We start from the raw sequence: 230,686 nt of genomic DNA on the forward strand, positions 1-230,686 counted from the left end.
AGGCACACAATTTTTATAGTCAGTATAATAAAATAGATAACCTTAAAGAAGTGGTTTTAGCATATAAAAATAATGAAGCCATTGCTTGTGGTGCTTTTAAGTTATATGATACTGATATTGTAGAAATTAAAAGAATGTATGTAAATCCAATATGTAGGGGAGAAGGAGTGGCTTCGATGGTATTAATGGAGTTAGAAGATTGGGCAAAAGAATTAGGTTTTAAACAAGCAGTATTGGAAACAGGAAGTAAATACAAAGACGCAATAGCTTTGTATTTAAAGAATGGCTATGAGCAAATCCCAAATTACGGACAGTATGTTGGAAGTAATTTAAGTGCTTGCTTTAAAAAGGCTTCCCTATAAGCGAGATAAAAAAAAGAGGCTGTCTAAAAAGTATCTAAACTCTAAATGTCACCCTGAGCTTGTAGAAGGTTTTTTGAGTGTTAGTTGTTTAAAACTTCGATAAACTCCTTTTGGCAACTATGAATTACTTTTCAGACGGCCTCTTTTTAAAATGAAATCATTTATTTACTATTTTTTTACTTTTTTCGGATTAAAAGGAGGGAGTAGTTTATTGGAAACTTCACCAAAACCGATCCGCACTTTATCATTTTTACAATAACCTCTCATGGTAACAGTATCGCCATCATTAATAAATTTGCGTTCTGTGCCATCACTCATTTTAATTGGCTTTTCACCTTTCCAAGTAAGCTCTAGCATAGAGCCATAGGAGTCTGGTGTGGAGCCGGAAATAGTTCCACTCCCCATCATGTCTCCACTGTTAACCTTACAACCATTAATGGTATGATGAGCCAGTTGCTGGGACATATTCCAATACATATACTTAAAGTTACTCTTTGTAATGGTAGTAGGAGCTCCGTTTTCTGGAGATAAATCAACTTCCAAATTGATGTCAAAACTCTTTTTGCCTTTATAATTTAAGTAAGGAAGTGGTTTAGGATCTTGTTTAGGTCCATCAGTTCTAAATGGCTCTAAAGCATCTAGGGTTACTATCCACGGAGAAACAGAAGAAGCAAAGTTTTTTGCTAAAAAAGGTCCTAATGGTACGTATTCCCATTTCTGAATATCTCTTGCACTCCAATCGTTAAAAAGTACCATTCCAAAAATATAATCTTCCGCTTCTTCAATTGGAATAGGCTCTCCTAAGAGATTGGCATCTGTAGTGATAAAAGCCATTTCTAGTTCAAAATCTACCAACTTTGAAGGACCAAAAACGGGTTCGCTAGCATCGGCAGGCATTGTTTGCCCTTTTGGACGATGAATTGGAATTCCGCTAGGAACAATAGAAGAACTTCTACCATGATAACCAACAGGAATATGTAGCCAATTTGGTAATAATGCATTATCAGGATCTCTAAACATAGTTCCTACATTGGTTGCATGTTCTTTACTACTGTAAAAGTCGGTGTAATCTCCAATTTGTACAGGTAATTGCATTTCAATTTCGTCCAATGTAAAAAGTACGATTTTTCGATGCTCTTCATTATTCTTTAAAGTTTCATTCTTAACATCAAAAATCTCAGCAATTCTATTTCGAACTAATCGCCAAGTTTTTTTTCCGTCAGAAATAAAATCATTTAAAGTGTCTTGTAGAAAAATATCATCCGTTAAAGGGATCTCATTAAAATACCCTAATTGATGAAGCGCTCCAAGATCTATAGCAATGTCACCAATTCTTGTACCAATGGTGATAACATCGTCTCTAGTTAGGAAAACTCCAAAGGGAATATTTTGTATTGGGAAATCGGAATCTGTTGGAACAGATATCCATGATTTTCTATTTGGATTGTTAGCTGTATCAGGCATGACAATTTTGTTAATTATTGTTTGATAAATTAGAATTTAAAGGTAGCATTTTATATGAATTTAACGAATCTATTTTATATTTTTGACCATTCTTTAACGAAATACTCCAAAATGAAAAGAGACGAACAAATTTTTGATCTTATTGAGGCTGAAAAACAACGCCAATTAGAAGGGATTGAGCTCATCGCTTCAGAAAATTTTGTAAGCGAGCAGGTAATGGAAGCTGCTGGTTCTGTACTAACTAATAAATATGCTGAAGGATACCCAGGAAAACGCTATTATGGTGGTTGTGAGGTTGTGGATGAGGTAGAAACTATCGCAATAGAACGTGCTAAAGAGCTTTTTGGAGCTGCTTATGCAAACGTTCAACCACACAGTGGATCTCAGGCAAATACTGCAGTTTTTGCAGCTTGTTTAAAACCAGGGGATAAAATTTTAGGTTTTGATCTTTCGCATGGAGGGCACCTTACGCATGGTTCTCCTGTAAATTTCTCTGGGAAATTATACAACCCTGTGTTTTATGGAGTTGATAAGGAGACAGGACTTTTAAATTATGATAAAATAGCTGAAGTTGCTAAAAAAGAGCAACCAAAATTAATTATTGCTGGTGCTTCTGCGTATTCTAGAGATATCAATTTTGAAAAATTTAGAGAAATTGCTGACAGTGTAGGTGCAATTTTATTTGCAGATATTTCTCACCCTGCTGGCTTGATTGCTAAAGGAGTTTTAAGCGACCCAATTCCGCATTGTCATATTGTTTCTACTACAACTCATAAAACGTTAAGAGGACCTCGTGGAGGACTTATATTAATGGGGAAAGATTTTGAAAACCCATTTGGATTAAAATTGAAAAATGGAAACTTACGTATGATGTCTTCTCTTTTAGATAGTGCTGTATTTCCAGGAAATCAAGGGGGACCCTTAGAACATATTATTGCTGCTAAAGCAATTGCATTTGGAGAAGCTTTAAGTGAAGATTTCTTACACTATATTGTTCAGGTTAAGAAAAATGCTGCAGCAATGGCAAAAGCATTTGTAGATAGAGGTTATAATATTATTTCTAATGGAACAGACAATCATATGATGTTAATCGACCTTAGAAACAAAGATATTTCTGGAAAAGAAGGGGAAGAGGCCTTAGGGAAAGCTAATATTACTGTGAATAAAAATATGGTTCCTTTTGACGATAAGAGTCCGTTTGTAACCAGTGGAATTAGAATTGGAACTGCGGCTGTAACTTCTAGAGGTTTGGTTGAAGAGGATATGGAAGCTGTAGTAAATCTTATTGATGAAGTATTGATGAATCGTGAAGATAATACTAAGATTGAAGCTGCTAAGAATCATGTTTATAGATTAATGGCGCACAGACCATTGTTTAAAGCATAAGTTTAGTAAACTAAATATACGTAAAAGAGACTGTTTAAAAAGTATCCAAGCTCAGTTTAACAACTACAAATTACTTTTTAAACAGTCTCTTTTGTTTTATGTAAGATAATAAATCTTTCTACTTTATTTGTACCCCTTGTGTGGTAAAAGATAAACCTTGTTGCCCGGCTGTTGAAATCATTACGGCTTCAAAAAATGGTGATGGGCTATTTTTCTTTGTAGCCCAATCAAAAATAAAGTTTGCTCCAGAGCCACCGTCGTTATCATCTTTTGCTATTACAATTTCTATAGTTTCGAGAGGCGCAATATAGATGGTATTAGAAGTGTAAGAACGTATTAAACTTCCTTTTTCGTTGTAATAATCAGCTTTAGAAATGTAAACAGTATCTTTATTACTTGTGTTACGTAAGCTTACTGTAGTTGTTAAATCGTGTTTTCCGTGCTGTGTATAGCTATAAATTTGGGAATAAATAGAAAGATAAGTTTGTCCTTTAATTAAGGAGTCTTTTGCAGATACCTTTGCTGTTCTACTGTTCCAATCTTCTTTATGGAAATTTATGTCGTCCAATGTATTATTGGTTTTTTTTTCACAAGAAAGTACTGTAAGAATAGCAAAAAGAGCTAGAAGATATGGTATTGGTATATTTTTATTCATTTTAAATGTTATTATAAAAATAAAGATACTAAAAAAGCATCGCCAATGGCGATGCTTTCTCGTAAATTATATTGTTAGAAAGTGTCCTTAGTTAATTTTAGGATCTTTCATTCCTTCTTCTATCATACTGTAGAATTGGTCTAACTTAGGTAGAATAACAATTCTTGTTCTACGGTTTTTAGCTTTACCATCTTTAGTGTCGTTAGAAGCTACAGGAACGTATTGACTTCTACCAGCTGCAGTCATTCTTGCAGGAGCAACACCAAATTCGTCTTGTAAAATTCTAACTACAGAAGTAGCTCTTAAAACACTTAAATCCCAGTTATCTTTAATTGCTGAAGTGCGAATTGGCACTGTATCAGTGTGACCTTCAACCATAAATTCGAAATCTGGTTTGTTTTTAACTACAGTAGCAACTTTTCCTAATACTTCTTTAGCTCTTGCAGATACTGTTGTGCTTCCGCTAGAGAATAATAATTTATCAGAAATGTTTACATAAACAACACCTTTTTCTACACTAATGTTGATATCTTCATCATCTAAATTACCCAAAACTCCTTTTAAGCTTTGTACAAGTGCTAAGTTAACAGAGTCTCTACGAGTAACTGCATTTTGCAATTTTCTAATTGTAAGATCTTTCTCTCTTAAACTCTCAAGAGATTTCTCTAAGTTATCAGCACCTTTAGAAGTAAGGGTAGTTAAATTACCCATATTGTTTATTAATTCTTTGTTGTTTGCCTTAAGCAAATCCATTTGCTCTTTGTAGTTTTCCTTTTCAGCAAGACATGAGTTTAATTTCACTGTAGCTGAATTTAAAAGGTCTTGAGTTTCTTTATGCTTAGACTGTAGCTCAGCATATTTTTTAGATGAAACACAAGAAGTAAGGAAAACGGCACTTAAAGCACCTAATAAAAAAATTCTTTTCATGATTATAATTTTACTTAATTAACGTTTTAACATTTTAGGACAAAATTAGATAAAAAGCAAGTTCATGTACATCGTTTTTAGTTAATTTTCTCTTAAATCAATAGGATTATCACGAAGTACGCTGATTTACAATTTCATAATAATACCTTTTCTGTTTTAAAAAATAGCTAAGAACTATAGAAGTACATTCAAAGTACTTAATATCTTTATTAATAGTATCTCGTTTTTTAAAGATCCTAAAAAAGTAATAGTAATAACTAAAATGTGCTTTTATTATTGCAAATAAATGTAAGAATTTTAATTGAAATAAAAAGCGAATTCCAGCAATTCCATCTAAGAACAATCTAGCTATAATAAGTGGAAAAACCTTACGTTTAGGTAAGTTTTTTGTGATAGAAAAAAGCGAATTTCTGAAGTTAAGAAATGTTTTTTTAGGATTCATATTACCTAAGGTGGCGCCACCTACATGGTAAACTTTTGATGTGCCTACATACAATATTTTGTAGTTGTGATTTTGTGCTCTCCAACACAAATCTATTTCTTCTTGATGGGCAAAGTAATCTTCATCAAAACCACCTAATGCATTAAAAATATCTCTTTTAATAAACATACATGCGCCAGTAGCCCAAAATATCTCTTTTATGTCGTTGTATTGAGATTTGTCTTCTTCTAAAGTTTGAAAAATCCGACCTCTGCAGAATGGGTAGCCTAAACGGTCTAAATATCCGCCTGCGGCTCCAGCGTATTCAAAGTAATTTTTCTGTTTATAATCTAAAATTTTAGGCTGTAAAATAGCAACATCTTTAAATTCTTTAAAAGCGTTTTCAATTGGAGTAAGCCAATTTGGAGTTACTTCTATATCAGAGTTTAACAAACAGAAAACATCTTCAGAAACCTGTTGCAAAGCTTCATTATAACCTTTGGCATAACCTCCATTAGTAGTATTCTGAATAATTTTTATTGAAGGATAATGTTCTTTAAGAAAGGCGATAGAATTGTCAGTAGAAGCATTATCTGCAACATAAATAGTAGCGTTTGGTGAATAACTGATTACAGATGGTAAAAACTTTTCTAAAAGTTTACTACCATTCCAATTCAGTATAACAACAGCTATTTTCATTTAAAATTTATAACGCTACGGGGTTTAAGAAGATTGCAAATTAAAGCATATAAGCTGGAATATCCTTTAGAAAAATGTATTTTTCTTGTTCATAATCCATTTTGCAAAAATAATGGTCAATTCCGTTAGTCACCATTAAAAACTTGGCTTTTACAGTAAGATTGTAACGTGCAATTTGGTCGAATGTTGTTTGTGTAATTTTTACTGATGGGGCTTTGCATTCTACAATAAGTGCTATGCTTCCATCGGTATGATACACTAAAACATCGTATCGTTTTTTTAAAGTATTGATTATGAGTTCTTTTTCGACATTGATAAGCGATTTAGGGTATTTTTTTTCAGATATTAAAAAAGATACAACATGTTGTCTTACCCATTCTTCGGGTTGTAATTGGATGAATTTTTTACGTATCTGATCAAAAATATGGACTTTATTTTCCCTATTTTTGAATCGAAATGGATAAGCTGGAAAATTTAATTGCTGCATGCTAGCAAATATCATAATTATCAATTAAAGACTTTTAAAAAAATACAGATTCTTTTTCTATGGATGAAATTAAAAAGATTGTAAACGAAGTAAAACAGGGTGCTATTAAACCTATCTATTTTTTAATGGGCGAAGAACCATATTATATAGATAAGATTTCCCAATTTATGGAACAATCTATTCTAACTGAAGAAGAAAAGGGTTTTAACCAAGTTGTTTTATACGGAAGAGATGTCTCTATAGATGAAATAGTTTCTAGTGCCAAACGTTACCCAATGATGGCAGAACGACAGGTAATTATTGTAAAAGAAGCCCAACATTTGTCTAGAACTATAGAACAGTTGGAAGCGTATGCATTAAATCCGCAGCCTACTACAGTGTTAATAATTTGCTACAAATATAAAAAGCTAGATAAGCGTAAAAAAGTTTATAAAGCAATCTCAAAGTCGGGTTATATTTTTGAAAGTAAAAAGCTATACGAAAACCAAGTTGGCGATTGGATTAGGCGTGTATTAGCTGGAAAAAAATATGGTATTACTCCAAAAGCAGCACAAATGCTAGTAGAATTTTTGGGTACCGATTTAGGAAAAATCAATAATGAGTTAGAGAAACTACAGTTAATTCTTCCAAAAGGGGAGGAAATAACACCAAAGCTAATTGAAGATAATATTGGAATTAGTAAAGATTATAACAATTTTGAATTAAGGAAGGCAATAGGGGAGCGTAATGTGCTGAAAGCAACTCAAATAATGAACTATTTTGCGCAAAACCCTAAGGATAATCCAATTATTGTAACTATTTCTTTACTGAATAATTTTTTTGCGCAATTACTGCATTTTCATGGGCTAAAAGATCATTCCAAAGGGAGTGTGGCTTCTGCATTAAAAGTGAGTCCCTATTTTGTAGGGGAGTATATTACAGCTGGGCGTAATTTTTCCATGAAAGATTGTAGCCGAATTGTTGGTCATCTCAGAACTATAGATGTAAAAAGCAAAGGAGTAGGGGCGGTAAGTGCCACTCAAGCCGATTTATTGAAAGAGCTGTTAATAGTAATTTTTTAATTCTTCAATCCTTCAAATAAGCAGTAGGCTTTTGGTAAACTACAAATGTCAAAAAAATAAGAATGCAAAAATCTATATTCTTTTCTCTTTATTCTTGTTTCCTTCCAACTCCCGACTCCCAACTTCCGCCCCCAACTTTTTCAATCTTTTAATAAGCAGTAGGTTTATGGTAAACTAAGAACTTTCAAAAGAATAAGAATACAAAATCTATATTCTTTTCTCTTTATTCTTGTTCCCTTCCAACTCCCGACTTCGGACTTCCGACTTTTTCAATCCTTCAATCTTTAAATCTTTAAATAAACAGTAGGCTCTTTTGGCAAACTACAAATGTCAAAAAAATAAGAATGCAAAAAATCTATATTCTTTTCTCTTTATTCTTGTTTCCTTCCAACTCCCGACTTCGGACTTCCGACACCTAACTTTTTCAATCTTTCAATCTTTCAATCCTTCAATCCTTAAAATAAACAGTAGGCTCTTTTGGTAAACTACAAATTCAAAAAAATAAGAAAGCAAAAAATCTATATTCTTTTTCCCTTCCAACTCCCGACTTCCGACTCCCAACTTTTTCAATCTTTCAATCCTTAAATCCTTCAATCCTAAAAAGAGGAATTAATCTCCTAAAGCCTGCTCTGAGTTTACAGAAGGACGCTGCATTAAAATGTATTATTTTTATTTTCTTCTGAATAGATTTTACTAAGAAAATACTTCGTTATGTTGTTCTTGCACTCTAATAAAAGTAGTTCGTTTAGTCAATTCTTTTAAACGACTAGCACCAACATAGGTACATGTGGAACGTAAGCTTCCTAAAATATCTTGTATGGTATGCGCTACATCACCTCGATATTGAATTTCAACAGTTTTACCTTCACTGGCACGGTAATTAGCAACACCTCCTGAGTGTTTTTCCATAGCCGTTTCAGAGCTCATTCCGTAGAAAGCTTTAAACTTCTCTCCGTTTCTAGAGATTATTTCTCCTCCACTTTCTGTATGGCCAGCCAACATCCCACCAAGCATTACAAAATCGGCACCTCCACCAAAAGCTTTGGCAATATCTCCTGGAATTTTACAACCCCCATCAGAAATTATTTGTCCGCTTAAACCATGAGCAGCATCTGCGCATTCTATAATGGCAGATAGTTGAGGATATCCAACTCCCGTTTTAACGCGGGTAGTGCAAACACTTCCTGGTCCAATACCTACTTTAATAATATCTGCACCTGCTATGATAAGCTCTTCTACCATTTCTCCAGTTACTACATTGCCAGCCATAATTACTTTGTCTGGAAAATTGTCTCTGGCGTATTTTACAAAATCAACAAAATGTTCAGAATATCCATTAGCTACATCTATACAAATGAGTTTTATACTTGAATGAACATTTAAAATTCCCCTTAATTTTGAAGCATCATCTTTACTGGTTCCTGTGCTAATAGCAATAGAATTGTATATACTTTCATCTTTATCTGCCAAAAAGGTATTCCAATCTGCCAAGGTATAATGTTTATGAATTGCTGTAATAAGTTGATGCTGAGCTAAAGCAGAAGCCATTTCAAAAGTACCAACAGTGTCCATATTAGCAGCAATAATTGGAATGCCTTTCCAAACATTACTGCTGTGTTTAAATTTGAATTCTCTTTCTAATGTTACTTCGCTTCTAGACTTTAAAGTAGATCTCTTTGGGCGAATCATAACATCTTTAAAACCTAGCTTTAATTCATTTTCTATTCTCATAACAATGCTCCTGATTTATAAGTGAAATTTAAGAAATAAAAAGTTGAATTGGGAGACTTCTGTCATTTTTTAAGCTTTAAAAATTGATACAGTATTGAAGAGTAGTAAATTGATTTTTATTTAGTATTTTTAAAAGAACTATCCAACTAATACTAGCTTTATGTATAATTTATTTATTGCAAATCAAGATTTATATGACGATGTTAAAAGTTCTACTGTGACTTATTTTGACCGATTTATTGAGGCAGTACCATTGTATGTTCTAGGAATACTAATTTTAGTTTTAGGAATTTTAATAGCAGGATGGATTGGTGAATTTGCTAAAAGAAGAATTCAATCTAGAACTAATGATCCGCTTATGAGCAAGTTTCTAGGTAGGGGGATTCGTTTTATATTGATTTTAATTTTTATAATGTTAGCCTTAGATGCTGCGGGTTTAGGCAATATTTCTGCGGGAATTTTAGCAGCAGCAGGGGCTAGTGCCGTTGTTCTAGGATTTGCCTTTAAAGACGTAGGACAGAATTTTATAGCAGGTGTAATACTAAGTTTTAATCGTCCATTTGACGTGGATGATACTGTTGAAATTGGAGATATTTTTGGTAAGGTTAAAACTTTAGAGTTTAGATATACTAAATTAAAAACTTTTGATGGAAAAGACGTTTATATTCCAAATAGTGATGTAATAACGTTACCTGTAACAAATTATACTGAAGATGGCTTTTTTAGATGGGATTTTGTAATTGGTATTGCTTATGAAGATAATATTGATGGCGCCAAAAATGTTGTTTTGAAGGCTTTGAGCGAAGAATCTAAGGTGGTGAGTGATGAAGCGCATCAAAATTTTGTAACTGAAGATAAATTGGATACCAGTACAGTAAATTTAAAAGTTTTTTTCTGGGTGGATACAAAAGAGTTTGGGATGCAAGCAATAGTTACTAAAGGAAATGTAGTTAGAAGAGTAAAAGAAGCCTTAGAAGATGCCGGATACTACATGCCAGCAGATATTCAAGAAATTAAATTGTATGGTAAAGAGACCGAATTGCCTATTAGTTTTATAGATAAATTAAAGTTGAATTCTGAAGAAGGAAAGCAAAAAAAATAGCATTTGCTGTTAACAAATGCTATTTTGTATATTTTGATTAGTTTATTTATCTCAATTTCGGATATTTTGTTGGGTTTGCTTCATGCATTATTTCATACACTTTTTCAAAAATATCTTCTGCATTAGGCTTAGAAAAATAATCACCATCACTTGCGTATGCAGGTCTGTGAGCTTTTGCTGTTAATGTTTGCGGAGCACTATCTAAATATTGATAACCATTTTGGTTTTCTACAATTTCTTGTAAAATATAAGCAGAACATCCTCCAGGAACATCCTCATCTATAACCAATAATCTATTAGTTTTCTTAATGCTTTTTACAGTATCATGATTAATGTCAAATGGCAATAAAGTTTGTGCATCAATTATTTCAGCATTAATATCAACTTCCAGTAATTCTTTAGCTACTTGTTCAACAATTCTTAAAGTAGAACCATAAGAAACAATAGTAATATCTGTTCCTTCTTTTATAGTTTCAATAACACCAATTGGAGTTCTTAATGCTCCTAGATTAGAAGGAAGTTTTTCTTTTAAACGATATCCGTTTAAACTTTCTATAACTAATGCAGGCTCCTCACTTTCCATTAATGTATTGTAAAAACCAGCCGCTTTTGTCATATTTCGAGGGGTTAAAATATACATTCCTCGTAATAGATGAATTAAACCTCCCATTTGCGATCCTGCGTGCCAAATCCCTTCCAATCGGTGACCACGAGTTCTAACAATTAAAGGTGCTTTTTGCTTTCCAACAGTTCGGTATAGAAGTGATGCTAAATCGTCGCTTAGCACATATAAAGCGTATAAAATGTAGTCTAAATATTGAATTTCAGCAATAGGACGGAGACCTCTTAGCGCCATTCCAATTCCTTGTCCAATAATAGAAGCTTCTCTAATTCCTACATCTGCAACTCTTAATTCTCCATATTTCTTCTGAAGTCCTTCAAGTCCTTGGTTTACATCTCCAATATTACCGCTATCTTCTCCAAAAATTAAGGCATTTGAATTGTTTTCAAAGATTTTGTCAAAATTATCTCTCAATACTACACGACCATCTACTAACTCGGCATTTTCCTCATAAACTGCTGCAACTTCTGCAATATTAGTTGCATTGTGCTTAGTTTCACTATATAGATGAGAGCTGTACTCTGGTTGCGTTTTTGTGTAGAAAGACTCAATCCAGTTACTTAATTTTGTTTTAGCTTCCGATTCTTCTGTTCTAACATAGCGTAATGCTTTTCTGGCTGTAGAAAGAATATTTCTTTTTGAAGGTTCATCAACAGAGATAAGGTCATTTTTAAGTCGGTTGATAAAACTTTTGTTGCTGCTATTATTAGCTAAATCTGAAAGTAAAGAAACAACATGTTTCTTTTCGGATACTATGGGTGTTAAGAATTCGCTCCAAGCTTCTTTTTTGCCATCGCGAACTTCTTTTTTAATTTGTTTTTCTAGTTGATTTAACTCTTCGTCTGTAGCAAAATTATTTGTAATAATCCACTTTCTAAACTGAAGATTACAATCGTACTCTTTTTCCCACTTTAAACGTTTTTCAGACTTGTAACGTTCATGAGAACCAGAGGTAGAATGTCCTTGTGGTTGTGTTAATTCTATAACATGTAAAATTACAGGAATATGCTCTTCTCTAGCAATTTTTCCAGCCTTATTAAAAGCTTCTATTAAAGCAGGATAATCCCATCCTTTTACTACAATAATCTCGTAACCATCTTGGGTTTCGGTTCGTTGAAAACCTTTTAAAACTTCAGAGATGTTTTCTTTTGTGGTTTGGTGTTTGGCATGTACAGAGATTCCGTATTCGTCATCCCATATGCTAATTACCATTGGTACTTGCATTACCCCAGCAGCATTAACAGTTTCAAAAAAGATCCCTTCACTTGTGCTGGCATTTCCTATTGTTCCCCATGCAACTTCATTTCCTTCTTCAGAAAAGCCTTCAGCATTTGTTTCTGCTACATTACGGTAAATTTTGGAGGCTTGCGCTAAACCAAGAAGTCGAGCCATTTGCCCTCCTGTAGGAGAAATATCGGAACTACTGTTTTTCTGTTTGGTGAGGTCTACCCAAGAGCCATCTGGATTATTGCTTTGGGTAAGAAAATGCCCACCCATTTGTCTTCCAGCACTCATTGGTTCTTTTTCTATATCGGTGTGCGCATAAAGTCCTGCAAAGAAGTTTTTTATGCTAAATTCTCCGATAGCCATCATAAAAGTTTGATCTCGGTAATACCCACTTCTAAAATCACCATTTTTAAAAGCTTTTGCCATGGCAAGTTGTGGGAGCTCTTTCCCGTCACCAAAAATTCCGAATTTTGCTTTTCCTGTCAAAACTTCTCTTCGACCTAACAAGCTACATTCGCGACTCGTGACAGCTATTTTATAATCATCGAGTATTTGACTTTTAAAATCTTCAAAGGAAATATCTTGTTTTATATCGGGTTTTGTTTGCATAGGATTTTTTATGAGACGATAGCAAAAGTAGCCAAAAAGAATGGACTTTGCAATTAAAAAATCATGCGATAAAATGAATATTATTCAATTTAAAATGTTAATAATGAATTATATTCAATAAAATGTTATTTCAGGGGTGTTTTAATGCGTTATTTTTAATGTTTTAGGATATTTTGTGCAATACTGTTTTACCTCTACGCTAGAAATAAATTGTAAGTTTTATTAAGAATAGTTTTGTTAAAACCACTTTCTGGTAAAAAGTCCAATGAGAGTTTTAGGACTTAATGTAACAATAAACCTTATTTTTTCGTCATACTGAGGTTGTGCAATTTCCCAACCGTTGTTAGAATAAACAGGGAAGTAGAGCTCAAAATAATCGGTTACTAAATTTAAACGGATTCCAGAATCATACACAAAACGGGCATCTTCATTTTGATTGCGAATCATTCCCACATCTCCATAGAGTTCTATCCAACGCCAAATATTAAAACTGGCATTGGAGGTTACAATCCAGTCGTTAGCATAAGGATTTGGGAGTTTAGATTTGAATCCCCCTTCCGCAACAATTAATTGCTGACTAAAAATTCCGCTTTCTTCGGAACGTCCTAAATAATCATAATCAAATAAATAATCGGTAGGACGGTCTAATGCAAAACTGAAAAAGTCTGAATTTGTTTCGTTATAAATAAACTTTCCTGCAAAAAATCGAATGTTAAGCTGGCGGTTGCTTTGGAATAACTTTCTATATTCCCAATTAAATGAAATTTTAGAGAATTCACTAGCCACTTGTAAGTCTACAAACCAAGACTTGTAGTTTATAATTCCATTATTGCCATAGGCATAACGGGCATTAAAAACACTGTAATCTGGATCGGTGTCGATGGTAGGAGAATTATCTCGAATTACATTTACATAACGCATATTAAATAATTCACGTTCATTAGAGCGTAAATCGTCATTTCGGAATCTAAAAGTAACAGATGGTGTGATGGTGCTATAACGCAATCCATCAGCATAATGAAAAGAGGAACCTGCTAAATACGCATCAATTAAATACATATTATCGTGGTTTACATACTTTCGTAATCGCAAAGAACCAGACCCTACTATAGCATTTTCACCAAAAGCATAAGAGGGTTGTAAATCATAAACAAATGGTTTTGTTAAAAAAGTTTTGTTGTATAATCTCATTCCAGGTGTGATACCATCATAAATATTAAAACGTAGTACAGGTACATAAAAAATCTGATTGTAATAAGGATCTTCGGTATCTTTAAAAAATTTAAATTTTAGTTTTCTATTAGTGGAGAAAAATCCGTTAACAGACTTCCAATTGTCGCGTTCATTAAATTCTGGAATCACACGATCGTAGTTTAAAACTAATCTTTTTACATCTTTTCGAGGAACAGCAACCGTTTTGGTTTTTTCAACATCAGGATACCATTTTTTAAACAAAATAGAATCGTTTCGGTCAATACCAAATAGTGTAATGGGAGTATTGGTTTTTCTTTTGTTTTTTAAGGTAACGAGAAGTGAATCTTCTGTTTTTTTGAAATTCTTAATTTTATAATCTATCTTCTTATCGGTAGCCACATAAGTAGAGAAATACCAATCAATATTTTTAGGTGCATCTGTTTTTAAAAGCGATTCAAAATCTTCAGAAGTAGAATTCTTAGTTGTATTTTCAGTGTAATATTCCTTTATTTTCTTGTCAATAAAACCATCTCCTAAATAGCTATTTAGATAGGCTAAACCAACCCCCGATTTATACCTATTTGCAATTCTCTCATTAAATTTTATGAGAGAATCTCTCGAAGTTGTTAATGGTTGGTCGGAGTAGGTGCGTGCCATCAACATATATAGGTATGGGTATTGGTCGTTAAATGTCATTTGCGCCAAATGGTAAGAACGGAGTCCCCATACTTTAGATAGCTTCCCAAGCATTTTAGTGTCTTTATAAAACGCATCAACATATTTCATTAATAAATAGGTTTCAATCCCATCTTTTATCCAGTTTTCTTTTCTATTGTCTAGATATATACTATTGTTTAAATACTCATGAAGACTCGTTTTTAAAAGCTTTAATTCATATTGAAACTCTTCTGAAAAAGGTCTTAAAAATGAAGGAAGCTGATTAATTCCATAAAGTGGATTCTTTTTATAATCTTGCTCTGTAATTAATAGTTTTTTATGTGGATAATGGCCAAGGGTACTATCTATAAAGTTAATTACACGTTCGGCAGAGTTGGCCTTTGTAATTTTATTTAAATCTTTACTTTCAATATTGGTAATGAGCTCTAATTTATCATTTTTAAATATCGAATAGGTATGTTCTTTTAGAAGATATAGTTTTAAATCGCCTCTATTTGTTCCTTGCAAATAGCTTGTAGTAGTGGAGTCGTTCTGCTCGCTATTTGTAGTGTTGAAATCTGTTATAAGTTTATAGGAGTTTGGATATTTAAAGGCAACTTCTATCTCGTTATTACGCGTATTTAAATCGTTTAAATTTTTATTGTGGTATTCTCGCCACTGCGTATCATAAATAGCTGGAGTTAAATACCAATACCTAAGATTGTAATTGTTTATATCGGTATACCCATATCCTGTGTATTCTGCGCTAGGCAATTTTACAACATAAGAAAGGTTTAGGGTATATTGCTGTCCAGGGTATATGGGAAACTTTAGTTGCACTTTTATAATGTCGTCCCCTTCTGTACGTTCCCAATTTAGATAATTAAAGTTCTTATCGCTTAGAGTTAATATTTCTGTATTTCCCCTAGTTTCTTCTTTTGCTAAGTGTAAACTTTTATTAAATTCTTCAGCAAATCTAGTAGCTAATGCGGTGCTTTTATTGGCATATGCATTGTTCCAATCGTATAAAAAAATAGAATTTAACGTGTCTTTGGAAGTGTTGTTGTATGTTATTTCTTGCTGAATTTTAACAAGATGTTCATCAGCATTTAAGCTTGCCTTTATTTTTTGACTGTGTTGACTCCACATTATGTTTATGCAGAGAAAGGCTAGAAAGAAAAGGTGTTTTTTAAGAAGGCTCAACATTAACAAGGGTTAGTTTTAATGGTATTTTTATTTTTTTTAGGTTGGTTAAAGTTGATGCTTAAGTTCATTCGGATATTTTGTGATGCTTACAATATTATGCAAAAAAATTCACAATATATACATGTTAAAATAAATATGATGTTAAATCCTTTATAGAGGTTTAATCTCTCAAAGTCTATCCTGAGTTTGTCTATGCTTTTTTCATTAAACTGAAGTAAATTTATTCCAGTTAAAGACTTTGTGGGTTGATTTATGTTAGTTTATTTATTTTCTTCATTAAAGCGGAATATGTGTAGTGTAATTTATATGAACTCATAAATATTCTGTATATTTGTAATAGTTAAGTCTGCAAAACACGAAAGTCGACTCCAAGTCGTTATTTTAAATTTAATTTGGAATTAGTGTTTTAGTGGGCTTATTTTATTTTCTGAAGATAGTGGGTTGTCATTATTATTGTAATAGTTTTTGCAATTTTCATATTTTTCAGCATCATACAAGTCAATTACCAATTTTATTTGTTCTTTTATAAAATTATAATATCTAATTTCGCCTCTTTCAAAAACTCTTTGAATTGTCCAGCAAAAATAGTCTGCTAAATTTAATAAGGGATCTTTAGTGGGATAATTCACATTAAATACAATTTCTGTTTTAGTGTTTTTATTTTCGTTTATCTTAGCAAATCTTTGTTTTGCCATAAGAAACGCTAATTCTAAATTATGATTTTTTGTACTTTTTCCACGTTCAGAAATGTGTATAACTAATTTATCGTGTTTTGATAGTTTATTTTTTAGAAGAGTGATAGTAAATCAGCATAGAAATACTCTTCTTTTCCTTTATGTTTTGTTTCATACCTTTCAATACTTTTTCTTCCTACAACTGCTTCAAAATTACAGTTAATGGTTTTTATTAAATCAAACATTTCCTTTCGAACTTCTGGTATATCATCAGTTGCATGTAAATAGTAACCTGATTTATTTATTTTTTTTAATACACTGGGAACATGATAAAACTTATCATTAGTAATTTTAGTCTGTAGCGCTACTATTTTATCTCTAACTTTATCCAATGGATCTATAACTTTTACCATTCCAAGAATGAATACAAAGGAGACACCATTTTCTCCAATAATATTTTTCTTCCCTTTACCATAAAAAGTAGTGTCTCCAGCTTCGTCTAGGAAACGATGATAATCCATTAACTTTTTATTTTCCATATTTAATTTTTTACTCGATTATCAAGATTTGAATGTTAGAAAGTCTATCCTAAGTTAGTTTATTTATTTTCTTCATTAAAGCGGAATTTGTGTAGTGTAATTTATATGAAAATAAAACCTTACTTACAATTACCACATTGTTTCCTTGATACTGCTTTTCTTTTTACCTCATGAAAATATATAAGCAATCAATATTCATATGTTTATGCTTTTACTAACATAGATTTAAGTTTTCACTAACAGAGATCGTGTAAGATTATGGTTACTTTATCTGAGAACCATAAAAAAGTAAATATTATGAAAAAGATAGCAATCTTAGCAACCGATGGATTCGAAGAATCTGAATTAACATCACCAAAAGAAGCTATAGAAAACGAAGGTTGGGAAGCTCATATTGTGAGTTTAAAACCTGGAGCTATTAAATCTTGGAAAGATGGAAATTGGGGAGAATCTTTTAACGTAACGCTAACGGTAGAAGATGGATTAGCCGAAAATTATAATGCATTGGTACTTCCTGGAGGAGTAATCAATCCAGATAATTTACGTACTAATGAAAAAGCATTAACTTTTATAAGAGATTTTTTTAAGCAGCACAAGCCAGTGGCAGCTATTTGCCATGGGCCTTGGAGTTTAATAAATGCAGATGTAGTAGCAGGAAGAACATTAACTTCTTATAAATCTATTAAAAGAGACCTAGAAAATGCAGGTGCAAAATGGGTTGATAAAGAAGTAGTGGTAGATGAAGCGCTAGTAACTAGCAGAACACCAGATGATTTACCTGCATTTAATAAAAAACTTATTGAGGAGATTAAAGAAGGGAAACATGAACGGCAACATGCTTAAAGGGATAGTGTTAGTTTACATTTAATCTTTAATCTTTAATCTTTAATCTTTTTTCTTTAGTCTTATAGAGCAAAGTGATCTTTTATTTTTATCCAGATATTAATGGATTTAAAGCATAAGAGGCTGTCTAAAAAGTAATAAAACTCTAAATGTTATCCTGAGCTTGTCGAAGGATTTTTTTAGCATTAGTTGTTAAAAACTTCGACAAGCTTAGTTTTACAACTATGAATCACTTTTTAGACAGCCTCTTAAGTTATTTATAATTCTCTAGTTATTATAGAGGTTTGTTATTCTTCATCCTCTTCTTGATCGTCTGGAATTTCTAGATTATCGGCTCCTAATGTCTCGTCATCAGAAAAATCATCGTCATCATCATCTTCAAATTTTTCCATAGTATTTGCCAAACGAGTACTTACTTTTACTAAGTAAACGGTGTCTTCAGTTCTAACTTCTACAGCTTCTACAGTTTCATTACTCGCATTTTTAAATTTAATGATATCATCATCACCATATCCGTCAGGATATTTTTCTACGAGCATCGATAGGATTTCGTTAGTCAATTTTTTGTAATCTACAATTACGCGTTTCATATTGTTGATAATTATGTAAGTTTTTAAATCGTTTAGGTTACATATCTAGTAAATACGAAAAAATTAGTGGAGCTACAATGGTAGCATCAGATTCTATAATAAATTTTGGAGTATCGATATCTAGTTTACCCCAAGTGATTTTTTCATTTGGAACAGCTCCAGAATACGACCCATAACTGGTGGTAGAGTCTGAAATCTGACAGAAATAACTCCAAAAAGGAGTGTCTTCCATTTCCATGTCTTGGTATAACATCGGAACCACACAGATAGGGAAATCTCCTGCAATACCTCCACCAATTTGGAAGAATCCAACACCATTATCTGAATTTTTAATATACCAATCTGCTAAATACTCCATGTATTCAATTCCGCTTTTTACGGTAGAGGCTTGTAATTCCCCTTTCATTACATAGGAAGCAAAAATATTACCCATAGTACTGTCTTCCCATCCAGGAACAACAATAGGTAAATTCTTTTCTGCTGCGGCATACATCCAAGAGTCTTTTAAGTCTATTTCGTAATATTCTTCTAAAACCCCAGAAAGTAACATTTTATACATATACTCATGAGGAAAATAGCGTTCTCCTTTAGCTTCTGCATCTTTCCAGATTTTATGAATATGCTTTTGTAGTCTTCTAAAGGCTTCTTCTTCAGGGATACAAGTATCGGTAACTCTATTAAGACCTTTTTCTAGTAAATCCCATTCTTCTTGTGGAGTTAGATCTCGGTAGTTTGGAACTCTTTTATAATGAGAGTGTGCTACCAAATTCATAATATCTTCTTCGAGATTTGCTCCAGTACAAGAAATTATTTGCACTTTATCTTGACGAATCATTTCAGCAAAAATCTTACCTAGTTCTCCTGTGCTCATAGCACCAGCAAGGGTAACCATCATTTTGGATCCGTTTGCTAATTGTGCTTCATAACCTTTAGCAGCATCTACTAAAGCAGCAGCATTAAAGTGTAAATAATATTTTTCTATAAAATTAGAAATTGCTCCTTTATTCGTCATCGTCGTCTTGATTTTTTGAGTTTGCGTACTTAAATTTATAAGCTAACATTTTATAATACAACTTTGCAGCTAAAAAATCTGAAGATTTTTCATTTTCATTTGGACAAAGCTCTACAATATCAAAGCCAACTACATTTTTCTTTTTAAAAACTTTTTTTAGATAATCTAAAGTTTCATACCATAATAATCCACCTGGCTCTGGAGTTCCAGTTGAAGGTAAAATAGAAGGGTCGAAAGCATCTAAATCAATAGTAATAAAAACATTTTCTGTCATTTGATGGATTGAATCGTCCATCCACTCATCGCTCATACTAATATCCTCAGCAAAATAAGTTTGGTCTTCAATCATATTATCAACTTCAGAAATATCCATACTACGGATTCCAACTTGGATTAGTTTTGTTTCCTGACTAGCTTCATAAACAGCACAAGCATGGTTGCATTTAGAGCCTTCGTATGTTTCTCTTAAATCTGCATGCGCGTCTATTTGTAAAACAGTAAGATCGTCAAAGCACTCATTAAAAGCGCGAATTGACCCGATAGAAATAGAATGCTCACCACCAAATAAAGTAACAAACTTATCTTGTTTTATATAGTTTTTAGTGATTTTATGAACTGTTTCCACCATTTTTTCTGGGGAACTATTTTCAGTAACAGCAGGAGCAAGGTATACCCCTTTTTTGTAGGGCTCACTTCTTGTTTCTATGTCAAAAAGCTCCATGTTTTCTGAAGCATTTAAAAAAGCATCAGGGCCTTTATCTGCACCTTTTTGCCAAGTGCTTGTACCGTCGTATGGAACTGGAATAAGTACTACTTGAGCATCATCCAGACATGCATATTTTTCCGGGATACCGGCATAATTTTTCTTACTCATTGTAACCTAAAATTTTTAAAAAGTCGTTTGCTGTTTGTTGTTCAGAAAATAATTTAGTTGTAATGTTTCCTTCGTCGTCTTTATCTATTAAAATATGTTTTGGAGAAGGAATTAAACAATGCTGTAGTCCTCCAAAGCCGCCAATAGTTTCTTGGTAGGCTCCAGTATTAAAAAAACCAATATAAAGTGGTTTTGCTTTACTGTATTTAGGTAAATAAATGGCATTCATGTTCTGTTCGGAGTTGTAATAATCGTCGCTATCACATGTAAGTCCGCCTAAAAGTACACGCTCATATTCATCGTTCCAACGATTAATAGCTAGCATAATAAAACGCTTACTAATAGCCCAACTATCTGGCAGCGTGGTAATGAAAGATGAGTTTATCATATTCCATTTCTCACGGTCGTTCTGCTGCTTTTGGTATAAAACTTCATAAATGGCTCCACCACTTTCTCCAACAGTAAAACTTCCAAATTCTGTAAAAATATTGGGTACAGGAACATCTGCCTCTGTACATGCTGTTTTTATCTGATGAATGATTTCATTAACCATGTACTCATAATCGTATTCAAATGCTAATGAATTTTTTATAGGAAATCCACCACCAATATTTAAAGAATCAACTGTAGGGCAGATTTTGCGTAATTGGATGTAAACTTTTAAACATTTTAATAGCTCATTCCAATAGTACGCGGTGTCACGTATTCCAGTATTGATAAAAAAGTGAAGCATTTTTAAATTCACTTTTTTATTGTCTTTTATTTCACGATTGTAAAATGGAACTATGTTTTTATATCCAATACCAAGTCTGCTAGTATAAAACTCAAATTTAGGCTCTTCTTCAGAAGCAATTCTAATTCCTACATTAAAAGGCTCGTTGATGGCTTCATCTAAAAGGTTTAATTCTTCGTAATTATCTATTATTGGAATACATTTTTTATGAGAACCATTAATAAGTTCTGCTATGTTTTCAATGTATTCATCTCTTTTAAATCCATTACAGATTACATAATTATCTTTAGAGAGCTTTCCTTTAGCAATTAAACTTTTAACGATGTCAATGTCAAAAGCTGAAGAAGTTTCGATATGGATATCGTTGTTCAATGCTTCATTTAAAACATGACTAAAATGGGAGCTTTTTGTACAATAGCAATAGTGGTAATTTCCTTCATACCCTTGTTTTTCAATGGCATTTTTAAACCAATATTGAGCTCTTTTTATATTGTTAGAAATTTGAGGTAAATAGGTAAATTTTAATGGCGCACCATATTTTTCTACCAATCCCATCAAATCGATGTCATGGAATTTTAATTGGTCGTTATCTAATTTAAATTCCTCTTGAGGAAAATAATAAGTCTGATCTATAAGATCGAAATACTTCGTCTTCATAGTTACTTTTTTGTAATATTATAAAAATGATATTTGTTTAATTTTAAATTTATGTTATAAATAGCATTTCTATTCAAATACGTAAATAGGCAGGGAGGTAAGCCACAGGAATTGTGGCAGATTTTTTTATGATGTCTTCGGAAGTTAAATTTAAGAACCGAGACCTCGTTCTACGAGATACGTGTAAATATGACTTCCTGATATTTACACACACGGAGTTTGAAAAACCACTCATTAAATTCTATAAAATACAAAAACAAAAGTCACTATTTTTTTTTAATAACCAAGAAAAAAAATTATTTTTTATAGTATTCTAACGAATTGATTAATAGTTCTTTATTTGAGGTGATGTCTAATTTAGGTTTCGAGATATCTTCTAACAACACAAAATTTACATTTCCATGCGCATTTTTCTTGTCGTGTTTCATCAATACAATAATGGCTTCCATATCTTCATTTGTAATGGTGACTTTCTCGAAGTAATTTAAAAAGGTAGCTTTGATTTCATCTAACTTATCTTTAGGGAAGTTTAATAATTCAGAAGATAAATAAGTTTCCATAATCATTCCTATTGCAATTGCTTCCCCATGTAATAAAGTGGTTTTGTCACCCGATTGTAGGAAATAGGATTCTATAGCATGCCCTAAAGTATGTCCGTAGTTTAAGATTTTTCTTAAGCCATATTCTCTTGGATCTTCAGTAACTACTTCATTCTTTATAACAACAGACCGATGGATTAGTTCATCCAAATCATTAGTAGTTAATTGGGCGAGGTTTTTAAGTTCATTCCAGTAAGCTTCATCATAAATAAGGCCATGTTTTAACATCTCTGCTAATCCGCTTCTTAATTCATTTGGAGGAAGGGTAGCTAAATATTCAGTATCAATTAAAACCATTAACGGATTTAAAATAACGCCTACTTGATTTTTTAATGGGCCAAGATCTACTCCCGTTTTTCCGCCTACCGAGGCATCTACCATGGAAAGTAGGGTTGTGGGGATATTTAAAAAATCAATTCCTCTCATATAAGTTGCTCCTACAAATCCTCCTAAATCGGTTACAACACCGCCTCCTAAATTAATGAGAAGCGATTTTCTGTCGCCACCTAATTCAGATATAATTTTCCAAACTTCTGTACAGGTTTCAATTTGTTTGTGTGCTTCCCCAGCACCTATTTCAATAATCTCTATATCATAAACTTGCTCAATTTTACCTAATAAAACAGGCAAACAATTGGTATGCGTATTTTCATCAACTAAAATAAAAATCTTAGAATACCCTTGATTGTTTAGATGTTTATTTAATTCTTCGTAAGATTTTTCGTTAAAATGTACTTGGCAACCGTTGCTAGATATGGATTTGAGCATTGAAATTGAAATTTATTTTTACTTACTAGCAAAATAACGAGTTTTTCATATAAAAATGTAGTTTTTCTAACACTATATTTGCAAAAATTTATAGTGGTTTATTGAATGAAGAATTTTTTTGATAACACAGAGATTGCTTTTAAGCTAAAAAGCGATTCTGAGCTTGAAAGAGCTTACTTTTTATTTAAAATGATAGCACACCAACCTTTGGTGAGAATTGGTACAGCGGTTACTCATTTTGCTATTAAAGCGCATTTACCAGTAGAGGGACTTATTAGAGCTACTGTTTTCGATCATTTTTGCGGAGGTGTGAGCGAGTTGGATTGTATGAAAACTGTAGATGCAATTCATACAGCTGGAGTATGTTCTGTTCTAGATTACTCTGTTGAGGGGAAAGAAACAGAAGAAGAGTTTGATGCTGTTGTTGCGCGTACCTTAAAGCTTATTGATTTTGTAAAAGAAAAGCAAGCCATTCCTTTTGCGGTTTTTAAACCAACTGCTATGGGGCGTTTTGATTTGTATGTCAAGGTTGGAGAAGGAGAAACATTAACTTCTGAAGAGGAGGAAGAATGGGATCGGGTTAAAAAAAGATTTAATACTGTTTGCGAAAAAGCTAGTGAATTGGGAGTTTCTCTTTTAATTGACGCAGAAGAAAGCTGGATGCAAACTGCAGCCGATGTTATTGTAGAGGAGATGATGCGTATCTATAATAAGGAAAGAGCTGTAGTTTATAATACGCTTCAATTGTACCGTTGGGATAGGCTTGATTATTTAAAAGAACTACATAAACGTGCTAAAAAAGAAGGTTTTATTATAGGGATGAAGTTTGTTCGTGGTGCTTATATGGAAAAAGAGCATGATAGAGCGGAAGAGAAAGGATATTCAACTCCTATTTGTGCTTCTAAAAAAATTACTGATGATAATTTTAATGAAGCTGTACATTATATGATGGACAATTTAGATAGTATGGTGTTGTTTTTAGGAACGCATAACGAAGAGAGCACCTTGTTGGTATTGTCTATAATGGAAGAAAAGGGAATTGCAAAGAACGATGACCGTGTATGGTTTGGTCAGTTATATGGAATGAGCGATCATATAAGCTATAATTTAGCAAATAGAGAATATAATGTAGCCAAGTATTTACCTTTTGGTCCAGTTCGAGATGTTATGCCTTACCTTATAAGAAGAGCCGAAGAAAACACCTCTGTTGCTGGACAAACTACAAGGGAACTAACACTACTTTCAACAGAAAGAAAACGTAGAAAACTATAATATTTTTTTAATGAGTTTTTTTACTGACATCTAAAATATCTGCAACAAATTTGCAGTTTTTAACAACGAGCTCTACGGGCTCGTTGTTTATTTCCCCATCAATATAATAAGTACTGCATTTATCTTCAGAATTTGTTTGCTCTCTGTCAATATTGCTTTTTGAAAAATTAACTTCTCCATATGTTAAGACAGAATCAATCTGCTCTTCAGAGATGGTATTGTTGTCTATTAATTGTTGAATTTTAGATGAAAAATTAATTTCTTCTTGAGTTCTAATAGCTTTTAGTGTTCTGCAATTAGGCAAGTAACAAAATTCAGCTCTTTTTTCTTTAAAAAAGTATGCAAGAAAAATTAATCCTAGAGAGAGACCGATGAGATAAAAACCGATTCTTTTTATTAATGGCATAGTTAAAATATCAAAAGATTTATGTCGCGGTAGGAAAGGTCAAACCATTCTGCAACCGATTTACTAGTTAAAATTCCGTGGTAAAAGTAAAGTCCGTTTCTTAAGCCTCTATCAAATCTAAGCGATTGTTCTAGTCCGCCATCTTCTCCAATTTTTAAAAGATAAGGAGTAAATATATTGCTTAGAGAAACAGAGGCAGTTCTGGCATATCTGGCTGGAATGTTTGGTACGGAGTAATGAATAACTCCATGTTTAATAAAAGTTGGTTTATCGTGAGAGGTTACTTCACTAGTTTCTATACAGCCTCCCATATCAATACTTACATCAATAATAACAGCTCCTTTTTTCATGTTTTCAACCATAGTTTCGGAGACTACTACTGGAGATCTATCAATTCCTCTAACCGCACCTATAAGTACATCACAGCGTTTTAAAGCTTTTAGTAAGTTTTTTGGTTGTAGGGTAGAGGTATAAAGCATTCTACCGAGGTTGTTTTGAATGCAACGTAATCTTGTAATAGAATTGTCAAATACTTTTACACTTGCGCCTAAGCCAATAGCAGATCTAGCAGCAAATTCTCCTACAGTTCCGGCACCAATAATTACAACATCAACAGGAGGAACTCCTGTAATATTTCCAAACATTAGTCCGTTACCACTATTTGCATTTGTCATAAGTTCTGCGGCAATAAGTACAGAGGCAGTACCAGCAATTTCACTTAAAGCTCTTACGGCAGGGTAGTTGCCATCATCATCTTTAATAAATTCAAAGGCTAGGGCAGTTATTCTTTTACTGGCTAGAGTTTCAAAGTATTTTTTACTTCGTGTTTTAATTTGAAGCGCAGAAATAAGAATAGATTGCGGATTTATAAGTTCTAATTCTTTTAAAGAAGGCGGCTCAACTTTAAGTATAATAGGGCATGAAAATACTTTTTTTGTATCGGTAGTAATTTCCGCTCCAGCTTCGCTATATTCTTTATCAGAATAATTAGCGTCAAATCCTGCATTAGATTCTATTATTACACGATGTCCATGTGAGGTTAATGCATTAACAGCATCTGGAGTTAAGCAAACACGATTTTCCTGATAGGAAACTTCTTTAGGAATCCCAATAAATAATTCTCCTTTTTGTTTTAATAACTCTAGGGTTTCCTCTTGAGGAATAAGCTCTTGTTTGGTAAATGGAGTATTAGGATATGACATTTTTATAGCTTAAAATTCAAAGGTAGTCAAACTTTTTATGTCTATTAGGAATTTGTTTCATTATAGAGATCCCTTTCTTTGTCTTGGTACTCTTTTAATTCTTTATCTATTTTATCTAAGTCAATTCCGTGTACTACTTTATCGAATAGTTTTAATCTAATAAGATATACAATTGGAATTACAATCATCATAACAGGAATGATATAATATATCTCAAACTCATCTATGTATCTTATATCATCGTTTAAAGAACTAACTAGTTGAAAAATATACATGCTAATAGGAATGAGTATAACATGATACCACCAATGCTTACAGGTAAAAAACCAAATTATGAGTAACATCAAAGGAACAAACTTATTCATTACATTCCATGCGGCTACATATAATGTAGAATAGTGAGAGGTTTTAAATGTGAAAAAAAAAGTTTCCCAAACTTGTTCTTGTGGAAAACTTTCATATAGATAAAAAAGATAAGGAGAAATAGCTATTAAAAAAGCCATTATAGAACCTAAAGCTAACGCTTTGGTTTTTCTATTCTTTTCAAGTTCATATGAACTTTTATTTTTTTTCACGGGTTATTAAGATTTGGATCATTAAGACAAATTAAGCGAATCCAAAAATAATAAACAAATAATAACCTCAATTAAGAGGATTTATTTGATGAGGTTAACCATTAGTAGGCATCTCAATTTCTGCTTTATCAATAGCGTGTGTATTGTAAAGATTATCTTGGTCTGCAACGTTATCATTAGAACAAGAAGTTAAAGAGATAGAAAGTATAGCGATTGAAGCTATGGCAAAAGTTGTTTTTTTAAAAGACATAATAGTATTTTTAAAGGTTAGGGTATTTTTTAGTATAGATTAACCGTTAGTAGGCATTTCAATTTTAGCTTTGTCAATAGCATGTGTATTGTAAAGATTATCTTGGTCTGCAACGTTATCATTAGAACAAGAAGTTAAAGAGATAGAAAGTATAGCGATTGAAGCTATAGTGAAAGTTATTTTTTTGAAAGACATAATAGTGTTTATTAAAGGTTAGGGTGCTTTTTAGTATAGATTAACCGTTAGTAGGCATTTCAATTTTAGCTTTGTCAATAGCATGTGTATTGTAAAGATTATCTTGGTCTGCAACGCTGTCGTTAGAGCAAGAAGTTAAAGAAATAGAAAGTATAGCAATTGAAGCTAGAACGAAAGTTATTTTTTTGAAAGACATTATAGAATATTTTTTGGTTATTTGATGGTTCAAACCTACCAAAAAATTGGGTACGGAAAATAAAAACCTTTGTCGTACATTAGTAAGTTTTTAATATACAACTAGTTCTGAGGCTATATGAAGTGTTTAAAGATAGTGATTTAGTTGATAATCAAAACTCTTTCTTCGTTAAAAAGTACTTTTATGTCGATAATGGCCGCTTCTTCAGGTAATAAATCTATAATTTTATCTGGCCATTCAATTAAGCACCAAGAACCACTATAGAGGTAATCTTCTATTCCAATTTGATAAGCTTCCTCTATGTCATTAATTCTATATAAGTCAAAATGAAAAATAGAGCCTTCTTTATTTTTATACTCATTTACTAAGGAAAAAGTTGGACTAGATACATGGTCATTGCTACCTAATAGTTCAACTATTTTTTTTATTAAAGTAGTTTTTCCAGCTCCCATCTCTCCATTAAAAATAATGATTTTAGAAGTAACTTCTTTAATTATTTCTTGCGCTACTTTATTAATATCTTGAAGGTTATAAGTTTTTTGTTTCATTATCCTAAATTTTGAGCAAATTTAAACATCCTTTTATTATATGCTTTCTTATATTTAGAATTATATATTAAACCCGTTGTGCATTTAGAAAAAGTTGTGCAAACTGCTAAAATGCAGTAAATTGTAGTAACCACACTATAATTTATATGCACAACTTTCAAGCAAATTACGACAAAATCCTCAAGGTTTTAAAAGAATTGGATTGTAAAATGGATTATTTACATCAAATCCGTAAACCTAAATTAAGAGATAAAGAGCTTATAGCTATTGATTTAACATCAGAATATATGAGTGTTGATAGTGAATGCCAGCTTTTTCGAATGTTACCTGCTGGTCTATCCAGCAAAATAGAGCGCAGTGTCTACAATAGAAGAAAGCGTAAGTTGTTTTCTTTTAGAGAATCACTTCGCAAGGCATTAGTGAGAAAGTTGAATAAATCTGAGCATTGTTATATTGTTGACAGTATGCCGTTAGAGGTCTGTAAATTATCAAGAAGCGCTAGAAGTAAGATATGTAAAGAACAAAACTACAGTCTGCCCGAAAAAGGATATTGTGCAAGTCAATCAAGCCATTATTATGGATATAAATTACATGCTGTCTGTTCTGCTCAGGGTGTTATCGAAAGTATGGATATTAGTCCAGCCTCTGTGCACGATATTAATTATTTAAAGGATATAAAGCATCAATTAAGTGATTGCATATTACTTGGTGATAAAGGGTATTTGTCGGCTGAATATCAATTGAATTTATTTGAATATCATAATATTAGACTTGAAACCCCTATGAGAACAAACCAGCATAACTATAGGGAGCAGCCGTACGTTTTTAAGAAATCCAGAAAGCGTATTGAAACATTGTTTTCTCAACTTTGCGACCAATTTATGATTCGAAGGAATTATGCTAAATCTTTTGAGGGATTCAAAAACAGAATATTATCTAAGATTACGGCTATGACGGTCATTCAATATATAAACATATTTGAATTCAACAGAAATATCAATAACCTAAAAATCAATATTGCCTAAATGCACAACGGGTTATATTAACTATTTTTGATAAATAAATATCATCCCTTTGCATTTAAAAAGAAAAAGAGTTTTGTTATATGAACTGATGATTGTGGTTATAATTATTAGTTCTTCATTTATGACTTATCTTCATGTATTGTTTCCAGACGCATCTACTTGGACAACATCTTTTTTTCAATTCAATTCAACACATTATAAATCTGTGCAGATGTATTGTTTTTTTGTGCTTTTATTTTTGTCTCAATCATTATTTCTTTCCTTGTGGTATATTACATGTAGGTATTGGTGGAAAATAGCTGTTTTTATAGTGTTAATGATGAGTTTTTATAATTTTTTTATTGTTGTTTTTTCTGAGGTGGAGAGTTCTGATTTAACACATAGATTTTCAATCTATTTTTTGACTTTACTATGTAGTTATTTAGTTTATTTAGTGAGTAAAAAAATAAATTATCCTTTATGGAATAGATTAACATTAGATGCTATTGATTCTGAAGAAGTTCTCCGTTATAAATTTAAAAACTCAAAACATTATACACGTGTATTAAATAGCTTTGATGAAGATGCATATAAATCAAACATAACCAATTTAAAAGAATTGGTAGCAAAAGCAGTTTTGATTTCTGAAGATAATTTTAATAAAGAAGAAAATCAATCAAATATACTTGATAAAAGCCTTAAAGGGAAAAGTATAGGAGGGGTTTTAATTTTTTTACTAATACTTTCTTTGTTGTTACTAGATAAGCTACATGTATTTGCGCCTGATGGTAAGACATGGGACTTAGGATTTACTACAATGGGTTCATTTGAATTCCCTAGCGTTACTATATTTCTTTGGTTTACAATGCTTAAAATAACTTCCTTTTTAGCTTTAACTATTTGGTTTTTAACGAGTAGGTATTGGTGGAAATATTTTTTATTAATCCCTATTATTATTGTTAGTTATCAAATTATTGGAACTTTTAATGTAAAGTGAGATTTATAAATGAAAATGAAATAATGCAAGCACTTCCATTGCTACTTCCTGTAATGTTATTTTTGATTTTTCTTTCCATTAAAATAAATAACTTCACTAAGGTAGAAAAGCTTAAAAATAAAATTAAAGTTAAAACTTTTAAAGTGATATCTTTTCTGGCTCACCAAGAAGATGAAGAAGGAAATAATCAAATTAAAGTTGATTTAGCTAGGCTTATGGAAAGTAAAAGTGCCTATAAAGCAGATGATTATTTGAAGGAATTAGAAGTGTTGCATCAAAAGTTATTACAAAAAAAACGTTCACAATAGAAGTGAACGTTTTTTTGTTTTCTAAATACAGAAAAAATAAAACTAATTTGCTTCGTTTTTAGCAGTACTTATTTCTGTTTTAATCTTGTCCATCAAGTTCTTTAATTCATCTTCTTGATGCGCTTTAATCTTTTGCTCTATTATCGCTTCAACCTCTTTATAGGTGAGTTTCTTTTCTGGCATATGTTGTTCTGCGGAACTAGAATCGGTTCCAAACATAGTACCATGACCAGTAACTACCCAGTTAATGTTTACAAACGGATACTTTTCTACGATTCTTTCTAGAATATCACTTCCTACAGAAGCATTATTCTTTTTCATACGTAAAGTGTAACCATTCGATGCGCCTATAGACATGTCAAATTGTCTAGCGCTCATTCCAAGAGATTGGATAATAGAAAAAATTCTATCAATTGCTTTTGCCATTTTGCTAATTTTGAGGGTTTGGTCAAAAATAGAAAAAAAACTCTATTAAATGCAAGTTTTTTATTTTTTTCACATAAAATTAACACTTACATGGAGTTAGTTTATTAGAATTGATGTAGTCCTAGGTATATGTTTTTCTACAAATATGAGTATAAATGCATTATTACGATATTAAAAAGAGTATGTCAAATGCTGCTATTTAGGACTCAGTACTACATAAGGGATAATAATTTCCTCTAATGAAATCCCCCCATGCTGGTAAGTGTTTTTATAATAACTTACATAATGGTTGTAGTTATTTGGGTACGCAAAGAATAAATCTTCTTTAGCAAAAATAAAGGAACTACTCATGTTAATTGTAGGTAAATGAATTTCTTTCGGATTTCTTACACCATAAACTTCTTTATCATTGTAAGATAAACTTCGTCCAGTTTTATATCTTAAATTCAAACTGGTGTCTCTATCTCCAATTACTTTAGAAGGATTTTTTACATTTATAGTTCCATGATCGGTGGTTATTATTAATTTAAATCCTAATTGCTGAGCTTGTTGGATAATATCTAATAAAGGAGAGTTTTTAAACCAGCTTTGGGTTAAAGAGCGGTATGCTTTATCGTTAGAAGCTAATTCCTTTACAACTTCCATCTCTGTTTTAGAGTGCGAAAGCATGTCTACAAAATTATAAACTACAACGGTTAAATCGTTGTTTTTTTGCGATTTAAAATTTTGAGCGAGTTGTTTTCCTAATTTTAAACTGGAAATTTTATGATATTCCCATTTAATATCTAGCCCTAACCTACGAATTTGAGCTTCTAAAAAGTCGGCTTCATGTAGGTTCTTGCCGCCTTCTTCAGTATCATTTTTCCATAACTTAGGATGAAGTCTTTCCATTTCAGAAGGCATAAGTCCCGAAAAAATAGCATTTCTAGCATACTGAGTTGCTGTAGGTAAAATGCTGAAATAGGGAGCTTCTGTAATTTTTTTATAATAATTGGTAACAGTACCTTCAAAAGTTTTCCATTGATCGTACCTCAAATTATCTATAACTACTAAAAGTGTAGGTTGCTTTTTGTTAATTTCTTTAGCAATTAAATCTTTAAAGAGTGTATGAGACATAACGGGAGCATCTTCCCCATTAAACCATTTTGCGTAGTTTTTTTCTATAAATTTTCCAAACTGAGTATTAGCTTCTGTCTTTTGAGATTCTAAAATCTCGGTCATTCCAGTATCTTCAATATCTTCAAGTTCAATTTCCCAGTAAATTAATTTTCGATATAAATCTGCCCATTCTTCGTAAGAATTCACCATAGTTAAGTCCATCGCTATTTTACGGAACTCTTGTTGGTAATTTGAAGTTGTTTTTTCTGAAATAAGTCTAGAGTGGTCCAGATTTTTTTTAAGACTTAAAAGAATTTGATTCGGATTAACTGGCTTAATTAAATAGTCGGCAATTTTAGCTCCAATGGCTTCTTCCATTATATTTTCTTCCTCACTTTTGGTAATCATTACTACAGGAAGTGTAGGTTTTAAGCTTTTAATTTCGCTTAAAGTTTCTAAGCCTGAGAGGCCTGGCATATTTTCATCTAAAAAAACAATATCAAAATTGTTTACTTTGACTTCCTCAACAGCCTCCGTTCCACTTTGACACGTGTTAACAGTATAATTCTTCTTTTCAAGAAAGAGAATATGTGGTTTTAAGAGTTCAATTTCATCATCTACCCAAAGTATCTTTATGTCATTCATTCTATTGATGTATATTTGTACGTAATTTTACAATTTATTCAGTTTGAACACAGCAAACAAGCTTAAAATATTCAACGATCCAATTTACGGATTTATTACCATCCCGAACGAACAGATCTTCGATTTAATTGAGCATAAGTATTTTCAACGATTACGCAGAATCTCTCAAATGGGACTTTCTTATTTGGTGTATCCTGGAGCTCATCATACCCGTTTTCATCATGCTATTGGGTGTATGCATTTAATGCATAAAGCTATTCAAGTGCTTCGTTTTAAAGGGATTGAGATTTCTGAGGAAGAAGAAAAGGCTTTGCTGAGTGCTATTTTATTGCATGATATTGGACATGGTCCGTTTTCACATGCAATGGAACATAGTATTGTAAATGGAGTTTCTCACGAATATATTTCGCTTCAATTTATGGAGGCTTTAAATAAAGAGTTTAACGGAACTTTAACGCTAGCTATCAAGATTTTTAAAGGAGAATATGAGCGAAAGTTTATGAACCAGCTTATCTCTGGGCAATTAGATATGGATAGAGCTGATTATTTAAAACGAGATAGTTTTTATACTGGAGTTTCTGAAGGAAATATAAATTCCGAACGAATCATTTCAATGTTAAATGTTGTTGATGACCAGTTGGTGGTTGAAGAAAAAGGGATTTACTCTATTGAAAAATTTTTAGTAGCTCGCCGATTAATGTATTGGCAAGTGTATTTGCATAAAACAAGTTTGGCCGCAGAACAATTACTTATTAAGGTGTTGCAGCGCGTAAAAGAGTTGCATAAAAAAGGGGAGACAATACATGCAAGTAGTGCGCTTGAGTTTTTCTTGGATAACGAAATAGGTAAAACAGATTTTAACGAGCAAATATTAGAAACTTTTTCACGTTTGGATGATATAGATATTTTATCGGCAATGAAAGAATGGCAATTTCATGAAGATTTTGTGCTTTCTAATTTGTGTAAAATATTATTAGAAAGGGATCTTCTAAAGATTAAAATTAAAAAGAAACCTATAAAAGAAGAGCGAGTACAAGCTCATTTAAATGAATTTATTAATAAATATAATGTAACGGAAAATGAGGCTAAATACTTTGTTTTTAACGGATTAATTGAGAATCAAGCCTATTATATTGACAAGCAAAACATTCATATTTTAATGAAGTCAGGTAAAATTGTTGATGTAGCAAAAGCTTCCGATCAATTCAATATAAAAGCCTTGTCAAAACCAGTTACAAAATATTACATGTGCTATCCTAAAAAATAAAAGCACAATTTTTTATACTTTTGCGTGGAAATGAAATTTACAGCAACTCAAATAGCAGGAATCTTAGAGGGTGAAATAGTAGGCAATCCAGAAGTGGAAGTGTCTAAACTTTCTAAAATAGAAGAAGGAACTGATGGTTCGCTAACTTTTTTAGCAAATCCAAAGTATACTCATTATATATATTCAACAGAAGCATCGATAACGATAGTGAACAAAACATTAGTTTTAGATCATGATGTAAATACAACTTTAATTAAGGTTGAAGATGCATATAAGTCGTTTTCAAAGCTTCTAGAGTATTATAACCAAGTTAAATTGAATAAAACTGGCGTTGAACAACCCATATTTATGGCAGCATCTTCTTCCTATGGAGAAGAAGTTTATATAGGAGCATTTACTTATATAGGAGAAAATGTTAAGATAGGGAATAATGTTAAGATTTATCCAAATGCTTATATTGGAGATAATACAGAGATATCGGATAATGTAGTAATTTTTGCGGGGGCAAAAGTTTATTCAGAATCTAAAATAGGAAGAAATTGTGTTATCCATAGCGGATGTGTAATTGGTGCCGATGGTTTTGGTTTTTCTCCAAATGAAGAAGGAGAGTTTCAAAAAGTACCACAAACAGGAAATGTAATCCTTGAAGATTATGTAGATGTTGGTGCAGGAACTACAATAGATAGAGCAACACTTGGATCTACAATTATTAGAAGAGGAGTTAAGTTAGACAACCAAATGCAAATTGCACATAATGTTGAAATTGGAGAAAATACTGTAATTGCTGCACAAACTGGAATTGCAGGTTCTACCAAAATTGGTAAGAATTGTATGATTGGTGGGCAAGTAGGAATTGTAGGACATATTACTATTGGAAATAGAGTTAGAATCCAAGCACAATCTGGTATTGGAAGAAATGTAAAGGATGACGAAGTTTTGCAAGGCTCGCCAGCGCTTAATTATGGAGATTTTAATAAGTCGTATGTACACTTTAAGAATTTACCAAAACTTGTAGACAAAATTAATCAACTAGAAAAAAAGTAAAAGATAAATAACAATGAGTAATCAGGTTATCAAACAGAAAACCATTGCTAAAGAGGTTTCTTTAACTGGTGTAGGATTGCATACAGGAGAAAATGTTACTATGACGTTTAAACCGGCTCCAGAGAACCATGGATATGCTTTTAAACGTGTAGATTTAGAAGGGCAACCTGTTATTGAGGCAGATGCTAATTATGTGGTAAATACGCAAAGAGGGACAAATCTTGAGAAAAGAGGAGTTAAAATTCAAACCTCAGAGCATGTTTTAGCAGCTTTAGTAGGACTGGAAATCGATAATGTTTTAATAGAGTTAAATGCTCCTGAGCCGCCTATAATGGATGGTTCTTCAAAGTATTTTATCGAAGCGCTAAAAACAGCAGGTATTGTTGAGCAAGAGGCAGAAAGAGAAGAGTTTATAGTTACAGATGTAATTTCATATACAGACGAAGAGTCTGGAAGTGAAATTACAATTATTCCTTCTGACGAATATCAAGTAACTGCAATGGTAGATTTTGGAACTAAAGTTTTAGGAACTCAAAACGCTACATTAAAGCACATTTCTGATTTTGAAAAGGAAATAGCAGATTCTAGAACGTTTAGCTTTTTACATGAAATAGAAACGCTTTTAGAACATGGCTTGATAAAAGGAGGAGATTTAAATAATGCTATTGTATATGTAGACAAAGAATTGTCTAATGAAACAATGGAAAAGCTTAGAGCAGCATTTAATAAGGATTCTATTTCTGTAAAACCAAATGGAATTTTAGATAACCTTACTTTAAATCATCCTAACGAAGCAGCGAGACATAAATTACTAGATGTAATTGGAGATCTTGCTTTAGTAGGGATGAGAATTAGAGGTAAAGTGATAGCTAATAAGCCAGGGCATTTTGTTAATACACAGTTTGCTAAAAAGCTATCTAAAATTATCAAATTAGAAAAAAGAAATAAAGTTCCTAAATACGACCTTAGTAAACCTCCATTGATGGATGTAAATCAGATAATGAAAATGTTGCCACATAGGCCTCCTTTTTTGTTAGTAGATCGTATTTTGGAAATGTCTGATACACATGTAATTGGGATGAAAAATGTAACCATGAACGAGCCTTTCTTTGTGGGACATTTTCCTGGAGCACCTATTATGCCTGGAGTTTTACAAGTAGAAGCTTTAGCGCAAACAGGAGGGATTCTAGTTTTAAATACTGTTCCAGACCCAGAGAATTATCTAACTTTCTTTATGAAAATGGATAATGTTAAATTTAAACAGCAAGTACAGCCAGGAGACACACTTATCTTTAAAATGGAATTAATATCGCCTATTAGAAGAGGGATATGCCATATGCAAGGATATGCTTATGTAAATGGTAAAATTGCAACGGAAGGAGAGCTAATGGCTCAAATAGTAAAAGTTAAAGAATAGTAGATAATGAATCAGCCACTAGCATATGTTCATCCAGGAGCCAAAATCGCCAAAAATGTGGTGATAGAGCCTTTTACTACCATTAATAATAATGTGGTAATTGGAGAGGGAACTTGGATTGGAAGTAACGTAACAATAATGGAGGGAGCTCGAATAGGGAAAAATTGTAATATTTTTCCTGGAGCAGTAATTTCTGCAATCCCTCAGGATTTAAAATATAACGACGAAGATACAACAGCCGAAATTGGAGATAACACTACCATCCGTGAGTGTGTTACTATTAATAGAGGAACTTCCGACAGAATGAAAACCGTTATCGGTAAAAACTGTTGGATTATGGCGTATAGCCATATAGCGCACGATTGTTTTGTGGGCGACCATTGTATTTTTTCAAACAATAGTACGCTTGCAGGACATATTACCGTTGGGGATTATGTGGTTTTAGCAGGTATGACAGCTGTACATCAGTTTTGTTCTATCGGAAATCATGCTTTTGTAACTGGAGGATCACTAGTAAGAAAAGACGTACCTCCATATGCAAAAGCTGCGAGAGAACCACTTTCTTATGTAGGAATTAATTCTGTAGGATTAAGAAGAAGAGGATTTTCAGCAGAAAAAATAAGAGAAATACAAGATATTTACCGAATTTTATATCAGAAAAATTATAACAATTCTCAAGCTGTAGAAATTATTGAAGCGGAGATGGAGGCAACTCCAGAACGGGATGAAATATTGCAGTTTATAAAAGATTCTCAAAGGGGAATCATGAAGGGTTATTTTAGTTCAAATTCAAATCATTAAAAAATAATATGGCAACTACATCAGATATTAGAAAAGGATTATGTATTCGATACAATCACGATATTTATAAAATCATTGAGTTTTTACACGTAAAACCAGGAAAAGGACCTGCTTTTGTGAGAACAAAACTTAGAAGTGTTACTTCTGGAAAAGTGTTAGATAATACTTTTTCTGCAGGACATAAAATTGAAGATGTTCGTGTAGAAACAAGATCTTATCAGTTTTTATATGCTGAAGGAGATACATATCATTTTATGAATACCGATGATTACAATCAAATAACCCTTCAGAAAGGGTCATTAGATACTCCAGATTTGTTAAAAGAAGGAGAAGTAGTTACTATTTTATTTAATACAGAGGATAGTATGCCGCTTTCTGTAGATATGCCTGCACACGTTGTGTTAGAAGTTACTCACACAGAGCCTGGTGTAAAAGGGAATACAGCTACAAATGCAACAAAACCAGCTACTGTAGAAACTGGAGCTACTATTAATGTGCCTTTATTTATTAATGAAGGAGATAAAATAAAGATTGATACTGAAAAAAGCGCTTATATGGAGCGTTACAAAGGGTAAACCCTTAAAACTAATTTTTAGGTCTCGCAAAAAGAGATTTTTTATTGATAATCTTTTATTTTTTCTGAAATTAAATTATAGCTTAATACAATGAAGTTTCCACAAAAACACACCCTCAAGCAAATAGCAACCATATTAAATTGTGATTATGTAGGTGATGATGATTTTCCTGTGCTTGGAATGAATGAAATCCATGTGGTGGAAGCTGGAGATATTGTATTTGTGGATCATCCTAAGTATTACGACAAAGCATTAGAATCTGCTGCAACAGTGGTTTTAATTAATAAAGAAGTGGAATGTCCGCCTCAAAAGGCATTATTAATTTCTGATGATCCTTTTAGAGACTTTAATACGTTGACAAACTTTTTTAAACCTTTTGAAAAGGCAACATCATTAATAGCTGCTTCTGCAAAGATAGGAGAAGGAACAGTAATACAGCCAGGAGCATTTGTAGGAAATAATGTTGTTATTGGTAAAAATTGTATGATTCATTCCAACGTTAGTATTTATGATAATTGTATTTTAGGAGATAATATAACCATACACGCCGGAACTGTTTTAGGTGCAGACGCTTTTTATTATAAAAATAGACCAGAAGGTTTTGATAAATTACTTTCGGGAGGGCGTGTAGTTATAGAAAATAATGTAGATTTAGGAGCGCTTTGTACTATTGATAAGGGTGTTACTGGAGATACTTTAATAAAAAAGGGAACCAAGATAGATAATCAAGTTCATGTAGGGCATGATACTGTAATTGGAGAAAAGTGTTTAATTGCTTCTCAAGTAGGAATTGCGGGCTGTGTTATTATTGAAGATGAAGTTACTATTTGGGGACAAGTAGGAATTGCTAGTGCTATTATAATTGGAAGAAAAGCAGTTTTATTAGCGCAATCTGGTATAAGTAAGTCCTTAGAAGCAAATAAAACTTATTTTGGTTATCCGGCAGAAGAAGCGAGAAAAAAATATAAAGAGTTGGCGTCTATACGCCAAATACCATCAATAATTGAAAAATTAGGATAAGTATTATGGGGCAATCAATAAAAAAGATAATAAAAGATTTTTATGAGCTAGAGCCTATCAAAAATAGAGAGGTTTTAAGTGAATATCTTCATGATGATTGTGAGCTTTATTGGAATAGTAGTAAAGGATTTACGAAGCTAAATAAGCAAGAGCTCATTCTTTTAGCAGAAAATATGTCAGAAGCATATCAATCTATAAGAACAGAAATAAGTCATTTGTTAAAAGATGGAGACGCCGTAACAGTGCGTTATACTTATCATGTAAAAACTATTGAGAACCCAGACGAAGAACAACCCTTAGCGCATTTTATTACTATTTGGGAATTTAATGAAGGGAAGTTGTACAAAGGATATGAGATTAGTCAACTAGCAGATGATAATCCAGTAAATCTTAATTCTTTCATCCCAATAAAAGATAAAAAATAACAGAAGTAAACTACCTTTGGCAAGCGTGGAGGTATTAGAAATAAAAACTAAAAACATTCCGAGGTAACCATCGGAATACTATAATCTCGATTATCGAGTAAAATAATTAATTATTTTTTGAAGTAGATTTCTCAAATCGTATTCAAAAAGCTATTTTTGTAAAGCTTTAAATAAAATTCAACCCTAATGAGTGTATTAGTAAATAAAGATTCTAAAATAATAGTACAAGGATTTACAGGAAGTGAAGGAACTTTTCACGCCGAACAAATGATTGAATACGGAACCAACTTAGTTGGTGGTGTAACACCAGGAAAAGGTGGTCAAGAGCATTTAGGAAAACCTGTTTTTAACACCGTTAAAGAAGCGGTAGATCAAGTAGATGCAGATGTATCTATTATTTTTGTGCCGCCAGCTTTTGCTGCCGATGCTATTATGGAAGCTGCCGATGCAGGTATCAAAGTTATCATTACTATTACGGAAGGTATTCCTGTTGCAGATATGATTAAAGCTTCAGACTATATTAAAGATAAAGACTGTAGATTAATCGGCCCTAACTGTCCAGGGGTAATTACTCCAGGAGAAGCAAAAGTAGGTATTATGCCAGGTTTTGTATTCAGTAAAGGTAAAGTAGGTATCGTTTCTAAGTCGGGGACTTTAACTTATGAAGCGGCAGATCAGGTAGTAAAACAAGGACTTGGAATTACTACAGCAATTGGTATTGGTGGAGATCCAATTATCGGTACTACAACTAAAGAGGCTGTAGAATTGTTAATGAACGATCCAGAAACTGAGTGTATTGTAATGATTGGAGAAATTGGTGGACAATTAGAAGCGGATGCTGCACGTTGGGTAAAAGAAAATGGAAATAAAAAGCCAGTTGTTGGTTTTATCGCTGGAGAAACTGCTCCTAAAGGTAGAACAATGGGGCATGCTGGTGCAATTGTAGGTGGAGATGATGATACTGCAGAAGCTAAAAAGCGTATCATGAGCGAATGTGGGATACATGTAGTAGATTCTCCTGCTGAAATAGGTAAAAAAGTAGCCGAAGTAATTGGCTAATTAAAATAGTATCATATAAATTATAAAACCCTGCATTTTTGTAGGGTTTTTTGTTGGGAAAACATCGTATTTGCTATCTTTGATAAAAGATAATAGAAATTTAAGATCTAATATTACAGATGAAACATCCATGTCTAATCTATAGACACAACAGAAGGATTATTTTGGGTGTTCCGTGCGACCGTTAAAAAACAATAAAAATAAACACATGAAACTTTTAGAAGGTAAAACAGCGATTATCACTGGTGCTAGTCGTGGTATAGGGAAAGGAATAGCAGAAGAATTTGCAAAGCAAGGCGCAAATGTAGCTTTTACATATAGCGCATCCGAAGGCCCAGCTAAGGAATTAGAGGCTCAGTTAATTGCAAGTGGTGTAAAAGCGAAAGCTTATAAAAGTAATGCCGCTAGTTTTTCAGAATCTCAAGAGTTGGTAGATGAAGTTATTAAAGAGTTTGGTGCTATAGATATTCTAGTAAATAATGCAGGAATTACTAAAGACAACCTTTTAATGCGTATTTCTGAAGAAGATTTTGATAAAGTTATCGAAGTAAACCTTAAGTCAGTTTTTAATATGACTAAAGCTGTGCAACGTACAATGCTAAAGCAACGTAAAGGCTCTATTATTAACATGAGCTCTGTTGTTGGGGTTAAAGGAAATGCAGGACAAACAAATTATGCGGCTTCTAAAGCTGGAATTATTGGTTTTTCTAAATCTGTTGCTTTAGAGCTTGGTTCTAGAAATATAAGAAGTAATGTGGTAGCTCCAGGGTTTATTGAGACTGAAATGACAGGTGCTTTAGATGAAAAAGTAGTTCAAGGATGGAGAGATGCCATTCCGTTAAAAAGAGGAGGAAACCCAGAAGATATTGCAAATGCTTGTGTGTTTTTAGCTTCAGATATGTCAAATTATATTACGGGTCAAGTATTACAAGTGGATGGCGGAATGCTTACCTAAAAATTAGCTTATAAACTTATATTTAGAGCGTAATCTATTGTTTTAGGTTGCGCTCTAAAATTATTTTTCTTTATCTTTTGAAGAAATAAAAACCCTGTTAATGATTGGAGTAAGTCATGTTATTTACATAGTCGTAGCCGCAATTATCTCCCTCTTAATTACGCTGTTTATGTATCGTAAAAATAGAGGTCTTGGAAGGGTTTTTATAATGATGGCATTGTTGCGTTTTGTAAGTATATTTATAGCACTTCTACTTCTCTTAAATTTAAAATTCTCTACTAAAGAATATTACACTCAAAAGCCCAAACTTTTTGTTTTAACCGATAATTCTAGCTCGATACAGGCATTAGGTTATGAAAATATAGCAAAAGATTTTTTAGGTGAAATCATAAATGATGCGGAGTTAAATAATAAGTTTTCAGTTGAAAAATATACATTTAATGAAGAATTATCTTCTAATGATAGTCTGAGTTTTTCGGGTTCTCAAACAAATATTACCAATGCTTTACAAGCTATAGAGCGTATTAATCAAACTTCAAATAATGCTATTGTAATGCTTTCTGATGGGAATCAAACTTTTGGAACCGATTATCAGTATGCTTCAAAAAGCTTGAAGAATAGCGTTTTTCCAGTTGTTTTAGGAGATTCTATAGTGTTTAATGATTTACGGATTAGTCAATTAAATGTAAATAAATACGCATATTTTAAGAATAAATTTCCTGTAGAGATATTTGTAAATTATGAAGGAGCTTCAGCAGTGAATTCAACTTTAAAAATATATAATGGGAATCAGGTGTTGTTTTCAGAAAAAATATCTTTGACTCCAGAGAATCCTTCCAAAGTTGTAAATACAGAACTTTTGGCAAATAAAATAGGAGTTCAAACTTTAAAAGCGGTGATAGAACCGCTTTCAGAAGAGAAAAATAAAACTAATAATAGTAAACTTTTTGCGTTAGAAGTTATCGATCAAAAAAATAAAATTGCTATTGTTACAGATGTGTTACATCCAGATATTGGCGCATTAAAAAAAGCAATAGAGAGCAATGAGTTTAGAACAGCAGATATTTTAAATATAGAAGAGGAGAGCAAACAAATTAGCGAGTATCAATTAGTAATATTGTACCAACCAAATTCGGCTTTCAAAAAAATTATTGAGGAAATAAAAACTCAAAAACATAATTTTTGGATTATCTCTGGAGTGGATACAGATTGGAACTTTATCAATTCGATGGAGTTAGGATTCGACCGCTCCCTAGGTGCTGGAGAGGAAGATGTGTTGCCTGCTTTTAATGAAAATTATAATACTTTTCAAACAGAAGATATTGGTTTTAACGATTTTCCTCCGCTTTTGGATAATTTAGGAGAAGTTTCTTTTTTGGAATCCTATCAAACGCTGTTGTTTAAGAAAATTGGAAATATTGATACCGCTGAGCCGCAATTAGTGACTATTGAAAATAACGAACAGAAGTCGGCTATTTTATTAGGAGAGGGAATATGGAAGTGGCGTGCTGCTAGTTTTTTGAAAAATGAAAACACAGAGGCTTTTGATGCTTATTTTGGAAAGCTCATCCAATATGTTTCTTCCACTAAGAAAAGAGATAGACTTACTATTGAAAATGAATCGTTTTATTACGGAAATGAATCGATAAAAATCACAGCTTCATATTTTGATAAGAATTTTATCTTTAATGCAAATGCTTCTATGGAGGTTGTTATAAAAGATAAAAATAGTAATACTTCAACTACCTTTCCAATGCTTTTTAAAGGAAATACTTATGAAGTAGATTTAAGTTCTCTAAAAGCATCAGAATACGATTTTACAGTAAAGGTACCTTCAGAAAAAATAGCTAAATCTGGGAGCTTTACCATTTTAGCGTTTGATGTAGAAAAACAATTTGTAAATCCAGATACAGAAAGGCTTAAAATATTGGCGGATAATACAGGAGGAAGCATGTATTTTTCTGCTGATTTTTCAGCGTTAAAAGCACAGTTATTGTCGGATGCTAGCTATCAATCCATTCAAAAAAGTAAAGAAAATATTGTATCTTTAATAGGCTGGAAATGGTTGCTTTTTGTGCTAATTGGAACCCTTTCTATTGAATGGTTTTTAAGAAAATATAATGGTTTAATCTAAAAAACTTCAAAAAATGGGCTTATTAGAAAATCAAGTTGCTTTAGTTACAGGAGGAAGCTCTGGAATAGGGAAGTCTATTGCTTATTATTTGGCTAAAGAAGGAGCTAATGTAGCTGTTAATTATTATTCTGATAAGGAAGGCGCAGAAGACGTTGTTAAAAGTATAGAAGCTCTAGGTAAAAAAGCGTTTGCAGTTCAAGCAGATGTTGGAGATGAAGCAGATGTAGCTCGGATGTTTGATGCTGTTTTTAATGAATACGGAAATTTAGATATATTAATAAGTAATGCAGGGATTCAAAAAGATGCGCCTTTCCATGAAATGACGTTAAAAGATTGGAATGCTGTAATCCGTACAAATCTTACAGGGGCTTTTTTGTGTGCTAAAGAAGCGGTAAACTATTTTTTAAAACGAGGGGTGGTGGAAGGAATTAGCAAATCTGCTGGAAAAATAATTTTTATGAGTTCTGTGCATCAAGAAATTCCTTGGGCAGGACATATTAATTATTCTGCTTCCAAAGGAGGGTTAACAGAATTGATGCGCTCCCTATCTCAAGAAACTGCAAATAAACTTATTAGAGTGAATAGTATTGCGCCCGGAGCTATTAAAACTCCAATAAATGAAGATGTTTGGAAAGATGATGAAAAACATAAGCATTTATTAAAATTAATTCCTTATAATAGGCTAGGAGAGCCAGAAGATATAGCAGAAGCAGCTATTTGGTTAGCTTCTGATAAATCGGAATATGTAAACGGAACCACTTTATTTGTAGATGGAGGAATGACACTCTATCCTGGGTTTGTAGATAACGGCTAATAATTAATTTTTAAAATGATAAAAACTGACAAATGAACAAATTACCTAAAATTGGAATACCTATTGTTATAATTGCTATTGCAGTTATTATTATACTTTTTAAATCTGCTGTAGATATTGACTCTGGAGAGGCTGGAGTTTTATTTAGACCCTTTGATGGAGGGGTGGTTACAGATGAACCGCCTTTAAGAGAGGGGTTTAATATTATAGCGCCTTGGAATAGAGTTACTATTTATGAAGTGCGTCAGCAAGAAGTTTCAGAAAAAATGCAAGTACTTTCTTCAAATGGATTGGAGATTAAATTGGATGCCTCTATTTGGTTTCAACCTCAATATGATAAATTAGGTTCTTTACATCAAGAAAAAGGAGTTGATTATGTTTCTCGAGTTTTACAACCTGCAATAAGGTCTGCAGCAAGAAGTGTGGTTGGGAGATATACTCCAGAACAATTATACTCCAGTAAAAGAGATGCTATCCAAGAAGAAATTTTTGTTGAAACAAAAGAAATACTAAAAAATCAATATGTGCAATTAAATGAAGTATTAGTACGAGATGTTACATTGCCAGCAACAATAAAAGATGCAATTGAGCGTAAATTACGCCAAGAGCAAGAATCTTTGGAATACGAATTCAGAATTGAAAAGGCAGAAAAAGAAGCTAAAAAACAAATAATTGAAGCACAAGGTAAGGCAGATGCAAACCAGATATTGAGTGCGTCTTTAACAGATAAAATTCTTCAAGACAAAGGAATTGAAGCAACAAATAGACTTTCAGAATCTCCAAACTCAAAAGTTGTTATAATAGGTGGAGGAGACAAAGGATTGCCTATTATTCTAGGGAATCAATAATGCAGAAATATAAAAACTGAGTTTCTATTTAGAGGCTCAGTTTTTTTTATCCCGATTTTCTTTTAACAACTGTGCTTTTCCTTTCCAATCGTCTCTTTTAATTCGCCCCGGGAAAAATTCAATAAGCTCAGTAACAATTTCAATGTCCTTATCACTAAGTTTACTTAATTGGTCGTATTTATAAATACCAATCCCATTTAATTTTTTTTCAATAAAAGGGCCAATTCCTTCAATTTTTTTAAGATCGTCTTTTGCCTCCTCAGAAGCAATTCCAATAGTGTTAAAATCGAGTTTAAGCGAAGTCGTTGTTTTTTTAACTTTCGCAACTTTTAGATCGCCTTCTAACGCCATCCCGCTTCTTCCACGTGTTTGAATGGCTTTAATTTTATTGTCTTCTTTAAAATTAATAGATTCACTTTTTAAGTTATTAACCAAGGTACTCTTATCGAGAAGACATTTTTCGAGTTCATTTTTGTATGTATTGTTCTTTAGAGAGCGTCCTATAAATAAACCGACAAAGAAAGCAAAGGTAATGGCAATAGGAATGAAATATGGAATTTCGGTAATGTTTGAGGGGTTAATTTGTGCTATCATTACAAAGAGAATAGAATCATATAAAATTATTGAGTAGGTATGTATTTAGTTGCCACTAATTTATAAAAATAGGGATAAAGTATTTAATTTTTTCCTGAAATAATATAGGATTACTTTAATCGCGCCAAAAAAAATGCCTCTCATTAGAATTATGAGAGGCATTTAAATATTTTAATCGGAAGAAGAAAAGGCTATTAGTTAGGGTTTTTCAATTCTTCTCGAACATCAAGATAGAAAGCATTAAAATCTGGGTGTAAAAACACATAAGTTACATTTCCACCGCCTGCTTTTGTAGTAACTTCAAGTCTAGTAGGAGTAACTTCAAACTCTTCTTGTAATAGTTTAGCTACAGAAGAAGCTCTCAAAGCGTTAATTCCCCAATCTCCACCAGCACTTTGGATGGAAACGTTTAGTGCAGGGTATTTGTTAACTGTAGCAGAAATTCTATTTAAAAAGTCTTTTGAAGAAGCTTCTACAGCAGAATTTCCTTCTTTAGCTCCAAATAGAAAAGTATTCTCCATTTTTACAATAATGGCTCCTTTTTCAACACCAATTTGAGCGCTTTCTCCTAAAGTTTTTTTTAGGTCGGTAAGTACTAATAATGCAATAGAATCGTTCGCACTAAAAGAATCTCTGATGCCTTTAATTTGTTTTTCTTTTTTTCTTAAAGCTTCTAAAGTTCTACTAATACTGTTAGATTGTTGAGTGGATGTAGATAAGAAGTTATTCATGTTATCTAAAAGTCCTTGGTTGGTTTCTTCAAGTTGAGTTACTTGAAACTCAAGACTTTTAATCTTATTTTGTGCAACAGTTAAATCGGCTTCGGTTTGTCTTAAAACTTTTAGCTTTTCATTTAACGTAGCAACTTCTTCTTTTAAATCTTTCTTACTTTGAGCAGAAAGGGGGCTGGTAATAGTTAGTATTAATAAAACCAAAATAGTAGTAAAAGTTCTCATTATATAAGTATCATTATTATTTTAAAATGCAGCACAAGATATTATTTTTTAGTAATATGACATAAAGAAGCGTGGAAACCTTTATAATTTTATTTTTTTGATAGAGGAATTATCAATTTTGAATACAGAAATAAGAAAAATATAACTTTTTACGTTAAAATAGATAGATTTTATAATTTTCTGATAAAAAACAAAATATAATTTGCATATATTTTTTAGAATGATTTAAATTTGTAGGACATAAAAGAGACAATGACATTATATACATCACATCATCATCATTTTCATACTTGCGCTCAAGCGAGGTGAGATTGTTATGTGTGATTTTAACATAATAAAAACCCGTTTGAGTAATCAAACGGGTTTTTTTATTGAAAAATTTTAAAAAGAATCATACCAAAATTTAAAGTATATTATTAGAACTAATGGAATGGAAGAAAGAAAAATAAAAATTGCAATTCAGAAATCAGGAAGATTGAACGAAGATTCTCTAAAGATCCTAAAAGATTGTGGTATTTCTATAGAAAATGGAATAGACCAATTAAAGGCATCAGCAAGAAACTTTCCTCTGGAAGTAATGTATTTACGAAATGGAGATATTCCTCAGTATTTAAGAGATGGAGTAGTAGATTTAGCAATTGTTGGAGAGAATTTATTAATAGAGAAGGGGAAAGATTTACAAATAGTAGAGAAATTAGGTTTTTCTAAATGTAAAGTGTCCTTGGCAGTTCCTAAAAACACTGACTTTAAATCGGTTAAAGATTTAGAAGGAAAGCGTATAGCAACTTCATATCCAAATACGGTAAACGAGTTCTTACAACGAGAAAGAATAAATGCCGAGCTTCATATTATCAATGGTTCTGTAGAGATTGCTCCAAACATTGGATTAGCAGATGCTATTGTAGATATTGTTTCGAGTGGGAGCACTTTGTTTAAAAACAATTTAAAAGAAGTAATATCTATATTAAACAGTGAAGCAGTTTTGGTTGCGCCTCCGCAAATTGAAGATGAAATTAGACCCATTGTTGAAAGATTAAAATTCAGAATACAATCGGTTTTAAAGGCTAGGGATTCTAAGTATGTGCTTTTAAATGCGCCAAATGAGAAGATTGATAAAATTATAGAACTGCTGCCTGGAATGCGTAGTCCTACAGTTTTACCTTTAGCGGAAGAGGGATGGAGTTCAATCCATACCGTAATAAATAAAGATCGTTTTTGGGAGATTATAGATGAGCTAAAAGTTGTTGGTGCTGAAGGAATTTTAGTATGTCCAATTGAAAAAATGGTAATGTAGTTGTTGGAAAACTAACAACCAAAATATTAATTGGCGAGTTCCATCTGACCAATTAGAAAAATAAGCATTAATGTTCGAGTAAAAATGCAAGATTGCTTTGGTGTAAGAAAAAAGAGTAAATCATAACTATTAAAAAATATACTTTTTAATAGCAAGGAGTTATTTTGAAAATCTATTTTAAACCTTGATATAACTGGAGTTTAATAAAATCAGGTTACTTTTTATTGGGCAATAATGAAAAATAAAAAAATAGCAACAGATGAATAAAATATACAATCCGAAACAAGAAGATTGGGCGGAGATATTAAAGCGTCCAACGCAAACAATAGACGATATTGAAGCTACAGTAAGTGAAGTTTTTAAGGAGGTAAGGCAAAAAGGCGATGAAGCGATTAAGAAATACACGAGTCTTTTTGATGGGGTAGCATTAGATACAAATATAGTTTCCGAAGTAGAATTTAAAGAAGCTAGCAAATCTATATCAGAAGACTTAAAGGCAGCTATTGCCTTAGCAAAAGAGAATATTACTAATTTTCATGCGGCACAAAAAACAGACAAGGTAAAGATTGAGACAACCAATGGAGTTTTGTGTTGGCAAGAAAAAAGACCTATTGAAAAAGTAGGTTTGTATATTCCAGGAGGAACAGCTCCCTTGTTTTCTACAATTCTAATGTTGGCTGTACCTGCACAAATAGCAGGCTGTAAAGAAGTAGTTTTATGTACTCCACCCAACAAAGAGGGAAAGGTAAATCCTGCAATATTATATACCGCCAAACTATGTGGGGTTAATAAGGTAATCAAGGTTGGAGGGATTCAGGCTATTGCGGGGATGACTTTTGGGACCGAGACTATTTCTAAAGTTTATAAAATTTTTGGTCCAGGGAATCAGTTTGTAACGGTAGCAAAACAATTGGCAACACGGTATAATGTGGCAATCGATATGCCTGCTGGACCGTCGGAATTATTGGTTGTTGCAGATGAAACAGCGAATGCAAGATATGTAGCCTCCGATTTACTTTCGCAAGCCGAACACGGTACTGATAGTCAGGTTATTTTAGTTTCTACCTCAAAAGATTTAATAGATGCGGTTTCCGAAGAAATAGAAACGCAAATAAAAGAATTGCCAAGAGTTGAAATTGCAAACAAAGCTATAGAGAATTCTCGTTTTATTTTAGTTGAAAATGATAAAGAAGCGCTAAAACTTATTAATGAGTATGGTCCGGAACATTTTATAGTTGTAACAAGTAACGAAGATTTTTATGTAAATGGTGTTACCAATGCGGGTTCGGTTTTTATAGGAGATTACACGCCTGAGAGTGCTGGAGATTATGCTTCAGGAACCAATCATACGTTGCCAACTAATGGGTATGCAAAACAGTATAGCGGCGTTAATTTGGATAGTTTTATGAAGAGTATGACTTTTCAGAAAATAACTAAAGAGGGAATAAAAAACATAGGATCAGCTATTGAATTAATGGCGGAGGCAGAAGGTTTACAAGCACATAAAAATGCTGTAACATTACGTCTTAAAGATTTGCAGTAGCAAAAGGCAAGTCAAGAGAGGTAGGTTATAAACAAATAATTATAAATGACATTCAATATAAATAACTTAGTTCGAGAGAACGTTAAGAAACTAAAACCTTATTCGTCCGCGAGGGATGAATTTAAGGACTTTGATAAGGATATGGTATTTTTAGATGCGAATGAAAACCCGTATAATAATGGGGTGAATCGGTATCCAGACCCACAGCAGCGCTCTCTAAAGGGAGAATTAGCTTTACAGAGACAAATAAAAGCTTCTCAGGTACTTTTAGGTAACGGAAGTGATGAAGTGCTCGATCTTATCTATAGAGCCTTTTGCGAGCCCAAAATTGATAATATCATTACACTTCCTCCAACTTATGGGATGTATAAAGTACTGGCCGAAACCAACGATGTGGAGAATAGAGAAGTTCTACTCACAGAAGATTACGAGCCAGATGTAACAGAGATTTTGAGAGTGGCAGATGCTAATTCTAAGTTGTTATTTATTTGTTCGCCTAATAATCCTACAGGGAATGCTTTTAAAGCAGATAAAATTGAAATTTTGTTGAAAAGCTTTCCTGGAATTGTTGTTATAGATGAGGCGTATATAGATTTTTCTGAGTCGCAAACTTGGGTGTCAAAACTTTCAGAGTATCCTAATTTAATAGTTACGCAAACTTTGTCTAAAGCTTATGGAATGGCTGGAATTAGATTGGGGATTTGTTATGCTTCAGAAGAAATTATTTCAGTAATAAATAAAATTAAACCCCCTTATAATGTAAATGAGTTAACTCAAAAAAAAGCTTTAGACAGAGTTTTAGACAAAGAGTCTGTTAAAAATGAAATAAGCTCTATTTTAATTGAAAGAAGTGCTTTATATGAAGTTTTACTTGAAGTTAATTTTGTGCAAAAAATATATCCGTCGGATGCTAATTTTGTGTTGGTAAAAGTTGACAATGCTAATTTACGTTATCAACAATTGCTAGATAAAGGTATTGTAATTCGTAATCGTTCTACGCAGCCTTTATGTGAAAACACTCTCCGATTTACAATAGGAACTCCTTCAGAAAACAAAAAATTAATAAAAGTTTTAAAAGAATTATAATGGCTAAAAAAGTACTTTTTATAGATCGTGATGGAACGCTTATAAAAGAACCTGCTGATGAGCAAATAGATGCCTTTGATAAATTGGATTTCTATCCTGAAGCATTTACATACATGAAAAAAATAGCAAACGAGTTTGATTATGAGCTGGTAATGATAACAAATCAAGACGGACTAGGGACTGAAGTGTATCCTGAAAACACGTTTTGGCCAGTGCATAACTTTATAATGCGTGCTTTTGAAAATGAAGGAGTGGCTTTTGATGAAGTCTTTATTGATAAAACCTTTGCAAAAGATAATGCTCCTACAAGAAAACCCAATACAGGACTCCTTACTAAGTATTTCTCAGAAGTATATAATTTAAAGGATTCTTATGTAATAGGCGACCGTCTTACCGATGTGGAACTTGCTAAAAACCTAGGGTCTAAAGCTATTTTTATTAATGATGAAAGCTATTTGGGAGCTGATGAAATTTCGGTTAAAAGAACTGATTTAGATTCTTTTATAGCGTTGGAAACAGCAAGTTGGAAAGCTATTTATGAGTTTTTAAAACTAGATAATCGTACTGCTCAGATTGAAAGAAAAACTAACGAGACAGATATTTTTATCAATTTGAATCTTGATGGAACAGGAAAGAGCGATATTAATACAGGCTTGTCTTTCTTTGACCATATGTTGGATCAAATAGCACGCCATGGGCAAATGGATCTTGTAGTTAAAGTTAATGGGGACTTAGAGGTAGATGAGCATCATACTATTGAAGATACTGCTATTGCATTAGGTGAAGTTTTTAGTAAAGCTTTAGGAAATAAGTTGGGAATTGAACGTTACGGATTTTGTCTTCCAATGGACGATTGTTTAGCGCAAGTTGCTATTGATTTTGGAGGGAGAAATTGGTTGGTTTGGGAAGCCGATTTTAAAAGAGAGATGATAGGGCAGATGCCAACAGAAATGTTTTATCACTTTTTTAAATCGTTTACAGATGGAGCAAAAGCCAATTTAAATATCAAAGCAGAAGGCCAAAATGAGCATCATAAAATAGAGGCTATTTTTAAGGCTTTTGCTAAAGCAATTAAGGTGGCTGTTAAAAGAGACTCAGAAAAAATGATTTTACCATCTACTAAAGGAATGCTTTAGATAAACAATGTAGATTACTGGTATTAAATTAATTAAATATTAATGTAGAAAATATACATATAGCTTATTTTTTACTTTTTTAATAGAATTTTTAAAATATAATAGTGGAAATAGCAATCATAGATTACGGAGCTGGAAACATTCAAAGTATAAAATTTGCTTTTCAGAGAATAGGAATTAATCCAGTATTAACTCATAACTCTGAAACAATATTGAAAGCAGATAAAGTTATTTTTCCAGGAGTTGGAGAAGCAAGCAGTGCTATGAAAAAATTAAAAGCAACTGGATTAGATGTTTTAATTCCGACTCTTAACCAACCCGTTTTAGGAATTTGTTTAGGGATGCAATTAATGTGTAAATTTTCTGAAGAAGGAAATACCAATGGACTAGGTATTTTTGATGCTGAAGTAAAGAAATTTAGCAACAAAGTAAAAGTTCCTCAAATTGGATGGAATCAAATATCAGCATTAAAAACAGATTTATTTGATGGGATATCTGAAAATGAATACATGTATTTAGTTCATAGTTTTTATGCACCCATTTGTTCGGAAACTATAGCCATTTCTAATTATGAACTGGATTATTCGTCAGCTTTGCAAAAAGAAAATTTTTATGGAACTCAATTTCATCCAGAAAAAAGTAGTAGTGCAGGACAGCGGGTGTTGGAGAATTTTTTGAAGTTGTAGATGAGATTAAAAGTACAAAGTATTTAGTACAAAGAATAAAGATAAGAGAGTATAGAACAAAGAATTTAGAGCAATGAGAATAATACCTGCAATAGATATAATAGATGGGAAATGTGTACGACTTTCTAAAGGCGATTACAATACCAAGAAAATATATAACGAGCATCCTTTGGAGGTTGCTAAAGAGTTTGAGGCTCACGGAATAGAGCACTTGCATTTGGTGGATCTTGATGGCGCTAAAAGCAAGCATATAGTAAATTATAAGGTTTTGGAAGCTATTGCTTCTAAAACAAGCTTAAAAGTAGATTTTGGAGGCGGATTAAAATCGGATGAGGATTTGAAAATAGCTTTTGAAAGTGGCGCTAATCAAATTACTGGGGGAAGTATTGCGGTTAAAGAGCCTGAAATTTTTGAAAATTGGATTAACACATATGGCAATGATAAAATTATTTTAGGAGCCGATGCCGACAAAGAGAAAGTAGCCATTTCTGGCTGGCAAGAAGAATCTGAGGAAAAATTAGTGCCTTTTATCGCTAAATACTTACAAAAAGGAATAGAATATGTAATTTGTACCGATATAAGTAAAGACGGGATGCTAGAAGGACCTTCGTTTGATTTATATAAGCGAATTATAGAAAATTCAGAAAAAATAAAACTGATTGCATCTGGAGGAATTTCAACCTTTGATGAGTTGCCAAAATTAGCGGACATTGGTTGTGAAGGAACTATTATTGGAAAAGCTATTTACGAAGGAAGAATTAGTTTAAAACAATTAGAAAACTATATACTTAACAAGTAATTTTTAAACGCTGTCTTTTTCTCTGAAATCCTATCGGGAGGAATTGGAAAGTTAGTAGTAGTTCAGTATCGTTCAATATAACAGAACGTTTTAAAAGTATCAAAATATAAATAGTATGGAAGTAAAAGATAGTAATGGAAATGTGTTAAACGACGGAGACTCGGTTCATTTAACAAAGGATTTAAAAGTTAAAGGGATGTCTAAAACCCTAAAACGAGGAAATGTTATTAAAAATATTAGGTTAACAGGCTCTCCAGATGAAGTAGAATGTAGAGTAGGAAAAAGTACTATTGTTCTAAAAACTCAATTTTTAAAGAAATCGTAAATGCTTACAAAACGGATAATCCCTTGTTTGGATATTAAGAACGGACGCACTGTAAAAGGTGTGAACTTTGTTGATTTAAGAGATGCTGGTGATCCTGTTGAACTAGCAAAATTATATGCAGAGAATGGAGCAGATGAGTTGGTTTTTCTAGATATTTCTGCTACAGAAGAGCGTAGAAAAACCTTAATAGATTTAGTGCTTCGTGTGGCAGAAAATGTAAATATTCCCTTTACTGTTGGAGGCGGAATTTCTTCGGTGGAAGATGTGGATGTATTATTGAAATCGGGTGCCGATAAGGTTTCTGTTAATTCTTCCGCAGTTAAAAATCCGCAGTTAATTAACGATTTGTCAGCTAAATTTGGAAGTCAGTGTGTAGTGGTTGCTATTGATGCTAAACAGATTAATGGTCAATGGAAAGTGCATTTGGTAGGAGGGAAAGTTCCTACCGATCTTAATCTGTTTGAATGGGCTAAAGAAGTGGAACAACGTGGAGCAGGAGAAATACTATTTACTTCTATGGATAATGATGGAACAAAAGATGGTTTTGCAAATGAAGCGTTGGCAAAACTTTCTACGGAATTAAATATTCCAATTATTGCTTCTGGAGGAGCAGGGAAAATAGCACATTTTACAGATACTTTTATTAAAGGAAAAGCAGATGCAGCATTGGCAGCTAGTGTTTTTCATTTTAAAGAAATAGAAATTAACGATTTAAAAGAAGTTTTAAGAACGAATAATATTCCTGTTCGATTATAAATGGAAACTCTTTTGTGAATATCAAAAAATAAGAATTTAAGGATAGAAAATGGAAATTGATTTTAATAAAAATAACGATACATTGGTTCCTGCAGTAATTCAAGATGCCAATACAAAGCAAATATTAATGCTTGGGTACATGAATGAGGAGGCTTATAAAAAAACTGTAGCTACACAAAAAGTTACCTTTTATAGTAGAACTAAACAGCGTTTGTGGACCAAAGGTGAAGAAAGTGGGAATTTTTTAATGCTAAAAGACATAAAGGTTGATTGTGATAACGATACTCTTTTAATTCAAGTAAATCCTGTTGGGCCTGTTTGCCATAAAGGGACCGATACCTGTTGGGCGGAAAAAAATGAAACCAGTTTTGGTTTTTTAAGCGAATTGGAAAAAATAATTTCTGATAGAAAAGAAAACCAAAATAATGAAAAGAGTTATGTAGCTTCTCTCTTTAGAAGTGGAATAAATAAGATTGCTCAAAAAGTAGGAGAGGAAGCTGTGGAGACAGTTATTGAAGCTAAAGATGATAATGAGGAATTGTTTTTAAATGAAAGTGCCGATTTACTTTTTCATTATTTAATTCTACTTCAAGCTAAGGGTTACACATTAAAAGACATTGCAAAAGTGCTTGAAGAGAGACATTAAGTTTTTCATATCTTTATAAAAAGCATTATTAGAATATGACTAAAAGAAAGCTAAATCTAAAAGATAAAATTCGACGTCCTTTTAAATCTATTCAAAAAGTTGGTAAAGCTCCTGGTACTGTTACCTATATGGGGCTTCGTAAAGATGGTACTTACAAAGTCTCTGTAACAGATTATGCGGACGATTTTTACCAAGCCGAAACACTTGCAAAAGTTGAAGACGCTTTTAAGTTTAGAGATACCGATACAGTTTCTTGGATAAATGTACAGGGTTTAAGCAACGAGGCAGAGATTGAGAAACTAGGAAAATACTACAATATTAATCCGCTTGTTTTAGAAGATTTAGTAAATACCAATCAGCGTCCAAAAGTAGATGAGTACGACGATTATGTGTTTTGTGTTTTAAAGATGCTTTATTTAGATGATAATTATAAGCTTATAACCGAACATGTAGCTTTGATTCTTACCGAGCATGCGGTATTGTTGTTTCAAGAAGTGGAGGATGATGTTTTTAAAGGCGTTAGAGAGCGTTTGGCTAATAAATTTGGTCGTATTCGAACTAGAGGAGCCGATTATCTTTTTTTTGCTTTAATTGATGCTATTATAGATCAATATTTTGTTATTCTAGAAGAATTAACAAATCAAACGGAGCTATTAGAAGAGCGTGTTTATAATAATCCGGAACAAGAAATAGCCTCTAATATTCAGGCTTTGCGTAAAGAAGTGCTAGCAATTAGAAGAAATGTATTTCCTGTAAGAGAGATCTCAAATAGGTTAGTAAAAACCGATCATCGTTTATTTCATCCAGAGACAAAACTTTTTTTAAGTGATGTAAACGACCATAGCATCCAAATACATGAAACCATTGAAATGCTTCGAGAAATGAGTATGAGTTTGATGGAAATGTATATGAGTAATGTGAGTAATAAAATGAATGAAGTAATGAAAGTACTTACAATTATGGCGAGTATTTTTATACCGTTAACCTTTATTGCAGGAATTTATGGGATGAATTTTGATTATATGCCCGAATTACATAATAAATACTCGTATTTTATTGTATTGGGAATTATGTTTTTAATTCTAGTATTAATGCTGGTGTATTTTAAAAGGAAGAAGTGGTTGTGATACTTTAGTTTTATCTTATAGAGATTAAGGTAAATTCCATGCCGTAGGAAGAATCTTTACAGAATTTGCTTGAGCATATATAAGTAATGTAACGGCTTTTTTGGTATCACTCAATTTTAACAGATTACTTCCTATTCTTGTGGTTTCAGAAAGTTCCCTGATTTCTTGAAGGGAAATAAGTTTTCCGTAATACTTAGCAATAATCCGAAGACAAGTGGAACCACAGTCTTTGGAATCTGGTTGTTTATAGAATGGGAAGTTTATTTTCAACTTATTTCAATAGGTATTTATCCAATAATTCTGTTATTTCAATACCGCTACTAGGTTCAGGAGCGTTTTGATGAACTAAGTTTCCCTTTTTATCATATAAAATATAACGAGGAATAGATTTTAATTTTAATTCTTTATAAAATTTGGCAGAAGGATAGTTTACTCCTAGGATGCTATTTTTATTTAATAGTAATCCCTCTTCTTTAGAAGCATTTATCCAATCGTTAAAATTTCTGTCTATAGAAATGTAGATAAAAACCACCTCCTTATCTTTGTATTTCTCTTGTAGTTTTTTTGATGCGGGCATCGCTGCTCTACAAGGGGCACACCAACTTGCCCAAAAGTCAATGTAAATTACCTTTTCTTTGTGTACTTCAATAAGTCTTTTTAAATTCGTTTTTATTTTATCTGTAGTTATTAAATATACACTATCTGTTGCTTTTTTAATAGTACTAAAATCAGTTAAATACCTTTCTTTAATATCAGAAATTAATACTTCTGACTCTTTTAATAGCGAAAATTCTTGAAATTTACTTTCAAAATCAAGTGTAGATTTTTCATTTGCTATCTGTTTAAGTAGATTATGCATAAGATACCTCTTTGATTGAGGAAGAAAGAGTTCAGACTTTTTAACATGATTATATTGTTCCAAAACATCATGCTCTTTAATTTCTCCTCCTTTACTATACTCTAAAAAAGAAACTCTCTGGAGGAATTCCTTGAAAAAATAATACTTGACGAGGCTATCATTTTGAAGCTCATTTAGCAAAAGATCTTTATTGTCTATGTAATATTCGTCTCCTTCATAAGTTGAAATGGAAAAGTTATATAAGTCAAATCTTATTTTTTGCGTTTGTAGAATATAGAAAGCTTCGGACAACATATTTTTATGGTAAAGGGAATCCAGAAATTTAGACTCTAAATTGTACTGTGAATTTAATCTTGTTAGATACTTCATAACCATATCATCTGGATTTTCTTTAGATGGAGAAATTTCTGAGAATTCAAAAAACATGAAATCCCTAGGCTTTATTTTACCTAAAACCTTTTCTTTTAATATGGCGTAGTCATTATCCATATATTTTTTGTTTTTTTCTTTATTGTATACATGATATTTTGGAAAATCGTTCTTAATAGAAGTGTAGATAATAGAATCACCAGAATTAAATAGATAATATATGTTTTCCAATCTGTATTGATGTCTTAAGATAATTTCGTCAAAATTTATTTCTAAACTATCTAATTTTGTGTTGGAATCCATAACAATTACTTGATCTATATAAGGATTCTCCTTGGTTATGAATGTAATTACAGGACTATATTGAGCGTATTTAATATTAGGAATGATCAAGGTATCTTTAATTTCTCCTAAAAAAGTAAAATTAATTTTGCCTTTGTTTTTTTTAGTTGTTTTTATATCATCTGTGTCTTTACATCCAATGATTATAAAGAACAAAAAAATTAATGTTAATAACTTCATGATGTGATTATTTAAAATTAAAAATCACCCCCGTAATATTTTATCCATCTTAAAACAGTATCTGTAGTAGTATCTTCTTCAGAGACTACTAAAACATTAATTTTATCTACACCAGTAAAATAGTTTAATATGATTATACTTTTTTCTCTTTATTTCTTTACATGCCACTTGCCCTCTCTTGTATTTTGAGTGCTTCTCTTCTAAAGATTCCAGCCCTAATTCCTTCCTTCGTCTATTTATTTGATTAAATAAAGTTGTGTCCTTAGTATCAGTAATTTCATTATAAATTTCAGCATTGCATGAAGCGTCTGTGCCGAATCTTGCTTGAAAATCCATAATAGAAGCATACTGATTCGGGGGCATATTCCCTTTTTTAACTTCATTTAAAAACATATTATTATATGTACACGGTTTAGGTTGCATATAATAGTGAAGTAAAATAGTTCTTGCTGTCACATTACTAAAACTATACCTGTATTTATAGCTATCATTTTGAGCCCCATTTCTACATAGCCCGATATTTCGTTCACCTGGATATCCGTACTTTTTTATTAACGGGATAAGCCTGTTCTCGACAATCTTACTAACAATACTGTCATACACAATCTCGTATTTCTTAGCATTGTTAGAATCTACTTTTGATAAAGAATAGAGGTAATATACTTTCCATTTATGATCTATTTTGGTTAGTGCATATAAAGAATCTCTTAACGTGGTGTTTATTTGATTTGCAAATACTTTATTGTATTTAATATATTTCTTTAACAAATACTTATCAAGCCTTTTGTTTTTGATATAATTATTCAACAGAGAGTCATTTGTAATATCTTTTATAGTCAAACCACATTTAAAAGTTACAATTGCAAAATCTTGAAATAGATTCTTATTATCTATATACGCACTGGTCTGAATCGCTGTAAAAGAATGACCTGCCAAAAGGTTTATCTACATTAGAAAATGCTTCATTATACATTACCAAAGCACTATCATGTTGCTTTTTTAATATATAACTTTCAGTATTGTTAATCGTTCTTGTATATTTAATGTAGTCTATAGGTCTTTTCTTTGTGCCAGTAGTATCTATGCTATAACCCGATAAAGTTATAACTAAAAGCCCGCCTAATACTAAAAGCATTAATTTTTGTTTGGGATAATTATTTTTTGTACTGGTTGCATAATTTCAACATTTATAAAGATTGTAGGGTGTGGATATTATTTTCGGCTTCGTACACAATTATTAATTATTTTTTTCTACAATATAATGAAAAAAAAACTATAAAAGGATATGTATTTGTATTTTTTTATTTAGACTAACTCATTTTTAATTTGATATAATGTATTTGTATACATGTCTTTACATGTTCTAAATAGCATTGTTTCTTTTAAAAGAGTGATCATTTCATGGGGATATTCTGTTTATACTAGCTATTTATGAAGATTAAATCCTCTATTCTAGAAAGTTATATTTTATCTACTTGAAAGAAACTACTTTATAATAAAATTAGACATCATAACTAAAGCGGCTAGTACCAACCCCATTCCTATAAGCTTTTCTAGGGTTTTATTTTTCATTTTTAAATTTAATCGCTGGCCTCCTAAAGCACCAGCTGCAAAACCGAGCATAATTGGCCATGCTTTATCAAATTGGATATGACCGAGTATAAAATGACTAAATGTTCCTGTAGTACTAGTAATAACAATCATAAATAGGGCAGTAGCGGTAGCAATTTTGGCAGGCATTTTAAAAACTTTTAGCATAATAGGTGTTTTTAAAAATCCGCCTCCTATTCCAAAAAGCCCTGCTAGTGTACCTGCTAAAAGTCCAAAAAACAATACCATCCAAACACTAAAACGGTAGGCAACGTGGTTTTTTGTGTTTTTAATAATGTATCGAGGTTTGTATTTATTTAAATGATAGAAAAAACCTCCGTTCCCTTTTTTGTCTTTTTTTCCTTTTTTTAAGAAGAAAGAGATTCCAAGAAAAAGAACTAAAATTGCAAATAATATTTCTAAATGTTCTGCTGAAATATATGAGAGTAGTAAGGTTCCTAATACTACTCCAAAAATAGTTGGGATTTCCAAAAGGATTCCCATTTTAAAATCCACAAAACCTTCCTTTCGGTTTAAATAAGTAGAAATTAAGGAAGAGGGAATTAGAGAAATCATTACCGAACCCACTGCCGTTGTTAGTGGGAAATGAAAAACAGTAATTAAAATAGGAACCATAAATATTCCACCACCAAAACCAACTACAGATCCAAACATACTAATGGTAAAACTGATTAAAATAAGGATAATGGTTATAATGATTACTGTTTCCATAGTTGTAAATTGTTGTATTACTACAAATTTAGAACATTTCTTTTGTAAGAAAATCTATTAGCTTAATAGGGAGTGTTAGTAGCAAGTACAAAATCACTTCAAATGTCTTTTCAGAATAGTTATTTTGTAACTTAATTATTTTAAATAGTGTTTGGCTTTATGGTTTTTTTAGTAGGGTTTAGGAATCTAATTTATAAATTATTGTTGTGCTATAAAAGTTAACGGAATTTATTGAACCAAAGAATTACATGCTTTAAATGAGGGTTTTAGTAATATGGTTTCTTTAAACAGCTTATTTTTTATGGTAGTTAAGATTTAGTCTTTTTTCTTATTGCAAAGCGGTCTTGAATTTTCACTCGGACATATATGTTTATAAATATGAATTTTTTAACAATCATTCTTATTTATAAACTTATTTTTGCGATAGTGATGTTAAAGGGCTATAAAATAAAATTTGAGGCACATTATTTTGTGCTTATACTGCTAAGTATTTTACTTTTAAGCTCTCCATGTTCTGCTAGAAACTCCATGCAGGATTTTGCAGGTTTGGAAAAAACTTCTACGCTTAATAAAAGCAAAACAGCACAAACCTTTAATAGATGCGTAGCAATAAGTAAGCATTATAAAGAAGGAAGATCTAAGGTTAAAAGAGTACAAATAGCACTTACTAAACTTTATTTCTCCAAATTTTCTATGATTACTTTTTCAGCAAGAAATCAAAATGGGAAATTTGATTCTTCAATATTGTATTGTTACAATCATTTAGGGGTTCCTATGTATATTTTGTATGAGAATATGCAAACTTACCTTATTTAAATACCAGCATTTTGAAGAGGATTTTATTCCTCAGGAAGACTTTCTAATTATTCTATTAAGTTAATTAGAGATGAATATTGGTCTTCCTATGCAATTGTTTTTATAAGGAAAGCAAAATATTCTAACACAAAATTTATATTGATGAATAAAATTAATAAGCAGTCATTTTCTATGGCTGGACTTTTTACACTCTCGCTGCGCTTGGTGGTAGGGTGGACATATTTTTCTGCCTTTTGGAGGCGATTAATACTAAAGGATAAATTAGATCCAGAACTTCCGGGATATATAGGGGAGAAGTTTAATCATTTTCTTCCTAATGCCTTAGGTATAAAGCCGATTATTCAGTTTTTAGTTGAAAACCCAGATCATTTATGGTTCGCAATGATGAGCTTTACTATTATTGAAGGAATAGTAGGGCTGTTTATAATGTTTGGGTTATTTACGCGCGCTATGAGTGTAGGAGTTTTTGGCTTGGCAATGGGGATTTTACTTGGTTCTGGATGGATTGGTACAACATGCTTAGACGAGTGGCAAATTGGCGTTTTAGGAATTGCAACTGGCTTTACTTTGTTTTTGAGTGGTAGCGGATACTTTTCGTTCGACCAATATCTTATGAAAAAAGAATTCCGAATTACTAAATGGAGGTATTGGAATTGGATTGGATCGGGCAGCTTACCCATTAACCTTGCTGTTTATAAGCGGATTGGCTTAGTGGGAGCTTTTATTATACTTTTTATAACGCTTTATACTAATCAATACTTTCATGGAGGACTCTGGGGAACATTACATAATAAATCTGTGAAACCTAAAGTAGAGATTTATGAGGCATCTATTAAAGAATCTAGTTTAGTATTTGATGTTTATAGAGTGGAAGGTGTTGATGTTTACGGCTCATTTTTAATTAGTGCTTCTTTAAAAGACAGTAATGAGAATGACATTTACCGTATAAATGGCGAAGCATTAGCAGCTTTAAAAAAGGATCAAATTAAAAATTACTATATCGCTAAGGTAAAACCAGGAAAGCATAGCTTAATAATACCATTAGGGGCTAAGGCTACTATAAATTTGAATGATAATAAATTTAATCAACTCTCAAAAGGAAAGTATACATTAACTCTTACTGATGTTAGTGGGATTTTTTGGGAAAAAGAAATAATAATTAAATAAAATGATAAGAAAAGTAATAATTTTAAGATTGATAATAATACTAACTTTTATAGGAAGTATGGCAAATGCACAAGAAGTTGAGAAAGATGTATTGCATAACTATTTTGTTTTAACCAGAAAGATAGAGCAACTAAAACCAATAGCTTTAGCTGCTAAAAAACTTAAATTAGAAGATGGGAATAGTTATGGGGAATTTCATGTGGTTATCTGCGGAAAGGGAGTAGAGCAATTGGTGGAGAAAAAACTTATGAATCCATATCTAGATTTACTATTAAAAAATGAAATTAAAGTTTTTGCCTGTGGATTCTCTTTACAGAAGTTTAATGTAAAAGAGGAAGAATTGCCTATTGGTATTAATGTGAAAGAAAATGGAATTTTATACGCGTTTCAAGTTCAGAAAAAAGGATTTTTGAGTGTAAGTTTATAATTATTAAAGAGGCTGTTACTAAACAGTCTCTTTTTTAAAGGTATTTAGCGGTAACACCAAAACTACTTTAAATGTCCTTCCAAAGTAGCCCATTCTGTCCATGAGCCATCATAAATAGATTTTTTGCAGTTTATGATACCTTCAGAAGCTAATAAAACTATGCATGCAGTAATTCCAGAACCACAGGAAAAAACTAATTCTGAAGGGTTTATTGCTGAAATGCGTTTAAAAACAACCTCTAATTCAGCTTCAGACTTAAAGCATCCATTTTTTAATATTTCAGAATAAGGAATATTGATAGAATTTGGAATAGCCCCACTTTTTAATTCCTTCCGCGGATCGTCTTCAGTATTATTGAATCTTCCTTTAGACCTAGCATCAATAGTAATAATTTTTTCAGAAGAAATATGCTTTTTAATAAATAGATAACTCCTCAGCGCATCTGTTTTTAGAAAATCTACTTTAAAATTACTTGTTGCTACATCGGTTTTATAGTTATTAATTACTTCAAATCCGTCAGCTATCCATTTAGTGAGTCCTCCATTAAGTACATATACATTGTCAAATCCTATAGTTTTAAGCATCCACCAAACTCTAGGACTCGTATAAATACCATCTATATCATAAACAATAATGTCACTATTTTTATGAATTCCGAGTTTTCTACATCCTTTTTCAAACTTTTCTATGGAAGGAAATGTATTCGGAAACCTTGCTTCTGGATTGCTAAAATCATTTTTTAAATCAAAATACTGAGCATTTTTGATACACTTTCCTTCTAACTCCATTGGAACTTTAGAAGGAAATGTAGCATCTAGAATAATAAGATTAGGATTATCTATTCTTTTAGCAAGCCAAGTTGTGGAAACAATATTTTTACTCACAAGCTAAGAGATTAATCAAATAAATCGGACGATAAATAACGATCCCCACGGTCGCAAATAATGGCAACAATAACCCCTTTTTCTATGGTTTCAGCAAGTTTTAATGCGGCAGCTACGGCACCTCCACTACTCATTCCAGCAAAAATCCCTTCTTTTTTAGCAAGTTCTTTAGCCATATTTCTAGCCTCTTCCTCACTTACTTCAATAACTTGATCTACTTTTTTTGGATTAAATATTTTTGGAAGGTAAGCTTCTGGCCATTTTCTAATTCCTGGAATTTTAGCTTCGTCTGTAGGTTGTACACCTACAATTTGTATTTGATGGTTTTGTTCTTTTAAATAAGAGGAAGTTCCCATAATAGTTCCTGTAGTCCCCATGGACGACACAAAATGGGTGATTTTCCCATCGGTATCACGCCAGATTTCAGGCCCTGTAGTTTTATAATGTGCTTTCCAATTATCGTCATTTCCAAACTGATTAAGCATTACGTAACCTTCATTCTTAACCTTATTTTCGGCATAATCTCTAGCGCCCTCAATACCAACTTCAGAAGAAGTTAGCGTTAATTTTGCTCCATAAGCACGCATTGTTTGGACACGTTCCTTAGTGGAGTTTTCTGGCATTACCAGTTCTAAATCTAAATGAAACAAACTAGCAATCATGGCAAGTGCAATTCCTGTATTGCCACTTGTAGCTTCAATTAGCTTTGTGTTTTCTGTGATATCGCCTCTTTCAAGAGCACTTTTTATCATATTATAAGCGGGGCGGTCTTTTACACTCCCACCAGGATTATTGCCTTCTAATTTTAAAAGTAGTTTTACGTTTGGGTTTTTTATTAATACTTTGGCTTCTACCAAAGGGGTATTTCCTATTTGATCTAATATTGAGGTACTATTCATTAGTAACAGTTTTTATTTTAATATCTGGAGTGTGAGAAACTATAGAATTGGCGGGAATTGATTTTGTTAACCATACATTTCCTCCAATAATGCTATTTTCTCCAATAACAGTATTTCCTCCTAGAATAGTTGCATTTGCATATATAGTAACGTTTTTTTCTATTGTAGGATGTCTTTTTGTGTTTTGTAGGTTTTTAGCAACATACAATGCTCCTAAAGTAACACCTTGGTAAATTCTTACATGATCTTTAATCACAGCAGTTTCTCCAATTACAATCCCAGTAGCATGGTCTATAAAAAAAGACTTTCCTATCTCCGCACCAGGGTTAATATCTACCCCTGTAAGTCTATGTGCATATTCTGTCATGAGTCTTGGTACTAAAGGAAAACCAACAGCATAAAGTTCATGCGCTAATCTATATATTGCAATAGCATAAAAACCTGGGTAGCATAAATAAACTTCTTCTTTAGAAAGTGCTGCAGGGTCATCTTCTACAAATGCTTTAGCATCTAGATTTAGTAATTCTAAAATATAAGGAAGCTTTTTAATGTAATTATCCCACAATTTTGCGCAAGGCTTTTCAACATCCCAACATGCTAAATCTACCAATTCTTCAAAGGTATCTTCTAGCTTCTTCATGTTTTCTTCCACAGGAGTTTCTGCGTCAAAAAGCGTATAAAATAAGATATCTGTAAATCTTTCGGCTGTTTCTTTTAATCTAAATTTTAAATTTGGTTGTTGTTTATGCTCTTTTATACTTTCAATAATAGATGTTCCCATATTTCGCAATTTACATTTTATATGCGTTACTCGATAATCGAGATTTTAATGCCTCGACGCTTATATCGAAATATTTATATCTTCCCTTTCAAGCCATATTTAGGCTTGCTCGAGGGAGTTTGTTTTATAATTTCGGGTATTCACTTTAAATACTCTCTAATTACTCGGTAGAGTAACTTCTCTAATTGATATTTCAAAATTAAGAATTATTACTACTTAAACACATTCTATTTGTATAACTTTATCGAAGTTTCACAAAACAGTTAAGTCGTATGTCCAATACTCACATTTCAAAATCTACCTATAATTTTTTAAATGAATTGAAAAAAAATAATAACCGAGAATGGTTTAATGAGCATAAAAAGGAGTTTAAAGCTGAAGAAAAGAAGGTGAAAGGATTTTATCAAGAATTAATGATAAAAATGAGAATGCATGATGAGATTGATGATTTAAAGATGTTTAGAATATATAGAGATGTTCGGTTTTCGGCTAATAAACAACCTTATAAAGAGCATTTATCGGGGTCTTTTAGTAGAGTGAAGCCACGCTTAAGAGGCGGGTATTATTTACATATAGAACCTGGGAATACTTTTTTAGCATGTGGATTTTGGGCTCCCGAAAAAGAAGACTTACAAAGAATTAGAAAAGAGTTTGAGTTGGACGATCAAGAGATTCGAGAAATTTTAAATGAGGATAGTTTTAAAAAGCAATTTGGAAGCATAGAAGGAGAGGAGCTTAAAACTGCTCCTAGAGGTTTTGATAAAGAGCATCCAGCAATAGATTTAATACGCAAAAAGCAGTATATCGTTATTAAAAAATTTACAGATAACGATGCATTGGAAGCTAACTTTATTGATAAAATAGATGAAGCTTTTAAAACAGTTCGCCCATTTTTTGATTATATGAGCGATGTTTTAACAACCGACTTAAATGGGGTTTCGTTATTAGATTAATAAATCTTTATAATCTTAAATGTGTTATTGTTAAAGCTTATAGATTCTCCTACTTTTTTATCTATTAAAAGTTGACCTACAGGAGCTTCTTTAGAGATAGCAAAATAAGTGGTATTATCTAAGGTGATTTTTCCTAAAGGAATAGAAAGAAAGAAATTTCCATTGCTGCATTCCACTAAACTCCCTTGTTTGACAACTTCATTAGATTGAAAAATATCAACTTGTTTAAGTTTTGATTTCAGCTTATTTGCTTCGTCTAAATATTCTAATATTTTAGTGAAATTACTGCCATATCCACTGCCGCTGCTTCCTTCATCCTCATCGCCTTTTGTTTTGTCTTCATTCTCTACAGACTCTTTAATTATATTTATTTCCGTTCTATAGCGTTCTATTCTTTCATTTAAAATGTCTAAGCATTTACGGTATAATTGTTCTTTAATCATTAGTTATATTCATTAATATCTATTGTAAAAATAGCGTATAATAAGCTTCTATTTTCTAAAATTTATTTAAAAAATAGTTATTTTGAGTTTTTATTGGTCTCTAATATGGTCTAAAACTTTGCAATTTTATTACAGCCCTTTTTAGGTATTAAAAATTTAGCTGCAAATATTACAAATGCATAATTCTCTCCATTGTTGGGTTGCAGATATGGAATGATATGGGGTAAAGAGGTGTTTGTAAATTTGTTGCAAACACGTTTTAAGTCCGCTACAAACCTCTGCAACTATTGTAGAGAGTTTTTAGTTGTTTAATTAGTATAAAATCAATGATATACTAAACCAATACTTCGTTTTCTAAAAGCTGAATTTGATCTTTCAAACGTTCCACAACAATATTCATCATTCGTTTATTTAATGCGGAAGAATTTTCAATATAAATAAGATATTCATCAACTGTAAACTGACCAATAATAATTCCTTTTAAGGAGTTTCGAAACTTAATGTCTTTCTGAATGGCGTTTTCAATATAATGAAACCTTTTTTCAAGCGAAAAAGTGAAGAATACACCTTTGTGCTTATTTGCATAATTCTTAAAAGCTTCTAATAATAAATCGTTTTGCAATTTAATAACGGGTCGTAGCGTAACGTTTTGGAAACGCTCGTCTTTGCTCATTGAATCGTAAATAATTGCTGATGGAATTTCTGGACGTACACTTAGTAAATCCGATGTTCTAGTGTCCATAATTGTGAAGTTTTACTAAAGGTATAAATTATTAAAGCGCTTAAAATTGATAGCGTTAGATAGTTTTCAACGATGTTATAAACAAATAACATTCTTTTAAGAAGAGAAAGAAATGCAAAATGGTAAATTAGTGTACTGCTTCAGCGTAAGTTTTGAAGTGTTAAAAATTGGTTATTGAAAAATATAAGTTATGATTCACTCTATAAATCCTTATACAGGAGAAAAGATATATAGTTTTACCCCTTTGTCAACAAAAGAAATTTCAGAAAAGATTGATGAAGCAGATTTAGTTCAGAAAGAGTGGAAGAAAACATCTTTTAGGGAACGAGCTAAATTAATGACGAAAGCTGCAGAGGTATTAAAAAAGAGAAAAAAAGCATATGGCGAAGTAATTTCAAAGGAGATGGGAAAGCCTATAACACAGGCTATTGCTGAGGTAGAAAAATGTGCGTGGGTATGTGAGTATTATGCAGAAAATGCAGCAAGCTTTTTAAAGGATGAGTTTATTGAAACAGATGCCCAAAAAAGTTATGTTTCTTATAATTCTTTAGGAGTTGTATTGGCTGTAATGCCATGGAATTACCCTTTTTGGCAAGTGTTTAGATTTGCAGCTCCAGCATTAATGGCTGGAAATGCAGGAGTATTAAAGCATGCTTCATCAGTAATGAAAAGTGCAAATAATATTCAAGAAGTATTTGAAGAAGCAGGGTTTCCTAAAGGATTGTTTCAGAATTTAGTTATTGGGAGCGATAAAGTAGAATCTGTAATTAAAAATAAAAAGATTAAAGCAGTAACCTTAACTGGGAGTAAACCAGCAGGGAGTGCTGTTGCTGGTGTTGCAGCTCAAGAAATTAAAAAAGCAGTACTAGAACTTGGTGGAAATAATGCTTTTATTGTTTTAGATGATGCAGATTTAGAAAAAGCAGTAGATGTAGGAGTAAATGCACGCTATCAAAACACTGGTCAGAGTTGTATTGCGGCAAAACGATTATTATTACAAGAGGATATTGCAGAAGCTTATTTAGAAAAATATGTAGAGAAAGTAAAAAAACTTAAGAGTGGAAATCCTTTAGAAGGAGATACTTATATAGGAGTATTAGCAAGAGAAGGCTTGGCAAAAGATATAGAAAAACAAGTTAATGACTCAGTAAAAATGGGAGCGAAGCTTTTATTAGGAGGAGAACGTAAGGGAGCTTATTATGCTCCAACAATTATTACAGATGTTACAGATGAAATGCCAGTTTTTAAAGAAGAGACTTTTGGACCAGTAATTGCTGTGAAAACATTTAAAACATTTGAAGAAGCTATAGAAATTTCCAATAATTCTGAATTTGGTTTAGGAGTTTCCATATTTTCAAAAAACATTAATAAAGTACTGGAAAACGTTTCTAAGTTTGAAGAAGGTGCAGTATTTATAAACGAACTTGTAAAATCTGATCCGAGGTTACCTTTTGGAGGCATTAAAACTTCTGGTTTTGGGAGAGAGCTAAGTAGTTTTGGTATTAAGGAGTTTGTAAATATAAAAACAGTCTATGTAAAATAAATAAAGCCTCCTAGAACATAGGAGGCTTTAAATTATCTACAGCATATTAACTATTAATATCCAGGATTCTGCGTTAATGTAGGTTGTCCGCTTTCATCAACACTTAAATCAATTTGCGCTTGAGGAATAGGATAGTATTCGCTTCTTCCAGGAATAAACTTTCCACCTCTTACGTCGGTTGTAATGCTACCTTGATAAGCAAAATATGCATTTAAAGTTTGTTCAGCAATACCCCAGCGTACGAGGTCAAAGAAACGATGTCCTTCCATGGCTAATTCTAATTTTCTTTCAAAATAAATAGCTTTTAAAGCATCTTCTTTACTTCCAAATTGAGCAGTTGTATATTCGCTAATATTATAATTAGCAGCATTAGTGCTTTCGTCAAAACCAGCTAGTGGATCACTAGGGTCTACATAATCTTTTAAGAATCCATCTGGATTAGCAGCTCTTCTTCTCACACGATTAACGTATTCCATAGCTACAGGCAGGCTTCCTGCTTGTGCTTCTGCCTCGGCAGCCATTAGTAATACATCTGCAAAGCGGATAATATGTACATTTATAGCAGTACCAGGTGCCCAAGAGCTTTGATCCGCATATTTATCTTGAGTTGCTTGCCAATAAATATTCTTTTTAGGAGCATATGGACCTCCGTAAGCTTGATCTCTAACCCAAGCAGCACCAGGATGATAGCCCCAATCGTGGAAAGGAACACCTCTACGACCAACTGTCCAGTCTACTCTAGGGTCTAAAGAACCAGTATATGGAGTAAAAGAAGCATCTGCTGAAATACCCATATCGTTTTTAACAGGGTTTTGATTATAATTATTTAAATCTGGAAGACCTGTTGTTGCTTCTGTTTTATAGGAATTTACAAGTTCTTGAGTTGGTTGTAAAAATCCACAACATCTAAACGGGCTGTTATATGGGAAATTTAATTTCCCCCCTTGATTAGAGTTGGCAATAGTACCAGTACCATCATTAGCAACCATTTGGATATCAAATACTGTTTCTGCATTGTTTTCGGTGGCAGCGTCAAAGTTATCTTTAAAGTTAGCTACTAAGTCATATTTTTCACCTGCAGAATTTACACCCATATTAATAACATCAGTAAATATATCTTTTGCTTCTGTAAATTTATGCTGATATAGATATGTTTTTCCTAAATATGCAGCAGCAGCCCATTTATTAGCTCTGGCAAAATCTCCTTGAGTAGCAGGTAAGTTTTGATAGGCAAACATAAAATCCGCCTCAATCATTGGCCAAATATCTTGGTCGTTCGGTTGTTTCGGATCTTCTGTTGTTTCATCAATCCAAGGAACCATATTGAACATTTTCTTTAGCTCAAAATAATAATGTCCTCGTAAAAATCTAGCCTCAGCAATAATTTTCGCTTTATCAGTATCTGAAATATCTTCAGCTTCGTTACAATAAAATATAGTATTATTACTTCTTTTAATTCCTTCATACGTAGCTCTCCATTTTGTGTTGAAAAAACCATTGGAAGGATCTGTTGTGAATTTAGCAATTGGATCTATTGCAGGCTGATCCCCTCCAAAACTACCTTTGCTGGCAATTCCACCAACTACTGTTCCATAAATCCAATTATCAGGAGCCGCTTCCCATGGGTTGCCTCCTCCTAAAGCTTCTCCACCAGTTGTGTTTCCTTGCCCATCTAAAGCTGCATAAGCACCAATTAAGAGAGCTTCTACACCTGTTTGTGTAGCTACTTGCTCCTCAGGTAAAGCACCAATTGTGGGTTGCTCTAAAAAGCTGTCAGCACAAGATCCAAATAGAATCATGACTATTAAAATAGGAGTGTATAAGTATCCTATCTGTTTTATATATTTCATAAATTTTATCTTTTTAGTGTTCATAATTAAAATATTACATTAAGACCGAACAACAACTGTCTTTGGTTAGGGTAGGCTCCTTCGTCAATACCAAAATTCACTGAACCTCCTGAAATTTCAGGATCTAATCCAGAGTAAGAAGTAATAGTAAAAGCGTTTACCATTTGGGCGTATAACCTTAATTTAGTAAGATTAATTTTTTCAAGTAGAGAAGATGGTAATGAATATCCTAATTGCATTTGTTTTGCTCTTAAATAAGATCCGTCTTCTACGAAATATGAATTAGGAACTCCAGCTGAACTGGTAGATCCTGTAGTTTCTTGGATAGGAGCGGAAGCATTTGTGTTTTGTGGAGTCCAAGAGTCGTATAAGGCAGTATGACTTTTTGCTCCTTGGAAAGAACTGTAGAAATCTGTCCACCAACGAACATTGTTCCAGATATCGTTTCCTTGAGAACCATATAAGAACATACTGAAATCCCAATTTTTATATAATAATTCAATATTCAACCCATAAGTAAAATCTGGATTAGGATTTCCTAGGAATGTTCTATCATCTGCATTTACAATATTATCACCATTAATATCTGCATATCTAAATCTACCAACGGCTACATCACTTTGATAATTGGCATTAGGGTTTCCAGTTGCTGCTACAGCATCCGCATTTGCTTGGTTTATCTCTTCTTGAGAGTCCCAAAAACCATCAATTTGATATCCAAAAAATTGACTTATAGAGTGCCCTTCTGCATTTCTAATAATGGAGCTACCGTTAAATCGTCTTCCTTCTAAATCAAAATACTGTAATTCGTCTGTAATAGTAACGATTTCATTATTATAAGAGGTTAAAGTAACTGTAGTATTAAGTCTTAAGTCATCAGATAAGTTAAAGAAAGTAGATACATCAATATCAATACCACTATTTGTCATTTCCCCAACGTTTATGTATGGAACTGTAGCAGCTCCTACTGTAGCTGGTAAATTAGGGTTATATAGGAGGTCTTCTACTGTTTTTTTATAATAATCGGCAGTTATCTGTACAGTTCGGTTAAATAAAGATGCGTCAATACCGATATTGGTATTGATATTTTTTTCCCATTTTGCATCTGCATTACCGATTCTTGATTGAGAAAATCCTTCAGATGTGCCTTCATTGCTAGCGCCTATTGCATAGTAAGAACCCTGTTGATTTCCTAAAAATGTAGTAAATGAATTCTGAGGATCTACATTTAACTGATTTCCCATAGTTCCATATCCACCACGTACCTTTAAATCATTTAACCAATTTGTTTCTGGAAAAAAACTCTCATTGGTTACATTCCACCCCGCACTAAATGCTGGGAACCATCCATATTGCTCATTCAAAAATCTAGAAGAACCGTCACGTCTTACAGTAGCACTTACTAAATACCTATCATTAAAATTATAATCTAATCGACCAAATACAGAGGCTAATTGATCTTGATATTTGAGACTATAATTTGTTTGAGTTCCAGAACCCGTGTCTAAGGTTACATAATCTGGATCAAAAGAAAAATAGTTTTGTGTAGTTCCTCCAACTTCTCGTCCTTTGTTTTGATAGGCTTCTGTACCAAGAAGAACGGTTAGATTATGTTTATCGTTAAAAGAATTTTTATATTGTACTGTATTGGTCCAAGTCCAGTTGAAATTAGTAGCAGCACCTTCGGTATATTGATTAACGGTTAAATTTTCAGAATTTTCATATTCTGGAAACTGGAAGGAGTTAAAACTATTAGAAAAGTATTGACCTCCAAAACTTGTTCTAAACGTAAAATGCTTTAGGAAATCTATTTCAGCAAAAATATTACCAAATACTCTAGAAGAAACCCCTCTATTGTTTCGGGTTCTATCCATAATAGCTACAGGGTTCTTTGCATTTCCTAAACCGTTTCCGAACGATCCAGCATAATTTCCCATGATGTCGTAAACAGGAATAATAGGTTGTTGTCTAAATGCCATTCCTATAGCACTTCCTTCAGTAAGCGCATCAATTTGAGGATTATCTCTAATAGTAAAACTCATGTTCTCACCAATCCGAACATTTTTACCAATATTGTAAGTCGTATTAGCTCTAATGGTATAGCGTTTTAGGTAGGTGTTCATTAAAGAACCTTCTTGATCAAAGTAATTTAGAGAGAACAAATAACTTCCTTGTTCACTACCATTACTAACCGAGAGGTTATGACTTTGAATACTCGCTGGACTAAAAATTTCTTGAAACCAATTAGTACCTTGTTTGTTAGCACGGACAATTCTATTAAAGCTGTCAAAATCACTTGAGCTTGTGTAATTTGGATTAACATAATATTGAGATTCATCTACAGAATTGGCTCCGACAGGAGCAATATAATTTGGTAATACTGGATTTGCTCCATTTCCATATTGTTGACTGCTTGGAGCATCGCCTGGGTTTGTATTACGTTGTGCTATCCAGTTTAAGTCGGCCATTTCCTGAGAATTTAAAATGTTCCATGGATTTCCACTTTGTACCATTTGTACACCATAGTAAGAATCATATGAAATTTTCATTTTACCTTTTCCTTTTTTAGTGGTAATAATGATAACCCCATTAGCAGCTCTAGAACCATAAATAGAAGCAGATGCAGCATCTTTTAATACTTGCATTGTTTCTACATCATTTGGATTTAAATCTCCAATTCCGTCTGTAGGAATACCATCTACTACATATAGAGGAGTATTGTTTCCAAACGTATTTGCGCCACGTATTTTTACATTTGGCGCTTCACCTGGTTGTCCACCGCCCGTAATAGTAACTCCAGAAACCCGCCCTTGAAGTTGATTAGTAACATCGGCGGAAGGTTGTTGGTTAAGTTCTTCTGTATCTACAACAGAAATAGCTCCCGTTAAGTCTTGCTTACGTTGCGTACCGTAACCTACAACTACAATTTCATCAAGAGCGGTGACATCTTGAGAAAGAGTTGCATTGACTTCTGTTTGTCCGTTTACAGGAATTTCTTGGGTTTGAAACCCTATGTAAGAAAAAGACAAGACAGCATCACTACTTACCGAGATAGAATAATTTCCATCAAAATCTGTAGTAGTACCGTTTGTACTGCCTTTTTCAATTACAGTTGCTCCTGGAATAGGAGTTCCGGTTTCTGCGTCTATTACAGTTCCGGTTACTTGTTCTTGATCTTCCGATTGTTCTTTAATCAGATCCCCTTTGTTAGCGTACATACTTGCACTAAAAAGTGTTAGCAGTAAAGGGAAAAATAGCTTTTTGAAAGTTGTCAAATAGTTTTTCACACATTTAATTTTGGTTAAACATTTAGTTAGCAGAATTATGTTAATGATATCATAATTCGGTTAAAAATAGGTAAAATTTAATGTAATTGTAAAATTTTCATTCAAATAATTATCGATTTATCATTTTTGATACGTGTAAATCATGAATTTAATAAGAGTGTATTTTCGTGCGAAAATAATCGATGAAGTATTAATGATAAATTAATGAAAGATTAATGGTATGTTATTTTAAAGATTAAAAAATTATTAACTCTTATACTATGTTTGAATTTTATAACTTTATATAAATTTTATTAAAATGAAGTTTGGAAAAGTAAATAACCCAGAAAATATAGATTTTTATCTCTGTGAGGATCACCCAAATACGAAGAAAACCTTAGCACGTTTTAAGGAAGAAAAGTTAGAATTTAGTGTTCATGTAGGATGTGCAAAATGGAATAAACAGGATTTAAAGAATTTTTATCCTCGGGGAACAAAAGATGAGCTTGTTTATTACGCAACTCAGTTTAATTCTATTGAAATGAATTCTACTTTTTATCGAAACTTTCCAATTGAACAATTTGAAAAATGGTATGATAAGGTTCCTGTAGATTTCAAGTTTTTTCCAAAAGTAAACCAAATGGTTAGTCACATGAAAAGACTTATAGATTTTGAAAAGTTTTTACCTGAATATCTGGATGGAGTGGTTCATTTTAAAGATAAATTAGGAACAATATTCTTACAGATGCACAACAATTTTGGACCTAAAAATTTTGATAGAGTAGTGGCCTTTGTTGAAAGTTGGTCAAAGGAACTTCCGTTGGCTGTTGAATTTAGACATACAGACTGGTTTAATGATGAGGTGGTGGCAGAAGAATTATATAATTTTTTAGAAGAAAATAATGTTGCAAATATTTTGGTTGATACTGCTGGGAGAAGAGATTTATTGCATATGAGGTTAACTAATAATGAAGCTTTTATTAGATATGTAGGAGCAAACCATCCCACAGATTATAAACGTTTAGACGATTGGATTGAACGCATAAAAGTATGGAAAACTCAAGGATTGTCTAATGTGAACTTTTTTGTGCATCAAAATTTAGAAGAAGCTTCGCCATTGCTATCGGCTTATTTTATTAAAAAGCTTAATAAAGAGTTGGGAACGGATCTAGTCGTTCCAAAAACTAAAGATGGGGATGTGCCAACACTTTTTTAAATCCTTAGTAAGGATTTATTAAGAATTGCCTAAAAATTTTTAATTGATTATAAACATAAATTATGTTAGGAGTTATTTAGTTTACCTATATCTGTTCCAGAAGGCGATTCAAAGATTTCTAAATCAAAGTGCGGAACTGCAGCAATGATATGTTCAAAAATATCGGCCATAATACGTTCGTAATTTTCCCAGCGTTTATCACTAGAAAACACATAAATTTCTATTGGAATACCTTGTGCTGTAGGTGCTAAATGTCTTGTCATCATTAGCATATCTTTATTGGTAGCAGAATGATTTTGTAAGTATAAATCGCAGTACTTTCTAAAAATTCCAAGGTTGGTTTGGTTTCTTCCGTTTACAATGTTTAGGTCTTTATTATAACCTTGTTCTTTATTAAACTTATTAATGTCTTTTTGTCTAGTGTTTATATATTGCTGGACAGCTTGAATGCTACTATATTTTTCTAAATCTTCTGCAGAAAGGAATTTTACGCTTGCAGCCTTAATAAAAATAGATCTCTTAATACGTCTACCGCCACTTTCTTGCATTCCTCTCCAATTTTTAAAAGAATCAGAAATTAAAGCATAGGTAGGGATAGTAGTAATTGTATAATCGAAGTTTCTAACTTTTACGGTAGCCAAATTAATTTCAACAACATCTCCATCGGCTCCATATTTTTCCATTGTTATCCAATCTCCAATTCTAACCATATCGTTAGCAGACGTTTGGATACTTGCAACAAACCCTAAAATAGTGTCTTTAAAAATTAAAAGTAAAATTGCAGAAGCTGCTCCTAAAGTAGTTAAGAATTTTACAATAGATATTCCAGCCAATTCCGAAAAGATAAAAATCAATCCGAAGAACCAAATAAATATAATTACTACCTGTGCATAGCTATCAAGTGGTTTGTCATAAAATCTATCGGTAGTTCGTAAGTAATTTTTTGTTGTCCGTACAATACTTCTCAGGATAAAAACAACAAGAAGGATTAGGTAAATATCTGTTACCTTAGAAAAAAACACATGTAACCCCGGGAAATCTGTAAATACATAGGGTATCATATTCTTAATAATTATAAAAGGAATGATATGCGCTATGTATTTTGGAAAGTTACTTTTTACAAGATAATCATCAAAAGTGGTTTTACTTTTATTGGTAAAAGCTAAAAAGAATTTTACTACAAAAGTTCTCAGTAAAATGTCAATAATATATACAACAACGGTTACAACAACAATATTAACTAAAAGGTTAATTTTTTGTGCTGTTCCAATAGCATAGCCACTATCTAGTAGCCAATCGTGTATATAACAACTTAAACGAGCAAGAAGTTCCTGATTTTCCTTCATAAAAATAATATTCTCTGCAAATTTAGTTTAAAAAGTAGAGAGGCAATTCAATTATGCCTTAGTTTTAAATCTTTTACTTTTCTTTTTATCTGGATTTGAAAACAATCGTTTAAAAAAGCCATCTCTTTTTTCTGGATTACAATCCAAGCTTTCCAATATCTCTTTAGAAGGTGTTTCAAACTTAGCTTGAGTAACAGGGTTTAATTCTTTCTCTCGATTCATTTTTTGCATCCATCGCCCAAAAATGGGGAGCGCAGCATTAGCGCCTTGCCCCATGGCTGTAGTTTTAAAACCTATTTTGTGGTTGTCAAGCCCTACCCAAGTAACGCTAACCAGTTTAGGTGTAATTCCTACAAACCAAGCGTCTTTATTGTTTTGTGTGGTTCCAGTTTTACCCGCAATATCATTTTTTAAACCGTAACTATTTCGAAGTCTAGTAGCTGTTCCACTGTTAATTGTAGATTTCATCATTTGGAGCATAATCTCTCTTGTAGTATCAGAAAAAGCCTTCTCTCCTTCTTTTTCCTTCTGTTTATTCTCCAATAATACATTTCCTTTATCATCTTCAATTTTATTGATAAAAAATGGAGTAGCAGGCACACTATTATTTACGTAAGTGGTATAGGCTTTAGCCATTTCCATTAAGCTTACTTCGGCCGTTCCAAGCGCAATGGAAGGAACTTCTGGAAGGGTAGAGCTAATTCCCATTTTCTGCGCTTGTAAAATGGTATTTTGTATTCCTGCTTTTTCCAATACTTTCACTGCAATAGTATTTATAGAATTACTCAAGGCATATTCCATAGAATAGTTCATGTATTCCTCTTCTTCTTTGCTGGAAGCGTTTGTGGGTTCCCAACCTTTTAAATTCTCATAAGCAACTGGCGCCACCGAAAAATAGGTGCATGGATCGATTCCATTTTCCAAGGCAGTAGTATATACAAAAGGTTTAAATGTGGAGCCTACTTGCCGTTTACTTTGGATTACATGATCGTATTTAAAATATTCATAATTAATACCGCCAATCCAAGTTTTTAAAGCTCCATTTTTTGGATTTATAGCCACAAAACCACAATTAAGAAATTTTAAATAGTGCTGTAAACTATCAAGAGTACTTAAATTTTCTTTTGATTTTCCGTTCCAATTAAACACAGTAATTTCTTTTTTCTGCTGAAGGGAGTCTACTATTTGTTCTTTCTTTAATCCTTGGGTTTTTAGTTTCTTGTAAGCTATGGTTTTTGCAAGTTCTGTTTCAATCAAATCTTTGTCAGTTAGCCAAGGAGCATTTTTTCCATAACTTTCTTCAAACTGTTGTTGGAGCTTGCTCAGATGTTCTTGTACGGACTCCTCCGCCAATTTTTGCATCTCATAATTAATAGTAGTGTGGATTTTAAGCCCATCAGTATAAAAATTTATAGAAGTATCTTTCTTTTCGTTATACTGTTTTAACCATTCTTTTAGGTACAAACGCACGTGTTCTCTAAAATAAGGAGCTAATCCGTCGTTATAACTATATTGCTGAATGTCTAGTTTTAAAGAATCTTTGGAAAGGGTATCATAAGCTTCTTCGTTTAAATATTCGTAGTTTTTCATCTGACTCAAAACTACATTTCTACGCTGTTTACTTCTTTCTGGAAACAACTTCGGATTGTAGTAGTACGTAGCCTTTAAAGACCCAACTAAAGTAGCCGCTTCAATGGTAGATAGATTTACGGCAGACTTATTAAAAAAGTGCTTGGAGGCGCTTTCAATTCCAAAAGTATTATCGCTAAACGGAACGGTGTTTAAATAATGTAATAAGATTTCATCTTTGGAATACACATCTTCTAGTCGTTTTGCAATAATAGATTCTCTTAATTTATGTACAATAATACCAAGTGAACCTAAATTTTTCCGTGGATATAAATTTTTTGCTAGTTGTTGTGTTATAGTGCTTCCTCCTCCAGAAGATTCATCTTGTAGTAAAATCGACTTAAAAAATACTCTAAGCAAGCTGCGGTTGTCTACCCCATTATGCTCATAAAAGCGTGCATCTTCTGTGGCTACTAATGCATCTATTAAATTTTTAGGAATACTGTCAAAAGGAACAGGTTGGCGGTCGTTAATATATATTTTTCCAAGTAAGGTTCCATCGTCTGAAAGGATTTCTGTAGCCTGGTCGAGTTGTAAATTGGCTAATTCCTTTTCGTTTGGCATATGTCCCCATGCACCCAAATAAACGCTTAATATAAAAATTATAAATAGGCCAAAAAGACTAGCTATAGCTATTAAGATCTGTTTTTTATACTTCTTAAAGTAGGTTTTTATCATAATTACAAACAAACAAAATATTTAAATGAAGTTGGGTTAAAGGACTATTAAAGTTATCCTTCTTGATACAGTATGTACGAAAAAAAATCCCGCTTGGATGAAGCGGGATTTTTAGAATGAATATTTTTAAAAGAATTAAAAACTATCCTAAATACATTTTTAAAATTTTGCTTCGCGAATTATGTCGAAGTCTTCTAATTCCTTTTTCTCTTATTTGTCGCACACGCTCTCTTGTTAAATCAAAAACATCCCCAATTTCTTCAAGAGTCATTGGTTGCTGGTCGCCAATTCCGTAATTTAATCTTATTACATCGGCTTCTCTAGTAGTAAGCGTTTCTAAAGCTCTATTTATTTCGATGTTTAACGAATCGTGTAAAAGATTTTTATCTGGATTTGGAGATTCTCCAGAACGAACAACATCATATAAATTTGAGGTTTCTCCTTCTTTTAAAGGAGCATCCATAGAAAGGTGTCTTCCAGAATTTTTCATGGACTGTTTTACATCTTTCACTGTCATATCAAGCTCTTTAGCTATTTCTTCTGCAGATGGAGCTCTTTCGTGTTCTTGTTCTAAAAAGGAGTATGCTTTATTGATTTTATTGATAGAACCAATTTTATTAAGCGGGAGTCTTACAATTCTCGACTGTTCTGCCAAGGCTTGAAGAATAGATTGACGAATCCACCATACCGCATAAGAAATGAATTTAAAACCACGGGTTTCATCAAATCTTTTGGCAGCTTTTACGAGTCCAAGATTTCCTTCATTAATTAAATCGGGAAGTTTTAATCCTTGGTTTTGATATTGTTTTGCTACTGAAACAACGAAGCGTAAGTTAGCTTTTGTCAACTTTTCTAAAGCAATTTGGTCACCTTCTCTAATACGTTGTGCCAACTCAACTTCTTCATCGGCTGTAATCATATCGATTTTACTAATATCTTGAAGATATTTATCTAACGATTTAGATTCACGGTTGGTTACCTGCTTTATAATTTTTAGTTGTCTCATATATTTTTTCTATATTTTGATAATAACCTCGCATTAGTACGATTTTTTTTTCAAAAAAGCAAATAAATGGGGGTCTTATTGACTTTTAGATAGATAAATTGGGTTAAATTTAAGAGTTGAGAGGATTTTCGTTGTTTTGTTAAGAAAATATTATAAAAAAAATGCCTGAGAAATTTACATCCTCAGGCATTACATATTTTACAAAGTTTGGATTATTTAATCTCTAAAACTTCAATCTCAAATATTAAATCTTTTCCAGCTAATGGATGATTTGCATCAACAACGATAGATTCGTCTTTTACATCTGCAACCACTAATTGGATTTCTCTTCCTTCTGGAGTACGAGAAACAAGTCCCATTCCTACTTCAGGTTTTATATCTTCTGGAAGTTCATTTTTTGGAATTTCTTGAAGTAATTCTTGTCTTACTTCTCCATAAGCTTCAGAAGATGGAATATTAATAGTCTTTTTTTCGTTAACCGCCATATTTAAAATTCCGTTCTCAAATCCAGGAATTAACTGGCCCTCTCCAAGCTTAAATTCTAATGGTTCTCTTTCTAAAGAACTATCAAAAACTTGTCCGTCTACTAATTTTCCTGTGTAATGAACTTTAACTGTGTCGTTTTCCTTTACTTGACTCATATAAAAATTTTAATTGTGTTTGTAAACCGTTACAAACCTTTGTTTTTATTTAAGCCACGAAACTACAGTAAATTAATGGAAAGGCAATAGCAATAATGTTAAGGATTCTATAAAAGGCTAGTTATCAGTTATTTTGATGTGATAAAGTATAAGGAAATTAAGTTTCTTTGTTAATCTTATGTTTATCTAGGCTTAAAATTTCACTTTAACCATAAAACTAGCTAAATTTGCACGTTTAACTATTTACCATAATAATAAGTATGCTTACGATTAAAGAAGAAGATAAAAAGGAGCTCTACGACTATCAAAAAGGGGCCATAGACCAAATTTTTGATCGTATCCAGAATCAAGATAATAATTATCATCTGCTGTATCAATTGCCTACAGGGGGAGGGAAAACTGTAATATTTTCTGAAATTGTACGTCGCTACATTCAAGAATATAACAAAAAGGTTGTTGTGCTTACACATAGAATTGAGTTAAGTAAACAAACCTCAAAAATGCTGCGTGGCTTTAATGTAAAGAATAAAGTAATTAATAGCAAAGTAAAGGAGCTTCCAGATCAAGCGGAGTATATGTGCTTTGTAGCCATGGTGGAAACTCTTAAAAATAGACTGAACGATAATAAACTGGAAATAGACGATGTTGGTTTGGTTATTATTGATGAGGCACATTATAATTCTTTCAGAAAATTGCTTTCCTATTTTAAGAATAGTTTTATTCTTGGAGTAACAGCAACACCATTGAGTTCAAATATAAAACTTCCGATGAAGGATAATTATAACGAACTTATAATTGGAGAGGCTATAAAAACGTTAATCCAAAAAGGCTTCTTAGCTAAAGCGGAAACCTATTCTTATGATGTTGGTTTAGGAACGCTTAAAGTGGGTATTAATGGAGATTATACCGTTAAATCTTCCGAAGCTTTGTACTCCAATTTAGAAATGCAAGAAAAGCTTTTATTTGCTTATGAGGAAAAATCTAAAGGGAAGAAAACGCTTATTTTTAATAACGGAATTAACACCTCTTGGTATGTTTATGAAATGTTTAGAGAGGCTGGATATCCTGTTCGTCATTTAGATAATACGCATAGTAATAAAGACAGAAAAGAGATTTTAAAGTGGTTTAAAAATACTCCTGATGCTATTTTAAGTTCGGTGAGTATTCTTACAACTGGATTTGATGAACCTTCTGTAGAAACCATTATTTTAAATAGAGCAACACGTTCTCTAACCTTATATTTCCAGATGATAGGTCGTGGATCAAGGGTTTTAGATGGGAAAGATAAATTTACTGTAATTGATTTAGGAAATAACGTGGCTCGTTTTGGTTTGTGGAGTGAACCAGTAGATTGGCAACATATTTTTAGGTATCCAGATTTTTACTTGGAGAATATTAAAGATGATGAGGAAATTGAAAGCAATTTTGTTTACGAAATGCCAGCTCAACTCCGAAAAAAGTTTGAAAAAACGGATGATGTTTCTTTAAATATTGAAGAAATTTATGATGAAACAATAAAAAAAGGATTGCGTTCAAAAATTATCTTGGAGCGTTCTTTAAAACAGCATACAGAAATGTGTGTTGATAATAGTGAAGATGCTTATGAAGCTAGAATGCTTGCAATGGAGCTGAAAGACGATATTGATAGCAGAATTAAACGCTATTCATACTGTATAAGTAAAAGTACTAAAAATTACCGCGATTGGTTGGCGGAAGATTACTTTAGAAAGCTTCGAATGAATATTGTGAAAGAATATCAGTCGTAAAACTATAATTGTATATTATTTAATTAGAGGCTATCTAAAAATTAATTCATAGTTGTCGAACTAAGCTTGTCGAACTGAGCTTGTCGAAGTTTTAAACAACTAACACTCAAAAAGTCCTTCAACAAGCTCAGGACGGCATATAGGTTTTAGATAGCCTCTTATTAATTGATTCTTTTTATTAGATAATTGATAAAAAAATTATTTTTTCATACTATCGCTTAGGCTGGTCTCTAAGCTTTTACGATGATAAATATCTCCAAATCCATCTATTATTTTTCCTTTATTATCTACTATTATAATTTTATTTAAGCTTTTTATAACCAAACTTCCTAGAAGTTCGTCAATATTATCAGTTTGGTATTGTTCTAAAGTATCTCCTAATTTAGAAATAGAAGCTAAATTTTGTAACCATTCTGACCGATCTTCGTTAACATTTATTCCTACATAATTATAATTAGGATAATCTTTCTTTAAGCGTTCAATTCGAGTTAAAACATTTGCTTGGTGGTCTCTTTGGTGGTAATTCCAAAAGTAAAAAACAGTATTCTTTTTGTAAGACATGGAGTCTATTGTAACCTTATTGCCTTTAATATCTACTAAATGAATAGGAGGCAGCGTTAGCCCTTTTTGTAAGTTCTGAACGTTTTGATAAAAATTATTTATCTCTTCTTCATGCTGATTTTTACCTGCGTATTTATGGAAGGCGTCCATAAATTCTTCATTATGTGCTCTTGAGTGTCTCCCTAATAGGAAAGAAAAAGCTACATTTCGAGTTAAATTATCTCTTATGGTTTTATTTTTTGTAACAACACTATCAATTAATTGTAGTTTATGAGTACTGTAGTGCAAAGAGCGTTCTATGTAATTTAAATCTCCATTACATTCATTTTTACAATAATTGTATGCAAGGTTGTTAAAATGAATTACTAGGTAATTAAAATATGGTTTGTAATACATTAACAGCGTATCGTTATAATCAACTTCTTTTCTAAAGCTGTAAAAGTTAGCTGGTAAATTGGCTATTTTTGTTAAACCGTTTCTTCTTTTATTAATAAATGGATATTCTTCCATATCGGTAAAATATCTATAATTAACAGCACCTTGTGCAATATGTTTGGCAATTGGAGATAAAGGATCTTTGGTATTAATATCGTTTAAAAGCGTTTCTTTCATGCTTTTAAGCGAATCAATTTTAGTTAAAAATTCTTCAGGAGAGAGCTCACTATACTTATTTACCGCTTTTTCTTCATCTTCATAAATAAGGAACATGTCTATCAAAAAATTATTTTTTTCTGAACCCATTCCAGAATACACCAAAGATTCATCAAAATCTAGGGTATTAAGTCGCATTAATAAGCTATCGCCTTTTTCTAATATAATGTATTGATACTCATTATGATCAAAGTGATAAAGTCCATCTTTAGCATTGTCTAATTTGAACGAAAAACGATTACTTTGGTCAATTTTTGAGGAATCTATAACATTATTATCATAGTACAAATAGACATAGTCGGAGTTAGGGTTGACAACCTCTCCGCCAAAATAAGTTTTTGTAGGAGACTCTGAACAACTATAGGTGAGGGCGATAATTAGCGCTAAAAAAGAGTACTTCATATAACGTTTTGATGTTTTTAAGCATCATATGTAACAAATCTATAAAAGCCGAGTATAGTTTAATGTTAACATGAAGTTAAATAAGTGTTTTTAACGTTTACCATTGTACCCTAATTGTGTGTTAATTTTGTTACTTTTGCAGCGCGAATAATTAAAAACAATAGTGAATGTTATCAGTTTCTAATTTATCTGTACAATTTGGAAAGAGAGTTTTGTTTGATGAAGTAAATGTTGCTTTTACTCAAGGAAATTGCTACGGAATTATAGGTGCTAATGGTGCCGGAAAATCAACATTTTTAAAAATATTATCTGGAAAGCAAGATCCCACTAGCGGACATGTTCATTTGGAACCAGGTAAGCGTATGTCTGTTTTAGAACAGGATCACTATGCTTATGATGATACTCCAGTTTTAGAAACTGTGTTAAGCGGAAATAAACCTTTGTTTGCCATAAAAAAAGAAATGGACGAGCTGTATGCCGACTATTCCGATGAAAATGCAGATAGAATAGGGGAGTTACAAGTTCAGTTTGAAGAAATGGATGGCTGGAATGCCGATAGTAATGCTGCTGCTTTACTGTCTAACTTAGGAATTTCTGAAGATTTACATTATAGCTTAATGTCGGATTTAGATGGGAAACAGAAAGTACGTGTTTTATTAGCACAAGCATTATTTGGAAATCCAGATGTGCTTATTATGGATGAGCCTACGAACGACTTGGATTTTGAAACCATTTCTTGGCTTGAAAATTTCTTAGCTAATTATGAAAATACGGTAATAGTTGTTTCTCACGACCGTCATTTCTTAGATGCTGTTTGTACAAGTATTGCAGATATAGATTTTGGAAAAGTAAATGTGTACAGTGGAAACTATACTTTCTGGTATGAAAGTAGTCAGCTTGCCGCTAGACAAAGAGCACAACAAAATAAAAAGGCAGAAGATAAGGCTAAAGAATTAAATGAGTTTATTCAACGTTTTAGCGCCAATGTAGCAAAAAGTAAACAAGCTACATCTCGTAAAAAAATGTTAGAAAAATTAAAAGTAGATGAGATAAAACCTTCTAGTAGACGTTATCCTGCTATTATTTTTGAGCGTGAGCGTGAGGCTGGAGACCAGATACTAAATGTGGAAGGATTAACTGCTAGTATTGATGGGGATGTTTTATTTAATGGAGTAGATATTAATTTGGCAAAAGGAGATAAAGTGGCTATTATTTCAAAAGATTCTAGAGCAACTACTGCTTTTTACGAAATTATAAACGACAATCTTAAGCCAGACTCTGGGAAATTCCAATGGGGAATTACAACCACTCAAGCTTATTTACCAGCAGATAACGCTTCCTTTTTTGATAATGATGATACGTTAGTAGATTGGTTACGCCAATATGCAAAAACAGAAGAAGAAAGAGAAGAGGTGTTTGTTCGTGGGTTTTTAGGAAAAATGCTTTTTAGTGGAGAAGAAGCGTTAAAAACAGGGCGTGTATTATCTGGAGGGGAGAAAGTACGTTGTATGTTGAGTAGAATGATGATGATAAGAGGAAATGTGTTAATGCTAGATGAGCCTACAAATCACTTAGACTTAGAGAGTATTACAGCATTTAACAACTCATTAAAGAAGTTCCCTGGAACAATAATGCTAACTTCTCATGACCATGAGTTTACACAAACTATTGCTAACAGAATTATTGAGTTAACACCAAACGGAACAATAGATCGTTATTTATCTTTTGATGATTATATGAGCGATAATTCTATTAAAGAGCAACGTGCTAAAATGTATAAAAGCTAATTAAACTATTAGTTAGCTTTTTTTAGAATATAACAAATCTAAAAGCCTGTCAAAATTATGTTTTGATAGGTTTTTTTAGTTAAAAAGGACTAATTAATAAATGTTATTGTTCTTTTATAAATTGTATTATTTTAGAAGAAGCTTCATTGTCTATTTTATAATAAGTTGAAGACATTTTTAATGCTGAAGGGTCCATTTTTTCGTTTGTTAAAAAATGATTTAAACCTTCAATTACATCAATTTCGATTAGTGGATTATTGAAGTTTTTTAATAACTCAGAGTTTGCTTTTGGATCTATAAAAATATCTTTCGATCCAATAATGTATAAAATAGGTGTTTTAGTATTTATGTAGGTGTCTTCATAATTTTGCCGTAAGAGATCTTTTCTACTTGGGAAAGTCCAAAACTGAAACCTTTTATAGTTTCTTCTTTTATGTCCATGTTTTTTAGCTTCTTTGGTAATTTTTTTAGATAATTTTAAATCGTCTTCTTGTAGATTCTGTTCCACAACTCTTTGAGCAACACTAATAATTTCTATTTTTCTGTTGATGTCATCATAAATGAGTTCATCATCAAAATTGTTAACACCAGTTTTTATTTGATACTTTAAAAATTCTGCATGTTTTTGAGTGGGAGCAGACCATTGTACTAAAAAGTCAATATTTGCGCCGTTTTTAAGTGCTCCAGCTGTAGCCATACCACCTTGACTATGACCAATGAGTCCTAAAGATGCAATTTGTATGTTTTCATTAGTTCTTATTGCTTCAATGGCAGAAATTAGATCATTCGTTATATCCGAAACTCCGTAGTTAATCTGAGAGTTTTCTCCTTCCGAATTACCAACACCACGTTCATCATATCTATAAACCCCTATATTATTTTCTAATAATTCTTCAGCGAGTTTATAATGACTATGTCTAGTATCTAAGCCAGATCCAGGAACAATAATTACAATTTTATTACAACCATTTTTAGGGGTAATTAAGGTTCCAGAAAGGTTAATGTTCTCAAGTTTATTTTTAAATGTAATTTCTTTAAAACTATAATTTTGTTTATTTGAGATTTCTTTTTCATATTCAAATATTTCTTGGCTATTTCCTTTCAGAAAGAAAAACAAGAATATTGTTAAGTAAACATGTTTCATATTTATTTTGGATTTATCAACTTAATAGGAATTACTTTTATTAGTTTCTAATATGAAATAAAACCCTACAATTTTATTACAGGAGGGCTAAGAAAGGAATAGAAAGCATATTTGTAAATTTGTGACAAACAGAATAAAATAGTCTACTAAAAATCCTGTGTGTTTATAGTCGTAGAAGGATTATTCGCAATCTACTTTGATAAGCGCTTGTGTGGTATTAAAATCAAGTTTTGTATTGTCTTTAAAAACAAATTTCCCGTCTTTATCGATGGTTTCTCCATATCCAGGAATAAATTTGTCGCCATCTTTCATAAAAATAACTTCACGAGTAGATGTAGTTCCTTCCGCTTGAAACGTATAATCTGCTTTTAAAATATCGCCATTTAATTTTCCATTAATTGTTCCAAAGCTTTTATCCTTTTCATAAAATTTATAAGCTAAACTTCCAGTAACAACATCTTCAGATTTTTCTATGGATAATTTAATGGAATCTTTTCCTTGAACAAATAAGTAACATTCTGCTGTTGGGACTTGGTCTAGAATGGTTTCTTTGTTCAGTTTTCCAAGTTCTATAATGTTTTCTTCTTTCTCTTTTGGCTTTTCTTTACATGAAAAACTTAATAAAGTTAAAGCAGTTAAACAGAATTTGACGCTATTTTTCATATATGGCATTTATAAATTGATTCAGAAAAATAATAAAAATAGTGGCTGCCTAAAAAGTATTTAAACCCTAAATGTCATCCTGAGCTTGTTGAAGGATTTTTTTGAGAGTTAGTAGTGTAAAACTTCGACAAGCTCAGTTCGACAAGCTCAGTTCGAGAACTACAAATTGCTTTTTAGGCAGCCACTTTACAATTTTTTATGATTAATTGAACGGATTATTTTAATCCACCAACCATATCTTCAGGTTTTACCCATTCGTCAAACTCTTCAGCAGTAAGATAATTTAATGCTAATGCAGCTTCTTTTAGGGTAGTTCCTTCTTCATGCGCTTTATTTGCAATTTCCGCAGCTTTATAATATCCTATTTTAGTATTTAAAGCAGTTACCAACATTAAAGAATTATTTAAAAGTTCTTTAATACGTTTTGTATTTGGTTCGATTCCGCTAGCACAATGCTCTTCAAAACTAGCACACGCATCTCCAATAAGTCTAGCCGACTGTAATAGGTTTGCCGCCATCATAGGTTTGAAAACATTAAGCTCATAATGACCTTGAGCTCCTCCAACAGTTAAAGCAACATCATTCCCCATTACTTGCGCGCAAACCATTGTTAATGCTTCACATTGTGTAGGATTTACTTTTCCAGGCATAATAGAACTTCCTGGCTCGTTAGCAGGAATATTAATCTCTCCAATTCCACTTCTAGGGCCAGAAGCCATTAATCTAATATCGTTTGCAATTTTATTCAAAGAAACAGCTAGCTGCTTTAAAGCACCATGTGTTTCTACAAAAGCATCATGAGCAGCTAAAGCCTCAAATTTATTGTCGGCCGATTTAAAAGGGTGTTCTGTAAATTTTGCAATAAATTCAGCTACACGTTTTGCATATCCTTTTGGAGCATTTAAACCAGTTCCTACAGCAGTTCCACCTAAGGCAAGTTCAGAAAGATGCTCTAAAGTGTTGTTTAATGCTTTTAAACCGTGGTCTAATTGAGAAACATATCCAGAAAACTCTTGTCCTAATGTAAGTGGTGTAGCATCCATAAGATGCGTTCTTCCAATCTTAACTACATTTTTAAATTCTTCCGATTTCTTTTTTAAAGTATTTCTCAGTTGAGTTACTCCAGGAATGGTATTTTCTACAACCATTTTATAGGCAGCAATATGCATTCCTGTAGGAAAAGTGTCGTTAGAAGATTGTGATTTATTTACATCGTCATTTGGTTGTAAGGTTTTGTCGCCTTCTCCAATTTTGTTGCCAGCTAATTGGTGAGCTCGGTTTGCAATAACTTCATTTACATTCATATTACTTTGCGTACCAGAACCAGTTTGCCAAATTACAAGCGGAAATTGATCGTCGTGTTTACCTTCTAAAATTTCATCGCAAGCTTGTGCAATAAGGTCTCTTTTATCAATAGGTAAAACTCCGAGTTCGCAATTGGTATAAGCAGCAGCTTTTTTTAGGTATGCAAACCCATATACTACTTCCAGAGGCATAGAAGCAGGAGCTCCTATTTTAAAATTGTTTCTAGAACGTTCTGTTTGCGCTCCCCATAACTTATCTGAAGGAACTTTTACTTCCCCCATTGTATCTTTTTCTATTCTAAAATCCATAGTTTGAATTAATCTTTTTGTAGTACAAATTTACATTATTATCAATTAAAAAACCGCTTTATTAATGTAGATTAACACCTTTAAAAATAAATGTTATTCTGCTAAAAAATCTAATTTAGCACCATCAACAACATTGTCGAGATACCTTTTTAAGAAAAAGAAATTTGTAGTTTTCTTAACGCCAATTGCTTTTACAAATTTTCCATAATATTTTTTATCGGTTTTTACTTTTTGAAGATCTGTTTTAATAACTTCTTTGTTTAAATCGTTAATTTGATCTTCTGTATATGTTGTAAGATTATTAGAATATAACTCGAATAAAGCTGCTTTTTCAACAGCAATTTCACCGCTTTCATCCAAATATTTATCAAAAATAGGAGCAAAGGCTTCTTCTTCTGAAGGAGAAAGCTCCAATTCTTCATAGATAAACGATTTAAGTTCAAGGTTAAGATTAGCTTTTATTAAATCTATATAATCTTGACTGTCTTGTGCTTTTGTTACTCCTGCACTTAGGATTAGTAGTAAAAGAATTAATTTTTTCATTGAAATAGTTATTTACTGATTAGTTAATTTCTAAATAGTCGTCGGATTGGTCAAATGCTTCATCGATTTGGTCATTAATAAACTGTATGTTTCCGCTTTGAGAACCCCTAACAAGTCCGTTAATTCCTGCTCCCCAGACAATATCGATCTGTTGTTCTTCTTCATCTAAAGTATTAGCATCTCCCATTTCAATAAAGATAGTACCTTCTGTCCATTCGTAATAAACAGGATACCATCCTGGATAGAAAGGATCATAATAACCCCACCAATCGTACCATCCATCCCAAATAATATCAATATCTGCATAGGTAGTAGCTAAAGCTTGAGCAGTTATAATTAAGTCTGGAAGATTGTTTTCGTCAATAGTATTTACTTTGGTGTAGCCTAATTCTCCCATATTTAAATCTATACTAGAAAGAATAGCGTCATCATAATCTCGTGTAATAGCCGGATTTGAATTTCCATTTCCATCTTGATCTTCAATCCATCGGATATTATCAACAAGATAATAAGTTGTTGGGTTTTCTGTATTCCAGTAATTTTCAGAATGCTGTGTAACAACTCTGTCGTAATCAGAAATGTCATCATCATCATCACTACAAGCTGTTAAAAGTAGCGTAATTGATAAAAAACTAAGGGCTAGTAATTTTTTCATGTTCTTTATTGTTAAGTTAATATTGGAGGGGGATCTATTTCTAGATGTAGGATTTTCTCTTCAAATATAAAATTAATTAAAAGAGTTTTTATTTAAACAGAAATAATTATTTTTTTACTCGATAATCGAGATTTAAATACTCCGAGGCTTAGCTCGAAATTAAAATGCTTACCCAGTTTAAATACCTCGTGAGCTTGTCTCGAAGTAGTTTGCTAAAGGGCTTTTATCCCTCATAAAGAAGCGAATACCATAAAAGAAGCTATGAGTTTACTGAAGAACTTTGCATCGAAATGAATTAAATTTGTTTTGTTAGAATACTTTGAGAGCTTGACTGAAGCAATTGATTCTTGATTTTTATTAGAAATAATCATGTTTATTGAGGAATAAATTGAGAAATGTGCTTATCTTTGAGGCGAATTCAGAAAATTTCCGGAAACTATGTTCGAATTTGATCAGTATCTTGGCTTTTTAGCGTTCTTATCTATCCTTACAATAGGATTTTGGTTAATGATTTTTTTATTAACCTTTGTAATTCCTTATTGGTTAGGAGGATCAATCATTGAATTGATAAAAGAGAAAAGAGCAGCTAAAAAAGCAAAGTTAGAAGAATAAAAAAAGAAGCCAATCGGCTTCTTTTTTTGTATACTATTTGTTGATATTTTTTTATCCTTCAAATTCTCCACCTTCATCACCACCATTTCCATCATTACCTCTTTTACCACGTTCTCCACGTTGGTTTTTAGGCTGATTGAATCGGTATATAAAAGACACGGTAAATTGGCGTTGTCTCCACTGGAACTCACTGTCGGAAGTAAAAGATAGTTGCCCAGCATCGTTATAAGACTCTGTGTAAGATCTTCTTTTACGAGAGTTTAGCAAGTCGCTTACATTCATAGAAATTGTAGCATTGTCATCTAAAATATCTTTACTTAATGCCATGTCAATAGAAAGCATTCCTTCAGATTTTGTTTGAGAATTTTCTCTTGGACCCATATAGAAACCGTTTGTTTGCCAGTCTATTTTTGAAGGAAGTTTCACTTTAGCACTTAAACGAGAAAACCAACTTGTATTTGAAGCACCATAATCTACTCCTTCATATTCTCCTTCAGTATCAAATTTAAAGAAGTTAAAACTACCGTTAAATTGAAGCCATTCAATAGCACTATACATAACTCCGACTTCTCCACCATACCTTTGGTTTGTAGCCAAGTTAATAGGGATTGTACGGATAATATCAATTCCATCGGAAGTTTGTTGTCCTGTTTCCGTTTGGATTCTCTCAAAAGCATCGGTCTCTCTTTGGTAGTAAACAGAAGAAGTTAATGTTAATTTATCCCATCTTTTTAAATACCCTAAATCAAAAGCATCTGCAAAAGCAGGATTTAAATCAGGATTTCCTTGGAATATATTTGCTCTACTAGATCTAGAAGGAAAAGGATTGATAAACCAACCTCTAGGACGGTTGATACGTCTGTTATATCCTAAAGTAACATTTTCATTGTCTCCCAATTCATAAGTTACATTTACAGTAGGGAAGAGGTTTAAATATTTTTTGTTGAAGTCAGGATCAAAATTAAACCCTAAAGTGTCAATTAACGCTTCGTCGTCTAGTTCCGAGGTTACTTTTCCTTTTAATTGAGTATTCTCTAATCTAAGTCCTAATAAAAATGAAAATTTACCATATTTATTACCATACTGAGAATAGATTGCATTTACATTTTCTTCGTAAGTAAAGAGATTTGAAAGACTATAATTTGTTTCATAGCTATCTGTGTTTGGATTGTATGTATCTAAATTATAATCGTTTTCATTTTTTTCGAAACTCCCACGATATCCAGCTTCAAATTGTGCATCTCCCATAGGTAATACATAATCTGCTTGTACTAAATATTCTGTCTCTTTTTCAGTTTCAAAAACTCTTTCTAAGTTGATAATTTCTTCGGTAGGGAAGAATTGATTTTCAGCAATATCAGTATTAATCTCTTCGTTATCAGTAGAGTACTGAAAATCTGCTGTTAATTTATGCCCTTCATCGTTAAAATTATTGGTATAGTTTAAAGAAAACTGATAGGTGTTATCATCTTCATTTTCTACCTCTTCTCTTAAGGTTTTACTATCAACAACATCATTTATATATCTTACGGTATTATTTTCGGTGCCATCTCTTTCATCAGAAAAACGAGTAAAAAAGCTACCAGTAATAGAAGATTTTTCAGTTAAGAAATATTCCATTCCTAAATTAACATTAAAACCTTTATTTCTACGGAACATATCTCTGTCTTCAGTAATTCTACTAAATTTAGAGTTGTAATAATAATTGTCAAAATTTGCATTTCCAGGAGGCTCACGGTAAAAATAACCTAAGGTTGTAAATAAATTAAAGTTATTAGTTCTTAAGTTTAAGTTTGTATTTACCTGACTTGTAGATGGGTATCCTGCATTTAAATTTACAGAACCATTAAAACCAAGTGTTTTTTCTTTCTTTAAAACGATATTTAAAATACCAGCAGTACCTTCAGCATCATATCTAGCGGATGGACTCGTAATTACTTCCACTTTCTCAATAGCATCTGCAGGAAGTTGTTTTAGCGCATCTGTAGAACCAAATCCTGCCATGGCAGAAGGTTTTCCGTTAATTAAGATACGGACATTTTCATTTCCTCTTAAGCTAATAGCACCTTCAACATCTACCGTTACAGAAGGAACGTTTCCTAAGGCGTCGCTTACAGAAGCACCGCTAGTGGTAAGGTCTTTTCCTATATTGTAAACTTTTTTATCCAGTCTAACTTCTACGGTAGTTTTCTCTCCAACTACTTCAACAGCATCCAATTGTGCTACATCTATAGCTAATTTAATAGTACCTAAATCTTTATCGGCAGTAAGATTTTGATTGTTTAATGTATAAGGTCTATAGGAAATGTATTCAAGTCTTATGTTGTATTTACCTGCAGGAGCATCTACACTAAAGTTACCATTTTGATCGGTAACTCCACCAGTAACTTGGTTTGGATCGTCCAAACTTTGCAAAACAAGAGTAGCATATTCTAAAGGTTCTGAAGTATCTGCATCAATTGCTTTTCCAGATACGGTAATTTGTCCTCCTTCATTTCTATTTGGATTTTGCGCAAATAAAAAGGTAGTAAATAGGGTTGCTGCAAAAATGCAGAAGTGTCTAAATTTCATAGCATGCGTTTATTAGTAGTAGTTTTTAGTTATTCTCATAACTTTGACGCCAAATTTAGACGATGGTTTAACCCTATTTGGTTAAACTTATCATAAAATTGCCTTAATATTTTCAGGCGGTCTACCTATTACTGCTACGTTGTTTTTTATAACTATCGGGCGTTCAATAAGTTTAGGGTTTTCAATCATAGCCTCGATAATTTCATCATCTGTTAAAATTTTATTTTTAAAATTTTCTTTCCAAATGTTTTCATTTTTACGAACCAAATTGATGGGTTTAATTCCTAAACAATTAATTATTTTTCGAAGTTCTTTTTCTGAAGGAATTTCTTCTAAATATTTTACAACTTCATATTCTTTTCCCGATTCTTCAATTATTTGAAGTCCTTCTCTAGATTTTCTACAACGAGGATTATGATATATTTTAATCATGATTTTTAGAATTTTGAAAATTATATTGCTTCTCACAAAGATGAAGCTAATTCTGCTTTAAAATAAACGTGAATTATTTGATTAATTTATACTTGAATAGTAAAATGTTATTTGCATTAAGTTATTCGTCTTTTTGTCCCATCATCATTAAATAGGCTTTTAGAAATTCATCAATATTTCCATCCATTACGGCATCTACATTTCCTGTTTCATGAGCTGTACGTACATCTTTCACCAATTTATATGGATGCATTACATAATTACGAATTTGAGATCCCCATTCAATTTTCATTTTGGAAGATTCTATTTCATCTCTTGCCGCCTGACGTTTTTTAAGCTCTATTTCATACAATTGCGATTTAAGCATTTGCATGGCTTTTTCTCTATTTTCTAACTGCGAACGTGTTTCTGAGTTGTGGATTATAATTCCAGTTGGATGGTGAGTAAGGATGGCTTTTGTCTCTACCTTATTTACATTTTGACCACCAGCGCCGCTAGAACGAGCAAAATCCCATGAAATATCAGCAGGATTAATATCTATTTCAATAGAATCATCCGCAAGTGGGTATACATAAACCGATGCAAATGAGGTGTGCCGTTTTGCATTGCTATCAAAAGGAGAAATACGTACCAATCTATGTACACCATTTTCGCCCTTTAACCAACCAAAAGCAAAATCGCCTTCAAATTCTAATGTAACCGTTTTTATACCTGCAACATCTCCTTCTTGGTGGTTTAGTTCTTTTATTTTATATCCATTTTTTTCTCCCCACATTAAATACATCCGCATAAGCATAGAAGCCCAATCGCAACTTTCTGTTCCTCCAGCTCCAGCAGTAATTTGCAAAACTGCACTCATACTATCTCCTTCTTCAGAAAGCATATTTTTAAATTCCATGCCTTCTATTAGCGACTTAGCTTTTTCGAACTGTGTTACAATATCTTCTTCTGTGGCTTCTCCTTCTTTATAAAATTCAAACAAAACATCAAGCTCGGTTACCAATGTATTTGCTTTATTGTAGTCTTCTACCCATTTTTTTTGAGTACGTAACGCTCTCATTATAGCTTCTGCTTCTTTTGGTTTATCCCAAAAATCTGGAGCAAAAGTCTTTTCTTCTTCATTTTGGATTTCAATAAGTTTCTGTTCAATATTGAGGTATCCTTTTAAATCGGCTGTTCTTTCTGCAAGATTTTTTACCTGATCGGTAGTAATCATAAATCTATATTTTCTTCAAAAGTAAAACACTTTTTTAAATGATTATAAGTTTTTAAAGGATGTATAGTAACTTTACAAAAAAAAATAGTGTTTTTTCATGAATATAAATTTAATAAGCGATACAGTAACTAAACCATCCAAAGAAATGTTGGAGGCAATGATGAATGCTAACGTTGGGGATGATGTTTTTAAAGATGATGCTACGGTGAACGAACTGGAAGCTAAAGTGGCTAAAATGTTTGGTAAAGAAGCGGCGTTATTTTTTCCGAGCGGAACTATGGCTAATCAAACCGCTATAAAAGTCCATACGCAACCCGGAGAACAATTGATAGCTGATAAAGATGCTCATATTTTTAATTATGAAGGGGGAGGCGTTAGTTTTAATAGTGGAGTGTCTTGTAAATTAATTGATGGCGATAATGGTAGGTTTACCGCAAATAATGTAATTGATTCTATAAATCCTCCAGATTTTTATCATAGTCCGCTTACCACATTGGTTTGTCTAGAAAATACAGCAAATAGAGGGGGAGGCGCTTGTTGGGATTTCGAAGAAATTTTAGAGATTAGAAAAGTTTGTGATGAAAATTCTTTGGGATTACATTTGGATGGAGCGCGACTTTGGAATGCTTTGGTGGCAAAAAATGAAACTCCTTTACAATACGGAAAAGTATTCGATTCTATTTCTGTTTGTTTGAGTAAAGGACTAGGATGCCCAATAGGATCTGTGTTAACAGGAAGTAAAGAGTTTATGGATAAAGCATTGAGAGTTCGGAAAGTTTTGGGCGGAGGAATGCGACAAGCAGGGTATTTGGCGGCGGCTGGAATTTATGCATTAGATGCTAACATAGAGAGACTGGCAGAAGACCATAAAAGAGCTAAAGAACTGGCAGAAGTGCTTTCCAAAACATCTTATATTAAAAAAATAGACCCTGTAGAGACTAATATTTTAATTTTCTATTTAAATGATGATATAGATATTGCTGAATTTATGGAAGCGCTCCATAAAAAATCAATTTCTATTATTAATATGGGGCAAGGTAAATTACGTATTGTAACACATTTAGATTATACATCTCAAATGCATGAGATTGTTTTAAAAACACTATCAGAATTAGAAGTAAAAAAACGCTAGTGTTTATATTTTAAAGAATAGTAAGCAACCAAGCTTAGTTGAAAAATTTCCCCCAAAATTTTTAACTACGCTTAGATTGGTTGCTCATTATATTATTTCAAAACAATTTTTTCTGTACTTTTTCTAAGTTGATTTTGGCAAAATTTAATTCAGCAATTAATAGCTTTTTTTTGCTATTTATAAAGTCAGAGGAGTTTTTGAATATAGAAGTGTAATAATTAATTCCTTCTAAAAGATTATTGGTAAAATTTTTAATGTACTTCTCTTGTTTTTTGTCCAATACCTTTGGGAGATTTTCAATTTCCTTTTTAAGGTAATCAATGTAAAGATTCAATTCTTTTATGAACATATTCGGACGGTCTTGTCTTGAAATAACATTTGTTTCCCCATAAATATGTTGTGCCATTTCTTCTAATTTTAAAATTTGTGAGAAATAAGCCATATTGGGGCCAGGGCATATAGAAACGCCTTTTCCTTCTTGTTTTGTAGGAAGGTTATTTGCCAAAAGTGCAGAAGTACCCAAGCCTACACAAATACAAGATTTTTCAATAATTCTATTATAAGCTTTTAGATATTCTTCTGATGTTAATTCTTTCTGTTTGAGTTCATTTATTTTAAGATGTTGATATTGTCTTGATGCCGTACAAATACTTTTTTCAGTAAATTCTTTATTTAGAGAAACATATTTTTTAGGACAAGAACTTCCTGGTCTTCCTTTTTGGATAAGTTTATCTTTTTCTATGTCTTTGGTGTTGCCTCGTAAATTATTAAAAGGAACTCCCAAAGGAGAGATATTACTTAAATAAAGGTCTTTTTCTGTAGCATTTACCAATTTTTTTAGTGTTGCATTATCTACAGTGGTGGCTTCTGGAACTAGTAAAAAGGGAGAGCCCCATCCAACGGAATCCAATTTATAATGGTTTAATAAAAACTCGTGTTCTTGGTGTGTTCCAACACCTCCTTGCGCAGTAATTTTTATTGGAAGTGGAGAAACTGGAGCTTGAATTTCCTTAGTTTTTAATGCTTTTTTATATATTTCATGAAGTTCTGAGGTTAAAACTTCTTTATTATTTTTAAATGTTTCTAGTATTGGGCCTAATAAATAACCTTCGGTAGCAAAGGCATGTCCGCCACAATTTAACCCAGATTCTACTCTAAACTCGGAAACCCAAATTCCCTTTTTTACTAAGAATTTTCCTTGAATTAAAGCCGACCTATAATCGCTTACCTTTAAAACTACTTTTTTTTTGAGTGTATTATTTTCAGGATAAAAATCTTTAAAACTTTCAATATATCCATATAAACGCGGATTCATGCCTGCTGAAAGAATTAAGGATCCGTTTACATTGCTCTCTGCAAAACCTCTTAATGCTGCATGTGCGTCATTATAAATAGTAGGCAATTGAACGTTGTCTTTGTAATTGTCTTTATCAACTTTGGTCATTATATTAACATCAATGCTCCCTTTGTGAATGTTTTTCTGAAGCCAATCTTTTATGTCTCCAAAGCAATTGGTAGAAGAGAGTTTCTTTAAAAACTCTTCTTTTTTAGAAGGAATAATATTGAAATAGCTTTTTAACTCTTCAATCGTTTCAATCGATGTGTTTTTTAATTGCTCAACCTTAGAGTCGATTAAAGTATTCATTAAATCTAAATAGGAAGTAATACGCTTCGCTCTAAAATCGTCTATCTTTTCAGAAATTTCAGTATAAATAAGATTGTATTTTTTGCAATAATGCTTTCTCATTTTTTCAATGAGAACATCATCTACCAAAGAAATAGTAGAATCTATTCCATAAGGCGCAACTTTTAAAGGAGAGTCTATGGTGAAACCTATTCCCATTACTGGAATGTGAAAGGAATGCTGTTTGGGTGTCATATTTTTTGTTTTCAGTTTAAGAGTATATCCTTGTATTTAGTTTAGAATGGTATCCAACTAGGATGCTCTGCAGTGCAATATTATTTAATTGCAATTATAAAAAATATGACAAATGTCAGTTTTGCAAGATAGACATGTATCTTTTTATGGAAGAAAAAGGTTTTTTATAAGAAAAATCATTAATGTCCGAGTAAAAATACAAGACCGCTTTGCTATAAGAAAAAAGAACAAAGACTAAATCTTAACTACCACAAAATAAGTAGCTTAAAAAGACTGCATTTCAAAAATTCCCTTTTTTATTCATTTTTACTAATAGCAAGGGGTCTATTTTTAAAACTCCATTTAAACCTTGATATATGTGGAGTTCAATAAATTCCGTTAATTTTTATCGGGCAACAATAAAGAAAAATGAATTTTAGTTTATACTTTTTATGGCAGCTGAAGGGATATTTTTTTTCATTGTATTTATTCCGTTTTCCATTCCTGCTTCTGAAGAATACACCTGACTTTTACCGATAATTTCTCCATTATTAGTATTTATCACAAAATAAAACTTTCCATCTACATTCGTTTTTCTTTCATATTTATAATGAGTATTATCTTTTATAGCCTCAATAACAGCAAGGGCCTGTTCTTTACTGGCGTAATAATTACTAGTAAATAATAGTTGGTTATTTGGAGTTTTAAACTCAAAAGCGACTAAGGCTTTATTTTTTATCAATAAAATCTTAAACATATAGTAAATAGTTAGTTTTTGTGTCCGAAATTTAATAGTAAGCTTCAAATAGGACAGAAAAATAGGCATTTTTAATGATAATTTAATGAGGATTAATTTGATATTTTATAAAGTTATTCCTAATTTTATGTTAAATACTCTTTCCCTCAAGCACTATATGTTGCTTAATACTAATCACTTAATTAAAAAATCATGAAAAGAATTTTATTTTTATTCTTATTGGCATGTAGTTATGGGGCATTTTCTCAAGACTTGCCTGAGAATCCAGAACCGGGAAAGTGTTATGTTCGTTGTACAACGCCAGATGTGTATGTTAATGAAGATGTACAAATTATGGTAAAACCAGCATATAAGGTTTTAAAAACCTATCCCGCAGAATACAAAACGGTAACAGAAAGAGTTTTGGTAAAAGAAGCTAGTAAAAAACTTACTATTGTTCCTGCAAAATGGGGTACAGAAACAGTTTCTTATGTTTCTAAAGAACCTTCTAATGAGTTAGAAATTGTGCCTGCAACTTTTTCTCCAAGCTCAGAAACTATAGAGATGAAACCTGCATATGCGCAATGGGAATTAGGTGCTCCGGCACCAGATTGTGAATCGTCTAACCCAGACGATTGTAGGTATTGGTGTTATAAAGGATATCCTGCGGAGTATGAAACCTTTCAAAAGGAAGTTCTAGCCGCAGATGCTTCAATAGTTTCTTCTCCAGTTGCAGAAAGGTCTGACAGTTATACTAAAGAAGTAATTGTAGAACCAGCAAGAGTAGAAGAGGTAGAAATTCCTGCTGAATATGATGAAATTACTAAAACTGTATTGGTAAAAGATGCTTATACAGTGGAGGAAACAATACCTGCGGTTTACAATACAGTTTCTCATGAAGTACTTCAAACAAAAGGAGGTTTAACAACATGGAAAGAAGTAGAGTGTACGCTGGTTGAATATAACGCGTTACCTATAAATTGGAATTTAGCAAGTTATACATTAACGCCAGAAGCTAAGAGAATTATAGACGAAAACTTAATGCCTGTTTTACAACAGAACCCTGGGGTTAAAGTTGAGTTAGCTTCTCATACAGATTCTAGAGGAACTAAAGAGAGTAACCAAACATTATCTGAAAGAAGAGCACAGGCGGTTGCTAATTACTTAGTAGAAAAAGGAGTTAATAGAAGTTTATTAGTAGCAAACGGTTATGGAGAATCAAAACTTAAAAACAGATGTTCAGACGGAGTATCTTGTACAGAACGTGAGCATGCAGTAAATAGAAGAACAGAATTTAGATTGATAAATAACTAACCAACTTTTTCAATTTAAATCCCTCATAACGGGTTAATTCTCGGTAATTTGAGTCGAAATGAATTACTTTGTTATGTTTGAATCTTTAGGAATAGGTTTCTATGGAACGGATTCAAAAAAAAAGAGCTGTGAAAACAGCTCTTTTTTATGCTTAGCTACTATATTCACAGAGATAAAATACATTTGTGAATTCGTGGTAAACAAACTTCTGTATAAAATATTGAAGTTTATTGATGCTTTTTTATCATTTTAAAATAATTACGAGGATCTCTAAGGGAATTATACCCTTCAATTTCATCTATTTTTTTTCCTCTAGAATTTAAAAAAACAATTTTAGGAAATACTTTTTGCGAATTATAATCGGAAAGTAATTCTTTATTTTTTTTAAGTTGTTCAGGAGAAATAATATCCACTCTTCTTGGAATGTCTACCTTTACAAGAACATAGTCTTTAGACAGTTCTCTAAATTCATCCGTATCAAATAAATCTGCTTTCAGCATTTTGCAAGGGCCACACCAATCGCTTCCAGTAAAATACATCATTATATTTTTCTTTTCATGTTTAGCTATACTTTTTGCTTCAGAAAAATCGGTATACCATTCTACATTATTTGTGCTAGAAGTAAGCATGAAAGTAGTTATGAAAAGGGAAATAAAAATCTTCATTTATATTTTTTTAAGTTTTATTGCAAAGACTAAGCCAAAAACTATTTAAACATATCCATTCCAGGAATATTTGGCATTCCTTCTTTAGCTACAGCTCCTAATTCGGCTTCATTAATTTTAGTAGCTTGTTCAATTGCTTTATTTATATGTAAAACTAAATAATCTTCTAATTGTTCTTTATCCTGCAATAATTCATCATTTATTTCTAAAGATTTTAACTCACGATTTGCAGTCATTGTTATAGATAAAAGCTTATCGGCACTCTCTTCAGAAACCGTTATTGTATCTAAACGTTTTTTAGTTTCTTCTATTTTTTGTTGGGTTTCTTTTAATTTCCCCATCATTCCCATTAGGTCTCCAAACATAATTTTATATTTTATTTCAACAAAATTACTAAATTAGAAGAATGTATCTAAAATAAATTAATATGAATATCCGTCTTCTCATTCCTTTGCTATGTCTTATTTTTGTGGCTTCCTGTAAAAAGAAAGAAACTAAAAATATGAAAGAGATTACCCCTCCAATTGCAGATAAAAAGCCTGTAACCCTTGAAAAACATGGAGATATAAGAATAGACGATTACTATTGGATGAACGAAAGAGAGAATCCAGAAGTAATTGATTATCTAGAGCGTGAAAATGCTTATTTTGAAAAAATGACCGCACATACCGATGCTTTTGAAGAGGATTTGTTCAAAGAAATGAAGGGGCGTATAAAAGAAGACGATGAGTCGGTACCCTATAAATACAATGGGTATTGGTACATAACCAAGTATGAAGAAGGGAAGGATTATCCTGTTTATATTCGTAAAAAGGATGTTGATGGTGCTGTGGAAGAGGTTATGTTTGACTGTAATGAAATGGCAAAAGATTTTTCTTACTTCAATTTAAGAGGAATTAATATCAGTCCAGATAATAAATTAGCTGTTTTTGGAGTGGATACTTTAAGTAGAAGAAAGTATACTCTTCAAGTTAAAAACTTGGAAACAGGTGAAATACTTCCTTTAAAAATAGAAAATACTACAGGAGGAAGTACTTGGGCAAATGATAATAAAACCTTGTTTTACACTCGAAAAGATGAACAAACTTTAAGGTCTGATAAAGTTTATAAGCATATTTTAGGGCAGAAAAACGCTGAAGATGAGCTGGTTTATAACGAAAAAGACGAAACCTTTAATGCTTTTGTTTACAAAACGAAGTCTAAAAAATATATTGTTTTTGGTTCAGGAAGTACATTAACTTCTGAATATAGCTTTTTGGATGCAGATAACCCAGATGAGGAATTAACCGTTTTTCAACCTAGAATTAGAGGTTTGGAATACAGTATTTCTCATTATAAAGATTCGTTTTACATTATTACCAATGCAGATAAAGCAACCAATTTTAAACTGATGAAAACTTCTGTGGATAAAACCAAAAAAGAAAATTGGGAGGAAGTTATTCCGCATAGAGAAGATGTATTATTAGAAGATATCGATATTTTTAAAGATTACTTGGTTGTTAGTGAACGCTCTAATGGGTTAAATAAAATTAAGGTTACCCGTTGGGATGGAACTAATGAATATTACATTCCGTTTGATAATGAAACTTACACAGTATTTCCATCCACCAATTTAGAGTTTGATACAGATACGCTTCGTTATGTGTATAATTCTTTGACAACGCCTTCGAGTACGGTAGATTTTGATATGATTTCTAAGGAAAAAACAGTATTAAAAGAGCAGGAAGTGCTAGGAGGGAAGTTCGATAAAGATAATTATGCCTCTGAGCGTATCTGGGCAAAAGCTGGAGATGGAACTATGATTCCGATTTCCTTAGTTTATAAAAAAGGAATTAAAAAAGATGGTAAAAATCCATTACTATTATATGGATATGGTTCTTATGGGGCTACTATAGATCCGTATTTTTCTACCGTTAGATTATCGTTATTGGACCGTGGATTTATTTATGCTATTGCACATATTCGTGGCGGGGAATATTTAGGAAGAAAATGGTATGAGGATGGAAAACTATTAACAAAGAAAAACACATTTACCGATTTTGTAGATTGTTCTAAATTTTTAATTGAAGAAAATTATACTTCCAATAAGCACTTGTATGCTATGGGAGGTTCTGCAGGGGGACTTCTAATGGGAGCTGTAATTAATAATGCTCCAGAACTTTATAACGGAGTTATTGCAGCAGTTCCTTTTGTAGATGTAGTTACTACTATGTTAGACGAATCCATTCCATTAACAACAGGAGAATATGATGAGTGGGGAAATCCAAACAATAAGGAGTATTACAACTATATAAAAGAGTATTCCCCATATGATAATGTGGAAGAAAAAGTGTATCCAAATTTATTAGTCACAACAGGATTACATGATTCTCAAGTGCAATATTGGGAGCCAGCAAAGTGGGTAGCAAAGTTAAGAAATGTTAAAAAAGGCGATAACCTTTTATTGTTTCATATTAATATGGATGCAGGCCATGGGGGAGCTTCGGGGAGATTTGAAGCCTTAAAAGAGGTTGCAGAAGAGTATGCATTCCTATTAGATTTGGAAGGAATCCGGCAGTAATTAAAAAAAATAATTAAATTTGCATGGTTTGGAGGAATTCAAAACTATTTTGTATCTAACCAAATTGTTTATATGAAACAAAAGATAAATGCTTACGATAATGTTTTAGATTTAATAGGGAATACCCCATTACTAAAGCTTAAAAAAATAACCCAAAATCTTATCGGAAATTTTTACGCTAAAGTAGAAGCTTTCAACCCGGGTCATTCTAGTAAGGATCGTATAGCGCTACACATTATTGAAGAAGCAGAACGTAAAGGAATTTTAAAACCTGGCGACACAATTATTGAAACTACCTCTGGAAATACTGGTTTTAGTATTGCCATGGTTAGTGTAATTAAGGGATACGATTGTATTCTTGCCGTTAGTTCTAAATCTTCTCCCGATAAAATAGATATGTTACGTGCCATGGGCGCAAAAGTATATGTTTGTCCAGCGCATGTAAGTGCAGACGATCCTAGATCTTACTATCAAGTAGCAAGGCGGATGCATGACGAAATGAAAGGTTCTGTTTATATTAATCAATACTTTAATGAACTTAATATAGATGCGCATTACCAATCTACAGGTCCTGAAATTTGGGAGCAAACAGCCGGACAAATAACTCATTTTATAGCTTGTAGTGGAACTGGAGGAACTATTTCTGGAACTGCTAGATTCTTAAAAGAAAAAAATCCTGCTGTAAAAGTAATAGGAGTAGATGCCTATGGTTCTGTACTCAAAAAGTATCACGAAACAAGAGAGTTTGATTCTGATGAAATCTATCCATATAGAATAGAAGGTTTAGGAAAAAATTTGATTCCAACGGCAACAGATTTTGATGTAATAGATAAATTTATCAAAGTTACAGATGAAGAAAGTGCCCATACTGCCCGAGAGATTTCTAAAACTGAAGGTTGCTTTGTAGGTTATACAAGTGGCGCTGTTATGCAAGCCGTGAAACAATTAGCAGAAGAAGGAGAATTTGATGAAAATAGTAATGTAGTTATGATTTTTCCTGACCATGGTTCTAGATATATGAGTAAAATATATAGCGATGATTGGATGAGAGCTCAAGGATTTTTTGATGCTATTAATACAGAAGAAACACAAAAAATAGAATATATAAAATAAAATTATAAGATGTCTAATTTCAATTTGGTTGATAAAGTAGAAAACATCACCAAAAAGGAATTTAAAGAAAGGTATCTTTCAACCAATACACCAGTAATATTTAAAGACTTAGCCAAAAATTGGAGAGCGACTACGAAATGGACTTTTGATTTTTTTAAAGAAAATTACGGAGATTGGGAAATTCCTATGTATGATGATTCTTATCATAACCCAGGGAATGGTTATATGAAACCGGTTTCTCATAAAAAATTTAGAGATTATCTAAATATTATAGAGACAAAGCCTACAAGTTTAAGATTTCATAATTTTCAAATAATGAAACGAGCTCCAGAACTTGCAAAAGATTATGAAACTCCAACCATAATGAATGGCTTTTTAAAGTTTGCTTTAATGTTTTTTGGAGGAAAAGGATCGGCACTTAACCTTCATTATGATATAGATTGTTCTCATGTGTTTTTAACGCATTTTCAAACGCAGAAAAAAGTATATTTATTTCCGCAAGAGCAATCACAATTACTATATAAATTACCATATACCAATCATTCACATTTGGATGTTTTAAATCCAGATTATAATAAATATCCAGCTTATAAATATGCTAAAGGCATAGAGGCTACAATAGAACATGGAGAAACATTATTTATTCCTAAATTGTGGTGGCATTATGTGTATTATTCTAAAGGAGGCTATTCATTAGCACTTAGAGCTAACAATTCACTAAAAACTAAAGCAAAAGGTTTGTCTAATTTAGTGCGACTTTTTACAGTAGATAATGGAATGAATTACTTAGCAGGAGAAAAATGGAAACATTACAAAGATCAAAAAGCTGAGGAAAATGCAATAAAGGCGATGCAAGAAATAAAATCAGTATAAAGAAGATTGAGCATCGCAATAAAAAAGTATAAATGAAAAATATATTAATAACAGGAGTTTCTTCTGGGATAGGCTATACAACAGCAAAATTATTTTTAGATAAGGGTTTTTTAGTTTTTGGTAGCGTTAGAAAAAAAGAAGATGCTGCAGCGTTAAAAGAAAAATTAGGAGCAAATTTTCATCCGCTTCTATTTGATGTTATAGATGAAGAGGCTATAAAAAAAGCATCCTTAGAAGTTGAAAACATTTTAGATGGAGCGTCCTTAGATTGCTTAGTAAATAATGCTGGGGTATCTGTAAACGGACCCTTAGCGTATATTCCTATTGAAGAATTTTCAAGTCAGTTAAACATAAATGTACTTGGCGTTTTACGTGTTACACAGGCTTTTCTTCCTCTTTTAGGTTTTGATAATAATCGTCCTAAAGGAAGAATTATTAATATTAGTAGTGGTTCTGGGAGAGTAACAAGACCCTTTATGGCGCCTTATTCAGCATCTAAATATGCAGTAGAAGCATTATCGGATGGATTTAGAAGAGAATTAAATGACTTTGGAATAGAGGTAACAGTAATAGAGCCAGGACCGATAAAATCTGAAATTTGGAATAAAGCAAAAGCAGATGCAGAAACACAGGTGAATAAATATAAAAATACTCCGTACGAAAAAATTTACGACAATATGGATAAAGCCGTACAAGGAATGGAAGGTATTGCTTTAGAAGCTAGTGAAGTGTCGAATTTAATCTACGGAATATATGAAGGAAAGAAGAACAAGACTCGCTACTTGGTAGCCCCTAAAAAGTGGTTGTTTTGGCTAGCAATTCATGTTTTTCCAGATAAGTTCTTAGATAAGATGTTTCAAAAACAGTTTAAGAAACTTGTAGAAGAAAAGTAAAAAATTTATGATAAGAGTTTAAATTTAGTTACTTTTGCGTGCTGTAAATTTAACGTTTATTTGAACATAAAAGAAACTCCATTTACATGAGAGATTTATTTGATAGGATTATTGAGAACAAAGGGCCATTAGGAAAATGGGCTTCTCAGGCAGAGGGATATTTTGTATTTCCTAAATTGGAAGGGAATATTTCAAACAGAATGAAGTTTAATGGGAAAGAAGTAATTACCTGGAGTATCAATGATTATCTTGGTCTTGCTAATCATCCTGAAGTTTTGAAAGCAGATGCTGAAGCTGCTGCTGAACATGGTGCCGCATACCCAATGGGAGCACGAATGATGAGTGGGCATACAGACCTTCATGAGCAATTACAAAACGAACTTGCTGAGTTTGTAAAAAAGGAATCAACATATTTATTAAACTTTGGTTATCAAGGAATGGTATCTGCCATAGATGCTTTGGTTACTAAAGATGATATTATTGTGTATGATGTAGATTCTCATGCATGTATTATTGACGGGGTTCGTCTGCATATGGGAAAACGTTTTACATATCAACATAACGATATGGAAAGCCTTGAGAAAAACTTAGAGCGTGCTACCAAAATGGCAGAACAAACTGGTGGTGGGATACTTGTTATTTCTGAAGGTGTTTTTGGAATGCGTGGAGAACAAGGACGATTAAAAGAAATAGTTGCCTTAAAAGGGAAATATAATTTTAGATTACTTGTAGATGATGCTCACGGATTTGGAACACTAGGTGCTACTGGAGCTGGTGCAGGTGAGGAGCAAGGGGTGCAAGATCAGATAGATGTTTATTTTGCTACTTTTGCAAAATCAATGGCTAGTATCGGAGCTTTTTTGGCAGGAGATAAACAAGTAATAGATTATTTAAAATATAATTTACGCTCTCAAATGTTTGCAAAATCATTACCTATGATTTTTGTAAAAGGAGCTTTAAAGCGTTTGGATATGTTAAGAACTATGCCAGAACTTAAAGCTAAACTTTGGGAGAATGTAAATGCATTGCAAAACGGATTAAAAAATAGAGGTTTTGATATTGGGACTACAGAAAGTTGTGTAACTCCCGTTTATCTTAACGGAAGTATTCCAGAAGCAATGGCGCTTGTAAAAGACCTAAGAGAAAATTATAGCATTTTCTGTTCTATAGTTGTATATCCAGTAATTCCTAAAGGATTAATACTTTTACGTATGATTCCTACGGCTACTCATACAATGGAAGATATTGAGGCTACATTAGAAGCGTTTTCTGCAATTAGAGACAGATTAGAAAATGGAACCTACAAAAGACTCTCTGCGGCAGTAGAAGCAGCTATGGGAGATAAATAAGAATTAGAAGCTTATATAAAAACAAAAAATCCGCTGAAAAGCGGATTTTTTGTTTTTATATAATTTTAAAATCAATTCCCTTAGGTAAAGCACTAGCTGTAAACTCTAAAAAAATGGTGTTATAAACTCAGGAAGCCTCAGCTATTTTAGGTTTGTATAACCCCTAAATTAAATTGTTTTTCAATAGGAGCATGATTTGCAGCTTCAATTCCCATACTAATCCATTTACGCGTATCGAGCGGATCTATAATGGCATCGGTCCATAAACGTGCTGCAGCGTAATATGGAGATACTTGCTCATCATATTTAGATTTTATTTTATTAAAAAGTTCTTCCTCTTTTTCTTTTGTAATTTCTTCTCCTTTTTTCTTAAGGGAAGCTGTTTCAATTTGCAATAAAACTTTAGCAGCTTGAGAGCCTCCCATAACTGCTAGCTCTGCACTTGGCCATGCAAATATTAATCGCGGGTCATAAGCTTTTCCACACATAGCGTAATTACCAGCTCCGTAAGAGTTTCCTATAACAACAGTAAATTTAGGAACTACCGAGTTGCTAACAGCGTTAACCATTTTAGCGCCGTCTTTTATAATACCACCGTGTTCCGATTTACTTCCTACCATAAAACCAGTAACATCTTGTAGAAATAATAATGGAATTTTTTTCTGATTGCAATTGGATATAAATCTAGTAGCCTTGTCGGCAGAATCAGAGTAAATAACCCCACCAAATTGTAGTTCTCCTTTTTTAGTTTTCACAACTTTTCTTTGGTTGGCCACAATTCCAACAGCCCAACCATCAATACGGGCATAACCAGTAATAATAGTTTTTCCAAAACCTTCTTTGTATTCTTCAAAAGAATTAGCATCTACAATACGAGAAATAATTTCTTTCATATCGTATTGCTCAGTTCTATTTTTTGGAATAATTCCGTAAATATCTTGAGGATTTTCTAGCGGTTTGATAGCTTTATTTCTACTAAATCCAGCCTTGTCATAATCGCCAATCTTATCTATTATATTTCTAATTTTATCAAGCGCATCTTTATCGTCTTTCGCTTTGTAATCTGTAACTCCACTAATTTCGGAATGCGTAGTTGCACCACCTAAAGTTTCGTTATCAATATTTTCTCCAATGGCAGCCTTTACTAAATAGCTCCCTGCTAGAAAAATACTCCCAGTTTTATCTACTATAATAGCCTCGTCGCTCATAATAGGGAGGTAAGCACCTCCAGCTACACAGCTCCCCATAACGGCAGCTATTTGAGTAATTCCCATACTGCTCATTATGGCATTATTTCTAAAAATACGACCAAAATGCTCTTTATCGGGGAAAATTTCGTCTTGCATAGGTAAATAAACTCCAGCACTATCTACTAAATAAATTATAGGAAGTCTATTTTCTATAGAAATTTCTTGCGCTCTCAAGTTCTTTTTTCCTGTAATTGGGAACCAAGCTCCTGCTTTTACGGTAGCATCATTTGCAACAACAATACATTGTTTATTATTAATATATCCAATCTTAACAACAACACCACCAGAAGGGCATCCACCGTGTTCTTGATACATTCCTTCTCCAGCAAAAGCACCTATTTCAATGCTATTTTTGTCTTTATCAAGTACGTACTCTATACGCTCTCTAGCTGTCATTTTTCCTTGACTATGTAGTTTTTCAATACGTTTTTCTCCTCCGCCCAATGCTACATGTGCTAGTTTTCGTCTTAAATCTGCTACGGAAAGTTTGTTGTGATCTTCGTTTTGATTGAATTTTAAATCCATCTATTGCGCTTGTTTCAAATGTTTTATAGGTTATTTTTAAGTTTCTTCACTTAGAAAATAAAAAAATCAATTAAAAACTCCTATTAATACTGCTAAAATACGAAATCAACCTTTATGTAAATGGCTAATAATTCCTTAAATTGTACGATATTTGTCATCTTTTAAAAAATAACCCCTAAACTTAATAAAAGCAATAAAATGGGAATGAATAAAAATACAGTTTTAGCATGGGCAACATGGATAATGATAATTGTAGGACTTGCATTAATTGCATTGGGAGCGTTTAGATATAATGAGGTTGCAGGCTACGGTTTTGGTGCCGTTGGGATTGGTTTTTTTGCCATTGCATGGGTCTTCAATGCATTAAAAGGAAGAGTTTAATAAGTTAGTAGTTAGAAAGTAAAAAAGTTAAAAGTGAAGGAGTTAAAGAGTTAAAGAGTTTTTTTTAATAGTTAGAAATAGCATAATTCTTTTTCAGAAATTTACATTTAACAGTTAAAAAGTAAAAGTTAAAATAGAAGGTGTTTAAGAAGAAAATTATTTTTTAGTAGGTAGAAATAACATAATTTTTTTCAACATTCAACACAACATTCAACATTCAAAATTTAAAATAAAACAATATATGTCTGATGATAAAAAAGTGATATTCTCCATGTCGGGGGTGTCAAAAACCTATCAAAGTTCTAATAAACAAGTTTTAAAAGATATCTATTTAAGTTTCTTTTATGGGGCTAAAATTGGTATTCTTGGTTTAAATGGTTCTGGTAAATCTACTTTATTAAAAATTATTGCTGGAGAAGAAAAGAACTTCCAAGGAGATGTTGTTTTTTCTTCAGGATATTCTGTGGGGTATCTGGAGCAAGAACCAAAATTGGATGAGTCTAAAACAGTAATAGAAATTGTTAAGGAAGGGGTTGCGGAAACGGTTGCTATTTTAGATGAATACAATAAAATAAACGATATGTTTGGCTTACCAGAAGTTTATGAAGATGCAGATAAAATGCAAAAACTGATGGATAAGCAAGCAGAACTTCAAGATAAAATTGATGCGAGTAATGCTTGGGAATTAGATACCAAACTTGAGATTGCTATGGATGCTTTGCGTACTCCAGAGCCAGATACGCCAATAAGTGTATTATCTGGAGGAGAACGTAGAAGAGTGGCATTGTGTAGATTACTATTAAAACAACCAGATATTTTACTATTGGATGAGCCAACTAACCACCTAGATGCAGAGTCAGTATTATGGTTAGAGCAACATTTACAACAATATGCAGGAACGGTAATTGCTGTGACGCACGACCGTTATTTCTTGGATAATGTTGCAGGTTGGATTTTAGAGTTGGATAGAGGAGAAGGTATTCCTTGGAAAGGAAATTACTCATCTTGGTTAGACCAAAAGTCAAAACGTTTGGCACAGGAGCAAAAACAAGCTTCTAAGCGTCAAAAAACTTTAGAGCGAGAGTTAGAATGGGTTAGAATGGCTCCTAAAGGAAGACAAGCAAAACAAAAGGCACGTTTAAATAATTATGATAAATTATTGAATGAAGACCAAAGTAAACTAGATGAAAAATTAGAAATTTATATCCCAAATGGACCACGTTTAGGAACTAATGTTATTGAAGCCAAAGGGGTTTCTAAAGCATTTGGAGATAAACTTTTATATGAAGATTTAAACTTTAAACTTCCGCAAGCAGGAATAGTTGGTATTATTGGTCCGAATGGTGCTGGTAAAACAACCATTTTTAAAATGATAATGGGAGAAGAAAAACCAGATAAAGGGTCGTTTGAAGTTGGGGAAACAGCCAAGATAGCATATGTAGATCAATCGCATTCTAATATTGATCCTACTAAATCTATTTATGAGAACTTCTCTGACGGACAAGAATTAGTAATGATGGGAGGAAAGCAAGTAAACTCTCGTGCTTATTTAAGTAGATTTAACTTTGCTGGAAGTGAGCAAAATAAAAAGGTAGAAGCACTTTCTGGAGGAGAACGTAACCGTTTGCATTTGGCAATGACACTAAAAGAAGAAGGAAACGTATTATTACTAGATGAGCCTACCAACGATTTGGATGTAAATACCCTACGTGCTTTAGAAGAAGGGTTGGAGAATTTTGCAGGTTGTGCTGTGGTTATTTCTCACGACCGTTGGTTCTTAGATCGTATTTGTACTCATATTCTTGCATTTGAAGGAAACTCTGAAGTGTATTTCTTTGAAGGTAGTTTTTCTGATTATGAAGAGAATAAACGCAAACGTTTAGGAGCAGATGTAACTCCAAAACGTATTAAATACAAAAAATTGATAAGAGGTTAATTGCAGTAGCCAATTAGTACTGAGATTTTAGTACAAAAAATATAAAACCGAGAAGTTATGTATAACTTCTCGGTTTTTTTAATTCCTTATTTTTTATTCATAATGTTTATGAACATGTTTGGTAATGGTTTTGTTACTTGCTAATCCGTATGGATTTTTCTTGTAGAAAAGTTAGACACAAAGAACTATAAGATACAGTGTTGGTAGTAGGTTTTTTATTTAATTAGCTCTTGTATTTCTGCCTTTATATTTTTTAGGAATCGATTTATAATAGCCCAAACTATTGAATTATCAATACTGTCATAAGCGTGAATCAATCTATTTCTAAATGCAATAATTTGTTTAGCATTCTCAATTTCCAAATCAGGGTCGATTTTTTTGAGTTGGTTTAAAGCTTCTCCAATAATTGCTAATTGTCTTTCAACTGCACTTTGGGTTTTTAAATCATTTTGATAACTATTGAAATCTGTAATGTCAACTATAAATTTTTCTATTAAGTCGATGGCTAATAAAATATCAAATAGATACTTTCTGCTCTTTTCCGTCATAGATTAAAATTTTTGTTGAATCGATATTCTTTTTTAGGATAGGATTTTTAATAGAAACATAGGTTAATAAATCTACTCTTCTTTGAAAAAAAACTTCAAATTTATCCCAAATGTTCATTAAGTTTTCACCTCGTTCAATTGGATCAACGCTGTCAATTTCAATTAATAAATCTATATCGCTAGAATCCTCATTAAATTGATCGGTAATAGAAGAACCAAAGGCGTATAAATTCTTTACATTATGAGCTTTACATAATGAAAGGAATTCCGCCATTTTATATTTAATAGATTCTTTTAAAGTCATAATACTAATATAATGTATTTTTTTGAATCTAGATTTTTTGTCAACTTACGGCAACATGTTTGGATATGGTTTCGTTATGAGAAAATCTATGTGTTTTTCAAGTGAGTAGGTCGTGTGCCTTTTTCTATTTTATAAGTTGGATTATTATACCTAATATTCCAATTATCAAGCACAAAGGAGAAAAGAGTTTTGTATCCAGTTTTCCAAAGTCAGTTTTTCTCACACTTTTAAAAAAACCTACATATTTAAATTCGCCAACTGCTCTTAAAAGGAATATTATTGGGATTATCCAACCCCTATATTTTATAATCCATTCAGGTAAACTGTATTCAATAAGTCCAGACTCAATCATATAAAAAATACCGAAAGCTATTAATCCAATTCCTATTATTGCACTATCAATCTTTTTAGGATTCAGCACTCTTTCTCCATTTTCTTTGGTAGGTAAGGATTCTACATATCCAAATTTTCCTCCAATAACCCAATTTAAATGAATCATTCCAAGGACAATTAGGATTAAGCTTAATAAAATTGATAGAATCATAATTTTAGTATGGTTAAATGTCTTTTTCTAAAATTTCACAGTTAGAATTTAATATTGAAATTATAATTATTATGCAATATTTTATGGTATTTTGAAGTTTAATTTTTTATATTTTCAGAATAGTTTATTTTATGGGTAGTTTAGAGAATAGATGGATATAGGCTTATTTCCAATTGGTTAGTTTTTGGATTGTTAGGAGTATAGTTTTTAGTCCATTATCCATTGGAAGCCAAGTGAACTTTCTCCATTAAAATTTCAGCTATTTCGTATTCACTTTCTCCTTTATACTGTTTGTTGGGTAAGTGAACTTTATAATAATTATGATGTTTTATCATTCAAATACAATTTTCTACTTAATGCTTAACAACTAACTAAACAATTCTCGGATTTCTTTTTTGATATAACCTAAAGCGGCATTAGATGGTGGTTGTTTGTCGAGAAAATTATTTAAGACCTCTTCTCTTAATTTGTTAGCGCTATCAGCATTCATTCCTGCTTTTCGAATAATTTGTATGGTTGCATTTTTTGAAGCTTTGATAACATTCCAACATTCGTCGGAAATATAAATTTGCTGTGCTAAATTATGATCAAATTCATTTTCAATCGTAGCAATAAGTTGCGCTTCATATAATTCTTTATCAGCATTTTCAGGAGCCACTCTTATGAGTAATTTAGAAGGGTTAATTCGCTCTAAAAACAGTGCCATCCGCTCGTATGCTTGTAAGCGAATGGGAAGGGTATTTTTATCCATTTCCTTATGGAGTAAAAAACGTCTTCTTCCTTCTTCATTTTTAGTATGGAGACTAAAAAAATAATAGGCAATTGCTCCAGTAAGTAATGCAGGGAGTATAAAAAATAAAAGTTCGATAATTTTAGATTCGTTCATGGGGATTTTAATTAATAGCGTATTTGTTTATTTTTAAATTTATCCATAGCTGTTTTAGTGGTATAATGTCCACCTAAGTGAGGGCAATTTAATAAACTTTCTGTTCCGTTAAAAGGAACTTCTACTTTATTGTAGCCATATACATTTGCTAGGGGTTGGGTTAAACTTTTATCGCCTAAATTAATATCTACATCTTCCATGGTGAGTTGAGAAGGGTGTTCGTAACCACAAGCATGTGTTATTTCTATCAATTCTTTTTTGAAATTTTTAAAGTAATAACTTACTCTTTCGGCTTTATCTTCAATGTTAATACCTGCTTGTAACCATTTGTTTTGTGTAGCCACACCACTCGGACAGGTATTGTTATGGCAAACTTTGGCTTGAATACATCCAATACTAAGCATAGCCTCTCTGGCAACATTTACCAAATCTGCTCCCATAGCAAATGCCATAGCTGCTTTTGATGGAAATCCTAGTTTACCACTTCCTATAAAAACTATTCTCTCGGTAATTTCTTCATCTTTAAAAACTCGATATAAATCGCTAAAAGAATATACCCACGGTAAAGATACATGGTCGGCAAAACTTGGTGGAGCAGCACCTGTTCCACCTTCACCACCATCAACCGTAATAAAATCGGGGCCTTTTTTGGTGCGTTTCATAATGCTGGCAAGCTCTCGCCATTGGTCTAATTTTCCAATTGCAGCTTTTATACCAACAGGCAGGCCTGTTTCTTCAGCAATCTTTTCTATAAAATCAACCATTTCTTCCACATTTGAAAAGGCAGAATGATTTGGAGGCGATAAAACATCTTTTCCTAAAGGAACATGGCGTATTTCTGCAATCTCTTTTGTTATTTTAGAGGCAGGAAGTACTCCGCCCTTACCAGGTTTTGCTCCTTGAGAAAGCTTTAATTCGATAGCTCTAATCTGAGGATATTCGTTTACTAAGGCTTTTAATTTTTCCATAGAAAAATTTCCTTGATCGTCTCGAACCCCAAAATATCCTGTTCCAATATGGAAAATTACATCAGCTCCCTTTTTGTGGTAAGGGGAGAGTCCGCCTTCTCCTGTGTTATGGTACGCATGGGCTAAATAGCATCCTTTGTTTAAAGATTCTATGGCGCGTGCAGAAAGCGAACCAAAACTCATAGCAGAAACATTAATAATAGATGCTGGTCTGTATGGACGTTTTCTTTTATTGTATTCTCCAATAAGTTTAGCGCAGGGCAAAAAGTAAGGATCGCTTGCATTGGGATGATCCATCTTTATTTTATAAGGCATCATTGCATTATTAATAAAAACGTAATGCGACTCATGGATATTTCTATCGGTACCAAAGCCTTCATAATTATTTTCATTTTTTGCAGAAGCATATATCCATCCCCGTTCAATACGGTTAAAAGGGAGTTCTTCTCTATTATTAGCTACAATATATTGGCGTAATTCTGGACCAATACTTTCTAGTAAATACCTAATATGTCCTACTACGGGGAAGTTATGTGTTATAATGTGCTTTTTATTAAAGAATATATCTCTAATGGCAATAAGACCTAATACGATGAGCGCCCATACCCACCAACTAATGTTTGTTAAAAAATCTAATACTATTTGCATATCTATCTTACTCACTATGTGAGGTTTTAATGTTTCAAAGCCTGTTCTGATTTTACTGAAACGCTTTTCGAAATACTTTTTAGAGTTTCCTCCAAATGCCTAGCTGGCTTGCTTAGAGGAAGTAAACTTTAATCCCTCATTGAGGGTTTAATTTGTTTCCTTTGAATACCTCGTAGGCTTGCCTCGAGGTAGTTGATTTGAAGAACTATAAAATAACTGATTTGTATTTACATTGAAGTTAATCTAAGTTCTATTCAAATTTTATACAAAATTAATCAATTTTCATTCGCTCTTTAATAGCTTTCATAATAAATAAATTAGCTTCCCATTGATCTGAAACGGGTTGTTGTGTATAGGGTAAGGTTGGCAAATATCCTGCAGGGCCAAACTCGGTAGTAATTTTCATGGTTTCACCACGAGACCATGTTTTTCGGATAATTTCTTCCCAAATATCCATATGTCTGTCTACCGCTTTTTTCCATTCTGGAGCTCTGGGATCGTTTACTTGTGGGCCTTCATAATGTCCTACACGTGCATGAATTAATCGGGTTCTATCTAGAATTTCAGTTAAAAAATCATCTTTTCCTTCTAATAAAGACTCGTGTACCACCATCCAGTGACTAATATCGAGTGTTAGCATAAATTGGTCATCTAAAGATAAATAATGATTAGTTACTGGAACGCTGTAATTCATCCGAGATCGATGTGTTTCATGATAAATGGGAATATGATGCTTCTCACTTAATTGCTTCGCAAGATTGATAAACTTCATATTGTCTTCTACTGAAAAGAAATCATGACCCGTGTGGGAATTTATCATTTCTGCATTAAAACTAACAGCCAATTCGATTAACTCTTCATATAACAATAAAGCTTCATCAATTGGGACATTAGTGTTTACATAGGCCTGCACAATAAGTTTTAAATTAGTGTCCTTTAATGCCTTTTTTAGTTCTTCTTGCTCCACTTTATTGCTTTCTGGTAATCTTGTTTCAATTCCAGCATAGCCATCTTTTTTTGCTTGTTTACAGAATTCTGAGAAATTAGTATCCTTCCCCCATGAGGTTTGATAGAATTCTATGTTATTTTGAGATGTAGCAAAAAGAGGAATTAAGAGAAATAATGCAATTAATAGCATTATTGGTAACTCTCTTTTAGTAGAAGGGGATTTTATCAATCGACTCATTTTTTAAGGATAAAGTTTGTTGATTACTCTGCTAAATAATCGTTTACTATTTGTGTAAAAGCTTTCACTCCAAGTATAAGTCCGCTTTCATCTATATAAAAATCTGGAGTATGATGTGGTGCAGCTTCTGTTGCATTTTTAGGTTTTCCTCCTAAGAAAAAATAAAATCCTGGAACTTTTTCTTGAAAGAAAGAGAAGTCTTCTCCGCCAGTAGTGGCTTTTACTAATTCTACATGGTCTTTTCCTGCTACTTTCTGAAGAGAGGGAAGCATTTGTGTTACAAGTGCTTCATCATTATACGTAATTGCTGTAAAATTTTCAATTTCAATCGAAGCTTCTCCACCATAGGCTTTGGCAATTGCAGGAACCATTTCTTTCATTCTTTTTAGAATAAGGGTACGCATTTCTGGGGCTAACGTTCTAACGGTACCAATCATTTGTGCTGTTTCTGGAATGATATTAAAACGAACGCCACTAGTAATTTTCCCAACAGTAATTACAGCGGCTTCATCTACTAAAGGAGCTTCTCTACTAATAATAGTTTGTAAACCATCCACAATTTTTGCTGAAATAAGAATAGGATCTACACCGCTCCAAGGAGCAGAACCATGGGTTTGTTTTCCTTTAACATCAATAACAAAACGTTCCACAGCGGCCATTGTTCCTCCTGGTTTATACCGAATAGTGCCTACAGGAGTTTCAGAATTTATATGAAGTCCAAAAATGGCATCTACTTTTGGGTTTTCTAATACACCTTCCTTAATCATAAGTTTGGCGCCACCTTCTTCTCCTGGTGGCGGACCTTCTTCTGCTGGTTGGAAGATAAATTTAACAGTCCCAGCAAAGTCATTGTTTTTACTGAGCACTTCAGCAACGCCCATCATAATAGCAATATGTGTATCATGACCGCAAGCGTGCATCACCCCAGTTTCTTCGCCTAAAAAGGTAGCTGTAACAGTAGATTTAAATGGTAAATCGTTACGTTCTGTTACAGGGAGTGCATCTATATCTGCACGTAAAGCAATTACTTTTCCAGAACTAGTGCCCTCCAAAATACCAACAACTCCTGTTTTAGCAACTCCTGTAGTTACTTTTAAACCAAGGCTTTTAAGATGATCGGCTATTTTAGCAGAAGTATTAAATTCACGATTTGATAATTCTGGATTTTCATGAAAATAGTGTCTCCATTCAATAACTTTTTGTTCTACAGAAGCTATGTCTGCATCGAGATTGTTTTGTGAAAATGCGTGAAAACTAACACACAAAAACAGAAATTGTAGCGTATATGTTTTAATCATTAATTTAAGGTTTATGTTATTGAGATGATACTAAATTGTATTGAATAGTAAATATACCTAATTTAATAGTTATGTTTATAAATTTTTATATTTATCCTGAAAAAATAGCTACATATTAGGTAACTTGACCGACTAAATAAATTGCGTTATTTTATATGTTTTAATTATATTTTAGTGCGATAAAATCTACTTATATTGTAGCTTACAATACCTTAAAAATTAAGAATTACATTGGAAAAGTATTTAGCAGAGTTGAATGAAGCGCAACGTGCGCCTGTATTGCATAAAGATGGTGCCCTAATGGTTATTGCTGGAGCGGGTTCTGGAAAGACAAGAGTGTTAACTTATAGAATTGCGTATTTGATGAATCAAGGGGTAGATGCGTTTAATATTCTTTCTTTGACTTTTACGAATAAGGCAGCCCGAGAAATGAAAAAACGGATTGCCAGCATTGTAGGTAACAGTGAAGCTAAAAATTTATGGATGGGAACATTCCATTCGGTTTTTGCTAAAATATTACGTTATGAAGCCGATAAACTAGGGTATCCTAGCAATTTTACTATTTATGATACTCAAGATTCTCAAAGACTTATTAATTCTATTATTAAAGAAATGGGATTGGATAAGGACGTTTATAAATACAAGCAAGTTCAAAATAGAATTTCTTCTTATAAAAATAGCTTAATAACAGTTAAGGCTTACTTTAATAATGCTGAGTTGATGGAAGCCGATGCTATGGCAAAAAAACCACGTTTGGGAGAAATATACCAAGCTTATTGTGAGCGTTGTTTTAAAGCGGGAGCAATGGATTTTGATGATTTATTACTGAAAACTAACGAGCTATTAACTCGTTTTCCAGAAGTTTTAGCTAAATATCAAGATCGTTTTAGATATATTTTGGTGGATGAGTACCAAGATACAAACCACTCTCAATATTTAATTGTAAAAGCATTGTCCGACAGGTTTCAGAATATATGCGTAGTTGGAGACGATGCGCAGAGTATTTATGCTTTCCGAGGGGCTAATATTAATAACATTATGAACTTTCAAAAAGACTATGATAATGTTCAAATGTATCGTTTAGAGCAAAATTACCGCTCTACTCGAAATATTGTAAATGCGGCAAATTCAGTTATTGAAAAAAATAAAACGCGACTAGACAAGGTTGTTTGGACTGATAATGACGATGGAAATGCTATAAAAGTACATCGCTCTGTAACCGATGCTGAAGAAGGGCGATTTGTGGCTTCAACTATTTTTGATAACAAAATGCAACTTCAATTAAAAGACGGAGATTTTGCAGTTTTGTATCGAACCAATTCCCAATCTAGAGCCATTGAAGATGCATTGCGTAGAAAAGATATTCCCTATAGAATTTATGGCGGACTCTCATTTTATCAACGGAAAGAGATAAAAGATGTGTTGGCGTATTTGCGACTCATTTTGAATCCGAAAGATGAAGAGGCATTGGTAAGAGTTATTAATTATCCGGCTCGTGGAATAGGACAAACAACCATTCAGAAACTTACGGTAGCAGCAAATCATTATAAGCGTTCTATTTTTGAAGTGATGGAGCATCTCGATAAAATAGATTTAAAAATTAATTCGGGAACGAGAAGAAAGCTTGAGGATTTTATTACTATGATTAAGAGCTTTCAGGTAACAAATCAATCAGCAGATGCTTTTGTGTTAGCAGAGCACGTTACTAAAAAATCTGGGCTTTTACAAGAGTTTAAAAAAGACGGAACTCCAGAAGGGATTGCTCGTATGGAAAATATTGAAGAGCTTCTTAACGGAATTCAAGATTTTGTAGAGGGACAAAAGGAAGTAGCCGATGCTAAAGGGGATTTAGCGGAGTTTATGGAAGATGTTGCTTTGGTAACCGATTTGGATAAAGATACTGGAGATGATGACCGAGTTGCGTTAATGACCATTCACTTGGCAAAAGGATTGGAATTTCCTTATGTATTTATTGTAGGAATGGAGGAAGAGTTATTTCCGTCGGCAATGAGTATGAGCACGCGGAGTGAACTAGAGGAGGAGCGTAGACTTTTTTATGTTGCTCTAACACGAGCAGAAAAACAAGCGTATCTTACGTATACACAAAGTAGGTATAGATGGGGGAAATTAATAGACGCAGAACCGAGTCGTTTTATTGAAGAAATTGAGGATAAATATATAGAGTATTTAACCCCTCCATTAGATGCAAGCTATCGATACAAACCAATGATAGATGCTGATATTTTTGGAGAAGTGGATAAGAGTAAATTCCGACTAAAAAAACCTACAGCAGGAACTCCGCCAACTTCACATAAACCTTCTGAAGAGAAATTGCGAAAACTAAGAAAATTAAAACCCGATTTAGGAGAGCCTGTAGCGCAAGATGGAGGAGACCATAACAGCTTGTCGGTTGGAGATAAGGTATCTCATACCCGATTTGGAAATGGAGTTATTATTAGTATTGAAGGGGTTGGAAATGATAAAAAAGCAGAAATTAGATTTGATACTGGAGGGCTGAAAAAACTATTACTCCGTTTTGCAAAATTGGAAGTAATTGGATAGGGAGATGAGTTTGGAAAGTAGGTAAAGTTGAAGGGGAGTGTTCAGTATTCAGAGAGTAGGGCTTGGGAAAGTTTGTCTTTTAAATCAAAACACCGCTATTAATCAGGATTTGAAAGGCTTAATCCCTCATTGAGGGTTTAATTCCCCAGAGCCTGTACTGAGTTTACCGAAGTGCTCTGCATCGAAATGGGTTTGATTTGTTTCCTTTGAATACCTCGTAGGCTTGCCTCGAGGTAGTTGATATCCAATTAGCAAAGACCTAAATAGAGAGTTTTTATTCTTTTGGTATAAATCTATCGCAAAAAAAGTTGAAAATGATGGAATTGGAATGACAGTAAAAGGAGTTAATTTGAATTATGTAAAAGCATTAGAAATACATATTCCCGATTTGGAAACACAAAAAGATGTTGTAAGACTTTGTAGTGGGTTAGTTGAGAGTATAAGTGTAATAGAATCCTACTACCAACAAAAACTCATCAACTTAGAAGACCTCAAAAAATCCATTTTACAAAAAGTGTTTTCGGGTGAGTTGACAATGGATAATGATGAATTAACAATGAATAAGGCATATGCAAAAAATGCATAAATGAATATTGACAACCAAATAGAAATCTATCAAGCCCAAGATGGCTCAACTCAAATTTCGGTACAATTTGAGCAAGATACTGTTTGGCTTACTCAAGCACAAATGGCTGTTCTTTTTGAAACAACACCGCAAAACATAACCATGCATTTAAAAGGTGTTTTCAAAGAGCAAGAGTTAAACGAGACAGCAACTTGTAAGGATTTCTTACAAGTTCGAAAAGAAGGTAAAAGAACCGTAAAGCGTAAGCAACTGCACTATAATTTAGACGCTATAATATCTGTAGGTTATCGTGTGAAATCAGCAAGAGCAACACAGTTTCGTATTTGGGCAAGCCAAGTATTAAAAGATTATTTAGTAAAAGGTTATGCCATTAATGAAAAAAGACTAGCTCAAAAAGAACAAGAAATAAGAATGCTTAAAGATGGTATTCATATTTTAACCAGAGTTGCAACTATTACTATTGAAGAAAAAGATTCAGACAATGTTATTTTGGAAACTTTTGCAAAAGGTTTGTGCCTACTAGATGATTATGACCATGAGCAATTAGATACCAAAGGACTAACCAAAAAAGAAGCTATAAGTTAAATTAATAAAGGCAAATTGGTAACTTTGTAATAACTAAGGTTACAAATATTTTATGAAAGGTATGTATTACAGAAGAAAATTAGTGTTAGCTTTATTACAATCATTTGATGGAAAGCTTGAAAAATTGAGCTTACAAAAACTACTGTTTTTACTTACTAGAAATCAAGACAAGAAGAGTTACGATTTTGTGCCTTATAAGTACGGTTGCTTTTCTTTCCAAGCCAATGCAGACTTAACCACACTTACCAAATACAAACTTGTAACACAAGACGATAAGTCTTGGGTTTGTGCAGACAAAATCAATTATTTTGAAACCCTAAAACAAGAAGATAAATCTGCAGTATTAGCTACTAAAAGAAAATACGGTGGTTTAACTGCAAAAGAATTGATTGTACTAACGTATCAGCAATATCCTTACTTTGCTATTAAAAGCACCATTGTAAAGGATGTGCTTAACAAAGAAGAATTAAAAAAGGTAGAAGCGCAAAAAAGAAAAAAGACAGAAACCATTCTATATACTATTGGATATGAAGGTATAAGTTTAGAGACCTATATCAACAAGTTAATTTTAAATGATGTAAAGGTTTTATGCGATGTACGTAAAAACTCGTTTAGTATGAAATATGGGTTTAGTAAATCTCAATTAAAAAACGCTTGTGAAGGGGTGGGTATAAAGTTTTATCATATACCAGAGGTGGGTATACAATCTGATAAAAGAAAAGAATTAACCTGCCAAGCAGATTATGACCTACTTTTTGAAGATTATAAAGAGAGTGTGCTGGCAACTGAAAAACAAAAACAAGTAGAAATATTTCAACTATTGAAAGCAGAAAAACGAATAGCGCTCACTTGTTTTGAAAAAAATATACACCAGTGTCATAGAAAACACTTGGCAAATGCCATTAAGCGTATAGAAGGATTTAATTATGAAGTAAAACATATCTAACCTAATGGCAAAAATTAAAGTTCTAATCACGGTCAAAACATACCCTTCTATTTCAACCAAATACGAAGAGACAGTTTGTACGGCTGGTATGAAAGAAAATGGAGAATGGATTAGAATTTACCCAGTGCCGTTTCGCAAACTGCCCTACGTCCAACAATATCCAAAATACCAATGGATAGAAATGGATTTGATAAAAAACAAAAGTGATTTTAGGCCAGAAAGTTACAGACCAATAGATATAGACACAGATGATTTAATACTTTTTGGTGATAAATTAGACACCAAGTACAAATGGGCAAAACGTAAGGGAATTGTTTTGCAAAATATTTATACAAACCTTACAAAACTCATAGAAGAAGCAAAAACCGAAGGTTTATATACTTCTTTAGCAGTTTTTAAACCTACAAAAATAAAAGACTTTGTTATTGAAAAATCAGCAAGAGATTGGAGTGAAAAACAAAAAGCAACACTACAGCAGGGTAATTTATTTGAAGACAAAAGTACCTTTGAAGTTGTAAAGAAACTACCTTATAAATTTAGCTACACCTTTGAAGATTGTAATGGTCGTGAAGCAACTTTAATGAATGAAGATTGGGAAGTTGGTGCATTGTATTGGAACTGTTTAAAAAAGCATAATGGTTATGAAGAAGCAGCTTGTGTAGACGTTAAGAAAAAATATTGGGATGACTTTGCTAAAACTAAAGACCTTTATTTTTTCTTAGGTACTACAAAACTTAATCAACTTAGAGCACCAAATCCTTTTGTGATTATTGGTACATTTCATCCGCCAATAGAAACACAGCAAAGACTATTTTAAAGAATGAATGAAGCACAAACCAAACACGATTTAATAGAACCTGCTTTACGCAAGGCAGGTTGGGATATTGTTGAGGGCAGTCGTTTGCGTTTGGAGTTTCCTATTACTAAAGGTCGTCTTATTGGTCAAAATAGGCGTGCCACAACTTTGTTTGCCGATTATGTTTTGGAATACAAAAACAGACGTATTGGAATTGTAGAAGCCAAAAAAAGAGATGAGTATTATACACAAGGTTTAGGACAAGCCAAAGATTATGCAGAACGGAAGAAAGCCAGCAGGTAACAAAGATGTGTATAAGCAATAGCGGGTTAAGTGTTAGTTTGATAATTAGTATATCAAGAGATAATAAAATGTCACTTAAAATAGAAAGAATATGGCAGAACTAATTCGTATTTATGAAGAAAACCCTAACCCTAAAGAGATTCAAAGGGTAGTGGAGGTGTTACGTAACGGCGGATTGGTAATATATCCTACCGATACCGTTTATGGTTTAGGCTGTGATATTACCAATTCTAAAGCCTTGCAAAAAATAGCGCGTATTAAAGGGGTGAAACTTGAGAAAGCTAACTTTTCTTTTATTTGTGCAGACTTGAGCAATTTATCCGATTATATCCGCCAGATAGACACAGCTACATTTAAAATATTAAAGCGTACGCTACCTGGTCCTTATACATTTATATTGCCAGGAAATAATTCGCTTCCTAAAGATTTTAAGAAAAAGAAAACTGTTGGAATACGTATTCCAGCTAATAATATAGCGAGAACTTTGGTAGAGCAATTAGGAAATCCAATAGTGTCAACTTCTATTCGAGACGAAGATGAACTTATAGAATACACCACAGATCCAGAATTGATTCTTGAAAAATGGGATAATTTAGTTGATGTTGTAATTGATGGGGGGTATGGAGATAATGTAGCCTCAACTGTTATAGATTTATCGGGGAGTGAACCTGTAATAGTTCGTGAGGGAAAAGGAGATATTGATGATGTTTTATAACTTAATGAATGATAAATAAAACTATTCTCTTTATAGGTTACGTATGGCCAGAACCTACCTCTTCTGCTGCTGGTAGTAGAATGCTTCAATTGATTCATTTTTTTAAGAATTTAGGCGCGAAGGTTGTTTTTTCATCACCTGCAAAGCAGAGTGTGCATGTTCATAATTTGCTCTCCGAAGGAGTTCAACAAAAAGAAATAGAATTAAATAATTCTTCTTTTGACGATTTTCTGAAGGATTTACAACCAGAAATTGTTGTTTTTGATAGGTATATGATGGAAGAGCAATTTGGCTGGCGTGTAGCTGAACATGCTCCAAATGCTATGCGAATATTGGATACAGAGGATTTACACTTTTTAAGGAATGAGCGACAGAAATCTTTAAAAGGAAGTGCAGATATTACTAATAACGTATTGCTAAATAGCGAATTAGCAAAGCGCGAATTGGCTAGCATTTACCGTTGTGATGTTTCATTAATTATTTCTGAAGTAGAAATGAAGCTTTTAAAAGAGGTTTTTAAGGTAGATGAAAAGCTACTTTGTTACCTTCCTTTTCTTCTTCCGCAAAAGAAAGAGAATATGTTTTCCTTTCAACAAAAAGAGGATTTTATTTTTATAGGAAACTTTATTCATGCTCCCAATTGGGATGCGGTTTTAGCTTTAAAAGAAACTGTTTGGCCTATTATCCGAAAAGAATTACCAAAAGCAAAATTGCATATTTATGGAGCCTATGCTACCGAAAAGGTTTACAATCTTCATAATGAAAAAGAGAACTTTTTAGTATACGGTTGGGCAGAAAATTCCTTTGAGGTAATCCAAAAAGCACGTATTATGCTTGCTCCATTACGTTTTGGTGCTGGATTAAAAGGGAAACTCCTTGAAGCCATGCAGGCACAAACTCCAAGTGTAACCACCTCTGTAGGGGCAGAGGGAATTAATGGGAATTATAATTGGAACGGATTTATATTTGATAACCCAATGGATTTTGCTCATGCTTCTGTGGCTTTGTATTTAGAAGAAGAGCAGTGGCAACAAGCAGTAAAAAATGGGAATAGAATTTTAAATATGCGTTTTGATGCTTCAGTACATAAACTGAATTTTAAAACTACGCTCGATATAATTTCTGAAGATATAAATGCGCATCGAACCACTAATTTTATAGGTAGTATGCTACTCCAGCAAACTACACAGGCAAGTAAATATATGTCGAAGTGGATTGAAGAGAAGAATAAAAAGCTGTAAAAGTCATAATTCTTTTCTCATCTAACATATTTTTCAGAAAAGCATAAATTCATCCGCTTTAACTTCTAAAGATTTATTATACGCCACGAATACACGAATATATATTGGTTTGCATTTAAAAATTATTTGTGTATTCGTGGCATAACAGACTTTATGTCCATAGAGGTTTAGTAAAATTATGTAAACTATCTAGGATTATTCAAATCTCGATTATCAAGTAAATAAATTCTTTAAATCGTCTGTAAGTCTAATAGGGCGTTTACTGTTTTTATCTATTAAACACCAATTGGTTTTACAGCTTACCAATAACTTATCGGTAGTATTATTGTAAATCTCTACAATCCGTGTTGAGGTAACGCCTTCTGCTTTTTTGATGTATGTTTTTAGGAGAATTTCATCATTTAAAAAAGCTTGTCCTTTATATTCTATATAATGATTAAGAACCATCCAAATATAATTATCCAGCATTTCTGTGGTAGCTTCCGTTTGCCAATGATTCTTTGCAATATCTTGAATCCATTGAAGGTAGCGCACATTATTTACATGAAATAAGTCATCTAAATCGTCTTCCTTAACCGTAATTATTTCTGTAAATTCTTTCAAATCCTAATTTTAAATTTTAAGTGTTGAATTTTGAATTTTAAATGAAATTATATTTTTTACCTAAAGCCTAAAGCCTATTTCTTTTCTTTAATAGTTACTTCAAACATTTTATCCCAATTTTTACCTGTCACAAAAAACGTTTTAGAAGTAGGGTTGTATGCAATTCCGTTTAAAACATCTAAATCGGCATGTTGTTTTACCTTGTCTTTAAGCCCTCTAAAATCGATAACTCCAATAATAGCTCCCGTTTTAGCATCAATAATCATGGCGCTGTCTTTTAAATAAACGTTGGCATATATTTTTCCGTCTACATATTCCAATTCATTAGCTTTATTAAAAACAGAAGAATTAGTAACTGTTTCAATAAAATCTTCTTCGACTAAAGTATCAGGATTTAAAATCCATATTTTATCACTTCCATCACTTTTATAGATCTTTTTACCATCGGGAGTATGTGTAAGTCCCCAACCTTCTTTGCTTTGGTTATAGGTAAAAGAATCGAGTTGTTCAAATGTATTTAAATTGTACACAAAGCCTTTGCCAGCTTGCCATGTAAGCATGTACACTTTATTGTTGATAATAGTAATTCCTTCCCCGAAGTAAGAGTTGTCCAAATCAATTTTATTTAATATATCTCCAGTTTTATAATCTACTTTTCGAAGCGAAGAAATCCCTTTTCTACCAGTACTTTCATATAAAGTATCGTTATAAAATTCTAAACCTTGAGTATATGCTTTTATGTCGTGAGGATAGGTGTTTATAATTTCGTAGGTATAAACTTTTGGAGCTTGAGAAGCTAGAACAGTAATATTTTCTGACACCGTAGCCGTTTCCCCTTCAAAATATACAGTAGCTTCTAGTTTTTGAATTCCTAATTTATCGGCATTTAATTTAAAAGAATTGTTTGTTAGGTTGATTCTTTTTCCGTGTAATTGATACGAAATAGAGTCAATTTCTTTATTTTTTTTATTCTCCAATTGGATTTTTAAGACATTTCCTTGCTGAATTTTCTTAGAATCTGAACTTATTTTTAATGAAAATAACTTTTTTTCAGAAGAATTATTCGAGTTGCATCCACCAATAGAAACAACTAAAAAGCTGATGATTAAAAACTTATAGAAATACATGGGCTATTATTAATTTTTAGGCAAGTTATTTAATAAAATTAAGATTGTAAAATTATTGCGTAAAGATAAAAAGTTTGTAAATTTGCACCCGGCAAGTCCTACACGACTAGCTCCTGTAGAATCCCCCAGGACGGGAACGTAGCAAGGGTATATGGTTGAGCGGTGCGATGTAGGTAGCTTGCCTTTTTTTATGCCATAAATTTAACTTTTCTATATTGGCATTCTTCTTTTTAAAGTTTCCCTAATTGTTCTCTGGAATATTAAATAAATTATAACTTTGTATAGCATATTTGTTTTTTAGGCTAAAAAGACAAAATAGAGCAGTATCTTTACTTAATAATTAATGTAAAACTAGAATATAAATAAGCTATGAAATTTTTTATAGACACAGCAAATCTAGAGCAAATTGCGGAAGCTGAAGCTTTAGGAGTTTTAGATGGAGTTACAACAAACCCATCTTTAATGGCAAAAGAAGGAATAACAGGAAGAGAGAATATTTTAAAACACTACGTAGACATTTGTAATATTGTTGAGGGTGATGTTTCTGCTGAAGTTATTGCAACAGATTATGACAATATCATAAAAGAAGGAGAAGAATTAGCTGCTCTACACGAGCAAATAATTGTTAAAGTACCAATGATTAAAGATGGTGTAAAGGCAATTAAATATTTTTCAGACAAAGGAATAAAAACAAATTGTACGCTTGTATTTTCAGTAGGACAAGCGCTTTTAGCGGCTAAAGCTGGAGCAACTTACGTTTCTCCATTTATTGGAAGATTGGATGATATCTCTACAGATGGATTAGGACTTATTTCTGATATCCGTTTAATTTATGATAACTACGGCTTTGAAACAGAGATTCTTGCTGCTTCTGTACGCCATACAATGCATGTTATTGATTGTGCTAAATTAGGTGCAGATGTAATGACAGGCCCTCTTTCTGCAATTACAGGATTATTAAACCACCCACTTACAGATATCGGTTTAGAGAAATTCTTGGCAGATTACAATAAAGGAAATAAATAGAATTTAGAAATATTATAGATACAAAAAGAGCCGCTTATAGACGGCTCTTTTTTATTATATGGTAATCAATTATTATTGCGGTTGTTGTTTGTAAACTCTTTTTATAACGGTATTATTGTCTTTATCATGGATTTCAACAATGAAATTCTCATCTCCATCAAAATATCCAATCCCTTTACCATTACTTGTCTCAACAATATATTTATTGTTTGTTGATTGATACGTAGTGGCATTTAAATCCTTATTTGAAGAATTGATAGTAAATCCATTTTCAGTAGGAAGAAAATCGCATCTAGCGTCTTCACATACAAAATTAGTTTTCTTGTCAAGAATAACTTTACTATCTCCTTCAATAACCGTTTCCTGTTTAGTTACTTTAACAGGAGATGTAGTAAGATCCTGATTAATTTTATTTCTATCAGAAGCATCCAACTGAACATCTTGCTCTTGAGTAACTTGAACTTGTTCTTTTAATTCTTGTTCTCCTTTATTTGTTTTAATCTTGGTAGTTTTAGTAACTGTTTCTTCTAAAACATTTTTATTTTGCGAAAACGCAAAGGTAGATGTCAAAATAATTGCAGATAATACGATTAAATTTTTCATGTCTTTTTCTGTTTTGATTATACTTTAATATACGCATTTAGCAGCGTGTTAGATGTTAATGGCTTGCCAAGGAGTTATAAGGATATGTTAATGCTTCAGGTCTAAGATTCTTTTCTGACAGTTTGTCATTTTTAATGTAATGGCACAAAGATTGACTTTTACAACACGAATCGAAAATAGAATTTCAAACACTATAAAAACATAAACATGAGTAAGATTATTGGAATTGACTTAGGTACAACCAACTCTTGTGTTTCCGTAATGGAAGGAAACGAACCTGTTGTAATACCTAATGCTGAAGGAAAAAGAACTACACCTTCTGTGATTGCTTTTGTTGAAGGCGGAGAAATTAAAGTAGGGGATCCTGCAAAACGTCAAGCAGTAACCAATCCAAATAAAACGATTTATTCTATTAAACGTTTTATGGGGAACAAGTTCTCTGAATCTCAAAAAGAAGTAGGAAGAGTACCTTATAAAGTAACAAAAGGAGATAACGATACACCAAGAGTAGATATTGATGGTCGTTTATATACCCCACAAGAATTATCGGCTATGATTCTTCAAAAAATGAAGAAAACTGCTGAGGATTACTTAGGGCAAGATGTAACGCAAGCAGTTATTACTGTGCCTGCATACTTTAACGATTCTCAACGTCAGGCTACAAAAGAAGCTGGAGAGATTGCAGGATTAAAAGTAGATAGAATTATAAATGAGCCTACTGCAGCTGCATTGGCTTATGGATTAGATAAAAAAGGAGAAGACCAAAAAATTGTAGTATTCGATTTTGGTGGAGGAACACATGATGTATCTATCCTAGAATTAGGAGATGGCGTTTTTGAAGTACTTGCTACCGATGGAGATACACACTTAGGAGGGGATGATGTAGATGAAAAAATTATCGATTGGTTAGCTGAAGAGTTTAAAGCTGAAGAAGATATCGATTTAAGAAAAGACTCTATTGCACTTCAACGTTTAAAAGAAGCTGCTGAGAAAGCTAAAATTGAATTGTCTTCTGCAAACCAAACAGAAATCAATTTACCATATGTAACAGCTACAGCAAGCGGACCTAAACACTTAGTTAAAACGCTTACTAAATCTAAATTTGAACAATTAATTGCAGATTTAGTAGAACGTACAATTAAGCCTTGCGAAAAAGCATTAAAAAGTGCAGGTCTTTCTAAAAGCGACATCGACGAGGTTATATTAGTAGGTGGTTCTACAAGAATTCCTGCAGTTCAAGAGGCTGTAGAGAAATTCTTTGGAAAAAAACCTTCTAAAGGAGTTAATCCAGATGAAGTTGTAGCCGTAGGTGCTGCTATTCAAGGTGGAGTATTAACTGGAGATGTAAAAGATGTATTATTATTAGACGTAACACCACTTTCTTTAGGAATTGAAACTATGGGAGGAGTAATGACTAAATTAATTGAAGCGAATACAACAATTCCTTCTAAAAAATCTCAAGTATTCTCTACTGCGGCAGACAATCAGCCATCTGTAGAAATTCACGTTATACAAGGAGAGCGACCAATGGCTGCGGATAACAAAACTATCGGACGTTTTCACCTTGATGGAATTCCACCAGCACAAAGAGGAGTACCTCAAATTGAAGTTACTTTTGATATTGATGCTAACGGAATTATCAATGTTTCTGCAAAAGATAAAGGAACAAATAAAGAGCAGAACATCCGTATTGAAGCTTCTTCTGGATTAACAGATGAAGAAATCCAAAAGATGAAGCAAGAAGCAGAAGCAAATGCCGATGCTGATAAAAAAGCGAAAGAGAAAGTAGATAAGCTTAACGAAGCAGATGGAATGATTTTCCAAACTGAAAAGCAATTGAAAGAGTTTGGAGATAAACTTTCTGCCGATAAAAAGCAACCTATTGAAGATGCTTTAGAAGAATTGAAAAAAGCTTATGAAACTAAAGAAGTTGATACCATTCAACCAGCTTTAGATAAAATCAACGAAGCTTGGAAAGTTGCTTCTGAAGAAATGTATAAAGCACAAGCAGAGGCGCAGCAAAATGGCGCTCCAACTGGAGATGCTCAAGGAGGAGATGCAAACGCAGAAGGCGGTGCAAAAGAAGGAGACGATGTACAGGATGTAGACTTTGAAGAAGTTAAGTAATACACTTACATTATACTATAAAAAAACCCAAAACTTTCGTTTTGGGTTTTTTTTTTAAAACGTTAATCAAATTTCTTACTATTTTAAATTTTTATAAATTTCTAAACATATAAAAATAATAAGACCAGAGATAGCTGAGTATACTCCAATTGAAACTAATAATCCATCCACTATATCTGTTATTTAATCTAGAACTAAAAATATAGTATATTGAGTTTAATTATGTTAATTGGAATACATGTAATTCGTGTAATTTTTTTCTAGTTCATTCTTAAGATTAATCTTTCTTCAAGAATGTTTTTTCTTTCGTAAAAGAAAAAAACCAACTTCTTTAATTAACCATATTGCTAAACCTAAAGCTGCAGCTAACTTACCTATTTGTACTAAAAACGATTCTGTATCCATTATCTTTTATTTTATCATTGCAATTATATGATGATAGATACGTATAATGGTTGCTTAAAAGGATAAGCTTTTAAATAACTTTAACATTTGTAGATTCTTATTATTTTTTATTGCTGTCCGATAAAAGTTAACAGAATTTATGGAACTCCATTTATATCAAGGTTTAAATGGGGTTTATAAGGCTCCCTGGCTATTAATAAAAATGAATAAAAAGAGGGTTTTAGTAAAGTTTTTTCTTCAAGCGGCTTATTTTATGATAGTTAAGATTTAGTCTTTGTTTTTACAGCGAAGCGTCCTTGTATTTTACTAGGACATTAGTGATTATTTTTTTAAAATGGTAAGGCACAGCCTAATAGTCCAATAATCAATTGCTTCTTCAAAATACTCATAGTATGTTTTCAATTGATCTGGATCGTTTAACGTTATTTTTGCTTGTTTAACAGCTTCTAGGTCGTTTTCATTAATAAATTGCATTAAATTAATGTCTTTTCCGTCTTCGTGTAATTTGGAAATATGGGAATATATGGTAGTAAGGCTTAGTTTTCTTTGTCCTGCAATTTCTTCGATAGAAAGACCATCTTTATAGAGTTGGTATGTTTCTAGATATGTTTTTCCTTTTTTCCGACCTTTTTTCTGTTCTTTTTCCTTGTTGAATTTTATAATTTCTTTAATGAATTGATATCCGTAGTTTTCCATTTTACGTCTACCAACACCATTTATTTGCATAAAATCTTCATCGGTTAGAGGGCGTTCAGCTTCAATTTCTTTCAGCGTGGCATCGTTAAAAATAAGATAAGCAGGGATATCTTCTTCCTTAGAAATGGAGAGGCGTAATTTGCGTAACCGCTCAAATAGCGTGTCTTTTGTTTTTTCTTGTTTTGTATTTGCAGCTTTCTCGGTTACTAGTGTATCCTGTGGTTTTGTGAGTGCTACCTTTTTATTATTAAAGAGGACTTCTTTGGCTTGTGGTGTTAACTTTAATGTGTTTTTCTGATGAAAAGCAATTTCTAAATATCCAAGATTTACCATTTGGATGATGTAATGCTGCCAATCTCTCCACGAAATATCATTGGCAATACCGTATGTTTTTAAGTTTTGATAACCGTTTTCTAATACCTGTTGATTATGAGATCCTCTTAGAACATCTATAACAAGTCCGATGTTTTCATTTTCTTTTAATCTTGCTACACAAGAAAGTGCTTTTTGGGCAGTAATAGTTCCATCAAAAAATTGAGGCGGGTTTTTACAGACGTCACAATTACCGCAATCTTTTTCAATGAACTCTCCAAAATAACTCAACAATATTTTTCTTCTACAAGAAAGTGCATCGGCATATTGTTTCATTCGTTCTAGCTTTGCCAATTGTACTTCACTATTTCCTGCACCTTCAGCAAATTTTTGCAACTGTACTACATCAGCATAACTATGAAAAAGTAACGTATAAGATGGAAGCCCATCTCTACCAGCACGACCAATTTCTTGATAGTAACCTTCTATATTTTTAGGTAAGTTATAATGAATTACCCAGCGTACATTGGACTTATCTATTCCCATTCCAAAAGCTACGGTAGCACAAACAATTTGGGTTTTATCATTTATAAAATCTTCCTGAACTTTTGAGCGACCATCATGATTAACTCCAGCATGATATGCTTCTGCGTTATAACCTGCTTGTTGCAATTTTTCAGCAATACTTTCTGTAGTTTTTCTACTTAAGCAATAAACAATACCACTTTCATTTGGACGCTTATTTAGAAACTGAATTATTTGTTTGATTCTATCTGTACCCGGTCGTACTTCTAAACTCAAATTTTTACGGTCAAAAGAAGCTACAAACTTTTTAGCGTTGGAAATATTTAATTGGTTAGCAATATCTTCTCTCGTAGCTTTATCTGCAGTAGCAGTAAGTGCAATAAGAGGAGTATTAGGAAACCTGTTTTTTAAAAAACCAAGTTGTGTATATGCGGGTCTGAAATCGTGTCCCCAAGAGGAAATACAATGCGCTTCATCTACAGCAATAAGACTAATTTTTGTAGAGCTAAAAATATTTTCCAAATACGAAAGACTCTCGGGCGCAACATACAGAAGTTTTATTTTTTTGGCTTCTATATCGTTAAAAATAACTTCTTGCTCTGCTGTAGATTGACTACTATTTAAAAAGCAAGCAGGAATTCCGTTTACATTTAACCCATCCACTTGATCTTTCATTAAAGCAATAAGAGGAGAAATAACAATAGTTAAACCATCTTGTAGTAATGCAGGTAATTGATAGCAAATAGACTTACCTCCACCAGTTGGCATAATAACCAAGCAATCATTTCCATTTAAAATGGTATCAATAATTTCTCTTTGTAGCGGTCTAAACGAATCGTACCCAAAATATTCTTTAAGGGTATTTAATATGGTAGTTTCTTCAATCATGATTTGCAAAGAAACAGAATACTAATCACTGTTGAAATCTAATTGGATGTTTTTTGATAAGAAATAATAATAAGAAGTGGATAAGTAAGATTCTACTTTGCTTTTTTGTAGTAATCCCATTCTTCTTTAAGAATTCCGTAGCAGCATGTATTCCTTTTAAAACCATTAAGTAAGTATACATTTTTCCTTAACAGTCCTTCAAATTTAGCGCCTAATTTTTCAACGGCTCTTCTAGAACGAATATTACGTTCGTCAATTCTAAATTCTACTTTTTCAAATTCCATTTTATAAAAAGCATAATCCAGCATTAAATGTTTCATAACCGTATTAAGTCCGTTTCCATGAAAATCTCTTCCTATCCATGTAGAACCTATATGAAGCACTTTATTATTCCAGTCGATATTCATATAACGAGTAGTTCCTGCATAGCGCTCGGTTCTTTTATCATATATAATAAAGGGAACCGCCAAATTTTTTTCTGCATGATCAAGAGCCGTTTTCACATAATCGGTTAGCGCTTGTAATGTGGATATATTTGAAGGCGAGTATTGTACCAAATCTTTTTCAGAAGCTATTGCATATAAATTCTTGAAATTGTCGAGAGACAAAGGCATCAGTTTTACAATTTCGTTTTCAAGGGTCGGGATATTCATCGCGGTTGTTGTATTTTTACACTTCAAAAGTAGCGTTATGAATCTTGATAAAGAAAAAATATTAGCAAATATACGTGAGCGTTGTAAAAATACGCTTATGGAAACCCTTGAAATTGAATATACCGAAATAGGAGAAGATTATTTAATTGCTAAAATGCCAGTTACGTCAAAAGTACATCAACCAGATGGAGTACTGCATGGAGGAGCAATGGTGGCTTTAGCAGAAAGTGTTGGAAGTGCAGCGTCTTATTTGTTTTTAAATACCGAAGACTTTTTTATCCGTGGAATAGAAATTTCTGCAAATCATTTAAAAAGTATTAAAGAAGGCTGGGTTTTTGCAAAAGCTACTTTTATCCATAAGGGAAGAACTACTCAATTATGGGAAATTAAAATTACAGATTCAGAAAAAAATCTTATTTCTATTTGTAAACTAACAACAATTGCATTACCAAAATCTAAATAGTTAATGAAAGTCTCTTCGGAATCTTTTTATAATAAAGTTTTAGAACACTTCAATACAAAACTTCCTTTTGTAATTTATAACAAGCCTAATTCTAATAGAATAAGTGGGTTATTGCAAAAAAACGATGATGTATATAATACTGTTAATTATAAAGAATCAGGATTTATTTTTGCTCCATTTGATGTAGAGAAGGAAGCTATTTTAATTCCTTTAAATCATTCTGAAAGTATAGAATGTTATAAGGAAGTTACTTCTAAAAATGTTTTTTCAATAAAAAATATAAGTTATCATTCAGAAAAAGAAAACCATATTCATTTAGTTGAAAAAACAATTAATGAGATTAAAAACTCGGAGATTAAAAAGATTGTTATATCGAGAAAAAAAGAAGTATTAATAGAGGATTTTGATTTTGTTTCAATCTTTAAAAAGCTAGTCTATAAATACCCACAGGCTTTTTGTTATGTATGGTATCATCCAAAAGTTGGTCTTTGGGTAGGAGCTACTCCCGAAACTTTATTAACATTAAACAATAAAGAATTTGAAACCATGGCTTTGGCAGGAACTCAAAAATATGAGGGTTCAATCAATGTTTTATGGGGAGAAAAAGAGAAGGAAGAGCAAGCTTTGGTAACTTCATCAATTATAGAAAATATAAAACCTATTGCTTCTGCTATAGATGTTTCTGAAGTACAGACAGTAAAAGCAGGAAGTTTACTTCATTTAAAAACAGCTATTAAAGGGCAGATAGAAAATGCATCAATTAAAGATTTTGTTTCTAGTTTGCATCCTACGCCTGCTGTATGTGGTTTGCCAATGAAAGCAGCTAAAGATTTCATTATAAAAAACGAAGGTTATAATAGAGAATTTTACACTGGTTTTTTGGGAGCGTTGAATTTTGAAAATGAGAAAACCGAACTTTTTGTTAATTTACGCTGTATGCAATATGTGGAAAACAAAAAGCTTGCTTTGTATGTAGGTGGCGGAATTACAAAAGATTCTAACGCTACGTTAGAGTGGGATGAAACCGAGAATAAAACAAAAACTATGTTAGATGTACTTACAAAATAAAGCAGGGAATTTTTAGTAAACTATTTTGAAGCAAGCCCATTAGGTATTAGAACGAAAAACAAAAAAACATTTTGAAGCAATCCTTTAGGAGAACTTAGGACACGCTTTAGAACATTAAAATCTCGATTATCGATTAAAAAACAGACTAATTTGAGTACTTTTGTGTAGTTAGAAATCACACTATTTATTATTTAATGAAGTATTCCAACATCCCCTTAGCACAAACTGTTACAGCTTTGTGTAAAGCCAAAGGAATTGAACATATTATAATTTCTCCAGGGAGCAGAAATGCACCTTTAACTATAAGTTTTACAGAAGATAATTACTTTAACACCTATAGCGTTGTAGATGAGCGAAGTGCAGCTTTTTTTGCACTTGGAATTGCACAGCAATTAAAAAAACCTACCGCTTTAGTATGTACTTCTGGCTCAGCATTATTGAATTATTACCCTGCCATTGCTGAAGCTTTTTATAGCGATATTCCGTTAGTAATACTTTCTGCCGATAGACCTTCCTACCGTATAGATATTGGAGATGGGCAAACTATTAGACAAGACAATGTATATGCGAGGCATATTTTATACTCGGCAAATTTAAAACAAGACATACGTGGGGAAGATTTAAAAGTTTTAGGCGATGGTAAGAATCCTTCTAAACTGGATAAATTAATTAATCCGATTGCGTTGCAACAAGGAGTTCAAGAGTTTAATGAAAAAGAAATTAATACTGCCTTAAATACATCTTTTGAAGAAAATGGCCCCGTACATATTAATATTCCTTTTGAAGAACCACTTTACTCAAAAGTAGATGAGCAATTTGTTTCTCCTAAGAATATTCCATTTCAGAATACAGAAAAATCGTATTCTAAAGAAACCTTACAAGCTTTTGTAGATATTTGGAATGGCGCAGCCCGTAAAATGATTTTAGTAGGAGTGAACCCTCCAAACACCTTAGATACAGAGATATTAGAATTATTAGCTACGGATGAATCTGTGGTGGTTTTTACAGAGACAACTTCGAATTTAAATCATTCAAATTTCTTTTCGAATATCGATAAAATTATTGCACCGATTGAGAAATTAGAAGATGCAGATAGTTATTTTAAGAAGTTACAACCCGATGTATTGTTAACTTTTGGAGGGATGGTAATCTCAAAAAAAATAAAAGCATTTTTAAGAAAGTATCAACCAATGCATCATTGGCATATTGATTCCAAAAAGGCATACGATACTTTTTACTGTTTAAATCAACATTTTAAAACTACTCCAAACAAATTTTTGAAAGTTTTTTCTGAAGGAATAAAAATACAGAAAAGCGATTTTCAACCTTATTGGTTGTCGGTTAAAGCAAATAGAAGCAAGTTGCACAAAGAATATGTGGTTCAGATTCCGTTTTCAGATTTTAAGGCTTACGAGCGGATTTTAAAAACTATTCCAGAAAATTATCAATTGCAATTAAGTAATAGTTCTACAATTAGGTATGCACAATTATTTCAGCTAAACGAATCTTTAAAGGTTTTCTGCAATAGAGGTACCAGTGGTATTGATGGAAGTACGAGCACTGCTGTTGGGGCTTCTGTAGTTTCAGAAAATCCAGTAGTTTTTATTACAGGAGATTTGAGTTTTTTTTACGATTCTAATGCACTTTGGAATAATTATATCAATAGTAAGTTTAGAATAATTGTTATAAATAATGGAGGAGGAGGCATCTTTAGAATCCTTCCTGGAGACAAAGATTCTAAGAATTTTGATGACTATTTTGAGACTACACACCAGCTTAACGCAAGAGGGATTTGTAGTACGTATGGAATTAATTATCAGTCGGTAGATTCAGAAGAAACATTAGTAGGAGCATTACAAGAATTTTATAAAAGTAGCGCTAATCCATCATTACTAGAAGTATTTACGCCAAGAAAAATTAATGATGAAATTTTACTCAATTATTTTAGTTTTTTGAATAAAAATTAATAATTTTAAGACAACTTATTTAATTTAAAAAAATAATCATGAGTAAAAGAGACGAATTAATTGAAAAATACGAAGCAGATCTAAAAGATAAGTGTGGGATAACACCAGATAAAGACTTACTTACAAAAGTAGTTATCGGTTTAGGTCCTTCAGTGTATAATGCAGATGCTTCAATGGTATCGGGAACCGATCAAAAGGAACTAGAAACTATTAAAAACAATTTTTTAATTAAGAAACTTGGTCTTTCTGCTTCGGAAGATTTAGATGGTGCTATTGATTCCGTGATAGAAAAATACGGAAGATCTAATCGTAATAAATATAGAGCAGTAGTTTATTATTTATTAGTTAAGCACTTCAAAAAAGAATCAGCATATTAGATTATAAATATATTTTATATACAAAAGGTGTCATTTTTGATGCCTTTTTTTATGTGTTCTTTTTTGAAAGGTACAGTATATTTTATGCTAATACCATTTTCTAATTCAATTTACTGAAATAAAATGTGATTTTCCTTTTATTTCAAGATAAAAAGAATCCATAGCCAAGGCTAGGCTTTATTTTCTGATTTTTATAAATAAAAAAAGCATCATTTTATTTTACGGTAAATTCAATCAATAACTGGTATAATATTTAAATTGTTCAAATTAAATAACGTCCTTTGCAGAAGTTATAGAAATTTCAAAGTTAGATGATACAAATAGGCGAATACAATACACTAGAAATATTAAGAGAAACATCTGTTGGACTTTTTTTGGGGGATGAAGAAGGGAACGATATTTTATTACCCAATAAATATGTGCCTCAGGAATATGAAATTGGCGACACGCTAGCTGTATTTTGTTATTTAGACCATGAAGAAAGACCTATTGCAACTACCTTAATTCCTAAAATAACCCGTAATAAATTTGCGTTGCTAAAAGCTATAGAAGTAAATAAAATTGGTGCTTTTTTAGACTGGGGGTTAGAGAAACATTTATTTGTTCCTTATAAAGAACAAGCGCGCCCAATGGAAGAAGGAAAACGATATTTGGTGTATGCTTTTTTAGATGATGAATCTAATAGGATGGTAGCATCTAGTAAAACCAATCAATATATTAATAATGAAGAATTATCGGTTGAGCTTTATGAAGAAGTAGCGCTCATAGTTTCCCGTTTTACCGAGTTAGGGGTAGAGGTTATTATCAACGAAAAACATAAAGGTTTAGTTTATAATGATGAAATATATAACGATTTAAAACTGGGTCAAAACCTCAAAGGATATATAAAGAAAATAAGGCCAGATAATAAAATAGATGTTAGTTTACAGCCTATTGGTTATAAAAATATAGAGCCTTCTTCTCAAAAAGTGTTGGATGCTTTAAGTAAAAATAATGGCTTTTTAGGGCTTCATGATAAAAGTGATCCTGAGGATGTAAAAGCAATACTAGGAATGAGTAAAAAAAGCTTCAAAAAGGCAATTGGTTCTTTATACAAAGATAAACGCATTCTTATTCAGGAAGACGGAATAAAGCTTATTTAGTTTCCTTTCATCTTAAATAAAAAATCAATTCTTATTAACGTAGTTAAGTTTTAAATGAAATTAAGAGATAAAAAACCAGCATTAATTTTAATAGATGTTCAAAATGCTTTTTTAGACGACGAATATTGGGGAGGAAATAGAAATAATAAAGATGCTGAGTTTATTTGTGGTAAAATTTTAAGTAAATGGCGGGAGTTAGAGTTGCCAATTTTTCACATTAGACACAGTTCTACAAATCCAGAATCCAAATTAAATGCAAACAATGAAGGATTTCAGTTTAATGAAAATGTTACGCCGTTAACAGGAGAACCTGTAATAATGTAATAACAAAAAACGTAAATAGCGCCTTTATAGGAACTAATTTAAAAAAAGAATTGGAAGTTTTGGGTGTAAATACTTTGGTTATTGTTGGAATTACTACCAACCACTGTGTTTCTACCACTACTCGAATGGCAGGAAATTTCGGATTTGAAACTTATCTAATTTCTGACGCTACAGCAGCCTTTGATAGGGTGGGAATAAATGGAGAGAAATATGATGCAGAGATCATCCATTTAACAACCCTTGCTAATTTAAATGATGAATTTGCAACGGTTTTGAGTTATAAACAATTGATGGATAAAGTATAATAACCCTTGCATAATTTTGTTTTTTCATAAATTCTGTTAAGTTAGTTCAGTGGTTTAGAACTTATTTAACCGATTTTAGATTTAAAAATAGCCTATGGGAGCTATAAAAAACCTTTAAAATAATTTAATATTAAAAAGTATATCTTTTACTTTTGAAAAAAATAAAATTAGAATGAGTTCACCACAGTGGAAAACTGCCAAGGAATTTGAAGATATAACTTATAAAAAAGCAAATGGTGTTGCACGTATTGCTTTTAACCGTCCGAATGTTAGAAATGCATTCCGACCAAAAACAACAAGTGAGTTGTATCAAGCATTTTATGATGCACAAGAAGATACAAGTATAGGTGTAGTCTTACTTTCTGCTGAAGGACCCTCTACAAAAGATGGAGTGTATTCTTTCTGTAGCGGTGGCGATCAAAAGGCTAGGGGAGAGCAAGGATATGTGGGAGAAGATGGAATGCACCGACTTAATATTTTAGAAGTACAACGATTAATTCGTTTTATGCCTAAAGTGGTAATAGCAGTTGTTCCAGGATGGGCTGTTGGTGGCGGACATAGTTTGCATGTTGTTTGTGATATGACACTAGCAAGTAAAGAACACGCTATTTTTAAGCAAACAGATGCCGATGTTACCAGCTTTGATGGCGGATACGGATCTGCGTATTTAGCTAAAATGGTGGGACAGAAAAAAGCGAGAGAGATATTTTTCTTAGGAAGAAATTATTCAGCCCAAGAAGCTTTTGAAATGGGAATGGTAAATGCAGTTATTCCACACGAAGAATTAGAAGCTACCGCCTATCAATGGGCACAAGAAATATTAGAAAAATCGCCAACTTCTATTAAAATGTTGAAATTTGCAATGAATTTAACAGACGATGGAATGGTTGGACAACAAGTTTTTGCAGGGGAAGCTACTAGATTGGCTTATATGACGGAAGAAGCCAAAGAAGGTAGAAATGCGTTTTTAGAAAAGAGAAAACCTAATTTTAAAGATATAAAATGGATTCCTTAGCAAGAGCATAAATGTTTAATTAAAAACAAACAATCGAATATGCCTTACATAGACGAAAATCATTTAGTTAACTTGCATAAGACAATCGAGTCTAAAGAAATAACAGAAGCGCGACTTTTAGAGGAGTTACGCAAAAATAGAGCAGAGAAGGAGAGACTTTATCGTGCCAAAAATATGTTTAAGTGGAGTTCAATATCACTCGGATTACTTCTATTATTTGGTGTAGTTTTGTATATAGCGAAACCTTCTTTATATGTTAGTGATGAATTTCTTCAATCAGAAAATAAGTTATTAATCAATGAAAGCGAATTAAGCGAGTATCAGCAGCAAATTTCATCTTTAGAAACTACTTTGAATAATCTTCCTTCACCTTCAGCATTAGATACTTTAGATTACCGAGATTTAAACTCTGAAGTAATTTATGCTGTTCAAGTAGCTGCATTAGAAAACAAAGACCTCTCTTTATATTCTAAGGAATTAAGAAATATTAGTCAGTATAAAGACAAAGATTTTAACAAGTATTCTTTAGGTAATTTTACTTCTTTAGAAGATGCAAAAATATTTAGAAAGGAATTAATAGCACTTGGATTTCAGGATGCATTTGTAGCTTCTTATCAAAATGGCAAGCGCTTAAAAATAGAAGAAGCCTTATAAAAATATACATGACAAAAGCTAAAACTCTACTATCGGCAGCCCGATTACGTACGTTGCCTTTATCTCTTTCTGGAATTATTGTTGGTTCTGCAATTGCTTTCTCAGAAGGATTTTTTAATTATACTATTTTAATTTTTGCTTTAATAACAACTGTTGGTTTGCAAGTATTATCAAACTTTGCAAACGACTATGGAGACGGTGTAAAAGGTACCGATAATTTAGAAAGAGTAGGGCCGATGAGGGCAATTCAGAGTGGTATTATTTCTGATAAAGAAATGTTACGAGCTATGATTGTAACCACAATACTTACTTTGTTTTCTGCAATAACCCTTATATATTTATCTTTTAGAGGAGATAATCTTTCTTATTCCTTTTTCTTCTTTTTCCTCGGAATAGCTGCGGTTATAGCAGCAATAAAATATACTGTTGGAAAGTCTGCTTATGGTTATAATGGCTTGGGAGATGTTTTTGTTTTTATCTTTTTTGGATTGGTAAGCGTTTTAGGATCTTATTTTTTATATACTAAAGAGTTACATTTTGAAGTATTATTACCTGCTATTAGTATAGGATTTTTAAGTGTTGGGGTGCTCAATCTCAATAATATGAGAGATATTAACAGTGATAAAAAATCCAATAAAAATACTCTTGTAGTAAAAATAGGCTTAGAAAGAGCGAAAAAGTATCATTTTGTACTGCTAATTACCGCAATGATTACCGGACTATTATATGTAGGATTAAATTATACATCGCCTATTAATTTACTTTTTTTAATATCCTATATACCAATTAGTTTACACTTAAAACGTGTTTTTCTTAATAAAGCCTCTGTAACATTAGATCCAGAATTAAAGAAACTAGCCTTGAGTACTTTCCTATTTGCTATATTGTTTTTGCTTAGTTATAATATTTTTTTGTAGTTTTAAACTGATTTTTAACAGCAAAAAATTTTGGACCAACTTATTAAAATTCTTATCGTTGAGGATAATGTTATTATTGCGGACGATATGCAATCCATGCTTGAAGATATTGGCTATAATATAGTAGCAAATGTTGTGGATTATGAAGGAGCAGCAAATGCGCTAGCTACTTTAGATATCGATTTAGCTTTAGTAGATATTGTCTTAGCATCAAAAAAAACAGGAATAGATTTAGGAAGACACATTCGAGAGAATTATAACATTCCTTTTATTTTTGTAACCTCTAACTCCGACAAAGCAACTGTAGAAAATGCTAAAAGTGTAAAACCTAATGGGTATCTTGTAAAACCATTTGAACAGCAAGATCTATTTACTTCTATAGAAATAGCCCTTTCAAACTTTAATAATGACACGGTGTCTTTAGCAAAAGAAACCGCTGAAGAAGAAGCAGATGGAAAGCTAGTTTCTAATTCGGTATTGCGTAATTCTATTTTTGTAAAAAAGAACCAACATTATTACAGAATCCCTTTTGATGAGATTCAGTATGTAAAAGCGGATAATGTGTATTTAGAGGTTTATACTGAAGATAAAACATTTTTAGTAAGATCTGCTTTAAAAGATTATTTAGAGAAATTACCTTCAAAACAGTTTTACAGAGCTCATAAATCTTATATAGTTAACATTGATCAGATTGAAGCTATTAATACAAAAGACATTTTAATAAATGGGAAAAATATTCCTATCTCTAAAGAATTTAGAGAGTTTATTCTTTCTAACATGAATTCGTAAAAATATTCTTACAACATAAAAAAGAGGTTTAGCAATATAAAAAGAGGTATTTACAACATTAATTTGTAGGAATTTAATTAGAGGTATATATTTGGATTGTAATTAATTTAGATTGATGAGCCCCAAATATTAATTTAAATTAATATCCCCCAAGACTATGTAATATCTATTGTTATAACAACCAATTAATGATAGTATTTTAAAAGAGTTCTAAATCGTTTTAGGACTCTTTTTTTTAGTATTAGTTTCTCCATAAACAATATAATTTAGGTTATACAACACTTAGGTTTGTTTACACAACAAAATTTGGGTGTTTCTAATTTTAACTTATAAGTTAGTACTGTTGATAATAAAAATATTGGTTTGTTACCAAGAGAATTTTTCATGATTATTATAAAGAGTTTTAGGTAGCTACTTAAAACTCTTTTTTTTATAACAATGTTATTTATACTACAAAATATTATTTTAACATAGTAAATATTTACTTTTTTTAATTATAAGAGTAAGTTTACTCTGTTGTTGTTAGCAATACTGAGGAAAATGCATATATCATATTTTGTACATATATTTGTACTTAGTAAAATACAATATTATGCAAATAACAACTGTATCTGATTTTAGAAAAGATATTAAAACATACTTGGACAGAGTTGTAGAAAACTTTGAGACTTTAATTATAAATCGTGGAAAAGACTCTGGGATTGTAGTAATGTCTTTGCAGGAATACAATTCTCTAATGGCTACAAATCACGAATTATCTTCTCGGAAAAATGAATTACGTTTAGATTCTGCAATTGAAAAATTGAAAAGCGGAATAACTTTTAACAAAAACCTAACAGAAGATTAAGATGATATATAGATTCGTTGACGAATCTTGGGAGGATTATTTATATTGGCAAAAAACCGACAAAAAAAAGTTGAAGAAAATAAATGAACTTCTGAAAGACATCGCTCGAAATCCTTTTGATGGAATTAGAAAACCTGAACCTCTAAAACACAAATACGCTGGATTTTGGTCAAGACGAATTGATAGCGAACACCGACTGATTTACCAATATAGAGAAGGAGAAATATTAATTGCGAAATGCAGATTTCATTACGACTGAAAAAGGTACTGCTGGTAACAACGGTAGTCATTGCACAAGCCGTTAATTTTATAAAAACAAGATAGATTTAAGCCCTTTTAAGGGCTTTTATTTTACGATCTAATTAAGTTGTACGTTAAAATTAGGGAACTTAAAACAGCATAAAAGATGTTTTTGAAGAGCTTTTAAAAAAGAAGACGAGACTTTTAAGCTTCTCACTCCACTTTTAGCATGTTTTTGGATGAATTTCAGATACTTTTTAAGGTTGTAGGCAATGGCAGAGAGCTGCATACACTTATTGGCTTGTTTAATGCCAATGGTATTGACCTTTCTAAGTCCCATAAATTGGGTTAATGTTCCAAATACTGGTTCTACCGTGTTTACCGTTTGGCTTTCATATAACGCCCTTGTGGACTGCTGCTATGATACGTTTGAATTCTTTATGATAAACATAAGATACAATTACTAAACTGAAAATTGTTGAATAACTTTTCTTGATATGTCTTTTTGCCTTGCATACTTAAAGTTACGAATCCAATAAAAAATTAATAGCAACCCTATGTCAAATTTTTGCTAACTTGTGCAACAGGCACACCTGGTAAATTGAATCCTAAAGATATTAAAGCTAACAGGGAATGGTTAAAATACTGGACAAATAGAGGAGCAAAGGTTTTTGATATTGGACCTGAAAAAGGCAATCCCGTTAGAAGTCCGTTTTATGGGGTAGAGCAAAGAAGTATTTACACAAATTGGAGGTATAGTAATGTTGTCAAAATTGAAGGTTATTAATTGTTTGTATTATGTGTGAGCGTAAAGAAACATACGATTTTGTCAGCTTTTCCGAACTCGCTTATGAGTGGGAATTAGCTGATAAAGATGTTGTAGAATCGAAAATTAAAAGAAGAATAAAATCTCTAAATGAAAAATATAATCAAGTAAGAGTTAATAACATTCGTTCTTTGAGACATGAATTATTTGAAGAAATCTCATTAGAAAATAAATCTAAATATTTTATAGAATCACAAGGAAAATTTGCAGATATTGGAGATTTTAATTTAGACCAAATGGTTATTGATTACAATGAAAAGTACACAGAAATTAATAATTCAGATTTAGTAAATATAATTGAATTTGCTGTTTACCTATTTTATGTTAGATGATATTAAAGCAAGAAGGTACTGCTGGCAACAACGGTAGTCATTGCACAAACATTAATTCTATAAAACAAGATAGTTTTAAGCCCTTTTAAGAGCTTTTATTTTACGATCTAATTAAGTTGTAATTAGGGAGCTTAAAACAGCATAAAATATGTTTTCTAAGGGCTTTTAAAAAAGAAGACGAGACTTAGATTTGTTTACACAACAAAATTAGGGTGCTTCTAATTTTAACTTATAAGTTAGTACTGTTGATAATAAAAATATTGGTTTGTTACCAAGAGAATTTTTCATGATTATTATAAAGAGTCTTAAGTAGCTATTTAAGGCTCTTTTTCTATAACAATGTTATTTATACTACAAAATATCATTTTTACACAATAAATATTCGTTTTTTTGAATTACAAAGAGTAAGTTTACTCGGTTGTTAGCTATAATTTAAAAAAAATGAGAAAACAGATAATCTTACTAATTGCATTACTCACTTTTTCAAATTTAATATTTGGGCAAAAAAGTGAAAAAGAACTAAAAGAATACAAGCAATTTTTACCTTACATAATAAAAGGTCTTAAGGATAGCAAAGAAAATTTTTCAACTGAAAAAATAGACCAACGAACCGTTGGCTTATTTCAAAAACCTTGGCTGACAAAAAAAATAGAAAAAGAAATCGCAGAGGATATACTAAATTCAATTATTGATAACAAAAGCTATAATATAGAAAAAGACTACAGAGAAAAATGGAACCTTAATTTTTCCTCTCAGATTAATGCTAATAAAGTCATAAGAGATGTTTATAACAGTAATACTCTTTTAGCCAATTTGTTCATTACTATATCCGATATTGAATTCGTAGATGCAAATAAGATATCAATTATAGATACGGTAGAAAGAAAAATTCAAATCAACCAATCAAGAAAATTACATTTCCAAACTGGAGGCGTTCAAAGTAGTTTTCCATTAAAAAAAGAGTACGGGAATGTATCGGGAAGTATGAATCTCACCTTAACAGAATATCAAACAATTAGCTACAAAGAGTTTAATTCAAGTAATGAAAATGAGACCTTTGATTTAGGGAATGAAAAAGAGCTAAAACTCTTAAAAATTGAAAATAACAAAGCATATTTTTACTTACCAAAATTAATTGATAATATAAAAATTTCTACAACTAATAAAAAAGGAGAAGAATACGGAGAAAATGCTAAAATGCAAATTCCTAAAACTATATTTGATTATGGTACTGGAGAAAATATGACAGAAAGTAATACTAAATCCATAATCGACAACCTAACATTGAAGGACATTAATGAGAAGCCACAGATTTTATTGTATGAAACAAATGGAACAATTGAAAACTTATACATTTACTTAAAAACGAATCCAAAAGAATTGATTTCAAAAAGAGTGGAAATAAAACTATAGCTAACAATGGTAACCGTTGCACAAGCCATTAATTTTATAAAAACAAGATAGATTTAAGCCCTTTTAAGGGCTTTTATTTTACGATCTAATTAAGTTGTACGTTAAAATTAGAGAACTTAAAACAGCATAAAATATGTTTTTGAAGGGCTTTTAAAAAAGAAGACGAGACTTTTAAGCTTCCCACTCCACTTTTAGCATGTTTTTGGATGAATTTCAGATACTTTTTAAGGTTGTAGGCAATGGCAGAGAGCTGCATACACTTATTGGCTTGTTTAATGCCAATGGTATTAACCTTTCTAAGTCCCATAAATTGGGTTAATGTTCCAAATACTGGTTCTACCGTGCTTTGCCGTTTGGCTTTCATATAACGACCCTGTGGACTGTTTACCCGAGCTATATTGCGTTCGTATTCTTTGCGGTAAGCGGTAATATTGATCCGCTTTTCATGACTCTTTCCTATACATTGCTGTTTTATCGGGCATCCCTTACAATCACTACGCTTAGTAAAGTAATTATCTTTTAGCGTTCCTTTTTCTAGTTTCTGTTTTCTAAAAGTTACTTTTTTACCTTGCGGGCATAACCAATAGTTTCCTTTTTCATAATATATAAAACCATCAGGACCTCCCTTATAGGTACCGTGTGGAGGAATAAAGCTTTGCAAGTGTCTGTTTTCTAAAAAGGCATAATTCTCTCCACTACTATATCCTGTATCTGCTACACAGTTTTCCCAAAGTAGTCCTGAGTTCCATAGTCGACGTTGTACCCTTTTTACAATGTCAGCTAATTGCTGGTTGTCTTTACCATCGGCATGGTAGGCTTTTATGTCGGTTATCACATGATTGGAAGTATCGACTGTTAATTGACTTAAGTAATTCAGTTTTCTAGCCTTGCCCGGCTTTACACTAATTCGGGCATCGGGATCGGTAGGGCTGTAATGCGTTTTATTGCTGGTATATCTTGCTCCTTTATTACCTGCGCCAGGACGCTGATCTTGTTCTCTTGCCCATTTGCTATTCCTAGTGGTAATATCCTGGAGTTCCTTTTTGCTAGCGACTATGGTTTGTTGGGCTTTCCCTGCTTTATTCTCTTTGGACTTACGTAATGGTTTTTCTTTGTCACGCTTACTTATATGACGAACGCTTCGAAGGTGAGATTCCAACGCTGCTTCAGGCACTTTAAGTTCCAAACTATCCATCGAAGCATTTGCTTTTATTGGCGCACTATCAATAGCTTGTGTATGACCACTGACCATTCCCTTAGATACACACAGTTCAAAGACTTTAGTAAAAACTTCTTCAAAAACCTGTTCAGGAAATAACTGTCGCGTACGGCTAATGGTAGAATGCCAGGGAAGCTCATCATCGATATCATAATCCAAAAAGAATAAAATATCCAGCCGCATACTACAATGATCCATCAGCTTGCGGTCGCTAATAATATTTTCTAAATAGCCCACCAAACAGAGTTTAAAGAAAACTACGGGATCGATACTCTTTTGTCCACTACTGCCATAAAAATCTTTAGTAAGAGGATAAAGAAAATCTAAGGAAATAGCACTCTTTAAACGACGATAGAAATTATCTTTTGGAACACGTTCACTCAAACGAAACTCATTGAATAACTTTTCTTGATATGTTTTTTTGCCTTGCATACTTAAAGTTACGAATCCAATGAAAAATTAATAGCAACCCTATGTCAAATTTTTGCTAACTTGTGCAACAGGCACAATGGCTATAAGTAATTGCTTCTACTCGCCTACTTCTGAAAATCCTCACGGATTTTCAGTTTGGTATATACTTGTTAAATTGATAACTTAACCAACGCAACTACTCATAGCCGAGACCGTTGTGCGTCATGCAAACCGGACGATAACCAGACCAATCTGAAAAATGAACGGAAGACCAAAAATTAAAATAGAACTAACCAAAGCCGATAAAATTTTGGAAATTATCGGATTAATTTTACTTGTCGCTTTTTGGTGTATGACAATTATAAACTACACCAAATTACCTGAAATTATTCCAACACACTATAATGGAATGGGAGAAGCCGATGGATATGGTGGAAAAGGTAACATTCTGATTTTACCTGTAATCGCAACTATTCTGTTCATCGGACTAACAAAACTCAACAAGTTTCCACACATTTTTAATTACCCGACTAAAATCACTCAAGAAAACGCACTCGAACAATATACGAATGCAACAAGAATGATGCGGATTTTAAAATTGATCATAGTCGTGATATTCGGATTAATTGCATTTCAAACAATTCGATTTGCTAATGAACAAACTACTGGATTGGGGAAATGGTTTTTACCAATGTCAATGGGACTGATTTTCATACCGCTGATTTACTTTATTGCAAAATCATTTAAAACAAAGAAATAACAAATGAGTGAAAAAGCACTGGCTACAGAACCAGTAACCGTTGCCCACAATGTAAACCATTCATTCACGGAAAATGCGATAAAACGAAAAAAGAAAATTGTTTCCTCTGAATATAAAATATAAACGAATACTAAATTCAAAATCTGATAGTAGACAAATCTTTGACAAAATTGAAAAAGAGTTGATTCGATTGAAAATTGACAAAATCCATCGTTCTGATTTGAAAATTGAATTTGAAAATTCCTTTTTTAACGGACAAGGAAGATGGCATTTAATGGCTCCTGTAGATAAAGGATATTTAAAGTTAGATAGTAATCTGAAAAAAATTGAATACTCTTTTTCTGTAGTCAGAACGTTTTATATTACTTCTGTAATGGCTTTGTTTTTCGGATTAATATCTCAGAGTTATTGGATTGGAATAATTTTCTTTTCCTGGCTCTTTGGAATGAATTGGGTAATAACGCTAATAAGACAAAATCGATTTGCGAATAAATTAAAAAGAATGCTTGATAAAAAAAACACTACACACAACACCAGTAACCGTTGCACAAGCCATTAATTTTATAAAAAAAAAGATAGTTTTAAGCCCTTTTATTTTACGATCTAATTAAGTTTTACGTTAAAATTAGGGAGCTTAAAACAGCATAGAATATGTTTTTTAAGGTCTTTTAAAAAAGAAGATGAGACTTTTAAGCTTCCCATTCCACTTTTAGCATGTTTTTGGATGAACTTTAAATACTTTTTAAGGTTGTAGGCAATGGCAGAGAGTTGCATACATTTATTGGCTTGTTTAATGCCAATGGTATTAACCTTTCTAAGTCCCATAAATTGGGTTAATGTTCCAAATACTGGTTCTAGTACTTTGCTGTTTGCCTTTCATATAACGACCTTGTGGACTGTTTACCCGAGCTATATTGCGTTCATATTCTTTGCGGTAAGCGGTAATATTGATCCGCTTTTCATGACTCTTACCAATACATTACTGTTTTATCGGGCATCCCTTGCAATCACTACGCTTAGTAAAGTACACGACTCCCAACTCCCGCCTTCTTCAATCTTTAAATGTGGAATTGTGTAATAAGTAAAACCTTCGACTTCCGACTCCTTCAATCTTTAAATCATGCTTTAAAATAAGGAAATAAAAATCCGGTTCTGTGTTAATCCGAAAATATAGCCTCTTTTTACTACATCATCATTTTACCACATAAAACCATTCTTATACAACAAATATTTATTTTTAAGTATAATAAATAGTAAGTTTATCCCGCTGTTAAGATGTTAATTATATAGTAATATTGTTTGGTGAATTATTATTATATATCATTATTAAAAGCCTAAATATAATGTTTAGGCTTTTTTATAGTTTATAGGAAAAAAAATCAATAAAAAGTTGGGGCTTAAATTTAAAAATAGCGTTTTTTCACTTCTATTGCTACTGCTTTTGTCGGGATTCTTTTCTTTTGGGCAAAACAATAGCACGTCTCAAGAGGACCCTCTAAACAATTTCATCAAAATAAATTCTGTCCAAGAACGCTTTGATTATTTTTTTAAAGAAACGGATCATTATAGAGAAAGTTCTGCTTATAAGTGGATAGATTCTGTAAATGAGGCTATTGATGTAGCAGAAAAAAATAGCGATTCTACCGCAGTTTTTAAGTATAAAACAATGCTGATGAAATTGTATTACGATATTGGTAATTACGACAGAAGTGCGTTGATAGGAGAATTGTTATATACCGAAGAAAAAAAGCTTGATAAACACATAAAAGTAGAAATCCTAAAAACTCTCGATGTAGTTTATAGAGAGCTTCAAATTTATGATAAACAACTAGAAACTAGACGAGCCTTAAAAGGTTTAGGGGAGAATATTGTATTGTATGATGTTTATGCAGAATTAGGTTTATACAGGCAGGCTATGATGGAATATATTATAGCAAATCAAAGTAAGCTTGAAAGTTCTGGCAACAAATTATATGAGGCAGAATATTACAATGTTTTAGGGTCTTATTTGTTAAAAGATGGATCTATTTATACCGCATATAAAAACATCCAAACCGCTAGAGATCGGATTAATAAATTCTTAATTGTTAATAGAAATTTATCTGTAAAAGAATTTAATGAAGCTATTTATTTAAAAGGAAAAATAGACAGTAATTTAGGGAAATGTAAAATGTTTCAGAATAAATTTGAAGAAGCTATTCCGTATTTGGAAGCTGGAATTTCTTCAAGTAAAATTCATGATAAAGGAAAGTACTCCAAAACAATTGTAAATTTATGGGAAGCCTTAGCGGAGTGTTATTTAGAAATAGGTAATTTAGAAATTGCTCATAAGTATCTGGATAGCATCGTTTTAGATCAGAAAATAGTAAAATCTAATATTGTAAACTACAATAGATTACGTGCTAATTTTTATTTAAAAGATAGCAACCCAGACTCTGCTTCTTTATTTTTTAAAGAGTATGTTAAACTAAAAGATTCTCTGGATTATAGCAGTAGAAAAAAGCAACTTTTGAGTTTGTTAGTTCAGTTTGATTTGAATAACCAAAAGGAAACTATAGAGAAGCAACGTCTTAATTTAGAAAAAAATAAAACTGAAATTTTAGAAAGGGAGAAAACAATTTATTTAAGTGTGTCTGCACTTATATTATGTTTTATATCTGTATTAGGACTTATAATAGCGTACGCTAGAAGTATTAAAAATAAGCGACTCATAGAGAATCAAAAGAAAATTATAGAAAACTCTTTAATAGAAAAGGATTCCCTGCTTAAAGAAATTCATCATCGTGTTAAAAACAACCTTCAAGTGGTTTCTAGTTTGTTGAGTATTCAAACCAAAAACACTAAAAGTAAAGCCGCTATAAATGCCTTGGAAGAAGGTAAGAGTCGCGTAAAAGCAATGGCTCTTATTCATCAGAAATTATATCAAAACGAGGATCTTTCGGTTATTAAAATGCAAGAGTATATAGAATCTCTTGCTGCCAGTATACAATCGGTTTACAAAAAGAATGGTTATAAAATTAATCTTCATATCAATGCGGTACAAACCGAATTGGATGTGGATAGAGCAATTCCTATTGGGTTGATTTTAAATGAATTAATATCGAATTCTTTTAAATACGCTTTTCAAAATGATAAAAATGGAAATATTTATATCAATCTTTTAAAAGAGAACTCTCAAATTCATTTTGAATATAAAGATGATGGAATGGGACTTCCAGAAAATTTTGATGTAAAAGCGTCTGGTTCAATGGGGATGAACCTTATAAGTAGATTAACCAATCAACTTCGTTCTTCTTTAAATATAGATACCGAAGGTGTAGGTGTTCGTTTTTGGTTTAATTTCAATTAATTTTCTTTAATTTTAGAAGCTGAAAAAGAGTTATAATTTCTTAATTACTTTTTTGAGAACTTTTAAAATTTAGAATTATGAAAATTACATTTTACGGGCATGCCGCTTTGGGGATTCAAGTAGAAGATGTACATGTATTAGTAGACCCATTCATTTCTGGAAACGAAAAAGCTTCGCATATTGATATAGAAGCCATAAAAGCCGATTATATTTTAGTAACTCATGCGCATCAAGACCATACATTAGATGTGGAAAGAATAGCTAAACGTACAGGTGCAATTGTAATTTCAAATGCAGAAATAGCTGGACATTTTGCTAAAATGGATATAGAAACACATCCTATGAACCACGGCGGAAGCTGGGATTTTGAGTTTGGTTTAGTAAAGTATGTAAATGCAACACACTCTTCTTCGTTTGCAGATGGTTCTTATGGTGGGCAGCCAGGTGGGTTTGTTATTGAAGGAGAACATAAAAATATCTATATAGCTGGAGATACTGGACTTACTATGGATATGAAACTTATTCCGCTTTTTACAAAATTAGATTTAGCAATTTTACCAATTGGAGATAACTTTACAATGGGAATAGAAGAGGCTATCTATGTATCAAACTTTGTAGAATGTGATAAGGTTTTAGGCTACCATTTTGATACTTTTGGTTATATTGAAATAGACCATGAGAATGCAAAAAAGCAATTTTATAATGCAGGAAAAGACTTGATGCTTCTTGAAATAGGTGAAAGTATAGAGTTATAAATGAAAGTATCTTACAAAAAGTATATTTTAGAATTTAAACGTCCTAGTGGAACGTCAAGAGGCGTGCTTATAACCAAAGAAACTTGGTTTATAATTATAGAAGATGGTACTAAGTTTGGTATTGGAGAATGTGGAATTCTTCGCTCATTAAGTATTGATGATCGATCAGATTATGAAGAGAAGCTGAAATGGGTTTGCGAGCATATCCATTTAGGAAAAGACAAGCTCTGGGAGTTGCTTATAGAGTTTCCTTCAATTCAATTTGGAGTGGAACAAGCATTTTTATCTTTTGAAAGTAAAAATTCTTTTGAATTATTTCCTTCGGATTTTTCTAAAGGAAAAGCTTCAATCCCTATAAATGGATTAATTTGGATGGGAGAAGAGGCCTTCATGAAAGAGCAGATTAAAGATAAAATAGAAGCAGGCTTTGATTGCATTAAAATGAAAATTGGAGCCATAGATTTTGATGCAGAATTTGAGCTTTTAAAAGCTATCCGAAGAAACTTTTCAGCAAAAGAAATAGAATTACGAGTAGATGCCAATGGTGCGTTTTCTACTCATGAAGCTAAAAATAAACTAGAAAGATTAGCATCTTTAGACTTGCATTCCATAGAACAGCCTATAAAACAAGGGAATTGGCATGAAATGGCTAAGCTTTGTAAGCATACAGAATTGCCAATTGCTTTGGATGAAGAATTAATAGGGGTATTTTCTGTAACAAAAAAGAGAGAATTACTACAAACAGTACAGCCACAATACATTATTTTAAAGCCAAGTTTGGTTGGAGGGTTTAAAGGTTCTCAAGAATGGATTTCGCTATGCCAGGAGTTAAATATTGGTTGGTGGGTTACAAGCGCTTTAGAGAGTAATATCGGTTTAAATGCCATAGCACAATGGACAGCAACATTACAAAATAAAATGCCTCAAGGTTTGGGTACTGGAAGTTTATATACCAATAATATTGAGAGTGCCTTGGAAGTAAAGAATGGGGCTTTACATTATAACATAAATAAGAACTGGGATATGAGTCTTTTAAAATCTATTTGATTTTTAAATGCTCATTAATAAATTTAGAAACCAACCGATATAATAGTTAAGGGCATTACAGTTGTCCATTGAAAAATAATAAATAGTAACGGATGAAGTATATAGAACAAGTATTTAAATATAAACACGAATTTTGGAGGTATTTATTAGGCTCTATAGTTATAATTTTTGTTAGTCAGATTATGCAAATTCCATTTGTATTAGCGGTACTTTACAAAGAAGGGGTTAGCGTATTAGAATCTGGAGACGGTTATAAGTTATTAAGTGTTTTAGAACCCAATTTAAATTTGTTTTTATTAATGCTCCCATTTGCTGTTTGTCTTCCCTTGTTATTTTTATGGGTTAAAAAGTTTCATGAGCAGTCAATCATATCTTTAACTACAGCAAGAAAAAAGATAGATTGGAAGCGTGTAAAATTTTCTTTTTTATTATGGGCAGGAATTACAGCTGTTTTGGTAATAATAGACATTCAATTAGCTCCAGAAAATTATGAGTACAATTTTAAACTAGTTCCATTTGTAATTTTATTTTTGATAGGAGTTATTATGATTCCGATTCAAACCAGTTTGGAGGAGTATATTTTTAGAGGGTATTTAATGCAAGGTTTTGGAGCTTTGTTTTTAAATAAATGGGCACCACTTTTATTAACTTCTTTTATTTTTGGTGGTTTGCATGCCTTTAATCCTGAAGTAGCTAAATTAGGATATGAGATTATGGTATATTATATTGGAACAGGATTGTTTTTAGGAATTTTAACTTTAATGGACGATGGAATGGAGCTAAGTCTCGGATTTCATGCAGCAAATAATCTAATTACTGCTTTGTTGGTTACTGCAGATTGGACAGCGTTTAGAACACATTCTATATACAAGGATGTTTCTAATCCAGAATTAGGATGGGATATTTATATACCTGTTTTAGTGGTGTTCCCAACTTTACTTTTTATATTTTCTAAAGTTTATAAATGGTCAGATTGGAAAGAAAAATTAACAGGAAAAATTACAGCACCTATGGTTGTTGAAAAAATATCCGAAACAAATCCGCTATAAACTTTTTTATCAACTAAAACCGCTTTAATTTTATTGCTGAATAATGATTAATAACATCAGCAATGGAAAATACACCTTCTTTTGATAAAGTACATTTAAGATTTAAACTTAACGGAACTTATTTTGATCGGGAAGATCTAAAGGAAGTAGCTTATAGCTTTGTAAAAGAAGGAGAACCTTATGAGCAATCTATAGGCGATTTTTTAATGGACTGGCTTAACAATAAAGACCATTTATACGTTCGTACTTCTGGTTCTACGGGGACGCCAAAACATATCAGAATTCAAAAACAGTTTATGGTGAATTCTGCCATAGCCTCTGGAGATTTTTTTAATATCTCTGTAGGAGATTCAGCTTTGCATTGTCTACCTGCGGAATATATTGCCGGAAAGATGATGCTTGTTAGAGCTATGATTCTTGGTTTAGAAATAGATCTCGTAGCGCCAACATTACATCCGTTAATTGAGAAGGAATATGATTTTTCTGCAATGATTCCTTTACAGGTGTATAATTCTCTTGACAAATTAAACAATATAAAACAACTTATTGTTGGTGGTGCAGCTGTAAAAAAGGAACTTATTGAAAGCGTTCAGAATAAAGACACTTTGGTGTATGAGACCTATGGAATGACAGAGACTGTTACGCATATAGCAGCCAAGCAAATTAATAATTTTAGGTCTGCTGAAGCTATGGAGAACGCACATTTTAAAGTACTTCCAAATGTGAAGGTTACCTTAGATAAGCGTAATTGTTTGGTAATTGATGCTCCTTATATTGCTGAAGAAACTATTGTAACCAATGATATTGTAGCGTTAATTAGCGCAGATGAATTTGATTGGAAAGGACGTTACGATAATATTATAAACTCTGGTGGGGTAAAACTTATTCCTGAACAGATTGAAAAGAAACTTGCTCCTATAGTTCAACAGCGGTTTTTTGTATACGGAATTGAAGATGCCGAACTAGGAGAAAAATTAATAATGGTTGTAGAAGGGAAAGAAGATTCTAAATTGGAAACAGAAATAAAGAAAGTGGGGGATTTAGAGAAATTTGAACATCCTAAATCTATTTACTTTTTAGATAAGTTTTTAGAGACTAAAAATGGAAAAGTAATTAGAGAACCCAGCGTACATAAGGCTCTAGGAGCTTAAAAACAGGTTTTTAGAATTGATTTCTATAAAAGAGTCATTGTTATTGCCTTAATCCCTCATAGAGGGTCTAATTCTCCAGAGCCTGTACTGAGTTTGCCGAAGTACTCTGCGTCGAAATGAGTTAAATTTGTTTCCTTTAACTACCTCGCGGGCTTGCCCCGAGGTAGTTGATTTTTTTAATTATTATCAAGGCAATAACAATGACCAATAAAATTGCTACAATATTTTTTTATACGTACGCCATTTCTTTATAAGTTGCGGATTGTAATCTTTCCAAAGCGCTTGTACTTGATTATTTGTTTCTAATTCAGGATTTGTTTCTACAATTTTAATCCCTTTATTTACAAAAACCTCATTTACTTTATGGAAAATTATAGCTGTTAACCCTTTTCTCATATATTCTGGAGCAACACCAATTAAAAGCATGGTGGCTTTGTCGTTCTTTTTTTGAGCTTTTAAAAGATGATAAAATCCAAAAGGGAAAAGCTTACCATTTGCTTTTTGTAAAGCTTTAGAAAAAGAGGGCATAATAACAGAAAAAGCGACTAAATTATTATTTTCATCGGCAATTAGGTTTACATAATCTGGATCTAAAAACTTGAGATACTTGTTTTTATAATGTTCAATTTGATATGGTTTTATAGGAACAAAAGACTCTAAATCTTTGTGAGATCTATTCATTAAGTCAAAAATAGCTTCCGCATGAGGCAGTAAAGATTTGGTAGTGGGAATATCAATAAGTTTCAAATTGTATTTTTGCATGATTAAATTTGAAAACTTAGCTAGTTTTTCATAAATCTTATCAGGAGTAATAATTTCATACTCTTTCCAATCAACTTCTTTAGAAAAACCTACTTTTTCCATCAATTCAGGATAATAAGCATAGTTATAATTGGTAGTCATACTCCCAATTCTATCAAAGCCTTCAATAAGCATTCCTGCTTTGTCCATATTAGAAAACCCTGCTGGGCCCTCACAATATTCTAAATTATTTTCCTTTCCAATAGTAAAAACCCTATTGAATAAGGCTTCTGTAACTTCTGGATCTTCAATAGCATCAAACCATCCAAAACGCAATTTATTTTTTCCTAAATTGTTTACTTCATTCCAATTAATAATGGCACAAACACGACCAACAATTTTATTGTTTTTATAAGCTAATAAAAACCAAGCTCTTGCATCTTTGAATGCAGGATTTTGATCTTTATTAAAATTATTAAGTTCTTCTTTTATAATTGGAGGAACCCAATTTTTAGATTTTTTATAAAGTGAAAAAGGAAATTTTACAAACTGTTCTAATTCCTTTTTAGTAGTAACTTCTTTTACTTCAATCATAAATTACTCATTAGTGTCAATTTCCTCGAAAGGATTATTCTTTTTACGTTTTTTCTTAGCTTCTTTGATAAATTCTTTGTCTTCGTCCGAAAGATTATCTATTTGTTTTGGTTTATCACTATGGTTATCAATTCGGTATGATACACCTATAGAACCAAAAAATCGAGATGGAGTGTCTTTTATATTAATTCCTAAAGAGGCATCTACTTGTAAGTTTTTACTGAATAGTCTAGCAGCACCTCCTCTAAAAATTCCATCCCCATAGGCATCACTTTTATATCCTTGGTGCTCCACAAAGATAGAATATCTATGGTCTGGAAGGGCATGGGTTAAGGTGATTATATAATTAAACAAAGGATCGTCTGAAGTAAATTTGTCATAAATAAAATTCATAACCAATACCCAATTTGCTGTAAAATGGTTTTGGGTTGCTATCATTACTTTAGGACTAATTTGTGGATCTTCTGGATAGAATGGATTATCTCCAAAATTAAAATTTGCACCAGCATAAACTGCAACCGCAGGGATTAAATCTCTCCATTGTACATGGTGATTTGCTTTCCAGCTATATAAATTTGGTTTATTTTTTTCTGCATCTTTATAGGGGTCGTATACTAAATATTTAAATCCAAGAGTGTTTTTAGTAAAATTGCTACGCGTATAATCAACAGACGGAGAAGTAGAGAAATCGGTTAAATTTTCTTTTATAAAAGTTCCATCCAATATAACTTCCAATTGTTCAAACAAAAAGCCATAGCGAATAGCGTAATCCATACCATATCTGTTGGCCTCTGTTTCCAAGAGTGTATGTTCTTGTCTTTCATAATATAAGCCACCTTCACCCTGAATAACATTTTTACCAACAGCAAAGGCACTATAGGAGGCTCCTGGGCGATTGGAATTAATTACTTCTGTATATTGAGCTTTAATTTGTTGGGCTGATAAAAATAAAATAGCAATAAAAAGGCAAAGTTTGTTCATATCAAAATTTGGTTTGTTCTCTGTTTTTAAAATATTGTTGTCCGATAAAAATTAATGGGATTTATCGGCTTCCACTTATATTAAGGTTTAAATGATATCCTCAAAATAGACCCCCTGCTATTAATAAAAAAGAATAAAAAGAGGATTTTCAATAATGTTGTTTCTTTAAACTGCATATTTTATGATAGTTAAGATTTAGTCTTTGTTCTTTTTTCTTATAGCGAAGCGGTCTTGTATTTTTACTCGGACATTAATGTTTTTAAAAGAGTATTACTTATAACGAAAATAAATTTTTTAAGGTAAAAATGGGATGTAAATATCGTGAAAATTATATCTTTTTCCTCAAGGATTTTACATCCATCATTTAATAGAACTGTTTTTTTACTGATTTTATTATTTTTTTAAGGATTTATATCCTGTTTTACGCTCAATGTATTGTATTTTTGAAAGTATTTTCAAAGTGAAATTCAATGCAATTATTAAGAACAATTTTAATTATACTTCTTGTTTGGTACGGGTTCAAAATACTTTCACGTTTATTTGGACCTTATCTAATAAAATACGCATCTAAAAAGATGGAGAAGAAGTTTAGTCAGCAATTTGGACAACAGCAAAATCAACGTCGTCAAGAAACAAATTACAAAGAAGGAGAAACAGTAATAGATAAAAAACCTACTAATTCTGATAAAAATTCTTCAGAAAAAGTTGGAGAATACATCGAATATGAAGAAATTGACTAACTAAATTTAATTTTAATGACTAACCAATTAAAAAAAATACTACCACATTTTGTGGTATTTTTAGTTTTTATACTTACCTCCTTAATTTATTTTTCTCCGGTATTGCAAGGAAAGAAAATTTTCCAGAGTGATATTGTTCAGTATATCGGAATGTCTAAAGAGCGCAACGATTTTAAAGACAAAACAGGGGAGGAGTCTTATTGGACAAATAGTGCTTTTGGAGGAATGCCAACGTATCAATTAGGAGCTAATTATCCTCATAATTATATAAAAAAATTAGATAAAACGATTCGTTTTTTACCTCGTCCTGCAGATTATTTATTCCTTTATTTTATTGGTTTTTACATACTTCTGTTGGTGTTAAAAGTAGATTGGAAATTGGCAGGTATTGGAGCCTTGGCTTTTGGATTTTCTACTTACTTAATTATAATTCTCGGGGTTGGTCATAATGCAAAAGCACATGCTATTGGTTATTTTCCATTTGTTTTAGCAGGAATATTATTGGCATTTAAAAAACGATATATAGCAGGTTTTTTAGTAACCGCCTTTGCAATGGCTTTAGAAATAAACGCCAACCACTTCCAAATGACATATTATTTAATGTTATTAGTATTGGTTTTTGGAATTGTATATTTAATAGATGCCTTTAAAAAGAAAGAACTTCCTCATTTCTTTAAAACTGTTGGCATTCTTGTTGTTGCTGTAGTTTTGGCTATTGCAACCAATGCAACGAACCTTTTGGCTACTCAGGAATATGCAAAGTGGAGTACAAGAGGGAAAAGCGATTTAACTATCAATCCAGATGGTTCTTCCAAGGTAAATACAAGTGGATTAGATAAAGAATATATAACAAGTTATAGCTACGGTATTTTTGAATCTTTAAATCTGTTTGTACCACGACTCCTTGGTGGGGGAAATGATGAAGATTTAGGAAAAGATTCTAATAGTTATGAATATTTAGTAAAGCAAGGAGTTCCGCCTGCTCAAGCTCAAGATTTTGTAAAAAATCAGGCAGCACATATGATGTATTGGGGAGATCAGCCTGGTACAGCGGGTCCTGCTTATGTAGGAGCTGTTGTTTTCTTTTTATTTCTGATGAGTTTATTCTTGCTGAAAGGAAATTTAAAATGGTGGCTTATAGCGGGCTCCATTTTATCTCTTATTCTCTCATGGGGACATAATTTTAGCATCTTAACAAATGCTATGATTGATTATTTTCCTTTATATGATAAATTCAGAGCAATAACTTCTATACAGGTGCTTTTAGAATTGTGCTTTCCAGTCTTAGCCATTCTTAGTTTGAAAGAGTTGCTTAGTAATAATGTAGATAATACCCAGAAATTGAATGCTTTGAAATGGTCGTCGGTTATTGCAGGAGGAACGGTTGTTTTATTATTTTTATTAAAAGGTACTTTCGATTTTTCGCATGCAAATGATGCTTATTACCGACAACAATTTGACCAGATGGGATTAAATCAATTGATGGGAAGTATTAAACAAGATCGAATGGCTCTCTATACAAAAGACCTCTTTAGAACTCTTGTTTTAGTAGCTATTTCTGCTGGGGTTATTTGGATGTTTATCAAACAGAAATTAAAATTAAATTATGCTATTCTTGCTTTTGGACTTTTGTTTTTAGTAGATTTAGTAGGGATTGACAAACAATATGTAAACAACGAAGACTTTGTTTCTGCTAGAGTTTTAGACAAGCCCTTTCAAACTTCAGAAGTTGATAAACAAATTTTAGAAGACACAGGTTATTATCGAGTTTTTAATACCCAAGAAAGTATAAATGGGGCTAGTACTTCTTTCTATCATAAATCGTTAGGAGGTTATCATGCTGCTAAGCCAAAGCGTTTACAAGATTTGTTTGAATATCAAATAGCAAATAACAATGTATCGGTTTTAAACATGCTTAATGTAAAGTATATAATTAGACCTAATGATAAGGGACAGTTATATCCAGCAAATAATCCGTATGCAAATGGTCCTACGTGGTTTGTAAATCAATTAAAAGCAGTAGAAAATGCAGATGCAGAAATGAAAGGGCTTGCTGATTTGGATGTTAAAACTACAGCTCTTTTTGATAAAAGTAAATTTAATAATATAGCAGAAAATACTTTTACTGTAGACAGTGCTGCTACTATTGATTTAACAGATTATCAGCCTAATAAGTTAACTTATAAAAGTTCAAACCCTAATAAAGGAATAGCTGTTTTTTCTGAAATGTATTATCCGCACGGTTGGAGAGTTTCTGTAGATGGACAATTTGTTGAAGAGTTTCGGGTAAATTATGCATTGAGAGCGTTAGAACTACCTGCTGGTAATCATACCATTGTATTTGAATTCGATCCTCAGGTTGTTAAAACGGGCAGTACTATTAGTCTAGCAAGTAATGTTTTATTGTTTTTGTTGCTATTAGGAGGTGTTTTTTATCAGTATAAGAATCGCACATCAAAAGAAGATTAATTTGTATTGATGAAACCTTTATAGAAGGATTAATTTTTAGCTTAATCATCTAAAATCAATTAATAAACTACCTCGAGGCAAGTCTATGAGGTATTCAAAGGAAATAATTTAATCCATTTAGACGTAGAGCCCTTCGGTTAACTCAGGACAGGCTTTTGGAAATAAAACCCTTAATGAGGTATTTAAATTGAATATATTCGTGTGAAAAAAGTTTTAATCATATGTTATTATTGGCCTCCTGCTGGAGGACCAGGAGTGCAACGTTGGTTGAACTTTGTAAAGTTTTTGCCTGAATTTGGTATAGAACCTGTTGTTTATATTCCTGAAAATCCGGATTATCCAATGGAAGATGCTTCTTTTTTAGCAGAAGTTCCAAAGGAGGTAACAATACTAAAGCAGCCTATTTTTGAGCCTTATAAATTTGCTTCAATTTTTTCAGGCAAAAAGACAAAACAGATTAGTAAGGGGATTATTTCTAATAAAAAACAATCGTTTACAGAAAAGGTTTTACTTTGGATTCGTGGAAATTTTTTCATTCCAGATGCGCGTGTTTTTTGGGTAAAACCCTCGGTAAACTACTTAAAAAAATATTTAGAAAATGAGGATATAACAACCATTATAACTACTGGACCGCCACATAGTGTACATTTAATAGGAATGAAGCTTAAAAAGCAATTAGACCTAAAATGGATAGCCGATTTTAGAGATCCTTGGACAAATATTGGATATCATTCTGCTTTAAAACTCACTAAAAATTCGCAACAAAAACATAAAAAATTAGAGCATGAGGTGCTCAATTCAGCCGACCTTATTGTAACTACCAGTTATACTACTAAAGTTGAGTTTGAAACTATTAGTTCTAAGCCTATTGAAGTTATTACAAATGGTTTTATAACTCCCGAAATTAAAAAAAGTAAGGTAGATAAAAAGTTTACGGTATCTCATATAGGGTCTTTGTTGTCTGGCAGAAATCCAAAAGTTTTATGGAGTGTAATAGGGGAGTTGTTAGAGGAAAATCCAGATTTTAAAAAGGATTTTCAATTGCAATTAGCTGGAGCAGTAAGTAAAGAGGTTTTGGAGTCCATAAAAGCTTATAAAATTGATGAGAATCTTTCGATTTTAGGATATGTAGCACATCAAAAAGCAATAGAACTGCAAAGGGCTACTCAGGTTTTACTTTTAATAGAGATTGATGCAGAAAAAACGAGAGGGATTATTCCTGGAAAATTGTTTGAGTACATGGCAGCTACCCGACCTATTATAGCTCTGGGTCCAAAACAATGGGATGTTGCTCGTATTTTAGAAGAAACTAATGCAGGAGTGTACTTTGATTATACGGAGAAAGAAAAACTAAAAGAAACATTACTTTCGTTCTATAAAGCTTATAAAAATGATAATTTGTATGTAAATTCGGTTGACATAGATAAATATCATCGGAAATCGCTTACTAAGCATTTAGCAAGTATCATTTAAGAATATGGGAATTGTATTTAACCAAACATTTAAAAACACTGTAGTTACCTACATCGGGTTTGGTATTGGTGCCATAAGCACCCTTTTTCTTTATACTAATTTCCTTACAGATGCTTATTATGGATTGGTAGCTTACTTGCTTTCCGCAGCAAATATAGTAATGCCTATTCTTGCTTTTGGAGTACAAAACACATTAATTAAATTTTATACTTCCTACAAAAATGAGCAGGAGCAAAATGCCTTTACAGGTTTTATGTTTTTGCTCCCACTAGTAATAATTATTCCTGTAGGAATTATTGGGTTGTTATGTTATCATTGGATTGTAGAATATTTATCGACTACAAATGAAATAGTAGAACCCTATGTTTGGACTATTTTTGTATTAGCTTTTTCAATGGCTTATTTTGAGGTTTTTTATGCCTGGGCAAAAGTACATATGAAAAGTGTTTATGGAAATTTTTTGAAAGAAGTTTACCATAGATTAGTAGTTATGGTACTTCTTTTTTTAGTGTATTTTGAGATTCTTACTATTCCAATGTTTATCTATTCTTTAATTGGAGTTTATTTTAGTAGAATGTTTTTAATGTTAATTAGCGCTTTTATAATTAAAAAACCTCATTTTGTATTTAGCTTACCAGCTAATTATATAAATGTTTTAAAATATTCGTTTTTAATAATCCTAACAGGTTCTATTGCCGCAGTTTTATTGGATATAGATAAGGTAATGCTCGGGCAGTTTAAGGATATTGAAAATATTGCTTATTATAATGTGGCGGTGTTTATAGCTATTGTAATTGCAGTTCCTGCAAGGGCAATGCATCAAATTACTTATCCAATTACAAGTAAACTCTTAAATACTAAAAACTTTAAAGAGCTGGATGTACTTTATAAAAAGAGTTCGATAAACCTTTTTATTGTTGGCGGATTTATTTTTTTACTGATTATTTTAAATATAAACGAATTATATAAATTACTGCCAGTACAATACAGTGGAGGAGTAACGGTTGTTTTTCTGATCTCTTTGGCCAAGTTATTTGATAATTTAATAGGGAATAATAATGCTATTATTTTTAACTCCGATTATTACCGAATGGTATTGCTTTTTGGAGTTCTATTAGCTGTTCTAACAGTAATATTAAACGTTATTTTTATTCCTATTTTTGGAATAAATGGAGCTGCGTTTGCTACTTTTTTAGCATTTACACTCTACAATTCTATTAAATTGTATTTTGTTAAAGCAAAACTTCATTTACAGCCTTTTACAAAAAATACCCTTAAAACTTTTTTACTGATTATTACTTTGTTAGGAGCCTTTTATTATTGGGATTTTAACTTTAATCCGATAGTTAATATTGTTTTAAAGTCTACTTTGATAGGAGTTGTGTTTGTTTTTTTCTTATATAAATTAAAGCTTTCCGAAGATATAAATTTACTTATTGATAAAAACATAAGTCGATTTTATTAATCACTCACAAAGTGTTTATCTCACGATTTTTTTTCTGAATTTATTGAAGGGTACTTCTATATTGAAATGAGCGAAAACTATTTCGTTTTAAAAACTTACCTCATAATAGTTAATTCAATATCTATAAAAATGAAAAATCCGTAAACATTGCTGCTTACGGATCTTTCCTATTAACGAACTAAATTTTATAAATTTCTACTACTACTTCTACTAGAAGAAGATCGTGTTGCAGATGTAGATCTTGAGGGAGTAGCTCTTGTAGCCTTTACATTACTAGATCTAGAACTCCTACTTGAAGTTGAGTAATTGTTATTTTTAGAACTTCTACTATTACTACTACTTGATCTATTATTAGTAGAGGTTCTAGTAGCTGGACTGGTAGTGCTTCTTGTACTTTTAGTACTAGTCTTTACAGATCTACTAGGAGATTTTGTATAACTATTAGAACTTCTTGTAGCGTTACTACTTCTGCTAGTACTCGTTGGAGTTGTTCTGTTTGAAGTAGTTGTAGCTCTATTTGAATTAGAGTTCCGTGTTGCAGAATAACTAGTTCTTGTATTAGAAGTAGTTCTATTAGCGCTACTTCTATTACTTTCATAAGCTAAACTTCTACTACGTACATTTCTTGTAACCTGCGCATCGCTTCTTTTGCTTACACGTCTATCATTTTGATAAATATTTCTTCTTGAGTTATTTTCTTTATAATGATAGTTCCTTCCAACACTTGCATACGAACGTCTGTTGTTATTTTTATACGGTTTGTAATATGTATATCTAACTGGGCTATAATACCTTCTATATGGTTGATAGTAAACCATGCAATATGAAGGACGTGGTCTTACAAAATATCTGTGGTAAGGTCTGTAAACATAAGCTCTATTATATACATTAATATAACCCGATGAATGTGTATAAACGCCATTTCCGTTATAGTAAATATTTAATCCACCAATTCTGTTAACATAGTTTCCTCTGTATAAAACATCTACCATTCCAATTCTTGTTACTCTTCCGTAGAAATCATAGTAAATAGGAGTGTTTTCTACTTGAATTACAGCACCATAATCATCGTATTGAACATAGGCATCATATCGGTATCCAGAATTGAAAGTTATGCTTACATTTCCAGTATTTATACTTGCTCCAAAGTATTGAGGATTATCAATATAGAAGTCAAATTCTCCATCTGGATAAACAGAAAATGTTACTCCGTTTTCAGTAAAGATGAATGAGTTGTTATATCCAAAACTTGATGTTGTTTTTGATGTATCTGAATTAGCAAAGCTTGTACTTGTACCAAGAAAGACAGAAATAAAAATAAATAATAGCTTTTTCATAATTTCTAGGTTTTTTAATTAAACAAAAATCATTTTTAAATGACTCTCGCATATTAGAAATCAAACTGCGTGCCAAAAAATGCTTTGTATTTCATGATAGGATTTAAATTATTGAATATCAACATTTTAAAAATTAATTTTATTTTATTTTTATAGTTGCTTTATATTTCCGCCACAGATTCACGGATTTATTTATTTTTCAATTACGGATAGACAGGAGATAAAAAAATATTCGTGTATTCGTGGCAAATAGGCTTTCATAGAAAATAAAAAAGCTATAAAAAAAGAACACCTCACCATTTGATTTAACAAATTTAGGTGCGGTGTTCTCAACTAACCAACCAAAAAAAAATTCAACTATGAAATTTATAGTGTTTATTTCAAACAGCGTGCCAAAATATATGGCTCAACTATTTTAACTAATTATTTGCTTTTAAATCCCTTATTGAGGGTTTTGTTCTCGAGAGCCTGTCTTGAGTTTACCAAAGGACTCTAAGTCGAAATGGATTAAATTATTTTCTTTTAATATCTCGTAGGCTTGCCTTGAGGTAGTTGATTAATTACTTGAGTTAAAATACAATCCCGCTTCGCTATAAGAAAAAAGAACAAAGACTAAATTTTAACTATCATAAAAAGAGTAGTTTAAAAAAAACTAAAAACCCTCTTTTTTCATTTTTATTAATAGCAAGGGGCTATTTTGAAAACCTCATTTTGAACCTTGATATAAGTGAAATCCAATAAATCCCGTTAACTTTTATCGGACAACAATACTTTTAAATATAAAGTTATTATTATAACCCGTTGTGCATTTAGAAAAAGTTGTGCAAACTGCTAAAATGCAGTAAATTGTAGTAACCACACTATAATTTATATGCACAACTTTCAAGCAAATTACGACAAAATCCTCAAGGTTTTAAAAGAATTGGATTGTAAAATGGATTATTTACATCAAATCCGTAAACCTAAATTAAGAGATAAAGAGCTTATAGCTATTGATTTAACATCAGAATATATGAGTGTTGATAGTGAATGCCAGCTTTTTCGAATGTTACCTGCTGGTCTATCCAGCAAAATAGAGCGCAGTGTCTACAATAGAAGAAAGCGTAAGTTGTTTTCTTTTAGAGAATCACTTCGCAAGGCATTAGTGAGAAAGTTGAATAAATCTGAGCATTGTTATATTGTTGACAGTATGCCGTTAGAGGTCTGTAAATTATCAAGAAGCGCTAGAAGTAAGATATGTAAAGAACAAAACTACAGTCTGCCCGAAAAAGGATATTGTGCAAGTCAATCAAGCCATTATTATGGATATAAATTACATGCTGTCTGTTCTGCTCAGGGTGTTATCGAAAGTATGGATATTAGTCCAGCCTCTGTGCACGATATTAATTATTTAAAGGATATAAAGCATCAATTAAGTGATTGCATATTACTTGGTGATAAAGGGTATTTGTCGGCTGAATATCAATTGAATTTATTTGAATATCATAATATTAGACTTGAAACCCCTATGAGAACAAACCAGCATAACTATAGGGAGCAGCCGTACGTTTTTAAGAAATCCAGAAAGCGTATTGAAACATTGTTTTCTCAACTTTGCGACCAATTTATGATTCGAAGGAATTATGCTAAATCTTTTGAGGGATTCAAAAACAGAATATTATCTAAGATTACGGCTATGACGGTCATTCAATATATAAACATATTTGAATTCAACAGAAATATCAATAACCTAAAAATCAATATTGCCTAAATGCACAACGGGTTATTATATTTCTAAGCTATATCTACTAGGTCTCTTTTAAAAGGAATTTCTTACAATGGTGGAAGTTAAGCTTGTGTTAATCTAAATAATTACCTTTTTCATAAAGCAAACCAAGGCCGTCGCATGCCCACCAATTACTTCGTATTTGAGAGTTGTCTAAAAAATATAGGTATTCTTCTTTTGCATTGGAACAAGAGCCTATAATAGAACTTTCTTCATTATAATAAAGGTTGAGTCCGCGTTCCTCTTCTGTTGCTTTAAGCTTGTAGGTGCCAGATATTTTTATGGTAGTATTATTACCTTCATCAAATCTAGTTTTTGTAAAGGTACTGTCTTGATTAAAGGTATATGTTTCTTGCCATTCCATATCGTTTTTTGTGGTGGTAGAATTTGGAATGTTTCCACTCATTTCAATTAAATACCAATTTCCCGTTATATCAATAGAAGTAGGGGTGTTATTTAAATCGGTAACATTATCATCACTATTACAAGAAATAAAAATTAAAAGGAATACTAAAGGCAAAGAAATAGTTTTCATCAATATATTTTTAAATGAATATCATTCCTAAGATGTTAAAAATGGTATATGGTTGCTTTTGGCTAGAGTTTTTCTTTTAGATACTGTCCAGTAAAGCTTTCTTTTATTTTACTAATTTCTTCGGGGGTTCCTTCAGCAATTAAATTCCCACCTTTTTCCCCGCCTAATGGTCCGAGGTCAATAATATAATCGGCACATTTAATTAAATCTAAATTGTGCTCCACAACAATAATTGAATGTCCAATTTCTAATAAAGCATCAAAAGATTTAAGGAGTTTTTTAATATCGTGAAAATGTAGCCCTGTTGTGGGTTCATCAAAAATAAAGAGGGTTTTATTTTTTGTTTGTCCTTTTACTAAAAAGGAAGCCAATTTGATACGCTGGGCTTCACCTCCAGAAAGGGTAGAAGAGGATTGTCCTAAAGTAACATACCCCAAACCAACATCTTGTAAGGGTTTAAGTTTTGAAACTATTTTAGATTGGTTGTGTTCATTAAAAAAAGCAACGGCATCATCAATGGTCATAGTTAAAATATCATCGATATTTTTATCGTTGAATTTTACTTCTAAAATTTCTTTTTTGAAACGTTTACCATGGCAAGTTTCGCATTCTAAATGCACGTCTGCCATAAATTGCATTTCTATAGTAACTTCTCCTTCTCCTTTACAAGTTTCGCAGCGTCCTCCGTCTACATTAAACGAAAAGTGTTTAGGTTGATACCCGCGTAATTTTGATAATTTCTCTTTTGAAAATAAACTCCTAATATCGTCATACGCCTTAATATAAGTAACTGGGTTTGATCTTGACGAACGTCCAATAGGATTTTGATCTACAAATTCTACGGAAGTAAGAGAGCTGTATTTTCCTTCAATACCAGAAAACTGACCTATTTTTTCGCCATACCCTCCAGTAGCTTTTAATATTGCTGGATACAATATTTTCTTTACCAAGGTACTTTTACCACTACCCGAGACTCCTGTAACTACCGTAAGTGTATTTAGTGGAAATGTAGCATCAATGTTTTTTAAATTGTTTTCTCGAGCACCTTTTATGGCAATATAATTTTTGCTTTTACGTCTGTTCTTAGGTACAGCAATTTCGTCCTTTCCGTTTAAATATTTAGCAGTAAGTGTATTTGCTTTTAAGAGTTGTTTGTAAGAACCTGTAGCCACTACATTCCCTCCTAAGGTTCCAGCTTCTGGACCAATATCTATAATTTCATCGGCAGCTTTCATTATATCTTCATCATGCTCAACTACAATAACTGTGTTTCCTAAATCTCGAAGCGATTGTAGAACTCCAATTAATTTTTCGGTATCTTTTGGATGTAATCCAATACTTGGCTCATCTAAAATATACATGGAGCCCACCAAACTACTTCCTAATGAGGTTGCTAAATTAATACGTTGAGACTCTCCGCCAGAGAGAGAATTAGATTTTCTATTTAGCGTTAAATAATCTAATCCAACATTACTCAAAAATTGGAGTCGACTATTAATCTCTTTCAATAAACGATTGGAGATTGCATTGTCGTTTTCGTTTAGTTTTAAATCTTCAAAATAGGCTTGAAGTTTGTCTAGAGACATTTCTACAAGATCTGTAATGATTTTATCACCAACTTTTACATAATTTGCCTCTTCTCTTAGTCTTTTGCCTTTACAGAGCGAACATTTTGTTTTTCCTCGATAACGAGAAAGCATCACTCTATTCTGAATTTTATAGCTTTTTTCTTCTAATTCAGTAAAAAAAGCAGTCAATCCAGTAAAATATTTATTTCCTTCCCAAACTAATTCTTTCTGTTTATCGGTTAATTCAAACCAAGGTTTATGGATAGGAAAATCAAATTTATAGGCATTATTTACAAGTTGATCTCGGTACCAACTCATGCTGTCTCCACGCCATGCAAAAATGGCGTTATCATAAATAGATAAATCTGTATTGGGAATAATTAAATCTTCATCCAAGCCAATTACATCCCCGTATCCTTCACAACGTGGACACGCGCCGTATGGATTATTAAAACTGAATAAATGTACGTTTGGTTCTAAAAACTGAATACCATCTAGCTCAAATTTATTACTAAAATGCATTTGTTTATCAGCAGATAAATCTTCAATAATACACTCTCCTTTTCCTTCAAAAAATGCGGAATCTACTGCATCTGCCAAACGGTTATAAAAATCTTCATCATCTTTAACAATAATACGGTCTACTACTAAAAAGAAATCGTTCTCAATTTCTGTTTCGATTTCTTCAATTCGTAAAACTTCATTTTTATATTTTATTCTAGCGTATCCCTGCTGAGCAAGGATTTCTAAAGTTTTAAGCACATTTCGATCCTCAGGAATATGAACAGGAGCTAGTAATAAAAGCTTACTTCGTTCTTCAAATGTTTTTACATAATTAATAACATCTGTAACTGTATTTTTTTTGACTTCGTTACCAGAAATAGGGGAGTAAGTTCTGCCAATACGGGCGTACAGGAGTTTTAAATAATCATAGATTTCTGTAGTTGTACCAACGGTAGACCGTGGGTTTGTAGAGTTTACTTTCTGCTCAATAGCAATGGCAGGAGCAATTCCTTTTATATAATCAACTTTAGGTTTATTTAATCGCCCTAAAAACTGTCTTGCATAAGAAGATAAACTTTCAACATAACGACGTTGTCCCTCGGCATAAAGTGTATCAAAGGCTAAAGATGATTTCCCACTACCTGAAAGTCCAGTTAAAACCACTAATTTATTTCGTGGAATAACTACATTTATATCTTTAAGATTGTGGAGTTTAGCTCCTTTTATAATGATGTTTTCTTTCGGGTTTACCGTATTAATATCTACCATAGCAATAAAACAAACCACAAAGATAAGAATCTAAAATGAGCTTTTGTAAGTGATGTTATAAGAAGATTTATGAAGTAAGAATAAATTGTTAATCTCTTTGATTATGAGATGTCTACTTAATTTTAAACGATTAGCGAAACGCACTTTTTGTTGAGATATTGTAACGTATCAGTAGAAATAATTAGAGAATTTGTAGAGAAATTTGTTTTTTAATTAAGAATTATATTATATTTGATTCCGAATCAACTTAAAAAATAGACGCCTATATCATAAAATTACTTTAAAACTAATGTATTAACACAGCGTTGCCAAGTAGGCAACACTCACATTTATTAAAAAGTAATTGTATGGAGAAAACTCTTCAAGACTCTGCTTTAGTAGCACAGTATATAAAAGGCGATGAAAAATCACTCGAAATATTAATTAATAGGCATTCTCAACGTATTTATAGCTTTATTTTTTCTAAAGTTTATGACAAAGACGTTACCGAGGATATTTTTCAGGATACCTTTATTAAGGTTATAAAAACATTAAAAAGAGGGAATTATAATGAAGAAGGAAAGTTTTTACCTTGGGTGATGCGAATTTCTCATAACCTTGTTATAGATTATTTCAGAAAAAATTCAAGAATGCCAAAATTTGAAGGGAGTGAAGACTTTAATATATTTTCCGTTCTTGGAGATCCAGCTCTTAATGCAGAGAAGCAAATAATAAAAGATCAAGTAGAAACAGATGTCAAAAAATTGATAGATGAACTTCCAGAAGATCAAAAGGAGGTTTTGTATATGAGATTATATAAAGACATGAGTTTTAAAGAAATTGCAGAACAAACAAATGTAAGTATAAATACAGCTTTGGGTAGAATGCGTTATGCTATCATAAATTTGAGAAAGATGGTAGAAAAAAATAATATTGTTTTAACTAATTAACACAATATAAAGAGAGTAGCTCCGTTATTTTATTATTAATAACAAAATTTGGGGCATGCAAAAACTTTACTCTTATCAAAAATCAAAATCAGAGCCATTAAAACCCAAAGAATCGACTATTGAATTTTTACTTAGTTATTCTAAGGCTTTAAGTGTTATGAAGTATAAAAAGTTAGCGTTTGATACTATATTAAACTAAACTTTTTCTAAAAAGACCTGTTGTAAATCAACGGGTCTTTTTTGTTTTGGAAGCTTCATATTCTTTAATTACAGATTTTCTACCAATCGTTTTAGTGATGATGTCTTTATCGAGATTCCACCCACGAGCTGGTGAATATTCACGAGCGTAATAAATAATTTGTAGATGAAGTTTATTCCATAATTCTTTTTTGAATAAACGCTTGGCATCTTTTTCAGTCTGAACTACATTCTTACCATTAGACAACCCCCAACGATACATTAATCTATGGATATGAGTGTCTACAGGAAATGAAGGAATTCCAAAGGCTTGAGACATTACCACACTAGCTGTTTTATGTCCTACTGCTGGCAAAGCCTCTAGCGCTTCCATATCTGCAGGAACTTCTCCATTATATTTATCTATTAAAATTTGTGATAAGCCATGGATTCCTTTTGCTTTCATTGGAGAAAGTCCAACAGGCTTTATAATCTCTCTAATTTCGTCTACAGTAAGTTTTACCATTTGATACGGATTAATGGCTCTGTCAAATAACAGTGGAGTAATTTGGTTTACTCTAGCATCTGTACTTTGCGCAGACATTAAAACGGCTATTAATAATGTATAAGGATCTGTATGGTCTAAGGGAATTGGAACGGTTGGATAAATACTTTCTAAAGTATCTACAACAAAATCAACCTTTTCTGCTTTGGTCATTTTTATGTAATTTTAAACAAAAATAGTAGAACAAAGTTCAAATAAAAAAAATGTTTATGAATACACTTAAAGTAGGAGATAAAGTACCAGATTTTACGGTGCAAGATCAAGATGGAAATGAGGTTTCTTTAGCTGATTATAAAGGAAAAAAATTAATTGTTTTTTTCTACCCAAAAGCTTCTACCCCTGGTTGTACTGCTGAAGCTTGTAATTTACGCGATAATTACAAAGAGCTCCAAGCAGAAGGTTATAGTTTGCTAGGAGTAAGCGCAGATTCTCAAAAAAGACAAACAAATTTTAAAAATAAATATGAATTTCCTTTTCCTCTTTTAGCTGATGAAGAAAAAGTTGTTATTAATGCTTTTGGCGTTTGGGGACTTAAAAAGTTTATGGGAAAAGAATATGACGGAATTCATAGAAAAACCTTTATTATTGATGAGAATGGAATAGTAACCCGTGTTATAGATAAGGTTAAAACAAAGGACCATGCTTCTCAAGTACTTGATTCGTAAGCAAGAACGAAGAATTAAGGATTAAGCATCTATACCCTAAATGTTAAACTGAGCTTGCCGAATTTATTATTTAAAACTTCGACAAGCTCAGCTTGATAACTAAAAATTACATTTTAGAAGACCTCTTTTTATAGGTGAAAAACAAAATTATTTTTGTTTCTCCTCAATTTCTTTTTTGGATTTGTAATCAAACAATCCTTTTTCTTTGATAAGTTCTGCAATACCTTTAGGGAGCATATGTTCCCATCCTTCTTCTCCTTCGGCAATACTTTTAAGAACTTCTCTTGAAAAAATATCTAAAATAGAATCGTCGTAATCAAAAATATCAACAACTTTTCCGTTGTATTTAAAGAACTTATAAAGCTCTTTCATACGTGGATGTACTTTTAGGTTGTTGCTGGTAGTTGTTAAACCAGTTTCTTGATCGATCATAGGGTAGAGGTATACTTTTAAATCTTTGTAGAAGAGTTTACCAAAAGCCTCCAAAATTCCACCACTTAAATGTCGGTAGTATTTTTCGTCAAAAATATCCACTAAATTATTAACTCCCATAGTAAGAGCCATACGTTCTTTAGTATATTCGGAGAAATACTCTACAAGTTTATAATATTCCTGGAAGTTTGAAATCATTACTGTCTGACCTAAAGAGCAAAGTAAACGCGCTCTATCCATAAAGTCTTCTTCATCAATTTCTCCTTCAGCACGTAAGTTAGAAAGTGTAATTTCAAAAACCACAACGGTATTATCAATATCCACTTTGTTTTCCCTAATAAATATGTCGTACGATTTTTTGTACATGTCCATATTTACCATGGTAACAGGTCTAAAGCTACCACGCAGTGCTAAAATATTTTTTTTGTATAGAATAGATGCTGGTAGAATGTTGTTTCCGTCAGGACCAAACATTACAGCATCGGTCATATTATTTTTAACAAGTTGTAAGCTCATTAAACGATTATCTACTTCTTCAAATCGTGGACCAGAAAAATTGATAGTATCAATTTCTATAGTATCATTATCGATATGATCGTATAGATATTTTAGTAATTTTTTTGGTTTATGATGCTTGTAAAAGGCTCCATATATAAGGTTCACACCAACAATCCCTAATGTTTCTTGTTGTAAACGAGCTTCGGTTTGCTTAAAACGAATGTGAAGCGCAATTTCATTATAATCTTCATTAGGATCTAATTGAAAACGAATTCCAAGCCAACCATGTCCTTTAAATTTCTTAGCAAAATCTATAGTAGCTACCGTATTTGCGTAGGAAAAAAATATTTTGTTTGGATTATCATCTCTTGGGATACGCTCTTCCATTAGGCGCATTTCATGAGACAGCATTTTCTTTAAGCGAGCTTCGGTTACATACCTACCGTCATCTTCTATTCCGTAGATAGCATCACTAAAACTTTTGTCGTAAGCACTCATGGCTTTTGCAATTGTTCCAGAAGCACCTCCAGCTCTAAAAAAATGCCTTACAGTTTCTTGTCCAGCTCCAATTTCAGCAAATGTTCCGTAAATATCCTCATTCAGATTTATTCGTAACGCTTTGGATTTTAGCGATGGAACATTCTCAAAGTTCTTATCCCCTTTTAAAACTAATGTCATTGCAGTTTTTTATTTACCGCAAAGTTAAAAAGATTCATGAAGCTATTCAGAATATAAATGATAAATTTGATAAAAAATTAGTGTTTTGAAGATTACCTTCCTCGGTACAGGAACATCACAAGGAATTCCAATTATAGGGAGCGATGACCCTGTTTCTAAAAGTAAAAACCCTAAAGACAAGCGTTTAAGGGTTTCTGTTATGATAGAATGGGACTCCAACTGCTATATTATTGATTGTGGACCAGATTTTAGACAGCAAATGTTAGCGCATGATGTTAAAAAAATTGATGGGATTTTATTTACACATGAACATGCAGACCATATTATGGGACTTGACGATATTCGTCCTTTCTTTTTTAGACAAGGAGATATTCCTATTTATGCCCATCCAAGAGTATTGAAATCTTTAAAAATTAAATTTGATTATATTTTTACTACGGAAGATCGATATCCTGGAGCTCCGGCGGTAAGAGAAAATATAATTGAAAATAACAAGCCTATTAGATTAGAAAATTTAAATGTTATTCCAATTAATGCTTTTCATAATAGATTACAAGTTTTTGGATTTAGATTTGATAAATTTGCATACCTCACAGATGTTAAAAGTATCGATACAGAAGAAATTGAAAAATTAAAAGGAGTAGAGGTGTTGGTAATAAATGCATTGCGTAAAGAAAAACATCATTCGCATTTTAATATAGAAGAAGCTTTAGAATTTATAGCCCAAGTGGCTCCTAAAAAAGCATATCTTACTCATATTAGTCCGATGTTAGGCTTTCATGAGGAAGCGCAAGCAGAATTGCCGCCAAATGTTTACATTGCTTATGATAACCTAATTATTGAACTATAAAATTAAATACCCCACTTTATGAGACGTAATATTTTTATGTATCTTTTCTTCTTTGCTGTACTTTATATTGTATACCAGTATGTAAGTGCGAAGAAGTATTTTGAAGTTGAAACTGTTAAGATAGAAAACTTAAAAGAAGAAAATTCAAAGCTTGAAGATTCAATAAAAAATCTATCTTTAGATAAATTAGATTTACAATATTTTTCTTTGGAGAATAATGATGATGCTTTGGCATATTATGATGATTTAAAACTTGAAAGACCATCTAGATACATTGCCGATAAGTTGTTAGAAACAAATGAGCAGAAAGGTAACAACCCATTAGTTCCATATGATGGAATGTCTGGGGCTCCAATGAAAATTAATAAGATTAAAGTGTTAAATCATAAATGGATTATTGCCGATTTTTCTGACGGAAAGTACTGGGGTGAACTGTTTATAAAATACGAACTTAAAGAAGATATGGGCGTAGATTTTACTTTATTAGATCATTTATTATATACTAGAAGTTAATATATTATGATAGTTTGGATATCGTTTATTGTTCTGATTGTAATTTTCCTAGCCTTAGATTTAGGAGTTTTCAATAAAAATCCACATGAAATTACTAATAAAGAAGCAAGTGTGTGGACTGCTATATGGGTAAGTACAGCATTGCTTTTTTCTTTAGTAGTATTTTTTATATTTAAGCATGATTGGGTAGATAATGTAGATAATCTTACTCCTACAAGCGCTTTAATGAAATATATTACAGGATATTTAATAGAGTTATCCTTGAGTGTAGATAATATATTTGTTATAGCAGTTATATTTACTTCTTTTAAAATACCAAAAATATATCAACACAGAGTATTGTTTTGGGGGATTATTGGAGCGATTGTTTTTAGAGCTTTAATGATATTATTCGGAGTATTTTTAATCAAGAAATTTGATTGGATAATCTATGTGTTTGGTGTATTTTTAATTTATACTGCTATAAAATTAGCGATAGAAAAAGAGGATGATGCTTATGACCCAAGAAACTCTTTTGTTTATAAAACCATCAGAAAAATTATTCCTGTAACAACCCACATGAATAGTGAGCATTTTTTTATAAGAAAAAAACATCTGCTTGTAGCTACCCCATTATTTATTGCGCTTATTATTATAGAATTTACAGATATTCTTTTTGCATTAGATAGTATACCAGCAATTTTAGCCATAACTTCAGATCCTTTTTTGGTGTTTAGTTCCAATATCATGGCAATTTTAGGTTTACGGTCTATGTATTTCTTTTTAGCAAATATGTTGGAGCGTTTTGGGTACTTAAAATATAGTTTGGTTGTTATTTTAAGTTTTGTAGGGGTTAAAATGATCTTATCTCATCATGTGGAAATTCCAGAATGGCTATCTCTTACAGTAATTGGAGCTTCATTAGGAGCTGGAATTTGGTTTTCATTACACAAAGAAAAAAAGGAAAAGATTTAATCCGTCATAGAAGGTTTTATTACCTAAAGCTTGTCCTGTCTTGAGTTTATCGGTTTGGCTATGAACAGTACGGGAGCAAACTAGCACTTACTTTCCGCCACGCACTTAGCAAAACCTTTGGGTTTTGTTTTTTCTTTTTTTTCTGGACAAAGCAAAATTCCAAAGATTTTGCGGACATCATAAAAATACACAAACCATTCGATTAAGCCCGAAGCCCGTATTGTTTATAGGTTGTGTGCCTGTTGCACAAGCCATTAATTTTATAAAAAAAATAGGATTATGCTGATTTTTAATAATAGGTAAATTTTTGTTTTCTAAGCATATGTCATTTTCAAGAACTGGTTTTAATTAGAAATTTGGTTAAAAAAAAAGCTTGTGCAACAGCCACTTGTGTTGTACACAGGCTTTTTAAATGGTGTTATTTATTATCAAATATTTTTTACCCATGTATTTACTAAAAAGAAGGATTATTTTTTCCCCATTATCCAAATATGATTTTTGCTCGTATTTGCCAGATATTTGTTCGTCTACAATTTTTTCATAATTAGTCTCCTCAAGTTTAACTTCAAAAAGCGTTATTGGATTTCCATTTTTCAGCATAGCCCGTATAGAATTGTTCCAAACATTTTTATCGTAATAAGAATTGTCAACGAATATGTCTTTAAAGGTGTCTTTTTCATATTGGTTATATTCTAGAAAAATGTATTTTATTTCATGAAAGCTTAAGATTTTCTTTCCAAAAAAATTTCTAATCTCTATTTGTTTCTTTGATTTGCTTAAGTGCAAAATAACGTTGTTTTTAAAAAAAACATCTATAGACATATCGCTTATACTAAGCCTTTTATCCAAAAAATTCAGTCTTCTTGGTAAATCCATATCGGCTGGAATATCCTCAAGTTGTGCCTGCTTAAGTATTCTATTTCTTAAAATGGTTTTTCGAAAATGTTTAATTAAATCATAACAGAAATACACTAAACCTGCTAGCAGAACCAAATGAAGAAAGCCAAGTTTTTCAAATAAATTATCAAAAGTTATTTTCTCATAATAAACTGTAAATATTAGGAGTGCAACTAACGGAAGAATTCGAAATAGAAATCGATTTAATATTATTCTGGTGACATTCATTTAGCTTGTGTGCAACAAAGGGCTCTGCATCGAAATAAGTTACGTTTATATTTTTTTGTATACCTCGTGGGCTTGCCCCGAGGTAATTGATTTTAAGATTTAATCTTTGTAAGAGGTTTTTTCTTAATCATTCCTCCTTTGGTATCCTTAACCGAATTCATAATAATAAATGCTTTTTTGTCAATCTTATCAATTTCAGTTTTAAGAGTAGACATTTCCAATCGTGTTATAACTGTATATACAATATCAATATTATTTAGTGGAGAATTGTCCACAGAAAAACCTCTTTGACCTTTGTAAATAGTACAGCCTCTTCCCATTTTATGGATAATAGTTTTACGTACCTCCTCATGCTTTTCTGAAATAATAGTAACGCCAATAAACTCCTCAATACCATCAATAACAAAATCTACTGTTTTAGAGGCAGAGAAATAGGTAAGAATAGCGTACAAAGCAATTTCTGTAGATAAAATATAGGCAGCCGTCATAAAAATAAATACATTAAAAAGCATAATAACATTTCCTACGGTTAAACTAGATTTCCTACTAATGTAAATAGCTAGAACTTCTGTACCGTCAATAATGGCACCTCCACGGATTGCCATTCCGATTCCGAGTCCCAAAAAGAAACCACCAAAAGCTGCTATTAGGATTTTATCATCGGTAATGGTAGGAAAAGGAATATAATGAACAGCAAATGCAAGTAGTAAAATTCCAACAGCACTATTAATTGCAAATCTTTTACTAATAGCAATATATGCTAGAATTACAAAAGGTAAGTTAAGGGTAAAAATTAATATAGAAAGCGGTAGTTCTGTTAGCTCTCTTACTATTAAGGAAATCCCCGTTACCCCTCCGTCAATAAATGAACTTGGTAACAAAAAGCCTTTAAGTCCAAAAGAGGCAGATAAAACTCCTATTAAAAGATAAATAATATCATGAATTTCATGAGTAATTTCAACCTCTAAGTCGTTTACCTGTTTTCTAAAACTCTGCTCACTTTGATAATCTGTATGTGCTGTTTTTCGATATTTCTTTCGAACGGTATCAACAACTATTTTTCTAAAAAATGTATTCATGCAATTTGAAATTTACTCGATAATTGAGATTTAATGTTTAGAGGCAGTCTCCATGAATAAAGATATATATTTTGAGTAACTCCCAATTTATTTTTCATCTAAAATCTTATATAAAATAATTTTTAACAGCTATTTTCTGATTTGAGGCTCTCCAGATGATTAAGATTCTACAGTAAATAAAATAGCAAATGAGATTAAAGCATTATATAGATGAATTTTTGGGGTTTATTTAATTATATTTGCACTCGAAAATTTCAAAATACAACGCATGAAAGCTGGAATAGTAGGATTACCTAATGTAGGAAAATCAACTTTGTTTAATTGTTTATCTAATGCAAAAGCACAGAGTGCTAATTTCCCATTCTGTACTATAGAACCAAATTTAGGAGTAGTAAACGTTCCTGATAATAGATTACAGAAATTAGAGTCTTTAGTAGACCCAGAGCGTGTATTGCCTGCAACAGTTGAAATTGTAGATATTGCAGGATTGGTTAAAGGAGCTAGTAAAGGAGAAGGTTTAGGAAATCAGTTTTTAGGAAACATTAGAGAGTGTAATGCTATTATTCATGTGCTTCGTTGTTTTGAAGACGATAATATTGTTCATGTAGATGGAAATGTAAATCCTATTCGAGATAAAGAAACAATCGATATTGAACTTCAGCTTAAAGACCTTGAAACTGTAGATAAACGTTTAGAAAAAGTAAAAAGAGCTGCAAAAACTGGAGATAAAGATGCAAAGACGGAAGAGGCTTTGTTACTTCGTTTTAAAACAGCCTTAGAGAGTGGGATTTCTGCTCGTGCAGTAGAAGTTACTGAGGAAGAAGAAGATTTTATGAAAGGATTCCAGCTGCTTACTGCAAAGCCAATTCTATATGTATGTAATGTGGATGAAGCTGCTGCTAAAGATGGAAATGCTTTGGTGGAAAAAGTAAAAGAAGCTGTTAAAGAAGAAAATGCTGAAATTATTGTTTTGGCTGTTGGAATTGAAGCAGATATTGCAGAGTTAGAAGACTTTGAAGAGCGACAAATGTTTTTAGCAGATATAGGTTTGGAAGAGCCTGGTGCTTCAAAACTAATTCGTGCTGCCTATAAATTATTGAATTTGCAAACGTATTTTACTGCAGGAGTTAAAGAAGTTAGAGCTTGGACAATTCCTGTAGGTGCTACTGCGCCTCAGGCCGCTGGCGTTATTCATACCGATTTTGAAAAAGGATTTATTCGAGCGGAAGTGATTGCATATAATGATTATGTAAATTATGGAAGTGAAGGAAAAGTAAAAGAAGCAGGAAAAATGAGAGTAGAAGGGAAGGAATATATTGTTAAAGATGGAGATGTAATGCATTTCCGTTTTAATGTATAATTTCTTTGCTGAATAATATTTTAAATGGCTGTCTAAAAAGTAATTAAACTCTAAATGTCATCCTGAGCTTGTCGAAGGATTTTTTTGAATGTTAGTTGTTTAAAACTTCGACAAGCTCAGTTTGACAGCCAGTTGAGCTCAGTTTGATAGCTGGTTGAGCTCAGTTTGATAGCTGGTTGAGCTCAGTTTGACAACCATGAATTCCTTTTCAGATAGTCTTTTTTTGTTCTTTCTTATACAAATACTGTTGCCATCCAAACTTGAATTTCTTATATTTTATTTTAGATTTGTGATTGGAGAATTAGATAAATAATTGATTTGAATGTTTGTAATTAGTAAACGAAATAGCGGACTCTATAAATTTGTATTTACCAATCGAAAAGGAAAAACTATTTTTACTAGTATTAGTTGCAAGAGAAAAACGGATTGTGAAAAAATGATAAAAGGAATCCGAGAGAACATCCAGTTTTTTACATTCAGAAAAAAAAGTACGCCTTCGGGGAAGCATTATTTTAGACTTTCTTCTGGCGGGTTGGTAATTGCTACAAGTCGTAAATACTCTACTAAATTAATGCTAGAAAAGGGAATTAATGAAATATTGAAATATGTTCCTGAGGCAGAATTTTTAGATTTTTCTGAAGACGAACCTATTTTTGCTGATGCTGAGGAAGTATTTGGGAACTAATTCTTTTCCTTAATAACAGCTTTAACCTTGTCTATTATATTTTGTTTATCGGCTTTGTAATCAAACCATAAAATTGAATCGTCTTTTCTTAGCCATGTGAGTTGGCGTTTGGCAAATCTACGTGTGTTTTTCTTGATTTCTGAAACAGCAAAATCGAGAGAGCAGCTTCCATCAAAATATTCGAACAGCTCTCTGTAGCCAACCGTTTGTAAAGCATTTAAGTGTTTATAAGGGAATACAGTTTTTGCTTCTTCTAGTAATCCGTTTTCCATCATAAGGTCAACCCGTAGATTTATCCGATTGTAAATAATTTCACGATCGGCAGTCAATCCAACTTTAATGGTTTTAAATGAGCGCTTATTTTTTCCTTGATTAAGAAAAGAAGAATAGGGTTTCCCAGTTCCGATACAAATCTCTAAAGCTCTAATAATTCGATGCGGATTGTTTATATCGATGTTTTTATAGTGAACCGGATCTAATTTTTCTAATTGTTGTTGAAGTGTCTCTATTCCATTTTCTTCTAATGTAGCATTTAATTGTTCTCTAATTTCAGGACTTACATTTGGGAAATTATCTAGCCCTTCAATAACTGCATTGTTATATAGTCCACTCCCGCCAGCCATGATTACTAGATCATGTTTCTGGTAAAGTTGTTCTAAGAGCGCAATAGCATCTCTTTCAAAATCGCCAACCGAATATGCTTCGGTAATACTTTTATGTTGAATAAAATGGTGTTTTGCTTGCGCTAATTCTTCAGGTTCTGGTACAGCAGTTCCTATGGTTGTTTCTTTAAAAAATTGTCGAGAATCCGAAGAAATAATTTCAGTAGCAAATTCATTAGCTAATTTTATAGCTAAGGCAGTTTTTCCAATTGCAGTTGGGCCAACAACGGTTATGAGGTATTTAGTGTTCATTTAAATAATTTCCGCAATTATAACAAAATATAGCATTGTCCTTATGGTTATCGGCGTTACAATTTTGACATACTTGAGTGTTTGTATGAATAAATGTTTTATGCTCATCCGTTTCTTTAGTTTTATCATCACTTCCTTCACTCCCTTGTTTAGCAAATTCTACAGTAACAATTCCTGTAGGAACGGCAATAATACCATAACCAAGAATCATAATTATAGTAGCTATTATTTGTCCAACAGGGGTAACAGGAGCAATATCTCCATAACCTACTGTTGTGAGGGTAACTATAGTCCAATATATACTTCTGGGAATACTTGTAAAACCAGCTTCTTCCCCTTCAATTAGATACATTATAGTACCCATTATTACGGAAAGAATTAATACAGTGTAAATAAAAACAGCAATTTTGGCTCTGCTAGACTTTATAGCTTCTTTTAATTGGGAAGCTTCTCCCATAAAACGAACTAATTTCAATATTCTAAATACTCTCAATAAGCGTAAAGCTCTAACGGCAAGAAAAACTTGAGAGCCTGCAAAAAAGAAAGAGAGGTATAGCGGAATAGTGGATAGTAAGTCTACAATTCCGTAGAAGCTAAAAATGTATTTTGTAGGCTTCTTTATTGAAATAATTCTTGCAATGTATTCTATGGTAAAAAAGATGGTGATTACCCATTCAGCAGTAAAAAGATAGTTGTGATATTTGTCATCTATAGTTTTTACACTCTCTAGCATTACCAATATAATGCTGATAATAATGATGATAAATAAAATAATATCAAACCATTTCCCCATGGGTGTATCTGCTTCATAAATAATTTCATGAAGACGATGTTTCCATTTCGAGATATTTTTCTTTTTAGTTTTCAATTATAATGATACAATTTTAGGCGATTTCTTTTTTCTGAGATATGATTGTATTATATGTTTAGTATCTGTTGTGTTTTCCATCGGGGTAATGATAGACTCTAAAATAGCTATATTATTAATTTGATGATTTAATTCATAGAATCCAAAGCCTTTAAATTCCCCGTTTTGAATTAAAATAACACTACGTTCATTAATGTTACGCCCTCTATCTGAAATGATAAAACTAGTATCTTGAAAACCATATTTGTAGATGGCTTTTCGTACTCTTTTATTATAGATGCTCGGAGGTTCCTCATTTGTACAAGCTCCAAAACATTTTTCAATAGTATAATTATAACAATTCTTTTTAGCTTCAGATAAACCGTTTAATTTATTACATAATGTAAACTCTTCATCAATAGCATGGAGTACATTATAAGCCTGCTGGTAGCTAGAAAAAGTAGTGATGTATTGCTTCCTATTATCTGCTTTTCCAATTTTTAGAGTAAGATAACCTTCTTTACTTTCTTTAGAATATAGTGCATGCGAAAAGAGCTTTTTATTTTTTACGTTATAAATAGGAGTGCTCTTTTTTACTTCTGAATTTTCCTTTAAAAGCGCTATTAATTCATTACCAGTTTCTTCATAAGTTACCGCTTTTACCTCTTTTTGAAGTCGCTTATTCTTTTTTGAAGAAGATGCAAATAGTTGATTTACTCGTTTTTGGATATTACTACTTTTTGATAAAAAAATAACCTCTCCTTCGGTGTTGTGTACGTAAAAAACGCCTACCGAAGTAGGAAGTTGCTCAACAATATCTATTAATTTAGGATTGAGCTGACCTATATTTTCTGCACGGATGTTATTCTGAACTATTTTTTTTGAAGTGTCTTTGGCCAACAACATTTTAAAGAGTTTTACTGTAGCCTGTGCATCTCCATTAGCACGATGGCGATCGCTTACCGGTATTCCAAGAGATCTAACAAGTTTTCCTAAGCTATAAGAAGGTTGGTCTGGAATTAGTTCTTTTGCTAATTCTACAGTGCAAACAGATTTTCGCTGGTAATCGTATCCTAGTCGTCTAAACTCTGTTTGTAATATTCTGTAGTCAAATTGGGCATTATGAGCAACAAGTGTTGCTCCATCGGTAATTTCTACAATACGTTTGGCTACCTCATGAAATTTTGGTGCTGTAGCTAACATATTATTATTAATTCCAGTTAGTTTTACTACAAATGGCTGAATTTCCTTCTCAGGATTAACCAAACTAATAAATTGATCTACAACTTTATGGCCATCAAATTTATATATAGCAATCTCGGTAATTCCTTCTTCGTTGTATTTTCCACCTGTGGTTTCTATATCGAGTATTGCGTACATTCTTTTGTATTGTAATGTGTTAGTTGAAAGTATTAAATCATAATCTTTGCAGGATACAACTTACAACTCTTGTTTTATATTATTACTAATCTTATCTAACTATAATTTCTTGCTCCAAAAATACTACTTCCAATTCTAACCATATTACTTCCAGATTTAATAGCAATTTTATAATCGCCACTCATTCCCATAGATAAAACTTGCAAGTCAATTTTTTCTGTTGTTGGATTGCTTTCTTTTAGTAAATTAAAAAGGGATGCTAGGGTAGAAAACTCTTCTTTTATTTGTGCTTCATTCTCAGTAAAAGTAGCCATTCCCATGAGTCCGATTACTTTTACATTTTCCATTTGCTTAAATTCTTCAGAAGAAATAAGGCTTTTAATTTCCGTCTCATCCATTCCAAATTTAGTGCTTTCCTTGGCAATATGCATTTGGAGTAAACAGGAGATAATGCGGTCATTTTTTTTAGCTTGTTTATTTATTTCTTTTAATAACTTCAAGCTATCTACTCCATGAATTAGGCTTACAAAAGGCGCCATGTACTTTACCTTATTTCTTTGTACATGCCCAATCATATGCCATTCAATGTCTTTTGGTAAAGCTTCCCATTTATCGGTCATTTCCTGAATCTTATTTTCACCAAACACTCGCTGTCCAGCTTCATAGGCTTCTAAAATAGCTTCGTTTGGCTTAGTTTTGGAAACAGCAACCAGTGTAACATTTTTAGGAAGTTCTTTTTTTATATGTGTTAAATTCTCTTGAACAGACATTTTATATTTTCTAATTATTCTCACAAAGTGAGTGTTTCTATTTAATCTTTGAAACATCCATGTTTCAATACAAAACCTTTAATAATGAATTAATTCTCTTGAGACAAGCCCAAAAGGGTGTTTAAGTGAAACATATTTAACTCATTTCAACTCAGTGCCCTCATAAATCAGGGTAGGTTTTAGAGAATTAAACCCTCTGTGAAGGATTAAAACTCATAAATAGTGAGTCCGCTTTTTAATTTAGGTTCAATATAGGTTGTTTTAGGCGGCATTTTTAATCCATCATCTGCTATTTGCTTCATTTGTGAAACTTTTACAGGATATAAGCTAAATCCTACTTTAAATTTACCATTATCAATTGAATCTTTCATTTTGATAGTGTTATATTTTCCGTAACCATATTCAATTCTACTGTCGTTTCTAAGATCTTCAATACCTAAAATAGGTTTTAAAATTGTGACGAACAAAATTTGAGTATCCAGCTCGCTTAAAGAATTAGTAAAAGGGTAATTTTTTCTTAAATATAGAGAATAGAATTCGCCTTCTAAATACATTCCAAAGTGATGAATTTTAGAAGGTTTATACAAATCGGCACCCCGATTCTCAATTCTAAAATATTCATCTAAATGAATTAAAAATTCCTCTTTACTCAACCCGTTTAAATCTTTAACCATTCTATTGAATTCGTAAATTTTTAAATTCGACTCTGGAATTAAATAGCTCATAAAATAATTATAAGGTTCTTCTCCAGTGTGTTTAGGATTTTTCTGCTGAAGTTCTTCAGCGAGAAGATTTGAAGATGCCGAACGATGATGACCATCGGCAATATATACACAATCTAATTCTTTAAAAACTTGTTGAATTTCTGAAACTATATTACCATCATCCACTTTCCATAAATAATGAATTGCTTTGTCGGTTGTTGCAAATTCATATTCTGGATTTTGAACTGTTATAGATTTTATAATTTCATCAATCCTATTATTGTCGGGGTAGGTTAGGAGTACAGGTTCGGCATTGAACCCCACTGTTTTTAAATATTCCTTAAATAGCTTTTCTCGGGTTTGTAAAGTGGCTTCGTGTTTTTTAATATTATTTTTTCGGTAATCGTCAATACTAGCCCCCGCAAAAATACCACAGAAACTACCTTTTCGAGTTTTAATTTTATAAATATAAAAAGCAGGATTCTTGTCTTTTAAAAATATATCTTCTTCTATAAATTCTAAATAGCGATTTTTAACTAGAGAAAAACGTCTTTCTCCAGAAATATCATGATGGAATTTATATCCCGGATTTATAATATGTAAAAACGAAAAAGGATTGTAGGAAAGGGTAGTGTTTAACTCGTCTACAGGGTAGTCCTCATAAGAGCGGGAAACTACCAATCCAACTTTATCTTTGGTTGGACGTACTGCTGTAAACGGAATTATTTTTACCATTCTTTATATTATATTGAAATTACTAATCTGTTTATTTCTGAAACTATTTTGAAATATTCTCTACTTTTTTGCTCACTAAGTAAGATTTTAATGCCTTCACATTTGTGTTGAAATGTTTTCATCGTTTCCTTCTAATTTCTAGCAGATTTAACCTTAGGTTGTTGATTTTCTGTATAATCATAAAAACCTTCGCCAGATTTTACTCCTAACTTTCCTGCTGTAACCATATTTACTAATAGTGGACAAGGAGCGTATTTTGGGTTTTTAAATCCATCATACATAACATTTAAAATAGATAAACATACGTCTAACCCTATAAAATCTGCTAATTGTAACGGTCCCATTGGATGTGCCATTCCAAGCTTCATAACGGTATCTATTTCATAAACTCCGGCAACACCATTATAAAGAGTCTCAATAGCTTCATTTATCATGGGCATTAAAATGCGGTTGGCAACAAACCCAGGATAATCGTTTACTTCCACAGGAACTTTCCCTATAGCTTCAGATAGTTTTAGAATACTATTTAAAACCTCTTCACTCGTATTGTAGCCTTTTATTACCTCTACCAATTTCATAATAGGCACCGGATTCATAAAGTGCATTCCAATAACACGGGCAGGGTTAGTAACAGCAGTAGCAATTTTAGTAATGGAAATAGAGGAAGTATTGGTTGCTAAAATTGTTTCAGAAGCACAAAAATCATTTAAATCTTTAAAAATTTTAAGCTTTAACTCTTCATTTTCTGTAGCAGCTTCAACAACTAAATCAGCTCCTTTAACTCCATTCTTTAGGTTGGTATGTGTAGAGATATTCTCTAATGTATTTTTTTTATCTACTTCTGATATTTTTTCTTTTGTCAGCATTCTATCAAGATTTTTCTCAATAGTATTTAGGCCCTTAACAAGGGAAACTTCAGAAATATCAATCAAATTAACTTTGTAACCGCTTTGGGCAAAGGTATGAGCAATTCCATTCCCCATGGTTCCTGCTCCAATTACGGCTATATTTTTTATGTCGGTCATTTGAAAAAAAGTATAAAAAGTATAAAAGTTGAAAGTATAAATGTTGAAGGTTGAAACTTTGTGTTATTCGCCTTCAACCAGCGCAACAATTTCCATTGCAACTTTTAGTGCGGCTGTTCCATGTTCTAAACTTACTGCAGTTTCTGTGTTATTATTTATAGCATCTGCAAACGATTCTAATTCATCTAAAATAGCGTTATTTTGAGTTACTTTAGGGTTCTCAAAATAGATTTGCTTTTTGTCACCTTCAGCATTTTGTAATACTAATGCGTATTCATCAGGTTTTTTAGGAGCGTCTTTCATTTTAACAACCTCTACTTGTTTCTCCAAAAAATCTACTGATATATATGCGTCACGTTGAAAAAACCTAGATTTACGCATGTTTTTTAACGAAATTCTGCTTGCTGTAAGATTAGCAACACATCCATTTTCGAATTCAATTCTTGCATTGGCTATGTCTGGAGACTTGCTTATGACAGAAACGCCACTTGCATTTATTTTTTTTACGGGCGACTTAACAACGCTCAAAATGATATCAATATCATGAATCATTAAATCGAGTACCACAGGCACATCGGTACCTCGTGGATTGAACTCTGCCAAACGATGTGTTTCTATAAACATAGGATTTTCTACCTTTTCTTTTACAGAAATAAAAGCAGGGTTGAAACGCTCCACATGACCTACCTGACCTTTTACATTGTTTTGTTTGGCCAAATCAATTAGCTCTTCGGCTTCTTTTACTGTTTTGGTAATAGGTTTTTCTAAGAAAACATGCCTTCCCTTTTTTATGGCTTTTAAAGCACATTCATAATGAGAAAGGGTGGGAGTTACAATGTCTACTACATCTACCGCATCTATTAAATCGTCAATAGAAGCAAAATATTTATATCCAAACTCTTTTACTATTTTCTTAGCATTTTTCTCGTCTGGGTCATAAAAACCTACGAGTTCATATTTATCAGATTGATTGATAAGTCTTAAATGAATTTTTCCAAGGTGGCCAGCACCTAGAACACCTGCTTTAAGCATACGTTATGTTTTTAAACAAAAATAAGATTATTGCTGCATTCTTTCAACCATATCTATCTTTTTTATAAATGAATAAAAAGGAACCTTTAGGCTATGAGAATGAAAATCTAAAATACGCATTATTATTTTATTTGAGGTGTTGTTTTGATGTTGATAACTTCTTAGTACTTTAATTCTCTCATAAACAAGGATGTAATTTTTTATGCTTTTCTTGAGGGAGAAAATTCATTTAAAAATTTATAGTTTTGCACTGCTAAAACTCTAAGATTGAAAGATACCTATAGACACCAAGGAATGCGAAATAAACTGGCGGAAACCCTACAAAAAAAAGGAATTTCTGATCGGAGAGTTATCAATGCGGTAAAGAAAATTCCTAGACATTTGTTTATGGATAGTAGTTTTGAAGACCATGCGTATCAAGACAAGGCTTTTCCGATAGCTGCAAGCCAAACAATTTCTCAGCCATATACAGTTGCTTTTCAAACAGAATTATTAGAGATAAAACGAGGGGCAAAAATTCTAGAAATTGGGACAGGAAGTGGGTATCAAACAGCTATGCTTTTAGAATTGGGAGCTGCGGTATATACAATAGAAAGACAAAAAGAGTTATTTAAAAAAACGAATCTCTTTTTACCAAAATTAGGATATAAGCCTAAGCGTATGATTTTTGGTGATGGGTATAAGGGTTTAGCTGCAGAAGCTCCTTTTGACGGAATAATAGTAACAGCTGGAGCACCTTTTGTACCAAAACCTTTAATGGCGCAATTAAAGGTGGGAGGAAAACTTGTTATTCCAGTTGGAGACGAAGTGCAAATAATGACGCTCTTTACTCGTAAATCTCCAAAAGAATTTGAAAAGTACGAATTTGGGGAGTTTAGATTTGTTCCATTATTAGAAGATAAAAATTAAAAACTTTATGTTAGACAGATTATTTTTAAAGAAACTTACAAAAAAAGGAATTTGGGCATATTGGATTATCCAATTGGTGCTAGATGTAATATTGGGAATTGTGCTTTTTGGGGTGTTGAATTACACATTGGATCAAGATAACCCAGGGAGAAACATCCTAATTGTAGGTGTTATTATAAGCTCCTTAATCTCAGGAGGAATTTGTTTGATATTTTGGAAAAAGCCTAAAGAATTGGCAGAAGCTAATGGTTCTGTTAATTCAGAAGACTAATTAATTGTAAGCCTTTTTGACCCTATCTAGGTTTCGTTTGTTGTCTCGGTCTTTAATGGTTTCTCGCTTATCATAAAGTTTTTTACCTTTTGCTAAAGCTATTTGCATTTTAGCAAGACCTTTATCATTAACGAATAATCGTAAAGGAACGATGGTGTTTCCAGATACTTTTACCGCTTTATGCCACTTTTTTAGTTCTCGTTTATTAAGTAATAATTTACGAGCGCTTTTTGGTTGGTGGTTAAAATGTGTAGCGTGTGTATATTCTTCAACCGTCATATTAATTACAAAGAGTTCTCCTTTTTTGTTGAACTCACAAAAACTTTCAGCAATAGAAGCCCTGCTTTGACGAATCGATTTTATTTCAGTACCCGATAAAACAATACCAGCAATGTACTTGTCTAAAATCTCATATTCAAAACGAGCCTTTTTATTCTTTATGTTAACATTATTCTGCATAAGCGTCAAAAATAAGAACAATTATTGAATCGCAATATTTAATTCTTCTATTTTAAGATGGATTTATAAAGTAAGTCGTTTTTTTGTGTAATCAAAACAATATATTTGCGTCTTATTGAACTCGTTTATACTTTTTGTTTTAACCGAAAATAAACTGAAATTTGTTTAGATGAGATGCTTTTTGAAAGGCATAGCATGGCTACGTATAATAAAAGTAGTTAGATATAAGTAAATTTCAGTCATTTTTTAGGAATTAAAAAAGGTATAAACGAGTTCATTTATAAAAAAAAATACAAGGATTAAAATGAATGTAAAACACTTTTCTTTAATTATTTTTATTACAGTTTTATGTGTTGCTTGCGCACAAAAAGAAGATGCTGCTAGTATTATTAATAAGACTATTCAAGCTTCTGGCATGAAGAACTTAAATAAGAAGCATGTTTCTTTTGATTTTAGAGATAAAAAATATGAATCCTATCATGATAACGGAAAATTTGAATTAAAAAGAATTATTCAGGATTCGGTTACTACCACAGATATTATTACTAATACTGGCTTTACTAGACTTATTAACGGAAGGGAAGTGGTATTGGCAGATTCAACTAAAAACAAGTATAAAAATAGTGTAAACTCGGTGCATTACTTTGCGTATTTGCCTAATGGTTTGGATGGGCAAGCTGTTAATAAAAAATTGTTAGGAGAAGCGACTATTAAAGGGGTGTCTTACTATAAAATTAAAGTGTGGTTTGATCAAGAAGGTGGCGGAGAAGACTTTGAAGATGTTTTTATATATTGGGTGAATAAAGAAACTTTTAAGACAGATTACCTAGCGTACGAGTACCATGTAAACGAAGGAGGAATGCGTTTCCGAGAGGCTTATAATAGGAGAGTCATTAAAGGAATCGACTTTGTGGATTACAATAATTATAAGCCTGTTTCTAAAGCTTCTAAATTGATCGAGTTAGACAGTCTTTTTGATGCTGGTAAATTAGAATTATTATCTAAAATAGAATTAGAGAACGTAACGGTTAAGGAGTAGTTTTATTAAGATTCTGTAATTTAAATTATTGTTGTCCGATAAAAACAGACAGCGTTTATTACATTCCACATATATCAAGGGTTAATAGAGGTTTTTAAAATAGCCCCCCCCCTAATAAAAATGAATAAAAAAAGGAGTTTAGTATTGTTGTTTCTTTAAGCTACTCGTTTTGTAATAGCTAAGATTTAGTTTTTGTTCTTTTCTCTTACAGCGAAGCGGTCTTGTATTTTTACTCGGACATTAATGAGTTTTAATTATAAATTTAAGAGGCTATCTTTTTAATTAATAGACAAAAGATTTACCGACACAACTTTTTGGTTAACTAGAGTTACAATATATAGGTTTCCATTATTAGTGTCTTCAATATCTTCATACCTATCTTCTTTTAAGAGCTTGTTTACTAATTTTGGAACCGTGTTGCTGTGCCCTACTACTAACACATTTTTATATCCTTTTTTGAATATTTCTAAGGTGTTTAAGTTTTCAGGCTCATATTTTAAGATGTCCAAATTATTGTTGTATGCTGTGGGAGAAGCTGTTTCTATCGTCCTAGTGTATTCTGTAGAGTATATGGCGTCAAAGGGTATGTTTTTTAAAACTTCACTCCATTTTTTTGCTCTAACCAAGCCTTTTTCTGTTAGTTCAGGATTCTTTTCATCTGGATTTTCTCTATTCTTTTCTGCATGCCTTATTAAGTAAAAAGTAGTAGTGGTGTTTTTAGTTTCGGGAGTGGAAGGGTTACAGCTCCATAAAGCAATACTTAATAGTAACAGAAAAAAAGGTTTCATGTAGATAATATTTAGTGGTATTTAATTCTTCTTTCAAAAATAGCGTATTGCGCTTATTAAGCAATAAAAAACTTCTAGATATCCATTCTTATCTAATTTCCGACTTTAAATAGCTGTAAATAAGGCCTTTTTTGTAGGATCATTCTTTTTTTATCACAATTCTTGTTTTACTAAATTCTAAAAAAATTATGCATTTCATCGAAAATATAGGTTTTTAAACGATTATTATTTTTTGTTTAATATATTTGATATATGCAAAATTGATAAAAAAGATAAGTTTTTGATTGAATTTGCATAAAAAAGGATTTTAGGAAATACCCAAATGTTTTAAAATCGACTACTTATGAAAAAAATAACTACTACAATCGCAATTATTTTTTTGCTGTTTACTTTAAACAGCTATGGTCAGAAAATCAATGCTCCTCAATTAGCTTTTGAATACGCTTGTTTAAATGATGCATTTAATACATTTGAAGCTACTTTTAGTTTCAATGAAAAACCTTTTGCTTCAGATAATAAGTTTTATATTGAATTGTCTGATAAAAATGGTTCGTTTTCAAATCCTACAATTCTAAAGACTGTAGAAGGAGAGAATTTTTCTTTTGAATTCAAAGAATCTTTTTCTCTTCCTGATGAAGTTTATGGCGAAGGCTATAAATTACGGTTAAGAGCAACGTCTCCAGCAATTGTTGGGGAAGCAACTCCAGCTTTTGATGCTTTCTTTGTTCCAAACGAAAACTTAATCTTAAACGATTATAAAGATATTAGTCTTTGTAGTACTTCTGGAGCTACAATTAAATTAAATAAAGATATTGCTAAGGAGTATATATGGTATAAAAATGGAGAGATTTTAAAAGTGTCTTCAGATAATTTTCTTACAGTTTCTGAGCCTGGTGAATATTACGCAGAGCCTTACTATGGAAATTGTACAGGGAGTTTGTATTCAAATTTAGTGATTGTAGGGAAAGGGGAGAATTTTGAAGTAGCTATTTTGGGAAATAAAAGCGTAGAGCCTTGTTCTAATTCTCCAATAGTTTTAGAAGCTTCTATTGACAATGAAAATTATATTTATACTTGGTATAAAAATGAAGAGAAAATAGGTGAGTTGCCAGCCTATACACCAAAAATAGAATTAAATAATGAAGCAGAAAATTTTGGTTCTTATAGAGTAGAAGTAACAAATGAGGGAGGGTGTACTTCTTCTTCAAGTGAGGTTAGTATTTTACAAAATAAATCAACAATAGTAGAAGTTACATCTCCTTTAAACGCAGTGATTATTGGTGATAATACGGCAACCTTATCTATTAAAACAAATAATAAGGGGGCAGAAATTTTATGGTATAAAGATGGACAACCATTAAAAAACAGCTATAATAACGCCACATTAATTGTAGATAAAGAAGGGGAGTATTATGTAGAAGTTTCTTCTGGTAATGATTGTGAAGGGGATATTAAGTCGCCTAGTTTTAAAATTTTCGAGCCAATTTCTTTTGCTGCGGAAATTAAACCAACTAGTGCTTATGATGCATGTATAACAACTGCTAGCAATCTTGCTATTACAAGTTTAAAAGGAACCTTGAATAACGGGGATGAGATTACTATTCAGCAAGATTTTTTCCATAACTTCAATCTAAAGTGGTTAAAAGATGGAACGTATTTAAAAACTACAAACACTTCTTTTCCAGTTACATATAAAGATAATGGAGTTTATAAATTAGAAGTTACTTATAAAGGTAAAACTTTCGAATCTAATGCTCAGGAAATAATTTTAGGTTTACCAGATGTTACTTTAAATACAGAAAAAGAGATTACATGTAGTGAACCACAAGGAATTATATCGGCTACAAAAATTGAAGGCGCTACTTATAACTGGTATAATAACGAAAACTTGGTTGCTTCAGGATTAGAGAATACACTTACAACAACTCATGTAGGGGATTTTAAAGTAGAAGTTAGTTTTGGAGGGTGTGCAATTACTTCAAAATCTATATCCTTAAATAGAAATACAGAAGACTTAGTAGAGGTTTATCCAGGGGAAAAAATTACAATTTCTCCAGATAGAATAGTAGAGGCAAATGCTACTGGAGGAGAAAGTTATGAATGGATTGATGCTGAGGGAAATATCTTAAGTAAAACAGCAACATTTTCTATTGCAGAAGAAGGAATTTATACTTTGTATGCTAAAATTGGCGAATGTGTTATTGAGAAAACTGTAGAGGTTATTTCTAATGATGTAGTTGAAATTCCGAATGTAATTAGCCCAAATGATGATTCTGTAAACGATAAATGGACACTTCCACAAAAATTTATTAACGACCCAGAGGTAGAGGTTGTTATATGCGACTCCTATGGGTCAACTGTCTTAAAAACAAATAAATACGATAATAATTGGCCTGATGCTTCATTAAATAAAACTACAGAAACTCCAGTTTTCTATTACTTTGTTAACAAAAAAGGTAAGAATATTAAAAAAGGTTCTATTACATTAGTGAACTGAAACTAGAATTAACCCCAAATTAGTTTAGTTCTGTATGATTAAAAGATACCTGCTTACTATCGGTTTGCTCTTAGCATCCTACGTGCTATTTTCTCAGGTAGAAAATACGAGCGCTATTGTAGATTGGAGACAGCACAACCTAACCAAATACAACAAATTTTTGGTGAATCCTACGTATAGTTTTGTGCGAAACGACACCAAGGCTGTGAGCTTTTGGAGTCGGATTCAATGGACGGGTATTGAAAACTCTCCACAAACCTATTTATTAAGTTATTCTGGAAAAGTAAGTGAGAATTCTGGTGCTGGGTTAGGGCTTTATCAGCAAAATTTAGGACTTCTGGTAGATTCCGGATTAATACTTAACTATGCTTATGGCGTTAAGTTTACAGACAATATTACGTTAAGTGTTGGGATGAATACTACACTTTTTAGACGTGGATTAAACAAAGGAGCAATTAGTTCTACAGAGCCAGATCCTGTTGTTTTAGAAAATCAAGACGATTTTTTAATGTTGGTTATGCCTGGGATTAATCTTTCGGTTAATAGTTTTGATATCGGAATTTATGCTGAAAATATCTTTGATTATAACTTCAACGATTCTAATACCATAACCGATTTTTCTGATAAAATATTTTCAGGTCAATTGGGGTATACTAAAACTTTTGATGATGCTGTAGGTTTTATGGAGGATGCAAAATGGCGAAACTTAGTGTATGGAAAAACACAACCTAATGACGATTTTCAATTTGGATTTAACTCAACAATAGATCTTCCGTATACTGGTTGGTTTCAAGCGGGTTATAATACTACTTTTGGAATTTCTGGAGGAATAGGAGTTAAAATAGGAGATGGTATTAGTATTGGTGTGGTATATGAAACAGGAACCAGTAAAACTAATAATTCTTTCGGAGGAACTTATGAAGCAATTGCGTCGATTGAATTGGGACCTAGAAAAATGCGTAAGAATCCAGCTCCAAGCGGAGGAAAAGCAGTAACTTCTAAAAATATAAATGAAGAAGATTATATTTCTTCAGAAGAAATAAAAAGGCGCAGAGAAGAGGATGCCAATAGAATAATTAATGATAGTGTAGAAGAAAAAGTAACGGAAACAGCAAAACCTTCAACAGATGCTACTTCAAAATATGCTTTATATGGAGGAGAAGCTACTGTTAAAAGTGCTTCGGGTAAATCAGCTAAGGAAAAATCGACTACTAGTTCTGTAGACAAAATAGAGAATACAGGAGTAAAGTCAGCAGAAAAAACCGAAGAAGCTGTAGGAATAAGCGCTAGCGATAAAACGTTACCTAAGCAAGAAAATTCTAATGCAAAAACAGAAAAACCTTCTGCAGAAATAGTTGTTGCAGATAAAAAATCTTCAGAAAAAATTGAAAAAGAAGTATCTACTGAAAAAGCTACAGTAACTGGTTATGCTGTATATGGAGGAAATCAGAAAGATGATCTTTCAGGAGAAAACTCAGTAGAAGTAGCTAGAAAACAAACCGAAGTTACAGAAAATGAAACTGTAAAAGTATATGAAGCAGATGCAGAAGATTATGCTAAGGCAGCGCAGGAAGAGTTTAATAGTAAGATAAATTCTAAAGAAGAAGAAAGTAAATTAGCTCAAACTTCTGAAATAAATAATGAAATTTCGGAAAATGTAGCGGTAAAACAACAAACTGAAGCCGAGAAAATAGAGGCAGAATATCAGGAGTTTTTAAGAAGGAGTGATTCTGTGGCAAATACAATAGACACTAAATCTATTGATTCTACAGCAATTACATCGGAAGTTTTTGGAAAAGATGTAAGTTATAAAACTATAAATAGTGCACCGGGAATTGAAAAGGGATTCTATTTAGTGGTTAATGTTTTTTCTCAAGAACATTATTTTAATGACTTTATTGAAAAGTTAAAAACTAATGGATTTGAACCAAAATTCTTTTTAAATCCAGAAAATAATTATTACTATGTATATTTGTATAAAGCAAATCGCTATCTTACGATAAAAAGTTTGCAGCGAAATAATATCAACGGTACTTATTTTGAAGATAAATGGGTACTATGGGTTAAGTAAAAGCCTTTCATAATAGATAGATAGATAGATTTAAAACTGTTAGGCTTGGCTCCTTTTGAAAAAAAGGAGCCTTTTCCATTTTATAAGATAAAGTTTACTAACTATTCTATAGAGTGTATTATTTAGATAGTGATTCCGTTTAGGACAACAGTTTCTATATTAGTATTGCCAAAATCATAAGGTAAGTATCCGTAGGAAGGAATTTCTTTAGTAATTATAAAGTTTGCTTTTTTTCCTTTGGTAATACTTCCATGAGTTTTTGAAAGTCCCATAGCATAGGCACCATTAATGGTAGCTGCATTTATAGCTTCTTCTGGAGTAATTCTCATTTTGATACATGCTGTGGCTACTACTAAATTCATATTTCCACTAGGCGAAGAACCCGGATTATAGTCGGTTGCAAGCGCAAATGGGAGTCCGCTATCAATCATTTTTCTTGCAGGCGTATAAGGAATACTCAAAAAATAAGAGCACAGAGGTAACCCAACTGGCATGGTTTCCGTGTTTTTTAGGACTTCAATATCTTCCTCTTTCATAACTTCCAAATGGTCTACACTTAAAGCGTTGAGTTTAACAGAAGCTTTAATCCCTCCAATAGCATTAAACTGATTTACATGAACTTTCGGGATTAGATGATACTCTTTTGAAGCTTCCAGAATAGCTTCCATATCTGCTACAGAAAAATAACCTTCTTCACAAAAAACATCAATATATTCTGCTAAATTAGCTTTTGCTACCTCTGGAAGAATCTCATTAATAATCTTATCAATATAAGCTTGCTTATTATTTTTATATTCCGAAGGTACAGCATGAGCCCCTAAAAAAGTACTTTTTATAGCTATATTATAATTCTGTTTGAGTAGCTCAATAACCTTTAGCATTTTTAGTTCAGCTTCAGCTGTTAGACCATAGCCGCTTTTAATTTCTATAGCCCCAGTTCCCATTTTCATAACAGTTTCGAGTCGCTTACAAGATTGCTCATAAAGTTCTTCTTCGGAAGTTTCTTGCAGTGTTTTAGCCGAATTTAAAATACCGCCACCTTTATTGGCAATTTCCTCATAGGTGAGTCCGTTAATACGGTCTACAAATTCTTGTTCCCTATTTCCGGCATATACAAGATGTGTATGACTATCGCACCAAGAAGGGAGAATTATCCTACCAGTTACATCAATGGTCTTATCCACAGCATCGATAGATAAAGTTTCCATCGGACCAAAATCTTTTATTAAATCATCTTCAATAAGTAAGAAAGCATTTTTTATAGTGGGAAGTTTACTCATCTCTTTCCCGCTAATTTTATAGGTATTTTCTTCTCTAACTTGTAATAATTCTTTTATATTTATGTATAATATTCTCATAATATCGATTTGAGCGTTAAAGGTATTAAAACATTTAGGATTGCACTTTTATATAGCTTAATTTTGATGTATAATTTATAGATAGTTTCCCTCGCTATTGATAGAAACCATAAAATATTGGTATGAAATGCCTATTAACAAATTTGGAAACCAATTAATATGATAGTTAAGGGCATTACATCTGACCATTGAAAAACAATAAAAATTAGCAGATGAATAAAGGTATTTATATTGCAACTTTAGAGTCGGATAGTGGAAAATCTTTAGTTACACTAGGTCTAATGCGTACGTTATTAGGAAAAACAGCTAAAGTTGGTTATTTCAGACCTATAATTAATGAAGATAAAAAAGGAGGGAAAGACAATCATATCTCTACAGTACTTTCCTATTTTGATGTTGATTTATCTTATGAAGAAGCATTTGCTTATACTAGAAATGAGGTTATACAGAAGCGAAATACTGGAAAATCGGGAGAGATAATTGATACTATAATACAGAAATACAAGCGTTTAGAAGAGCGTTTTGATTTTATTTTGGTAGAAGGCTCTGATTTTTCTGGTGAAGGAAGTGTTTTTGAATTTGATGTTAATGTATTAATAGCAAAAAATTTGGGTCTCCCAGCTATATTAGTAGCCAGTGGAGTGAACAAAACAAAAGAAGATTTAGCGGGAAGTTTACAATTGGCATATCATTCATTTGTAAATAAAGACGTGAATGTGATGGCGTTGATTGCTAACAAAATTAGTCCTGATAATCTTACAATAGCAAAACAAATTTTACAAGAATTTTTACCAGATGAAGTAGAAGTTTTTGCGATTCCAAGAATTGAAACTTTGGCACATCCAACCATTAAAGAAATAGTTGAAGAACTAGATGGAAAAGTGCTATTTGGAGATGAGTTTTTAGACAATCAAACAGGAAGTTTTGGAGTTGGAGCAATGCAGCTTCGAAATTATATTACCAAATTAAAACAAAATAGTTTAGTAATAACCCCAGGAGACCGTGCAGATATTATTTTAGGAGCTTTACAAGCCAATATTTCTAGTAATTACCCACGTATTTCGGGAATTATATTAACAGGAGGTTTGATTCCTGAAGAACCCATATTAAAATTAATAGATGGTTTGTCTCAAGTAGTTCCTATTGTATCTGTAGAAGGAGGGACTTTTAGTGTAACCAATCAGGTAGGGAGTATAAAATCTAATATTTATGCCGATAGCATTCCGAAGATAGAAACATCTATTAGTACTTTTGAAAAGTATGTGTCTATTGATACGCTTGCAGAACGACTTATTAGTTTTAAGCCCAAAGGAATTACGCCAAGAATGTTTCAATACGGGCTCATAACAAAAGCGCGTCAGCAGAAAAAAAGAATAGTTCTTCCTGAAGGAATAGACGACCGAGTTTTAAATGCTACAGCACGTTTATTAGCAATTGATATTGTGGATATAACACTGTTGGGCGACCAAGAAAAAATAATAAGTAAAATAACTACGCTCGGAATAGAAATAAATATTGATAAAATAGAAATAATAGACCCAATTAAATCGGAATACTTTGATGATTATGCGGAGACTTTCTATGAGCTTCGGAAGCATAAAAATGTAAATATGGATATTGCTCGCGATTGGATGACAGATGTTTCTTATTATGGAACCATGATGATATATAAAGGTCATGCCGACGGAATGGTTTCTGGAGCAGTACATACCACACAACATACAATTAGACCGGCTTTACAATTTATAAAAACAAAACCAGGCGTATCTGTGGTGTCTTCCATATTTTTTATGTGTTTAGAAGACCGTGTTTCTATTTTTGGCGATTGTGCTATTAATCCAAATCCTACTGCGGAGGAGCTTGTAGAAATAGCCATATCGTCTGCAGATAGTAGTAAAGCGTTTGGAATAGAGCCTAAAATTGCGATGTTATCTTATTCTTCTGGAACTTCGGGGAAAGGAGCAGATGTAGATAGAGTGCGTCAAGCTACAGAAATGATAAAGAAAAAGCGCCCTGATTTAAAAGTGGAAGGACCAATCCAATATGATGCTGCTGTAGATATTACTGTAGGAAAGAGTAAGTTACCAGACTCTGAAGTGGCTGGACAAGCAAGTGTGCTAATTTTTCCAGATTTAAATACAGGAAACAATACCTACAAGGCGGTGCAAAGAGAAACAGGCGCATTGGCAATAGGACCGATGTTGCAAGGTTTAAATAAACCAGTAAACGATTTGAGTCGTGGTTGTACGGTAGATGATATTTTTAATACAGTTATTATTACCGCTATTCAAGCACAAGGAATATAGTAAAATATGTAATTTTATATACAAGATTTAAGATGGAATTCCATCTTTACAATAATTAAAATAGAGATGAAAAAAATATTAGTTATCAATTCAGGAAGTTCTTCAATAAAATTTCAACTTATAAAAATGCCAGGAGAAATTGTTGTAGCTTCTGGATTAGTTGAAGCAATTGGACTTGATAATGCAGCGCTTCACTATAAATCTAAAAAGATGAATTTCTTTGAAATAATGCCTATTGAAAACCATGAAGTTGGTTTGAAAAAAGTAGCAGCATTACTTTTGGATGAAGAAAAAGGAGCTATAAAAAGTATTGAAGATATTGATGCTATTGGACATAGAGTAGTTCATGGCGGAAAAGATTTTTCGGATACTATTGTAATTGATGCTGAAGTAAAAAAGACAATAAAACGTTTGTTTTCGTTGGCGCCACTTCATAATCCACATAATTATACTGGAATTGAAGTTGCAGAAGAAGTATTTCCTGGCACTACACAAATAGCTGCTTTTGATACAGCATTTCATCAAACTTTACCAGAAAAAGCATATCGTTATGCAATTCCTAATAAATTATTAGACGAGAATTACATCCGTGTGTATGGTTTTCATGGAACAAGTCATAAATACGTAGCAGAGAAAGCTAAGGATTTTATCAGTAAAAAGAAATCAAAATTAATTACTGTTCACTTAGGAAATGGTTGTAGTATAACGGCTGTTAAAAATGGAAAAAGTGTAGATCACTCTATGGGATTTGCCCCTGTAAATGGACTTGTTATGGGGACTCGAAGTGGAGATATAGATCAAGCAATTATTTTTTATATGGTCAATACACTCGGGTATTCTTTAGATGAAGTTAGTGAAGTACTCCATAAGAAAAGTGGGATGTTGGGCTTAACAGGTTATAGCGATTTACGAATTATTGAAGAAAAAGCAGCAGAAGGAAATAGAGAATGCCAACTTGCTTTAGAAATGAATGCTTACCGAATTAAAAAATATATTGGGGCTTATGCAGCGGTATTAAATGGAGTAGATGCTATTGTTTTTACTGCGGGAGTAGGAGAGAATAGTAGCGTTTTAAGAAAGCTTATTTGTGATGATATGAGTTATTTAGGAATAGAACTAGAAGATTATAAAAACAATGTTCGTTCTTCTGAAAATAGAATTATTAGTAAAGAAACTTCAAAAGTATTGGTGTTGGTAATTCCAACTCAAGAGGAACTAGAAATAGCGAAAGACACCTATAGATTAATAAATTGATATATAGAATCCTTTATTGAGGGTTTTATTCCCCAGAGTCAGTTCTGAGTATATCAAAGTGTTCTACGTCGAAATGGATTAAATTATTTTCCTTTGAACACCTCGTAGACTTGCCTCGAGGTAGTTGATTTAACTTAGTAAAAAAATCCCTCGTTAAATAAATAACGAGGGATTTTTAGTTATTTTAAAATCCACATTTCTCCATTTATAGTATCTCCATTTGGGAATTGCTTATTAATAGCCGAATTTAAGTTCTCTCCGTTATTGGTGGCTTCATTGGCAGGATACATCCATCGTTTAGGAATGTTTCCACTGTTTAGAATTCCAGTTCCATCGGTATTAAATTCAGGAAAGCCAGTTCTTCTTTGTTCAAAAAATGACTGCCAACCTGTATTTAAATACATAGCTATATGTTTTTGAGTTAGAATAGCTTCAATTTCATTTCCTGTGCTTAGTTCAATTTTTGGATTGTTTAGATATGCATCAGTCTCAGAAATGTTGTAGAAGTTAAGTGAGGCTTGAATACCATTTTTGTAATGCGTTACTGCGTTAGAATTTATCCAGTTTCTAACGGTAGCTTCTGCTAATATAAATTCTACTTCAGCATAACTTATTAATAAACTTGGCTCATTTTCAGGATCGTTAAAATACCTAGGGTGAACTCTAGAAGCTTCTCCATTTACAGCTTTAGAAACGTTTGTATTTAAATCTCCACTTCCATAAAGACCTCCATAAGCATTAAAATCATCATCTGGAAGATTATTTCCATTTGGTTTTTTTTCAGCAAAAGTAAAGAGTCTCGGATCTTGAAAGTCTTGTAAACGTTCTACAAAACTTTCCTCTAAATAATAGGCCGTTTGTAAATCATTATTATTTTGAAGAGGATATCTATTGTCTTGAATATTATAGAAATGTAGCGCCCCATTATCGTCATTGGATTCGAATATTGGATATTTTGAAGGATTAGTAAAGACTTCATTAAATCTATTTTTAATATTCAGTTCTGCTACATTTTCTTTTTTAGATAAATTCATCAAGATCCTTAAATAATAAGAATTGATAAGTTTTCTCCATTTTAATTTATCTCCATCATAAATAACATCTCCTAAAATAGTTTCATCATTTGCTATTAATTGGTCTGATGCGCTTTTAAGGTCGTTTAAGACTTTTATGTAGATAGATTTTTGTGTGTCATAAGCAGGGGTGTAATTTCCTTCAGAAGCATTAATTGCTTCCAAATAAGGAATATCTCCAAATGTTTCAGTGAGTGAAACAATAAAGTAAGAATTAAAGAATTTAGCTAAAATTTGATAGACTTCTATCTCCGTTCTTTTAGCTTCTTCAATCATTTTACTCACTTGCTTTAAATCGTCATAAGTGCTATAATCAGATCTTTGCCAATTATAATATTGATTAGAATTAACCCCATTAGTATTAGTAAGATAACGAGATGCGAGACCAGCGCTTAGACTGATATTATTAAAAGCCGAAACCTCTACATTGGTTAGTATTAATTCCGGACTAACCGCTGTTGCTCTGTTTTCATCATCTTGTAAATCTTCAGTTTTACTACAACTTAACACTAGAAAAGCTAGTAGGATGTATAGACTATGTTTAATATTTTTCATGTGTTTATTTTTTTTGTCATATGGAACATCCAAATAATTACTCCACTGTGTGTTTATAATTAAATTTGGATGTATCCTCTTATTTAAAATTTTGCATTGATGTTAAATCCGATATTTCTTGTAGAGGGAGCCTGTAAATTGTCAGTTCCAGAATCTGGATCTACATTTGGAATATCGGAAGAGAGCCATAAGTTTCTTCCTACAAGCGAAAGACTTAAATCGGTAAATGGAGATTTATCCAATATGGTTTTTCCAAAATTATAGGTTAATGTAACCTCTCTTAGTTTTATAAAGGTTTCCTTATAATAATGGTAGTTTTTATTTTGCCCATTACTGGTTGTTTGCATAAAATTTATATAGTTAACAGGAACATCATTTGGAGCATAAGTACGGGTATCGTTAATAATATTACCGTTTACATCATAGGTAGCTTCTCCACTTACCACTTTAACGCCAGTACCTATGTAAGTGCTTTCTCCATTATTAGCAGCATCTCGAAATTGATTAACGGTCCCTGGAGACGTACCTCCCCACCACATTTTTTGATTGGTTGTAGAATACATTAAGCCACCAATACGCCCATCAAATAAAAATGAAAGATTGAAGTTTTTATAACGTAAGTTGTTAGAGATACCATACGTCCAATCTGGTTCGTCATACCCAATATAGCGATTGTAAGGATCTGCAACTGGGTATCCATTTTCAAAAATAACTTCTCCGTTTTCATTAGTTTGATAAACAGAAGCGTAAATTTCATCGGTACGATCTCCTACATTAATAAAATTCTCTGTTTGCTCTTTTCCACCATATATTTCTTCTTGGTATCTTCTATACTGACTCAAATTGATTTGTGTGTCCCATTTAAAATTATCGTTTCTAACAGGTGCAAAATCTAATGTAAATTCAACTCCTTTTCTTTTGTATACATCGCCATTTAATAATAAACTGTTGTATCCTGAAGTTTCAGAAATAGGACTGTAAATTAAGTTGTTGTAATCTCTAGATTGATAGTATGCAAAATCAAAACCAATACGGTTGTTAAAAAATCGTAAGTAAGTTCCAATTTCCCAAGCATCGGAAGTTTCAGGTTTTAAATTCTGATCTAAAAGAGAACTTCCAAAATAAGTAGAAGGAGTTCCGTTCCAACTTGTTCCTTTTTCATAAGCTTGAATATGACTATATGGGTTATTCTCGTCAATTTTTCCTTCAGAAACTCTTGACCAAGATCCTCTTAGTTTAGCAAATGATGTCCATGTTGGTAAGTCAAATAAACTAGATAATACTACAGAACCTGAAATTGAAGGATAAAAGAAAGAATTGTTGTTTTCTGGTAAGGTGGAAACTTTATCATTTCTTCCGGTAAAGGTTAAGTAAAAGGCATTATAAAATTCAACATCTACAAAACCGTAAAAACTATGAATTGTTTCTTTCTCTACTATATTTTCTCCAAATAGGGTAGAACCAGAATTATTATCTAAATTATAAAATCCAGGGAAGTTTAATCCATCGGTAGCAGATTGATGAAAAGAGTAGTTTCTATAATAATTAGAATATGCTACTTCCGCATTAATAGAAATATCTTCTGTAAGATCATTAGTGTATTTAAACCCTAAATCGCTTGTTATGTCAAAATAATTGGTGTCTTGTAAAGAAAAATTCCCTCTCGACTTGTCTCCATAACCAATATAACTTTTAGGCTCTTTATAAGTTCTGTACAAGCTATAAACATTTACTCCACTTCTCCCTTTAAAACTTAAATTTGAAGTGATTTTATATTCAAAATTTGCATTTCCAAAGATGTTATCTTTATTATAACCTCTTAAATATTCGTAAGCTTGAAAATAAGGGTTGTTGTAATAAGAAACATTAAAGTGTCTTTGTTGGTAACCTTCTTCACCTTCTCTCCAGTAGTTTCTTAAGTTGTTTACATCTACATCAGTTCCAGTCCATAAGATGAGGTTGTATAAATAATTTGTAGGACCGTAACCAACTTCTGGAAAGTTGTTTGTGTATTGTTTATTGTATGTTAGCGAAGAGTTAATGCTGAACTTTTCTGAAGGATTTAAAGAACCGCCTACTGTAAAAGATGTGTTTTTTAGGTCGGTATTTGGTACAATTCCTTTTTGATATACATTAGCAATAGACATTCTGTAGCTAGCTTTATCGCTTCCCCAATCTACGCTTATATTATTTGACTGAATCAATCCTGTTCTAAAGAAGTTTTCAATATTATCTTTACCTCTAGAGATAAAAGGTAAGGGAACAAGTTCTCCAGTTTCTGGATTTACTGGACTATTATACTGAGGGGTTTCAAAGTACCCACTAGGAGTTGTTGGGTCTAGTTGATCTAATTTTGGACCCCAAATCCAACCGCCACCTTCTGTTCCAGAACCACTCCCGTTTACATAGGCATAACTTCCTTGGTTTCCGTTTCCGTATGTAGTTTGCACTTCTGGAACTTTAATAAACGAAGGCTGAAACATGGTTGAGTTATTTGCGGTAACAGTAAATCTTCCTTTTTTGCCTTTTTTTGTGGTAATCATTATAGCTCCATTTCTACCAACAGACCCATATAATGCAGAAGCTGTAGCCCCTTTTAAAACACTAATATTTTCAATATCGTCTGCGTTTACCTTCCATATATCTGTAGTTCTATCTGGAATTCCATCAATAACTAATAACGGACTAGCGCCTCTCAAGTTTATTTCTGGATTTTGAAATAAATCGGTTGAATTTTTAACTGTTAAACCAGCTACTTTTCCAGAAAGCGAATTAACAAAGTTAGGTTCTTTAGCTTTTTCTAAGCTTTCGCCATCCACCTCTTGAACAGCATATCCTAAGGCTTTCTTTTCCTTTTTAATCCCTAAAGCTGTAACAACTACTTCGCTTAATTGTTCTGTGTTTTCTTGTAGAACTATATTTATGGTTGTTTGATTTTCTACAGGGACATTTTGAACTATAAACCCGATATAAGAAAATACTAGGATATCTGTACTATTGGCTTCAATTTCATAATTTCCATCAAAGTCTGTAACAGTTCCTTTTGGAGTGTCTAGAATACTAACACTTACCCCTCCTAAAGGAACATTGTTAGTATCTGTAATGGTTCCGCTAATTATTTCTTGAGAAAACCCAAGGGTGGTTAGTAAACCAAAAATTAATAAAGTAATTGTTTTTTTCATTTTTTTAGTTGTTTGTTATCCAGGTATTAAGGGTGTTATTTTTAGTTTTTAAAATCACTTTATAGAAATCATTAATAGGGGCTTTTAGCGTTGTAGTAAACTTCTCTTCGGATAGATTTGCAGTTCCTAAAGAAGTATAATTATCGGTGCCACCAGTTTTAAAATTATTGGTAGTACTTATTAAGATTTCAACTTGAGTATTGTTATTAGAAATGTCTTTCCAGTTTACTGTTAGAGCATCATTTTTAATAGTAGCATTGAGATTTATTGCATCTACAGAATCTATAAGAGAAACACCATCCCATTCAGACTTAATATCGCTAGGAACTTCAACTGTTAAGAAACTAGTTAGGGTTGGTAAAATATCTACTATCCCTGGAGTCTGATTTTTAAAATAATCGTTGGTGTTTTTATAGTTTGTAGCAATCCAAGTACTACGTTCTCTGTCAGATTGCCCTCCATGATGCTTACCATCTTTAGCAGTTCTCCCATGGTCTGTAGTTATAATAAGAAGCCATTCCTCATTATTATTAGCTTCTCTATAAGCTACCGCATCCATAATTTTACCAATTAACTCATCTTCAAAAGTAATGGCATCATAGAGTTGTTTGCTATCTCCAAAACCATGACCCATATCATCAGAAAACTCCAAATAAACCCATGATAAGTCTGGGGCATTTTCTTTTATGTAAGCTGCTGCCTTTGTAGCAACCTTTGTATCTATGTTTTTTATGAACTGGCGTTCTTTATCATGTGGGAAATTTATAGTGTCCAACTCAAAACCATCAAAAGCATAATCAACCTTAATATGTTGAGTTTCTTCTAAATCCTCCCCAATTAATTTTGTTCTATTATCTAACCAAGTAGAAAAGATGGCAGTTTTTTTGTTTGGATATCGGTTATCAAAAAGCCTATAAATAGTAGGGTAGTGGTAATTTGGTTTTTTAATACTATTTCCAAAAACATTGTGTTTGTTTACCCATGTACCAGTTAATAAACTATTGTAACCTACAGCAGAAATAGTTGGTGTTTCACTATGAGTTCCTTTTTTTCCACCAACATATGCTTCTGTAAAACTTCCTTTTTCTTTTAATTTATCGATGTTAGGAGTGGACGTTTTTTCTAGCATATCAGGTGCTATTCCATCTACAATGATAAAAACTGCTTTTTTGCTTTGTGCAGTTGTTAAATTTAGTATTGCAAAACACGCTATAAATGTGGTTGCAATTTTGTGTTTAATTTTCATTACCGATTAAGTTTTTTAGTTGGGATAAATTTATTTTATTGAATTATAAATTGAATGAACGTTCAATTAATAAAACTTTATTTTAATGTATATTTAGTGTTATTGAATTTTTGAGGAAATTTTTGCATTTTGTAAGTATTATATTTGTTGAAAATTAACTTTGTGGGAAGAAAAAATATGAGCGATCAACGTAGAAAAGAAATCATAAAATCTTTTTATAGCGTTGCAAAGAAAATAGGATTAGAAAATGCATCTATAGCCAAAGTAGGAGATGAAATGGGAATTAGTAACGGACTCATAATGCATTATTTTAAAACAAAAGATGATTTATTAATTGGCTTGAATGAATATATTTTGGAACGTCATTTAAATATGGTTAGCTCCAAAGAAAGTGGCGTAATAAATTCAAAAGAAGAGTTGCATAATTTTATAACAACCTTGTTTTCAAGGAAATGGAATCGTTATTTTGATGATGGCGTATTTTATAGCTGTTATGCCTTAGTTTATAGAAAGCCAGCATTTAATGCTAGTTTTAAGCGTTATTTAGAACTTCTTCATGAAGTTTTAAAAGATAAATTAATTGAGGCTCATACTAATGGAGTGATAAAAAATAATAATATTGATGAGGTTACAGAAGTAATATTTGCTTTGATTGATGGTGGATATTACTACTTAGGATTGTTTAATGAGAGTGAAGAGGCCTATAAAAAACAAGTTGATATTTATGTTTCTTACGCTGTAAATTTATTAGACTTTAATCCATCATAGAGGAGCTAATTCTCCAGAGCTTGTGCCGAGTTTACCGAAGGACTCTGCGTCGAAATGAATTAAATTTGTCTCCTTTGAATACCTTGTGAGCTTGCCCTAAGGTAGTTGATTCCGTCATTGTAAGATTTTTATCAGTGCGTAAATTCCTATTAATCCCCAGATAAAATTCACAGCCACATTTGGGTAATCAGATAAATAATAGCCATTTATAACCAAGCATACAGCCCCTAGAATGTTAAGAAAATGATAAGTTTTATTTTCTGCTGAAAGCTTTTTAATGCTTAAAAGGAAATAGGCAATAACAAATAAAAATGCTCCAATCCAACCAATAATATTATGAAACTCCATTTAATAAATAGTTAGATTCTTTAATAAACTTTCCTTTTTGTTCAGGCTTATAGCGCTGGTATTCATCCTATTTTTAGAGTCATTTGTAACGGTTTTCAGTAATAAAACTATCAATGCAGTCTCTAATCTTTTCTGGTAAAATCTCTTTAAACAACTTTTTAAGTTTTTGTAAAGCTTATTAATTTTTTTAAATATTATGTTGTTATGCTGTCTGTAATTCATCAGAAATTATCAAAAATTATATGCAAAGATATCAAATAGATCAAGCAACAAGCTAACTTAGTAAATAGTTATGTATTCCTTAAGTTGGGGATGTTATATTATTATTGTTTATGGATAAATTTGAGGATATTAAAAGTCGAAATGGGATAGATTAGAAATATTTGTACATTGTATATTTTAATATAGGATTGCATTTTATGAAGCTTCATTATCTAGACAGAACGAATACACAATTCAATTCTTTTTCCGTCACCAGAAATAAGCATAAGCATTTTTTAAAAGTCTGGCATTACCACCCAGAGTTAGAGTTAGTTCTAGTTTTAAAGAGTACTGGAACACGGTTTGTAGGAGATAGCATTGAAAAATTCTATAAAGGAGATGTGGTGTTAATTGGCTCCAATCTTCCACATATGTGGATAAATGACGAAGCTTACTATCATGCGGAATCTATTTTACAGGCAGATGCAATTTCTATTCATTTTAAAAAAGACTTTTTAGGAGAAGATTTTATGTCAGCTAAAGAGTTAAGGCAAATTAATAACCTCATCCAAAAAGCACAATTAGGATTGGTATTTCACAATCTATCAAAAGAAACAATTCAGCTACTAAAGAGAATAGAAAAAGATAAAACAATAGTACCGTTTAAAAAATTACTGTTATTGCTGGATGTTTTAGATCGGTTAGCAAGTCATAAAGAATATAGCGTATTGTCTAGCAAAGGGTTTTTAACTTCATTTAGTGAAGGAGATAATAAGAACTTGAAGGTAATTTATGAATATATATTTAAAAATTTTAATCAACCTATAAGCGCCATAGATGTGGCTACGGTAATTAATATGAATCCGTCTGCTTTTAGTAGGTTTTTTAAACGCATCCATCGTAAAAACTTCACCACCTATTTAAATGAAATCCGTATTGGGTATGCATGTAAACTTTTAATTGAAGGAAAACAAAAAGTAATCTCTATTTGCTACGATAGCGGATTTAATAATATCTCTAATTTTAATAGACAATTCAAAAAGATTAAGAAAATGACACCTACTGAATTTGTCCATTTGTATACATAATACAAGTATAGAGCAAAAAAAGTATCATAGTTTGTAATTTTTTAGGTGGAAATCAATAATCTTCTAAGGTAAATTTGAGAATATTAATTTTTCAAATAATGAAATGAGCCTTAACAATTTTAGGTATCTACCGAAATGTGGATTGGCGAATTACATCTGACCAACAAAAAATGAATAGCAACAAATGAAAAAAGATATTTCAATTATAGAAGTAGTAGTTAAAGATGTTAGATTTCCTACAAGTCGCTTTCTTGATGGCTCAGACGCAATGAATCCGGATCCCGACTATTCTGCCGCTTATGTAATTTTAAAGACAGATCATTCTGAATTTGAAGGTCACGGACTTACATTTACTATTGGGCGTGGAAACGAGTTATGTACGGCGGCTATTGAGTCATTATCATATTTAATAAAGGGGAAAAAGTTATCAGACTTAACTTCCAATATGGGTGCTTTTTGGAAAATGATAACTGGCGATAGTCAACTCCGTTGGTTAGGACCTGAGAAAGGAGTTATTCATCTGGCAACTGGGGCAATTGTAAATGCTGTTTGGGATTTGTATGCCAAGGTTGAAGGAAAACCTTTATGGAGACTTTTGTCGGACATGTCTCCAGAAGAACTGGTTTCTTGTATAGATTTTACCTATATAACAGATGTTATTACTCCAGATGAAGCGATTAAATTTCTAAAATCAAAAGCTGAAGGAAAGCAAGAACGAATTGATTATTTGTTAAGCAATGGTTACCCAGCATATACTACTTCGGCTGGTTGGTTGGGATATTCTGACGAGAAAATGCGTCGCTTATGTAGAGAAGCCAAAGCGGAAGGTTTTAAACACATGAAAATAAAAGTAGGCTCTAATTTAGAAGACGATATTAGGCGAGCAGCTATTATTAGAGAAGAAATTGGCGATGACCTTAAACTAATGATGGATGCCAATCAAAAATGGGATGTTGATGAAGCAATAAAAAACATGGAAGCCTTAAAGCAATTTAATCCTTGGTGGATAGAAGAGCCTACAAGTCCAGATGATGTTTTAGGACATGCCAAGATTGCAGAAGCTGTTGCTCCTATAAAAGTAGCTACAGGAGAACATTGCCAGAATAGAGTTATATTTAAACAGCTAATGCAAGCAAATGCCATGCAAATATGCCAGATAGATAGCTGTAGAGTAGGTGGAGTTAATGAAAATTTAGCTATCATGCTCATGGCTGCTATATTTGAAATTCCTGTATGTCCGCATGCTGGAGGCGTTGGTTTGTGTGAGTATGTGCAGCATTTATCAATAGTTGATTACATAGCTATTAGCGGATCATTAGATAATAGAATTATTGAATATGTTGATCATTTGCACGAGCATTTTTACGACCCTGTAGTAATTAAAAACGGAGCTTATATGCCACCAAAAATGGCTGGATATAGTATTACAATGAAGGAAACTTCCATCAAAAAATATACTTTTCCAGATGGAGAAGTATGGAAAGAAATAATTTAAAGAATAAACATTTTAATAGGGATAAGTTTAATTTAATAAACATTAAAACAAATGAGAACATTTCAAACATTAATCGTTTTATTTATTTCCTTTTTTGCGATGGGGCAAGAAACCTATAGTCCTTCTAAAGAAAACATAGAAATGCGTGAATGGTTCCAGAATGCCAGATTTGGAATGTTTATTCATTGGGGGGTGTATAGTATTTTAGGAGATGGCGAATGGGTGATGAATAATCAAGATATTCCTGTAGAAAGATATGAGCTTTTACCAGATTTTTTTAATCCACAAGATTTCAATGCTGAAGAAATAGTAAGTCTGGCTAAAGAAGCTGGAATGAAATATATAACAATCACCACCAAGCATCATGATGGGTTTGCAATGTACAACTCTAAAATTTCCGATTATAATATAGTAAAAGCGACTCCCTATGGAAAAGATATTCTTAGGATGTTAGAACAAGAATGTAAAAAACAAGGGATTAAACTCTTTGCTTATTACTCACAATTAGATTGGCATCATAAAGATTATTATCCATTAGGATGGACAGGAAGAAAGACTGGAAGACCAGAATCGGGGAATTGGGAAACCTATTTAGAATATCAAGATGCTCAAATTAAAGAGCTAGCTGAAAATTATGATATTGCTGGTTTTTGGTTTGATGGATGGTGGGATCAGGCGCCAAATAAAAAGGATTGGCATGAAGCAGTAACATATAGAATAAAAGGAGAGGATTGGAACTTGGAAAAAACCTATAAAATGATTCATGATGTAAATTCCGCCTTACTTATTGGAAATAATCATCATGAAATGCCTTTTGAAGGAGAAGATTTCCAAATGTTTGAAAAAGACCTTCCTGGGAAGAATTCTACTGGATTTGGTGGAGCAGGAATTAGCACGTTACCATTGGAGACATGTGAAACTATAAATACTTCTTGGGGCTTTAATTTGCAAGATGATAAACATAAGTCGGTTAAAGAATTGATTCAGTATTTGATAAAATCGGCAGGAAATAATGCTAATTTCTTACTAAACGTTGGTCCAATGCCTAATGGAAAAATCCAGAAAGAGCATATAGAACGGTTAAAAGCTATGGGGAAATGGCTTGAAGAAAATGGAGAGACCATTTACAAAACTCAAAAAGGAACAGTTTATATAGAAAATAAGGTCTCTTCTACTAAAAGAGGGAATAAATTATACCTACATCTACTTGATTTAGACTCAGAAAATATTCAAATTCCCAATTTTAATCAACAAATAAGGGATGTCGTTTTTTATCAGGATAAAACAGAAGTTTCGTATCAAGTAAGCAATAATTCTTTAACCTTGAATGTTCCTTCTGAGAAGCAAAATGATATCGATACAATTATAGAAATAACGTTAAAATAGATATGTCCATATTCAGTTTAAAAAATAAAACCGCAATAATAACAGGTGGAGGGAGCGGTATTGGAAAAGCAATTTCAGAAGTTTTTGCCCAAAATGGTGCTTTTGTATGTATTATTGACTTTAATGAGGAAAATGCTAAACAAACTTTAGATACTATTGTAGCAAAGGGAGGGAAAGGAATCTGGAAAAAATGTGATGTTTCCAATCAAAAGCAAGTACAATCTGTAATTAAAGAAATAGCTTCTAGTCATTCAATAGATATATTAATTAACAATGCTGGGGTGGCTCATGTAGGAAATATTGAAAATACTACCGAAGAAGATTTAGACCGTATTTACAATGTTAATGTTAAAGGGGTTTACAATTGTATGCATGCAATAATTCCGCATATTAAAAGTAGAGGAGGAGTTATAATTAACATGGCTTCTATTGCTTCTTCTGTTGGAATTTCTGACCGTTTTGCTTATTCCATGTCTAAGGGTGCTGTGCTTACTATGACCTATTCTGTGGCTAAAGATTATGTAGCAGAAAACATTCGTTGTAATTCTATTTCTCCTGCACGTGTACATACTCCTTTTGTAGATGGATTTATTGCAAAAAATTATCCAGGAAAAGAAGAGGAAATGTTTGAAAAATTATCTAAGACACAACCAATCGGAAGAATGGGGAGTCCAGAGGAAATTGCCAATTTAGCATTATACTTATGTAGTGATGAAGCTTCTTTTATTACTGGAACAGATTTCCCGATTGACGGCGGATTTATAAAATTAAATGGATAAATGAAGAGGATTCCTCATAAAATAGCATCTTATACCCTTAGAAGTTTCTTTTTAATAGGACTTGTTGCGTATGTTTCATGTAAAGATAAAAAACAAGAATTAAAAGAAATTAGGGGTAATAACGAAAAAATCAATGTTGTTTATGTTTTAGCAGATGATTTAGGTTATGGGGATTTAAGTTGTTATAATCCTAATGGTAAAATACCTACCGAAAACCTGGATAAATTGGCTGCCGAAGGGATGAAATTTACCGATGCACATACTTCGTCATCGGTATGTACTCCAACTAGATATGGTATCCTTACAGGAAGATACAATTGGCGTAGCTCTTTAAAAAGTGGGGTGCTTACTGGAACTTCGAAAGCCTTGATTTCTTCAAAAAGAACTACTGTGGCTTCTTTACTTAAAAATGAAGGCTACCATACCGCATTTATTGGCAAATGGCATTTGGGATGGAATTGGGGAGAAAAAGAAAACGGTTTAGAGATAGGAGAAGGTTGGAGTCCTGATGATTATGAAGGAATTGACTTTAGTAAACCGATTACAAACTCTCCCAATAGTCTTGGTTTTACATATGCTTATGGGCATTCTGGCTCTTTAGATATGGCTCCGTATGTGTATGTAGAAAATGAAAAAGTAACTGCTCAACCCAATAGGGCAACTGTAGATACCTCTAAATATGGTTGGTGGAGAGAAGGACCAACTGGAGCCGATTTTATTCATGAAGAAGTAACGCCTAATTTTTTTAAAAAATCAATTGAATATATAAAAGCAAGATCAAAGGCTAAGCAACCATTTTTTTTATATTTAGCCTTGCCTTCGCCACACACCCCAATATTGCCGACCAAAGAATGGCAGGGAAAAAGTGCTTTAAATCCCTATGGCGACTTTGTAATGATGATAGATACTTACATGGGGCAACTTGTAAGCGCTCTTAAAAATGCAGGTATAGAAAAAAACACACTTGTTATTTTTACTAGTGATAATGGTTGTTCTCCCCAAGCAGATTATGTGGAATTAGCATCAAAAGGACATAACCCAAGTTTCCTATATCGAGGTCATAAAGCCGATATTTATGAAGGGGGACATAGAGTGCCTTTTATTGTAAAATGGCCAGAAGTTATCAAACCAAACTCGGTGGCTACAAAAACTATTTGTACCACCGATTTGATGGCAACCCTTGCAGATATTTTGAATTTAGATTTAAAGGATAACGAAGGAGAAGATAGTTTTTCTATGCTCCCCCTTTTTAAATCTGAAAAGGCAAACGCTTATAAAAGAGAATTGACAGTTCACCATTCTATAAATGGCAGTTTTGCTATTAGAAAAGGAGAATGGAAATTAATTTTTTGCCCAGGGTCTGGAGGTTGGAGTGACCCTAAACCAAATGCTAAAGAAACAAAGGGGTTACCAAAATTTCAGTTATACAATCTTGAAAAAGATCCACAGGAAAAGAATAATGAAATAGCTAATTATCCAGAGATAGCTGAGGAGCTTCATATATTGATGAAACAAATTCTTGAAAATGGACGTAGTACTCCAGGAGAAAAACAAAAAAATGAACTCCCTATGGATGGCAGTCAATGGCAACAAATAAATGCAATTACGGGAACTTAGTAAATTACTTAACTAAAGGATTCGTCAAATGTAATGCCGCCAAGATAAGTTAGCGTGGTATGAGAAGGGAATTAAATTATAAAATGAATGTTATACGTAATAATGATAAATAATAAAAGAACACATGAAATTAATTAGATTTGGACAAGCAGGAAAAGAGAAACCAGGAGTACAACTAGAAAATGGAAAACGTATAGATATCACTGCTTTTGGTCAAGATTATAATGAAGATTTTTTTGGGAACGATGGAATCAAACGATTGCGTGAATGGCTTCTTCAAAATGAAGAAAAATGTCCTGAGATTTCTAATGAAGTTCGTTTAGGGTCACCTTTAGTACGTCCTTCAAAGCTAATTTGTGTTGGCCTTAATTATGCCAAACATGCTGAAGAAAGTGGAATGGATATTCCTAAAGAACCAGTTTTATTCTTTAAAGCTACTTCTGCTATTGTAGGGCCAAACGATGATTTAATCATTCCAAAAAACAGTAAAAAAACCGATTGGGAAGTAGAATTAGCGTTTGTTATCGGAAAAAAAGCATCTTATGTTTCTGAGGAGGAAGCAATGAATCATATTGCAGGCTATGTTTTACATAACGATTATAGTGAACGGGAATTTCAAATAGAACGTTCTGGACAATGGGTAAAAGGAAAAAGCTGTGATACATTTGCTCCTTTAGGTCCTTTTATAGCTACTAAAGAAGAAATTAAAAATCCAAACAATTTAAATTTATGGCTTAAGCTAAATGGGGAAATAAAACAAAACAGTAACACTTCTGATTTTGTTTTTAATATTCCAATCTTGGTAAGTTACATTAGTCAGTTTATGACATTATTACCTGGGGATGTAATTTCTACAGGAACTCCTTTTGGAGTAGGAATGGGATTAAAACCACAGCGTTATTTACAGCCAGGAGATGTAGTTGAGTTGGGAATTGAAGGTCTAGGAGTTTCAAAACAAGTAGCAAAGGCATACCAAAAAGAATAATAAATGTACATTGATAGTCATCAACATTTTTGGAAGTATAACCCAGATAGAGATAGTTGGATAGTAGATGATATGAAGTGCATCCGAAGGGATTTTATGCCTTCCGATTTAAAGCCTGTTTTAGAAAATAATGGAATGGATGGCTGTGTAGCTATACAAGCAGACCAGTCTGAAGAGGAAACAATTTTTTTATTAAAACTTGCAGCGCAAAATTACTTTATAAAAGGGGTTGTTGGCTGGGTAGACATGCAAAAGCATAATGTGGAAGAAAGATTATTAAATTTTTCAAAATATAAAAAATTTAAAGGAGTTCGACATATTCTGCAAGCAGAACCTGATGGTTTTATGTTGAAAGAAGAATTTCAGCGAGGAATAAAGGCTTTGTCTAAATTAGGGTTGACATATGATTTATTGATTAAACCACATCAATTAAATGAAGCTATTATGTTGACTACTAATTTTCCTAATCAAAAATTTGTATTGGATCATATAGCAAAGCCTGCTATTTCTAATGGAATTGATGAGAATTGGGAAAATCAGATCAAAGAATTATCAAAAAATAAGAATGTTTTTTGCAAAGTCTCTGGCTTAGTAACAGAAACAGATGACTTTAAACTAGAACCAGATAATTTTAAAGTCTTTTTAGAGGTGGTAACTTCTGCATTTGGAACAGAAAGACTTCTATTTGGTTCTGATTGGCCAGTGTGCTTGGTTGCGGCATCGTATAATGAAGTATTAAAAATTATAACCAATTATTATGATAAACAGCAACTAAAAATGATACTAGGAGGGAATGCCATAAGATTTTATAAAATATAATTAATTTATAAGAAGTAGGAAAAGTGATAAGTTTTGAACAACGAAGAAGTTTTACAGAAATAAGAACTTTAAAGGATTGAAAAGATGGATTTAGAACTAAAGGATAAAATTATTATAGTAACAGGCGGCGATAAGGGAATTGGCTTAGGAATTTGCAAGGTTTTAGCTAAAGAAGGGGCGTTTCCAATTATTGTTGGACGTACGGAAAAAGATGTTTTAAAATCAGTTCAAGAAATTAAAGATAATGGTGGGAAAGTTGATTATGCTTTAGCAGAATTAACCAATCCTGATGCCTGTAAAAAAGCTGTTTCTTATGTAATCAAAACTTATGGAGCTATACATGGATTAGTAAATAATGCTGGTGTTAATGATGGAGTATCACTTGAAAATGGCGATTATGAGAGTTTTTTAAATTCTATTAATAAAAGTCTAACACATTATTATATGATGGCGCACTATTGTTTGCCAGAACTCAAAAAAAATCAAGGAGCAATTGTAAATATAAGCTCTAAAGTAGCGTTAACAGGACAAGGAGGAACATCTGGATATGCGGCTTCTAATGGGGGGAGAAATGCTTTAACACGAGAGTGGGCGGTAGAATTATTACCCTATAGAATTAGAGTGAATGCTATTATTGTTGCTGAAAGTTATACTCCTTTATATAAAAAATGGCTCAATTCATTACCAAATCCCAAAGAGAAACTAAAAGAAATTACTAATAATATTCCTCTAGAAAATCGGATGACAACCCCTGAGGAAATTGCAAACACAGCAGTTTTTTTACTTTCTTCTAAATCAAGTCATACTACAGGACAACTTTTATATGTTGATGGCGGATATACACACTTGGATCGTGCAATAAAGCCTTCAATCTTATGAAATCAAATTTATTAAGATGATATTTTAACCAATAAAAGCCATAAACATAAATTAATGAAAGCAGATAAAACACCCGTGGTAAGTAAAAAGTTTTTACTGCCTTTTATTTTAATAACCTCTCTTTTTGCTTTGTGGGGATTTGCAAACTCGGTAACAGACCCTATGGTTCAAGCTTTTAAAAAAGTTTTGGAACTGTCTAATTCGCAAGCCGCTGGAGTACAAATGGCATTTTATGGAGGCTATTTTTGTATGGCATTGCCAGCTGCCTTATTTGTAAGAAAGTATTCGTATAAAACGGGAGTCTTAATTGGTTTAGGTTTATATGCTGTGGGGGCGCTAATGTTTTATCCAGCCGCAACTACAGAAAAGTTTTGGTTTTTTTGTTTGGGTTTATACATACTCACTTTTGGATTGGCTTTTTTAGAAACTACTGCCAATCCATATATTTTGGCAATGGGAAGTAAAGAAACTGCTACTAGACGGTTAAACCTAGCACAAGTATTTAATCCAGTAGGCTTATTGCTTGGACTTTTAGTAGCGCAACAATTTGTATTGAAAAAGTTAGAGTCGGATGATTTGGAAAATTTCAATTCGCTGGCAGAAGCAAAAAAAGCCTTCATTAGAACCTCCGATTTAATGGTCATTAGAAATCCGTATGTGGTACTTGGGTTTACTATTTTAATTGTCTTTTTTATTATTCTTGTCAGTAAAATGCCTCAAGCTAAAGGAGAAGGGAAAATACCTAGTATTGGAGATACTTTTAGGAAACTTTTCGAAAATAAAAAATATGTATTGGGTGTAATAGCTCAAATGTTTTACGTAGGAGCCCAAATTATGTGTTGGACTTATATTTATCAATATGCTGAAGCTATCGGAATGAAAAGTGAAGTAGCAGCCAATTATCAATTTGTAGCTTTTGCACTTTTTCTTGGTGGTAGAGCTGTTGGAACATGGATGCTAAAGTATATAACCCCTTCTAAATTGTTGATGTATTTTGGAGTACTAGCCGTTTTTTGCACGCTGGGAACAATTTTTAGCAGAGGGGAATTTGGATTGATGTCCTTGGTGGGCGTTTCATTTTGTATGTCTGTAATGTTTCCTACTATTTACGGAATTGCTTTGGATGGATTATCGGAAGATGAATCCAAAATAGGAGCTGCAGGTTTGGTTATGGCTATTGTAGGAGGTGCTTTGATGCCTGCATTTCAAGGAATGGTAATAGATATTGGAGGGAACGCCGTAAACGATATTCAAATTATGGGCTTTCCTGAAGTAAATATCTCTTTTATACTGCCATTAGTGTGCTTTGTTTATATTATTAGTTATGGTTTCTGGATAACTAAACAGGGAGTTTATGAAGTTAATAGTTAATAGTTAATAGTTAATGGTTAATGGTTAATGGTTAATGGTTAATGGTTAATGGTTAATGGTTAATGGTTGATGGTTGATAGTTGATAGTTGAAAGGTTGAAAGGTTGAAAGGTTGAAAATTATGAAAGAATAGGGGGAAACGGATTGATATTGAAAGAAAAATCTGTTATGCTTTCTCTTAAATTTAAAGAGTAATTAGTAGAATTAGAATATGAAAAAATATGCATTCGCGCTAGACTTGAAAGATGATTCTGAGAAAATTGAAGAATACATTCAACATCATCAAAACGTATGGCCTGAGGTTTTACAATCCATAAAAGAATCTGGAGTAAAAAATATGGAAATATTTCATGTTGGAAATCGTCTTTTTATGTTAGTAAGCGTATCTAATGATTTTTCAATTGAAAAAGATACAATCGGAAATCCAGAAAACCCAATAGAGCAAAAATGGGAAGAATTAATGTGGAATTATCAGCAAAAATTACCTTTCGCCAAATCAGGAGAAAAATGGGTGTTAATGGATAAGATTTTCGAACTTTAATTCTTCAGAATTAGTCAGCCTATTCAATAAACTTTCTTCTCTGTTCAGGTGTTGGAAGCGGACATTCATCTTTCTTTCCGAACCATTTATAGCGATTTTTAGCAATAAAGTTATAAATAGAGTCTCGAATGTTTTCTGGAAGAATGTAATTAAAAGCACTAATTAAGCTCCAAAGCCCTCCCAATTCTTTTGCAATTTCTATGGCTGCAGAAGACCTTGTGTAATATGCTACATTTGGCTCTATTAGTACAATAGAATCTGTTTCTTGCGGATTGATACTTCTTTCTGCTAAAAGCTTTTTTCCTAAATCGCTTTGTAAAGAGGCAAACCTAAAAACGTCTTTTGAGTCTCTCTTTATAACAAACTGCACACTGCGGTTGCATAAATTGCATACTCCGTCAAATAAAATTATTTTTTTTCCGCTTTCTAGTTCCATTGTTTCCGTTTTCCTCAATAATTGAGATTTGAATCTTCCAAATTTTGTATTGATTTTTTATTGTCCTATTCAATATCTTAAGTACACTTTCTGAAGTGTTTATAACAAAGATACTATTCTGAATAATGCAATTAGGAAACTTCGTATAATTCAATAGGTAAATTATCGGGGTCGTTAAAAAAAGTAAATCGCTTTCCAGTAAATTCATCCACTCTTACCGCTTCGGTTGTAATTTTATGTTGATGTAATTTCTTAATGGAAATGTCTATATTTTCAACTTGGAAAGCTAAATGCCGAAGTCCTGTGGCTTCAGGTCTAGAAACCCTATTTGGTGGGTTAGGGAAGGAGAATAATTCTATTATGTAACTTCCATTTAGTGCTAAATCCAATTTGTAAGAATCGCGTTCTTTTCTATATACTTCTTGTAGAATAGTTAAACCTAAAACTTCGGTATAAAAATGCTTAGAAACTTTGTAATCAGAACAAATAATAGCGATATGATGAATTTTACTTAGCATAATTTATCCGATAATTGTTTCCTTTTTAAATACGTTCTTTCAACCAATTTAGTAATGAATAGAAGTTTTGTGGAGCAACACCATGACCTACAGGGAATTCTTCATATATATGTTTAATTTGTAAGGCCTCTAAAAAAGGAGCTGTTTTACGTGCCCAGTCTACAGGAATTACTTGGTCTACACTTCCGTGGGAGCAATAAAAACTTATATTGGTATAATCTTTATCTTTATAATCTTCAGTAATAATACTTTGGTTTACATAACCACTCAAAGCAATTATATTTTTCACTTTTTCTGGGTAAGACAAGGCAACGGCATAACTTAAAATAGCTCCTTGACTAAAGCCTAATAATGTAACATTAGTAGCATCCAATTTATAGGCATTACAAGCCTCATCAATAAAATTTGCTATTAATTCTCTTGATTGAATTGCTTGTGCATCATCGCTCCATTTTCCATCTTCGGCATCAAAATGAATAGCGTACCAAGCATGGCCATAAGGCATTAAATCCTGTGGAGCCCTTACAGAAATTATAAAAAGTTCGTCGGGTAATTCTGAAGCAAAAGAAAATAAATCTTCTTCATTGCTCCCATAACCATGGAACATAAATAACACTGGAGAATTTTCACTTTGCGTTTTAGGAGCTCTTATTATATGATGTAATGAAAGTGTTTGTGTTTGCAAATTGCGAATTTTAATTATTTAATAAATGTAAACCACTGTTGGAAATACTTTCCTATTACTGGAACTTCAGAATATTTTTCTTGAAGCATTCCTATAAAAGCGTAAATCCATAGAATAGAAATACAAAGATAGAAAGCAGAAGAAATCATCCAGGAATTAAAATAGCTTATTACATATCCAATTGAAATAAACATAAGGCTTAAACCAAAACCTTGACGGATATGAAAGCGTGCAAAAGGATTTTGCTTTTCTAAATTTAGAAAAATGGCAATTATAGCACCAACTAACATTAAATACCCAATAATAGCTGCTGTTTTGCCTTCGCGTTCTGGTTTGATTTCCATTCTATTTTGATTTATATATAAGGTTATTTAACTAATAATTGATTATTAGCTAGTATTCCATAAACTTTTCCTTTTAAATTTTCGCCTAAAAATGCACTATTTTTAGAAGTAGAAAGGATATGGTTATTCTCAAAGGTATAGGTTTCATCAGGATTAAAAAGTGTCAGATTTGCATTACTTCCTACTTTTATTTTTTCAGAAGGAATCCCAAATCTTAATTTCCCACTTGTTAAAAGTTCAATTGCCTTTTCTGTAGAAACTACTGTTTGTAAGGCTCCAAAAGCACTTTCTAAACCTATAGTACCATAAGCGGCATGGTCAAATTCTACCTTTTTCAACTCTGTATCTAACGGGTTATGGTCTGAGGTTACAAAGTCGATTATTCCTTCTTTTAAGGCTTTAATTAAGACTTCTGTGTCTTTTTGAGTACGTAATGGAGGTAATACTTTATAATTTGTGTCAAACTCGATTAATGCATCATCGGTTAGGATTAAATTATGTATGGCAACACTGCATGTAACATCCAATCCTTTAGCTTTAGCGTCTTTTATAAGGCTAACCGATTTAGCAGTGGAAATAGTAGGGATGTGTAGTTTTCCGCCCGAGTATTCTAATATAAATAAGTCGCGTGCTATTTGTAATTCTTCTGCTAAAGCTGGTATTCCTTTTAGTCCTAGTTTTGTACCATTTGCCTCTTCATTAACGATTCCTTTTCCTGCAATTTTATTTTCCTGCGGAAAGGAGAGTACTAGTCCGTCAAAATTTTGAGTGTATTGTAAAGCAATTTTAAGTAAGTTAGGATTGCTAATAGGTTGTTGATAATCGCCAAAAGCTACTGCTCCTGCATTTTTCATATCAAAAAGCTCTGCCAAATCCACACTTTCACTCTTTATTGTTAGCGCTCCTATAGGATATAAATTGGTTGCATTTCCAGATGCTTTTGCTTTTAAAAATCCTATATCGGCATTGGTGTCTGCAATTGGATATGCATTTGGATTAACCGCAATTCCTGTAAAACCACTTAAACCAGCCGTTTTTAGTCCGTTTTCAATAGTTTCTCGTTCTTCATGTCCAGGCTCACCAAGACTCACGCTGCTATCAAACCAACCTTCAGAAACATGAAGATTATCATAAGATATAACTTTTGTGTCCTTATCAGTGGCAATGGAGTTATCAATTTTAGAGATAATTCCATCCTTAATAAGAATGTCTTTTATTTGCTGATGATATTCGCTGTTTGGAGCTATTATTTTAGCCGACTTTAGAAGGATATTCATTTAAAATATTTTAGAATGAGCAGTTCGATACATAAAAATACCAATGCAAAAATAACAAACCATTTCCAAAGCTCATCGACATTGTTTTCACTTTTTATATTTTTAAATGCGTCTGGAATATTAGAAAAGGTATTTTTAGGAGTAATTGTATTGATATCTAGATAATTCAGTTCGCTTTCTTTTCTACTGAAATTAAAGCTTACGTCCATAAACTCCTCTTTATTTTTTGTAATGGTGTACACGCCCGCTTCTTTAGGTAAATTGGTAGTAGTAATGCTAATATGATTACTGTAAGTTTGTTGCAGCGGTATAAATGAGGTGTTTTTATTTTCTATAGTTAGAATTTCGTCGGAGGTAAGTTTTGCCTTTACATCAAAAGTGATATTCTTTCCAATTGTATAATATAGATTTGGAAGGGCTAAACTTTGCTTTGCTATATTATAAAGAGTTGGTACAATGAGCGGGGAATTTTGAAAATTTCCTACCTCCTTATTTAATGGAGAAGTAAAAATATAAATCCCATTATTTTCGGCTAAAAAAGGAGTGTTATCTGTATAGGAAATTACATTTTCATTAGTTCCTAACAAGCTATAAGAGATTTTGGTTTTTGGATATTGAAAATTGGTGACTTTAGCATCAAAAACATTTTTAAATAAAGGATGGTCAAATGCAATGGTGGTAATTTGTTTTTCTTTTTTATCTAAAGAAACTATGGAAGCGTTTGATATGTTTTTAAATAACTGATTATAAGTATTTAAATCCGTTTCTACTGAAGGGATTATTAAAATATTTGCCCCTTGTTTTTTAACTTCTAAAAGAGTTGTTATTAACGAGTTTGGAATAACTTTTAACTCATTTAAAACAATTAAATTTTGTTGCTGAATACTATTGTAATCTATAGCATTTGTAGGAGTGTTGGTGTAGTTAAATTCATCTTCTGTAAAGATTTTTTTCAAAAAATTGTCATCAGCATTATTAATAGCTAATACATTTATATTGTCATTTTTATTTATGGAAAAGTATAAGCTATTATCATATTGTAAACCATTATCTTCAATACTAATTTTCCCTTTTAGATTTCCTGACGGAACAGAAAGAATGGCGGTTCCAAGGTTATTTTCAAAGGTAACGGAAGTTTTAGCTATTAATTTATCACCATCATACAAGGCTATAGGAAGATTATCTACTGGATAGTTTTTTGAAACCTGTACTTTCAATTCGTAGGTTGACAATTCTTTCTTGTCAATATAAACGCTATCTATTGCTATATTGTTTTTTTCTGAAGGTTGTAGCTGAACAAAATATAGAGTTTCATCTTCTTTAGAATCAATTTTAAAAGGCTCACGCTGTTGAAAATCAGATAAAAGGATAAAGTCTTTAATAGTATTTTTATCAGAAAATAATTGATTTCCTTTTAGAAAAACTTCATTGAGTTCTAATTGAGTGGAAGAATAAGAATCGGTTAAAAGCTCATTTTTTATAGCTGTAATTTTTACATCTTTATAACTATCAGTATTAGTAAATAAAGAAAACACTTCTGTTTCTGGAATGTTTTTAATTAACTGATTAATAGCTCCTTGAAGTAAGGTACCATGACTTCCTTTTAATTCCATGCTGTAGGAATTGTCTAGGTAAATTACAGTTTCTCTTGCGGTAGTCTTAATATTTCTATTAGCAAAGTAAGGTTCTGTAAAGGCTATAATTACTGAAGCTAGAGCTAATAATCTAGTTAATAAAACAAGCCACTTTTTTAGTTGTGAACTTTTACGGGTTTGTAAATTTAATTGTTTTAAAAAAGCAACGTTGGTAAATGCTTCTTTTTGGAATTTACGGAGTTGGAATAAGTGAATAATAATAGGAATGATAAGTAGAAAAAGAGCCCAAAGAATTTCTGGATGTTTAAACTGCATTCCTTTTAGTTATAATTTCAAATCAAAGATACAATTAAAGAAGTATTCTTGAAACCCTCATGGATGGATTTATTATAGACAAAGTAATTGCCTCTATAAAAGGAAATAAACAAGGCGAAAGTTTTAAAAGGTAATGATTCTTTAGTTTATTTTATAAGTAATTGTAGATTAGATTTTTATCTTGTATTTTTCCATCTAAAACAAAAAAGTAATCCTTTTGAAAAGAAACGAAAAGGTCTAAAAAATAATTTGTAGTTGTCAAAGCTTGTCTAAGTTTTAAACAACGAACACCCAAAAGGACCCTTCAACAAGCTCAGGATGACATTTAAAATATAATTACTTTTTAGACCTCTCGTTTTTGTCGTTAAAATTTAATACTTAGCAGCTTTTCCTTGATTGGAAGTAGAAAGTATAAACGCTCTAATATCGTCGTTAGCCGTTTTTAAATCTTCTTTTCTAAGGTACATCATGTGTCCGCTTCGGTAACCTTTAAATTGGATTCTATCTTTCATTCTTCCCGAAGGATCCATTTGCCACATACTATATTTCGTATTAAAATAAGTACAAGCTCCATCATAATATCCTACTTGATATAAAACATTTAAGTATGGATTTTCTGCCATTGCTTGTCTAAGATTCTCTCTAGTATTGTCATTTTCTTTATTCCATGGATGAACATTCCCAAACATTTTATAAGGAATATCAGTTTTGAAATTCAGTTCTTCCTGTAAATAGTAATTTATAGCAGGAGTAAAGGAGTGTAACCACGAAGTTAATTCTGCATTGTAATCTGGTCTGTTCCCAGCATCCATTTTATCAATTCCTAAATAGCGAGAATCCAATCTCCCTACAGTAAAACTCTTATCTCTTAAAAGTTCTTTCCAAAAGAAAGAGGTAGGAACTACTAAATTGTGTTGAAGGATGGACTCTTCTGATAATCCTGAGTATTTGGACATTTGTTTGGCAACCGCTTCTTTTTCTGTTTTCGATAAAGAACCACCTTTAGAAATGGCTGGAATAAGAGTATTTACAGTAAAGTCTTCTACTTCTGGTAAAATCTCCAACAAATCTTTTTGTTGTAAATCGGCGGTTAAGGCTTTTTGATGCCATGCGGTAGCAGCATAATAAGGTAAGTTTATTGCTTTAGCTACAGGGTTTTCACCATCTAAGACTTTATAATCTGCTGGAGAAACCATAATTACACCGTTTAAATACATCCATTCTCTTTCCTGTAATGCTAATGACAATCCGGCTACACGAGTTCCTCCATAACTTTCTCCAATAATATACTTAGGAGATCTCCAACGGTTATTTCTAGTAACAAAAGACGTAATCCAATCGGCTAAATATCTAATATCAGCATTAATTCCGAAGAACTTTTCTTTATCTGGATATTTCCCCTCTTTATCGGCTATCATTTTAGAATATCCAGTATTTACAGGATTTACATAGACAATATCAGCAACATCCAAAATAGAATTAGGATTGTCTTTTACGCCATAAGGTTGAATTGGGTATCCTTCATCATCAATATTTAAGACTTTAGGTCCCGTATAAGCAATATGCATCCAAACAGAAGCCGAACCTGGCCCTCCGTTAAAAGATATTACAAGGGGTCTTGTTGTGTTGTCATCTATATCTGTTCGGAAATAATACGTATGAAAAAGGGTTGCTATTTCGTTTCCTTCATCATCCCAAACTGGTAAAGTACCTGTGTTAGCTTGGTAACTTATCTTTTTTCCATTTATTGAAACCTGATGTTTAGTAGAAACAATAGAATCGGAAGGAAGTTTTAATTTCTGAGAATTGATTATTGAAATGCAGCAGAAAAACATGCAAATCGAAAGTAAATTTTTCAACATGTAATAGAGGATTTTTAATTAAGAAACTAAAATAAGAAAAAAAGAAGAGTAATGAATTCTTCTTTTCAGCATTAACTTAAAACTTTTCGAAAACTCCGAGACCAAATAGTGCAAAATCATATTTAACAGGATCCTTGGAGTCTAATTTTCTTAGACTTAAATCTAGTTCTGCTAGTGCTTTTGCGTCATTTTGTTTTCGCTTTAAAAGCCCTAGCTTTCTCGCTACATTTCCAGAATGTACATCTAGTGGGCAGGAGAGGAGCGCAGGAGAGATATTTTTCCAAATTCCGAAATCAACTCCACGGGTATCTTGTCTTACCATCCATCGTAAAAACATGTTAATACGCTTTGCCGACGAGCCTTTTAACGGATTAGAAACGTGTTTTTGAGTTCTTGGGAGATGTTCTATTTCAAAGAAAACATTTTTAAAAGCAGTAATGGCAGGCTGTAGAGATGTGTTTGAAGCGTTTTCTCTAAATATAGTTTCCATCCCATCATAAGTGTTATATATGTGTTGTAAACTTTTTATAAACTGAATAAAATCATGACCATTAAATGTACGATGTATAAAAGGAAGAAGCTTTTTTAAATCTTCTTCTGAATGATTGATAACAAAATCGTATGGTGTATTCCCCATAAGATCCATCATTTTATGAGCATTTTTAATAATACTTTTTCGGTTTCCCCAAGCGATGGTAGCTGCTAAAAATCCTGAAATTTCTATGTCCTCTTTTTGCTGAAAAGAGTGCGGAACCTGAATAGGGTCGCTTTCAATAAAATCAAGATTATTGTAAAATGATACTTTTTCGTCTAAAAACTCTTTTAATTCGGATTGTTTCAAAGGTTATATATATGTTGTAAAGTTGAAAGTTGAAAGTTGAAAGTTGAAAGTATGAAAGTATGTAAAGTTAAAAAGGTAAAGGTGAAGAATATTATGTTTAGAAACTTTGTCCCTTTGCCTCATAAAAAATTGCTTACTGGATACTGAGCACTGAGCACTGAAACGCTAATTTCCAACAATATCTCCATCAACCATGGTTAACTTTCTGTCTGCCATATCTGCCAATTCTTCATTATGGGTTACAATAACAAATGTTTGTCCGAATTTATCTCTTAATTCAAAGAAAAGATTATGAAGTCTGTCGGCACTTTCAGAATCTAAATTTCCACTGGGTTCATCAGCAAAAACAATAGATGGGCTATTTATTAATGCTCTCGCTACTGCTACACGTTGTTGTTCTCCTCCAGATAATTCGTTGGGTTTGTGGTTAACTCTATGAGATAATCCTAAAAATTCCAATAATTCTTTAGCTCTTTTCTCTGTTTCATCTTTTGGAGTATTCTTTATAAATGCAGGAATGCAAACATTCTCGAGCGCTGTAAATTCTGGCAATAATTGATGAAATTGAAAAATGAATCCAATGTGTTCATTTCTAAATTTAGCTAAATCTTTATCATTTAATTTGCTTACTTCAATACCGTTAATATGTAGCTGTAAATCTTTAGTTTTATCAGGCTTGTCTAGTGTTCCTAAAATTTGTAAAAGGGTAGTTTTACCAGCTCCAGAAGCCCCGACAATAGAAATTATTTCTCCTTTATCTATAGTAGCATTAACGCCTTTTAAAACTTCTAAAGACCCAAATGTTTTACGAATGTTTGTAGCTTTTATCATAAACTTATCTAAAGTTGCTAAGGTACTTATTCAGTATTTAAAACAAAAGTATATGTTTGAATTCATTATATGTTTTAATAAAGAAAATAGTCTATACGTATAAAATATTTTAATAAATTACATGAAAAATATTTAAAATGATAAGAGTTTATTTGATGCTATTTTTATTCTCCATAATAAAAGTCAGTTCTCAAGATTTAAGTCATGGTAAAGCAATAACATATAATGTTATAGGAAGCTCGTTATTTAGTGGAATAGGGTCGGCTATCAATAAAAAAGAAAATGAAAAGCTAGGACATGCCTTTTTAAAGGGGCTATGGCAAGGAGCTATTGGCGGTACTGTAATATATGGTAGTAAAAACATTATTCAAGGCTATGCCAATACAGGTAGTCCACTATATGCTTGGAGCAGTAAGCTTGTTAATGCAGCAGGAACTTCTATAACTGAAAATGCGGCTTCAAATATTGATTTTTGGAAGCGTTGGCACTTAAATATTGGTTTTACTCGATTTGAGTATCATTTAAACCCTAAGAAGGCTGGAAGATCATTTTATTTTAAAGTAATGCCATATGCTTTAGGAAGAACTATCTACGTTGCTACTAAAGGAGATTTCGACATTAATACTTCTCTAAAAACAGGAAATTTAGTTTTCTCAACAAATACTTCTCCAGCTAATTATGTAGCTTTTGCATATACATATACAATATTGTATGATAGAACCAAAATAGATGGTGTATATAATAATAAAACAAATGTTATAGCACATGAAATTATTCATGTATATCAAGTAGACGATTTTATAACAATCAACTCCTACTTTAACAAACTATATAGTAAAAATACTTTTGTTAATGATAAACTGCTTAATTGGATATATCCTGATATAAATTCATGGACATATATAGCAGCATATAATATTACTGGAGATGGTAAAGATGACTATGATAGTAATTATTTTGAACAAGAAGCTATTTTATTTTCCGAATAATATTAATAAAGTCTAATGAATATAGATAGTTTTGTATGAAGTAAAAATAACGATATTTATATATAACTATATTTTCCTAAGGTTCTTTGGTTATTTGATTATATTCATAAAAAAAGGGTATTTTTAAGGTTGAAAATATAATAGGATTATTAAATGGCATACAAAACTTTTGAAGAATATAATATAGAAACTACTGAAACTATTCGTAATCAGTATGAAAATATTATAAGTGAGATAGGAGAAGATACGGCTAGAGAAGGACT

The 230,686-nt window shown here is 32.2% G+C and carries 210 protein-coding genes, 1 other RNA gene and 4 pseudogenes (2 of these 215 running past the window's edge); 114 read left to right on the forward strand and 101 right to left on the reverse strand.

The genetic code is table 11. The features are described from left to right. On the forward strand, nucleotides 1-362 hold the 3' portion of the coding sequence (locus JOOMADRAFT_RS13540) for a GNAT family N-acetyltransferase (RefSeq protein ID WP_008614307.1). 91 nt of this gene lie to the left of the window's left edge; only the last 362 of its 453 coding nucleotides appear in the window; its start codon lies beyond the left edge, outside the window; its stop codon occupies nucleotides 360-362. 168 nt (nucleotides 363-530) lie between these two features. Here the strand turns inward: JOOMADRAFT_RS13540 and fahA are convergent, their stop codons facing one another. Next, the gene (gene fahA, locus JOOMADRAFT_RS13545; RefSeq protein WP_008614309.1) at nucleotides 531-1,826 is read right to left on the reverse strand and encodes a fumarylacetoacetase; all 1,296 of its coding nucleotides are present in this window, start codon (nucleotides 1,824-1,826) and stop codon (nucleotides 531-533) included. A 111-nt stretch (nucleotides 1,827-1,937) separates the two neighbouring features. Between fahA and glyA the strand changes: the two genes are divergently transcribed. After that, nucleotides 1,938-3,212: a serine hydroxymethyltransferase gene (gene glyA, locus JOOMADRAFT_RS13550; protein ID WP_040879751.1), complete on the forward strand. Its 1,275-nt coding sequence runs from the start codon at nucleotides 1,938-1,940 to the stop codon at nucleotides 3,210-3,212. Nucleotides 3,213-3,330: 118 nt separating this feature from the next. On the opposite strand, the gene JOOMADRAFT_RS13555 is transcribed toward glyA, so the two are convergent. The 4 genes from JOOMADRAFT_RS13555 to JOOMADRAFT_RS13570 all read right to left on the reverse strand — a co-directional run bounded on the left by JOOMADRAFT_RS13555 (nucleotide 3,331) and on the right by JOOMADRAFT_RS13570 (nucleotide 6,401). Beyond that, nucleotides 3,331-3,867: a DUF3124 domain-containing protein gene (locus JOOMADRAFT_RS13555; protein ID WP_008614316.1), complete on the reverse strand. Its 537-nt coding sequence runs from the start codon at nucleotides 3,865-3,867 to the stop codon at nucleotides 3,331-3,333. A gap of 87 nt (nucleotides 3,868-3,954) precedes the next feature. After that, nucleotides 3,955-4,794 (reverse strand): OmpA/MotB family protein, encoded by an 840-nt coding sequence (locus tag JOOMADRAFT_RS13560; protein ID WP_008614317.1) that lies wholly within the window; start codon nucleotides 4,792-4,794, stop codon nucleotides 3,955-3,957. Nucleotides 4,795-4,903: 109 nt separating this feature from the next. Continuing rightward, nucleotides 4,904-5,914, reverse strand: a complete 1,011-nt coding sequence (locus JOOMADRAFT_RS13565) for a glycosyltransferase family 2 protein (protein ID WP_008614318.1) — start codon at nucleotides 5,912-5,914, stop codon at nucleotides 4,904-4,906. Between the two features lie 40 nt (nucleotides 5,915-5,954). Next, entirely contained in the window at nucleotides 5,955-6,401 is a 447-nt protein-coding gene (locus JOOMADRAFT_RS13570; RefSeq protein WP_040880110.1) for a type I restriction enzyme HsdR N-terminal domain-containing protein, read from the reverse strand. Nucleotides 6,402-6,460: 59 nt separating this feature from the next. Between JOOMADRAFT_RS13570 and holA the strand changes: the two genes are divergently transcribed. Beyond that, entirely contained in the window at nucleotides 6,461-7,462 is a 1,002-nt protein-coding gene (holA, locus tag JOOMADRAFT_RS13575; RefSeq protein WP_008614320.1) for a DNA polymerase III subunit delta, read from the forward strand. A 693-nt stretch (nucleotides 7,463-8,155) separates the two neighbouring features. Here the strand turns inward: holA and JOOMADRAFT_RS13580 are convergent. Beyond that, nucleotides 8,156-9,193, reverse strand: a complete 1,038-nt coding sequence (locus JOOMADRAFT_RS13580) for a GMP reductase (protein WP_008614321.1) — start codon at nucleotides 9,191-9,193, stop codon at nucleotides 8,156-8,158. A 160-nt stretch (nucleotides 9,194-9,353) separates the two neighbouring features. Here JOOMADRAFT_RS13580 and JOOMADRAFT_RS13585 point away from each other — a divergent pair, with 160 nt between their 5' ends. Beyond that, entirely contained in the window at nucleotides 9,354-10,295 is a 942-nt protein-coding gene (locus JOOMADRAFT_RS13585) for a mechanosensitive ion channel family protein (protein ID WP_008614330.1), read from the forward strand. A gap of 46 nt (nucleotides 10,296-10,341) precedes the next feature. Here the strand turns inward: JOOMADRAFT_RS13585 and JOOMADRAFT_RS13590 are convergent, their stop codons facing one another. The 4 genes from JOOMADRAFT_RS13590 to JOOMADRAFT_RS13605 form a co-directional block, all read right to left on the reverse strand. Beyond that, entirely contained in the window at nucleotides 10,342-12,753 is a 2,412-nt protein-coding gene (locus JOOMADRAFT_RS13590) for an alpha-ketoacid dehydrogenase subunit alpha/beta (RefSeq protein WP_008614331.1), read from the reverse strand. Between the two features lie 237 nt (nucleotides 12,754-12,990). Beyond that, nucleotides 12,991-15,753: a gluzincin family metallopeptidase gene (locus JOOMADRAFT_RS13595; RefSeq protein ID WP_008614332.1), complete on the reverse strand. Its 2,763-nt coding sequence runs from the start codon at nucleotides 15,751-15,753 to the stop codon at nucleotides 12,991-12,993. A gap of 455 nt (nucleotides 15,754-16,208) precedes the next feature. Next, a complete protein-coding gene (locus JOOMADRAFT_RS13600) occupies nucleotides 16,209-16,505 on the reverse strand; it encodes a hypothetical protein (RefSeq protein ID WP_008614333.1) in 297 nt (98 codons plus the stop codon). Between the two features lie 92 nt (nucleotides 16,506-16,597). Next, entirely contained in the window at nucleotides 16,598-17,023 is a 426-nt protein-coding gene (locus tag JOOMADRAFT_RS13605; RefSeq protein WP_008614334.1) for a hypothetical protein, read from the reverse strand. Between the two features lie 297 nt (nucleotides 17,024-17,320). On the opposite strand from JOOMADRAFT_RS13605, the gene JOOMADRAFT_RS13610 reads away from it, so the two are divergent. Further along, the gene (locus JOOMADRAFT_RS13610) at nucleotides 17,321-17,866 is read left to right on the forward strand and encodes a type 1 glutamine amidotransferase domain-containing protein (protein ID WP_050989721.1); all 546 of its coding nucleotides are present in this window, start codon (nucleotides 17,321-17,323) and stop codon (nucleotides 17,864-17,866) included. 287 nt (nucleotides 17,867-18,153) lie between these two features. Here JOOMADRAFT_RS13610 and JOOMADRAFT_RS13615 read toward each other — a convergent pair whose 3' ends face one another. The 5 genes from JOOMADRAFT_RS13615 to aroB all read right to left on the reverse strand — a co-directional run bounded on the left by JOOMADRAFT_RS13615 (nucleotide 18,154) and on the right by aroB (nucleotide 23,099). Then, nucleotides 18,154-18,456: a hypothetical protein gene (locus JOOMADRAFT_RS13615; protein ID WP_008614336.1), complete on the reverse strand. Its 303-nt coding sequence runs from the start codon at nucleotides 18,454-18,456 to the stop codon at nucleotides 18,154-18,156. A gap of 37 nt (nucleotides 18,457-18,493) precedes the next feature. Next, the gene (locus JOOMADRAFT_RS13620) at nucleotides 18,494-19,468 is read right to left on the reverse strand and encodes a deoxyhypusine synthase family protein (protein WP_008614337.1); all 975 of its coding nucleotides are present in this window, start codon (nucleotides 19,466-19,468) and stop codon (nucleotides 18,494-18,496) included. Continuing rightward, nucleotides 19,458-20,342: an agmatinase gene (gene speB, locus JOOMADRAFT_RS13625; RefSeq protein ID WP_008614339.1), complete on the reverse strand. Its 885-nt coding sequence runs from the start codon at nucleotides 20,340-20,342 to the stop codon at nucleotides 19,458-19,460. The genes JOOMADRAFT_RS13620 and speB overlap by 11 nt, the downstream gene beginning before the upstream one ends. Beyond that, nucleotides 20,335-21,732, reverse strand: coding sequence for an arginine decarboxylase (locus JOOMADRAFT_RS13630; protein WP_008614342.1), 1,398 nt, complete (start codon nucleotides 21,730-21,732; stop codon nucleotides 20,335-20,337). The genes speB and JOOMADRAFT_RS13630 overlap by 8 nt, the downstream gene beginning before the upstream one ends. A gap of 296 nt (nucleotides 21,733-22,028) precedes the next feature. After that, nucleotides 22,029-23,099, reverse strand: a complete 1,071-nt coding sequence (aroB, locus tag JOOMADRAFT_RS13640) for a 3-dehydroquinate synthase (protein ID WP_008614344.1) — start codon at nucleotides 23,097-23,099, stop codon at nucleotides 22,029-22,031. 105 nt (nucleotides 23,100-23,204) lie between these two features. On the opposite strand from aroB, the gene JOOMADRAFT_RS13645 reads away from it, so the two are divergent. Next, nucleotides 23,205-24,371, forward strand: coding sequence for a proline dehydrogenase family protein (locus tag JOOMADRAFT_RS13645; protein WP_008614346.1), 1,167 nt, complete (start codon nucleotides 23,205-23,207; stop codon nucleotides 24,369-24,371). A 7-nt stretch (nucleotides 24,372-24,378) separates the two neighbouring features. Here the strand turns inward: JOOMADRAFT_RS13645 and JOOMADRAFT_RS13650 are convergent, their stop codons facing one another. The 6 genes from JOOMADRAFT_RS13650 to tsaE all read right to left on the reverse strand — a co-directional run bounded on the left by JOOMADRAFT_RS13650 (nucleotide 24,379) and on the right by tsaE (nucleotide 27,743). After that, the gene (locus tag JOOMADRAFT_RS13650; RefSeq protein ID WP_008614349.1) at nucleotides 24,379-24,777 is read right to left on the reverse strand and encodes a DUF4258 domain-containing protein; all 399 of its coding nucleotides are present in this window, start codon (nucleotides 24,775-24,777) and stop codon (nucleotides 24,379-24,381) included. A 2-nt stretch (nucleotides 24,778-24,779) separates the two neighbouring features. Further along, nucleotides 24,780-25,979: an alanine dehydrogenase gene (locus tag JOOMADRAFT_RS13655; protein WP_008614351.1), complete on the reverse strand. Its 1,200-nt coding sequence runs from the start codon at nucleotides 25,977-25,979 to the stop codon at nucleotides 24,780-24,782. Between the two features lie 44 nt (nucleotides 25,980-26,023). Then, the gene (locus JOOMADRAFT_RS13660) at nucleotides 26,024-26,554 is read right to left on the reverse strand and encodes a hypothetical protein (protein ID WP_008614353.1); all 531 of its coding nucleotides are present in this window, start codon (nucleotides 26,552-26,554) and stop codon (nucleotides 26,024-26,026) included. A gap of 94 nt (nucleotides 26,555-26,648) precedes the next feature. Next, complete coding sequence (locus JOOMADRAFT_RS20340; protein ID WP_008614354.1) at nucleotides 26,649-26,804, reverse strand: hypothetical protein; 156 nt, start codon at nucleotides 26,802-26,804, stop codon at nucleotides 26,649-26,651. 235 nt (nucleotides 26,805-27,039) lie between these two features. Next, nucleotides 27,040-27,195: a hypothetical protein gene (locus JOOMADRAFT_RS20185; RefSeq protein ID WP_008614358.1), complete on the reverse strand. Its 156-nt coding sequence runs from the start codon at nucleotides 27,193-27,195 to the stop codon at nucleotides 27,040-27,042. Nucleotides 27,196-27,335: 140 nt separating this feature from the next. Next, nucleotides 27,336-27,743, reverse strand: coding sequence for a tRNA (adenosine(37)-N6)-threonylcarbamoyltransferase complex ATPase subunit type 1 TsaE (tsaE, locus tag JOOMADRAFT_RS13665; protein ID WP_008614360.1), 408 nt, complete (start codon nucleotides 27,741-27,743; stop codon nucleotides 27,336-27,338). A gap of 146 nt (nucleotides 27,744-27,889) precedes the next feature. Here tsaE and JOOMADRAFT_RS13670 point away from each other — a divergent pair, with 146 nt between their 5' ends. From JOOMADRAFT_RS13670 to JOOMADRAFT_RS13680, 3 genes are all read left to right on the forward strand, one after another. Next, nucleotides 27,890-28,768, forward strand: coding sequence for an IS982 family transposase (locus tag JOOMADRAFT_RS13670; protein WP_008610872.1), 879 nt, complete (start codon nucleotides 27,890-27,892; stop codon nucleotides 28,766-28,768). A 121-nt stretch (nucleotides 28,769-28,889) separates the two neighbouring features. Beyond that, complete coding sequence (locus JOOMADRAFT_RS19730; protein ID WP_157136687.1) at nucleotides 28,890-29,744, forward strand: hypothetical protein; 855 nt, start codon at nucleotides 28,890-28,892, stop codon at nucleotides 29,742-29,744. Nucleotides 29,745-29,767: 23 nt separating this feature from the next. Further along, the gene (locus tag JOOMADRAFT_RS13680) at nucleotides 29,768-30,052 is read left to right on the forward strand and encodes a hypothetical protein (RefSeq protein WP_008614364.1); all 285 of its coding nucleotides are present in this window, start codon (nucleotides 29,768-29,770) and stop codon (nucleotides 30,050-30,052) included. Nucleotides 30,053-30,094: 42 nt separating this feature from the next. Here the strand turns inward: JOOMADRAFT_RS13680 and JOOMADRAFT_RS13685 are convergent, their stop codons facing one another. Further along, nucleotides 30,095-30,478, reverse strand: coding sequence for a hypothetical protein (locus tag JOOMADRAFT_RS13685; protein WP_008614366.1), 384 nt, complete (start codon nucleotides 30,476-30,478; stop codon nucleotides 30,095-30,097). A gap of 195 nt (nucleotides 30,479-30,673) precedes the next feature. Beyond that, a complete protein-coding gene (gene porX, locus JOOMADRAFT_RS13690) occupies nucleotides 30,674-32,221 on the reverse strand; it encodes a T9SS response regulator signal transducer PorX (protein WP_008614368.1) in 1,548 nt (515 codons plus the stop codon). 43 nt (nucleotides 32,222-32,264) lie between these two features. Between porX and JOOMADRAFT_RS13695 the strand changes: the two genes are divergently transcribed. The 12 genes from JOOMADRAFT_RS13695 to JOOMADRAFT_RS13750 all read left to right on the forward strand — a co-directional run bounded on the left by JOOMADRAFT_RS13695 (nucleotide 32,265) and on the right by JOOMADRAFT_RS13750 (nucleotide 44,580). Then, the gene (locus tag JOOMADRAFT_RS13695; protein WP_008614370.1) at nucleotides 32,265-33,488 is read left to right on the forward strand and encodes an HD domain-containing protein; all 1,224 of its coding nucleotides are present in this window, start codon (nucleotides 32,265-32,267) and stop codon (nucleotides 33,486-33,488) included. A 30-nt stretch (nucleotides 33,489-33,518) separates the two neighbouring features. Further along, nucleotides 33,519-34,532, forward strand: coding sequence for a UDP-3-O-(3-hydroxymyristoyl)glucosamine N-acyltransferase (lpxD, locus tag JOOMADRAFT_RS13700; RefSeq protein WP_008614372.1), 1,014 nt, complete (start codon nucleotides 33,519-33,521; stop codon nucleotides 34,530-34,532). Between the two features lie 13 nt (nucleotides 34,533-34,545). Next, the gene (locus JOOMADRAFT_RS13705; protein WP_008614374.1) at nucleotides 34,546-35,949 is read left to right on the forward strand and encodes a bifunctional UDP-3-O-[3-hydroxymyristoyl] N-acetylglucosamine deacetylase/3-hydroxyacyl-ACP dehydratase; all 1,404 of its coding nucleotides are present in this window, start codon (nucleotides 34,546-34,548) and stop codon (nucleotides 35,947-35,949) included. Between the two features lie 6 nt (nucleotides 35,950-35,955). Continuing rightward, a complete protein-coding gene (gene lpxA / locus JOOMADRAFT_RS13710; RefSeq protein ID WP_008614376.1) occupies nucleotides 35,956-36,750 on the forward strand; it encodes an acyl-ACP--UDP-N-acetylglucosamine O-acyltransferase in 795 nt (264 codons plus the stop codon). 8 nt (nucleotides 36,751-36,758) lie between these two features. Continuing rightward, entirely contained in the window at nucleotides 36,759-37,325 is a 567-nt protein-coding gene (gene efp / locus JOOMADRAFT_RS13715) for an elongation factor P (protein ID WP_008614379.1), read from the forward strand. Between the two features lie 90 nt (nucleotides 37,326-37,415). Next, complete coding sequence (locus tag JOOMADRAFT_RS13720) at nucleotides 37,416-38,345, forward strand: UDP-3-O-(3-hydroxymyristoyl)glucosamine N-acyltransferase (protein ID WP_008614381.1); 930 nt, start codon at nucleotides 37,416-37,418, stop codon at nucleotides 38,343-38,345. Between the two features lie 5 nt (nucleotides 38,346-38,350). Beyond that, nucleotides 38,351-38,770 (forward strand): nuclear transport factor 2 family protein, encoded by a 420-nt coding sequence (locus JOOMADRAFT_RS13725; protein ID WP_008614383.1) that lies wholly within the window; start codon nucleotides 38,351-38,353, stop codon nucleotides 38,768-38,770. Nucleotides 38,771-38,956: 186 nt separating this feature from the next. Beyond that, nucleotides 38,957-39,829, forward strand: a complete 873-nt coding sequence (gene sucD, locus JOOMADRAFT_RS13730) for a succinate--CoA ligase subunit alpha (RefSeq protein WP_008614385.1) — start codon at nucleotides 38,957-38,959, stop codon at nucleotides 39,827-39,829. A gap of 208 nt (nucleotides 39,830-40,037) precedes the next feature. Beyond that, the gene (gene fabG / locus JOOMADRAFT_RS13735) at nucleotides 40,038-40,784 is read left to right on the forward strand and encodes a 3-oxoacyl-[acyl-carrier-protein] reductase (RefSeq protein WP_008614387.1); all 747 of its coding nucleotides are present in this window, start codon (nucleotides 40,038-40,040) and stop codon (nucleotides 40,782-40,784) included. 100 nt (nucleotides 40,785-40,884) lie between these two features. Next, nucleotides 40,885-42,918, forward strand: coding sequence for a vWA domain-containing protein (locus JOOMADRAFT_RS13740; RefSeq protein WP_008614388.1), 2,034 nt, complete (start codon nucleotides 40,885-40,887; stop codon nucleotides 42,916-42,918). Between the two features lie 13 nt (nucleotides 42,919-42,931). After that, the gene (locus JOOMADRAFT_RS13745) at nucleotides 42,932-43,732 is read left to right on the forward strand and encodes an SDR family oxidoreductase (protein WP_008614395.1); all 801 of its coding nucleotides are present in this window, start codon (nucleotides 42,932-42,934) and stop codon (nucleotides 43,730-43,732) included. Between the two features lie 32 nt (nucleotides 43,733-43,764). After that, entirely contained in the window at nucleotides 43,765-44,580 is an 816-nt protein-coding gene (locus JOOMADRAFT_RS13750; RefSeq protein WP_008614405.1) for a prohibitin family protein, read from the forward strand. A 36-nt stretch (nucleotides 44,581-44,616) separates the two neighbouring features. On the opposite strand, the gene JOOMADRAFT_RS13755 is transcribed toward JOOMADRAFT_RS13750, so the two are convergent. Further along, complete coding sequence (locus JOOMADRAFT_RS13755) at nucleotides 44,617-45,174, reverse strand: hypothetical protein (protein ID WP_008614406.1); 558 nt, start codon at nucleotides 45,172-45,174, stop codon at nucleotides 44,617-44,619. 194 nt (nucleotides 45,175-45,368) lie between these two features. Next, the gene (locus JOOMADRAFT_RS13760) at nucleotides 45,369-46,130 is read right to left on the reverse strand and encodes a nucleoporin Nup88 family protein (RefSeq protein ID WP_008614407.1); all 762 of its coding nucleotides are present in this window, start codon (nucleotides 46,128-46,130) and stop codon (nucleotides 45,369-45,371) included. Nucleotides 46,131-46,560: 430 nt separating this feature from the next. Between JOOMADRAFT_RS13760 and hisG the strand changes: the two genes are divergently transcribed. The 10 genes from hisG (at nucleotide 46,561) to corA (ending at nucleotide 55,528) form a co-directional block, all read left to right on the forward strand. Next, on the forward strand, nucleotides 46,561-47,424 hold the full coding sequence (gene hisG / locus JOOMADRAFT_RS13765; protein WP_008614408.1) for an ATP phosphoribosyltransferase: 864 nt from the start codon (nucleotides 46,561-46,563) through the stop codon (nucleotides 47,422-47,424). 259 nt (nucleotides 47,425-47,683) lie between these two features. Continuing rightward, a complete protein-coding gene (hisD, locus tag JOOMADRAFT_RS13770) occupies nucleotides 47,684-48,967 on the forward strand; it encodes a histidinol dehydrogenase (RefSeq protein ID WP_008614409.1) in 1,284 nt (427 codons plus the stop codon). A gap of 45 nt (nucleotides 48,968-49,012) precedes the next feature. After that, nucleotides 49,013-50,053 (forward strand): histidinol-phosphate transaminase, encoded by a 1,041-nt coding sequence (gene hisC / locus JOOMADRAFT_RS13775; RefSeq protein WP_008614410.1) that lies wholly within the window; start codon nucleotides 49,013-49,015, stop codon nucleotides 50,051-50,053. Next, nucleotides 50,053-51,189, forward strand: coding sequence for a bifunctional histidinol-phosphatase/imidazoleglycerol-phosphate dehydratase HisB (gene hisB, locus JOOMADRAFT_RS13780; protein WP_008614411.1), 1,137 nt, complete (start codon nucleotides 50,053-50,055; stop codon nucleotides 51,187-51,189). The genes hisC and hisB overlap by 1 nt, the downstream gene beginning before the upstream one ends. 104 nt (nucleotides 51,190-51,293) lie before the next feature. Continuing rightward, a complete protein-coding gene (gene hisH / locus JOOMADRAFT_RS13785; protein ID WP_008614412.1) occupies nucleotides 51,294-51,875 on the forward strand; it encodes an imidazole glycerol phosphate synthase subunit HisH in 582 nt (193 codons plus the stop codon). Nucleotides 51,876-51,948: 73 nt separating this feature from the next. Continuing rightward, complete coding sequence (gene hisA, locus JOOMADRAFT_RS13790; RefSeq protein WP_008614413.1) at nucleotides 51,949-52,674, forward strand: 1-(5-phosphoribosyl)-5-[(5-phosphoribosylamino)methylideneamino]imidazole-4-carboxamide isomerase; 726 nt, start codon at nucleotides 51,949-51,951, stop codon at nucleotides 52,672-52,674. A 115-nt stretch (nucleotides 52,675-52,789) separates the two neighbouring features. After that, nucleotides 52,790-52,999 carry an alkylphosphonate utilization protein gene (locus JOOMADRAFT_RS13795; RefSeq protein WP_008614414.1) on the forward strand — a complete coding sequence of 70 codons (210 nt, stop codon included), beginning with the start codon at nucleotides 52,790-52,792 and terminating at the stop codon, nucleotides 52,997-52,999. Next, nucleotides 53,000-53,755, forward strand: coding sequence for an imidazole glycerol phosphate synthase subunit HisF (hisF, locus tag JOOMADRAFT_RS13800; RefSeq protein WP_008614415.1), 756 nt, complete (start codon nucleotides 53,000-53,002; stop codon nucleotides 53,753-53,755). A gap of 49 nt (nucleotides 53,756-53,804) precedes the next feature. Next, a complete protein-coding gene (gene hisIE, locus JOOMADRAFT_RS13805) occupies nucleotides 53,805-54,401 on the forward strand; it encodes a bifunctional phosphoribosyl-AMP cyclohydrolase/phosphoribosyl-ATP diphosphatase HisIE (RefSeq protein ID WP_008614416.1) in 597 nt (198 codons plus the stop codon). A 35-nt stretch (nucleotides 54,402-54,436) separates the two neighbouring features. Beyond that, the gene (corA, locus tag JOOMADRAFT_RS13810; protein ID WP_008614417.1) at nucleotides 54,437-55,528 is read left to right on the forward strand and encodes a magnesium/cobalt transporter CorA; all 1,092 of its coding nucleotides are present in this window, start codon (nucleotides 54,437-54,439) and stop codon (nucleotides 55,526-55,528) included. Nucleotides 55,529-55,552: 24 nt separating this feature from the next. Here corA and JOOMADRAFT_RS13815 read toward each other — a convergent pair whose 3' ends face one another. From JOOMADRAFT_RS13815 to JOOMADRAFT_RS13830, 4 genes are all read right to left on the reverse strand, one after another. Continuing rightward, on the reverse strand, nucleotides 55,553-55,798 hold the full coding sequence (locus JOOMADRAFT_RS13815) for a cysteine peptidase family C39 domain-containing protein (RefSeq protein WP_083833479.1): 246 nt from the start codon (nucleotides 55,796-55,798) through the stop codon (nucleotides 55,553-55,555). Nucleotide 55,799: 1 nt separating this feature from the next. Then, entirely contained in the window at nucleotides 55,800-57,278 is a 1,479-nt protein-coding gene (locus tag JOOMADRAFT_RS19735) for a TlpA family protein disulfide reductase (RefSeq protein WP_008614418.1), read from the reverse strand. 102 nt (nucleotides 57,279-57,380) lie between these two features. Further along, entirely contained in the window at nucleotides 57,381-58,214 is an 834-nt protein-coding gene (locus JOOMADRAFT_RS13825) for a hypothetical protein (protein WP_008614419.1), read from the reverse strand. Between the two features lie 549 nt (nucleotides 58,215-58,763). Then, nucleotides 58,764-59,600, reverse strand: coding sequence for a sulfite exporter TauE/SafE family protein (locus tag JOOMADRAFT_RS13830; protein ID WP_008614421.1), 837 nt, complete (start codon nucleotides 59,598-59,600; stop codon nucleotides 58,764-58,766). 378 nt (nucleotides 59,601-59,978) lie between these two features. Here JOOMADRAFT_RS13830 and JOOMADRAFT_RS13835 point away from each other — a divergent pair, with 378 nt between their 5' ends. The 3 genes from JOOMADRAFT_RS13835 (at nucleotide 59,979) to JOOMADRAFT_RS13845 (ending at nucleotide 62,010) form a co-directional block, all read left to right on the forward strand. After that, nucleotides 59,979-60,416, forward strand: coding sequence for a hypothetical protein (locus JOOMADRAFT_RS13835; protein WP_157136688.1), 438 nt, complete (start codon nucleotides 59,979-59,981; stop codon nucleotides 60,414-60,416). A 141-nt stretch (nucleotides 60,417-60,557) separates the two neighbouring features. After that, complete coding sequence (locus JOOMADRAFT_RS13840; protein ID WP_008614423.1) at nucleotides 60,558-61,583, forward strand: TQO small subunit DoxD; 1,026 nt, start codon at nucleotides 60,558-60,560, stop codon at nucleotides 61,581-61,583. Nucleotide 61,584: 1 nt separating this feature from the next. After that, nucleotides 61,585-62,010: a DsrE family protein gene (locus tag JOOMADRAFT_RS13845; RefSeq protein ID WP_008614424.1), complete on the forward strand. Its 426-nt coding sequence runs from the start codon at nucleotides 61,585-61,587 to the stop codon at nucleotides 62,008-62,010. A 62-nt stretch (nucleotides 62,011-62,072) separates the two neighbouring features. Here the strand turns inward: JOOMADRAFT_RS13845 and JOOMADRAFT_RS13850 are convergent, their stop codons facing one another. From JOOMADRAFT_RS13850 to epsC, 3 genes are read right to left on the reverse strand one after another with little or no spacing between them, the layout of a single operon-like run. After that, complete coding sequence (locus tag JOOMADRAFT_RS13850; RefSeq protein ID WP_008614425.1) at nucleotides 62,073-62,894, reverse strand: sulfurtransferase; 822 nt, start codon at nucleotides 62,892-62,894, stop codon at nucleotides 62,073-62,075. Nucleotides 62,895-62,905: 11 nt separating this feature from the next. Then, the gene (gene cysM, locus JOOMADRAFT_RS13855; protein WP_008614426.1) at nucleotides 62,906-63,793 is read right to left on the reverse strand and encodes a cysteine synthase CysM; all 888 of its coding nucleotides are present in this window, start codon (nucleotides 63,791-63,793) and stop codon (nucleotides 62,906-62,908) included. Next, nucleotides 63,786-64,574 carry a serine O-acetyltransferase EpsC gene (gene epsC / locus JOOMADRAFT_RS13860; RefSeq protein WP_008614427.1) on the reverse strand — a complete coding sequence of 263 codons (789 nt, stop codon included), beginning with the start codon at nucleotides 64,572-64,574 and terminating at the stop codon, nucleotides 63,786-63,788. The genes cysM and epsC overlap by 8 nt, the downstream gene beginning before the upstream one ends. A gap of 272 nt (nucleotides 64,575-64,846) precedes the next feature. On the opposite strand from epsC, the gene JOOMADRAFT_RS13865 reads away from it, so the two are divergent. Next, the gene (locus JOOMADRAFT_RS13865) at nucleotides 64,847-65,527 is read left to right on the forward strand and encodes a DUF2461 domain-containing protein (protein ID WP_008614428.1); all 681 of its coding nucleotides are present in this window, start codon (nucleotides 64,847-64,849) and stop codon (nucleotides 65,525-65,527) included. On the opposite strand, the gene JOOMADRAFT_RS13870 is transcribed toward JOOMADRAFT_RS13865, so the two are convergent. Continuing rightward, nucleotides 65,524-65,970 (reverse strand): transcription elongation factor, encoded by a 447-nt coding sequence (locus JOOMADRAFT_RS13870; RefSeq protein ID WP_008614430.1) that lies wholly within the window; start codon nucleotides 65,968-65,970, stop codon nucleotides 65,524-65,526. The two genes, JOOMADRAFT_RS13865 and JOOMADRAFT_RS13870, sit on opposite strands and share 4 nt — an antisense overlap. A 334-nt stretch (nucleotides 65,971-66,304) precedes the next feature. Continuing rightward, the gene (locus JOOMADRAFT_RS13875) at nucleotides 66,305-66,712 is read right to left on the reverse strand and encodes a hypothetical protein (protein WP_008614432.1); all 408 of its coding nucleotides are present in this window, start codon (nucleotides 66,710-66,712) and stop codon (nucleotides 66,305-66,307) included. Nucleotides 66,713-66,902: 190 nt separating this feature from the next. On the opposite strand from JOOMADRAFT_RS13875, the gene JOOMADRAFT_RS13880 reads away from it, so the two are divergent. Beyond that, entirely contained in the window at nucleotides 66,903-68,255 is a 1,353-nt protein-coding gene (locus JOOMADRAFT_RS13880) for an NAD-dependent succinate-semialdehyde dehydrogenase (RefSeq protein WP_008614435.1), read from the forward strand. A gap of 53 nt (nucleotides 68,256-68,308) precedes the next feature. Here the strand turns inward: JOOMADRAFT_RS13880 and JOOMADRAFT_RS13885 are convergent, their stop codons facing one another. Further along, complete coding sequence (locus JOOMADRAFT_RS13885) at nucleotides 68,309-70,105, reverse strand: RagB/SusD family nutrient uptake outer membrane protein (RefSeq protein WP_008614437.1); 1,797 nt, start codon at nucleotides 70,103-70,105, stop codon at nucleotides 68,309-68,311. Nucleotides 70,106-70,131: 26 nt separating this feature from the next. Further along, nucleotides 70,132-73,323, reverse strand: a complete 3,192-nt coding sequence (locus JOOMADRAFT_RS13890) for a SusC/RagA family TonB-linked outer membrane protein (RefSeq protein ID WP_157136690.1) — start codon at nucleotides 73,321-73,323, stop codon at nucleotides 70,132-70,134. 367 nt (nucleotides 73,324-73,690) lie between these two features. Between JOOMADRAFT_RS13890 and JOOMADRAFT_RS13895 the strand changes: the two genes are divergently transcribed. Further along, the gene (locus tag JOOMADRAFT_RS13895) at nucleotides 73,691-74,587 is read left to right on the forward strand and encodes a DUF72 domain-containing protein (RefSeq protein WP_008614440.1); all 897 of its coding nucleotides are present in this window, start codon (nucleotides 73,691-73,693) and stop codon (nucleotides 74,585-74,587) included. A 65-nt stretch (nucleotides 74,588-74,652) separates the two neighbouring features. Here JOOMADRAFT_RS13895 and JOOMADRAFT_RS13900 read toward each other — a convergent pair whose 3' ends face one another. The 4 genes from JOOMADRAFT_RS13900 to JOOMADRAFT_RS13915 form a co-directional block, all read right to left on the reverse strand. Continuing rightward, nucleotides 74,653-75,933, reverse strand: coding sequence for a mechanosensitive ion channel family protein (locus JOOMADRAFT_RS13900; protein WP_008614446.1), 1,281 nt, complete (start codon nucleotides 75,931-75,933; stop codon nucleotides 74,653-74,655). A 51-nt stretch (nucleotides 75,934-75,984) separates the two neighbouring features. After that, complete coding sequence (locus JOOMADRAFT_RS13905; RefSeq protein ID WP_008614448.1) at nucleotides 75,985-78,240, reverse strand: penicillin-binding protein 1A; 2,256 nt, start codon at nucleotides 78,238-78,240, stop codon at nucleotides 75,985-75,987. A 142-nt stretch (nucleotides 78,241-78,382) separates the two neighbouring features. Beyond that, a complete protein-coding gene (locus tag JOOMADRAFT_RS13910) occupies nucleotides 78,383-79,246 on the reverse strand; it encodes a sigma-70 family RNA polymerase sigma factor (protein ID WP_008614450.1) in 864 nt (287 codons plus the stop codon). Between the two features lie 212 nt (nucleotides 79,247-79,458). Then, nucleotides 79,459-79,887, reverse strand: coding sequence for an FKBP-type peptidyl-prolyl cis-trans isomerase (locus tag JOOMADRAFT_RS13915; RefSeq protein ID WP_008614453.1), 429 nt, complete (start codon nucleotides 79,885-79,887; stop codon nucleotides 79,459-79,461). A gap of 260 nt (nucleotides 79,888-80,147) precedes the next feature. On the opposite strand from JOOMADRAFT_RS13915, the gene JOOMADRAFT_RS13920 reads away from it, so the two are divergent. Continuing rightward, nucleotides 80,148-81,653, forward strand: a complete 1,506-nt coding sequence (locus tag JOOMADRAFT_RS13920; RefSeq protein ID WP_008614462.1) for a DEAD/DEAH box helicase — start codon at nucleotides 80,148-80,150, stop codon at nucleotides 81,651-81,653. 198 nt (nucleotides 81,654-81,851) lie between these two features. Here JOOMADRAFT_RS13920 and JOOMADRAFT_RS13925 read toward each other — a convergent pair whose 3' ends face one another. After that, nucleotides 81,852-83,267 carry a thioredoxin-like domain-containing protein gene (locus tag JOOMADRAFT_RS13925; protein ID WP_008614464.1) on the reverse strand — a complete coding sequence of 472 codons (1,416 nt, stop codon included), beginning with the start codon at nucleotides 83,265-83,267 and terminating at the stop codon, nucleotides 81,852-81,854. A gap of 167 nt (nucleotides 83,268-83,434) precedes the next feature. Here JOOMADRAFT_RS13925 and JOOMADRAFT_RS13930 point away from each other — a divergent pair, with 167 nt between their 5' ends. Then, nucleotides 83,435-85,054 (forward strand): ABC-F family ATP-binding cassette domain-containing protein, encoded by a 1,620-nt coding sequence (locus tag JOOMADRAFT_RS13930; protein ID WP_008614466.1) that lies wholly within the window; start codon nucleotides 83,435-83,437, stop codon nucleotides 85,052-85,054. Between the two features lie 103 nt (nucleotides 85,055-85,157). Here JOOMADRAFT_RS13930 and JOOMADRAFT_RS13935 read toward each other — a convergent pair whose 3' ends face one another. The 5 genes from JOOMADRAFT_RS13935 to JOOMADRAFT_RS13955 all read right to left on the reverse strand — a co-directional run bounded on the left by JOOMADRAFT_RS13935 (nucleotide 85,158) and on the right by JOOMADRAFT_RS13955 (nucleotide 89,672). After that, complete coding sequence (locus tag JOOMADRAFT_RS13935; RefSeq protein WP_008614467.1) at nucleotides 85,158-86,198, reverse strand: alpha/beta hydrolase; 1,041 nt, start codon at nucleotides 86,196-86,198, stop codon at nucleotides 85,158-85,160. Between the two features lie 180 nt (nucleotides 86,199-86,378). Then, nucleotides 86,379-86,861 carry a hypothetical protein gene (locus tag JOOMADRAFT_RS13940; RefSeq protein ID WP_008614468.1) on the reverse strand — a complete coding sequence of 161 codons (483 nt, stop codon included), beginning with the start codon at nucleotides 86,859-86,861 and terminating at the stop codon, nucleotides 86,379-86,381. Between the two features lie 215 nt (nucleotides 86,862-87,076). Beyond that, nucleotides 87,077-88,474, reverse strand: coding sequence for a class II fumarate hydratase (gene fumC / locus JOOMADRAFT_RS13945; RefSeq protein WP_008614469.1), 1,398 nt, complete (start codon nucleotides 88,472-88,474; stop codon nucleotides 87,077-87,079). Between the two features lie 93 nt (nucleotides 88,475-88,567). Beyond that, nucleotides 88,568-89,017 (reverse strand): hypothetical protein, encoded by a 450-nt coding sequence (locus tag JOOMADRAFT_RS13950; RefSeq protein WP_008614470.1) that lies wholly within the window; start codon nucleotides 89,015-89,017, stop codon nucleotides 88,568-88,570. Between the two features lie 19 nt (nucleotides 89,018-89,036). Further along, nucleotides 89,037-89,672 (reverse strand): DUF4136 domain-containing protein, encoded by a 636-nt coding sequence (locus JOOMADRAFT_RS13955; RefSeq protein ID WP_008614472.1) that lies wholly within the window; start codon nucleotides 89,670-89,672, stop codon nucleotides 89,037-89,039. A gap of 438 nt (nucleotides 89,673-90,110) precedes the next feature. On the opposite strand from JOOMADRAFT_RS13955, the gene JOOMADRAFT_RS20345 reads away from it, so the two are divergent. After that, nucleotides 90,111-90,284: a hypothetical protein gene (locus tag JOOMADRAFT_RS20345; RefSeq protein WP_008614474.1), complete on the forward strand. Its 174-nt coding sequence runs from the start codon at nucleotides 90,111-90,113 to the stop codon at nucleotides 90,282-90,284. Nucleotides 90,285-90,335: 51 nt separating this feature from the next. Here JOOMADRAFT_RS20345 and JOOMADRAFT_RS13965 read toward each other — a convergent pair whose 3' ends face one another. From JOOMADRAFT_RS13965 to prfB, 3 genes are all read right to left on the reverse strand, one after another. Then, a complete protein-coding gene (locus JOOMADRAFT_RS13965; protein WP_008614475.1) occupies nucleotides 90,336-92,855 on the reverse strand; it encodes an outer membrane beta-barrel family protein in 2,520 nt (839 codons plus the stop codon). Between the two features lie 90 nt (nucleotides 92,856-92,945). After that, on the reverse strand, nucleotides 92,946-93,287 hold the full coding sequence (gene arsC / locus JOOMADRAFT_RS13970; protein WP_008614476.1) for an arsenate reductase (glutaredoxin): 342 nt from the start codon (nucleotides 93,285-93,287) through the stop codon (nucleotides 92,946-92,948). 121 nt (nucleotides 93,288-93,408) lie between these two features. Further along, nucleotides 93,409-94,503, reverse strand: a complete 1,095-nt coding sequence (gene prfB / locus JOOMADRAFT_RS13975) for a peptide chain release factor 2 (protein ID WP_008614477.1) — start codon at nucleotides 94,501-94,503, stop codon at nucleotides 93,409-93,411. A gap of 97 nt (nucleotides 94,504-94,600) precedes the next feature. Between prfB and JOOMADRAFT_RS13980 the strand changes: the two genes are divergently transcribed. After that, nucleotides 94,601-95,635, forward strand: coding sequence for a threonine aldolase family protein (locus JOOMADRAFT_RS13980; protein WP_008614478.1), 1,035 nt, complete (start codon nucleotides 94,601-94,603; stop codon nucleotides 95,633-95,635). A 97-nt stretch (nucleotides 95,636-95,732) separates the two neighbouring features. Here JOOMADRAFT_RS13980 and JOOMADRAFT_RS13985 read toward each other — a convergent pair whose 3' ends face one another. After that, nucleotides 95,733-97,514 carry a hypothetical protein gene (locus JOOMADRAFT_RS13985; protein ID WP_008614479.1) on the reverse strand — a complete coding sequence of 594 codons (1,782 nt, stop codon included), beginning with the start codon at nucleotides 97,512-97,514 and terminating at the stop codon, nucleotides 95,733-95,735. A gap of 415 nt (nucleotides 97,515-97,929) precedes the next feature. Continuing rightward, on the reverse strand, nucleotides 97,930-98,250 hold the full coding sequence (locus JOOMADRAFT_RS13990) for a YegP family protein (protein ID WP_040879756.1): 321 nt from the start codon (nucleotides 98,248-98,250) through the stop codon (nucleotides 97,930-97,932). Between the two features lie 192 nt (nucleotides 98,251-98,442). Here JOOMADRAFT_RS13990 and JOOMADRAFT_RS13995 point away from each other — a divergent pair, with 192 nt between their 5' ends. Next, nucleotides 98,443-99,543 (forward strand): OmpA family protein, encoded by a 1,101-nt coding sequence (locus JOOMADRAFT_RS13995; RefSeq protein ID WP_008614482.1) that lies wholly within the window; start codon nucleotides 98,443-98,445, stop codon nucleotides 99,541-99,543. Between the two features lie 227 nt (nucleotides 99,544-99,770). Here JOOMADRAFT_RS13995 and JOOMADRAFT_RS14000 read toward each other — a convergent pair whose 3' ends face one another. Next, nucleotides 99,771-100,208 carry a thioredoxin family protein gene (locus JOOMADRAFT_RS14000; protein ID WP_008614486.1) on the reverse strand — a complete coding sequence of 146 codons (438 nt, stop codon included), beginning with the start codon at nucleotides 100,206-100,208 and terminating at the stop codon, nucleotides 99,771-99,773. A gap of 41 nt (nucleotides 100,209-100,249) precedes the next feature. Next, entirely contained in the window at nucleotides 100,250-100,573 is a 324-nt protein-coding gene (locus JOOMADRAFT_RS14005; protein WP_008614490.1) for a YbaB/EbfC family nucleoid-associated protein, read from the reverse strand. Nucleotides 100,574-100,635: 62 nt separating this feature from the next. Here JOOMADRAFT_RS14005 and JOOMADRAFT_RS14010 point away from each other — a divergent pair, with 62 nt between their 5' ends. The 5 genes from JOOMADRAFT_RS14010 to JOOMADRAFT_RS14030 all read left to right on the forward strand — a co-directional run bounded on the left by JOOMADRAFT_RS14010 (nucleotide 100,636) and on the right by JOOMADRAFT_RS14030 (nucleotide 106,996). Further along, the gene (locus tag JOOMADRAFT_RS14010) at nucleotides 100,636-102,768 is read left to right on the forward strand and encodes a S9 family peptidase (RefSeq protein WP_008614492.1); all 2,133 of its coding nucleotides are present in this window, start codon (nucleotides 100,636-100,638) and stop codon (nucleotides 102,766-102,768) included. 72 nt (nucleotides 102,769-102,840) lie between these two features. Beyond that, nucleotides 102,841-103,881 carry a PLP-dependent cysteine synthase family protein gene (locus tag JOOMADRAFT_RS14015; RefSeq protein WP_008614502.1) on the forward strand — a complete coding sequence of 347 codons (1,041 nt, stop codon included), beginning with the start codon at nucleotides 102,841-102,843 and terminating at the stop codon, nucleotides 103,879-103,881. A gap of 9 nt (nucleotides 103,882-103,890) precedes the next feature. Further along, nucleotides 103,891-104,754: a cupin-like domain-containing protein gene (locus JOOMADRAFT_RS14020; RefSeq protein ID WP_008614504.1), complete on the forward strand. Its 864-nt coding sequence runs from the start codon at nucleotides 103,891-103,893 to the stop codon at nucleotides 104,752-104,754. Between the two features lie 32 nt (nucleotides 104,755-104,786). Further along, nucleotides 104,787-105,647 carry an SDR family oxidoreductase gene (locus JOOMADRAFT_RS14025; protein ID WP_008614506.1) on the forward strand — a complete coding sequence of 287 codons (861 nt, stop codon included), beginning with the start codon at nucleotides 104,787-104,789 and terminating at the stop codon, nucleotides 105,645-105,647. Between the two features lie 86 nt (nucleotides 105,648-105,733). Then, nucleotides 105,734-106,996 (forward strand): aminotransferase class I/II-fold pyridoxal phosphate-dependent enzyme, encoded by a 1,263-nt coding sequence (locus tag JOOMADRAFT_RS14030; RefSeq protein ID WP_008614507.1) that lies wholly within the window; start codon nucleotides 105,734-105,736, stop codon nucleotides 106,994-106,996. 146 nt (nucleotides 106,997-107,142) lie between these two features. On the opposite strand, the gene JOOMADRAFT_RS14035 is transcribed toward JOOMADRAFT_RS14030, so the two are convergent. Further along, on the reverse strand, nucleotides 107,143-108,771 hold the full coding sequence (locus tag JOOMADRAFT_RS14035) for an acyl-CoA carboxylase subunit beta (protein WP_008614508.1): 1,629 nt from the start codon (nucleotides 108,769-108,771) through the stop codon (nucleotides 107,143-107,145). A gap of 204 nt (nucleotides 108,772-108,975) precedes the next feature. Here JOOMADRAFT_RS14035 and JOOMADRAFT_RS20350 point away from each other — a divergent pair, with 204 nt between their 5' ends. After that, the gene (locus JOOMADRAFT_RS20350; protein WP_085942226.1) at nucleotides 108,976-109,152 is read left to right on the forward strand and encodes a CAL67264 family membrane protein; all 177 of its coding nucleotides are present in this window, start codon (nucleotides 108,976-108,978) and stop codon (nucleotides 109,150-109,152) included. Between the two features lie 241 nt (nucleotides 109,153-109,393). Then, nucleotides 109,394-111,088, forward strand: coding sequence for an energy-dependent translational throttle protein EttA (gene ettA, locus JOOMADRAFT_RS14045; protein WP_008614510.1), 1,695 nt, complete (start codon nucleotides 109,394-109,396; stop codon nucleotides 111,086-111,088). A gap of 215 nt (nucleotides 111,089-111,303) precedes the next feature. On the opposite strand, the gene JOOMADRAFT_RS14050 is transcribed toward ettA, so the two are convergent. The 7 genes from JOOMADRAFT_RS14050 to JOOMADRAFT_RS14080 form a co-directional block, all read right to left on the reverse strand. After that, nucleotides 111,304-111,636 carry a HepT-like ribonuclease domain-containing protein gene (locus JOOMADRAFT_RS14050; protein ID WP_008614511.1) on the reverse strand — a complete coding sequence of 111 codons (333 nt, stop codon included), beginning with the start codon at nucleotides 111,634-111,636 and terminating at the stop codon, nucleotides 111,304-111,306. Continuing rightward, a complete protein-coding gene (locus JOOMADRAFT_RS14055) occupies nucleotides 111,605-111,910 on the reverse strand; it encodes a nucleotidyltransferase family protein (protein ID WP_008614512.1) in 306 nt (101 codons plus the stop codon). Before JOOMADRAFT_RS14055 ends, JOOMADRAFT_RS14050 begins: the two co-directional genes overlap by 32 nt. 154 nt (nucleotides 111,911-112,064) lie before the next feature. Then, entirely contained in the window at nucleotides 112,065-112,484 is a 420-nt protein-coding gene (locus tag JOOMADRAFT_RS14060; RefSeq protein WP_008614513.1) for a DUF3995 domain-containing protein, read from the reverse strand. A 367-nt stretch (nucleotides 112,485-112,851) separates the two neighbouring features. Then, nucleotides 112,852-113,370, reverse strand: coding sequence for a DUF7935 family protein (locus tag JOOMADRAFT_RS14065; RefSeq protein WP_008614520.1), 519 nt, complete (start codon nucleotides 113,368-113,370; stop codon nucleotides 112,852-112,854). Between the two features lie 11 nt (nucleotides 113,371-113,381). Continuing rightward, nucleotides 113,382-114,986, reverse strand: a complete 1,605-nt coding sequence (locus tag JOOMADRAFT_RS14070; protein WP_008614521.1) for an FMN-binding glutamate synthase family protein — start codon at nucleotides 114,984-114,986, stop codon at nucleotides 113,382-113,384. A gap of 271 nt (nucleotides 114,987-115,257) precedes the next feature. Beyond that, on the reverse strand, nucleotides 115,258-116,172 hold the full coding sequence (locus tag JOOMADRAFT_RS14075; protein WP_008614522.1) for a sugar phosphate isomerase/epimerase family protein: 915 nt from the start codon (nucleotides 116,170-116,172) through the stop codon (nucleotides 115,258-115,260). Between the two features lie 23 nt (nucleotides 116,173-116,195). After that, entirely contained in the window at nucleotides 116,196-117,470 is a 1,275-nt protein-coding gene (locus JOOMADRAFT_RS14080) for an amidohydrolase (RefSeq protein WP_008614523.1), read from the reverse strand. 231 nt (nucleotides 117,471-117,701) lie between these two features. Here JOOMADRAFT_RS14080 and JOOMADRAFT_RS14085 point away from each other — a divergent pair, with 231 nt between their 5' ends. From JOOMADRAFT_RS14085 to JOOMADRAFT_RS14120, 8 genes and pseudogenes are all read left to right on the forward strand, one after another. Further along, nucleotides 117,702-120,032, forward strand: a complete 2,331-nt coding sequence (locus JOOMADRAFT_RS14085) for an ATP-dependent helicase (RefSeq protein ID WP_008614524.1) — start codon at nucleotides 117,702-117,704, stop codon at nucleotides 120,030-120,032. A gap of 247 nt (nucleotides 120,033-120,279) precedes the next feature. Further along, entirely contained in the window at nucleotides 120,280-120,618 is a 339-nt protein-coding gene (locus tag JOOMADRAFT_RS14090) for a restriction endonuclease subunit S (RefSeq protein ID WP_083833481.1), read from the forward strand. Next, nucleotides 120,619-121,203, forward strand: coding sequence for a virulence RhuM family protein (locus tag JOOMADRAFT_RS14095; RefSeq protein WP_008614525.1), 585 nt, complete (start codon nucleotides 120,619-120,621; stop codon nucleotides 121,201-121,203). Between the two features lie 61 nt (nucleotides 121,204-121,264). After that, nucleotides 121,265-122,149 (forward strand): DUF488 domain-containing protein, encoded by an 885-nt coding sequence (locus JOOMADRAFT_RS14100; protein ID WP_040880120.1) that lies wholly within the window; start codon nucleotides 121,265-121,267, stop codon nucleotides 122,147-122,149. A 4-nt stretch (nucleotides 122,150-122,153) separates the two neighbouring features. Further along, nucleotides 122,154-122,966, forward strand: coding sequence for a hypothetical protein (locus tag JOOMADRAFT_RS14105; protein ID WP_008614529.1), 813 nt, complete (start codon nucleotides 122,154-122,156; stop codon nucleotides 122,964-122,966). A 3-nt stretch (nucleotides 122,967-122,969) separates the two neighbouring features. After that, nucleotides 122,970-123,230: pseudogene (locus tag JOOMADRAFT_RS14110) on the forward strand (restriction endonuclease); the annotation flags it as partial. A gap of 109 nt (nucleotides 123,231-123,339) precedes the next feature. After that, complete coding sequence (locus tag JOOMADRAFT_RS14115; RefSeq protein ID WP_008614532.1) at nucleotides 123,340-123,963, forward strand: L-threonylcarbamoyladenylate synthase; 624 nt, start codon at nucleotides 123,340-123,342, stop codon at nucleotides 123,961-123,963. 8 nt (nucleotides 123,964-123,971) lie between these two features. Continuing rightward, nucleotides 123,972-125,204 carry a glycosyltransferase gene (locus tag JOOMADRAFT_RS14120; RefSeq protein WP_008614533.1) on the forward strand — a complete coding sequence of 411 codons (1,233 nt, stop codon included), beginning with the start codon at nucleotides 123,972-123,974 and terminating at the stop codon, nucleotides 125,202-125,204. Nucleotides 125,205-125,417: 213 nt separating this feature from the next. Here the strand turns inward: JOOMADRAFT_RS14120 and JOOMADRAFT_RS14125 are convergent, their stop codons facing one another. Both JOOMADRAFT_RS14125 and JOOMADRAFT_RS14130 read right to left on the reverse strand, forming a co-directional pair. Continuing rightward, nucleotides 125,418-125,807 carry an acyl-CoA thioesterase gene (locus tag JOOMADRAFT_RS14125; RefSeq protein ID WP_008614538.1) on the reverse strand — a complete coding sequence of 130 codons (390 nt, stop codon included), beginning with the start codon at nucleotides 125,805-125,807 and terminating at the stop codon, nucleotides 125,418-125,420. Between the two features lie 74 nt (nucleotides 125,808-125,881). Beyond that, entirely contained in the window at nucleotides 125,882-126,934 is a 1,053-nt protein-coding gene (locus JOOMADRAFT_RS14130; protein ID WP_008614539.1) for a glutaminyl-peptide cyclotransferase, read from the reverse strand. Nucleotides 126,935-127,023: 89 nt separating this feature from the next. Here JOOMADRAFT_RS14130 and ffs point away from each other — a divergent pair. Further along, nucleotides 127,024-127,121, forward strand: an RNA gene (gene ffs / locus JOOMADRAFT_RS19945) — signal recognition particle sRNA small type. A 182-nt stretch (nucleotides 127,122-127,303) separates the two neighbouring features. Further along, the gene (gene fsa, locus JOOMADRAFT_RS14135) at nucleotides 127,304-127,960 is read left to right on the forward strand and encodes a fructose-6-phosphate aldolase (RefSeq protein ID WP_008614540.1); all 657 of its coding nucleotides are present in this window, start codon (nucleotides 127,304-127,306) and stop codon (nucleotides 127,958-127,960) included. Between the two features lie 72 nt (nucleotides 127,961-128,032). On the opposite strand, the gene JOOMADRAFT_RS14140 is transcribed toward fsa, so the two are convergent. Then, complete coding sequence (locus tag JOOMADRAFT_RS14140; RefSeq protein WP_008614542.1) at nucleotides 128,033-128,563, reverse strand: hypothetical protein; 531 nt, start codon at nucleotides 128,561-128,563, stop codon at nucleotides 128,033-128,035. Between the two features lie 207 nt (nucleotides 128,564-128,770). Between JOOMADRAFT_RS14140 and dnaK the strand changes: the two genes are divergently transcribed. Beyond that, on the forward strand, nucleotides 128,771-130,690 hold the full coding sequence (dnaK, locus tag JOOMADRAFT_RS14145; protein ID WP_008614543.1) for a molecular chaperone DnaK: 1,920 nt from the start codon (nucleotides 128,771-128,773) through the stop codon (nucleotides 130,688-130,690). Nucleotides 130,691-131,416: 726 nt separating this feature from the next. Here the strand turns inward: dnaK and recQ are convergent. Further along, complete coding sequence (gene recQ / locus JOOMADRAFT_RS14150) at nucleotides 131,417-133,516, reverse strand: DNA helicase RecQ (protein ID WP_008614554.1); 2,100 nt, start codon at nucleotides 133,514-133,516, stop codon at nucleotides 131,417-131,419. Nucleotides 133,517-133,608: 92 nt separating this feature from the next. After that, nucleotides 133,609-134,169: a GNAT family N-acetyltransferase gene (locus JOOMADRAFT_RS14155; protein WP_008614556.1), complete on the reverse strand. Its 561-nt coding sequence runs from the start codon at nucleotides 134,167-134,169 to the stop codon at nucleotides 133,609-133,611. A gap of 37 nt (nucleotides 134,170-134,206) precedes the next feature. Here JOOMADRAFT_RS14155 and JOOMADRAFT_RS14160 point away from each other — a divergent pair, with 37 nt between their 5' ends. The 12 genes and pseudogenes from JOOMADRAFT_RS14160 to JOOMADRAFT_RS14215 all read left to right on the forward strand — a co-directional run bounded on the left by JOOMADRAFT_RS14160 (nucleotide 134,207) and on the right by JOOMADRAFT_RS14215 (nucleotide 144,296). Further along, on the forward strand, nucleotides 134,207-134,632 hold the full coding sequence (locus JOOMADRAFT_RS14160; RefSeq protein WP_008614557.1) for a PaaI family thioesterase: 426 nt from the start codon (nucleotides 134,207-134,209) through the stop codon (nucleotides 134,630-134,632). A 3-nt stretch (nucleotides 134,633-134,635) separates the two neighbouring features. Further along, nucleotides 134,636-135,700, forward strand: a complete 1,065-nt coding sequence (locus tag JOOMADRAFT_RS14165; RefSeq protein ID WP_008614558.1) for a chorismate-binding protein — start codon at nucleotides 134,636-134,638, stop codon at nucleotides 135,698-135,700. A gap of 194 nt (nucleotides 135,701-135,894) precedes the next feature. Next, nucleotides 135,895-137,667 (forward strand): 2-succinyl-5-enolpyruvyl-6-hydroxy-3-cyclohexene-1-carboxylate synthase, encoded by a 1,773-nt coding sequence (gene menD, locus JOOMADRAFT_RS14170; protein WP_008614559.1) that lies wholly within the window; start codon nucleotides 135,895-135,897, stop codon nucleotides 137,665-137,667. Nucleotides 137,668-137,705: 38 nt separating this feature from the next. Further along, the gene (locus JOOMADRAFT_RS14175; RefSeq protein ID WP_008614560.1) at nucleotides 137,706-138,044 is read left to right on the forward strand and encodes a DUF2853 family protein; all 339 of its coding nucleotides are present in this window, start codon (nucleotides 137,706-137,708) and stop codon (nucleotides 138,042-138,044) included. 311 nt (nucleotides 138,045-138,355) lie between these two features. Beyond that, nucleotides 138,356-139,186, forward strand: a complete 831-nt coding sequence (locus tag JOOMADRAFT_RS14180) for a CvfB family protein (RefSeq protein ID WP_008614562.1) — start codon at nucleotides 138,356-138,358, stop codon at nucleotides 139,184-139,186. A 54-nt stretch (nucleotides 139,187-139,240) separates the two neighbouring features. Further along, a pseudogene (locus JOOMADRAFT_RS14185) lies at nucleotides 139,241-139,815 on the forward strand (cysteine hydrolase family protein). A gap of 172 nt (nucleotides 139,816-139,987) precedes the next feature. Then, nucleotides 139,988-140,830 carry a 1,4-dihydroxy-2-naphthoyl-CoA synthase gene (locus JOOMADRAFT_RS14190; RefSeq protein ID WP_008614564.1) on the forward strand — a complete coding sequence of 281 codons (843 nt, stop codon included), beginning with the start codon at nucleotides 139,988-139,990 and terminating at the stop codon, nucleotides 140,828-140,830. A gap of 39 nt (nucleotides 140,831-140,869) precedes the next feature. Beyond that, nucleotides 140,870-141,484 (forward strand): SPOR domain-containing protein, encoded by a 615-nt coding sequence (locus JOOMADRAFT_RS14195; protein ID WP_008614566.1) that lies wholly within the window; start codon nucleotides 140,870-140,872, stop codon nucleotides 141,482-141,484. A gap of 8 nt (nucleotides 141,485-141,492) precedes the next feature. Beyond that, on the forward strand, nucleotides 141,493-142,401 hold the full coding sequence (gene menA / locus JOOMADRAFT_RS14200; RefSeq protein WP_008614580.1) for a 1,4-dihydroxy-2-naphthoate octaprenyltransferase: 909 nt from the start codon (nucleotides 141,493-141,495) through the stop codon (nucleotides 142,399-142,401). A gap of 30 nt (nucleotides 142,402-142,431) precedes the next feature. After that, nucleotides 142,432-143,190 carry a LytR/AlgR family response regulator transcription factor gene (locus tag JOOMADRAFT_RS14205; protein ID WP_008614581.1) on the forward strand — a complete coding sequence of 253 codons (759 nt, stop codon included), beginning with the start codon at nucleotides 142,432-142,434 and terminating at the stop codon, nucleotides 143,188-143,190. Nucleotides 143,191-143,782: 592 nt separating this feature from the next. Beyond that, the gene (locus JOOMADRAFT_RS14210; protein WP_008614582.1) at nucleotides 143,783-144,037 is read left to right on the forward strand and encodes a type II toxin-antitoxin system Phd/YefM family antitoxin; all 255 of its coding nucleotides are present in this window, start codon (nucleotides 143,783-143,785) and stop codon (nucleotides 144,035-144,037) included. A gap of 1 nt (nucleotide 144,038) precedes the next feature. Further along, a complete protein-coding gene (locus JOOMADRAFT_RS14215; protein ID WP_008614583.1) occupies nucleotides 144,039-144,296 on the forward strand; it encodes a Txe/YoeB family addiction module toxin in 258 nt (85 codons plus the stop codon). 99 nt (nucleotides 144,297-144,395) lie between these two features. On the opposite strand, the pseudogene JOOMADRAFT_RS19950 reads toward JOOMADRAFT_RS14215, so the two are convergent. Then, nucleotides 144,396-144,694, reverse strand: a pseudogene (locus tag JOOMADRAFT_RS19950) (transposase); the annotation flags it as partial. A 151-nt stretch (nucleotides 144,695-144,845) separates the two neighbouring features. Between JOOMADRAFT_RS19950 and JOOMADRAFT_RS14220 the strand changes: the two are divergent. The 3 genes from JOOMADRAFT_RS14220 to JOOMADRAFT_RS14230 all read left to right on the forward strand — a co-directional run bounded on the left by JOOMADRAFT_RS14220 (nucleotide 144,846) and on the right by JOOMADRAFT_RS14230 (nucleotide 146,848). Then, the gene (locus JOOMADRAFT_RS14220; RefSeq protein WP_169313491.1) at nucleotides 144,846-145,064 is read left to right on the forward strand and encodes a hypothetical protein; all 219 of its coding nucleotides are present in this window, start codon (nucleotides 144,846-144,848) and stop codon (nucleotides 145,062-145,064) included. Between the two features lie 11 nt (nucleotides 145,065-145,075). Continuing rightward, entirely contained in the window at nucleotides 145,076-145,435 is a 360-nt protein-coding gene (locus JOOMADRAFT_RS14225) for a hypothetical protein (protein WP_008614584.1), read from the forward strand. Between the two features lie 441 nt (nucleotides 145,436-145,876). Further along, nucleotides 145,877-146,848 carry a hypothetical protein gene (locus JOOMADRAFT_RS14230; protein WP_008614585.1) on the forward strand — a complete coding sequence of 324 codons (972 nt, stop codon included), beginning with the start codon at nucleotides 145,877-145,879 and terminating at the stop codon, nucleotides 146,846-146,848. Nucleotides 146,849-146,933: 85 nt separating this feature from the next. Here the strand turns inward: JOOMADRAFT_RS14230 and JOOMADRAFT_RS14235 are convergent, their stop codons facing one another. Continuing rightward, nucleotides 146,934-148,499 (reverse strand): IS1182 family transposase, encoded by a 1,566-nt coding sequence (locus JOOMADRAFT_RS14235; protein ID WP_008614586.1) that lies wholly within the window; start codon nucleotides 148,497-148,499, stop codon nucleotides 146,934-146,936. Between the two features lie 238 nt (nucleotides 148,500-148,737). On the opposite strand from JOOMADRAFT_RS14235, the gene JOOMADRAFT_RS14240 reads away from it, so the two are divergent. Together JOOMADRAFT_RS14240 and JOOMADRAFT_RS14245 are read left to right on the forward strand one after the other, a co-directional pair. Next, on the forward strand, nucleotides 148,738-149,238 hold the full coding sequence (locus JOOMADRAFT_RS14240; protein ID WP_008614587.1) for a DUF1648 domain-containing protein: 501 nt from the start codon (nucleotides 148,738-148,740) through the stop codon (nucleotides 149,236-149,238). A gap of 190 nt (nucleotides 149,239-149,428) precedes the next feature. Beyond that, complete coding sequence (locus JOOMADRAFT_RS14245) at nucleotides 149,429-149,797, forward strand: hypothetical protein (protein WP_040879766.1); 369 nt, start codon at nucleotides 149,429-149,431, stop codon at nucleotides 149,795-149,797. A 44-nt stretch (nucleotides 149,798-149,841) separates the two neighbouring features. Here JOOMADRAFT_RS14245 and JOOMADRAFT_RS20795 read toward each other — a convergent pair. Beyond that, nucleotides 149,842-150,265: pseudogene (locus JOOMADRAFT_RS20795) on the reverse strand (transposase); the annotation flags it as partial. A gap of 363 nt (nucleotides 150,266-150,628) precedes the next feature. Between JOOMADRAFT_RS20795 and JOOMADRAFT_RS14255 the strand changes: the two are divergent. The 5 genes from JOOMADRAFT_RS14255 (at nucleotide 150,629) to JOOMADRAFT_RS14275 (ending at nucleotide 156,589) form a co-directional block, all read left to right on the forward strand. Beyond that, nucleotides 150,629-152,587, forward strand: a complete 1,959-nt coding sequence (locus JOOMADRAFT_RS14255) for a tetratricopeptide repeat-containing sensor histidine kinase (RefSeq protein ID WP_008614590.1) — start codon at nucleotides 150,629-150,631, stop codon at nucleotides 152,585-152,587. Between the two features lie 77 nt (nucleotides 152,588-152,664). Then, nucleotides 152,665-153,342 carry a metal-dependent hydrolase gene (locus tag JOOMADRAFT_RS14260; RefSeq protein ID WP_008614591.1) on the forward strand — a complete coding sequence of 226 codons (678 nt, stop codon included), beginning with the start codon at nucleotides 152,665-152,667 and terminating at the stop codon, nucleotides 153,340-153,342. Continuing rightward, nucleotides 153,343-154,389, forward strand: coding sequence for an o-succinylbenzoate synthase (locus JOOMADRAFT_RS14265; protein WP_008614592.1), 1,047 nt, complete (start codon nucleotides 153,343-153,345; stop codon nucleotides 154,387-154,389). A 92-nt stretch (nucleotides 154,390-154,481) separates the two neighbouring features. Then, nucleotides 154,482-155,438 carry a CPBP family intramembrane glutamic endopeptidase gene (locus JOOMADRAFT_RS14270; RefSeq protein ID WP_008614593.1) on the forward strand — a complete coding sequence of 319 codons (957 nt, stop codon included), beginning with the start codon at nucleotides 154,482-154,484 and terminating at the stop codon, nucleotides 155,436-155,438. 62 nt (nucleotides 155,439-155,500) lie between these two features. Next, nucleotides 155,501-156,589, forward strand: coding sequence for an AMP-binding protein (locus JOOMADRAFT_RS14275; RefSeq protein ID WP_008614594.1), 1,089 nt, complete (start codon nucleotides 155,501-155,503; stop codon nucleotides 156,587-156,589). Between the two features lie 216 nt (nucleotides 156,590-156,805). Here the strand turns inward: JOOMADRAFT_RS14275 and JOOMADRAFT_RS14280 are convergent, their stop codons facing one another. Together JOOMADRAFT_RS14280 and JOOMADRAFT_RS14285 are read right to left on the reverse strand one after the other, a co-directional pair. After that, nucleotides 156,806-157,924: a hypothetical protein gene (locus tag JOOMADRAFT_RS14280; protein ID WP_008614595.1), complete on the reverse strand. Its 1,119-nt coding sequence runs from the start codon at nucleotides 157,922-157,924 to the stop codon at nucleotides 156,806-156,808. Between the two features lie 3 nt (nucleotides 157,925-157,927). Further along, a complete protein-coding gene (locus JOOMADRAFT_RS14285; protein ID WP_008614596.1) occupies nucleotides 157,928-158,905 on the reverse strand; it encodes a transporter in 978 nt (325 codons plus the stop codon). 470 nt (nucleotides 158,906-159,375) lie between these two features. Here JOOMADRAFT_RS14285 and JOOMADRAFT_RS14290 point away from each other — a divergent pair, with 470 nt between their 5' ends. The 4 genes from JOOMADRAFT_RS14290 (at nucleotide 159,376) to JOOMADRAFT_RS14305 (ending at nucleotide 165,052) form a co-directional block, all read left to right on the forward strand. After that, a complete protein-coding gene (locus JOOMADRAFT_RS14290; protein ID WP_008614597.1) occupies nucleotides 159,376-159,645 on the forward strand; it encodes a DUF4834 family protein in 270 nt (89 codons plus the stop codon). 15 nt (nucleotides 159,646-159,660) lie between these two features. Beyond that, a complete protein-coding gene (locus JOOMADRAFT_RS14295; RefSeq protein ID WP_008614598.1) occupies nucleotides 159,661-162,114 on the forward strand; it encodes a YfhO family protein in 2,454 nt (817 codons plus the stop codon). 201 nt (nucleotides 162,115-162,315) lie between these two features. Further along, entirely contained in the window at nucleotides 162,316-163,587 is a 1,272-nt protein-coding gene (locus tag JOOMADRAFT_RS14300) for a glycosyltransferase family 4 protein (RefSeq protein WP_008614599.1), read from the forward strand. Between the two features lie 4 nt (nucleotides 163,588-163,591). Continuing rightward, nucleotides 163,592-165,052 (forward strand): lipopolysaccharide biosynthesis protein, encoded by a 1,461-nt coding sequence (locus JOOMADRAFT_RS14305; RefSeq protein ID WP_008614600.1) that lies wholly within the window; start codon nucleotides 163,592-163,594, stop codon nucleotides 165,050-165,052. Nucleotides 165,053-165,237: 185 nt separating this feature from the next. On the opposite strand, the gene JOOMADRAFT_RS14310 is transcribed toward JOOMADRAFT_RS14305, so the two are convergent. Continuing rightward, the gene (locus tag JOOMADRAFT_RS14310) at nucleotides 165,238-166,389 is read right to left on the reverse strand and encodes a hypothetical protein (RefSeq protein WP_008614602.1); all 1,152 of its coding nucleotides are present in this window, start codon (nucleotides 166,387-166,389) and stop codon (nucleotides 165,238-165,240) included. A gap of 871 nt (nucleotides 166,390-167,260) precedes the next feature. Between JOOMADRAFT_RS14310 and JOOMADRAFT_RS14315 the strand changes: the two genes are divergently transcribed. Then, a complete protein-coding gene (locus JOOMADRAFT_RS14315) occupies nucleotides 167,261-168,139 on the forward strand; it encodes an IS982 family transposase (RefSeq protein ID WP_008610872.1) in 879 nt (292 codons plus the stop codon). A gap of 88 nt (nucleotides 168,140-168,227) precedes the next feature. Here JOOMADRAFT_RS14315 and JOOMADRAFT_RS14320 read toward each other — a convergent pair whose 3' ends face one another. Together JOOMADRAFT_RS14320 and uvrA are read right to left on the reverse strand one after the other, a co-directional pair. Beyond that, a complete protein-coding gene (locus JOOMADRAFT_RS14320; protein WP_008614604.1) occupies nucleotides 168,228-168,689 on the reverse strand; it encodes a hypothetical protein in 462 nt (153 codons plus the stop codon). A gap of 62 nt (nucleotides 168,690-168,751) precedes the next feature. After that, nucleotides 168,752-171,529, reverse strand: a complete 2,778-nt coding sequence (gene uvrA, locus JOOMADRAFT_RS14325) for an excinuclease ABC subunit UvrA (RefSeq protein WP_008614605.1) — start codon at nucleotides 171,527-171,529, stop codon at nucleotides 168,752-168,754. A 347-nt stretch (nucleotides 171,530-171,876) separates the two neighbouring features. Between uvrA and JOOMADRAFT_RS14330 the strand changes: the two genes are divergently transcribed. Then, complete coding sequence (locus JOOMADRAFT_RS14330) at nucleotides 171,877-172,458, forward strand: RNA polymerase sigma factor (RefSeq protein ID WP_008614606.1); 582 nt, start codon at nucleotides 171,877-171,879, stop codon at nucleotides 172,456-172,458. A gap of 226 nt (nucleotides 172,459-172,684) precedes the next feature. On the opposite strand, the gene JOOMADRAFT_RS14335 is transcribed toward JOOMADRAFT_RS14330, so the two are convergent. Further along, nucleotides 172,685-173,353, reverse strand: coding sequence for an endonuclease III domain-containing protein (locus JOOMADRAFT_RS14335; protein ID WP_008614613.1), 669 nt, complete (start codon nucleotides 173,351-173,353; stop codon nucleotides 172,685-172,687). A 56-nt stretch (nucleotides 173,354-173,409) separates the two neighbouring features. Between JOOMADRAFT_RS14335 and bcp the strand changes: the two genes are divergently transcribed. Further along, a complete protein-coding gene (bcp, locus tag JOOMADRAFT_RS14340; protein WP_008614614.1) occupies nucleotides 173,410-173,865 on the forward strand; it encodes a thioredoxin-dependent thiol peroxidase in 456 nt (151 codons plus the stop codon). 147 nt (nucleotides 173,866-174,012) lie between these two features. Here bcp and JOOMADRAFT_RS14345 read toward each other — a convergent pair whose 3' ends face one another. Beyond that, on the reverse strand, nucleotides 174,013-175,473 hold the full coding sequence (locus JOOMADRAFT_RS14345) for a hypothetical protein (RefSeq protein WP_008614616.1): 1,461 nt from the start codon (nucleotides 175,471-175,473) through the stop codon (nucleotides 174,013-174,015). An 85-nt stretch (nucleotides 175,474-175,558) separates the two neighbouring features. On the opposite strand from JOOMADRAFT_RS14345, the gene JOOMADRAFT_RS14350 reads away from it, so the two are divergent. The 3 genes from JOOMADRAFT_RS14350 to JOOMADRAFT_RS14360 are packed head-to-tail and all read left to right on the forward strand — an operon-like array spanning nucleotide 175,559 to nucleotide 177,790. Further along, a complete protein-coding gene (locus JOOMADRAFT_RS14350; RefSeq protein WP_008614618.1) occupies nucleotides 175,559-176,323 on the forward strand; it encodes an MBL fold metallo-hydrolase in 765 nt (254 codons plus the stop codon). Nucleotides 176,324-176,341: 18 nt separating this feature from the next. Beyond that, a complete protein-coding gene (locus JOOMADRAFT_RS14355) occupies nucleotides 176,342-176,836 on the forward strand; it encodes a hypothetical protein (protein ID WP_008614620.1) in 495 nt (164 codons plus the stop codon). 6 nt (nucleotides 176,837-176,842) lie between these two features. Further along, complete coding sequence (locus tag JOOMADRAFT_RS14360) at nucleotides 176,843-177,790, forward strand: TerC family protein (protein WP_008614621.1); 948 nt, start codon at nucleotides 176,843-176,845, stop codon at nucleotides 177,788-177,790. 408 nt (nucleotides 177,791-178,198) lie between these two features. On the opposite strand, the gene JOOMADRAFT_RS20355 is transcribed toward JOOMADRAFT_RS14360, so the two are convergent. Both JOOMADRAFT_RS20355 and JOOMADRAFT_RS14370 read right to left on the reverse strand, forming a co-directional pair. Continuing rightward, nucleotides 178,199-178,915, reverse strand: a complete 717-nt coding sequence (locus tag JOOMADRAFT_RS20355; RefSeq protein WP_008614623.1) for a hypothetical protein — start codon at nucleotides 178,913-178,915, stop codon at nucleotides 178,199-178,201. A gap of 92 nt (nucleotides 178,916-179,007) precedes the next feature. Further along, nucleotides 179,008-179,994 carry a YitT family protein gene (locus JOOMADRAFT_RS14370; protein WP_008614624.1) on the reverse strand — a complete coding sequence of 329 codons (987 nt, stop codon included), beginning with the start codon at nucleotides 179,992-179,994 and terminating at the stop codon, nucleotides 179,008-179,010. 268 nt (nucleotides 179,995-180,262) lie between these two features. On the opposite strand from JOOMADRAFT_RS14370, the gene ychF reads away from it, so the two are divergent. Together ychF and JOOMADRAFT_RS14380 are read left to right on the forward strand one after the other, a co-directional pair. Beyond that, nucleotides 180,263-181,354, forward strand: coding sequence for a redox-regulated ATPase YchF (gene ychF, locus JOOMADRAFT_RS14375; protein ID WP_008614625.1), 1,092 nt, complete (start codon nucleotides 180,263-180,265; stop codon nucleotides 181,352-181,354). A gap of 322 nt (nucleotides 181,355-181,676) precedes the next feature. Next, complete coding sequence (locus tag JOOMADRAFT_RS14380) at nucleotides 181,677-182,039, forward strand: YegP family protein (RefSeq protein ID WP_008614626.1); 363 nt, start codon at nucleotides 181,677-181,679, stop codon at nucleotides 182,037-182,039. Here the strand turns inward: JOOMADRAFT_RS14380 and miaA are convergent. From miaA to JOOMADRAFT_RS14415, 7 genes are all read right to left on the reverse strand, one after another. Then, complete coding sequence (gene miaA, locus JOOMADRAFT_RS14385) at nucleotides 182,036-182,953, reverse strand: tRNA (adenosine(37)-N6)-dimethylallyltransferase MiaA (protein ID WP_008614627.1); 918 nt, start codon at nucleotides 182,951-182,953, stop codon at nucleotides 182,036-182,038. The two genes, JOOMADRAFT_RS14380 and miaA, sit on opposite strands and share 4 nt — an antisense overlap. Further along, nucleotides 182,943-183,821, reverse strand: coding sequence for an ion transporter (locus JOOMADRAFT_RS14390; protein WP_008614628.1), 879 nt, complete (start codon nucleotides 183,819-183,821; stop codon nucleotides 182,943-182,945). Before JOOMADRAFT_RS14390 ends, miaA begins: the two co-directional genes overlap by 11 nt. Further along, the gene (locus JOOMADRAFT_RS14395; protein ID WP_008614629.1) at nucleotides 183,822-185,180 is read right to left on the reverse strand and encodes an exonuclease domain-containing protein; all 1,359 of its coding nucleotides are present in this window, start codon (nucleotides 185,178-185,180) and stop codon (nucleotides 183,822-183,824) included. A 95-nt stretch (nucleotides 185,181-185,275) separates the two neighbouring features. Continuing rightward, nucleotides 185,276-185,950: a YggS family pyridoxal phosphate-dependent enzyme gene (locus JOOMADRAFT_RS14400; RefSeq protein WP_008614630.1), complete on the reverse strand. Its 675-nt coding sequence runs from the start codon at nucleotides 185,948-185,950 to the stop codon at nucleotides 185,276-185,278. Nucleotides 185,951-186,156: 206 nt separating this feature from the next. Next, a complete protein-coding gene (locus tag JOOMADRAFT_RS14405) occupies nucleotides 186,157-187,389 on the reverse strand; it encodes a DUF1015 domain-containing protein (protein WP_008614631.1) in 1,233 nt (410 codons plus the stop codon). Nucleotides 187,390-187,520: 131 nt separating this feature from the next. Then, nucleotides 187,521-188,405 carry a 3-hydroxyacyl-CoA dehydrogenase family protein gene (locus tag JOOMADRAFT_RS14410; protein WP_040880121.1) on the reverse strand — a complete coding sequence of 295 codons (885 nt, stop codon included), beginning with the start codon at nucleotides 188,403-188,405 and terminating at the stop codon, nucleotides 187,521-187,523. A 72-nt stretch (nucleotides 188,406-188,477) separates the two neighbouring features. Continuing rightward, entirely contained in the window at nucleotides 188,478-189,446 is a 969-nt protein-coding gene (locus tag JOOMADRAFT_RS14415) for a Gfo/Idh/MocA family protein (RefSeq protein ID WP_008614633.1), read from the reverse strand. A 267-nt stretch (nucleotides 189,447-189,713) separates the two neighbouring features. Here JOOMADRAFT_RS14415 and JOOMADRAFT_RS14420 point away from each other — a divergent pair, with 267 nt between their 5' ends. Both JOOMADRAFT_RS14420 and JOOMADRAFT_RS14425 read left to right on the forward strand, forming a co-directional pair. After that, a complete protein-coding gene (locus JOOMADRAFT_RS14420) occupies nucleotides 189,714-190,355 on the forward strand; it encodes a protein-L-isoaspartate(D-aspartate) O-methyltransferase (RefSeq protein WP_008614634.1) in 642 nt (213 codons plus the stop codon). A gap of 7 nt (nucleotides 190,356-190,362) precedes the next feature. After that, complete coding sequence (locus JOOMADRAFT_RS14425; RefSeq protein ID WP_008614635.1) at nucleotides 190,363-190,626, forward strand: hypothetical protein; 264 nt, start codon at nucleotides 190,363-190,365, stop codon at nucleotides 190,624-190,626. Here the strand turns inward: JOOMADRAFT_RS14425 and smpB are convergent, their stop codons facing one another. Then, nucleotides 190,627-191,085: an SsrA-binding protein SmpB gene (smpB, locus tag JOOMADRAFT_RS14430; RefSeq protein ID WP_008614636.1), complete on the reverse strand. Its 459-nt coding sequence runs from the start codon at nucleotides 191,083-191,085 to the stop codon at nucleotides 190,627-190,629. 304 nt (nucleotides 191,086-191,389) lie between these two features. Between smpB and JOOMADRAFT_RS14435 the strand changes: the two genes are divergently transcribed. Continuing rightward, entirely contained in the window at nucleotides 191,390-192,124 is a 735-nt protein-coding gene (locus tag JOOMADRAFT_RS14435; RefSeq protein WP_008614637.1) for a DUF6503 family protein, read from the forward strand. Nucleotides 192,125-192,402: 278 nt separating this feature from the next. Here JOOMADRAFT_RS14435 and JOOMADRAFT_RS14440 read toward each other — a convergent pair whose 3' ends face one another. Continuing rightward, nucleotides 192,403-192,912: a phosphoglycerate mutase family protein gene (locus JOOMADRAFT_RS14440; RefSeq protein ID WP_008614638.1), complete on the reverse strand. Its 510-nt coding sequence runs from the start codon at nucleotides 192,910-192,912 to the stop codon at nucleotides 192,403-192,405. 343 nt (nucleotides 192,913-193,255) lie between these two features. On the opposite strand from JOOMADRAFT_RS14440, the gene JOOMADRAFT_RS14445 reads away from it, so the two are divergent. Together JOOMADRAFT_RS14445 and JOOMADRAFT_RS14450 are read left to right on the forward strand one after the other, a co-directional pair. Further along, nucleotides 193,256-195,409 (forward strand): T9SS type B sorting domain-containing protein, encoded by a 2,154-nt coding sequence (locus tag JOOMADRAFT_RS14445; RefSeq protein ID WP_008614639.1) that lies wholly within the window; start codon nucleotides 193,256-193,258, stop codon nucleotides 195,407-195,409. Between the two features lie 34 nt (nucleotides 195,410-195,443). Next, entirely contained in the window at nucleotides 195,444-197,480 is a 2,037-nt protein-coding gene (locus tag JOOMADRAFT_RS14450; protein WP_008614640.1) for a PorP/SprF family type IX secretion system membrane protein, read from the forward strand. A 122-nt stretch (nucleotides 197,481-197,602) separates the two neighbouring features. Here JOOMADRAFT_RS14450 and hutI read toward each other — a convergent pair whose 3' ends face one another. After that, a complete protein-coding gene (gene hutI, locus JOOMADRAFT_RS14455) occupies nucleotides 197,603-198,838 on the reverse strand; it encodes an imidazolonepropionase (protein ID WP_008614641.1) in 1,236 nt (411 codons plus the stop codon). Nucleotides 198,839-199,050: 212 nt separating this feature from the next. Here hutI and pta point away from each other — a divergent pair, with 212 nt between their 5' ends. Next, nucleotides 199,051-201,144: a phosphate acetyltransferase gene (pta, locus tag JOOMADRAFT_RS14460; protein ID WP_008614644.1), complete on the forward strand. Its 2,094-nt coding sequence runs from the start codon at nucleotides 199,051-199,053 to the stop codon at nucleotides 201,142-201,144. A 66-nt stretch (nucleotides 201,145-201,210) separates the two neighbouring features. Continuing rightward, nucleotides 201,211-202,398 carry an acetate/propionate family kinase gene (locus JOOMADRAFT_RS14465; protein WP_008614645.1) on the forward strand — a complete coding sequence of 396 codons (1,188 nt, stop codon included), beginning with the start codon at nucleotides 201,211-201,213 and terminating at the stop codon, nucleotides 202,396-202,398. A 179-nt stretch (nucleotides 202,399-202,577) separates the two neighbouring features. Here the strand turns inward: JOOMADRAFT_RS14465 and JOOMADRAFT_RS14470 are convergent, their stop codons facing one another. From JOOMADRAFT_RS14470 to JOOMADRAFT_RS14480, 3 genes are all read right to left on the reverse strand, one after another. Then, nucleotides 202,578-204,026 carry a SusD/RagB family nutrient-binding outer membrane lipoprotein gene (locus JOOMADRAFT_RS14470; RefSeq protein WP_008614646.1) on the reverse strand — a complete coding sequence of 483 codons (1,449 nt, stop codon included), beginning with the start codon at nucleotides 204,024-204,026 and terminating at the stop codon, nucleotides 202,578-202,580. Between the two features lie 83 nt (nucleotides 204,027-204,109). After that, on the reverse strand, nucleotides 204,110-207,208 hold the full coding sequence (locus tag JOOMADRAFT_RS14475) for a SusC/RagA family TonB-linked outer membrane protein (protein WP_008614647.1): 3,099 nt from the start codon (nucleotides 207,206-207,208) through the stop codon (nucleotides 204,110-204,112). 4 nt (nucleotides 207,209-207,212) lie between these two features. After that, nucleotides 207,213-208,454: an alkaline phosphatase family protein gene (locus JOOMADRAFT_RS14480; RefSeq protein ID WP_008614648.1), complete on the reverse strand. Its 1,242-nt coding sequence runs from the start codon at nucleotides 208,452-208,454 to the stop codon at nucleotides 207,213-207,215. Between the two features lie 162 nt (nucleotides 208,455-208,616). Here JOOMADRAFT_RS14480 and JOOMADRAFT_RS14485 point away from each other — a divergent pair, with 162 nt between their 5' ends. After that, entirely contained in the window at nucleotides 208,617-209,222 is a 606-nt protein-coding gene (locus tag JOOMADRAFT_RS14485; RefSeq protein ID WP_008614649.1) for a TetR family transcriptional regulator, read from the forward strand. Between the two features lie 114 nt (nucleotides 209,223-209,336). On the opposite strand, the gene JOOMADRAFT_RS14490 is transcribed toward JOOMADRAFT_RS14485, so the two are convergent. After that, nucleotides 209,337-209,570 carry a CBU_0592 family membrane protein gene (locus JOOMADRAFT_RS14490; RefSeq protein WP_008614650.1) on the reverse strand — a complete coding sequence of 78 codons (234 nt, stop codon included), beginning with the start codon at nucleotides 209,568-209,570 and terminating at the stop codon, nucleotides 209,337-209,339. 419 nt (nucleotides 209,571-209,989) lie between these two features. Here JOOMADRAFT_RS14490 and JOOMADRAFT_RS14495 point away from each other — a divergent pair, with 419 nt between their 5' ends. From JOOMADRAFT_RS14495 to JOOMADRAFT_RS14540, 10 genes are all read left to right on the forward strand, one after another. Beyond that, nucleotides 209,990-210,859, forward strand: a complete 870-nt coding sequence (locus JOOMADRAFT_RS14495) for an AraC family transcriptional regulator (protein WP_008614651.1) — start codon at nucleotides 209,990-209,992, stop codon at nucleotides 210,857-210,859. 184 nt (nucleotides 210,860-211,043) lie between these two features. Beyond that, on the forward strand, nucleotides 211,044-212,354 hold the full coding sequence (locus tag JOOMADRAFT_RS14500; protein WP_008614652.1) for an L-fuconate dehydratase: 1,311 nt from the start codon (nucleotides 211,044-211,046) through the stop codon (nucleotides 212,352-212,354). A 51-nt stretch (nucleotides 212,355-212,405) separates the two neighbouring features. Continuing rightward, nucleotides 212,406-213,740, forward strand: a complete 1,335-nt coding sequence (locus JOOMADRAFT_RS14505) for an alpha-L-fucosidase (RefSeq protein WP_008614653.1) — start codon at nucleotides 212,406-212,408, stop codon at nucleotides 213,738-213,740. A 2-nt stretch (nucleotides 213,741-213,742) separates the two neighbouring features. Further along, nucleotides 213,743-214,519, forward strand: coding sequence for an SDR family NAD(P)-dependent oxidoreductase (locus tag JOOMADRAFT_RS14510; RefSeq protein ID WP_008614654.1), 777 nt, complete (start codon nucleotides 213,743-213,745; stop codon nucleotides 214,517-214,519). After that, nucleotides 214,520-216,136, forward strand: a complete 1,617-nt coding sequence (locus JOOMADRAFT_RS14515; RefSeq protein ID WP_008614655.1) for a sulfatase family protein — start codon at nucleotides 214,520-214,522, stop codon at nucleotides 216,134-216,136. Between the two features lie 124 nt (nucleotides 216,137-216,260). Beyond that, on the forward strand, nucleotides 216,261-217,121 hold the full coding sequence (locus JOOMADRAFT_RS14520; protein WP_008614656.1) for a fumarylacetoacetate hydrolase family protein: 861 nt from the start codon (nucleotides 216,261-216,263) through the stop codon (nucleotides 217,119-217,121). A 3-nt stretch (nucleotides 217,122-217,124) separates the two neighbouring features. After that, on the forward strand, nucleotides 217,125-217,940 hold the full coding sequence (locus tag JOOMADRAFT_RS14525; protein WP_008614657.1) for an amidohydrolase family protein: 816 nt from the start codon (nucleotides 217,125-217,127) through the stop codon (nucleotides 217,938-217,940). An 84-nt stretch (nucleotides 217,941-218,024) separates the two neighbouring features. Continuing rightward, nucleotides 218,025-218,819: an L-fucose dehydrogenase gene (locus JOOMADRAFT_RS14530; RefSeq protein WP_008614658.1), complete on the forward strand. Its 795-nt coding sequence runs from the start codon at nucleotides 218,025-218,027 to the stop codon at nucleotides 218,817-218,819. A 54-nt stretch (nucleotides 218,820-218,873) separates the two neighbouring features. Further along, nucleotides 218,874-220,190: an L-fucose:H+ symporter permease gene (gene fucP / locus JOOMADRAFT_RS14535; protein ID WP_008614659.1), complete on the forward strand. Its 1,317-nt coding sequence runs from the start codon at nucleotides 218,874-218,876 to the stop codon at nucleotides 220,188-220,190. Between the two features lie 210 nt (nucleotides 220,191-220,400). Continuing rightward, complete coding sequence (locus tag JOOMADRAFT_RS14540; RefSeq protein ID WP_008614661.1) at nucleotides 220,401-220,730, forward strand: L-rhamnose mutarotase; 330 nt, start codon at nucleotides 220,401-220,403, stop codon at nucleotides 220,728-220,730. A 19-nt stretch (nucleotides 220,731-220,749) separates the two neighbouring features. Here JOOMADRAFT_RS14540 and JOOMADRAFT_RS14545 read toward each other — a convergent pair whose 3' ends face one another. From JOOMADRAFT_RS14545 to JOOMADRAFT_RS14585, 9 genes are all read right to left on the reverse strand, one after another. Beyond that, complete coding sequence (locus JOOMADRAFT_RS14545; protein WP_008614662.1) at nucleotides 220,750-221,166, reverse strand: thiol-disulfide oxidoreductase DCC family protein; 417 nt, start codon at nucleotides 221,164-221,166, stop codon at nucleotides 220,750-220,752. A gap of 131 nt (nucleotides 221,167-221,297) precedes the next feature. Further along, the gene (gene gloA2 / locus JOOMADRAFT_RS14550) at nucleotides 221,298-221,684 is read right to left on the reverse strand and encodes an SMU1112c/YaeR family gloxylase I-like metalloprotein (protein WP_008614663.1); all 387 of its coding nucleotides are present in this window, start codon (nucleotides 221,682-221,684) and stop codon (nucleotides 221,298-221,300) included. A gap of 25 nt (nucleotides 221,685-221,709) precedes the next feature. Further along, complete coding sequence (locus JOOMADRAFT_RS14555; RefSeq protein ID WP_008614664.1) at nucleotides 221,710-222,369, reverse strand: alpha/beta hydrolase; 660 nt, start codon at nucleotides 222,367-222,369, stop codon at nucleotides 221,710-221,712. A gap of 14 nt (nucleotides 222,370-222,383) precedes the next feature. Further along, nucleotides 222,384-222,713 carry a membrane protein gene (locus tag JOOMADRAFT_RS14560; protein ID WP_008614665.1) on the reverse strand — a complete coding sequence of 110 codons (330 nt, stop codon included), beginning with the start codon at nucleotides 222,711-222,713 and terminating at the stop codon, nucleotides 222,384-222,386. A 23-nt stretch (nucleotides 222,714-222,736) separates the two neighbouring features. After that, nucleotides 222,737-223,990: a dihydroorotase gene (locus tag JOOMADRAFT_RS14565; protein WP_008614667.1), complete on the reverse strand. Its 1,254-nt coding sequence runs from the start codon at nucleotides 223,988-223,990 to the stop codon at nucleotides 222,737-222,739. Then, nucleotides 223,987-225,900, reverse strand: coding sequence for a BatA domain-containing protein (locus JOOMADRAFT_RS14570; protein WP_008614670.1), 1,914 nt, complete (start codon nucleotides 225,898-225,900; stop codon nucleotides 223,987-223,989). Before JOOMADRAFT_RS14570 ends, JOOMADRAFT_RS14565 begins: the two co-directional genes overlap by 4 nt. Nucleotides 225,901-226,271: 371 nt before the next feature. Beyond that, complete coding sequence (locus JOOMADRAFT_RS14575; protein WP_008614672.1) at nucleotides 226,272-227,762, reverse strand: S10 family peptidase; 1,491 nt, start codon at nucleotides 227,760-227,762, stop codon at nucleotides 226,272-226,274. A 76-nt stretch (nucleotides 227,763-227,838) separates the two neighbouring features. Continuing rightward, the gene (locus tag JOOMADRAFT_RS14580) at nucleotides 227,839-228,603 is read right to left on the reverse strand and encodes a TIGR02757 family protein (RefSeq protein WP_008614674.1); all 765 of its coding nucleotides are present in this window, start codon (nucleotides 228,601-228,603) and stop codon (nucleotides 227,839-227,841) included. A gap of 165 nt (nucleotides 228,604-228,768) precedes the next feature. After that, nucleotides 228,769-229,434 carry an ABC transporter ATP-binding protein gene (locus tag JOOMADRAFT_RS14585; protein ID WP_008614676.1) on the reverse strand — a complete coding sequence of 222 codons (666 nt, stop codon included), beginning with the start codon at nucleotides 229,432-229,434 and terminating at the stop codon, nucleotides 228,769-228,771. Between the two features lie 137 nt (nucleotides 229,435-229,571). Between JOOMADRAFT_RS14585 and JOOMADRAFT_RS14590 the strand changes: the two genes are divergently transcribed. Beyond that, nucleotides 229,572-230,423: a hypothetical protein gene (locus tag JOOMADRAFT_RS14590; RefSeq protein ID WP_008614678.1), complete on the forward strand. Its 852-nt coding sequence runs from the start codon at nucleotides 229,572-229,574 to the stop codon at nucleotides 230,421-230,423. A 153-nt stretch (nucleotides 230,424-230,576) separates the two neighbouring features. Next, on the forward strand, nucleotides 230,577-230,686 hold the beginning of the coding sequence (gene folE, locus JOOMADRAFT_RS14595; protein WP_008614680.1) for a GTP cyclohydrolase I FolE. The gene runs 487 nt beyond the window's last position; only the first 110 of its 597 coding nucleotides appear in the window; it begins with the start codon at nucleotides 230,577-230,579; the stop codon falls past the right edge of the window.

It is taken from the genome of Galbibacter orientalis DSM 19592, assembly GCF_000260115.1.
Taxonomy (GTDB): Bacteria; Bacteroidota; Bacteroidia; order Flavobacteriales; family Flavobacteriaceae; genus Galbibacter; species Galbibacter orientalis.

Coding starts and splice junctions, on each gene's coding strand:
- JOOMADRAFT_RS14540 (WP_008614661.1), top strand. CDS start 220,401: ATGAAAAAATATGCATTCGCGCTAGACTTGAAAGATGATTCTGAGAAA.
- JOOMADRAFT_RS14545 (WP_008614662.1), bottom strand. CDS start 221,166: ATGGAACTAGAAAGCGGAAAAAAAATAATTTTATTTGACGGAGTATGC.
- JOOMADRAFT_RS14495 (WP_008614651.1), top strand. CDS start 209,990: ATGAAGCTTCATTATCTAGACAGAACGAATACACAATTCAATTCTTTT.
- JOOMADRAFT_RS14215 (WP_008614583.1), top strand. CDS start 144,039: ATGATATATAGATTCGTTGACGAATCTTGGGAGGATTATTTATATTGG.
- JOOMADRAFT_RS13980 (WP_008614478.1), top strand. CDS start 94,601: ATGAATATAAATTTAATAAGCGATACAGTAACTAAACCATCCAAAGAA.
- JOOMADRAFT_RS13680 (WP_008614364.1), top strand. CDS start 29,768: ATGCAAGCACTTCCATTGCTACTTCCTGTAATGTTATTTTTGATTTTT.
- fahA (WP_008614309.1), bottom strand. CDS start 1,826: ATGCCTGATACAGCTAACAATCCAAATAGAAAATCATGGATATCTGTT.
- JOOMADRAFT_RS14440 (WP_008614638.1), bottom strand. CDS start 192,912: ATGAAACCTTTTTTTCTGTTACTATTAAGTATTGCTTTATGGAGCTGT.
- JOOMADRAFT_RS14235 (WP_008614586.1), bottom strand. CDS start 148,499: ATGCAAGGCAAAAAAACATATCAAGAAAAGTTATTCAATGAGTTTCGT.
- JOOMADRAFT_RS14505 (WP_008614653.1), top strand. CDS start 212,406: ATGAGAACATTTCAAACATTAATCGTTTTATTTATTTCCTTTTTTGCG.
- JOOMADRAFT_RS13915 (WP_008614453.1), bottom strand. CDS start 79,887: ATGAGTCAAGTAAAGGAAAACGACACAGTTAAAGTTCATTACACAGGA.
- JOOMADRAFT_RS13995 (WP_008614482.1), top strand. CDS start 98,443: ATGAAAAGAATTTTATTTTTATTCTTATTGGCATGTAGTTATGGGGCA.
- JOOMADRAFT_RS13555 (WP_008614316.1), bottom strand. CDS start 3,867: ATGAATAAAAATATACCAATACCATATCTTCTAGCTCTTTTTGCTATT.
- JOOMADRAFT_RS13940 (WP_008614468.1), bottom strand. CDS start 86,861: ATGAAAAATAGCGTCAAATTCTGTTTAACTGCTTTAACTTTATTAAGT.
- ychF (WP_008614625.1), top strand. CDS start 180,263: ATGAAAGCTGGAATAGTAGGATTACCTAATGTAGGAAAATCAACTTTG.
- JOOMADRAFT_RS13830 (WP_008614421.1), bottom strand. CDS start 59,600: ATGGAAACAGTAATCATTATAACCATTATCCTTATTTTAATCAGTTTT.
- JOOMADRAFT_RS14120 (WP_008614533.1), top strand. CDS start 123,972: ATGATAAATAAAACTATTCTCTTTATAGGTTACGTATGGCCAGAACCT.
- JOOMADRAFT_RS14415 (WP_008614633.1), bottom strand. CDS start 189,446: ATGCTTAAAGCAGGTGTTCTAGGTGCTGGCCACCTTGGAAAAATTCAT.
- JOOMADRAFT_RS13600 (WP_008614333.1), bottom strand. CDS start 16,505: ATGGCAAAACAAAGATTTGCTAAGATAAACGAAAATAAAAACACTAAA.
- menA (WP_008614580.1), top strand. CDS start 141,493: ATGACAAAAGCTAAAACTCTACTATCGGCAGCCCGATTACGTACGTTG.
- JOOMADRAFT_RS20345 (WP_008614474.1), top strand. CDS start 90,111: ATGTTCGAATTTGATCAGTATCTTGGCTTTTTAGCGTTCTTATCTATC.
- JOOMADRAFT_RS14335 (WP_008614613.1), bottom strand. CDS start 173,353: ATGACCAAAGCAGAAAAGGTTGATTTTGTTGTAGATACTTTAGAAAGT.
- hisIE (WP_008614416.1), top strand. CDS start 53,805: ATGGAAATTGATTTTAATAAAAATAACGATACATTGGTTCCTGCAGTA.
- JOOMADRAFT_RS14000 (WP_008614486.1), bottom strand. CDS start 100,208: ATGAAGATTTTTATTTCCCTTTTCATAACTACTTTCATGCTTACTTCT.
- JOOMADRAFT_RS13740 (WP_008614388.1), top strand. CDS start 40,885: ATGATTGGAGTAAGTCATGTTATTTACATAGTCGTAGCCGCAATTATC.
- JOOMADRAFT_RS14480 (WP_008614648.1), bottom strand. CDS start 208,454: ATGAAAATTAAACACAAAATTGCAACCACATTTATAGCGTGTTTTGCA.
- JOOMADRAFT_RS13570 (WP_040880110.1), bottom strand. CDS start 6,401: ATGCAGCAATTAAATTTTCCAGCTTATCCATTTCGATTCAAAAATAGG.
- prfB (WP_008614477.1), bottom strand. CDS start 94,503: ATGATTACTACCGATCAGGTAAAAAATCTTGCAGAAAGAACAGCCGAT.
- porX (WP_008614368.1), bottom strand. CDS start 32,221: ATGAATGACATAAAGATACTTTGGGTAGATGATGAAATTGAACTCTTA.
- JOOMADRAFT_RS14450 (WP_008614640.1), top strand. CDS start 195,444: ATGATTAAAAGATACCTGCTTACTATCGGTTTGCTCTTAGCATCCTAC.
- JOOMADRAFT_RS13720 (WP_008614381.1), top strand. CDS start 37,416: ATGAAGTTTCCACAAAAACACACCCTCAAGCAAATAGCAACCATATTA.
- JOOMADRAFT_RS14405 (WP_008614631.1), bottom strand. CDS start 187,389: ATGGTAAAAATAATTCCGTTTACAGCAGTACGTCCAACCAAAGATAAA.
- JOOMADRAFT_RS20185 (WP_008614358.1), bottom strand. CDS start 27,195: ATGTCTTTCAAAAAAATAACTTTCGTTCTAGCTTCAATTGCTATACTT.
- JOOMADRAFT_RS14035 (WP_008614508.1), bottom strand. CDS start 108,771: ATGGATTTAAAATTCAATCAAAACGAAGATCACAACAAACTTTCCGTA.
- tsaE (WP_008614360.1), bottom strand. CDS start 27,743: ATGAAACAAAAAACTTATAACCTTCAAGATATTAATAAAGTAGCGCAA.
- menD (WP_008614559.1), top strand. CDS start 135,895: ATGAAGTATTCCAACATCCCCTTAGCACAAACTGTTACAGCTTTGTGT.
- JOOMADRAFT_RS13875 (WP_008614432.1), bottom strand. CDS start 66,712: ATGGACACTAGAACATCGGATTTACTAAGTGTACGTCCAGAAATTCCA.
- hisG (WP_008614408.1), top strand. CDS start 46,561: ATGGAAGAAAGAAAAATAAAAATTGCAATTCAGAAATCAGGAAGATTG.
- JOOMADRAFT_RS14570 (WP_008614670.1), bottom strand. CDS start 225,900: ATGCAGTTTAAACATCCAGAAATTCTTTGGGCTCTTTTTCTACTTATC.
- JOOMADRAFT_RS13725 (WP_008614383.1), top strand. CDS start 38,351: ATGGGGCAATCAATAAAAAAGATAATAAAAGATTTTTATGAGCTAGAG.
- JOOMADRAFT_RS14095 (WP_008614525.1), top strand. CDS start 120,619: ATGAATATTGACAACCAAATAGAAATCTATCAAGCCCAAGATGGCTCA.
- JOOMADRAFT_RS14210 (WP_008614582.1), top strand. CDS start 143,783: ATGCAAATAACAACTGTATCTGATTTTAGAAAAGATATTAAAACATAC.
- JOOMADRAFT_RS14080 (WP_008614523.1), bottom strand. CDS start 117,470: ATGATTAAAACATATACGCTACAATTTCTGTTTTTGTGTGTTAGTTTT.
- JOOMADRAFT_RS14435 (WP_008614637.1), top strand. CDS start 191,390: ATGAATGTAAAACACTTTTCTTTAATTATTTTTATTACAGTTTTATGT.
- JOOMADRAFT_RS14050 (WP_008614511.1), bottom strand. CDS start 111,636: ATGACGGAAAAGAGCAGAAAGTATCTATTTGATATTTTATTAGCCATC.
- JOOMADRAFT_RS13580 (WP_008614321.1), bottom strand. CDS start 9,193: ATGAGAATAGAAAATGAATTAAAGCTAGGTTTTAAAGATGTTATGATT.
- JOOMADRAFT_RS14160 (WP_008614557.1), top strand. CDS start 134,207: ATGAATCTTGATAAAGAAAAAATATTAGCAAATATACGTGAGCGTTGT.
- JOOMADRAFT_RS14005 (WP_008614490.1), bottom strand. CDS start 100,573: ATGTTTGGAGACCTAATGGGAATGATGGGGAAATTAAAAGAAACCCAA.
- JOOMADRAFT_RS14490 (WP_008614650.1), bottom strand. CDS start 209,570: ATGGAGTTTCATAATATTATTGGTTGGATTGGAGCATTTTTATTTGTT.
- JOOMADRAFT_RS14070 (WP_008614521.1), bottom strand. CDS start 114,986: ATGCAAATAGTATTAGATTTTTTAACAAACATTAGTTGGTGGGTATGG.
- JOOMADRAFT_RS13950 (WP_008614470.1), bottom strand. CDS start 89,017: ATGAAAAAATTAATTCTTTTACTACTAATCCTAAGTGCAGGAGTAACA.
- JOOMADRAFT_RS14180 (WP_008614562.1), top strand. CDS start 138,356: ATGATACAAATAGGCGAATACAATACACTAGAAATATTAAGAGAAACA.
- miaA (WP_008614627.1), bottom strand. CDS start 182,953: ATGAACACTAAATACCTCATAACCGTTGTTGGCCCAACTGCAATTGGA.
- JOOMADRAFT_RS13650 (WP_008614349.1), bottom strand. CDS start 24,777: ATGCCATTAATAAAAAGAATCGGTTTTTATCTCATCGGTCTCTCTCTA.
- JOOMADRAFT_RS14525 (WP_008614657.1), top strand. CDS start 217,125: ATGTACATTGATAGTCATCAACATTTTTGGAAGTATAACCCAGATAGA.
- JOOMADRAFT_RS13745 (WP_008614395.1), top strand. CDS start 42,932: ATGGGCTTATTAGAAAATCAAGTTGCTTTAGTTACAGGAGGAAGCTCT.
- gloA2 (WP_008614663.1), bottom strand. CDS start 221,684: ATGCTAAGTAAAATTCATCATATCGCTATTATTTGTTCTGATTACAAA.
- JOOMADRAFT_RS13880 (WP_008614435.1), top strand. CDS start 66,903: ATGATTCACTCTATAAATCCTTATACAGGAGAAAAGATATATAGTTTT.
- JOOMADRAFT_RS14275 (WP_008614594.1), top strand. CDS start 155,501: ATGGAAAATACACCTTCTTTTGATAAAGTACATTTAAGATTTAAACTT.
- hisD (WP_008614409.1), top strand. CDS start 47,684: ATGAATAAAATATACAATCCGAAACAAGAAGATTGGGCGGAGATATTA.
- fucP (WP_008614659.1), top strand. CDS start 218,874: ATGAAAGCAGATAAAACACCCGTGGTAAGTAAAAAGTTTTTACTGCCT.
- JOOMADRAFT_RS13655 (WP_008614351.1), bottom strand. CDS start 25,979: ATGTCATATCCTAATACTCCATTTACCAAACAAGAGCTTATTCCTCAA.
- JOOMADRAFT_RS13595 (WP_008614332.1), bottom strand. CDS start 15,753: ATGTGGAGTCAACACAGTCAAAAAATAAAGGCAAGCTTAAATGCTGAT.
- JOOMADRAFT_RS14380 (WP_008614626.1), top strand. CDS start 181,677: ATGTTTGTAATTAGTAAACGAAATAGCGGACTCTATAAATTTGTATTT.
- JOOMADRAFT_RS13565 (WP_008614318.1), bottom strand. CDS start 5,914: ATGAAAATAGCTGTTGTTATACTGAATTGGAATGGTAGTAAACTTTTA.
- JOOMADRAFT_RS14590 (WP_008614678.1), top strand. CDS start 229,572: ATGATAAGAGTTTATTTGATGCTATTTTTATTCTCCATAATAAAAGTC.
- JOOMADRAFT_RS14280 (WP_008614595.1), bottom strand. CDS start 157,924: ATGATTGAAGTAAAAGAAGTTACTACTAAAAAGGAATTAGAACAGTTT.
- JOOMADRAFT_RS13840 (WP_008614423.1), top strand. CDS start 60,558: ATGAATAAAATTAATAAGCAGTCATTTTCTATGGCTGGACTTTTTACA.
- JOOMADRAFT_RS14560 (WP_008614665.1), bottom strand. CDS start 222,713: ATGGAAATCAAACCAGAACGCGAAGGCAAAACAGCAGCTATTATTGGG.
- JOOMADRAFT_RS13585 (WP_008614330.1), top strand. CDS start 9,354: ATGTATAATTTATTTATTGCAAATCAAGATTTATATGACGATGTTAAA.
- JOOMADRAFT_RS14425 (WP_008614635.1), top strand. CDS start 190,363: ATGTTAGACAGATTATTTTTAAAGAAACTTACAAAAAAAGGAATTTGG.
- JOOMADRAFT_RS14320 (WP_008614604.1), bottom strand. CDS start 168,689: ATGAAAACTATTTCTTTGCCTTTAGTATTCCTTTTAATTTTTATTTCT.
- JOOMADRAFT_RS13590 (WP_008614331.1), bottom strand. CDS start 12,753: ATGCAAACAAAACCCGATATAAAACAAGATATTTCCTTTGAAGATTTT.
- sucD (WP_008614385.1), top strand. CDS start 38,957: ATGAGTGTATTAGTAAATAAAGATTCTAAAATAATAGTACAAGGATTT.
- efp (WP_008614379.1), top strand. CDS start 36,759: ATGGCAACTACATCAGATATTAGAAAAGGATTATGTATTCGATACAAT.
- JOOMADRAFT_RS20355 (WP_008614623.1), bottom strand. CDS start 178,915: ATGAATGTCACCAGAATAATATTAAATCGATTTCTATTTCGAATTCTT.
- JOOMADRAFT_RS14310 (WP_008614602.1), bottom strand. CDS start 166,389: ATGAAAAAGCTATTATTTATTTTTATTTCTGTCTTTCTTGGTACAAGT.
- JOOMADRAFT_RS13865 (WP_008614428.1), top strand. CDS start 64,847: ATGTCCAATACTCACATTTCAAAATCTACCTATAATTTTTTAAATGAA.
- JOOMADRAFT_RS14190 (WP_008614564.1), top strand. CDS start 139,988: ATGAGTTCACCACAGTGGAAAACTGCCAAGGAATTTGAAGATATAACT.
- lpxA (WP_008614376.1), top strand. CDS start 35,956: ATGAATCAGCCACTAGCATATGTTCATCCAGGAGCCAAAATCGCCAAA.
- JOOMADRAFT_RS13910 (WP_008614450.1), bottom strand. CDS start 79,246: ATGAGACAACTAAAAATTATAAAGCAGGTAACCAACCGTGAATCTAAA.
- JOOMADRAFT_RS13955 (WP_008614472.1), bottom strand. CDS start 89,672: ATGAAAAAATTACTAGCCCTTAGTTTTTTATCAATTACGCTACTTTTA.
- JOOMADRAFT_RS14065 (WP_008614520.1), bottom strand. CDS start 113,370: ATGAACGAATCTAAAATTATCGAACTTTTATTTTTTATACTCCCTGCA.
- JOOMADRAFT_RS13920 (WP_008614462.1), top strand. CDS start 80,148: ATGCTTACGATTAAAGAAGAAGATAAAAAGGAGCTCTACGACTATCAA.
- JOOMADRAFT_RS13890 (WP_157136690.1), bottom strand. CDS start 73,323: ATGTACGCTAACAAAGGGGATCTGATTAAAGAACAATCGGAAGATCAA.
- corA (WP_008614417.1), top strand. CDS start 54,437: ATGACTAAAAGAAAGCTAAATCTAAAAGATAAAATTCGACGTCCTTTT.
- arsC (WP_008614476.1), bottom strand. CDS start 93,287: ATGATTAAAATATATCATAATCCTCGTTGTAGAAAATCTAGAGAAGGA.
- JOOMADRAFT_RS13645 (WP_008614346.1), top strand. CDS start 23,205: ATGAAGAATTTTTTTGATAACACAGAGATTGCTTTTAAGCTAAAAAGC.
- JOOMADRAFT_RS13935 (WP_008614467.1), bottom strand. CDS start 86,198: ATGAAACATGTTTACTTAACAATATTCTTGTTTTTCTTTCTGAAAGGA.
- JOOMADRAFT_RS14075 (WP_008614522.1), bottom strand. CDS start 116,172: ATGAGTCGATTGATAAAATCCCCTTCTACTAAAAGAGAGTTACCAATA.
- JOOMADRAFT_RS19735 (WP_008614418.1), bottom strand. CDS start 57,278: ATGAAGTTATTAACATTAATTTTTTTGTTCTTTATAATCATTGGATGT.
- JOOMADRAFT_RS14355 (WP_008614620.1), top strand. CDS start 176,342: ATGAGACGTAATATTTTTATGTATCTTTTCTTCTTTGCTGTACTTTAT.
- speB (WP_008614339.1), bottom strand. CDS start 20,342: ATGAGTAAGAAAAATTATGCCGGTATCCCGGAAAAATATGCATGTCTG.
- hisF (WP_008614415.1), top strand. CDS start 53,000: ATGCTTACAAAACGGATAATCCCTTGTTTGGATATTAAGAACGGACGC.
- JOOMADRAFT_RS14315 (WP_008610872.1), top strand. CDS start 167,261: ATGCACAACTTTCAAGCAAATTACGACAAAATCCTCAAGGTTTTAAAA.
- JOOMADRAFT_RS14500 (WP_008614652.1), top strand. CDS start 211,044: ATGAAAAAAGATATTTCAATTATAGAAGTAGTAGTTAAAGATGTTAGA.
- JOOMADRAFT_RS14475 (WP_008614647.1), bottom strand. CDS start 207,208: ATGAAAAAAACAATTACTTTATTAATTTTTGGTTTACTAACCACCCTT.
- JOOMADRAFT_RS14585 (WP_008614676.1), bottom strand. CDS start 229,434: ATGATAAAAGCTACAAACATTCGTAAAACATTTGGGTCTTTAGAAGTT.
- JOOMADRAFT_RS14575 (WP_008614672.1), bottom strand. CDS start 227,762: ATGTTGAAAAATTTACTTTCGATTTGCATGTTTTTCTGCTGCATTTCA.
- JOOMADRAFT_RS14240 (WP_008614587.1), top strand. CDS start 148,738: ATGAACGGAAGACCAAAAATTAAAATAGAACTAACCAAAGCCGATAAA.
- ettA (WP_008614510.1), top strand. CDS start 109,394: ATGTCTGATGATAAAAAAGTGATATTCTCCATGTCGGGGGTGTCAAAA.
- JOOMADRAFT_RS14285 (WP_008614596.1), bottom strand. CDS start 158,905: ATGAACAAACTTTGCCTTTTTATTGCTATTTTATTTTTATCAGCCCAA.
- JOOMADRAFT_RS14115 (WP_008614532.1), top strand. CDS start 123,340: ATGGCAGAACTAATTCGTATTTATGAAGAAAACCCTAACCCTAAAGAG.
- JOOMADRAFT_RS14260 (WP_008614591.1), top strand. CDS start 152,665: ATGAAAATTACATTTTACGGGCATGCCGCTTTGGGGATTCAAGTAGAA.
- lpxD (WP_008614372.1), top strand. CDS start 33,519: ATGAAATTTACAGCAACTCAAATAGCAGGAATCTTAGAGGGTGAAATA.
- JOOMADRAFT_RS13560 (WP_008614317.1), bottom strand. CDS start 4,794: ATGAAAAGAATTTTTTTATTAGGTGCTTTAAGTGCCGTTTTCCTTACT.
- JOOMADRAFT_RS14055 (WP_008614512.1), bottom strand. CDS start 111,910: ATGGCGGAATTCCTTTCATTATGTAAAGCTCATAATGTAAAGAATTTA.
- JOOMADRAFT_RS14470 (WP_008614646.1), bottom strand. CDS start 204,026: ATGAAAAATATTAAACATAGTCTATACATCCTACTAGCTTTTCTAGTG.
- JOOMADRAFT_RS14105 (WP_008614529.1), top strand. CDS start 122,154: ATGGCAAAAATTAAAGTTCTAATCACGGTCAAAACATACCCTTCTATT.
- JOOMADRAFT_RS13925 (WP_008614464.1), bottom strand. CDS start 83,267: ATGAAGTACTCTTTTTTAGCGCTAATTATCGCCCTCACCTATAGTTGT.
- JOOMADRAFT_RS14025 (WP_008614506.1), top strand. CDS start 104,787: ATGAAAAATATATTAATAACAGGAGTTTCTTCTGGGATAGGCTATACA.
- JOOMADRAFT_RS14130 (WP_008614539.1), bottom strand. CDS start 126,934: ATGTATTTCTATAAGTTTTTAATCATCAGCTTTTTAGTTGTTTCTATT.
- JOOMADRAFT_RS13900 (WP_008614446.1), bottom strand. CDS start 75,933: ATGAAGGAAAATCAGGAACTTCTTGCTCGTTTAAGTTGTTATATACAC.
- JOOMADRAFT_RS14270 (WP_008614593.1), top strand. CDS start 154,482: ATGAAGTATATAGAACAAGTATTTAAATATAAACACGAATTTTGGAGG.
- epsC (WP_008614427.1), bottom strand. CDS start 64,574: ATGGGAACATCTATTATTGAAAGTATAAAAGAGCATAAACAACAACCA.
- JOOMADRAFT_RS13870 (WP_008614430.1), bottom strand. CDS start 65,970: ATGATTAAAGAACAATTATACCGTAAATGCTTAGACATTTTAAATGAA.
- JOOMADRAFT_RS14265 (WP_008614592.1), top strand. CDS start 153,343: ATGAAAGTATCTTACAAAAAGTATATTTTAGAATTTAAACGTCCTAGT.
- JOOMADRAFT_RS13755 (WP_008614406.1), bottom strand. CDS start 45,174: ATGATAGCACAAATTAACCCCTCAAACATTACCGAAATTCCATATTTC.
- JOOMADRAFT_RS13610 (WP_050989721.1), top strand. CDS start 17,321: ATGAAAAAGATAGCAATCTTAGCAACCGATGGATTCGAAGAATCTGAA.
- JOOMADRAFT_RS14225 (WP_008614584.1), top strand. CDS start 145,076: ATGTGTGAGCGTAAAGAAACATACGATTTTGTCAGCTTTTCCGAACTC.
- hisA (WP_008614413.1), top strand. CDS start 51,949: ATGAGAATAATACCTGCAATAGATATAATAGATGGGAAATGTGTACGA.
- uvrA (WP_008614605.1), bottom strand. CDS start 171,529: ATGGTAGATATTAATACGGTAAACCCGAAAGAAAACATCATTATAAAA.
- JOOMADRAFT_RS14465 (WP_008614645.1), top strand. CDS start 201,211: ATGAAAAAAATATTAGTTATCAATTCAGGAAGTTCTTCAATAAAATTT.
- JOOMADRAFT_RS13845 (WP_008614424.1), top strand. CDS start 61,585: ATGATAAGAAAAGTAATAATTTTAAGATTGATAATAATACTAACTTTT.
- dnaK (WP_008614543.1), top strand. CDS start 128,771: ATGAGTAAGATTATTGGAATTGACTTAGGTACAACCAACTCTTGTGTT.
- hisC (WP_008614410.1), top strand. CDS start 49,013: ATGACATTCAATATAAATAACTTAGTTCGAGAGAACGTTAAGAAACTA.
- JOOMADRAFT_RS14195 (WP_008614566.1), top strand. CDS start 140,870: ATGCCTTACATAGACGAAAATCATTTAGTTAACTTGCATAAGACAATC.
- JOOMADRAFT_RS13605 (WP_008614334.1), bottom strand. CDS start 17,023: ATGGAAAATAAAAAGTTAATGGATTATCATCGTTTCCTAGACGAAGCT.
- JOOMADRAFT_RS14370 (WP_008614624.1), bottom strand. CDS start 179,994: ATGAATACATTTTTTAGAAAAATAGTTGTTGATACCGTTCGAAAGAAA.
- JOOMADRAFT_RS13795 (WP_008614414.1), top strand. CDS start 52,790: ATGGAAGTAAAAGATAGTAATGGAAATGTGTTAAACGACGGAGACTCG.
- smpB (WP_008614636.1), bottom strand. CDS start 191,085: ATGCAGAATAATGTTAACATAAAGAATAAAAAGGCTCGTTTTGAATAT.
- JOOMADRAFT_RS13615 (WP_008614336.1), bottom strand. CDS start 18,456: ATGAAACGCGTAATTGTAGATTACAAAAAATTGACTAACGAAATCCTA.
- fsa (WP_008614540.1), top strand. CDS start 127,304: ATGAAATTTTTTATAGACACAGCAAATCTAGAGCAAATTGCGGAAGCT.
- holA (WP_008614320.1), top strand. CDS start 6,461: ATGGATGAAATTAAAAAGATTGTAAACGAAGTAAAACAGGGTGCTATT.
- recQ (WP_008614554.1), bottom strand. CDS start 133,516: ATGATTGAAGAAACTACCATATTAAATACCCTTAAAGAATATTTTGGG.
- JOOMADRAFT_RS14100 (WP_040880120.1), top strand. CDS start 121,265: ATGTATTACAGAAGAAAATTAGTGTTAGCTTTATTACAATCATTTGAT.
- JOOMADRAFT_RS19730 (WP_157136687.1), top strand. CDS start 28,890: ATGACTTATCTTCATGTATTGTTTCCAGACGCATCTACTTGGACAACA.
- JOOMADRAFT_RS13905 (WP_008614448.1), bottom strand. CDS start 78,240: ATGATAAAAACCTACTTTAAGAAGTATAAAAAACAGATCTTAATAGCT.
- JOOMADRAFT_RS20340 (WP_008614354.1), bottom strand. CDS start 26,804: ATGTCTTTTAAAAAAACAACTTTTGCCATAGCTTCAATCGCTATACTT.
- fumC (WP_008614469.1), bottom strand. CDS start 88,474: ATGGATTTTAGAATAGAAAAAGATACAATGGGGGAAGTAAAAGTTCCT.
- cysM (WP_008614426.1), bottom strand. CDS start 63,793: ATGAATAGTACCTCAATATTAGATCAAATAGGAAATACCCCTTTGGTA.
- JOOMADRAFT_RS13630 (WP_008614342.1), bottom strand. CDS start 21,732: ATGAAGACGAAGTATTTCGATCTTATAGATCAGACTTATTATTTTCCT.
- JOOMADRAFT_RS13685 (WP_008614366.1), bottom strand. CDS start 30,478: ATGGCAAAAGCAATTGATAGAATTTTTTCTATTATCCAATCTCTTGGA.
- JOOMADRAFT_RS14360 (WP_008614621.1), top strand. CDS start 176,843: ATGATAGTTTGGATATCGTTTATTGTTCTGATTGTAATTTTCCTAGCC.
- aroB (WP_008614344.1), bottom strand. CDS start 23,099: ATGCTCAAATCCATATCTAGCAACGGTTGCCAAGTACATTTTAACGAA.
- JOOMADRAFT_RS13895 (WP_008614440.1), top strand. CDS start 73,691: ATGAAGTTTGGAAAAGTAAATAACCCAGAAAATATAGATTTTTATCTC.
- JOOMADRAFT_RS14030 (WP_008614507.1), top strand. CDS start 105,734: ATGAGAGATTTATTTGATAGGATTATTGAGAACAAAGGGCCATTAGGA.
- JOOMADRAFT_RS14565 (WP_008614667.1), bottom strand. CDS start 223,990: ATGAATATCCTTCTAAAGTCGGCTAAAATAATAGCTCCAAACAGCGAA.
- JOOMADRAFT_RS13705 (WP_008614374.1), top strand. CDS start 34,546: ATGAGTAATCAGGTTATCAAACAGAAAACCATTGCTAAAGAGGTTTCT.
- JOOMADRAFT_RS14015 (WP_008614502.1), top strand. CDS start 102,841: ATGAAACAAAAGATAAATGCTTACGATAATGTTTTAGATTTAATAGGG.
- JOOMADRAFT_RS13670 (WP_008610872.1), top strand. CDS start 27,890: ATGCACAACTTTCAAGCAAATTACGACAAAATCCTCAAGGTTTTAAAA.
- JOOMADRAFT_RS13835 (WP_157136688.1), top strand. CDS start 59,979: ATGAATTTTTTAACAATCATTCTTATTTATAAACTTATTTTTGCGATA.
- JOOMADRAFT_RS13750 (WP_008614405.1), top strand. CDS start 43,765: ATGAACAAATTACCTAAAATTGGAATACCTATTGTTATAATTGCTATT.
- JOOMADRAFT_RS14140 (WP_008614542.1), bottom strand. CDS start 128,563: ATGAAAAATTTAATCGTATTATCTGCAATTATTTTGACATCTACCTTT.
- JOOMADRAFT_RS14395 (WP_008614629.1), bottom strand. CDS start 185,180: ATGTACGCAATACTCGATATAGAAACCACAGGTGGAAAATACAACGAA.
- JOOMADRAFT_RS14400 (WP_008614630.1), bottom strand. CDS start 185,950: ATGTCTGTTCAAGAGAATTTAACACATATAAAAAAAGAACTTCCTAAA.
- JOOMADRAFT_RS14165 (WP_008614558.1), top strand. CDS start 134,636: ATGAAAGTCTCTTCGGAATCTTTTTATAATAAAGTTTTAGAACACTTC.
- JOOMADRAFT_RS14510 (WP_008614654.1), top strand. CDS start 213,743: ATGTCCATATTCAGTTTAAAAAATAAAACCGCAATAATAACAGGTGGA.
- JOOMADRAFT_RS14515 (WP_008614655.1), top strand. CDS start 214,520: ATGAAGAGGATTCCTCATAAAATAGCATCTTATACCCTTAGAAGTTTC.
- JOOMADRAFT_RS13760 (WP_008614407.1), bottom strand. CDS start 46,130: ATGAGAACTTTTACTACTATTTTGGTTTTATTAATACTAACTATTACC.
- JOOMADRAFT_RS14020 (WP_008614504.1), top strand. CDS start 103,891: ATGTCTAATTTCAATTTGGTTGATAAAGTAGAAAACATCACCAAAAAG.
- bcp (WP_008614614.1), top strand. CDS start 173,410: ATGAATACACTTAAAGTAGGAGATAAAGTACCAGATTTTACGGTGCAA.
- JOOMADRAFT_RS14295 (WP_008614598.1), top strand. CDS start 159,661: ATGACTAACCAATTAAAAAAAATACTACCACATTTTGTGGTATTTTTA.
- JOOMADRAFT_RS14445 (WP_008614639.1), top strand. CDS start 193,256: ATGAAAAAAATAACTACTACAATCGCAATTATTTTTTTGCTGTTTACT.
- glyA (WP_040879751.1), top strand. CDS start 1,938: ATGAAAAGAGACGAACAAATTTTTGATCTTATTGAGGCTGAAAAACAA.
- fabG (WP_008614387.1), top strand. CDS start 40,038: ATGAAACTTTTAGAAGGTAAAACAGCGATTATCACTGGTGCTAGTCGT.
- JOOMADRAFT_RS13990 (WP_040879756.1), bottom strand. CDS start 98,250: ATGTTTAAGATTTTATTGATAAAAAATAAAGCCTTAGTCGCTTTTGAG.
- JOOMADRAFT_RS14010 (WP_008614492.1), top strand. CDS start 100,636: ATGAATATCCGTCTTCTCATTCCTTTGCTATGTCTTATTTTTGTGGCT.
- JOOMADRAFT_RS14530 (WP_008614658.1), top strand. CDS start 218,025: ATGGATTTAGAACTAAAGGATAAAATTATTATAGTAACAGGCGGCGAT.
- JOOMADRAFT_RS13620 (WP_008614337.1), bottom strand. CDS start 19,468: ATGACGAATAAAGGAGCAATTTCTAATTTTATAGAAAAATATTATTTA.
- JOOMADRAFT_RS13885 (WP_008614437.1), bottom strand. CDS start 70,105: ATGAAATATATAAAACAGATAGGATACTTATACACTCCTATTTTAATA.
- JOOMADRAFT_RS13965 (WP_008614475.1), bottom strand. CDS start 92,855: ATGAAATTTAGACACTTCTGCATTTTTGCAGCAACCCTATTTACTACC.
- hutI (WP_008614641.1), bottom strand. CDS start 198,838: ATGAGAATATTATACATAAATATAAAAGAATTATTACAAGTTAGAGAA.
- hisB (WP_008614411.1), top strand. CDS start 50,053: ATGGCTAAAAAAGTACTTTTTATAGATCGTGATGGAACGCTTATAAAA.
- pta (WP_008614644.1), top strand. CDS start 199,051: ATGAATAAAGGTATTTATATTGCAACTTTAGAGTCGGATAGTGGAAAA.
- JOOMADRAFT_RS14155 (WP_008614556.1), bottom strand. CDS start 134,169: ATGAATATCCCGACCCTTGAAAACGAAATTGTAAAACTGATGCCTTTG.
- JOOMADRAFT_RS13985 (WP_008614479.1), bottom strand. CDS start 97,514: ATGACACCCAAACAGCATTCCTTTCACATTCCAGTAATGGGAATAGGT.
- JOOMADRAFT_RS14345 (WP_008614616.1), bottom strand. CDS start 175,473: ATGACATTAGTTTTAAAAGGGGATAAGAACTTTGAGAATGTTCCATCG.
- JOOMADRAFT_RS14330 (WP_008614606.1), top strand. CDS start 171,877: ATGGAGAAAACTCTTCAAGACTCTGCTTTAGTAGCACAGTATATAAAA.
- JOOMADRAFT_RS14060 (WP_008614513.1), bottom strand. CDS start 112,484: ATGATTCTATCAATTTTATTAAGCTTAATCCTAATTGTCCTTGGAATG.
- JOOMADRAFT_RS14175 (WP_008614560.1), top strand. CDS start 137,706: ATGAGTAAAAGAGACGAATTAATTGAAAAATACGAAGCAGATCTAAAA.
- JOOMADRAFT_RS14230 (WP_008614585.1), top strand. CDS start 145,877: ATGAGAAAACAGATAATCTTACTAATTGCATTACTCACTTTTTCAAAT.
- JOOMADRAFT_RS14305 (WP_008614600.1), top strand. CDS start 163,592: ATGGGAATTGTATTTAACCAAACATTTAAAAACACTGTAGTTACCTAC.
- JOOMADRAFT_RS14520 (WP_008614656.1), top strand. CDS start 216,261: ATGAAATTAATTAGATTTGGACAAGCAGGAAAAGAGAAACCAGGAGTA.
- JOOMADRAFT_RS14290 (WP_008614597.1), top strand. CDS start 159,376: ATGCAATTATTAAGAACAATTTTAATTATACTTCTTGTTTGGTACGGG.
- JOOMADRAFT_RS20350 (WP_085942226.1), top strand. CDS start 108,976: ATGAATAAAAATACAGTTTTAGCATGGGCAACATGGATAATGATAATT.
- JOOMADRAFT_RS13930 (WP_008614466.1), top strand. CDS start 83,435: ATGTTATCAGTTTCTAATTTATCTGTACAATTTGGAAAGAGAGTTTTG.